This window comes from Streptomyces sp. NPDC001902, from assembly GCF_042891295.1.
GTDB lineage: Bacteria > Actinomycetota > Actinomycetes > Streptomycetales > Streptomycetaceae > Actinacidiphila.
In genome coordinates, this window is the sequence record NZ_JBIATA010000006.1 from 1 (window position 1) to 230,686 (window position 230,686).

Genomic DNA, 230,686 nt, shown 5'->3' on the forward strand with positions numbered 1-230,686 from the left:
TCGCCGTCCGACCCTCCCGAACCGCAGCCGGCGACCACGACCGCCGTCAAGGTCGCGGAGAGCGGCAGCGCCAGTCGCTGGACTCGATTCCTCACAAGACTTCCCTCACTACTTTTTGGTGAACCTATCCCTGCTCACGCTCATACAGAAGGAATTTCCGGATTCGCGCCAGCCGGCTCCTCATCCTGCCAGGCCCACCGGCGGTTCCCGAACCCGGGGTGACCAGCCCGAACGGCGGCAGGCGGTGGCGCGTTCGGATCGCGGGCCGTCAATCCCGGACGACACACGTGCAGCAGCCACTTACTAAGCGTTCGCTTTTTGCTTCCGAATTGCCGCGCAATGGCTCGATCATGGATATCGCCCGCACCGCGTGCCGACGAAGCAAAAGGCGGCCCGTACCCACAGGGGGTACGGGCCGCCTGGTTCACCGACCGGCGTCCGCCACGCTCGGCCTTGGAGGACGCCCGGGCGTCATCGGCGGAGTGCCTTGAGTGCCTGACGGACCAGTGTCGCGCGGTCGGACGCCGAGGTGACGTGCTCGAGCCCGAAGCCGAGCAGCACGGTGTCGTCCGTGGTGACGGCACCCTGCGTCAGCGGGCCGGTGCGCACCCAGTCGCGCTGGGCCGGCGGGCTGCCCGCGGGCGGGCCGGTGACGGTCCAGGGGCCGAGGGAGGTCTCGAAGCCCTCGGTCTCGGTGACCGCGCCGCCGATGACCAGCGAGGTCTCGTCGGCCTGGACGCCCTGGCCGCCGGAGCCCGGGTCGGTGACGTAGCTGAGCGAGACCTCGACCTTCTTGCCCGCGTAGGCGCTCAGGTCGAAGTTCACCGGCTGCCAGCCCTGGGACGCGCCCGTGAAGCTGTTCCAGGCGCCCGAGGTGCCGGTCGCCTTGCAGCCGTCCGCGCCCGGGGTCAGGTAGTGCGTCAGCCACGGGTGCTCGCCGATGTAGAACCCGGCCTCGCACTCGGCGGGCACCGTGGTGCTGGTGGCGCCGCCGGCCTCGGGGAGGGTGGTCCAGTCGTCGGCGCCGACGGTGTGGACCTCCAGGATCGCGTTGTCGTAGCCGGGCTCGGTGCTCCACAGCAGGCGGGAGCGGAGGGTGGGCGAGTCGGCCGCGCTCACGCCGGTGAGGTCGATCGTCCGGGTGAGCCGGTTGTAGGCGTCGTCGGTGTGGACGGCGGCCGCCATGTACGAGCCCGCGTAGGGCGCGTCCGAGCCGACGGACCCGGTGTAGCGGCCGGCTCCCTTGCTCGCGAACTTCGGGAAGGTGGCGGGCGCCAGCCAGTCGGAGGTCACCCGGTAGGTGCCCGCCGTGTCCAGCGGGTTGCCGGTGGCGGCGCCGAGCGGACCGGTGAAGCCGGCCAGTGCGCCCGTGCCGCCGAAGCCGGTGGCCCCGGTGGTCGACGTGCGCGAGTACGCGCCCAGGTAGTACTGGCTGAAGTCGTTCGAGGGGGTGCCGTCGGCCAGGGCCACGTTGCCGCCCGCCCGCTCGCCCGCCTCGATCAGCTTGCCGCCCTCGTTGAGGTAGGCGCGCAGTTCGAGCTGGGTGGGATTGCCCGGCAGGGCCGCGCCCGTGTAGTGCACGACGGTGCGGAAGTGCGCGAGGACCCCGAGCGCGTCGGGCGCGCCCTGGGTGGCGACGTCCCACACGGCCGCACGGTGGCCGTTCGCCTTCAGGGCGTCGACGTACGCCGCGGTCTGCGTGGCGGGTGCGCCTTCCTCGGCGACGACGAGGGTGTCGGCCGAGGGACGGGCGGCCACGGTGTAGGTGAAGTGGTCACTGGAGACCTTCTTGCCGCTCTTGGTCCGGGCGGTGAACCACACCTCGACCTTGTCGCCGACGTCTCCGGCGCGGACCTTCGCGCGGTACTCGTCGAAGTAGAGGTCGTCCTCACCGCCGTAGGTCTCGCCGCCCCGCCAGGAGCGCAGCGCCTCGTCCTTCGTGCGGCCGCCGTTGACGCGGTAGTTGAGCTCCCTGTCGCGCAGCGACTTTCGGGCGACGACCGAGACCTCCTGGTCGTTGCCGCGCGCGTAGGAGGTGGTGAAGGACCCCGGGGTGAAGTCGGCGGCGTCCAGGCCCACGGAGGAGGAGGGGACGTCGGGGTGGGAGGCCGTCTCGGCCACGGAGAGCGCGAACGGGACGTTCTTCTCGAACTCCTGCTCGATCAGCTTCTCGTCGTCGGGGAAGTTGAACCCCGACTGGCAGTCGGAGGCCACCCACTGGTCGTCCGGGTCGATGTCGGACGCGGTCTGGCACGTCGACATCTCGGGCGTGAACATCGCCAGGCCGTTCACGTTGGACGCGTGACCGTCGGCCTCGCCGTTGGTGGTGTACAGCTCGGACGACACCTGCGGGTGGTAGCCGGGGATGGCGGAGTTGTCCGGCGTGCCGGCCAGCGCCTTGTACAGGACGTCGTCGGGGGTGTCCGTGGCCACCTGCCAGCCGACCCCGTAGAGCAGCAGCTCGGCGGCGGAGTGGTAGTTGATGCCGTACGTGAAGTCGATGCGCTTCTGGAACGCGTCCAGCGCCCGCGTCTCCGGCTCGGAGTTCGGGCCGGCACCGCGGTAGGTCTCGCTGGCCGGGTTCGGTGACGAACCCTCGTTGTCGTAGCCCCACTTGTAGGCGAAGTTACGGTTCAGGTCGACGCCGTCGCCCGCGGATATGACGCCGTCGCCGTTGTTGTCCCGCAGGTTCTTGCGCCACAGGCGGGTGTCGTCGCTCTGGAAGGTGTAGTCGTAGCCGTCGGGGTTCGCGGATATCAGGAACCACAGCTCGGTGGAGTCGACGAGCTTCTTGATCCGCTTGTCGGTGCGATAGTTGTCCAGGTAGTGGTGCATCAGCCGGCGGGTCATCTCCGGCGTGATCCACTCGCGTGCGTGCTGGTTGGACATGTACAGCACGGAGGGCTTCGAGCCGTCCTTGGACTTCGCGGCGTCCTTGGTGAGTTTGAGGGCGAGGATGTCCTGCCCGCGCGTGGTCTTGCCGATCGAGACGACCTTCGTCAGCCCGGGGTTCGCGCGGTTGGTGGCGAGGATCTCCTCCTTGATGCCGCCCTTGCCGCTGTAGGGGCGGAACACCTTGTCGGCCGCGTTCTGCACCCGCGCCTCGGCCTTGGCGCCGAGCGTGCGCTCGGTGAGCCGCACGCCCTCGCGCCGCAGTTCCTCCGCCTGATCGCCGGTGAGGTACACCTCTACCGAGGCCGTGCCCTGCGCCGGCGGCCGCTCGCTCAGCTCCTGCGCGTCCTGGCCGGCCTGGAGCAGCAACGGGATCTGGCTCTTCGTCACTTCCGCGCGGTACACCTTGACGGTGTCCGCTCCGGCGGCGGCCGTGCCCGCGTCGCGGGCCTGGGCCATGGGTGCGACGGCCGCACCGGACAGGATGAGGGCACCGACTGCAGCGATCGATAAGGATCTGGTTCTCACGAGCATCCCTTCACGTCGTTCCAGGACAGAGGCGCCAATCCCATAAGAAGTCAGGTCGCCCGTCAAGGTGCCGGGAAAAGCGCGCCTCGGGGGTCGGCGTCCCGCGGGAGCGGACATTTCCCTTTGGGCAACGGGAAATTCGGCCGCCTTTGCCCGAAGGCCGGCGCGAGGCGTCGGGAGAATTTCGGGATGTCGGTGAACGCGGTTTGTGATAGCCCGGGTGCACGTCGCGAGCACCTGCTACTGGCGGGAATAACTCGTTCCGCGCTCGTGACGCGCCGACACCCCCTGCTGCGGGACCCGGGGAACGTCGACGGCGAGGGCGAACAGCTTCGTCAGCTCCTCGACGTCCAGTGAGGCCAGCGGTTCCGCCGGGAAGACGTAGCGCAGCATGACCAGGCCGGTCAGTTGGGCGGACACCGAGGACGTGAACATCGGTGACCGCTCGGTCTCCTCCGGGGCGATCCGGCCCAGGCACGAGGCGAGGGCCGCTTGGACACGGTCGCGGAGCGTCCTGGCGATCGGCCCGTCCGACATGCCGGTCCGGTACACCGCGACCAGTGCCGGGCGGGTCGACTCGTCCTCCCAGACGGGGAGGAACGTCCGGGCCATCCGCTCCTCCGGCTCATGGGAGCGGCTTGCGCCTCCTCGGCCATGGGCCCGTCGAAGAGGGTGGACAGGTCGATGCGGGAGGAAACCGCGTGCCGGAAGAGTGCGTCCTTGCCGTCGAAGAAGTAGCGGATCATCGCGGGGTCCACCTCGGCGCGCCCGGCGATCGCGCGCAGCGTGGTGCCCGAGTACCCCTTGGCGGCGAAGAGTTCGAGCGCGGCCGTGAGGATCCTGGTCCTGGTGTTGCTCCTCCGGGCACGGCGGCCGGCGCCGTCGCTCATGGCTCCGTCACATGGTGGGCGCGCACGGCCGCGATCACGGTGTCGGCGGTGCGGTCGAGGTGACTGCGGCCTTCGGACGACCGTGCGGTGGGGCTGATGTAGCCGAGCGGTCCGACGTGCGTGGCCGGGTCGAGCCGGTGCACGCTGATCTTTCCGGCACGGCGGGCCCGGTTCCAGCCACTGCCGCGGACCAGCGGCCAACGCTGGGGGAAGATCCAGGTGCCGAGCCTTTCGATGCGGTCGCTCGCGCTCGTCAGCCGGTGCAGGTGCTCGGCGTGGGTGAGGTCGTTGGCGCCGTTGTGGAACCCGCCCAGCGTGATCAGCACAAGTGGCGCGTGCAGTTGGGCGTGCAGTTCGTCGACCGCGCCGGTGGCGACCTGGGCCCCGCCGCTGTAGCTGAGGAGCACCACGGGGGTGCCGCTGCCGGGCGGGTAGCCGGCGAGCCGGAGCTGGGTGGCGATCTGGCGGCCGACGGCCCGGTTGTACAGGGGGCGGTAGCGGTGGTCGGCGGCGACGAAGATCTGCACGACGTTGTGCAGGAACAGCAGCAGTGCGACGCGGCGGCGCAGCCACGCCCAGACCGGCCGCTCGGCAAGGGGCTCCGCGAGGGGCGAGTAGGGCTGGACCTGGCCCAGTACCCGCAGTTCCGGCGCCCTGGCGATGAGGGCCGCGACGAGCCGGCCGCCGTCACGGGTGTCGCGGACGCGGCGTTTGCCGATGCCGTCCAGGTAGACGAGGTACGCGTCGGGGTGGCCGTCGGGAGCCGCGCCCCGTGCGTAGGGAACGCCGTCCGGGAGTGCGGTGACGGGGGCACGCCAGTGCGCACCGTAGGCCAGCACCTCGTAACGGGCCAGCAGCGCTTCGGCGATCAGCGCCGTGCCGACCGCGAACGCCCACATCAGGTACCCGTTCACGTCTGCGCCTCCAGCAGTTCGGTCGTGCTGATCCGCACGACCAGGCGTCGGACGGCCTCGACCGTCACTCCCAGCCCGGCCCCCGCGAGGGCCACGCAACCGGCGGCGGCCCACCAGCCCAGGCCGGTGGCCGTGGCGAGCCGGTCGGCCAGCCCGGCCCCGACCCCGAAGAAGAGCAGCAGGTGGAGCATGGGCCCGAGCCAGGGGAACGCGAGGACGCCGGCGAGCAGCAGCGGGGCCGCCAGGCCCGGCGTCCACACCGGTCCGGCGCCCGGCGGTGGAGCGGACAGTGCCAGTTCGGCCAGCGTCGCCGCGCTCAGCGGCCACACCGCGAGCACGGCGGCTTCGATGAGGCCACCGCCGATCAGTGATCCCGCCACGAGGGTGCGCGGCATGCCCGGCCGGCCCACCGCCAGGGGCAGGATGCGCCCGGCGGCTTTGGACACCCCGGCGAAGGCCAGCAGGATCATGGCGGCGAGCGACATGGTTCAGCCTCGCCCCCGCACATGGGCGTGGACCGGTGACCGGTCGGCGGAACCCGCGGCCCGCAGGTACCGCTCGAGTGCGTCGGCCGCACCCAGGTGTCCGCCGGCCGCCCGCTGGGCGGTCCGCAGGGCGGCCGCGGCAGCCCTGAAGCGGGGGTCCTGGACGAGGCGTCCCGCCCGGGCACGTACCGCGTTCTCGGTGACCTCCCGGGTGGGGATCGACAGTCCGGCGCCAAGTTCCTCGACGCGACGGGCCACCATCGGCTGGTCGGCTCCCTGTGGCACCACGAGCATCGGAACCCCGGCGTACAGGGCCTCGTTGACGCTGTTCATTCCGCCGTGGGTGACGAACAGCGCGGAGCGGGCCAGCACCTCGGGTTGCGGGACGAAGGGACGGACGAGCACGTTGGACGGCAACGGGCCCAGCGCGACGGGGTCGGTGCGTCCGGCGGAGACGACGGCGGTGCCCCCCAGTGCCGCCAGCGCGGTGGCGAGGGTGCGCAGCAGGTGCGGGTCGGCGTTGAACACCGTGCCCAGCGACGCGTACACCACGGGGTCCCGCAGCCGGTCGGTGGGGAAGGTGGGGTCGGCCGGGCGGGCGCCGATGCTGGGACCGACGAACCGGTAGGTCCCGTCGAAGCGTTCGGCCTGGGGCTGGAACGCCCGTGAGGTGAAGACGAGGTTGAGCGGCTGGCGGAGGTTGCCCAGGTCGATCGGGGGCAGTCCGTGGGTGTCGTAGTGGTGGCGCAGGTCCTGGCGTGACCGCAGGTAGCCCCGGACGCCGCGTGGGTGGGCCGCCGCGGCGGTCAGCAGGTCCCAGGAGCCGCGGGTGGGGCTCGGCACGTCCCGGTTGAACGCGAAGGTGGTGAACGACGAGGCGGCGGGCACGCCGAGTTCGCGGGCGGCGACCGCGCCCCACAGGCAGGCGTTGTCGTGGACGATCAGGTGCGGCCGGATGCGGCGCAGTTCGGCGAGCACCGCGGGCAGCAGGCCGACGGCACTACGGGCGAGCCCTTCCAGCAACGTGACCGGTGTCGGCGGATCGGGGAGCGGCTGGTCGCCGCCGGGGTAGAGGTACACCTCGGCGCCGGCGGCCTCGATCTCCTCACGGAACGCGGCCGAGGTGTGGTAGGTGACGCGGTGGCCGCGCCGGACGAGCTCGGCGACCACGGGCAGTGTCGGGTTGACCCGGCCGTGCATGGCGACGTTGAGGAACGCGATGGTGCTCACGGAAGGCCCCCTGATACGCGAGGAATCGCCCCGGCCGGTCCGGCCGTCTCCGGCGCAGGGACGTCGGTCCGGTACAGGCCCGGTCCACTGAGGCTGAGCCCGTCGAGAAAGTCCCCCGCGGTGCGGTGCGCGGTGCTGATCAGCCGCTCGGAGTGGCCGAAGTCCCAAGGCGCGGGCCAGGTCTCGACGCCGGTCGGCAATACGACGGTCGGGATGTGCCGGGACACCTCGTGCAGGTCGCGCTCGATCTGATGGCGCATCAGCAGCAGCCCGGCCCTGGCGGCGACCGCACCGGCCGCGCGCCGCCGGGCGGCCGGGACCGGCGGCGAGCTCTCGGGCCCGGTCGACAGCGCCACGACGCTGGCCGCTCCGGCCTGCAGGGCCGCCAGTACGGGGAGGTAGGCGACCACTCCGCCGTCGACGAGCGTCCTGTGCTCGCGATCGACCGGGGGCAGGATGCCGGGCACGGCCGCGCTGGCCAGCAGGGCGGACTCCAGGTCGCCGTGGTCGAGCAGCGCGGGGGCGCCGGTGTCCAGGTCCATGGCGACCGCGGTGAACGGGATGGGAAGTTCCTCGATCCGGGACGGCAGCCCCGACCGCGAGATCAGCCGGCGCAGACCGCGATCGGCGAAGACGCTGGCCCGTGAGGGCGGGTACCCGAGCGGGTACACCTCACGGCGGCGCAGCTGGGTCCACACACTGTCCAGCCATGCCGCCGAGCCGTCGGGGTGGGCGGCCGCGATCGCCCCCAGCAGCGCGCCCACCGAGGTTCCGACGATCATGTCGGGGACGAATCCGCGCTCTTCCAGCGCGTATGCCGCACCGACGTGTGCCGCTCCGAACACACCGCCGGCGCCCACCGCCGCGGCCACGGGACGGGGAAGGGCAGCCAGGGCCGCCGACGTGGACTGCGGTTTCCCGCCACGAGCAGTCCTCATGATCCACCTCTTTTCGCCAAGGCACCGCATCGGAGGGGTTGAGCGGGCCTGTACCCGGCGGCCCCGCGGATGCGGTCAGGACGGCGGGCGCTCCCGCGCCCACCGGGCATCCCTGGGGGCCACCCGGACCATTTTCGTTACACCTACGACGGTATCACTCAATACCGTCTCATGTGCGACTAATGCTGACCATGTCTCGCCGGCCGGCGCCGGCACCATCCGCGGGGGAACGACGAGAGCCGCGTGGCGGGCGCACCACGCGGCTGGACGGTCTTCGCTACGGCAGGCTTACGCCTCGCCACCCTCGGGATAGGCGAACCGGGTCAGCAGGTCCTTCAACCGCTCGGGCTCACCGGGAGCCAGTTCGGCGACCAGCTGCTCGGCCAGGGGCACCGCCGCCACGTGGGCCGCGTCGAACAGCTCGACGCCGGCGGGCGTGATCTCCACCGCCCGCACCCTCCTGTCCCCCGGAACGCCTTTGCGCACGGCGAGCCCCTTGCGCTCCAGGTCGTCCACGACCCGCATGATCCCCGCCTTGTCCGACCCGGTCGCCGCGGCCAGGTCCCGCTGCACCGTGGGTCCGCGGTCGACCAGCACCATCAGCACGGCGAAGTGCCGCACCTCGATGCCGAGCGGCCGGAGCGCCTCCCCCATCACCGCGCCCGCGCGCCAGTGCGCGCGGCGCAGCAGCAGCCCCAGGGCGAACGGGGAGGTGTCCCCGGGTCGGTCGGTCGCACGCGGGGCGCTGGTTCCACGAGGGGCGTCGGCAGTCATGTACGCACATTACCAGCCATCTGCTCGTTCGAGACCGTATCGAGTGATACCGAACCTCGCTCCGGGCGCCCTCCGCGCCGCCGGAGCTGCGCGTACGCTCGGTGCAGTCACCAGCGATCAGGAGGTGGGCGGTGCGGCGGGCGTATCTGCTGTGGACGGTTGCGGCGGCCGGATTCGCCGTGGACCAGGTCACGAAGGCGATCGCCGCGGTGGTCGTCGAGGGCCACGAACCACGGCACGCCCTGGGTGGCACGGTGACCTTCACCGCCTTCCGGAACTCCGGGGCAGCCGGCTCCTTCGCTCCCCGCGCGACCCTGGTCTTCACCCTCGTGGCGGTCGTCGCGCTCGTGGCCATCGCGCGGGTCGCCGGCTCCGTACGCTCCACGGGCTGGGCGGTCGGCCTCGGGCTGATCTTCGCGGGTGCCGGCGGGAACCTCGCCGACCGCGTCTTCCGCACCCCCGGGTTCGGCCGGGGAGCCGTGCTGGACTTCATCCAGATCGGCGATTCCGGGATCTTCAACCTCGCCGATCAGTGCATCACGGCCGGCGCCGTGATCGTCCTCATCCAGGCCTTCCGCGGCGTCCCGCTGCGTGCCGCCGTCACGGGCGGCGTCGGGGGCCAGGCGCTGGAGCGGTAGCGGCGACGGGGCGCGGCGCACGGTGCACGCCACGGCCCGTCACGCCGTCAGCCGGATCTCCTCACCGGAGTCATCACCCGCATCAGGGCCCCGGGTCCGTACAACACCCCCGAGCCGGCGAGCTACTACGGCGGCGATACGGGGGGCTACACCGACTACCCGGCCCTCGTCTGACCCCGCCCGCGTGCCGCCTCACCGGCGGCCCGACGACGCCGCCCGCGTCCAGCGTGCCTTCGACGCCCTCGCCGCCTCGGCCGCCACCGTCACCCCGCCCCAGCCCCTCGACCTGCCCCGCCTTCCGGCGCCGGCCCGCCTGGACGCCGCTCTGCACGGCCTCCACAGCGCCCTGAGCACACCGCAGGCCGAGGAGTGCGGCTGCCGGCCGCTACGGCGCGGGCACCGCTGAGTCAGTACGGGCACGGCGGTGTCCCACCCGCCGCCGGGCGTCCTTCAGCACCCGGCGGGCGGCGAGCAGGCCCGACGTGGCGTTGTTCCCCGCGCCCGGCCAGGTCGCGGCACCGGTCAGGTACAGGCCGGGGACCGCCGTGCGGTATCCGCCGTGCCCGGGCATCGGCCGGAACAGGAAGTTCTGCGCCAGGTGGTGGCTGCCCCCGGTGCTGTCCCCGCCCACCAGGTTGGGATCGGCCGCTTCCAGGTCCTGCGGGGTGTACGCGGTGACGTGGGCGCTACGCGCCCGGCTGCCGGGCGCGTAGCGCTCCAGCTTGGCCAGCACCCGGTCCGTCATCGCCTCGGCGACGTCCGGCCAGTGGGTCTGCCGGATCGTGCCCGCCGCGTCACCACGGATGCGGGTGGGCATCGTCCGGACCTGGATCCACACGACGTGGCGGCCCGCGGGGGCGCGTGTCGGGTCCACGGCCGAGGTCTGCCCGACGATCAGCAGAGGGTCCGCGGGCAGCAGCCCCGCCTGGGACTCGGTGTAGGTGCGCGCCAGGTCGTCGACGTACGGCGCCACATGGACGTACCCGAAACCGGCCAGCTCCTCCCCCGCCGCCCACGGCAGCGGGCCGTCGAGCGCGAGGTGCAGCATCAGCGTGCCCGGGCCGTACAGGAAGCGGTCCGCCGTACGGCGCACCCGCTCCGGCACCTCCTCCGGTACCAGCAGGTGCCGGTACAGCGCGGCCGGAGCGGTGTTGGCGATCACCGCGCGCCGTGCGGTGATCGTGCCGCCCTCCGCCGTACGCACCCCGACGGCCCGTCCGTCACGGCACAGCACGCGCTCGACCTCGACACCGGTGCGGACCTCGCCGCCGTGGTCGACGAGGACCGCCGCGAGCGCCTGCGGCAGCCGCTGCGCGCCGCCCTCGACGACCGACATGCCGTTCTCCATGTCCGCGAAGAGTTCCAGGAGGGGGAACATCGCTCCTCCGGACACGTCGGGGGCGAAGTCCAGGTGCATGCCCCAGCAGGCCGCCATCGCCTGCGCCTCCGGCGTGGCGAACCAGACCTCGCCCAGCTCGCGGGTGCTCATGAGCAGCGTGTGCGCGAGGTCGCCCGCGCCCCGCACGCCGTGGTGGCGCAGCAGGCTCAGCACCTGGCGTGCCGCCGACCGCGACGGCAGCTCGGATCCGTAGAGCGCGAACAGGTACGGCGCGAACCGCTGGTACTCGCGGTACAGGCCGGCGAAACCGTCGGCGTCCCCGGCGTCGTGGGCCGCGAGCTGCTCCATCGTGCGCGCGTAGTCGCCGTACACCCGGACGCTGCGGCCCTCGGGGAAGACGTTGGCGTAGGGGCGGTCCGTGGTGCGGAACCGCAGCCCGTGGCGCGCCAGTTCGGTGCCGAAGTCGGCGTACGCCCGGGAGCCGAGGAAGAGGTTCTGATTGGTGGAGTACAGGTCGTGCACGAACCCGGGCAGCGTCACCTCGCCACCGGCGATCGCACCGCCCACGGCGGCGTTGCGCTCCAGCACGGCCACCGACCACCCCGCCCGCGCCAGGTACAGGGCCGCCACCAGGCCGTTGTGGCCGCCGCCGACGACGATCGCGTCGTAGTCGCGGGAGCCGGTGGCCGTCATCGCCCCGCCCTCCCCGCGCCGCGTGTCCTCTCGCTCCGCCAAGGGGTCATGGGCCTTGTCCTCCGTTCGCCGGTGAGGGGGCGGCGATCAGCAATGCCGTGTCGTCCGTACCGGGGGCGGTCCGCAGGGCGTGTTCGAGGAGACTGTCCGCGACGGCGTCCACGCCCTGGTCGGCCGCCGCCACCAGGTACTGCACCAGGTCGGCCGCGGCCAATTCGGCGTCTGCGCCGGGGGATTCGACGAGTCCGTCGGTGTACATCGCCAGCATCGTGCCCGGAGGCAGGGGGATCTCCGTGGTGGGGTAGTCGCCGTCCGGTGCGATGCCCAGCAGGAGGCCCGGCGTGAGTCCGAGGATCCCCGCGCGGCCGTCGGGATGGCGGATCAGGGGCGGGGGGTGACCGGCGGTGGCCAGCCGGGCGACGTGCCGCCGCAGGTCGATGTGGGCGAACAGGCAGCTGGTGAACAGACCCGGGTCCAGGTCGGACAGCAGGCGGTTGGTCCGGGCCAGCAGGTCGCCGGGTGAGGAGTGGGCGGTGGCGTAGGCGTGCACGGCGATGCGGACCTGCCCCATCAGGGCGGCGGCCTGCAGGTTGTGGCCCTGGACGTCGCCGATGGTGACGGCCGCGCAGTGGGGTCCGCAGTGGATGAGGTCGTAGAAGTCACCGCCGATGTCGCTCCCGTGGCCGGCCGGCAGGTAGCGGGCGGCGACGTCCAGACCGGGTACCCGGGGCAGTTCCTTGGGCAGCAGGCCGGCCTGCAGGGTGCGGGCGAGTTGGTGCTTGGTGTCGTAGAGGTGGGCGCGGTCCATGGCCTGGGCGATGAGCCCGGCCAGCGCGACGAGGACGGTGCGCTCGGACTGCGGGAAGGGCCGGGGCCGGTCGTAGGACAGGACGAGCAGCCCGACGGGGCGGCCCGAGGTGATCAACGGCAGGAAGGCCCAGGCGTCCCTGTGCCGGAAGCGCAGGGCCTCCGGGTGGGCGCGGTGCAGTTCGGCGAAGCTGGAGAAGAACAGCGGGGTGGCGCGGGTGAGCGCCTGGGCGGTGACGATGCCGGAGCTCAGGGGCGTTCCGTCGATGCGGGCCATGAACTCGTCGGTGTAGCCGCGGTGGCCGGCCAGGCGCAGGCGCCCGCCCTCGGCGAGGAGCACGACCAGGCCCTGGGCCTCGAACGCTGGGATGAGCTGGTCGGCGACCTGGTCGACCACGTCCTGCACGCCCACCGCCTCGGTGAGCCTCGCGGCCAGGTACATCAACTGGTACATCGCCGACGCGCCGACCGGGCCGCGGACGCCGGCAGGGACCACGGGCTCCTCCGCCGCGTCCATCCGCTCCCGCGGTGAGCCGGCGATGCTGACGCTGATCCCGGTGGGCCCCGGGTGGAGCCGGAAGGACAGCCACTGGTCGGGTGGACGCAGGGCGGTGAACCAGGTGGTCTGCTTGGTGATGACGGCGGCACGGTACGCGTCCTCGAACGCCGGGCCGTCCAGCCAGAACAGCCGTTCCCAGGGGCGTGAGCCCTTCAGGTCCGCGGCACCGACGCCCAGCAGGTCGGCCGCCGCCGCGTTGAGGAACCTGACCCGGCCCTCCAGGTCCAGCGAACAGCACCCGGTCGGCAGCCGTTCGGCGAAGTCGTACGCCGCCAGCGCCTCGGCCCGTCCGGGCTCCCGACGCCGCGCCGCCCGCAGGATCAGCGCGTCCGCGCCGGCCAGGACGGGGTGGCCCCGGTCCGAGTAGTGCCTCAGCAGCCGCCCCGACCTGCCGCAGAAGATGCCGATCGTGTCCCGTTCCCCGGGGCTCAGGACCGGCGCGTGCCAGATCGGCCACAGCAGGCACACGCCGCCCCACATCACGTCGCCGTCCATGATCGGCGCCGCCGCCAGCATGATCTCGTAGGGCGCCACCAGCGCGACCCGGGGAAAGCGTTCCGCCAGTTCCTTGGAGTTCCCCACCCACACCAGCGACCGCTCCCGCACGGCCTGCGCCACCGGCGCCGCGTCGTCCAGGGCGATCCGTGCCCACGGGGCGGCGATCCGCCGGGACGTGCCGGACAATGCCACCAGCTCCAGCATCCGCTCCCCCGGCGCGAGCACGTAGAGCATGCCCACCGCGGTGTCGGTGTCCCGGACGAGACCCTCGAACAGGCCGGCGAAGCGCCGCATGCCGCCTGTCAACGGTTTCACGTCATGCCGGGTCACCGCGTTCGCCCCCGTCGCCGTCGTGCCGGGACACGCGGGCAGGCCACCGGCGGTACCGGGCCCGCCGAGCCGTCCGTCCGTGCCGCAGAGCCCCGCGGCCCCAGCACCGCTCTGGTCCCATAACCGGACCATACGCCCCAAGGGGCACTACGGCATCCACGGCGCCGGTCACGGTGCGCAGACCCACGGGGCAGGCCGTGTCCCCCGGGAGGGGCGGCAACCATCGCCGTGCGGGCGGGTCGGACGGGCCTGCCGGCTCCGCGCACGCCCGCACCCTGCGTGCGCGGAGCCTTCCACGGGCCGGTGCCGGAGCGCCGCTACCGCAGGCCCTCGGTGACGACGTCCATGTCGGCGCTGAAGATGACGACCTTCTCGATCAGGTCCCCGTCGAGCTGGAGGATCTCCGATCCGAGTGCCGACTTGCCGCCTGGGAAGCCGAAGTCCCAGGCCCAGTGGATGAATTCCCGGTTCTGCGAGTGACCCGTGATGAGGCCGCTCAGCGGTGGCGCCTGGCGCTGCACGGCGGTGATGTACGCGTTGATGGCGTCCCGGCCCACGATGACCTGGTCGGGCTCCATGATCGTGATGTCCTCGGTGTAGATGCCCTCCATCGCCTCGGCACGCCCGGCCGGGTCCGGAGTCATCCAGACCTCCAGGTGCTTGGCGATGAGCACCCGGGCGCGGTCCGACCCGGCGGTCAGCGTCAGGTGGAGCCGGGAGATCCGCCCGTCCGGGTCCAGGGAGACGGAGACCCGTCCGCTGCCGGAGCGACCGTTGCCCCGGACGTCCAGTCCGGCCCGGCTCCACGTGCCCGTGATGGAGCCGTCCGCCGCCACGGAAGCCGTCCACTGGTGCGTGGACTCCTTCCACTCGGCAGCCAGCGTCCGGTGGAGGTCGACGGCCGGCTCGCGGCCCTGGACCATGTCCCCGCTGTGCATCAGCAGCACGTCCTCGGCGAAGACGTCCCTGAGGTCGTCCAGGTGGGAGTGGCCGCCGTCGGCGGAGTCCACGATCTCGAAATAGCGGTCGAGCATCGTCGTCACGCTTGAATTCCATTCTGTCTGCACGTGTCGGTGGCGCCGCGCTGCGGGAGGGGCGCCGGGGGGCGGTGGCGCATCGTCGCGATCACGTTCCCGTCAGGGAGACGACACGGCCCGCACCTACGTGACGGATCAGGCGCCCGGAGTTCGCTCCGGGTGCTGGTTCCAGCGGCGCAGCTTCTCCGGGTTGAGCACGGCCCAGACCTGCGCCACGCGGCGGTCGGTGACGTCGAGGCTGATGACCGCGGCCACGGTGCGGTCGCAGCGCACCACGAGTCCGGTACGGCTGTTCACGGACTGGGCGGTCAGGGTGGTGCGCGGATGGGGGCCCAGCAGCGTCAGCAGGCTGCGGGTGACCTGCTCGCTGCCGTGCACGGATCGGACCAGTGTCCGGACCTTGCCGCCACCGTCGAAGACGGCCATGGCGTCGGGTGACAGCGCGGACGCCAGCAACCCGGCGTCGCCCGCCGTGCAGGCATCCCCGACGGCGCGGACGGCCGCGTCGTGCTCCAGCGGGGCCGACGGACCGGAGCGCTGTGCCTGGAGCCGGCGACGCGCGATGGCGGTGAGTTCGTCGTACCCGGACCTCGCCTCCGGGCCGTCGTGCCCGGAGCCGCGGTGCTCGTCCGGCGTGACCGGTTCGCCCAGGCAGATGCCGCCCGCGGTCGTCGACAGCCAGGCACGGGGCGACGTGATGGCCGCGCGCTCCGCGTCGGACAGCGCGTACCACCGGCGATAGGTCTCGTCGATCACGCTCTCCGCATCGCTGCGGCCGCCCGACATGCGGTGGGCGACATCCAGCAGATGCCGGCGCTCGTCGAGCAGCACCGCGATCGGCACCGCGTCGCTGGCCACGTCCATACGGCATCCTCCCTCTCGTACAAGACCACACAACGCGGCCGCACGCAGCAACCTCGTCGAAGTTCGGGGGCGTGGGGGAGTGGTCCGCGAGGCGGGTGTCTTCCCGGGTCTCGTCAGGGAGACGAGGTGGCCCGTACGGGTGTGACAGCTCGGCCCGAGGAGAGCGGCCAGGCGGACCGCGAGGAGTTCGTGGCCCCTCGCGGGCCGCGGTTGCTGCGCCTGGCCCGGATGCTCACCGCGACCGGGATCACGCCGAGGACCTGCTGCGGACGGCCCTGGCGAGGAGCCGGCCCGAGTGGCGGCGCATGACCCCCTGCCCTGCGCGTCAGGACGGTCGCGGTGCGCGGCGGTCCCGGCGACCGGCCAGTTCCCGGTCGTCGACGAACGTGAGCATGAGCCCGCCCTTCTCGCAGAGCATCACCACGACGAAACGGAGCGGTTGGTCGTCCTGGTTGTTGCCGTCCTGGTAGTGGATGACGTCGCCGCCGGGCTCCCGGAACGGCTGAAGGGCGGTTCCTTTTCCAGCAGCGTGGTGATGCACGATTCCCAGGGGACCTGGTCCGCGGCAGCCCCGGAGCGGCCCTGTTCCGGCCCGCTGGTGTCGTTGTTCGGCCTGGTCACCGACCTCACGATGGACAAGCGCGCCGTGGACGTCGGCAGCTCAAGGCTTCTTCCACGCTACTGCTCAGCCGGACGACGCCCTCAGTACGTCGCGCCCGACGGAGCTGTCACACCGGTGAGGGCCGCTTCGCGGGGCGGGGACGATCGGCGCGCCGGCACCCGGACGGTGCCTCGTACGGCTGCCTTGCCACCTTCAGCGACCCGGACGGCGACGGCTGGGTGCTCCACGAGGTCACCCTGCGGCTCCCCGGCCGCTGATGCTCCGTCATCCGGCGTGTCCGGAGCACGTGTTACGCGGCGGCGACGGACCTGATGAGCAGCAGCGCGATGTCGTCGGTGCGGGGGGCGGTCCGCCGCGCGTGGTCGATCAGGTCCGTGGCGAGCCGGTCCATCGGCTGGGGGGCGGTGCCGGCGAGGCGGGCGGCGAGCCCGGCCATGGCGTCGTCCAGGTCGACCCCGGGGGTCTCGACGAGTCCGTCGGTGTACAGGGCGAGGACGGTGCCGGGCTCCAGGGGGATCTCGGTGGTGGGGTACTCCGCCTCGGGGTCGATGCCGAGCAGCACCCCCGGCGGAACGGTGAGGACCTCCGTGTGCCCGTCCGGGTGGCGCAGCACCGGCGGTGGATGGCCGGCGGTGGCCAGGAGGGCCCGGCGTCGCCTGAGATCGAGCCGGGCGTAGAGGCAGCTGACGAAGCGGCCGGGGTTCAGGTCGAACAACTGGCGGTTGGCCTGGCGGAGGGCCTGCGCCGGTGCGGCCCCGGCGAAGGCCTGGGAGCGGATGGCGGGCCGGATCCGGCCCATGAGGGCCGCCGCCCTGACGTGGTGGCCCTGGACGTCGCCGATGACCGCGGCCGCGGTGGTCTCGTCGACCCGGACCAGGTCGTAGAAGTCGCCGCCGATGTCCATGCCCCGGACGCTGGGCAGGTAGCGGGCGGCGACGTCGAGTCCGGGTATGTCCGGCAGCGAGTCGGGGAGCATGACCGCCTGCAGGGTCTCCGCGAGCTCCTTGACGGTGTCGTAGAGGCGGGCACGCTCCAGCGCCTGGGCGATCAGCCCCGCGAGTGCGGTCAGCACGGTCCGCTGGTTGCCGGAGAAGTGGTGCGGCCGTTCGAAGGCGAGGACGCACAGGCCCACGGGCCGGCCGGAGGCGATCAGCGGCAGGTAGGCCCAGGCGTCCAGGCCCTCACGGCGGGGGGCGTGCGGATAGGCGCCGAGCATCTCCTCGAAGGTGGTGAAGAAGGCCGGCGCGCCCTCGGCGAGGGTCCCGAGCGCGGCCGGGGAGGTGAGCGCCGCTCCGGTGAACACCTCCGCGGGACAGGGGTTGTAGCCCCGGCAGCCGACGAACCGCAGGGTGCCATCCTCGGGCGAGAACAGGGCCAGGGCCAGGGTCCGGGCGTGGAAGGTCGGCAGCATCTCGTCCGCGACGAGGTCGACCACGTTGCCCACGCCGACGGCCTCGGAGAGGGCGGCGGCCAGGTGCAGCACCTGGTAGAGCTCGCCCAGGGCGATCGGCGCGCCACGGGGCGCCGCCGTGCCGGGGCGCGCGGCGGCCCGGACGCGGTCGGAACCGTAGGGCACGAGGCGCACGCTCACCCCGGAGGCGTCGGGGTAGAGCTCGAAGGCGAGCCGCCGGTCCGGCGGGACCGTCGCCGTGAAGGATTCCTGCTGCCGGCTGACCACGGCCGCCCGGAAGCGGTCCTCGAAGGCGGGATCGTTGGACCAGGACAGGGCCTGCCAGGGGCGTCTGCCGAGGAGACCGGGGACGGTCCCGCCCAGCAGACGGGCCGCGGTGGAGTTCAGGTAGGTGAATCTGCCCTCGAGGTCGAGGGTGCAGCTGCCTCCCGGCAGGCGTTCGGCGAAGTGTGCCGCGGCCTGCGCCTCGGACGGCTCCCACTCCTGGGCGGGCGGCTGGGACAGGGTCCGTGGGGACCCCGCGGGAGTGACCGGGTGCCCGGCGTCCGCGGCGTCCCGCAGGAACCGCCCCAGGCGGCGGCAGGCGGCGCCGACCCGCTCGTGGCTGGGTCCGGCGAGCTCGGCGGCGTCGCAGCAGGGCCAGAACAGCAGGAGCGCCCCCCAGGCCTCGGAGCCGTCGAGGACCGGTGCCGCGGCCACCGCGAAGTGGTACGGCAGAGCGATCGCCGTGCGGGGGTAACGACGGGCGAGTTCCTGGGGCTTGCTGAGCCACACCAGGCGTCTGCCGCGCACCGCGTCGGATACGGGGACGTGGGCGGACAGGGCCACCCCGAACCAGGGTGCGAGGTACTCCGCCGGCATCCCCGTGGTCACTTCGAGCCGCAGCGACCCTCCCTCGGGGGTCAGCAGGAACAGCGCGCCCGCGTGGGCGCCGGTGTCCCGCGCGGCGAGCTCCAGCAACCGGTCCAGTTCCGCCCGGCACGTCGGCCCGGCGGCGTCGGCAGCGGTGCTCGCGTACGCCTGAGCAGCACCGTCGTCCGGTGTAGCGCTCATGGCTCCACCGTACGTCCGGACCGGCCGGCCCCGCCCGGGACGCCGGCCGGCGGCTCAGCCGGCGACGCGGTAGCGGCTGGTGATCGCGACGCGGTTGAACGCGTTCATCAGCGTCGCCAGCCAGGCGACCGCCGAGACCTGGTCGGCGGTGAGCACGGCCGCGGCCGCTTCGTAGTCCGCGTCGCTCACGTGCCCCTCCGGCACGCGGGTGATCGCCTCCGTCAGGCGCAGGGCGGCGCGGTCCGTCCCGGAGAAGTAGCCGGCTTCCTCCCATGCGGGCAGCACGGCGATCCGGTCCGGGTTCTCGCCCTTCTTCAGGGCGTCGCGCGTGTGCATCCGCAGGCAGAACGCACAGCCGTTGATCTGGGACGTGCGGATCTTCAGCAGTTCGACCAGGAGCGGGTCGAGGCCCGCCGCGGCGGCGCTCTCCTCCACCGCCGTGGACAGGGCGAGGAGCGCCTGGTAGCTGTCCGGGTGCTGCTTTCCGATGTTCACGCGCTGCTGCTCGGTCATGGATGTCCCCTCTGGGTGTCTTCTCTGGGTGTCTTCTCTGGGTGTCTTCTGCCGGGTAAGCCTCGTCGAAGGTCCGCCGTCACGCACGGCGGCGTTCCGTCCGGTGGGACGGGTCAAACGTGTGCGATCTTCGCCGGGTTGAGGACCCTGCGGTAGGCGCTGATCAGGCCGTCCTCGATCTCCACCGTGTCGACGGAGAAGACGCGGCCTGCGCGGCGGTGCAGGAGCGCGGGTTCGCCGCCGACCTCGACGAGGTCGACGCGGTCCGGACGCCACCGGAGCCACACCCCCACCATCAGCTTGGCGATGCGCGTGCCGCCGTGGACCAGCTTGCGCGCCGTGAAGACCTCGCCGCCGCCGTCCGTGACGTACACGGCCTCCGGGTGGAGGAGCCGCACCAGTCCGGCCATGTCCCCGGCCTCGTACGCGGCGCGGAACGCGGCGAGCAGCCGTTCCCGCTCCGCCCGGGTCGCCTGCGGCGTCGACTGCCTCGCCCTGGCCACCTTGCGCCGCGCCCGCGAGGCGAGCTGGCGGGCGGCCGGTGCGGAGGCGTCCAGCACATCGGCGATCCGGCTGAACTCGAGGCCGAAGACGTCGTGGAGGATGAAGGCCACACGCTCCGGCGGGCTCAGTTCCTCCATGACGAGCAGCATCGCAGACCCGACGGACTCATCGACGAGCACCGCCTCCGACGCGTCAGGACCCGTCAGCAACGGCGCGGGCAGCCATGGCCCCACATAGGTCTCCCGGCGGGCGCGCGCGGACTTCAGGACGTCGTACGACCGTCGGGCGGCGACCGTGACCAGCCAGGCCCGGAGGTCGCCGATGTCGCGCAGATCCGCTCCGGCCGCCCGCAGCCACACGTCCTGGGCGATGTCCTCGGCGTCGGCCACGCTTCCCAGCAGGCGGTACGCCACCCCGAACACGGCGGGCCGGTGCGTCTCCCACTCGGCCTCGAGCACCTCGGGCGACCTGGGTATGCGCATGAGACTCATGCTGGCGTGACCTCCTTCGCCCCCACATCCGGCGAAATCGAGATGTTTTTCATCCTGAATGAAGCTCCGTGGGAGCGAAGGGCCCCCGGTACGGGAAGCGGGCTCAGTCGCGCCCGAGCCCTCCCCGTACGTACGACCCCACCGCGGGAGCGTGCGCTTCGGCCTCCGCCCGCACGTCGGCGAGGCTCTGCTCGGCCAGCACCTTCCGCCAGGCCAGCTCGGCCCGCCCCATGGCGCTGTTCACCGCACAGGGACGGCGGAAACCGCCCGCCGGCACCCGCTCGCCGATCGTGCCGCAGCGGCGGATCTCGGCGCAGCGGAACAGGGGGTCGTCCCCCTCGACGGCGAGGACCACGTCCAGCATCGACACCGCCTCCAGCGGGCGGGCCAGCCGGAAGCCGCCCCGCGCACCCGGCACGGATTCCAGCAGCCCCGCCTTGACGAGCTGCTGGAGCTGCTTGTTCAGGTAGGACGCCGACAGATCGTGACCGGCGGCCAGCTGCGCGGTCGGCACCGGCTCGCCGTCCCCGAGCCACGCGAGGTTGAGCAGTGTGTGCACCGCCCATTCGACGCCCTTACCCGTTCGCATATCTGGATAGTAAACATCCAGATATCACCCGTCAAAGGTCATGCCTGCTCGGGGGGCACCTCAGCGGTGACGGCCGCCCCTGCGGGGGTCGCCGGCCCGGCTGCGCACCACGGGGAGGGTCACGGCGTACGCGCCGAGGGCGGAGGGGGTCACGACGGCAGCGATCCACGTGGTGCGCAGGCGTACGTCGCTCCAGGACAGGGCCGTTCCCCAACCGTGGGGCAGTCCCAGGAGCACGGCGCTGGTGAGGAGCGACAGGGTGGCCGACCAGACGAGGGCGGCGGCCAGGTGGACGAGCCAGCCGGGGGTGCGGTGGCCGCGGGCCCGCCACGCACGGGCGAGGCCGTAGGCGGGGAGGACTCCCGCCGTGCCGGCGAGGCCGGCCAGCAGCAGTGCGCCGATGATGCCGCCGTGGTAGCTCCCGGCCAGGCCGAGGCCGATGACGAGGAGCGCCGCAACGGCCGTGCCTGCCCCCCACGCGGCGGGCAGGCGGAGTTCCCCGCTTCCTCCCGTGTCCGTCATCGGACACCCGCTTCCGCGGCGGGCGGTCTGGCCGGGGCCGGTCGTCCGGGGGCCTGCGGGCGGCGGTCGCGGTACCCGGACACCGCGAAGGCGGCCGCGCAGAGCGTGCCGGCGGTGCCGGCGACGATGCCGAGGACGGCGGTCGGCGGCATGTCGTCACCGGCCGGGTAGCGCCGGCCGCACAGGCGTACCGACCGGGGATGGTCTGCTGCCGCCTCCAGACACAGGCGGGCGCCCACGGCGACGCGGCCCGGCATCTGCGACACGGGCAGGTCACGGTCGACAAGGGGGCGCCCGGCGACCTCGTACCCGACACGCGCACTCGCGCCCCTGCCGAACGTCACCTCTTCGATCACGCCCTCCACCCGCACGGGCGAGGCGTCGATCCGGTCGGCGCCCCGGACCTGGCCGTAGAGGAACCAGGCGACGCCCAGCGTCAGGAGCAGGCAGCAGACGGCAAGGGCGCACGGCACTTTGGGCACGGCTTTGACGAAGTCCCCCCGCATGCACCGGAGTATGGCACCGCGGCGGCACGAAAGCGCCCGGCCGGACGCCGGGGCCCGCGGGGCCGGTGCCGCGGCGTGTGCGCGGCACCGGCCCCCGGGCGTCACTTCAGGCCGAAGGCCCGGATGACGGTCTGCGCGACCGATCCCCCGGCGCGTGCCGTGGCGCTGGTGCGCAGCGACACGAAGGCGGCCGAGGAGGGGGCGTGCAGGGTGGCCTGCCACGATCCCTGACGGACCTTCAGGTCCTGGCGGTGCCAGGACGCTCCGTCGTCGTAGGAGACCTCGAGCCGGACCGAGGACACCGCGTCCTTCGCGGACGTGCCGAGCACCGAGGGGGTGATCGAGACCTCCTGCGTGCGGCGTGCCCTGCCCGCGGCGTCGAGTTCCGTGCCGTAGTCGAGTTGGACCAGCGGCACGGTCCCGGACTGCGCCTTGCCCGAGACGAAGTCCCACTGCGTGCGGGTCTTCGACGAGTACGGGCTCAGCGCCGGATCACCCGCGGTGTCGACGACGAGGCGGTACGGCAGCGACTCGGCCGGCAGGTCGAAGGCGTTGACGTAGGCGCTGTCGGTCGTCAGCAGCGTGGTGCCGCCCTGGAGCAGTGAGGTGCGTGCGGTCATCGTCTCGGTTCCCGCGGAGCCCGTGTGCGGGGCTCCCGAGTCGCTCCAGCCCGGGACGACCAGCGAGAGGGAGGTGTCGTCCCGCACCTGGGAGTCGCCGTCGGACATGCGCGGCCGCAGGACCGGGCCGAGCCACCGCTCCTGCTGGACGCTGCCCGGCCGGTAGGACGTGGGGCTGTTCGTCGCGCCCACCCAGCCGCTGACCGACGCGGTCTGCTGCCATGTGGCGTCCTCGCCCGCGGTCACCCAGTCGGTACGCCGTCCGGGTGCCATGGGCTCGAGTCCGAAGGAGTACCCCGCGGCCCACTCGTACGCCGGGTAGTCCGTCCTGCGCTCCAGGGCCTGCTTGCCCCGCGGCTGGGCGAAGTCGACGTCGACGCGCGCCAGCCGGTCAGGGTCGGCCCGGTAGGCCACGTCCGAGGGCACGGCGCCCGCGTGGTACTTGACCAGGTCGTACAGGTACGAGGGGGACGGGTGGGCCGCCACCCGGAGTCCGACCCGGTGCTCGCGCGCCGAGGCGATCCTCGCGATCAGTGCCTCACCCTCGTCCTTGGTCACCGACACCACGGGCACGTCCGAGTCGGTGGTGTAATCCGGCGACCCGTACCAGGTGGCCAGCCGCCCCACTCCGTCGTTGACCACGAGCAGCGCTCTCGCGCCCGCCGCCTTCGCGGCCGACGCCTGCGCCGAGGGCGCGACCTCGGCGCTGTGGCGGACCACGGCGACCTTGCCGCGGGCTCGCGCCGTGGCGAACTCCTCGGCCGAACCGGCGCCCGCGAACACCGCGTCCGGCGTCGACGTGCCGTCGGGCAGGGCGGCGCTTCCCTCCTGGGCGAGCGCGTCGTCGATCCTGCCGCCGTCGTAGGACAGGTCGAGCGGCGTCTGCTGGGCCCGCAGGCGGGTGGCGAACACGAAGCTGCCGTGCCGTACCTTGGCGCCGGTCGGCTGGGCCCAGACGCTGTCGTAGCCCGGGCCGACGATCACGTTCTCCCTGACCGCGCCGTAGTCACCGGGGCTGGGTTCGGTGGAGGTGAAGGAGCGGAAGAAGTCCAGCCGGGTGTTCACCAGCGTGGTGGGCTTCGGTGTGACGGCCCGCACCTGGTGCGCCTTGGAGGCGTCGAGGATGACCTGCCGGTCCGCGGTCAGGTCCACCTCGGGGGCGCTCAGCAGGGCGATGCCCCGGGAACTCGGGCCGTGGGTGCCCACGACGTCCGCGTACGACACCACCGTGTAGGTGTCGGCGGGCAGACGCAGGGTCAGCTCCCCGCTCGCCGGGATCTCGTAGGCGGTGGTGGACCTGCTGAGGGCGCCCTTGAGGTGGATCCAGCCGCTCATCGGCCCGCCCGAGCGATCCTTCATGGTGATGCCGAGGTCGTACCGCTCCGGCTCGAGGCTGATGCCGGCGACCGTGTGGGCGACCGCCGCACCGGTGGCGTCGCGGGCGACGACCTGAGCGGTGTGGTCGCCCCGTGCGAGGCCGGAGGGGTCGGCGCCGACCTCCACCGCAGTGCTGCCGTGGGCCGGCACGGTGACCTGGTCGGCGGAGAGGGAGAACACGCCGTCGTCCGGGGCACCCGCCTCCACCGCGAGGCGCAACGTCAGCGGCTCGTCACCGGAGTTGGTGTACGTGATCCCCTGCGTGACGGGGCCGGTGCCGCCGTTCGGCCACCGGAGGAAGCGGAAGACCGATCCGGTCGCCGTGACCCGGGCGCCGACCGCGGCCGCGACGTCGACGCGTCCCGCACCGCCCTGGTAGGCGGTCAGGTACGGCGTCGCTCTGCTGGTGCTCATCAGGGCGTCCTTCAACCGGCTGCCCGGCCAGTCGGGATGCCGCTGCGCCAGCAGGACCGCGGCGCCCGCGACGTGCGGGGAGGCCATCGAGGTCCCGCTCATCGTGGTGTAGGGGCCCTCTCCCCCGCTCGCGAACTGCGACCGGGCGGCCAGGACGTCCACGCCCGGGGCCGTCAGATCGGGCTTGACGCCCTCGTCGCCGACGCGCGGTCCGACGCTGGAGAAGAACGCGAGGTCGTCGGAGGGGCCGACCGCGCCCACGGTCAGCGCGGCGTCGGCGGCGGCCGGGGAACCGATGGTGTACGGCGTGGACCCCCGGCCGCTGTTGCCGGCGGCGACGACGAACAGCGTGCCCGTCTCGGCGCTCAGAGCGTTGAGGCTCCGGCTCATGAGGTCGGTCCCGTCGCTCGGCTCGGCGCTGCCCAGGCTCATGTTGACGACCCTGGCGTGCTCCGTGCGCGCGGCCCACTCCATGCCGCCGATGACCCAGGACTCCTGTCCCTCGCCGCGGTTGCCGAGCACCTTGCCGACCACCAGGTCGGCGCCGGGGGCCACGCCCTTCTCCTTGCCGTCCGACGCCGCGCCGGTGCCGGCGACGGTGGAGGCGACGTGGGTCCCGTGGCCGCTGCCGTCCGGCACGTCCTGGTCGGGAACGAAACTGCGGGTGCTGACGATCCGGTCCTTCAGGTCCGGGTGCCCGGTGTCGGCGCCGGTGTCCAGCACCGCGACCTTGACGCCGGAGCCGGTGTCCCCCGACTCCCAGACCTGCGGCGCGCCGATCTGGGCCGTGGTGTCGGCGAGCGTCGCCTTCGTCCTGCCGTCCAGCCAGATCTTGTCGATGCCGCCGGTGAACGACGGGGCCGCGGCGGCACGGCGGGACCCGGTCGCCTCCTGCCCGGAGGGGCCGGTGCCGCCCGCGGTGAGCGCGGCCCAGGCGTCGGCCGCTTCCGACCGGTCGGCCGCGAGGGCAGCGCCGCCGACGGAGGGCAGGTCGCGGCGGGTCTCCGCACCGGGCAGGGCGCTGCCGCCGCGGCGGAGGGCGGCGTGGTTCCCGCCGGTGACGATCAGGGGCAGCCGCGGGGCGTGCGCGTCGTCGTAGCCCTGCGCTATCAGCCCGGTGACGTTGAACAGGCGCTTGTCGAGGCGGTCCGCTGCCACGTACGCGAGCGCGTCGTCCGGGTAGACGTAGGTGTCGCCCGCCTCGGTGACGATGCGCACCGAACCGGCGGCCCCGGGACGGCGCTCGACGCTCAGCGAGTCCCGCCCGCCGCCGGTCCCCGGGGCGACGACGACCTTGTCCCCGGTGATGAGGGTCACGGTCTTCACCTGGCCCCCGGCGGGGGCCAGCGGCCCTTCCGGCGGTGCGGCGGACGCGGCCGCCCCCGCCGACGCGGGGCTCAGGAGAGTGACGAGTACGGCGGTGGCGGTGCCCAGAGCCGCCAAGCCCGTTCTTCGGGCCGTGGTGAACAGCACTGTTCCTCCTTGCGTTTTCCTGGGCGAATACGATCACATCCCTGAGATTTCGAACAGATCTTGACAGCCTCGAACAACGAGGTAGCGCATGTCACTTGAGGCGCTGTGTCGTGGAGCGGCGCTCGGGGCGAAGCGCGGAGTCAGGTGCCGGTGCGGGGCTGGGTACCGGTGCCGCACATGCGCTGCGCGGCCTCCGTCACGTCACCGCGTACGCAGCGGCCGGCGCAGCAGGAAGACGCCGACGGCGGCGGACACCAGGATCACGTACAGCGCGAAGACCACGCCCGCGTCGCGCAGTCCGAGCGCCAGGCTGAGCGCGCCGACCCCGACCACCGGTACGGAGATGCCGACGTAGGCGGCGACGAAGAAGGCCGAGATCGTCGCGCCGCGGTGCTCGTCGGGGGCCACCGCGCTCACGCCGGTCAGGCCCGCGCGGAACGACATGCCCTGCCCGAGGCCGCCGACCAGGGCACCCACCACCAGTACCGGCAGGGACTCCACCACCAGCGAGGCCGCGACCACGGCCATACCGGCCGTGAGCGCCAGGCATCCGGCCGGCAGTGCGCGCCGGACGCCCAGACGTCCCATCAGCATCTGCCCGGCGGTGGACGCGCAGAACACGGAGAAGACGACGAGGCCGTCGACGGCCAGGTTGTGCTCCCCCAGCGTCATGGCGAGGAAACTCGGCGCCACCGCCGTGAACAGGCCGAGCAGGGAGAAACCGGCGAACGCCGCCAGCCCGGCGGGGACGAACGCCGCCCGCGTCGGCGGCGGGACGACCATGCCCTGAGGGCGCAACGGGGGACGCGGGCTGCGCACCGCCACCGTCTCGGGTAGGGCACGCGCGACGGCGCAGGCCGCCAGCAGCAGGGCGATGTGCACCAGGAAGGGCAGCCGGAGGGGCCACGGCGCGTACTGCGCCAGGACCCCCGACAGCAGCGGCCCGCAGCCGAGGCCGCCCATGTTGGCGGCGGTGGCCGCCAGTCCCGCGCGTGCGCGCCGGTCCGGGGGCGCCAGTTCGAGCACCGCGGCCGTCGCGGCCCCGCTGAGCAGACCGGCCGAGAACCCCGACAGCAGCCGCCCCGCGAACAGCAGCGGCAGGCCGCTCTCGAAGAGGAAGCACACCGCGCTCAGCAGCGACAGGCCCAGCGCGGCGAACAGCACCGGGCGCCGGCCGAGGACGTCCGAGAAGTCCCCGGCGACCAGCAACGCGGCGATCACTCCGATCGCGTAGACCGCGAAGACCACCGTGACGACCAGTTCGGAGAAGCCGATCTGTTCCCGATAGAGCCCGTACAGCGGTGTCGGCAGCGTGGTGCCCGCCATGCCGACCGCGAACACGCCCGACGCCGCGACGTACGCGCTGGGCGCGCGGCGTTCCCCGGTGGCTTGCCTGATCACACCTCCACGCTAGCTGACGACCCGTCGGATCGGACGCTCCTGCGCGCCCCACGGCGTCGCCTTGAGAGCGCGGAGGCCGACGTGCCAGGCTGACCCGCCATGACCCGCACACCCAGCCCCCGCCTCGACGCCCGGGGCATCGACCGCGCGGCCGGGGTGCTGCTCGGGGCGGCCGTCGGCGACGCGCTGGGGGTGCCGTACGAGTTCAAGGCGACCCTGCGCGAGGACCAGCAGCCGGGCATGATCGGCGGCGGTCTCGGACCGTACCGGCCCGGGGAGTACTCCGACGACACCCAGATGCAGGTGTGCGTCGCCCAGGTCGCGGCGACCGGGGCGGACCTGCGCAGCCCCGGGGCCCTGGACGCGATCGCCGCGGGCTTCCGGCACTGGGTGGACGGCGGGGCCAGCGACGTCGGAGCCCAGACCCGCTCCGTGCTGGGCGCCGCCGAAGCGCTGCCCGGAAGCCCGGCGGAGGCGCTGCGGGAGGCCGCCCGCCAGTACGCCACCGGGCACCGGCTCACCGCGGGGAACGGCTCGCTGATGCGCACCGGGATCGTCGCCCTCGCACACCTCGGGGACGCCGCCGCGATGGCCGAGGCCGCCACCGCGGTCAGCTCGCTCACCCACCCGGACCCCGACTGCGCCGACGCCTGCGTCCTGTGGTGCTCCGGCATCCGCACCGCCGTGCTGCACGGCACCTTCGACGGTGTGCGGGCCGGGCTCGACCTCCTCCCGGCCGTACGGCGCGACACGTGGGCGAAGCGGCTGGACGAGGCGGAGGCTGCGCCGCCCGGGCACTTCGCCGACAACGGCTGGGTCGTCCGGGCGCTCCAGGCGGCCTGGTCGGCAATCACCCGTACGCCCGTACCCGAACTCGACCCCGGAAAGGGCCGTTTCCCCGCGGCGCACCTGCGGCAGGCGCTGGCGGCCGCGGTGCGGGCCGGCCACGACACCGACACCGTCGCGGCGATCGCCGGCGCTCTGCTCGGCGCGCGCTGGGGCTGCTCCGGCATCCCCCTGGACTGGCAGCGGGCCGTCCACGGCTGGCCCGGCCTGAGCGGGCCCGACCTGGTACGGCTCGCGGTCCTCACCGCCAGGGACGGGGCCGACGACGATGACGGCTGGCCCTCGGCACCGCGCATGCCACTGCCGTCCCACTCCCCCGCCGGCCACGCCGTCACCCACCCGCACGACCCCGGTGTGATGCTGGGCAACCTGGCCCTGGCCCAGGGCGCCGGGCCGGTCACGGCCGACGCGGTGGTGTCGCTGTGCCGTACGGGAACGGCGCGCGTGCTGCCCGGCGCCGACGTGGAGCACATACGGGTGTGGCTGCGGGACGGCACGGGAGACAACGCCAACCTCGCCTTCGTGCTGGACCAGGCCGCCCGGCAGGTGCTGCGGCTGCGGCGCGCGGGCAAGAAGGTCCTGCTCCACTCGTCGGCCGGGCAGAGCCGGACCGCCGCCGTCGCCGCCGTCTACAGCCATCTCGCCGGCGGGGCGCCGGGCGGGGCGCTCCCGGTGCCGGCCCACCCCGAACTGCGCCACGCCGTACGGGCACTGACCGCGGCACCCGCCCCGGCCACCGCGCACGGTACGCAAGCCCCCGCGGCGGCCGTGCCGGCGGTGCGCGACGTCTCCCCGGAGGAGGACGCCGCCGACGGCATCGACAGCACCGACCCCGAGGAGCAGCCGGAGCACGAGAGCGAACGACCGCCACTGCCGGGGTACGCACTGTCCCGCGTGCGCGGGCTGCTGCTCGGCCTGGCCCTGGGCGACACGCTGGGCTCCGCCCAGGGCACACTGCCGGACCGCGGCCCGCTGAGGGCCGGTGCCGGCACCCAGCTGGCCTGCTTCACCGTCGAAGGCATGATCCGCGCACGGACCGGTGCCCGGCACGGCGCCGGTCATCTCCCGTCAGCCGTGCAGCGCGCCCACGGCCGACGGGAAGCCCTCCAGGACGCAGGCGGCCACCAGCCGGGCGGCTGGCTCGCTCGCGTCCCCGCGCTGGCCGAACCGCGCGGCAAGGAGCCGGACTTCCTCGCCACCGGCCTCCGCGCCGACCTCCGCGCCGTCCTCCCCGTCGCCGTCGCCGGTGCCACGCACGGCCCGGCCCAAGCGGCCGCCTGGGCAGGCGAGATCGCCACCCACCCCGCGGCGGCCCACGCGACCGTGCTGCTCCACCACTGCCTGACCGGCACCACGGAAGCCCAGGAGCCCCTGTTCGCCGAGCAGTCGCAACTCCACCTCGCCCTGCGAGCCGGCCTGGACGCCCTCGGCGACACCGGCGAACCCGGCCACCTCCACACGGCGTACCGGCAGGCCACCGACGACCCGGCCGACCCGCGACGGCTCGCCGCCCTCGCCCCGGACGCGACCGCTCCCTCAGCGCTGCGCGGCGCCCTCTACTGCGCCGCTTCCTTCCCCCACCGGCACCAGATCGGCGACGCACTCCACTTCGCCGCCGCCGCGCCTGACGGCGCGTCCGTCGCCTCCCTCACCGGCGCCCTCCTCGGTGCCGCCCACGGCGTACGGGCCCTGCCGGCCGGTCCGCTCAGCCGCCATGAACTCGCCTGGGTCCTGGACACCCTCGCCCACGACCTCCTCCCGCCGTCTACGGCTGGAAGTACTCCGACATCAGGTCGCCGACCCATTCCGGCTGCTTGACGTCCACCGCGCGGAACTCCACCATCGCCGGCTTCAGGTCGATGACCGGGGTGCCGGAGACCGCGTCGAGACCCAGCACCGTCAGTTCACGGCCGTGGACCGATTCGATGGCGCAGCACGTCACCCCGATGCGGTTCGGCCTGCGGGGGCCGCGGCCGGCGAAGACACCGACGGGCGGGAGGTCGGAGCGGCCGCGGTAGGGGCGGGGTTCGCGGTGGTCGTCGCTCTCGGGGAACCGGTCGAAGACGAAGAGGACCTCCACGTGGGAGAAGCCCTCCAGACCCTGCAGGCACGCCTCACCGAAGCGCTCGTCGATGGTGATCGTGCTCCGGACGGCACCCCAGTTGTCCGTGTGCTGGACGTCCGTGCGGTCGTTGCGGACCGTACCTATCGAAGTGACCTCGAAACTAGGCATGGCACGGTTCTATCGCTCGGGGCGGTGCCGTGCCCAGATGAGGACCGGTCCCGGGACCGGGTGCCCGGGTGACGCGGTGGGCCCTCCCCGCGGGTGCGGGGAGGGCCCGGGGAGCGGTCAGGGACGGCGGATCACAACTGCTTGATGCGGATGTCGCGGTAGGAGATCACGTCCGTCGTGCTGTGGACCTGGAGGCCGATGTAGCCGGTGGCGTAGCGCCGGCCGTCGGTGCCCGGGTCCCCGTCGCGCGGCGGGCTGAAGACCTGGCCGCCGACGTTGTCGAACTCGTTGATGACGACGCCGTTGCGCAGGACCGTGAAGTGCTGGCCCTCTGCGCGGATCTCGTAGTCGTTCCAGGTGCCCTTCGGGGTCACGCCGGCGCCGCCGAGGCCCACGCGGTCGAAGCCGTAGACGGAGCCGGTCTTGTACATGTCGCCGTCGGGGCGGTCGAGGATCTGGATCTCGTGCCCGTAGTTGATGGCGACCCACTCGGGACGGGACTCCTCGGGGTGGTCGTGGACGTCCGGGAAGCGGATGAAGACACCGCCGTTGGCGTTGCCGGTGCCCGGGGCGTCGTCGCGGAACTGGAGCTTGAGCGAGAAGTCGCCGTACTTCCGCTCCGGGAACCACAGCATGCCCATGCCGGGGACGGTGGTGCTGCTGGTGATGGCGCCGTCGCCGGAGAGGGTGAAGCGGCCGCCGCCGACCTGCTCCCACTTCGCCAGGGAGGCCTCGGTGCCGTCGAACAGGTCGCGGTAGCCCTGCGTCTGGCCGGGCTTGCCGATCTTCGACTGCTTGGCGGCCTTGGTGATCTTGTTGAACTCGCGCTGGTCGATGACGTTGTCGGCGAGCAGCCGGTCGAGCACGCCGTCGACGTGCTTGAGGAACAGGGCGTGCGAGGACCAGTCCTTCTCGTCCTCGATCAGCTCGTTGATGGTGCAGCGGCTGCGGGTGAGCCGGTTCGGCACGCCCGAGTCCACGGTGCCGACGATGACGGTCAGCCGCTCGTCGTACTCCGGGCAGTTGGGCGCCGGGACGCCGCCGCCCTGCGCGATGGTGAAGGTCACCTCGCGCGCCGTCGCGGTGTTGCCCGCCTTGTCCGTGGCGCGGTAGGCGAGCGTGTGGGAGCCGATCCGGTCGACGATGACGGGGGCGGAGTACACGAGGTACGGGCCGCCGTCGAGGGAGTACTCGATCCGGTCCACCCCGGAGCCCGCATCGGTGGCGGTGACGGTGACCTTGGCGCTGGTGATGTACGCGCCGTTGGAATTCCTGGTGCCGGTCACGGTCGCCGAGGTCTCCGGCGCGGTGGTGTCCTGGGTGGGCGGCGCCACGACGGTGAACGCGACGGACTTCTCGGCCGACGCGTTGCCCGCCTTGTCGGCGGCGCGGTAGCGGACGGTGTGCGAGCCGACCTGGTGCACCATCACCGGCGCGGTGTAGGTCTGCCAGGCGCCGGTGGCGCCGACCGCGTACTCGATGGTGTTGACGCCCGACCCGGTGTCCGAGGCGGTGACGGTGACCGTGGCCATCGTCAGGTAGTTGCCGTCGGCGTCCTTCTCGCCGCTCACGGTGGCCGAGGTCTCCGGCGCGGTGGTGTCGTCGGTCGGCGGCGCGACCACGTCGAAGGCGACGGACTTCTCGGCGGCGACGTTGCCCGCCTGGTCGGTGGCGCGGTAGCGGACGGCGTGGGCGCCGACCTGGTCGACGACCAGCGGTGTGGTGTACGGCTGCCACGGGCCGTCCTCGCCGACCGCGTACTCCACCGTCTTCACACCGGATCCGTCGTCGGTCGCGCTGACGGTGACCGTGGCGGAGCCGACGTAGGCGCCGTCGGCGTTCTTCTGGCCCGTGACCTCGGCCGCGGTGGTGGGCGCGGTGGTGTCCTCGCCGCCGGGCTCGGTCACCGTGAGGATGCCCTGCATCTGGCCGTGGCCGGGGATGCTGCAGAAGAAGCGGTAGCGCCCGGGTGTGAGGGTGACGTCGACGGTGTGCCGGCCGCCGCTGTCGTCGCCCGGGTTGGCCAGGATGTTGACCGGGACGTCGTGGTTGTACTCGGGGTCCGACACGTCGAAGGTGAGCGTGTGCGGCATGCCGATGTCGTTGCCGGTCGCCGCGCTGTTCTCGAAGACGAGCGTCGTCGGCCCGGCGACCGCCGTGGTCGGGAAGCTCGCGTACTGGTCGGTGCGTGAGCTCGCCGTCCAGGTGAGCACCTGGGCGGCGGCCGTGGTCCCGCCGGCCGCCGCACGGTCGTCGGTGCGCCCGTAGGCGACGGTCGAGGTGAGCCCCAGCACCATCAGCAGCGCGCCCAGCAGGGCCGCCAGGGGGCGTAGAGGTCGCTGTCTCACTGTGCCGCCTTCCTGACCAGGTCCTGCGCGGCGGGGGTCGCCGCGCCGCCCGTGTACGTCACGCGCCACAGCGCGGACTGGGAGTCGGAGGTGAAGAAGCCGCGCCCGTAGTCGAGGACGTAGAGCGAGCCGTCCGGGGCGAACTTCCAGTCCATGAGGTTGCGGATGCCGCCCTGGCCGACCGGGATGATCTTCTTCAGGGACTCGGCGGTGACGGGCAGCCCGCCCTTGCCGACGGTCTTGGGGTCGGTCAGCACCGCGTGACGCGGGTTGTCCGCGTCGTAGAAGTCGCCGACGAACCACTTGCCGTCCCAGTACTGCGGCCACGCGCCGGCGCCCGCGGTCGTGGCGTCGTAGCGGTAGACCGGGCCGTCCATGGTGGCCTGGCCGCCGCCCTTGAGCCACGGCAGGAGGTAGGTGGCCTCCTCGTTCTTGTAGCTCGGGACCCCATTGGCGTCCCGGGGGAAGTCGGGGGCGCCGCCCTGCGGGGAGTACCAGATGGTGTTGCCGGTGACGGGCGGGAGGTTCACCAGTCCGTCGTTGTTCGGCGACTCGTTCTTGGGGGCGTCGCAGTCGTACCAGCCCAGCGGCTTGCCCGGGTCCGGCAGGTTGCGGTCCCTGTAGGGCTGCTTGTTGCCCATGCAGAACGGCCAGCCGTGGTTGCCGGCCTTGGTGATCGCGGCGAACGTGTCGTACTTCGCCGGTCCCCAGGTCGTGCTCGGTGCGCCCGCGTCGGGGCCGACCCAGCCCGCGTAGAGGACGTCGGTCTTCTTGTCGACGGAGATCCGCGCCGGGTTGCGCACGCCCATGACGTAGATCTCGCCGCGGGTCTTGCCGCCGCCCTCGTCCTGCTCCTTGCCGGTGAAGAGGTTGCCCTCGGGCAGGGTGTAGGTGCCGTCCGGCTCCGGGTGGATGCGCAGGATCTTGCCGTTGAGGTTGTTGGTGTTGCCCGCGGTGCGGCGGGCGTCGGCGAAGGACAGGCCCTTGAAGTTGGGCTGCGGGTTGTTGCCGGAGTAACCGTCGCTGAACCCGGACGAGTTGTTGTCACCGGTCGCGATGTACAGGTTGCCCTTGGAGTCCCAGGCCATCCCGCCGCCGGCGTGGCAGCAACTGTGGACCTGGACGGGCCACTTGAGCAGGACCTTCTCGGAGGCGAGGTCCAGCTTGTCGGTGGCGAGGTCCAGCGTGAAGCGGGAGACGCGCCGCTCCGCGACGTGCTTGTCGCGGTCGAGACCGGAGTGCGGGGTGTAGTGGAGGTACACCCAGCCGTTGGTCTCGAAGGCGGGGTCGAGCTCGATGCCGAGCAGCCCCTCCTCGACCTTGGTGAGTTCGTCGCCGCCGCCCTTGTTGCCGAAGACGGTCAGGGCGCCCGCGAGGGTCACCTTCTTCGTCGCCGGGTCGTAGACGTGGACCTGGCCGAGACCCTTGCCCATGTCGGGGCTGTTCCAGTCGGTCACGACCGGCGCGCCGTTGGCACCGCCGCCGCGGCCGATGTACAGCACCCGTCCGTCGGGGGCGACGACCATGCCGTGCGGTTCGCCGATCTGGTCCTGCTGGCCGGGCTGGTTGGGCTGGGTGACCTTCACCGCGCTGTAGTTGGCGTCGATCGTCGCCTTGCAGTCGGCGCGTGAGAGCCGGGTGGTCCACTGCAGGGCGCCGCGCAGGTGGTCGCGGAAGTCGGTCTCGGCGAACGAATCCGCCGTACCGCCCATCCCGGTGTAGAAGGACCGGCCGCCGTCGTAGTCACGGCACCAGGAGACGGGGTGGTCGACGCCGTTGGCGCCGGTCCCCGGCTTGTAGCTGCTCTCCCTGACCTTGGCCACGGTGTGCACCTTGCCGGTCGGGTTGCTCGCCCAGTTGAGCCACTTGTCGGGCCGCTTCCACTCCAGCGGCAGGTCCTTCGTGGCCGGATTGGTCCGGTCGGGGATCTCGACGACGGCGCGCTGGACGGCGGCCGGGTTGGTGGCCGCGGGCCGGGCGCCGATCAGGCCGGCGAACCAGTCGGAGTACGGTTCGGTGCGCGCCGCGTCGTGGATGCCGAGGAAGCCGCCACCGGCCTCCATGTAGGCCTCCAGACCGGCCTCCTGCTCGGGGTCGAGCACGTCGCCGCCCCCGGTCAGGAAGACGACCGCGTTGAAGGTGCCCAGGCGCTTGGCGTTGGTGAAGACCGAGGCGTCGTCGGTCGCGACGGTCTTGTAGCGCTGGGCCGCGGGCCCGGTCAGGCCGATCGCCTCGATCGCCTCGATGCCCGCGTCGACGGTCGGGGACTCCTCGGTGGCCGAGGCGTGGAACACCAGGACCTTGACGTTCTTGCCGCCCGGTGGGGACGGCAGGGATAACGTTGTCGGAACCGGCTCCGGATACGGTCTGGCCGAGGCGGTGGTACCGCCCAGCAGGGATGCCGCCAGGGTCCCGGTCACCAGGACCGCGGCCGCGCCTCGCCGGGATCTCGACCGGTGATGTGGTGCGCTCTGCATCGTTCACCCACCTTCGTAGGTCACAGCAACAGCGCCTGAAGCTAGACGGCTTTTGACGGTCCGCCAACAGCTATGGACGGAATCTCACCAACTTTGTCCTGGGTGTGGATAAACGGAGATCCCTGGTCTACCGTGTGGCCGTCCCCGGGGACCCTCGCGCCCCGACCGTCTCCTCACGGCACTGGAGAGACCGGTATGGCTTTGGACAGAAGGAGTTTCAACCGGCGGCTGCTGGCCGGTGGCGTGGTCGCCGCCACCGGGACGGCCTCGCTGGCGGTGGCCTCCGCCCCCTCGGCTTCCTCCGCGGAGCCCTCACCGCCCACCGCACCGGCCGGCGGCCAGGTGCGCCACCTCAAGCTCTACGCCGAGACGTTGCCGAACGGCCGGATGGGGTACGGCCTGGAGAAGGGCAAGGCCACCGTGCCCGGCCCGCTGATCGAGCTGGTCGAGGGCGACACCCTGCACATCGAGTTCGAGAACGCCTCGGACGTGGACGCGAGCCTCCACGTCCACGGCATGGACTACGACATCGCCAGCGACGGCACCCGGATGACCCGCAGCCACGTCGAGCCGGGCGGCACGCGGACCTACACCTGGCGCACCCACGCCCCGGGCCGGCGCAAGGACGGCACGTGGCGGCCAGGCAGCGCGGGCTACTGGCACTACCACGACCACGTCGTGGGCACCGACCACGGAACGGGCGGGATCCGCAAGGGCCTCTACGGGCCGGTCGTCGTGCGCAGGAAGGGCGACATCCTGCCGGACAAGCAGTTCACGATCGTCTTCAACGACATGACGATCAACAACAGGTCCGGCGCCGACACCCCGAACTTCGAGGCGACGGTGGGCGACCGCGTCGAGATCGTCATGATCACGCACGGCGAGTACTACCACACGTTCCACATGCACGGTCACCGCTGGGCCGACAACAGGACGGGCCTGCTGACCGGACCCGACGACCCCAGCCGGGTGATCGACAACAAGATCACCGGACCGGCGGACTCCTTCGGCTTCCAGATCATCGCGGGCGAACACGTCGGCGCCGGCGCGTGGATGTACCACTGCCACGTCCAGAGCCACTCCGACATGGGAATGGCCGGTCTGTTCCTCGTCGCCAAGCCCGACGGCACGATCCCGGGCTACGAACCGCACCACCCGGACCACCCCGCGGGCGCGGCGAACTCCGGGAGCAGCGGCGCGAAGACGTCCTCCGGCGGGGAACACGCGCACCACATGGGGTGACGCGCGTCCCTTCGGTGCCGACGCCGTTCCCGCGAGTTCACTAAAGGCGTGCGAGGAGGGCGCGGCACGTCCGCGCTGCCGAAGGTGGCAAGCGCGTTGAGGGCGGCGGCGGTGCGCCACCGACCGTGGCGCGCCGTGACCGCGACGATCTCGGTGAGCGTCTCCACGGCCGCCGGGCCGCCCGGTCGGGCGGGCGCGGACAGCAGGGCGTTCGTGCTCGCGTCCCGCGTTCCGCGGTGAGGTCGACGCCGCCGTCCCGTGCCGTCAGGAGGCGGGCAGGGCGCGTGGCGCTGTGCCGGAGGGCACTGACACGGGTGCCGTGACGGGAATCCCGTGCGTCGCTTTGTCGATATATGATCCGCGCGGCCCCTCCCCGCCAGGGGCCGTGTTCCGGCCCGCGGGCGACGTGCACCAGAGAAGAGAGCCAGGCCTCACATGAACGCAGTGGTCCCCCCGGCGGTCGCGGAGCGGTCCGAGGCCGAGGCGATGTACCGGTTCGAGACGGAGGCGCCCGGAGCCGTGCGGGCCGCGCTCGGGATGAACGCCGCGCGGATCGGTGGCGGTGTCGTGCTGTCGATGCGCAACGACCCCACCCACTACTGGAGCAAGGCCCTCGGCTTCGGCGTCACCACCCCGGTCACGGCGGAGGTCATCCACGAGGTGTGCGACTTCTACCGCTCGGAGGGGACCGCGCAGGCCGTCCTCCAGATCGCGCCCGCGTTCCTGCCCGAGGACTGGGACGACATCCGCGGCCGCGAGGGCATCACCGCGGGATCGTCCTGGGTGAAGCTCGTCTGCCCGGTCGAGGAGGCCGTGGCGCGCGCCGAAGCGCTGGGACCGCCCGCCGCCGGGATCGGGGTGGCCCCGCTGGAGCCGGAGCAGGCCCAGGAGTGGGGCGCGGTGGTGACCCGTGCGTTCGGCATGCCCGAGGAGCACTACGCACAGATGACCGCCGCCTCGGCGGGCCGGCCCGGGTGGCATCCGTTCGCGGCCCGGCTGGACGGGGAGATCGTCGGCACGGGCACGATGCACGTCGACGGCGACGCGGCCCAGATGTTCGCCGGTGCGGTGCTGCCGCACGCCCGCAAGCGCGGCGGACAGACCGCCCTGCTCGCCGCACGGGCCAGGAGGGCACGGGAACTCGGCTGCGGTGTGCTGGTCGCCGAGACCGGCGCCGAGGCACCGGGCACCCACAACTCCTCGCTGCACAACATGCTCCGGCTCGGCTTCCAGGTGGCGTACGAGCGCCGCAACTGGGTCTGGCGGTCATCGCCCGAGGCGTGAGGTCCCGTGGGCGGTCGCGACGCGCCCGCCGCCCGTGCGGCGCGGCGGTTCCCGGGGCACGACGATGGGAGGACCGGGTCCGCACGACGGGACGGGTCCGGCCCCTCCCCCGGAAGGTGCCCATGACCCGCGACCAGGCAGACCGCGCCCAAGCCGCACTCATCACCGGCGCGTCCTCGGGGATCGGGCGTTGCTACGCCGAGCAGCTGGCCCGGCGCGGCTATGCGCCGGTCCTCGTCGCCCGCCGCGCGGACCGGCTGGCCGCGCTGGCCGAGTCCGTCCGGCGGGAGACCGGTCTCGAGGCGACCGTGCTCGCCGCCGACCTGGCCGACCCGGGCGGCCTCGCCCGGGTGGAGCGGGCCGTCCTCGACCACGACGGCCTCGCCGTGGTCGTCAACGCGGCCGGCCTCGGGGCCCTCGGGCCGCTGCGCGAGGCCGCGCCCGCGGACCTGGACCGTCTCGTCGCGGTGAACGTGCTCGCGCTGACCCGGCTGTCCCGGGCGGCGCTGCTCTCCTTCGACCGGCACGGCTCGGGGACGTTGATCAACGTGTCATCGATCGGCGCGTTCCACGCCCCGCCCGGCGGCACCGCCTACGCCGCGAGCAAGGCCTACGACCTGCACTTCTCCCGGGCCCTGCAACGCGAGGTCGAGGGCAGCGGCATCCGCGTGCAGGTCGTGCTGCCGGGTCCCGTGCGCACCGAGTTCTTCGAGGCCTCCGGCGTGGACTCCGCCCTGTTCCCGCAGGAGTCGTTCGTCGACGCCGACGACTTCGTCCGCGCCGCGCTCGTCGGCCTGGACATGGGTGAACTCGTCTGCATCCCCACCCTCCCCGACATGTCGGCCTGGGAGGACGAGGCCGCGCGGGGGCAGGGCCTGCGGAACGCCGCGGGCCTGCGCGGCGTCATCAGCGACCGTTACGCCCGGCCCTGACCGGGTCCCGACCGGGTCCCGGCGGCCTCAGGAAGGCCCGGAAGCGGTGTCCAGCCGGGCGCGCAGGGCCTGGGCGATCTCACCCGCGGCGGCCATCTGCTCCGCCGTGAGGGAGTCGACGAACATCTCCCGGACGGCGCCGAGGTGCGGCAGCGTGGCCCGCCGGAAGGCCTGGGCCCCGTCGTCGGTGAGGAGCACCTCGGCGCCCCGGTTGTCGGTGGTGCACTCCACGCGCCGGATCAGCCCGCGCCGCTCCATGCGTCCGAGGTGGTGGGAGAGGCGGCTGCGTTCCCAGCCGATCGCCGCCGCGAGATCGGAGGAGCGCAGCCGGTGGCCCTCCGCCTCCCGTAGCGCGAGCAGGACGCCGTAGTCCCCGGGGGACAGCCCCGAGTCGCCCTGCAGGCGCGACGCCAAGTGGGAGCGGAGCCGCTCCGTCGTCTCGATGAAGTCACGCCAGATCCCGAGTTCTTCCGTGGTGGGCAGAGGCCCGTGTCCGCGTCCCATGACCGCCCCTCTATTTGACACGTCAATCATATCGATGCATGCTTGACGCGTCAATCACTTGGCCGCCGGACGTGGAACCGTTCCGGAGGCGGGAGGAGGGGACCATGACGCCCACTGCCTTCGAACTGGGTCTGAACTCGTTCGGAGAGATCGCGACGGACGACGGCCGCGTGCTCGGCGACGCCGAGACCGTCCGGCTGCTCGTCGAGGAGGCCGCGCTCGCCGACGCCGCGGGACTCGACGTCTTCAGCGTCGGCGAGCACTACCGGGCCGGGCACATGGACACCGCCACCCCCGTCCTGCTCTCCGCGATGGCCACCGCCACCGAGCGCATCAAGCTCGGCACCTCGGTGACCGTGCTCAGCACCAACGACCCCGTACGGCTCTACCACGCGTTCTCCACCCTGGACGCGGTGTCGGACGGCCGCGCCCAACTCGTCCTCGGCCGGGCCTCGGTCACCGAGTCCTTCGCCCTGTTCGGCCACGACATGGCCGACTACGACCGGCTCTTCGACGAGAAGCTCGAACTGTTCATGCGCCTGCAGCAGGAGGAGACGGTCACCTGGTCCGGCACCGTCCGGTCCCCGCTGACCGACCAGCACCTGCGCCCCCGCATGCGCAAGGGCGGCATCCCCACCTGGATCGGCGTGGGCGGCAGCCCCAACTCCACGATCCGTGCCGCCCGGTACGGCCTGCCGCTGATGCTGGCGATCATCGGTGGCCGCCCGCAGCGCTTCGCCGGCCACGTCGACCTCTACCAGCGGGCGCTCCAGCAGTACGGGCACCCCGCCCAGCCCATCGGGCAGCACTCCCTGGGCCTGGTCGCCGACACCGACGAAGAGGCGGCCGAGACCTGGTGGCGGTACTGGGAGCCGGTCGTGGCCGCGATCTCGGAGGAGCGCGGCTTCTACAGGCCCAGCTACGAGCGCTACCGGGCGGAACTCGTCGACGGCGCGCTGTTCGTCGGCTCCCCCGAGACCGTCGCCCGCAAGATCGCCCGGGTCGCCCGCGACCTCCACCTGGACCGCTTCGACCTCAAGTACGACATCATGCACCTGCCCCGCCAGGCCCGCGCCCGCACCATCGAGCTCCTGGGCCGGGAAGTGGCCCCGATGGTGCGTGAACTGCTCACGAAGGAACCCTCTGATGTCTGACCTCGAATTCGGCCTCGACACGTTCGGCGACGTGCCGGTGGACGGCACCGGTGCCCCCGTCTCCCACGCCGCGGCGATCCGGCAGGTGCTCGACGAGGCCGTCCTGGCGGACCAGATCGGCGTCGACGTCATCGCGCTCGGCGAGCACCACCGCCCCGAGTACTCCGTGTCGACCCCCGAGACCGTGCTCGCCGGGATCGCCACGCGCACCGAGCGGATCAGGCTCGCCTCCGGCGTGACCGTGCTCAGCTCCGACGACCCCGTCCGGGTCTTCCAGCGCTTCGCGACCGTCGACGCCCTCTCGCGGGGGCGGGCCGAGGTGATCCTGGGCCGCGGCTCCTTCACCGAGTCCTTCCCGCTGTTCGGGTACGACCTCAGCGACTACGACGTGCTCTTCGAGGAGAAGATCGAGCTCTTCGCGAAGCTCCTCGACGAGAAGCCGGTGACCTGGAGCGGCACCACGCGGGCGCCGCTGAAGGACGCCGACGTCTTCCCCAAGACCGAGTCCGGCCGGCTGAAGACCTGGGTGGGCGTGGGCGGCTCGCCCCAGTCCGTCGTCCGCACCGCGCGCTACGGCCTCCCGCTCATGCTCGCCATCATCGGCGGCTCCCCCACGCGCTTCGCGCCCTACATCGACCTGTACCGGCGCGCCGCCGACCAGTTCGGGACGACCGCCCACCCGGTGGGGATGCACTCCCCCGGTTTCGTCGCGGACACCGACGAGGAGGCCCGGGAGGGGTTCTGGCCGGGCTACAAGGTGATGCGCGACCGCATCGGCAGGCTGCGCGGCTGGCCCCCCGTCCGCCGCGAGGAGTACGACGCGGAGATCGAGCACGGCTCCCTCTACATCGGGTCGCCCGAGACGGTCGCCCGCAAGATCGCCCAGGCCGTCGGCGACCTCGGCGTCGGCCGGTTCGACCTGATCTACACCGTGGGCCCCCAGCCGGTCGCCGCCCGCATGCGTGCCGTCGAGCTCTTCGGCACGAAGGTGATCCCCATGGTCCGCGACATCCTCGCGGACTGACGCCGACACCGACACCGACGCCGACGCGGACGCGGACGCCGGAACGGAACCGAAGGAACGGAGACCACACGATGAACACCGAGGGCGTACGCACGATCGGCATCCTGGGCGCGGGCAAGGTCGGGACCGTACTGGCCCGGCTGGCCCTGGCCGCGGGCCACCGCGTGCTGATCGCGGGCTCGGGCGACCCCGCCGCCATCGCGCTCACGGTGGAGGTCCTCACCCCGGGCGCGGTCGCGGTCACCGCCGCGGAGGCCGCGGCCCGGGCCGACCTCGCGGTCCTCGCCCTCCCCCTGGGCAAGTACCGCACCGTCCCGGCCGAGGCGCTGCGCGGCAAGCTCGTGATCGACGCGATGAACTACTGGTGGGAGGTCGACGGCATACGTGACGACCTCACCGATCCGCGTACGTCGTCGAGCGAGACCGTCCAGGCGTTCCTGCCGGATTCGCGGGTGGTGAAGGCGTTCAACCACATGGGCTACCACGACCTGGAGGACGGGGCCCGGCCCGCCGGGACGCCCGGCCGCAAGGCGATCGCCATCGCCGGCGACGACCCCGACGACCTCGCCGAGGTCGCCGGCCTGGTGGACGCGCTCGGCTTTGAGCCCGTCGTGGCCGGCCCGCTCGCCGAGGGCGTCCGCCTGGAACCGGGCACCGAGCCCTTCGGCGCCAACGTCGACAGCGGCGAACTGCGGGCCATGCTCGGCCGCTTCCCGGAGACCGACCGCGGGCGCAGCGTCGCGGCGGCGCGCGCGTAGGCGGCCGGGACCGCAGGGCCCGGGCGGGAGGCGACGGCCTCCCGCCCGGGCCCTGCGTTGTCGGACCCCCGTGACACGATCCGCCGTATGGATCTCGACACCGTGTTCGCCGAACTGGACCGCGTCGCCTGGGCGGAGCTGCACCATGCCTACGGTCCCGCCGGTGATGTCCCCGCCCTGCTGCGGGCGTTGACCTCCCCGGAGCAGGAGACGGCGGAGGAGGCCGAGCAGGAGCTGTGGGGCAGCCTCGTGCACCAGGGCACGGTGTACCGGGCGACGGTCGCAGCCGTGCCTTTCCTGGCACGTCTCGCGGTGGCGGGGGTGCGCCGCGCGGAGCTCCTGGGCATGGTGGGCGCCATCGCCGAGAGCACGGACGAGCACGATCCGCAGCGACCGGGCGCCGCGCGTACGGCGGTCGTCGCGCAACTTCCGCTGCTGCTGCCCCTGTTGTCGGACGCCGACCCCGAGGTACGGCAGTGCGCGGCCTGGGCGGTCGCCCAGTGCGGGCCGGAGGCCGGGCCGGACGCGCGGGTGGAATTGCGACGGCGTTGGGAGACGGAAAGCGATCCGACGGTGCGGGCGGACGTGCTGACCGCGTGTACCGCCGTCGACCGGGGCGCGGCGCGGGAGCTGTGTGCGGCCGCGCTGCGGGCGACGGAGTCTCCGCGGGAGCGGGTGGCGGCTCTGCTGGCGATCGTGGACACCGGTCAGCCGTGGGGTGGCGACGCGACCGCCGTCGTCGCGGCGTTGTCGCCGCTGGAGCCGCACACCGTGGGCGGCCAGTGGGAACGGGAGGCGCTGGAGTCCCTGGTCACCGGACTGCACGGGCGGGGCGACGTCGACGCGGCGATCGACGTCGCCGTCTCGGCGCTCGACCGCGCCGTGGAGGCCGTACGCGCCGGAGCGGACCCCAAGGGGTCCGCCGGGGAGGCGACCTGGGCGGCCGGGTGCCTCGCGCTGCGCTCCCGTACCGCCCCGGCACGGCTGCTGCCCGCGATGCTGCCGCTGCTCGACCACCCGGACACCGCGGGCGCCGTCATCGACGCCGTACGCGACTGGGCCCAGCCCGCGCCGCAGGCGGTGCCGCCGCTGCTCCGCCTCGCCGAAGGGGCGGGCGAGCACGCCGACCGGGCCCTGGCCGCCCTGGTGTGGCTGGGTGCGCCCGAGGCCGCGGAGCTCCTCGCGCGTCGGCTCGAGGACCGGCCGCGGGCCCTTGACGCGGCGTTCCGCCGCACCCTGCGCAGGCCTCCGGCTCCGCTGCCGTGCACCCCGGAACTGCTCGACGCCGTCCGCGCGCGGCTCGCGGCCCGGACAGCCGACGCGGCGACGCCCCACACACGCGTGGCGCCGGCGGCGGGCGGTCCCGCCACCGCCAACGAGCCGGTCCACCTCGCCGGTGTCCTCGCCGGCTGGGGCACCTCGGCCCGTGCCGCGCTGCCCGAACTCATCGACGCCCTCCCCCACCACCCCCTCCCGGTCGGCCGGGCGCTCGCCGCCGTAGCCGACGCCGGGCGCGACGCGGACGTGGTCACCGCGCTGCGGGCCTGCGCCGGGACCGGGTCCCGGTCGGACCGTCAGGCGGCAGCCGCCGCGCTCCACGCGCTGACCGGCGACGTCACCGCCCTGCTCGCCGTCCTGGGGCCCGCCCTCGACGAGCCGGGCGGCCCGCGCGAGGACTGGGCCCGTGCCGTCGCGCCGCTCGGCGAGCAGGGTCGTCCGCTGCTGCCCCGTCTTCTGGCGCTGCTGGCCGAACCGGTGGAGACGCGGTCCACCGTCCCCGTGGTCGAGGCGGGGCTGACGGCGGCCGCCGCGGTCTGGGAACTGACAGGTGATCAGGAAGCCGTGCTGCCCATGATCCTGGAGGGCCTGACCTGGGCCGACAGACCCTGGGGGGACCGGACCGCCGAGCGGGCCGCCGAGGTCGCCGCCCTCGTCGGGCCCGCCGCGCAGCCGGCCGTACCGCGGTTGCTGCCGTTGCTCGACCGCCCGGACACCGCCGCGGCCGCCGCGCGTGCGCTGGTGGCCCTGCACCCCGGCAGCGACCGTCCGGCCGGTGTCCCGCTCACGGAACTCGTGGACCGCGTCCTTCCGTCCGTCGAGCCGGGCGCCCACCTCAACTCCGCGCTCGCCGCGCTGGACGCCCTCACCACCCTCGGCCCCACCGCGTTCACCCCCTCCCAGATCGACCGCGTACGCCGACTCGCCGACGGGGAGCACCGCGTCGTGGGATCCGGCATCCAGATCGACATCATCCGCGGCGACGAGGAGTTCCGCGCCGCCGCCCGTGACGTCCTGGCGGTTCTGACGCGCTGAACGCCGCTTCCGCGGTGCGGACCACGGACCACGGACCGCACCGCGAACCGCACCGCGGGACTCACACGATCATCGACAACGGCAGGAGCAGCAGGAGGGCGACGACCGAGGCCACGGAGACGCCGAGCGTGCAGCTCTTGAGCGTGCCGCGGGTGGTCTGGCCCATCAGGGACTGCAGCAGCCAGAAGGTGTTGCTCGTGACGTGCACCGCGAACAGCGAGCCCGCGCCTATGGCGAGCGCCACCAGCACCGGGTCGAGGCCGAGGCCGGGGGCGATCGGGGCGAGGATGCCGGCCGTGGTGATCGCGGAGATGGTGACGGAGCCGACGGCGAGGTGGAGCGCGGCGGCGACGGCCCACACGAGCAGCAGCGGTGCGACGTGCCCGCCGGTGGTGAAGGAGCCGCGCAGGATCTCGCCGAGACCGGACGCCCCCACGACGGCGGCGAGCGAGCCGCCCACCGCGGTCAGGATGAGGATCTGGCCGCTGTCCTTGAAGCCGCGGACCAGGGCGCGTTCCACCCGTTCGCGGCCCACGGTGAAGCGCGCGACGAGCAGCGTGCCGACGAGTCCGGTGAGCAGTGCCACCACGGGGCTGGAGACGAAGGTCAGCACCGGGTTGCGGGTGTGGGTGGCCTGCGCGACCGCGCCGCCGCCGATCATCAACAGGGCGGTCACCAGCGGGGCGAACCGTACGAGCAGCCGCGGGCCCTTCCCCTCGCCGCCCCGGAGCGCGGCCCCCAAGGGCGTGGTCCGCAGCCCCGGCGCGGGGCGGTGCCTCAGGGGGCGGCCGGTCCCTGGCCCGGCACGTCCCGGGGCGGGGGCGCCGCCGACCACGGCGACGGCCGGGACGGGGTCGACCCGCGCCGCGTCGGCCTTACGAGTCGTCTCCGGCTCCGGCTCCGGTTGCGGTGCCGCGGGGGCGGCCGTTCCGGGGGCGACGGCGGCGTCCTCGTCGGTCGCGCTGTTCCACAGCCCGCGCCGGAACAGGAAGGACATGACCGTCACCGAGACGAGGACCGTGGGGACGATCAGCACCAGGCCCCACAGCAGCATCGTGCCCAGGGGCACGTGGAGCAGCGCGGCCAGGGCCAGCGCTCCGACGCCGGGCACCATGAGGACGATGCCGCTCTCGAGGCCGATCGCGAGGGCGGCGCCCATGCGGGCCGAGCCGAGGGGGCCTATCTTGCGGGAGGCGGTACGGGCGAGCGGTGCGCAGATGACCAGGAGTACGTCCAGGTAGATGGCCTGCAGCAGGGTGCCGATGGTGAGGGCCATGGAGTGCGGGAGCCGCCGGGCGCCGAAGACGCGGAGCAGGCGGTCGACGAGCTGCTCGACGGCGCCCATCTCCTGGAGGACCGCGCCCATGAGGACGCCGAAGGCGATCAGCAGGCCGACCTCGGCCATGATGTCGCCGAAGCCGGTGGTGATGGTCCTGATGGTCCGGGTCGCCCCCAGACCGGTCGCGAGACCCAGGTAGAGCGACCCCACCACGAGGGAGATCACCGGGTTCACGCGGAAGCGGACGATCAGTACGACGATGCCGACGATCGCGACGGCGGTGTTGGCCAGCACCGGGACTTCCGACATCCGCGCTCCCTTGCACACACGGCGCCGGGGAGGCGAGTTCGGGCAGGCGCCCCATCGTGGTGCGGAAGCGGGCTCGTCCATGACCGGCTCTGAGTGAGACGGCGACTCATCATGAGGGTACTCCGCCGGTCCGGCACATGCACACGCATGCTCCGGGCGGCCGATTTCGCGCCAGAAAGAGCACGTCTCACCCATTGAGAGGAACATATGGGACTTATTGACGCGAGTAGTCCTGACCCACATCATGGAAGTGGACATCACGATATGGGTCTGCGAGGTGATGGCAGATGCCCGAACCCTTCGAACAGGACAGCGAAGCGCCGTCCGGCCCTCTCATGGGGCTGCGGGTCCTGGAGCTGGGCAATTTCATCGCCGCCCCGTCCGCCGGCCGTCTCATGGCGGACTTCGGCGCCGACATCGTCAAGGTCGAACGGCCGCGCGTCGGGGACGAGCTGCGCCGCTGGCGGCTGCACGAGGGCGACACCTCCCTGCTCTTCCGCGCGATGAACCGCAACAAGCGCTCCGTCACGCTCGACCTGCGGCGCCCGGAGGGCCGCGAGGTGGCCCTGGCCCTGATCGCCCGCGCCGACGTGGTGCTGGAGAACTTCCGCCCGGGCACGCTCGAACGCTGGGGCCTCGGCCCCGAGCGCATGCGGGAGGTCAACCCGGCGGTGATCCTGGTCCGCATCTCCGGCTACGGCCAGACCGGGCCCTACCGTGACCGCCCCGGCTTCGGCGGCGTGGCGGAGGCCGTCGGCGGACTGCGCCACCTCACCGGCGACCCCGACCGCCCCCCGACCCGGGTGGGCATCAGCCTCGCCGACTCCGTGGCCGGTCTGTACGCCGTCGTCGGCGCCCTGGCCGCGCTCCACCGCCGCGCCGCGACCGGGCGCGGGGAGGTCGTGGACGTCGCCCTGTACGAGGCGGTGTACTCCCTGATGGAGTCCCTGACCCCCGACCACGACGCCTTCGGCGTCGAACGGGAACGCGCCGGCGCCGCCCTGCCCGGCGCCGCGCCGTCCAACACGTACGAGTGCCGGGACGGCGTGTCCGTGGTGATCAGCGGCAACGGCGACGTGGTCTTCAAGCGCCTGGCGGCCGTCATCGGCAGGCCCGGACTGGCCGCCGACCCGCGCCTGACCGACAACGCGGGACGCGTGCGGCACGCCGCCGAACTGGACGCCGCGATATCGGCCTGGACCGGCGGGCTGCCGTACGAGGAGGTCCTGCAGCGCCTGGAGGAGGGCGAGATCCCGTCCGGCCCGATCTACACCGCGGCCGAGATCGCCAAGGACCCGCACTTCGCCGCGCGCGGCATGCTCGAACGGCACCGCGTGGCCATCGCCCCCGGATGGCACCAGGACGTGGTCTTCCCCGGCGTCGTCCCGAAGCTGGCCGAGGCACCCGGCGGCACACGCCGGCTCGGCCCGGACCTGGGCGAGCACACCGATGCCGTCCTCGCCGAGCTGGGCATCGGGGCGGACCGCCGCGCCGAATTGCGCGCGCAGGGGGTGGTGTGAGGTGACCGCCACGCCGGACCAGGTGGTGATCACCGATGTGCTGCTCCGCGACGGGCTGCAGAACGAGCCCGCCGTGCTCCCCCTCGTGGACAAGCTGCGGCTGGCCTACGGGCTGCTGGAGGCCGGGCTGCCCTCGCTGGAGATCGGATCCTTCGTCAACCCGGAGAAGGTTCCGCAGCTGGCCGACACCGACCGGCTGGTGGCCCGGCTACGGCCCGGGGAGTCCGCGCTGCTGCACACGCTGGTGTTCAACGAACGCGGCGCGCGCAGGGCGATCGCGGCCGGGGCGCGCGACGTGCGGCTCACCGTCTCGGCGAGCGACGGCCACAGCCGCGCCAACGCCGGCGTGCCGCGCGAGCAGGCACTGGAACGCCTGCAGCCCGCGGTGGAGGTGCTGAGGGCCTACCGGGTGCGGCTGGAGGCCACCATCGCGACCGCCTTCCTCTGTCCCTTCGACGGGGAGACGGACCCCCGCACCGTGGTGGAACTGGCCCGGCGGCTCGACGGGTTCGGCATCCGCGTGCTGCATCTCGCCGACACCATCGGCGCGGCCAGCCCCTGGCACATCCGGCGCACCGTCACCGCCGTCCGCGACGCGCTGCCCGAACTCCCCCTTGGCCTGCACCTCCACAACACCTACGGGATGGCGTCAGCCGACGTCTGGGAGGCGCTGCGGCTGGGCGTACGGCGCTTCGACGCGTCACTCGGCGGCATCGGCGGCTGCCCGTTCGCCCCCGGCGCCGCGGGGAACCTGGGGACGGACGACCTGGTCAACCTCTGCCACCACGCGGGCATCGCCACCGGGGTCGACGTCCGCCGTCTCACCACGCTGCGCGAGGAGTTGCGGGTGCTGCTCGGGCACCGGCTCGACTCCGCGCTGTCCGCGGTGCCGGCCGCGCCCGCGCCGCTGCGCACCCGGGTCGCGCCGGCTGACGTACGGTGAGGCCCCGTACGGGAAGGGCCTGGCCGGGGCCGGAAGGACGCGGTGATGCGCATGGGCGAGAAGGCGGGGACCGCGCCGCTGCTGGTCCTGCAGAAGATCCGTCAGATCCTGGAGTGCTTCACCATCGAGCGCCCCGAGCTCAACCTCCAGGAGATCACCCGGGCCACCGGCCTGCCGGCGAGCACCTGCCAGCGCCTGGTGCACAACCTGCTGCGGGAGGGCTTCCTCGACCGTGACGGTGACACCTACCGCATCGGCCTGCACTTCGTGCAGTGGGCGGCGCCGGGGACCTTCGGCCTGGACATGGTGCGGCTGACCCGGCCCGCCCTGCAGCGGCTGCGGGACAGGACCGGGGAGACCGCCTGCCTCTACGTCCGCGACGGCGCCCACCGCACCGTGGTGTCGCTGGCCGAGGCCCACCACGTGGTGATGCGGATGTTCGCGGTGGGCATGGTGATGTCCCTGCACGCGGGCTCTGCCGGGAAGGTCTTCATGGCCTTCGACCCCACCGCCCGCCGGGACGCGGTCGGCCACGGCCTCACCCGGCACACCCCGCGCACCGTGGTGGACATCGACCTCCTGGACGACCAGTTGGAGGAGATCCGCCGCAACGGCTTCTCCGCCTCATTCGAGGAACGCGACATCGGCGCCGCGTCCATCAGTGCCCCGGTCTTCGGCAGCACCGGCGAGCTGGCCGCCGCCCTGGGCATCGGCGCTCCGACGCAGCGGCTGACCCCGGCCGACGTGGGCCGGCTCGCCCCCTGCGTCGTCGAGGCCGCCGAGGAGGCCTCCCGCTGTCTCGGCTACCGCCCCGGCATCCGGGGTGACGGCACCGCGCGCTGACGGCACCGCGCGCTGACGGCCCGGCACAAGGGAACCGCCGGGACGGCCAGGGGTGCCGGACGCCGGCCCTCATGTGCTCTTGCCGATGTCGTCGTGGCGGCAGACGAAGCGGGCCCCGCCGTCCTCCACGTGGTAGAGGAACCATCCGCCGTCCTGGCCGGTCTCCAGGAACTGGGACTGGCTCTCGTAGCTGAGGCGGCGGGTGATGCCCTGCCAGGGGGCGCGCAGGAGTTCCCCGCGCAGCGATTCGCGGTCGTCGCCGGTGCGGGCGGCGAGGCCGTGTGCGGCGAAGCGGACGGCATCGTAGGCCTCGGCGGCCCAGGGCCCCGGGTCGCTGCGGTGGCGGGTGCGGTACGCGGTGGCGAACGCGCGGGTCCGGGGGTCCGCGGAGGCGTCGTCGTAGGCCGTGCCGATCCACCAGCCCTCGGCTTCGCGGAGGAAGGACGCGGACAGCACGTTCTCGTCGGCGACGCGGACGCCGCGGTGACCGGCGGTGCGCAGGGCCTTCGCGCAGGCGGCGGCGCGGGCGGGGGTGACGCCGGCGAAGAGGACGGCGTCGCCGGGGCGGGCGGCGATGGTGCGCGCGGCAGCGGTGAAGCCCTTGCCTGCGGCCACTTCCAGGACGTCGACGGTGCCGTCGAGCTTGCCGTGGACGGTGACGATCTGGACGGTGGGCAGGCCCTCCTCCTCGTCGGCGAGGTCGTGGACGACGACCGTGCGCGGGGGCCGGACGACGCGGTTGAGGTAGCGCACCACGGCGCCTGGTCCGGCGGTGCGGGTGGGGCGCAGCACGAGGGCGGTGGTCGTGTGGACGACGTTGAGCTCCTCGGTGTCGGCGCGGGTCACCAGCAGGCAGACGCCGGCCTCGCTGCAGACCGGAACGGCCGCGGGTACGGCCTGGTTGGTGCCCGCCGCGATGACGGCGTGCACGTCGGGGTCGGCGACGAGCCGGGCGGCAGCGGCGGCGGAACCGGCCGCGGTGCCCCGGTCGTCGGCGGTGCGCAGCGCGAGGTCGAAGGACCGGCCGGTACGGGCGTTGTGCTCGGCGACCGCGATGGCCGCTCCGCGTTCCTGGGCCACGACGGCCGCGGCCGAGCGGTCGCCGAGGACGCCGATGACCCGGGTCGGCAGCGTGCGCTTCCCGGTCCCGCCCGTCCCGCGGGACCGGCCCCACTGCCACCAGGCGGTGCCGCCGCCGATCGCGCCGACGCCGAGCGCGGCGGACGCGGTGAGCAGCCGCCGCCGGGAGGTCCCCGCCTCCGTGGACGCCGGGGCCGGCGGATGCGGGCCGGGGCCGGCGGCGGACAGCTCCGTCGGTTCGGGCACCGGCAGGTCGAGGACGCGACCGGCACGGTCGGCGACCACCGCCGGCAGTCCGCCGGGCAGCCACGACCGCGGGTCGAACGCGCCGAACAGGCCGCGCAGTTCCGCCACCGTGGGGCGTCCGCCGGCGTCCTTGGCGAGGCAGGCCCGCAGGGGTGCGTCGAGTTCGCCGGGCAGGCCGGTCAGGTCGGGTTCCTCGTGCACGGTCCTGAAGAGCACCGCGGCGGCGCCCCCGGTGCCGAACGGGGCCCTGCCGGTGGCCGTGTGGGCGAGCACGCAGCCCAGTGAGAACACGTCGCTCGCGGGTCCGACGGGCCTGCCGCGGGCCTGTTCCGGGGACAGGTAGCCGGGTGAGCCGATGACGGTGCCGTCCGTGGTGAGCGCGGTCGCGCCGACGGCCCTGGCGATGCCGAAGTCGATCAGGCGCGGCCCGTCGGCGGCGAGCAGCACGTTGGCCGGTTTCACGTCGCGGTGGACCAGGCCGGCGCCGTGCACGTCGTCCAGGGCCGCGGCCAGCGCGGCCGCCAGGGTACGGACCTGCGCGGGCGGCCACGGCCCGTGCTGGGCGAGGGCCTCGTTGAGGGGCAGGCCGGGTACGTAGGCGGTGGCCAGCCAGGGCGAGCGGGCGTCCGCGTCGGCCGTGAGCACGGGCACCGTCCAGCGGCTCGACAGACGGGTCGCCAGCTCCGTCTCGCGGCGGAACCGGGCAAGGAAGCCGGGGTCCTCCGCGTGTTCGGCGCGGATCACCTTCAGCGCGACCCAGGCGCCGTGCGGTGAGCGCGCCAGGTAGACGACACCCATTCCGCCGGCCCCGAGCCGCGCCACGAGTCGGTGCCCGCCGATCCACGCCGGGTCGGCGGGCAGCAGCTGGTCCATGGCCCTACTGGTTCTCCTGCTTCGGCAAGATCGGCCCGATCTGCTGGAAGCGTCCGTCGCGCACCTGGTGCACGTACGTCTCGCTGCCCATGTTCTGCGTCGTGGTGGCGTACTGGTGGTACTCGTTGAAGGTGTACCTGCGCACGACACCCTGGTAGCTGGCCTTGGCGAGCCGCTGGGCGAGCGCGGGCCGGGCGGGGCGCCCTCCTGCGGTGGGCACGGTGCGGGCGAACTCCTGCAGCAGCATGCGGGCGCTGTCGTACGCCTCGGTGGCGTACGGTTCCGGGGTACTTCCGTAGCGGTCCCGCCAGGCGGCGGTGAAGCGCCCGGCCTCCTCGGTCCGGAGTGCCGCCGGGTCGACGGCGGGCGTCACGGCGTACCAGCCTTCGCCGGCGGCACCCGCAAGGCGCGGGAAGTCCGAGCCGTAGAGCAGGTGGGACATCCACCGCCGGCCGGTGAAGCCCGCCCGGGCCAGTTGCCGGGCCGCGTCGACGGTCGCCTCCAGGGGCCCCAGGTAGACGAAGTCGTCGAGGTCGCGGGAGAGCAGGTCACGGACCGCGGCCGGGCCGTCGCCCGAACCCTCCGCGACGACGCGTGGCACGACCTCCCCGCCGAGGGTGTCGCGCCACTGGGTCACCAGCACACCGCCCTGGTCGTGCATGACGGACCCGCCGGACCGGTCGATGACCACCCCGGCACGGCCCAGCTTGCCGGTCACGAAGGCGCTCAGCGCGATCGCGGTGCCCTCGGCCTGGTGGGGCGCGCCGGTCTGGAAGGTGACGTCCGGGGACGAGACGTAGTAGTCGTTCTGCCCGGTGGTGCTGGAGACGTGCGTGAGCTTCGCGGCCGCGTAGACCCGCGAGGCGGCCCGCAGGGTCATCTCGCCGGTCGGGCCGAGCACGGCCACCACGTCGCGGTCGGCGGCGAAGTCGTGGGCCACCGCAACGGCCCGGTCGACGGTCCCGCCGTCGTCGAGGACGCGCACGCGGACGGAGAACGCGCGCTTGGGGTTGGCGTTGTGCTCGGCCACGGCCAGCCGCGCGGCCCGTTCGCAGGTGGTGGCCAGGCCCGCGTCCGGCCCGCCGCGGGTGACCTGCACCCCGAGCACGTACGAGGGCCTGGCGGCGGCGGCCGGTTTCGGTTCGGGGTCGTCGCGTCCCGCGGCCCACAGCGCCGCCCCCGAGCCGCCGCCCACCAGCAGCAGCGCCCCTCCGGCGGCCAACAGCCGCCGCCGGGAGGTGAGCCGCTGCCGGGGCACCGACGGGGTGTCGCCGGGCTCGTCCACCACGGTGGGTTCGACGGCCGGCAGGGCGAGGATCTCGGCGGAGCGTGCGGCGACCGTGCGGGCCACCGCGTCCGGCAGCCAGGCCGGGGGCGACGCGATGGCGCCCTCGGGGACGGCGCGCTCCGGGGCGGCGTCCCCGGGACCGTCCTCGGAGAGCCGCCGCAGCAGCTCCTGCGGAGTGGGCCGGGCCTGCGGGTCCTTGGCCAGGCATGCGTCGAGGGCCTCGCGCAGTTCGCCGCCGACCCCGTCGAGGTCGGGCTCGTCGTGGACGGTCCGGTAGAGCAGGGCGTCGGGCGCGCCGGTGCCGAACGGCGGGCGGCCGGTGGCGGCGTACGCGAGCACGCAGCCCAGGGCGAACACGTCACCGGCGGGGCCCGCTTGCTCTCCGCGGGCCTGTTCGGGCGAGAGGAACCCGGGGGTGCCGATCACCAGGCCCGAGGCGGTGATCGCGGTGTCGTCCGCGGCGCGTGCGATGCCGAAGTCGATCAGCCGGGGGCCGTTGACTGCCAGCAGCACGTTGCCCGGCTTGACGTCGCGGTGGACCAGACCGGCCTCGTGCACGGCGGCCAGGGCCTCGCCCAGCAGGGCCCCGAGGACCCGTACCGCGGACGGCGGCAGGGGGCCGTGCTCGGCCACCGCCTCGCCGAGCGAGGGGCCGGGCACAAAGGCGGTCGCCAGCCACGGCTCGTGCGCCGCGGCGTCGGCACCGAGCACGGGGACCACCCAGGGGCTCTCCACACGCGCCGCGAGCTGCGCCTCCCGCGCGAACCGGGCGCGGAACTCGTCGTCGGTGGCGCTCTCCGCCCGGATCACCTTCACCGCGGCCAGCGCGCCCGCCTCGGAGCGCCCCAGGTACACCACGCCCATGCCGCCGGCGCCGAGCCGCCGCAGCAGCCGGAAGCCCCCGACGGACGCCGGGTCGGTCGGACGCATCGGCTCACTCATCGCCCGCACCCTCCGCTTCGTCGCCGGACACCCCGGCCTCCTTCGCCTGCACGGCGCCGAGCCGGTCGATGTCGGCGGTGACGTACGTGACCCCTGCCAGCGCGGCCTGTGTGACCTTCGACTTCTCGGCCTCGTCGGCGCCGGCTGCGTGGCGCACGGTCGCCGCCACCGTCACCGGGCCGAGCCGGTGCTTGAACCAGTCGAAGCGGCGCGGTTCCCCGTCGCCGTCCACCACGTACTCGCCGAACTCGATGAGGTCGTCGTCGGACGTGGCGTTCCGCTGCTCGTCGTACGGGTCGCCCCGCGAGGCCATGCCCTGCACCCACTCCGTGGCGTTCAGCTGCTGCTTGGGGCAGCGCAGGGGTTCCTCCAGCGACACCGCCATGTCCCGGCGCGCGCCGACCACCGAGCTGTGCACGGTGACCGTCAGGGACACGTGGACCGCGCCCTTGCCGTCGTTGCCGTCGGCGTCCGGCCGGACGAAGGAGCGGGTCAGGCTGGCCAGGACGGTGCCCGCGAGCGGTTCGCGCCGCCACACGCAGTCCTCGCCCAGCACCGTCCAGGTCGCCGGGCCGGTCTCGTACGGCTCGCGCTTGCGGTATCCCGAGCCGAAGTAGTCCGGCCGCACGGTCAGCCCGCGGACGAAGTCGGCCGCCTGCGCCCGGGTCCTGGGTGCCGCGCTCTCGGCCAGCGTGTACGGGTCGTTCACCGCCGACGCCGAGGCGGCCGGGCTCTGGGTGCTCCGCCCACTCGGGCTCGCCCCCGACGGCGTCGTGGCGCCCTCGCCCTGCTTCCCCTCACTCGTGCACCCCGCCAGCAGCAGCGCCCCTGCCGCCGCCAGCAGCACCGGTCTGCGTAAGCCCACTCCCACCCACCCCTTCGCACTCTTCGCACCGTCTTGACGACCGGCGACCGCCGCTTGCCGCGCGCACATGCCATGGTGCGCCAACCAGGGTGCTCAGGCTATGAGTTGGCCATGCTGAGACGAACCGTGACCCCATGACGACGGCTCGGTGACAGTCCTACGGCCGCGTGATGACGGAGTCCCGCAGCGGCCCGTCCGCCCAGCGGGCCGCCTCGATGTGGCTCCGGATGCGCACCACGGTCAACTCCGGCCGTTCGTACAGCAGTTGGGACACCCGCGCCGCCGTCTTGCCGTGGGTGGTCCACGCCCAGCGGACGATGTGCTCGGGGTCGGTGAGGATCGTCCACAGGGGCGGCTCGACGTTGCCGTTCCACAGCCGCTGCCGGCGAAGGCGACGCACCAGGGTGCGCCGGATCACCTGGCGCATGACGCGGCGCCGGGGAAGGTCCAGCCAGAGCAGCACGTCGGCGCGGGCGGCGAGGTGGGCGCGCACCGAGCCGTACTGCCACTCGGTCACCCAGCCGGGCCCGGCGCTGAAGCGGTGGACGTCGGCCTCGAACGAGGGGCGCCTGGTCCAGCCGGGGCCGTGGAAGAGCGCGTCGATCTCCACGTGCGGCACCTGCAGCGCGGCGGCAACACGAGCGGCGAGCGTCGTCTTGCCCGCGCCGGACGTGCCGGCGACGAGCACCCGCCGCGGTCGGTGGGGCAGTGGATCAGCCGGTCCCAGGAGTGGCACGCCGCCACGGTAGCAACGCCGCCGCCGGCCACCGCGCCGGGGCACCCCGCCCGTCGAACGACGCCGACGGCCCGACACCGCCCGCGCCCGACATGTGCTGGACACCGTCCCTTCCCCGCAGCGACACCCGCCCGGCCGTACGGCTGCTGCACGATCTTGGGACGTGACCACCACCCCTGCACTGCGCACCCTCGACCGCCGCCGTTTCCTCGCCCTCGCGGGGGGCACCTTCGGGGTCCTGGCCGCGGGCCAGTTGACCCAGGCGCTCTCCGCGCGCGCCGCGGAACTGGACCCCGCGCCCTTCTCCCTCGGCGTCGCCTCCGGCGACCCGGACCACCACAGCGTCGTGCTGTGGACCCGCCTGGTGCCCGACCCGCTCGACGCGGAGACCGGCGGCATGCCCGCGACGCCCGTCGAGGTGCGGTGGGAGGTCGCGAAGGACGAGTCCTTCCGGAAGGTCGTCGCGAGCGGCGCGGTGACGGCGCTGCCCGAGTCCGCGCACACCGTGCACGTCGTCGTCGACGACCTCGCCCCCGACCGCTGGTACTGGTACCGCTTCCAGTACGGCGAGGTCCGCAGCCGCACCGGCCGCACGCGGACCATGCCGTCGCCCGGGGCGAAGGCCGAGCGGCTGCGGTTCGCGTTCGTGTCGTGCCAGTCGTGGACGGGCGGTGCCTACCCCGCCTACCGGGACCTGGCGGAGCAGGACCTCGACTTCGTCCTCCACCTCGGCGACTACATCTACGAGACGACCGACGGCGGCCTCACCGAGTTCCGCCGGCTGCACGCCCTGTACAAGACCTCGCCCGAACTGCGGGCGGCCCACGCCCGGTTCCCGTTCTTCGTCACCTGGGACGACCACGAGGTCCAGAACAACTACGCGGCCGACGTGCCGGGTGGCGCCGGTGACGGCCGTCCCTTCCTGGAGCGCCGGGCCAACGGCTACCAGGCGTACTACGAGCACCTGCCACTGCGCCCCGAGCAGCGGCCCACCGGCCCGGACGCGCTGATGTACCGTCAGGTGCGGTTCGGGAAGCTCGCCGAGTTCAGCGTCCTGGACACCCGCCAGTACCGCACCGACCAGGCGTACGGGGACGGCCGCAAGGAACCGGGCCCCGAGGTCTGGAACCCGGAGCGCACGATGACCGGCCCGGAGCAGGAGAAGTGGCTGCTCGGCAACCTGGACCGCTCCAAGGCCCGGTGGAACGTCATCGCCCAGCAGACCATCATGGCCGCCTTCGACTACGACCTCGGCCCGGGGAAGATCGTCAACCTCGACCAGTGGGACGGGTACGCGGGTGCCCGCGCCCGTATCCTCGACTTCCTCGCCGACCGTGACGTCGCCAATCCGGTGGTGCTCAGCGGCGACTGGCACACCCACTGGGTCAACGACCTCAAGAGCGACTTCGACGACCCGCACGCGCCGGTCGTCGCCACCGAGTTCGTCGGCACGTCGATCTCCTCCGGCGCCGGCTGGGACGCCGACGTCCGGGCGGGTCTCGTCGCCAACCCGCACGTGAAGTTCTACAACGGCACCTACCGCGGCTACGTGATGTGCGACGTGACCCGCGACCGGTGGCGCGCCGACCTGCGCATCGTCCTCAAGGGCGACGACGCGGCCTCCCCGGCCTTCACCATCGCCGCCTTCGAAGTGTGCGACGGGCGCCCCGGGGCCCGGCGGATCGACGCCGGCGACGGACTGGTCGGCCGGATCACCGACAAGGTCACCGGCAAGCCGCTCGCCAACGTCCAGGTGACGGTCACGGCGGCGGACGGCACCCGGTTCGCGGCCGTCACCACCGACACCACCGGCGAGTACCTGGCCTTCGCGCCGCCCGGACAGTACGCGGTCGCCGTGGGCGGCGTCGGCTACGAACCGGCGACCGCCACGGCCACCGTGCGCGCGGGCGCGCAGACCCGGGGCGACGTGGCCCTGACGCGTGCCGCCGTACGGGCCGGCACCGGCCGAGCGGTGCCCGGGCCGCAGTCGCAGGCGGCGGCCACGGACGTCACGCTGTCCAACGGCATGCTGTCGCTGGCCGTCTCCGCGGGCTCCCAGGACCCCCAGCTGTCCGGGGTCACCCTGGGCAAGCCGCTGGACCTCGCGGCCGTGGGTCACCTCGACCAGCTGGACTGGATGAACCTGCCGTACGCCTCGGCGGCCCGGCCGCGCGGGAGCAACGCCTGGCAGCAGCTGACCGTGCGGTCCACCGCCTTGGAGGTGCTCGCCGCGGGCGGCCCGGTCGCCTCCGCGCGCGCCACCGGGGCGAGCACCCAGGTCCCCGACGTCGAGGTGGTCACGACGTTCACGATCGGCGACGGCGAGCCCTGGGTGACCGCCGAGAGCGTCTTCACCAACCGGGGAACGCAGTCCCGCACCTTCTGGCTGGGTGACGTGCTGGACCACGACGGCGCCGGCCAGCGCAGCGGCGTCGCGGGGCACGGCACCGTGACCGCCTCCGCCCCGGCCGACTTCGAGCCGACGGCGCCGTGGGTGGGCATGACCGGTTCCGACGGTCAGACGTACGGGCTGCTCTACGACGAGCCGGGCTTCACCGTCTACGCCTGCGGGATATGGGCGATGACCCAGCGTCAGGTGACGATCGAACCGGGCGCCGCGTTCACCCTGCGGCGGCGGATCGCCGCCGTCGACAATGGCGGCGCGGCCGACCCGTTCGCGGTGCTCGCCGGACTCTGATCCGGGCACGGAGCCGCCGCGGGGGGGGGGCCCCGGGGGGGGGGGGCCCCCCCCGGGCGGGGGGGGGGGGGGGGGGGGGGGGGCGCCGGCGGCGGGGCGTGCCCCCGGCCGCGGGGGCGGCCCGCCCCGGCCCCCGCGTCCCCCGGGCGGCGCCGCCGCGCGCCCGCCGCCCCGGGGGGCGGGCCCCCCCCCGCCGCGGCGCTCGGTCGGTCGGTCGGTCGGTCAGCGGTTGGTGGACTCCAGCGCCCGCGCGGTGTAGCGCGCGCCGCTCACCTCCCGGGCCGGGACGGCGGCTCCGAGCGCGGCGCGTTCGTCCCGCGACAGGACGAGGTCGGCCGCCGCGGCGTTCTCCTCGAGGTACTTCCGCCGCTTCGTACCGGGGATGGCGACGGCGCCCAGCGCGTTGACCCAGGCGAGCGCGACCTGGCCCGGTGTCGCACCGCGTGCCTCGGCGATCTCCCGTACGCGCTCGACCAGGACGAGGTTCGCGGCGATGTTCTCCGGCGAGAAGCGGGGCAGTCCGCGCCGCGCGTCGTCCGGCGCCAGGTCGTCGACGCTGCGGATGGCCCCGCTGAGGAAGCCGCGGCCCATGGGCGAGGAGGCGACCAGGCCGATGCCCAGTTCGTCCATCGTCGCCTTGCGGCCGTTGTCCAGCAGGTCCTGGGTGAACAGCGACATCTCCGACTGGACCGCGGTGAGGGGGTGGACGGCATGGGCCCGGCGGATGGTCTCCGAGGAGACCTCGGAGAGCCCGATGTAGCGGACCTTGCCGGCGGTGACCAGTTCGCCCATCGCGCCGATGGTGTCCTCGACGGGCGTCCCGGGATCGACCCGGTGCATGAAGTAGAGGTCGATCACGTCCGTGCCCAGGTGGCGCAGCGAACGCTCCACGGCCCGGCGGACGTGCTCCGGCCGGCCGTCGAGGGGACCGGGCGTACCGTCGTCGGCGAAGTCGAGGCCGAACTTCGTCGACAGGATGACCTCGTCCCGGCGGTGTCCGAGGGCGCGGGCGATCAGCCTCTCGTTCTCGAAGGGGCCGTAGGACTCGGCCGTGTCGATGAACGTGACGCCCAGGTCGACCGCGCGGTTGAGGGTGATCACGGACTCCCGCTCGTCCCCCGCCCCGTAGTCCACGCTCATGCCCATCGCACCCAGGCCCTGCACCGGCACGCGCAGTCCCTGACCGCCGAGGTCCACCGTCCGCATCGCCATTCCCTCCCGCAGTGGTGTCGATCCGCCCCGGTGCGCCGGCGCGCACGGCGGTCGTCAGCTACCTGCATGACCGGACAGCTCCCGTGTCCGTGACACCGGCGGCGACAGGGCCCCGCGGCTACGCGTTCCGGATGGCGTGCACCAGGCCGGCGACGAGGGTCGCCCGTTCGGCCATGGCGTCGACCACCACGTACTCGTGGTCGGCGTGCGCCCCGCCCCCGACCGCTCCGAGACCGTCGAGGGTCGGCACTCCCAGCGCGGCGGTGTGGTTGCCGTCGCTCCCGCCGCCGACGGCCCTGCCCTCGATGCCGGGCAGCAACCGCTGCGCCAGGGCGAAGAGCGCCGCGGACGCCGACTCCGGCATCGGGGGCCGCCGGACGCCGCCGCGGACCGAGATGGCGGCTCCGTGCAGGTGCGGGGTCAGAGCGGCGAAGCCGGCTTCGACGCGTTCCTTCTCCTCGGCCGTCTCGACCCGTACGTCGGCGACGACGGTCGCCTCGGCGGGCACCACGTTGTCGACGGTGCCCGCCGACGCCACGGTCGGGGTGACGGTCGTACCGGCCTCGGGCCGGCTGAGCGCCGCGACGGCCAGCACCTGGTGCGCGGCCTCGACGAGGGCGTTGACCCCGGCCTCGGGCTCCAGTCCCGCGTGCGAGGCGCTGCCGGTGACGGTGACCTCGAACGTGCCGCAGCCCTTGCGGCCCGTCTTCAGCGCCCCGCCCTCGGCCGCGCCCTCGAAGACGAGCACGGCGCCGCAGGCGAGGGCCCGCTCCTCGATGAGGGCCAGGGAGTGGGCGGAGCCGACCTCCTCGTCGCAGGTGACCAGGATCTCGACGCCCGACCGGTCCTCCAGGAGCGCCACACCGTGGACGGCCTGCACGAGACCGCCCAGCATGTCGAAGACGCCGGGGCCGGTGGCGCGGCCGCCGGCGACGGTGAACGGGCGCCGTGCGAGGGTGCCGAGCGGGAACACCGTGTCGTGGTGTCCCAGGATCAGCACCTTGGGGTCGCCCCCGGAAGACCAGCGGACGTGCGGCCCGACGGGGCTCTCGACGCAGACGGCCTGGCCGCCGAGGCGCCTTTCGATGACGCCGACGACGGCCTTGGCCGATGCCGTCAGGGCGTCGACGTCACGTGAGGGGGACTCGACCTCGACGAGCGTCCTGAGGTCCTCGATCATCGCGTCGACACTCACGGGGCCGATCTTGTGCATCGTCATCCCGCCAGCGTAGTGAGCACACCGGCCGGCACGCTCGCATCACTTGCCGGCCTCGCGTGCCACGCGCTCGAGCCGGGCGCGGTACTCCTCCCACCAGGCCCGGTCGTCCGAGGGGATGCTGTCGTTGCCCTGCAGGAAGCCGACGCTGCCGTCGATCAGCTCGCGGAGGATGTCGGCGTGGCCGGCGTGCCGCTGGGTGTCCGCGATCACGCGGACCAGGACGTGGTTGAGGGTCACCGCACGGCGTTCCTCCGGCCACCACGGGACGTGGCCGACCGCGTCGAGCGGCAGCTCCTCGATCGTGGCGTCCGCGTGCTCCCAGGCCCGGCGGTACAGCCCGGTGATCTCCTCGCGCGTCTCGTCCGCCGTGGCCCACATGTCCGCGTTGGCCTCCGCGTCCTCCCGGTACCAGGAGGGCCGCTCCGCATCGAAGAACGGCCGCCCGAAGGTGTCGCCGAGGTAGCCAAGCTCCACACCGGCGGCGTGCTTGACCAGCCCCAGCAGGTTCGTCCCCGTGGGTGTGAGGGGGCGGCGGACGTCGTACTCCGACAGCCCGTCCATCTTCCACAGCAGGGTGTCCCGCGCGTCCTGCAGGTACCGGAGGAGGTCCGCCTTGGGATTCGGTTCGATCATGCCGGGCAGTCTCCCACCCGGCACCGACACCGCCCCCGTGCGCGGGCGGTCGCGGACGCGGAGAAGCCGGGCGGTGCGCAGCGGTCGGCGGTCTGTCCTTCACCCTCCGCTCCCCCGGAGTTCGCGTGGACGATCTTCGGCCGCGTCAGGGTCGAACCCTGCCCTGCCACCGGATCCACCGAGGGGAACCATGCGCGTACGGACCAAGATCGCTTCAGCCGCGGCAGCCTGCCTTGCGGCGGCGGCACTCATGGCGGCCACGGGCCTCGGATCCGCCGAGGCTTCGACCCCGGCGGTCGCCAAGGCGGCCCCCGCGGAGTACACGGCCGAACTCCGGCACACCTTCGCCGCCTTCGACGCGCGGCAGGGTGTGGCCGTCGACCGGAAGTACTTCTACGCCGTCAACAACCAGACCATCACCAAGCACGACAAGGCGACCGGCAGACCTCTCCTGCAGTTCGTCGGCGACGCCGACGGCCCGATCATCCACATGGACAGCGCCACCGTGGTCGGCGACAAGCTGTACGCGGCGACCTCGAACTACAACACCACGCCCGAGAAGAGCTCCGTCGAGGTGTTCGACACCCGGACGATGAAGCACATCGACACCTTCAGCTTCGGCATCGACCGCGGTTCGCTGACCTGGCTGGACCGGCACGACGGGGCGTGGTGGGCGGCCTTCGCCAACTACGACAAGCCCCCGGCGGGCTCCACGGAGCCGTACGGCGGTACCGACAACACGCAGATCGTCGAACTCGACGACCGGTTCCGCGTCGTGGAGGCCTGGACGCTGCCGCAGGAACTCCTGGACAAGATCCGGCCCATGAGCAACTCCGGAGGTTCGTGGGGCCCCGACGGCCGGCTGTGGATCACCGGCCACGACTACGACGAGGCCTACGTGATGGACGTCCCGTCCGAGGGCTCGGACCTGCGCTGGGTGGCGACCGTCAAGCTGCCCGACGTCGAGGGCCAGGCCATCGCCTGGGACCGCTCCGGCAGGACCCCCGAGCTGTGGACCATCAAGCGCTCCACCGAGCAGGTGCTGGTCTTCCAGGCCCCCTACACCTCGATCGAGGACCCGCACACCCGCCAGTGGAAGGTCGTCGGCCCGGGCCACTTCGTGGAGTGACGCCGCTCGCGTCCGCCGGGCGCCGTGGGGCACCCACGGCGCCCGGCGGACGCAGCGCGGGTTCGATCCCCGTCACCCGCTCCAGCGGAAAGCCCCGGGCAAGCAGCCCGGGGCTCCTTTCCCGCCGAGTCCGGATGCGCCGTCCCTCGCCGGGCCCCGTGCCCGATGCCATGTCGTCCGCCTCCGCACGCCCGCTCCCGGACCGGGCGCATGGGACTCAGAGCTCGGGCAACCGTATGGTCATCCCGTACAGTCGGGTGGTCTGCATGGCGCTCTGGTTGTCGTCAGTGACCATGAGGACCTTCAAACGGCCGTCCGGAGCGGTCCCGGTGATCGTCATGCCCTCTATGTTCCCGAGCAGGGGGTTGGCCTGCGACTGCTTGTTCGTGGCTCCGAGCGGCGGGCAGTTGACCATGTCGACCAGCAGGGTCTTGTTCATCAGGGAAACGTCGTCCTGGCCGGACAGCTTCTCGACGTGGGTGATGTCGTCCGCCTCGCGCGGGTCGGCGAGATAGACCCGGATGATATTGCCGACGCTCTTGTCGAAGCCTCGCTCCAGAACGAGGAGCCTGCCGTCACCGGACGCGCAGATGTCCGACAGCAACAGGCCCTTGTCTCGCACGTAGCCCCACTGCACGCCGATCCGGAACTCGTCGCCGGTCGTCTCGCGTTTCCACGCCTGGAAACGCACGTAGGCGCTCTCGTCACCCCTCAGCGCGCCCTCCATCGACGCCACCAGGGTGAGGCCGCCGGGCTGCATGGCGAGGCCCTCGAAGGTCTCGTTGACCACGGCCCGGCCCGCAGGCGCGAGGAGGAGGCTGTCCGGCACCGGCAGCCTGTCGATGAACTTTCCCTCCGGGGTGTAGCGACGAACGGCCGGTTCCTCGGAGGCGATCAGGAGCGTGCCGTCCTCATCGAAGACCAGGGCCTCGAAGTCCGTCTCCTTCCCGTTCTCGTCGTACAGCGCCACGACATCGACGGGCTCGTGGGTGGCGGCGTCCAGGTGGAAGAGCAAGGAGCGGTCCGCGAGGGCGGCCACACGTCCCTCGGGGCTGACCGCCAGGGCCGACATGTTGCCGACGAACTTCTCCTCGAAATAGGTCTTGTCGAGGGCATCGGAGAACCAGTCGACAACGGCCCAGGCGGAGCAGGCGTTCGGCTCCGAACCCGCAGAAAATTCGGTCATCGTAAACCCCTTCGCATTGGGTCGAAAACCCTCCATATCCGACTTCTCGGCCGTGCCCGTCACCTGGGATGTTCTCGCAGTGAGTTCCAGCGATTCCCCACTACCGCGCGCGAAGGCGTTGCCGCCATGGAGCGATCCTGCTGCGCGGGAGTGATCACGGCGTCGGAACCCTACTGGATGACCTCGTTCGCCGGACCGGGTCCGCGGCGGTCCGGCAGACCCGTGAAGATGATGCGCGACCACGGCGAGGACACGGTCAGCACGGGCCACCCCTGACGCCCCCTGGAGGACCGGATACTGACGGTCGCGGCGGACGACGCGCACACCTCACGATGCGACAGTTCGCCCCGCTGTTGGTGTCCGATGCGCTCGCGGAAGCGGAAGTCGGGGCGCCGTCCCGTCCATAGCTCGCGCGGGACCGCAGTCCGAACGACCGGCCCGCAAGGGGAGTCGTGTCAGCGGCCTGGTCCAGGTTCGGCCCATGCACGAGAGCCGTTCCAGCGCCGGGGCGCCCCTCGAGCCCGACGTGCCGCCCTACCAGGTGGTCCTGGCGGCGGCGATCTCGAACCTCCCTTCTGACCCATATGCGCGGGGCCCACCGGCGGAACACCGCGGCAGGTGGGGGGACACCAGCCCAAGGACGCGCGCCCTCCGCGGACCCGCGAAGGGCGTCACGGGGCGGACGCGGCATCAGATGTCGCACCCGCGGGGTGCGATCAAGGATCGCCTACGATCCAGCCATGAGCGCTCTGGCCCGGTATCGGACGATGTGGTCGAACCTGCGGCGACAGGACCCCGTTCTGCTGTCCCCCGCCGTCCTGACCGCGGTCATCGGGGTCCTGGGATCCTCACCCCTCAGGACGTACCCTTCACCCGCCTGCTGCCCGCGGCGCCCGCGCTCGCCGCGTCGCTCTGGTCCGTGCGGGCGACCCTCACCCTCGGGATGATCTGCCTGCTCCCGGTCATCGGCTACGCCCTGGCCTTCTCCGACATGTCCGCCCTCTACACCGCCGGGGCGATCGGCGCCGTCAGTCTGGCCGCCGCCTACGCCAGCCACCTGCGCCTGCAGCGCGAACACACCCTCGCCCAGGTCCGCGCCGTCGCCGACGCGACGCAGGAGGTCCTCCTCAGGCCGGTACCCGAACGCATCAGGAACCTGGAGATCGCGACCCTCTACCTCGCCGCGGCCCCCCAGGCGCGCATCGGGGGCGACTTCTACACCGCGGCCGATACCCCCCACGGCCTGCGCCTGATCCTCGGGGACGTCCGCGGCAAGGGCCTGCGCGCCGTGGGGGTTTCGGCCGCCCTCCTCGGGTCCTTCCACGAGGCCGCCTACGAGGCCCCGACCTGGCGCACCTCGCGCACCGTCTGGAGACCACCATCACCCGGTACTCCGCGGCGGTGCCCGCCGAGGACGACTGCGAACGCTTCGCCACCGCCGTCATCGTGGAGATCCCGCCCGCAGCCGACCATGCCTCCGTGCTCAGCTGCGGGCACCCGCCTGCCCTGCTGGTGCACGACGGCCGCACCCGGGCCATCGAACCGGTGGCCCCCTCACCACCGGTCAACCTGGCGGCACTTGTCGGCGCCGGCTACCACGTCGACCGCGTTCCCCTGGCCGTCGGCGACCTGCTGCTGCTCTACACCGACGGCGTGAGCGAGACCCGCGACCCGGGCGGCGCCTTCTTCCCCCTCACCGCCTGGAGCCGGCAGGCCGCCACCACCGCACCGGCCGGGTTCCTGCGCCTCCTTCACCAGGCCCTCCTCCGCCACAGCGACGGCGGCCTCAACGACGACATCGCCTGCATCGCCATCCGCAGGACCGCCGCGGGCACCCCGTGATGCGGTCGGCGCCGAGTATTTCCTATTGAATTGATGGGAAAGCATTGACGGTGGTCCGACAGGCTGCGCAGGATGAGGAACGTGCCCCAGACGCCCATGGACGTTGAGACCGCGCCGTCCGGCTCCGCACCGCCGCCGGAGCCGGAACCGGAACCGGAACCGACCGGGCCCGGCCGCGCGCACTGGCTGCGGGTGGCCCGTGAGACGGCGGACGACCTGGCCACGGACGCGGTCGCCAGGGACCAGGCCGGCAAGCCCCCGTTCGACGAGGTCTCCCGGCTGCGCGAGGCGGGGCTGCTGCCGCTGCTGGTGCCCGCCGGGTCCGGCGGCGGGGGCGCGGACTGGGCCACGGCGTACGCCGTGGTCCGCGAGATCGCGGCGGCCGACGCCGCGATCGCCCAACTGCTCGGCACGCACTACTTCGTATCGTGGAGCGCCCGGCTCCTCACCGGGCCCTCGGCCGCCACGGGGCTGGAACGGCGTTCCGCGGCCGGGCAGTGGTGCTGGGGCGGTGGGTTCGCCCGCCAGGACCCGCCGCTGACGCTGGCCAGGACCACGGGCGGCTACCGGCTGGAAGGCCGGCAGAGCTACGTCACGGGCGTCCTCGTCGCCGACCGCATCGCCGTGCGCGCCGTGCGGGCCGACACCGGGGAACCGCTCGCCGTCGCCGTCGACCCCGCCCGGCACGGCGTCGCGGTCGGCGCGGAGGACGAAACCTTCGGCCAGCGGCTCGCCGCCGGGGGCGGCGTGGAGTTCGCCTCCGTGGCGGTCACCGCCGACGAGGTGCTCGGTTCGCTCTCCGCAGAGGAGGAGGTCCTGCCGCCCCTGGCCTCGCTGGCCTCGCCGCTGGGACGTCTGATGTCGGTCCAGCTCCGGCTCGGCACGGCCGAGGGCGTGCTCGCCGAGGCCCGCGAGTACAGCAGGGCGGGCCAGCGGCCGTGGCACCCGGAGTGGCCGGCCGGATCGCCCCAGGACCCCCACGTGCTCGCCGCGTTCGGCGAGCTGACCGTCCTCACCCGCTCCGCCTCCGCGCTCGCCGGTCAGGCGCTGGAGGCACTGGAGGGCGGCCTGGCCCGAGGGGAGGCCCTCGGCTACGAGGAGTGCGCGGAGATCTCGGCGCTCGTGGCCGTGGCCGAGGTCGCGACGTCCACCGCCGTGCGGGAGAGCACGACGCGCGCCCTGGACGTCATCGGGCCCCGCTCCGCGTCCGCGCGCCTGGGCCTGGACCGTTTCTGGCGCAACGCGCGCAGCCACACCCTGTACGAGCCCGTGGCCCCCCGCCTCCGCGACGTCGGGGACTACTTCCTCAACGGCACGCACCCCCCGTTCACGCTGCCTGTTTGACCCGGAACCGACACCACCGGCACCCGACGGGATAATGCGCCCATGCGGATCTCAGCCAGGGCGGACTACGCGGTACGTGCCGCGCTGCAGCTCGCCGCGTCACCGGAGGCCGGGCCGATGAAGGCCGAGGCCATCGCCGCCGCCCAGGACATCCCGCACAAGTTCCTCGAGGGCATCCTCAACGAGATGCGCCGCGCCGGTCTCGTCCTCAGCCAGCGGGGCGGCAACGGCGGCTACCGCCTGGCCAGGCCCGCCGGGTCCATCAGCATCGCCGACGTCATCCGCGCCGTCGACGGACCGCTCGTCTCGGTCCGCGGGGTCCGCCCCCCGGACCTGGCGTACACGGGCCCCGCCGAGTCGCTGCTGCCGTTGTGGATCGCGCTGCGGTCCAACGTGCGCGAGATCCTCGAAGGCGTGTCGCTCGCCGACGTCGCCGGGGCCGAACTGCCGCGCGGCGTCCTGGCCCTGACGGAGGCCCCCAGCGCCTGGACGAACCCCTGACCGGGCACCGCCCGGCCCCGCACGCACCGCGAGGGGCGGCTCGCCGTGCGCCGGGAACGGCGGACGGCGGCCCGCGGCGACGTATCGTTGTTGATCTCTTCGACGGGAGCCGCCATGACCACGCCGCAGGACCTGATGATCGTCAGCATGGATGCGCCTTCGAGCCCTCCCGTCGAACCGGGCGACCTGTCGCTCGCGCTCGCGGGGGCCGAGGTGATCGACCTCCTCGGAGCGCGGGCGGTCACCCTGGACGGTGACCGCCTGGTGCCGGCGCACGGGCCGGCCACCGGTGACCACCTGCTGGACCAGGCGGCGTCGGCGCTCGTCGACCAGGAGCCCTACGAGTCGGTCGAGGACTGGCTGTGGCGCAGGGGCCGCAACCTCTCCTCGGTCTACCGCGGCGCGCTGCAGGCGACCGGCCTGACCGCCGTGAGCCGCCCCCGGTGGCGGCCCTGGGCCACCGGGGAGCAGGTGCTGCTGGACTCCCCCGCCCGCCGGGAGGCGCTCGGCCGCCGGTCCTCCGGGGAGCCAGTGCTGGCCGCCCTCGCCTCCGCCGCCGGGGTCCCCGGGGACCGGACCGCCGGCGACCTCGCCGACGTCGGCGACGACGCCGTGGAGACGGTGCTGGCCGCGGTCCACAACGCCGTCGAGGAACTGCAGTCGGTGCGGCAGCGGAAGGACATCGAGAAGGCGGCCTTCGACAACATCTGGCGGGCCTGAGGGCGGGGGCCGGCGGCTCAGGAGGGCCGTCAACGGCGACTCACCCGGTGGGGTTCCCTCGAACTTGTCCTGACCGTACGTGGGTTCGCCCGTCAAGGGCTCCTCCCCCACCGCGGGGCGGGACGCCGCACCTGAACCCCGGCACCGTGAAGAGGCATCTCAACTACGCCTAGAAGAAAGTCGAGTTGGGTCGAGCACGTCCCCCCCCCCGGGCCGCTCACGGGCCTGCCCCGCACGGGACTTGCGGCGGCGGGGCGTTCGGCCGGGACGCCCACGGTGAACACCGCCCCAACTCGCGCAGTACGGGGCGGTTCCGCACGGTGAGGGCGGAGGATGGGTACGATCCGGCAGCAACATCCCATACACCAGGAAGCGGCTGTCGTGTCCCACAACACAACCATTCAGGACCGGTATGCGGCGCGTCTCGCAGAGGACCTGGAGAACAACGCCAAGGAACAGGAAGCGGTCCGGGAGCAGGTGGCCGGGCTCCAGGCCCGCCTGACCCGGCTCGAGGACGAGCGGGCCTGGCTGACCCGGCTGCAGGGCAGCGTGACGACCGGTGGACGCCGCGTCGCCCCGCGCGACGAACCTGCCGATGCCGTGCAGGCCGGAGAAGTCCCGGCCGAGGAGGTTCCCGCCGAGGTGGTTCCGGCCGCCGACGTGGCCGGGGCGCCGGAGGAGGGTGCTCCCCGGGCCGTCCCGCGGCCCCGCACACGGAAGCCGGCCGGCGGGGCCAAGGCCCGGAAGGCCGGCAAGAAGGCGGCGCCGTCCCGCGACAAGGAGAAGCCGACCCTGCGCGGCCTCGTCGCGGACGTCCTCGCCGCCGATGAAGAGCCGCGCATGGTCAGTGAGTTCGTCGACGCACTGGCCAAGCGGCATCCGGATCGCTCCGCCCCGAGCGCCCCCGTCGTGCGCAACGCCCTTGAGGCGTTGGTCGCGAAGGGGCTCGCCGAGCGGTCCCGTCGTCAGGGCAGCGTCTTCTACACCCCTGTCACGCCGTCGGCCGGGACCACCGGTGACGGCGCGGGCGCGGCATCGTCCGAGGCCGGGGAGCCGGTCGCGGCGAAGGCCTGACCGGGCGCCGTGGCAGGGGCACGCCTCTGCCACGGCGGAGTGGCCGGGGAGCCGGGGTGGGCCCCTCGGCCGTGCGGGGCGGTCAGGTGGCGACGTTCCTCAGGGCCGCGCCGAGCGCCTTGAGGTCCAGGCCTTCGAGGTGGTCGAGGAAGTGACGGCGCACGGACATCAGGTTGGTCCGCCACGCCTCCTTGAGGCGGGCGAGGCCGGCGTCGGTGAGGACCGCGTTCCAGCCGCGGGCGTCCTCGGCGCACTTGACGCGCTGCACGAGCCCGTCGTTCTCCAGCCGGTGGACGACGCGCGTCATCCCGCTGACCGACAGTTCGCAGGCCCCGGCGAGGTCGCTCATGCGCATCTGCCGACCGGGCGCCTCGGAGAGGTTCATCAGGGTCAGGTACTCGATGAGCGGGAGCCGCTGCTCGCGGACCAGATCAGCGTCCATGACACGGGGCAGGGCGTAGATGACACGACTCAGCGACCGGACGACCGCTTCCTCGTCGGGACTGAGCGGCACTATCGCCTCGGGGGCCGCTTCCTGCCGCGGCATGACGTCTGACATACCTCTAGTTTACTTGCGCGGCGAAGGAAGTGAACGCTTCCTAACGGCGGGATCCTGGAATCCTCACCCATCCGGAATTATGACCCGTTTCGTCCGTTCCGACGGTCGCGGTAGGTCACCGGCAGCCACTGCCTGCCGTTCTCGTTCCCGTGTGGGAGCAGATGCTCATATCATGGGGAGGATGCTCGGGAGGAGATCATGACCGCTGCGGCGTCGAAAGCCGACTCATGCAACAACCTGGCGCTGCGCAAGGCGGCCCGGTACCTCGGCGCGACCTACGACAAGGCCCTCGCCCCGGTCGGCCTGCGGGCGACGCAGTTCAGCATCCTGCAGCAGCTCAGCGTCCACGAAGAGATGACGATCACCGCCCTCGCCGACATCATCGCGATGGACCGTACGACGATGGCCTCCAACCTCAAGCCGCTCGCGCGGGAGGGCCTGGTCACCGTCGAGACCTCGGCGACCGACCGCCGCGCGCGGATCGTCACGCTCACGCCGGACGGCCTCGCCAGGATGAAGGCGGCGCTCCCCCTCTGGAACGACGTCCAGAACCGGTTCGAGGAACGGTTCGGGTCCGCCGACGCGGCCCTGCTGCGCCGGTTCCTCGACGCCGTGCTGGACACCGGCTTCGAACCGTGGGCGGAGTGAGCGGCTCCCGCCGCGGCGCGTCATGACCGGCCGACGGCGACGTCGTCGGGGGCGGGGGCCTCGACGGCGGCCGGGGCCGGGTCGGGGCGACCGGATGCGGTGCGCCGTCGCCGGCGGTCGTTGCACCAGGCGACCGCGCACGCCGCCCCGTACAGCAGGCTGATGGGCGTGGCGAGCAGCAGCATGCTGATCGGGTCGGTGCTGGGGGTGGCGATCGCCGCGAAGGCGGCGACCCCCATGAGCATGCCGCGCCACCAGCCGGTCATCCGCCGGGCGCTGATCACCCCGCCGAAGTTCAGCAGCACGAGGAGCACGGGGAGTTCGAAGGAGAGGCCGAAGACGATCACCATGCGGGTGGCCAGGTCGAGGAAGTCGTCGACGGGCAGGATGTTGGTGGCGTTGTCGGGCGTGAAGGAGATCAGCACCCGGGCGGTCGTCGGCAGCGTCCGGTACGCCACCGCGGCGCCGGTCAGGAACAGGGGGATGCCCGCCCCGAGGAAGGCCAGGGTGTACTTCCGCTCGCGGCGGTGCAGTCCCGGCGCGACGAAGGCCCACAGCTGGTAGAGCCACACCGGGCTCGCGCCGACCACTCCCGCGGTGAGCGACACCTTGAGCGCGAGGGAGAACGGCGAGAGGAGACCGTTGAGGGAGATCACGCCGCAGTGACCCGCACCGTCCGCCCCGGAGGCCCCGGTCAGGCGGCCGGGGGCACAGCCGGGCAGCGGATCGATGAGGAACCCGATGAGCTGCCGGTGGAACAGGGCTGCCGCGACGGTGACGAGCAGGATCGCCCCGACGGCCTTGAGCAGGCGGTTGCGCAGTTCGCGCAGGTGCTCCCGGAGGGGCATCCGATCGGGGTCACGCGGGGTACGGGTGGTCATGGCCGGTCCGTCCGGGGCGCTTCAGCGCCGGTGGGGTGCGCCCGCCGCGGTGGCCTCGGGCGCCGTGTGCGGGGTCGCGTCCCCGGGCTCACCGGTCGCGGCCCCGGGCCCGAGGGCCGCGGTCCGCACGGCACCCGCGGGTTCGTCGGAGCCGTCCTCCCGCATGGCCTTGGTCTCGCTCCTGAGGATCCGGAGCGACTGCCCGAAGGAACGGGCCATGTCGGGAAGCCGTTTGGCCCCGAAGAGGAGGAGGACGACGACGAGGATGAGCAGGATCTCGGGTGCTCCGAGCCTTCCGAACATGGTTGGTTCCCTTCTGAGGTGCCGAGGTGACGAGGTGCCGCACGCGGATCCGGGCGCCGCCGGACGGCCCCGTCACGGCCGGTGGCCGCCGGCGGGCGGATCGCGCGGGTCGAGGTCCGTGAGGTCCAGGTCCCGCAGTTCGGGCGGGAGTTCGTCCCGGAGGCCCGCCCGGGCGCCCTGCGCGAGCTCACGGAGCCCGCGCAGGGCACGCACGGTGTCGGAGACCAGCCCGGGTAGCCTGTCGGGTCCGACGAGGACGACCGCCACCACGAGCAGCGTCAGGACCTCCAGCGGGCCGATGTCGGAGAACACCGTGCCTCCCGTCTGTGGGTGGGGTTCGCCGGGACGGACCCGGCCGGGGGTTACCGCGAGGCGCCGGCGGCGCGGCGGTACGGGGCGAGGAACGTGCCGAGTTCCGCCAGCATCTCCTCGGGTGCCTGCTCGGCGACCCAGTGACCGGCGCCGCGGAGGACCACGCCCCGTACGTCCTCCGCCAGGGGCTCCATCGCGCCCGCGACGGCACCGCCCCAGCTCTCGGATCCGCCGATCGCCAGGACCGGCATCGTCAGCTTCTTCCGCGCGCGGTCCTCGTTCTGACCGGTGGTGCCGTCCCACGCGCGGTAGAACCCGAAGCTGCCGCGCAGCGTCGCGGGGTCGGAGAAGAGGCGGACGTAGTACTCGCGCGCGTACCGGGGCAGCTTCTCCCCGCCCTGGATGTCGAACTCGTAGCCGAAGAAGTCCGCTTCACGCCCCCTGACCAGCCGTTCGGTCAGCTCGTGGTCGACCCGGTTGAACGGGATGTGCCAGAGCCTGTCGTTGTCCCGCTCGTCCACGAAGAGGATCGGTGAGGCGGACTTCCGCGGAGGTCCGGGGACCTCGGCGAGGGCCACGCGTGCGACGCGCTCCGGGTGGTCGGCCGCCAGCGCGTAGCTGATGATCATTCCGGTGTCGTGGCCGACGACCGCGAACCGCTCGTGGCCCAGGGCGTCCATCAGGGCGACCAGGTCGCCCGCCAGGGAGCGGGTGTCGTACCCGCCCATCGGCTTGTCGGTGAGGCCCATGCCGCGCTGGTCGACGGCGATGACGGTGTGGTGCCGGGCCAGTTCCGGCATCAGCATGCGCCACGCGTACCAGTTCTGCGGCCAGCCGTGCACCAGGAGCAACGGCGGCCCGTCGCCTCCGGTCACCACGTGCTGGCGCAGCCCGCCGGCCCGCACGAAGCGGCTGCTGAAGGTCTTGGTGAACCCGGCCGGCAGCCGGGGCGCCGAGGAGACCGAGCCGAACCCGTGCGGCGTCCGCAGGGGCGGGGTGGCGGAGGCCGACGGCAACCCGCCCGCCAGCGAGATGCCGGCGACGGTGACGGCGGAGGCGGCCGCGCCGCCGACGAAGGCGCGTCGTGACAGTCCGCGCGGGGCACGGTGCGACACCGGCCTCGCGCCGGGGCCGTCCTGCTCGGACGGCTCCACGGGGGGCATGTTCACGGGGTTTCCTTCCACTAGGAACGAGCATATGCACGTATTGGGTGCAGGAGGGGCCGCGTCCGTACGGCTCCGTACGCCCTGCGGTGAGGGGGTGGGTCAGCGGCCGGGGAACCGCTGCTTGATCTCCTGGAGCACCCAGCCGTTGCCGTCCGGGTCGCTGAAGGTGGCGAACGAGCCGTACGAGGCACGGTCGGGCTGCGGGCCCGCGAGCCGCCCCTGGCCCTCCTGCCGGTGGGTGATCTCCCCACCCTCGTGGCCGTGGAACAGCAGCCCGCCGGCGTCGTGGAACACCTCGCTCACCTCGATGCCCCGGGCGACCAGCTCCGCACGGGCCTCCTCGATGTCGAGGACGGCAAGGTACAGCCCCTGGGCCGAGCCCGGCTCGGCGGAGGTGAGCCCCTGACCGAACATCACCGAGCACTCCGAGCCCGGCGGGGTGAAGTGCACCGCGCGCCAGTCCTCACTGACGGCCTTGTCCAGATCCAGGCGGAATCCCAGCGCCTCGTAGAACGCCTTGGCCCGGTCGACATCGGTCACGGGCAGCACGACAAGTTCCAGCTTCGTGTACATGGGGGTCTTCCTTCGTAGACGACGGTGCGCCGCACGCCGGCGGTCACCGTTTTCCGGGGGACGAGGACGGCGGAGCCACACCGGCGCCACACGCCGGATCCCCGGCCGGGTCGCCGAAGGGCTTCGAACCGCAACTACTGGAGCGGCTCAGCCTGTCTTCGTGGTGATGACCGTAGGCCATTAGGTCGCAACCCGCAACGCGCATCCTCACGAAATGGGGCGAGCGTGACACACCTCACCGCTCCCCCATCGCTCCTCACCGGACTCCACCACACGGGAAGAGAATGACGACCGTCTCGGTTTCACCCACAACGGGGAGTGGTCTAGACTGGCCGGGAAAGGGAGGCCCGCACGATGCCGACGCCCACGACCGAGCGCAGTCCGCTGACCCAGCCCGCAGCCGTCCACGCGCTCCTGCGGTTCCTCAACACGCACGCTTCGGGGCCGAGGCAGCTCCCGGAGCGCTTCACGGACGCCCGCAGCATGCACGCATGGCTGCTGGAGCACGACCTGGGCACGGGGTCCACCCACGTCACCGAGGCCGACGCGGCCGCCGCACGCGAACTGCGCGACGCCCTGATCACCGTGCTGCTGGCGCACGCGGGCGACAAGAACACCACACCCGAGGCACTCGCCCGGGCGGAGGAGCATCTTCGCGGCGTCGCCGCCCGCTACCCCCTGGCCACGGTCGTCACCGCCGAGGGAGCCCGTTTGGCGAGCACGCAGAGCGGCATCCCCGGGCTGTTCGGGACCGTACTGGCGAGCGTCACCGAACTCGCGCACGCGGGCGTGTGGGACAGGCTGCGGGCGTGCCGCCACGAGCCGTGCCACTTCTGCTTCTTCGACCGGACGCGCAACAGCTCGGCCGGCTACTGCGGCCCGAGGTGCGGTTCCCGCGCGTCCATGCGGGCCTACCGGCAGCGCAGGAAGGAGCAGGCCGCCGGAACGGCGGGCTGACCTCCGGCTGTGTCGCACCGTTGGTGCACCCCCGGCGCCCCGTGCCCGTGATATGAACCTCGAAGGACCGAACAGGCACAAAACGGGCGGGCCGTCCCGCGGGGGCACGCCCCGCAGCCAGGACGTCCGGACATCTGCTGACCGGCGGAAGGCGGGCGGACATGGCGCACTACGATCTTGTGGTCCTCGGCGCGGGCAGCGGCAACATGCTGATCGGGGACGAGTTCGCGCACCTGCGCTGCGCCATCGTCGAACCGGGCCGCTTCGGCGGTACGTGCCTGAACCGGGGCTGCATCCCCAGCAAGATGTTCGTCGTGGCCGCCGACGCGGCCGAGGGCGCACGGGCGGCCGCGCGCCTCGGGGTCCGCGCCACCGTCGAACCGGTGGACTGGAAGACCGTCCGCGACCGGGTGTTCCACCGGATCGACCCGCTCCACGACAGCGCGGTGGACTACCGACGGGACCACGGCATCGACGTGTACACCGGGGAGGCCCGCTTCGTCGGGCCGAAAGTGCTGCAGGTGGGCGAGGAGCGGATCACCGCCGACACCATCGTCGTCGCGGTCGGCTCACGGCCCGACGTGCCGGACGTCCCCGGACTGGACACCGTGCCGTTCCACACCTCCGACACGATCATGCGGATCGAGGACGCGCCCGCTTCGCTGGCCGTCATCGGCGGCGGGTTCATCGCGGCCGAGTTCGGCCACGTCTTCGGCGCGTTCGGGTCGGACGTCACCATCATCCAGCGGGGGCCGCGCCTGCTGATGGCCGAGGACGAGCAGGTGTCCGAGCGCTTCACCGAGCTCGTCTCCCGTCGGCACCAGGTCATCCTCGGCGCCACCGTCACCGCCGTCGAACGTCGCGCCGACGGTGTCGAGGTGAGTGTGACCTGCGCCGAGGGCGAGCAGGTCGTCCAGGCAGAGATGCTGCTGGTCTGCACCGGCCGCCGGCCCAACACCGACCGGCTGGACGCGGCCGCCGGAGGGCTGGAACTCGACGGGCACGGGCACATCGTGACCGACGACACCTACCGCACGTCCGTACCGGGGGTCTGGGCCCTCGGCGACGCGGTGAACCACTTCCAGCTCAAGCACATGGCCAACGCCGAGTCCCGTGTCGTACGGCACAACCTGCTCCACCCGGACGACCTGCAGACCCTGTCCAACAAGCTCGCTCCGCACGCGGTCTTCACCAGCCCGCAGATCGCGAGCGTCGGACTGACCGAGCAGGAGGCGCGCCGCCGCGGCGTCGCGTACCTGGTGAGCGTCCGCGACTACGCGGACACCGCCTACGGATGGGCCCTGGAGGACACCACCAGTTTCGTGAAGGTCCTGGCGGACCCCCACGACCGGACGATCCTGGGCGCGCACATCATCGGTCCCCAGGCCGCGACGCTCATCCAGCCGCTGATCCAGGCCATGGCACTGGGGCAGACGGCCGACCAGGTCGGCCGGGAGGTGCTGTACATCCACCCCGCGCTGACCGAGGCCGTCGAGCAGGCCCTGCTGGATCTGTAGGCCCGGGGTCCGGGTCCGCCCGGAGCGGTCCCGCCCGAGACGGGACCGCTCCGGGCCCGGACGCCCGGGCGGTGGGGGCTACATCTTCATGTGCTTCATGTCGTGCGCGTCCATTCCCCGGCCCATGTCCATCAGCATCCGGTGGATGTCGTGGACCGGCGACGGCATGACGACGAAGGGCCGCATCATGCCCTCGTCCTCGTGGTCGAGGAGGTGGCAGTGGTACATCACCTTGCCGGTCTGGTCGGCGAGACGTCCCGCCACGGTGACGAGGGTGTTGGCGTTGACGGTGATGGTGTCCTTCCAGCCGGACTCCTCCGGGGCGACCGGGACCGGAGCGCCGACCGTGATGGGCTTCCTGGTCTGCGCCGTGGCGAAGTCCACACCGGAGGAGTCGACGGCCCGCCGGTCGACGACCTGGAAGTTCATCAGGTGGATGTGCATCGGGTGGTAGATGGGCACGCCCTCGGGGGCGGCGCTGATGAAGTGCCACTTCTCCCAGGTGCCGGAGGCGCCGAAGAAGGTGGTGGTGTCCTCGAACATGCTGCCCGTGCGACGCAGCGTCCGGGTGCCGCCCGGCATGTCGACCCTCACGACGCCGGTGCCCGGCGCCGTGTCGGCCGGGACCTGCTCCATCTCCCAGATCTGGGGCATGGCGCCGGTCCTGTCGAAGCTGAGCAGGACGAAGCGCTCGGTGGCGTCCTTGGGCACATCGGCGAGGGTGAGCTTGCGGAACGACTTCGACAACGTTGTCGGAAGCGGGTGCAGCGCGCGGCGCTTCTTCTCGACGCGGAACTGCATGACGTCGGGGAAGGGGATCATGAAGTCCGGCAGGGCCGCTCCGGCGGTCTGGCCCGGGATCGTGTTGACGAGCTTGAGCTTCCTCCCGGGGAAGGCCGCGAAGTCGACGACGACGTCGGCGCGCTCGGCGGGCGAGAGGGAGATCGCCTCGTCGATGGTCTGCGGCTTGCCGAGCAGCCCCATGTCGGTGCCGATGAGCTTCATGGCGCCGCGCACGACCTTGCCGGTCTCCTCGTCGACGACGACCAGGCGGTAGACGCGGGTGGTGGAGACGTTCACCAGACGGAAGCGGTAGGCGCGGGCCTGCACGTCCAGGTACGGCCACACCACGCCGTTGACCATCGTGAACGGGTTCAGGCTCGCCAGGGCGGGCGGGATGGTTCCCGGCATCGGCATCGCGCCGCCGCCCAGGATCCGCTTGGCGAGGACCTGGCCGGTGAGGCGGCCCTGGGCGTCGGTGTCGAAGTTGACGTCCTGGATCGTCAGCGGGATCTCGTGCTCGCCGCGGGGCAGTCCGAGCCGGCCCTCCTCCGCGTCGCGCACCACGTAGTTGCCGACCAGACCGGCCTGGACGTTGAGCGAGGTCACCGACATGGCGTGGTCGTGGTAGAAGAGGTGGGTCGCCGCCTGGTCGTTGGCGTACTCCCCCAACTGCCCGTTACCGGAGGTGACGCCGAACTCCGCGGCGCCGTCGCTCAGGGCGTTCTGGTGGCCGCCGTGCACATGGACGGTGGTCCAGGCGGTGAGCCGCTCGACCTCGGGACGGGCGGCGGCACCCTCGGCACCGGGCCGGTTGTAGGGCAGCAGGCCGGGGCCGGGCCCCTCGGGGTTCACCCACACCGCCTTGACCGGCGTCCTGCCCTTGAGCTTGTTGTTCCAGGCGATCCGGACCCGCTCCCCGCTGCGGACCTCGATGGTCGGGCCGGGGAAGTGGCCGGCGTAGGTCCACAGCCGGGTCGGCGGCATCTGGGAGTGCAGCCGGACCGAGGACCGGACCATGTCGATCTCCGTGATCCCATGGCTCTTGGGGCGCAGCGTCGGCGGGACGCGCAGCGCGTCCCGGAACGGTTTCAACGTCGTGAACGTGGGCTCGTTCACGCCGTGCAGCGCGTCGGCCGCCTCCGCCGTGCCGTCGAAGACGCCGACGGAGCCGAGGACTCCGGTGCCGGCGACGGCGACGGCCGCCGCGGTGACCCCGGCCATGCCGAGGACGGTCCGCCTGCTGGTCGTTGACATGTAAGTGTTCATCCTGTTCTGGGTGGTACGAGCGCGGGAGGCGGAGCTTCGAAGGGACGCACATGCGCTCCCCTGGGTCCGGGGAGCGTCGTTCCGCGCGCCTCAGGACGGCGATGCCGAGCGGTCGACCTGCGGCCTGGGGAAAATCGGGCGCGGACGGATGCCGTCGGGCCTGTCGGCCACCGGCATCCCGCGTCAGGGCAGGCACGTCGGCCTGCCGGCCGCTCCCGACGAGGGTCCTGTCGGTCCGGCGTTCCCGGAGCGCGCATCCTCCCGGTGGGTTCGCCACCTCGGTGCGCCACTCGTACCCGGGCATTCCCCCCAGCCTGCGCTGAGCCCCCCCGCGCACTATTTGCTCGGTCAAGCAAGTAGAACATTGGATTACTTGTACGTGCAAGTAGCTTGATTCGTCATCAAACCGGCGGCGGCAACACGGGCCCGCGGACGCACGGCGGACCCCGCTCCGGCATCCCCGCGGGATGCCGGAGCGGCCCCGCGCGGGCTCAGCCCAGGTAGAAGTCCCGGCGGGCGGCGACGAACTGCTCGACGGTCCGGGCGGGCACGCCCGTCACACGCTCGACGTCGTCGGACGCCCGGTCGTAGCGGTTCTCCCGGTGCAGCCGGCCCATGGTGGCGATGTGGGCCTCGACGTGCGGCGGCAGACCGGCCCGGCTGAGCACCTCGTCCCGCCACCGCTCCGGCGGCACGTCGACGTAGGACACCTCACGTCCCAGCGCCCGGGAGAACTCCTCGGCCATCTCGGCCATGTCGAGCGTGCGCGGCCCGGTCAGTTCCAGGACCCGGCCGACGTGCGGGACCGGGTCGCGCAGGACCGTGGCGACGACGCGGGCGACGTCCTCCACGGCCACCGGGGAGGTACGCCCGGTGCCGAACGGCAGCGCGATCGTCCCGGTCTCCCGGATCGACCGTGCCGCCAGTACGGTGAACAGCGGATTGTCCAGGAAGGACGTCGGGCGGACGTGGACCACCGGCAGGCCCGACCAGTTCAGCACCTGCTCCGCCAGCCAGTGCAGCCGCTGCTGGTGGGACTCCCCCGTGCTGGTCGCGGTCATCTGCGACACCGTCATCTGCGACATGCCCACCAGCGCGTCCAGCCGCCCGTACGCGCGGGCGACGCTCGCCACCACGGTCGCCGCGAGCAGGTGATCGGTCGAGACGGGCATCGCGAAGTACATCCGCCGCGCACCCTCCAGTGCCGCCGCCACGGTCTCGGGCCGGGTCAGATCGCCGGTGACGACCTCCGCGCCGAGCGCGCGCAGCGCGTCCGCCCGCTCGTCGTCGTGGCGGACCATCGCGCGCACCGGTACGTCCTGCTCACGCAGGAGTTCGAGGACGGCACGGCCCACGCCGCCGACCCCGGTGACGAGGACAAGATTGCCGGCAGCCATCGGTCGGTCTCCTTCTGGGTTGGCTGAGTTCCGGGTGACGGGTGTGGCCACGGACTCCCGTGGCGTCCGAGGTGCCGCAGTGCGCGCACCCCCATCCGTACCATTACGAGCATATGCTCCTATCCGGCGAGCGGCAAGCGAGGTCTTCGCCCCTGAGCGACCGGCCACCCGCGCACCTATACTCGCGAGGAGGAGCCGTTCGATGACCAGCAACAGCGCAGTCGGAGAACACCGCCGCGAAGGCGGGCCCGCACGGATCGAGGGCACGGGTCTCGAGGAGGTCCTGCACGGCGCCCTCCGTGAGGCCCTGTTCCGGATGGACGCCGTCGCCGCGGCGGTCTACCTGCTGGACGGGAGCGGCGCCGAACTGCGAGCGGCGATGATCGCCGGCAGCCCGCCCTCCATGTTCACGATCCCCTGCCGGATGACCATGGACATGCCCCGCGCTTCGACCCGCGCCGTCACCACGGGCGCGACGGCGGTGCTGCCCGATCCCGACCCGGCCGACCCGGACCAGCGCTTCGCACTGCCCTATCCGTACGTGGCCCTGGCGTCCCCGGCCACCGCCGGCGGGCACCGCTTCGGCGCGCTGACCGTGCTGCGCCTGGAGAGCCACGGCGACTACGGCCCCGCCGACCACACGGTGCTGCAGGAGATCGCGGACGCGCTGGCCACCGCCCTCGCCGAACTCGTGCGTCACGGCGTTGCCGTCGTGAGCGGCCCCGCACCCGCCCTCGTACCGGTGTTCCACGCGAGCATCCACACCCCGGGCTGGGGGGTGCGCGGCGTCCCGGGCTCGTCCGGAGCCAGCCTGATGTACCCCCTGCGTCATTTCGCCGAGCGCCTCAACCAGGCCACGACGGTGGACCACGTCGTCGCGGCGGCCCGGGACTGCATCATGTCCCCCTTCGGCGCCGGAGCCGTGGTGCTGGCCTCGGTGAGTGCGGGCCGGCTGTGGGTCCTGGGACACAGCGGACCCTCCTCCGCCCTGGTCCGCACCGTCCACGGCGCCAGACTCGGCGCGAGCACTCCCGCGGTGGAGGCGGTACGCGGGCACGCGCTGTTCCTGTCCGAGGGCGCACCACCGGACACGGACCCGGACCGGCACGACGCCGGGCCGCGGGCCGAGGCCTACCTGCCGCTCGTCGTCGGGAGCAGGAGCGTCGCCGAGGTTTCCCTGATGAACCCGCGCATCGTCGGGGTGTGCTGCCTGGAGTTCGAGGGGGCCCGCGCGTTCCCGCCCGAGGAACGGACGGTGCTCGGCATGATGGCCGGCATGCTGGGGGCGACGGTGGAACGCGTCGAACTGGGCACCCGGCAGCGCGAGATCGCGGAACACCTGCAGCGCAGGCTCCTGCCGCCCGTCCTGTCCGAGCTGCCGGGGCTGGCCACCACCGCGCGCTACCGGCCCGCCACGACCACCTGCCAGGCGGGCGGCGACTGGTACGACGTGATCAAGGTGTCGGACGACCGGATGGTGCTCGCCGTCGGTGACGTGGAAGGCCACGACCTGGACAGCGCCGCCGTCATGGGCCAGGTGCGCACCGCGCTGACCTCGTACGCGACCGAAGGCCACTGCCCCGCCGCGGTGATCGACCGGACGGGCCGGCTGCTCGCCGAACTCGGCACGGAGCAGCTCGTGACCTGCTGCGTGGTCGCCCTGGACACCGCTGACGGTATGGCAGAAGTGGCTCTCGCCGGGCATCCGGCGCCGGTCGTACGGCGGCCCGACGGAAGCGTGGACGTCCTCGACGCGCCCGCGAACCTCCCCCTGGGCGTCACCACGCAGCACCCTTACCGCGGTTGTGAGCACACGCTGTCCCCAGGGTCCGTGCTGATGCTCTACTCCAACGGCCTGACCGACTCCCTCACCGGGGACCACGGCGCGTGCGCGCGGACCTTGCTCCGTGCGGGGGTCCGGGAGTCCGGGGCCGGGGCCGACCTGGAACAGGTCGCCGACCGCATGGTCGCCGAGGTCTCCGGCCCCCGGTGGCGCCGGGACGACGCGGTGCTGCTCCTGGCCCGGTACGAAGGCGCCGCGGGCAAGGGGGCGCCACTGACCGCGAGCCTGCACGTGCAGCGGCGCGATCTGCACGGGGTCAAGGCGGCCCGGGAGTTCGTCGACGAGCAACTGCACGCGTGGTCGCTGCCGGTCGTGTCGGACACCCTCCAGCTGATCACCTCGGAGATCGTGACCAACGCCCTCATCCACGCGGGCAGCGACGTCGACGTCCGGCTGCGGGCCTTCGGCGACCACGTCCGGCTGGAGGTGCGGGACTCCGACAGCAACCCGCCCGTCCCCTCGCCGCTGGCCCTGGACGAGGAGGAGAACGCCGAGGCCGAGCACGGCAGGGGTCTGCTCATCGTCGAGGCCCTGGCCGGGCAGTGGAACGCCTCGCCCAACGGCCGCGGCAAGACCGTCTCCCTGGACCTGCCCATCCCGCACGGCTGACGGACCGGGCCGGGAGCGGTGCCTCGCAGTCAGTGCCGATGTGCGTGGTCGTCGTGGTGGTGGTCGCCGTGGTCGTGGCCCGCGGGCCGGCCGGCCAGGGTCCGGGCGCGCGCGGTGACCTCGCCCGCACGGACCACGTCCTGTTCGGTGAGCACGTCCTCCAGCGCGGCCAGCCAGAGCCGGTAGTAGCTCCAGGCACCGTCCGCGTGCGGCGCGCTCTCCCAGGCCCGGATGCGCGCGATCAGCGCGGCCTGGAACCGGGGCCAGGCGAAGGCACCCGCTTCGTGGAGGCCGATGGCCATGCCGAAGGCGCGGCTCTCCCACGGCTCGGCGAAGACCAGCTCGCCGTTGGAACGGGGCGGCGCGGCCGGACCGTCGACGTCCAGGGGCACGGTCACGGCGCCGCCACCTTCGCCACGCCGACCATGGCGTCCCGGGTCACCAGCGGCACGAGTTCCTCCTCCGTCAGGTGCTCGGTACCGCCGGGGCGTTCGGGCAGCACCAGCCAGCGCACCTCGCTGGTGGAGTCCCGGACGGTGATCCGCACGTCGTCGGCGAGGTCGAGTCCCATCTCGGAGAGCACCGTGCGCGGTTCCCTCACCACGCGCGCACGGTAGGCAGGATCCTTGTACCAGCTCGGCGGCAGGCCGAGCACCGGCCACGGGTAGCACGAGCACAGCGTGCAGACCACCACGTTGTGGGTCGTGGGGGTGTTCTCCACGACGACGATGTGCTCACCCTGCCGCCCGGCGAAGCCCAGTTCCGCGATGGCCGCGGTGCCGTCCTGGAGCAGCCGGCGCTTGTACTGCGGGTCGGTCCACGCCTTGGCGACGACCTTGGCGCCGTTGAGCGGGCCCACCTGGGTCTCGTAGGTGGCGATGATCGTGTCCATCGCCGCCGGGTCGATCAGGCCGCGCTCGGTGAGCAGTTGCTCGAGCGCCTCGGTCCGCAGGGCCGGGGGGAGGTGGTCGCCCGGTCCGCTGGTGGAGGTCATCAGGGGGTCTCCAGGTAGCTCTCGTACAGCTCGGCGGTGACGGAGAAGGGCTCGGCGCCGGCACCCCACAGCTCGCGGGAGTCGAACCGGACCGAGTAGACGTGCTGCGGGTTCTCGCCCAGGAAATGCGCATGGGTGTCCGGCAGCAGCGCGGCGGGCTGCACGAGGTCGACGACGCCGGGGTGTCCGCGCAGGTAGCCCGGCAGCCGGGTGTGCCCGGGCGGGGACATGTCCTTCGCGCGGACCCGCTCGCCGACGGCGAAGGCCGGCGGGGTGTCCACGGTACGGAGCGAGCCCGGGGCGGTGGGAGCGTAGTCGGGGCGGGCCGGTTCGGGGACCGGTGGCTCCTCGACGCCGGCGCCGCGCAGGTTGCGGGCGCGGGTCCCGACCGCGGTGGGCGCCAGGACGGCGCTCTCGGTGAGCATCAGCTCCGCGGCGTTCAGCCACCGGCCGAAGTAGCCGTCGTCCAGGTAGGCGGCCCGGTCCAGGCGTTCCGTGGCGTGCCGGAAGGCGTCCACGTTGTACCCGGACACCTGGGTGGAGAGGATCGCCAGCGCGAACGCCCGGCCCTGCCAGGGCTCGGCGAAGACCGGTTCGCCTGGTCTCGGCGGCCGGACGGGCCCCCATCCCCGCGTGCCCCCCATGTCCGCGATGCCCTCCATGGCGCGCCCTTCCGTGTGCCGCGATCACTGGCACATCAGCTTGGACCCTGGGCGGCCGGTGTCCCCGGCGACACGGCCCGCGCGCCTCCCGGTTCCATCCGATGGGCAGTCAGGCCCTCGTCCTACCGGGGGCGGAGGAATTCCCGGGCTCCGCGCAGACGGGTCCGTATGCGCCGCTGGGTGGCGCTGCTGTCGAGGCGGACGTCGAGGGGGCCGGGCACGGGGCCGTCGGCGCGGCGCCCGGCGCGCAGCGCGGTGGCGTCGAGCCCGTCGCGGCGGGCGATGAGCCCGCCCAGTTCGTAGCGGTTGAGGGCGTCCGTCCCGGCGAGGTGGAACACGCCGGATGCGTCGGACACCGCGAGTTCCCACAGGGCGGAGGCGAGGTCCTCGACGTGCACCGGGCAGCGGACGTCGTCGGTGAACAGGACGCCGTCGCGCACGCCTGCGGCCAGGTCGTGGACCAGGCGCTCGTGCGCGGATCCGCCGTCGCCGATGATCAACGAGGTGCGCGCGACCACGGCGGCCGGCGCCAGGAGCCGCACCGCGGTCTCGGCGGCGGCCTTCGCCGCGCCGTACGGGCTGATGGGATCGGGCAGGCAGGTCTCGTCGTAGTGGACCCGGCCCCCGGAGAAGACGGCGTCGCTGGAGACGTGGACCAGGCGGAAGCCGTGTTCGGCGGCGGCCAGGGCCACGCGGACCGAGCCGTCGGCGGTGACCTCCCAGTCGCCGTACCCGCTGCTGGCGTTGACGACGGCGTCGGGGGCGACCTCGGCCAGTACCTCGCCGAGGTGCCCCGGGGCGCGGAGGTCGAGGTGGTGCCACGGGACACCGGGGACGCCGCCGGGGTGGCGGGAGCGGTACGTCGCGGCCGTCTCGAGACCCGCGGCCGGGGCCTGTCGTACGAGTTCCCTGCCGAGGAACCCGCTGCCGCCGACGATGAGGACCTTCACGGGCTTCACCGTAGGGCAGGCGCAGGGCCGGCGGGGCTCCTCCGCCCCGGAAGACGGCGGATGCGGGGGAGGAAGTTCCCGACGGGGCGACGCCCCCTCACCGGCCCGGGGACGAGTCGTGCTCGGGGCGCCGCTGCGGGGGGATCGCGCCGGACGGGGAGTGCGCGCCGGTCGCCGGGGCGCCCGTGGTGTTCCAGGCCTTGATGACGGGGCGGTCGTGCTCGGTGCCGAGCCGGCTGACGGTGCCGGTGTCCAGGGCGAACAGCGATCCGGCCGACGGCGGCAGGCCGAGGCGGCGGGCGGTGAGGACGCGCAGGATGTGGCCGTGCGCGACGAGCAGCACGTCGCCCGCGGCGGGGTCGCTCAGCAGCGGCTCGACGCGCGCGAGCACGCGGTCGGCGCGGCGGCCGACGTCCTCGGGGCCCTCCCCCGGATGGTCAGCGGGGCCGGGAGCCACGCCGTCGGCCCACAGGTTCCAGGTCGGGCGGGTGCGGTGGATCTCGGCGGTGGTGACGCCCTCGTAGCCCCCGTAGTCCCATTCGCTCAGGTCCGGGTCGATCTCGGCACCGGACACCCCGGCCAGTTCGGCGGTGCGTACGGCGCGGCGCAGGGGGCTGCTCAGGGCGAGGGCGATGTCGTGCCCGCGGAGCAGGTGGGCGACGCGGGCCGCCTCTCCCTCGCCGTGCGGTGTCAGGGGCAGGTCGGTGTGGCTGGTGTGCTGTCGGGACAGGGTCCACGCGGTTTCGCCGTGGCGGAGCAGGAGCAGGTCGCCCATGGTCGTTCATCCACTTTCGGCACGGAGGAGGGGTGGTGCGGGTGAGGCGGTACGGAGCCCGCGCCGGCGGGCGCGGGCTCCGGCGGTGGCTAGGCCTTGTCGTCCGCGGTGGTGACGGCGTGGCCGCCGAACTGGTTGCGCAGCGCAGCGATCATCTTCATCTGCGGGGAGTCGTCCTGGCGGGACGCGAAGCGGGCGAAGAGCGACGCGGTGATCGCGGGCAGCGGCACGGCGTTGTCGATGGCCGCCTCGACGGTCCAGCGGCCCTCGCCGGAGTCCTCCGCGTACCCCCTGAGTCCGTCGAGGTGCTCGTCCTCGTCGAGGGCGCCCACGGCCAGGTCCAGCAGCCAGGAACGGATGACGGTGCCCTCCTGCCAGGAGCGGAACACCTCGCGCACGTCGGTGACCGAGTCCACCTTCTCCAGCAGCTCCCAGCCCTCGGCGTAGGCCTGCATCATGGCGTACTCGATGCCGTTGTGGACCATCTTCGCGAAGTGGCCGGCGCCGACCGCGCCCGCGTGGACGAAGCCGAAGTCGCCCGCGGGCTTGAGGGCGTCGAAGACCGGCTGCACCTTCTCCACGTGCTCCGCCTGGCCGCCGACCATGAGGGCGTAGCCGTTCTTCAGGCCCCATACGCCGCCGGAGACACCGGCGTCCACGAAGCCGATGCCCTTGGCGGCCAGCTCCTCGGCGTGCTTCTCGTCGTCCGTCCAACGGGAGTTGCCGCCGTCGACGACGATGTCGCCCGGCTCCAGGAGGCCGCCGAGCTCGTCGACCACGGACTGGGTCGGCGCGCCGGCCGGCACCATCACCCACACCACGCGGGGTGCGTCGAGCTTGTCGACCAGTTCGGTGAGGCTGCCGACGTCGGCCAGGTCGGGGTCCCGGTCGTAGCCGACGACGGTGTGGCCGGCGCGGCGGATCCGCTCGCGCATGTTGCCGCCCATCTTGCCGAGGCCGACGAGTCCGAGTTGCATGTCAGGTGCTCCTTCTGTGTGTCGCGGGTGTGGTCGGCGGGCGGCGCGCACCCGGGGGCCGGGCGGCGCCGCCGTGGGGGTTCCCCCGGGTCAGTTGCCCCGCAGGGAGCGGTACGCGGCCACCAGGGCCGCGGTGGAGGGGTCGAGTCCGGGCACGTCGGCTTCGCCGGTCAGGGCGGGTTCGACGCGCTTGGCGAGGACCTTTCCGAGTTCGACGCCCCACTGGTCGAAGGAGTCGATGTTCCACAGGGCGCCCTGGACGAAGACCTTGTGCTCGTAGAGCGCGATGAGCTGGCCGAGGACCGAGGGGGTCAGTCCGGTCGCCAGGACGGTGGTGGTCGGGTGGTCGCCGCGGAAGGTCCGGTGCGGGACCTGCTCCTCGGGCACGCCCTCGGCGCGGACCTCGTCGGCGGTCTTGCCGAAGGCGAGCGCCTGACCCTGCGCGAACAGGTTGGCCATCAGCAGGTCGTGCTGGGCGGTGAGTTCCGCGCTCAGCTCGCCGGCCGGGCGGGCGAAGCCGATGAGGTCCGCCGGTATCAGCTTCGTGCCCTGGTGGATCAGCTGGTAGTACGCGTGCTGGCCGTTGGTGCCGGGCGTGCCCCACACGACGGGGCCGGTCTGCCGTTCCACGGGGTGCCCGTCGCGGTCCACGGACTTGCCGTTGGACTCCATGTCCAGTTGCTGCAGGTAGGCGGTGAACTTGGACAGGTAGTGGGAGTACGGCAGGACGGCGTGCGACTGGGCGTCGAAGAAGTTGCCGTACCAGACGCCGAGCAGTCCGAGGATCAGCGGCGCGTTGGCCTCGGCGGGTGCGGTGCGGAAGTGCTCGTCGACGGTGTGGAAGCCGTCGAGCATCTCACGGAACCGCCCCGGGCCGATGGCGATCATCAGGGAGAGGCCGATCGCCGAGTCGAAGGAGTAACGGCCGCCCACCCAGTCCCAGAACTCGAACATGTTCTCCGGGTCGATGCCGAACTCCGCGACCTTGCCGGTGTTGGTCGACAGGGCGACGAAGTGCCGGGCGACGGCCTTCTCCTCCCCGTCGAGCCCGGCCAGCAGCCAGCTGCGCGCGGAGGTGGCGTTGGTGATCGTCTCGATGGTGGTGAAGGTCTTGGACGCGACGACGAACAGGGTCTCGGCCGGGTCGAGGCCCTGCAGGGCCTCGTGGAGGTCCGCGCCGTCGACGTTGGAGACGAAACGGAACGTCAGCGAGCGGTCGGTGAACGGCCGCAGCGCCTCGTACGCCATGGCGGGGCCGAGGTCGGAGCCGCCGATGCCGATGTTGACGACGTTCCTGATCCGCTTGCCGGTGTGGCCGGTCCACCCACCGGAGCGCACCCGGTCGGCGAAGGCGGACATCTTGTCGAGCACCGCGTGGACCCGCGGCACGACGTTCTCGCCGTCCACCTCCACGACGGCGTCCCGCGGCGCGCGCAGGGCGGTGTGGAGGACGGCCCTGCCCTCGGTGACGTTGATCTTCTCGCCGCGGAACATCGCGTCGCGCAGCTCGAACACGCCGGTGGCGGCGGCCAGGTCGCGCAGCAGGGCGAGGGTCTCGTCCGTGACCAGGTTCTTGGAGTAGTCGATGCGCAGGTCGCCGACCTCCACCGTGTAGCGCCGCGCCCGTGCGGGGTCCGCCGCGAACAGCTCGCGCAGGTGCGGTCCCGGCCGCGTGGCGGCGCGGTGCTCCTCCAGCGCGGCCCACTGCGGGCGGTGGCTCGGCTCGGGTGTGTCAGGCATCGTCCTTCTCCTGGTTCTCGTGCTGGTGCGCGCGCTGCGGCGGCACCGGGGCGGCCTTTGCGGAACGGGCCCTGGTGGAGGCGGCCTTCGCCGCCCGGACCGGGGCGGCCTTCGCCGGGAGGGCCTTCGTGCGGGGCGCCTTGACCTGGGCCCGCAGCGCGGCGGCGTAGGCCTCGTCCGGGTCGAGACGGCGGAGCTCCTCCGCGATGAGCTCGGCGGTGGTGCGCACCTTCAGCGCCAGGGCCCGGGTGGGCTGTCCGGGGATGGACAGCCGGGCCACGGCACCCTCGGGGCGGTCGATGGTGACGTCGCCGTCCGGGGTGCGCAGCCGGACCGCGGTCACCACGGGCCCGTCGGTGACGACCCGTTCGACGGGCACGCGCAGCCGGTCGGCGAACCAGCGGGCCAGCAGTTCGGCGCTGGGGTTGTCGGCCTCGCTCTCCACGACCGCGGAGGTGACCCGGGCCTGGGCCTGGTCCAGCGCGGCGGCGAGCATGGAGCGCCACGGCGTCGTCCGGGTCCACGCGAGGTCGGTGTCGCCGGGCGCGTACGCACCGGCCCGGGCCGCCAGTGCCTCCAGCGGCCGGTCGACCGCGTAGGCGTCGGTGATGCGGCGCTGGGCGAGGGCGCCGAGCGGGTCCTTGGCCGGTACGTCGGGTGCGTCCGCGGGCCACCAGATGACGACGGGGGCGTCGGGCAGCAGCAGCGGCAGGACCACGGAGTCGGCGTGCCCGGCCACTTCACCGAACAGCCTCAGCAGCACCGCCTCGCCGGATCCGGCGTCGGAGCCGACGCGGACCTCGGCGTCGACGCGGGAGGGGGTGCGCCGGCCGGTGGCGCGCGACGGCCGCTTGATGACGACGAGCGTGCGCGAGGGGTGCTCCTGCGCCGCCTGCTCCGCCGCCTTCAGGGCGTCGTGGGCGTTCTCCTCGTCGGTCACGATGACCATGGTCAGGACCATGCCGACGGCGGGGGTGCCGATGGCGCGGCGGCCCTGCACCAGGGCCTTGTTGATGTGGCTTGCCGTGGTGTCGGTCAGGTCGATCCTCATGGCCTGCGCCAGCTCCGTCCGTCTCGTGCGAGCATCTCGTCGGCCTCCGCGGGGCCCCAACTGCCCGCGGTGTACTGCGCGGGCCGTCCGTGCGTGTCCCAGTACCGCTCGACCGGGTCGAGGATCTTCCAGGACTCCTCGACCTCCAGGTGGCGGGGGAAGAGGTTGGCGTCGCCGAGCAGCACGTCGAGGATGAGCCGCTCGTACGCCTCGGGGCTGGACTCGGTGAAGGACTCGCCGTAGGCGAAGTCCATCGTCACGTCGCGTATCTCCATCGACGTCCCGGGCACCTTCGAGCCGAAGCGCACGGTGATGCCCTCGTCGGGCTGGACGCGGATGACGATCGCGTTCTGCCCGAGTTCCTGCGTCGCCTCCGGGCCGAAGGGGGAGTGCGGGGCGCGCTGGAAGACGACCGCGATCTCGGTGACGCGGCGGCCCAGGCGCTTGCCGGCTCGGAGGTAGAAGGGGACGCCCGCCCAGCGGCGGTTGTCGATCTCCAGCTTGATCGCGGCGTAGGTGTCGGTCCTGGACTCGGCGTCGATGCCGTCCTCCTCCAGGTAACCGTCCACCTCCTCCCCGCCCTGCCAGCCGTGCGCGTACTGCCCGCGCACGGTGTGCGCGCCCAGGTCGCCGGGGAGCCGTACCGCGCGCAGCACGTTCAGCTTCTCGGACAGGAGCGACTCGGCGTCGAAGGAGGCGGGCTCCTCCATGGCGGTCAGCGCGAGGAGTTGGAGCAGGTGGTTCTGGATGACGTCGCGCGCGGCGCCGATCCCGTCGTAGTAGCCCGCGCGGCCGCCGATGCCGATGTCCTCGGCCATCGTGATCTGCACGTGGTCGACGTAGGAACGGTTCCACAGCGGCTCGAACATCGTGTTGGCGAACCGCAGCGCCAGGATGTTCTGGACCGTCTCCTTGCCCAGGTAGTGGTCGATCCGGAAGACCTGCTCCGGGGCGAACACCTCGTGGACGAGCGCGTTGAGTTCCCGCGCGCTGGCCAGGTCGTGGCCGAAGGGCTTCTCGATGACCGCGCGTCGCCAGGAGCCCTCGGGGGCGTCGGTGAGTCCGTGCTTCTTCAGCTGCCGCACGACCTTGGGGAAGAACTTCGGCGGTACGGACAGGTAGAACGCGTAGTTGCCGCTGGTCCCCCGGGTGGCGTCCAGCTCGTCCACGGTGACGGCGAGCTGCTTGAACGCGACGTCGTCGTCGAAGTCGCCGGGGATGAAGCGCATGCCCTCGGCGAGCTGCTGCCAGACCTCCTCCCGGAACGGCGTCCGGGCGTGCTCGCGCACCGAGTCGTGCACGACCTGGGCGAAGTCCTGGTCCGCCCAGTCGCGGCGGGCGAAGCCGACGAGCGAGAAGCCCGGCGGCAGCAGCCCGCGGTTGGCCAGGTCGTACACCGCCGGCATCAGCTTCTTGCGGGACAGGTCGCCCGTCACGCCGAAGATCACCAGACCGGACGGGCCGGCGATGCGCGGCAGCCGCCGGTCGGACGGATCACGCAGGGGGTTGGGCCACGGGGTGGTGGCGGGTGCGGTCGGGTCCTTGCTCATCGCGCGTCGGCTCCCTTGCCGTTCAGTGCTGTTCCGATGGCCTGCAGCAGTTCGGCCCAGGCCGCCTCGAACTTCGCCACGCCCTCGTCCTCCAGCCGCCGGACGACCTCGTCGAGGGGGATCCCCAGTCGTTCCAGGGCCGTCAGGTCGGCGCGGGCCCGGTCGTGGCGGCCGGTGACGGTGTCGCCCTCGACGCGGCCGTGGTCGGCGACGGCGTCGAGCGTCGCCTCCGGCACGGTGGTGACCGTGCCGGACGCGACGAGTTCCTCGACGTAGCGGGTGTCCCGGTACGCCGGGTCCTTCACACCCGTGGAGGCCCACAGGGGCCGCTGCTCGTGGGCACCTGCCGCGGCGAGCGCGGCCCAGCGGTCGCCGGTGAAGAACTCCCGCTGCGCCCGGTACGCCAGCCGGGCGTTGGCGAGCGCCGCCCTGCCCTTCAGGGCCGAGGCCTCGTCCGTGCCGAGCTCCGTCAGCCGCCGGTCGACTTCCGTGTCGACGCGGGAGACGAAGAAGGAGGCGACGGAGTGGACGGTGGACAGGTCGATCCCGGCCGCACGCGCCCTCTCCAGACCGGCCAGGTAGGCCTCCATGACCTCGCGGTGGCGCTCCGGCGAGAAGATCAGCGTGACGTTCACGCTGATGCCGAGGGCGGTGACCTCCGTGATGGCGGGCAGACCCGCCGCGGTCGCCGGGATCTTGACCATCACGTTGGGGCGGTCGACCAGCCAGGCGAGCTGCCGGGCCTCGGCGACGGTCGCCCGCGTGCGGTGGGCCAGGCGCGGGTCGACCTCGATCGACACCCGGCCGTCCCGGCCGCCGGTCGCCTCGTACACGGGTCGCAGGAGGTCGGCCGCGGCACGCACGTCGGCGGCGGTCATCATGCGGACGGCTTCGTCCGGGGTGACGCCGCGCGCGGCCAGGTCGGCGAGCTCTTCCCGGTAGTCCTCCCCCGAGCCGATGGCGGCCCGGAAGATGGACGGATTCGTGGTGACGCCCACCACACGTCCCGATGCGACGAGTCGGGCGAGGTCGCCGGAGACGATGCGTCTGCGCGACAGGTCGTCCAGCCAGACCGAGACTCCCTCGGCGGCCAGTCGCTGCAACGGTTCCGCGGTTGCGGTTGGTTCTTGGTTCACTGTGATCATCTTCTTTCTGCGCTCGCGTCAACCGCGGCGGGCCCCAAAGGATTCCCGGCTGCTGAGGACGTGTTTCCGCAGGTGACGGAGGTTTCCCTCCCCGCGGGCATGACAGCGCGGGCCCCGGGAATGTGACGAGCGACGAAGATCACGCCGCGCATGGGTGCCGCGCGGGCCCGTCGGCCCGTGCCCGCGGCCTCCCCACGCGACGGCGTGTCATGCGGATCCGCTCCGCCCGGCACCGACGAGGTCGCCGCTGGCGTACTCCTGCTCGGACGCCGCCACGCGCGGGCCTTCGGCCGCCCACAGCCGCAGCCGGGCGTCGTGCAGCCAGTACGCCGCAATTGCCGCAGAAACATCCATGATGTCTGCTATCTCCTGATAGGCGAAGCCCTCAACGGCCGCGAGGTACACGGCGAACCGCTGCTCCCTCGGCAGCGTGAGGAGGGCGGCCCGGACGTCCGCCTCGGACAGCAGGACGAACTCGTCCAGCGCGGACGCCCGCACCCCCTGCGGGATCCCGGACTCCGGCGGCAGCACGCACACCTCCGGATGGGGGCCGACGAACGCCGCGGCCAGGAGGTCGTAGAGCCAGGCCCGGTGGTCGACGCCGTCGAGGAGGCGCGGGAACGCGGCGTACGCCCGGGTGAACACGTCCAGGACGAGTCCCTCCGCCTCGGCCGGGTCGCCCGTGACGCCCAACGCGGCCCGGTACACGGGGTCGAGGAGGGTCAGCACGTCACGCTCGAAGCGTGCCTCGCGCCCGGCGGAACCGTCCTCGTCGCCGACGGCCTCCCGCACCGGAGCCTCGGCAGCCTGCCGGGCCTGCGGGGCGCGGACGGTCCTGCGGTGACGGCCGCTCCCGGGCGCCGTACTGCTCCCCCGCGCGTACGGCTCACCGTCGACACTCCGGCCCCGGTGCCGGCCACCGCCCGGGCCGGACACCGCGTAGCGGATTCCTGCGGTGGACTGGGCGTTCGTCAGCGACTGAGGCATGTTGCGTCTCTTTCCGGGATGACCTGCTTGGTCGGTACGGTCGCGCGGGCAGGGGTGGCCACACCGCACGGCTCGGCGTTAATTGCTTCGCGCAGCAAATATATATCCTTCGCGCAGCAAGTAAAGTGGGGGCATGCACGATGCCGCACACCGCCCGGAATCCGCACCGGATCTGCTGGATCCCCTCAATCCGGACGAAGAAGCCCTCATGCGGTCCCTCAGCCGTGTCATCTACGCCCTGCCCCGCGCACTGGACGCCGACATGACCCGCGAGCAGCGGCTCCCCCTCATCGAGTACCGGGCGATGATGAACCTCTCGGAGGCGCCCGGGCGCCGGATGCGGATGAGCGACCTCGCCGCCGCCTGCGAGATGTCGCTCAGCGGCATGACGGGCGTGGTCCGCCGTATGGAAGGCCAGGGGTTCATCCGGCGGGTCAGGTGCGAGCGGGACGCCCGGGGCTCGAACGCTGTCCTCACCGACGCCGGGCTGGCCCGCCTGGAAGAGGCCTGGCCGACCCATCTGGCCTCCATGCGCCGCCACTTCCTGGACCACCTCGCCGGTCTCGACCTCCGGGCGCTCAGCGCGGCGCTGCGTACCGCGGCAACCTGACCCCGCCTCTTTCCCGAGGTCAGAGCCGCACCGACGGGCCCGTACCCCCGCAACCGTGCGGCGACCTGATCTCGCGCCGCCCCGTACGGGACGTGCATACTCAGGCCCTGCGGGCGCGCCGGCACCCGCGACGATCGGGAGGTACGCGATGGTGTCGTCGTCAGGGACGGAATCCCGGAGGGTCACGATCCATGACGTCGCCCGGTCCGCGGGGGTGTCCCGGCAGACCGTGTCGCGGGCGCTCAACGACAAGGACGAGATCGACGGCACCACCAAGCAGCGTGTGCTGGAGGCCGCCCGCGAGCTCGGTTACCGGCCGAGCCGCTTCGCCCGCGGCCTGGTCCGGCAGGACACCACCACGATCGGGCTGGTCATCCCCGACCTGCTCAACCCGTTCTTCACCGAGGTCGCCGCGGCCGCGCTGGAGGCGGCCCGGGCGCGCGGCTGGCACGTCGTCGTCTACGACACCGGGGACAGGGCCGAGGAGGAGTTCGGCACCCTGCAGGTGATCGCCTCGCAAGTGGACGCGGTCGTCGGCTACTTCAGCTGCTCCGAGCACGACCTCGAACGCTTCACCCGCGGAGTGCCCGTGGTGCTCATCGGGCGTGAGCACCACACGGCGCGGTTCAGCTCGATCCGCATCGACGGCGAGGAGGGCGTCAACGCCGCGGTCGCATACCTGGTCGCCGCGGGCCACCGGCACATCGGCATGCTCGACCACGACGGCCGCGCCGAGCCGAGCGTCCGGCGCGAGTGGTTCGCCACGGCCGCGGCGGCCCACGGGATCGACGCGGGCAGGGTGGTCGGGGCCGCCCAGTCGGCCGACGGCGGCGGGACGGCGCTCAGGAAGCTGCTGGCCGCGCATCCCGACGTCACCGCGGTCTTCACCTTCAACGACATCATCGCCATCGGCGCCCTGCGCGAGGCTCGCCGGCTCGGCAGGGCCGTCCCCGAGGACCTCGCCGTGGTCGGCTTCGACGGACTGCAGCTCGGCACGCTCGTGGAGCCCCCGCTGTCCAGCGTCGCGCTCGACACGCGCCGGCTCGGCGCGCTCGCCATCGACCAGGTCGCTCGGCTGCTGACCGGGCTGGAGCCGCTCGGGGCCGACGACCTCGTCGTCCGCGCCGAGCTGCGGCTGAGCGGCTCCGCTTAACCTGCCGGACCCGTGTGCGCCGCAAAGTCTTGACACTTGACGGCACCGGAGCGCACACTTCCGAACAATTCTCCATGGCCCCGTGAGCGTTCACGTGAACGCTCACGTGAACGCTCACGGGACCGGAACACGTGGTTTTGCCCAACCTTGCGACGGCGCTCGGTGCGTGCACCGGAACCCGTCGCTCCCCTGTCCCTTCTCTCCAGCACGGCCCGCCTGAGGTGTCAACGTCGACCCGGCTGGCGCCCACGCCAGTCGTCCTCCGGAACGGAAACCATGAGCAGCACAGTCACGCGCATCCGCGTCGCCGCCGTCGCCGCGGCAGCCAGCATCGCCGTACTCGCCGGATGCTCATCGCCGGCCCCTTCGGGTGACAGCGCATCGGCAGACGCCTGCGCGCCCGCGAAGGGCAAAGTCACCCTCCAGTACTGGAACACCGTTCCCGGCATGGACGAAGTCGTCGCGCTGTGGAACAAGAAGAACCCGAACATCCAGGTGGAGACGAAGAACATCTCCAACGACCAGTACGGCACCATCGGCAACGCCCTCAAGGCGGGCAAGGCGCCGGACCTCGCCCAGGTCGGCTACGACGAACTGCCCAACCTGCGCAGCCAGGACGCCTTCGCGGACGCCTCCGCGTGCAAGGCGGCCACCGACGCCAAGTCGGCGTTCGTGCCCTGGACCTGGTCGCAGGCCAGCTTCGGCGGCACCGGGGTGTTCGCCATCCCGCAGGACACCGGCCCGATGGCCCTGTACGTGCGCAGCGACATCTTCAAGAAACACGGCCTGGAGATCCCCAAGACCTGGGACGAGTACGCGACCGAGGCGCAGAAGCTGCACAAGGCCGACCCGAACCTCAGCATGACGTTCTTCGACCCGAACAACGCCGAGTGGTTCAACGGGCTCCTCTGGCAGAACAGCGCCGAGATGTACTCCTACTCCGGCGACAAGTGGCACGTCGCCGTCGAGTCCGAGCAGAGCAAGCAGGTCGCCGACTACTGGCAGAAGCTGATCGACGCCAAGCTGGTGCGGACCGACCTCGCCCACGGCTCGACGCAGATGTACACGGCGTACCAGAAGGACCAGATCGCCACCTACGTCGGCGCCGCCTGGGGCTACAGCATGTTCCGCGACAACCTGCCCAAGCAGGCGGGCAAGTGGTCGATCGTGCCCATGCCGACCTGGGGTTCGAGCGCCGCGTCCGGTGACTGGGGCGGCTCCACCGTCGCCTTCATGAAGGGCGGCAAGCACCCGTACGAGTCGGTCAAGTTCAACACCTGGCTGAACACCGACCCCGAGGCCCTCGCGCTGGAGAACAAGCTGGGCGGCCTCTACCCGGCGGCCACCGCCGGTCTGGCGCTCCCCGCGCTCTCCCAGGGCGTGGCCTACTACGACAACGAGAAGATCTTCGACGTCTTCGCCGAGTCGTCCAAGAACATCGACACCGACTTCACCTGGGGCCCGACCCAGAAGACGGTCAACCTGGCGCTCCAGGACGCGATGGCCAAGGCGACCGCCGGTGACGGCACCGTCGCCGGCGCCCTCACGGCCGCGCAGGACGCCGCGCTGAAGTCCATGAAGGACCAGGCGATCCCGGCCACGGCGGGCAAGTGACCGTCGCATGACCGACCTCGCAACCCGCGCGACGCGCGGGGTGGCGACCACCGAGGGCCGCCGTCGCCGCCACAACGGCGGCGGCCCCCGGGCGGGCACCATCGCCGCGTTCGTGACCCCGTTCTTCCTGCCGTTCGTCCTCTTCTACCTGGTGCCGATCGGCTACGCGTTCTGGCAGAGCCTGCTCGTCGTGCGCCGCACCGGCGGCCAGTACGGCACGTCGTACACGACCTTCGGCGGTCTGGAGCAGTACACGCAGGTCTTCCAGAACACCGAGTTCTGGGGCAGCATCGGCCGCATCGGGCTGTTCGGCATCGTGCAGGTGCCGGTGATGCTCTTCGTGGCGCTGGTCATGGCGCTGCTGCTCGACACCCCCCTGCTGAAGCTCAAGGCGTTCTTCCGCATCTCGGCGTTCATGCCGTACGCCGTGCCCGGCGTCATCGCCGCGATCATGTGGTCGTACCTCTACTCGCCGCAGATCAGCCCCGTCGTCGACCTGCTCAAGGGCGTCGGCCTCCAGCCCGACTTCCTCGGTCCGGGGGCCGTGCTGTGGTCGACGGCGAACGTGTCCACCTGGCTGTGGACCGGCTACAACATGCTGATCATGTTCTCCGCGCTGCAGTCGATCCCGCAGGAGCTCTACGAGGCCGCCAAGCTCGACGGCGCCAGCAACTGGGCCATCGCGTGGCGGATCAAGGTGCCGATCATCGCCCCGTCGGTCGTCCTGACCACGGTGTTCTCCATCATCGGCACGCTGCAGCTGTACGCCGAGCCGGCGGTGCTGCGCCAGATCTCCTCGAACATATCGAGCACCTTCACCCCGAACATGCTCGCGTACACGGTGGCCTCCGGGAACAACTACCAGCAGGCGGCGGCGATCTCCGTGGTCATCGCCGTGATCACCTTCGTCTTGAGCTTCGGGTTCATGCGACTGACCTCGAAGAGGGCCGGACTGTGAGCGACCAGACCCCGATCCGCGAGAGCCGCGTCAGCCGAACCGCCGCCACGGCCCTGATGTTCCTGCTGGCGGTCTACTTCCTGCTGCCGGTCTACTTCCTGGTCGTGGCGGCGACGAAGCCGCAGGGCGACCTCGCCTCCACCAACGGCCTGGCGTTCTCGCACTTCGACCTCTTCGCCAACCTCGACACCCTCTTCACCCGCAGCGACGGCATCTTCGGGCGCTGGGCGCTGAACAGCGTGCTGTACGCGGTGCTGGGCGCGGCGGTCGGCACCCTGATCTCGGCACTGTGCGGCTACGCGCTCGCCAAGTTCCCCTTCCGGGGCCGCGAGTTCCTCTTCTCCGTCATCCTCGGCGGGATCCTCGTACCGACCACCGCGCTCGCGCTGCCGCTGTTCCTGCTGTTCTCGGCGACCGGGCTCGTCAACACCTACCTCGCGGTGTTCCTGCCCAGCATCGTCAGCCCGTTCGGCGTCTACCTGGCCCGGATCTTCGCCGCGTCGGCCGTCCCCCAGGAGATCCTGGAGTCGGCGCGCCTCGACGGGGCCGGGGAGTTCCGGACGTTCTTCTCGGTGGCGTTCAAGCTGATGACGCCCTCGCTGGTGACCATCTTCCTGTTCCAGTTCGTCGCGATCTGGAACAACTTCTTCCTGCCGATGGTGATGCTGCAGAAGGAGTCGCTCTTCCCGATCACGCTCGGCCTGTACCAGTGGAACGGCCAGACCGCCCGCGCCCCGCTGCTGCAGGAGTCGGTGATCACCGGTTCGCTGGTCTCGATCGTGCCCGTGATCGTCGTGTTCATCCTCCTCCAGCGGTTCTGGCGCACCGGACTGGCCGCCGGCTCGCTCCGCTAGCCCCGCGCCGGCACCCCTGCCCTCCCCCGCCCTTCCCTCCCCCCCGCCGCCCCGCCAGCACAGAAGGTCCCGTTGCCATGCCCCGATCCGCCGTCTTCGTGCCCCACTTCCACTGGGACCGCGAATGGTACGAGCCCTTCCAGGTGTTCCGGCACCGGCTCGTCACCGCCCTGGACACCGTGCTGGAGACGGCCGAGACGAACCCGGACTTCCGCTTCACCGTCGACGGGCAGATGGCCGCGGTCGAGGACTACCTGGAGATGCGGCCGGAGAACCGCGGGCGCGTCACGGCCCTGGTCGCCGAGGGCCGGCTCGCCATCGGGCCGTGGCTGATCCTGCTCGACGAGTTCCTCTGCTCGGGCGAGACCATCGTCCGCAACCTGCAGATGGGGTGGGCGGCCGCGGCGGAGCTGGGCGGCTCCATGCCCATCGGCTACCTCCCGGACATGTTCGGCCACGTCGCCCAGATGCCGCAGATCCTGGCGCGCGCCGGGATCGAGCACGCGGCGCTGTGGCGCGGGGTGCCCGGCTCCGTCGACGGCCACGCCTTCCGCTGGCGCGCCCCCGACGGCTCGGAGGTGCGCACCGAGTTCCTCTTCGACGGTTACGACAACGGCCTCGACGTCCTGCTGGTGCCCGATCAGATCGGGCGCGCGCTGGGCGAGTACGCGGAGATGACGGCCGGACGGTGGGGCGACGACCCGGTGCTCGCGATGGCCGGCACCGACCACAACGCACCGGACCCGCGCCTCGCGGAGTGGCTGCGGCAGGCCTCGGGCGAGGGGCGCACCATCACCATCGCCACGCTCGACGATTACATACGCAAGCACGTGCGCGACGAGGTCCCGGCCGTCGTCACCGGTGAACTGCGCAGCCACGTACGCGGCAACATCCTCCCGGGCGTGCTCTCGGTGCGGCGCGGGCTCAAGCACCGGATGGCCGTCGCCGAACGCACCGTCGACCACGCCGAGCGCCTGAACGCGCTGTGGTCCGGGCGTGACGACACGCCGTTCCTCTCGCTCGCATGGCACAAGATCATCGAGTCGAGCGCCCACGACTCGGTCGTCGGCTCCGGCACGGACGAGACCGCCGACCAGGTCGAGGCACGGCTCGCCGAGGCCGCGCACGCCGCGCGCGCCGTACGGGACGCGGCGCTGGCCGGACCCGCCGCCCGCGTGCCGAGCGACGGCCACCTGGTCGCCAACCCGCTGACGGTCCCGCGCACGACGCTGGTCGAGGTCGACGTCGTGGCCCCGCCCGACGGGACCGTCCTCGTCGCGACCGCGGCCGACGGCTCGGAGCACCCCGTACAACTGGTCGCGCAGGCGCCGACCGTGCTCAGCGACGAGCGCATGGACGCCTCGCAGCTCGAGCGGGTGCTGCGTCGCATCCACCGCCGCGAGCTGTTCGGCCGCCAGATCGACCACTACGAACTCACCGCGGGTTCGCTCGTCTTCCACCTCGCCGAGGTGCCCTCCAGCGGTCCGTTCGACCTGCTGATCCTGCGCCGCGAGGTCGCCGCCGCTGCCGCCGCGCACCCGGGCGAGTGGCGGGTGCTGACGCTGGAGGAGGCGCGGGCCACCGCGCTGGTGCCGGTCGCCGTCCCCGCCTCCGGGCTCGCGAGCTTCACGGTCGCGCCCGCCGGGCAGGCGCCCGCACCGGGGACCGCCTTCGTGCCGGCGACGGCGACGGCCGGGTCGCTGTCGAACGGGCTGGCCGAGGTCGTGATCGCCGCCGACGGCACCCTGGAGGTGACCGGGGCGGACGGAACCGTGCTGCGCGGGGTCGGCCGTCTCGTCGACGGCGGTGACCGCGGCGACAGCTACAACTACGGCCCGCCGGCCCACGACCTGCTCGTCTCGGAGCCGACGGAGGTCGCCGTCGAACTCCTGGAGAACGGCCCGCTGCGGTCGCGGGTGCGCATCACCCGCGTGTACCCGTGGCCCGCCGCGCTCTCCCCCGACCGCGACGTACGCGGCGACCGGACCGTGCCGACGCCGGTGGAGACCCTGGTGGAGCTGCGCGCGGGCGAGCCCTTCGTGCGCGTCACCACGTCGTTCCTGAACCAGGCCGCCGACCACCGGCTGCGCTTCCACGTCCCGCTCCCCCGGCCCGCGGCCGGCTCGGCGTCGGCCGGGCAGTTCGCCGTCACCGAGCGCGGGCTGACCGCCGAGGGCGGCTGGGGCGAGTACCCGATCCCGACCTTCCCCGCGAGCACCTTCGTGTCGGCCGGCGCGGCCACCGTGCTGCTCGACCACGCCACCGAGTACGAACTCACCGCCGGGGGCGCCGAACTCGCCGTGACCCTCCTGCGCGCGATCGGCTCGATCAGCGTCAACATCCATCCGCTCCGCGACGAACCGGCGGCGAGCGAGATCCCCGCGCCGGGGGCGCAGGACCTCGGGGTGCGCATCGAGAACCGTTTCGCCGTCCTGCCGTCGGCGACCGGCTGGCAGGCCGCGGACGCGGTCGCCCTCGCCGAGGAGTTCCGCAACGACGTGCTGGTCACCCGCGGTACGGCGCCCGCCGGTGGGCAGTTGCCCCCCGACACGGCCGGCGTGCGGGTCGACGGCACGGACGTCTTCGTCTCCAGCGTCCGCCGTGTCACCGGCGACGAGCCCGGTGCCGGCACCGAGGTGCGGCTGGTGGCGATGAGCGACACGGGCTCCACCGCCCGCGTCACCGGTGCGTTCGGCCGGGTGACCACGGTCGACCTGCTCGGCCGGCCGCTGGCCACCGCACCCGCGGAGGGCGCACTCGAACTCGCCCTCGGCCCGTGGGAGATCCGGACGATCGTGCTCAGGTAGCCGCGGTCGCGGCCGTGACCCCGACCGCGGCCGTGACCGCACACCGGATCCCCCTTTCGCTACCAAGAAAGAGTTGTGACCTCTTGCCCTCCGAGCTCTCCGCGTATGTTTCGGACACCACACCAGGGCGTGGCGCGCTGCGTCCGGCGCGTTCGTGGCTGCACTCCGACGCCCCCTCCCGCTCGCTCAACGGGCACTGGCGGTTCCGTCTGTCGCCCACGGCGACGGCGGCGGACGACTTCGCGGCCGAAGGCTTCGACGACGGCGGCTGGGACGACATCCCGGTGCCCTCCCACTGGGTGCTCCAGGGGGACGGGGCCTACGGCCGGCCCATCTACACCAACATCCAGTTCCCCTTCCCCATCGACCCGCCCCACGTGCCGGACGAGAACCCGACCGGCGACTACCGCCGCCACTTCGAGCTGCCCGCCGACTGGTCGCGGGCCGAGCGGGTCGTGCTGCGCTTCGACGGCGTGGAGTCGCTCTTCAAGGTGTGGGTGAACGGCGACGAGGTCGGCAGTGCCTCGGGCAGCCGGCTGGCCCACGAGTTCGACGTGACCGCGTCCGTGCGCCCGGGCGACAACGTCGTCGCGGTGCGCGTGCACCAGTGGTCGGCGGCGAGCTACCTCGAGGACCAGGACCAGTGGTGGCTGCCGGGCATCTTCCGCGACGTCACCCTGATCGCGCGGCCCGTCGGGGGGATCGAGGACGTCTGGCTGCGCACCGGGTTCGAGCGGGGGCGCGGCCGGATCGACCCGGAGGTCACCGCGGAGGCGGCGGCGTTCCCGGTCACCCTCCGCATCCCCGAGCTCGGCGTCGAGCGGGTCTGGGGCTCCGCGGCCGAGGTGACCGCGTTCGAGGTCGACGGCGTGGAACCCTGGTCGGCCGAGGTACCGCGGCGGTACGAGGTCACGGTGGCCTCGGCGGCGGAGACCGTCACGGTGCGGACGGGCTTCCGCACGGTCGAGATCCGCGGCGACCGGTTCCTGGTCAACGGCCGCCGCGTCGTCTTCCACGGGATGAACCGCCACGAGACCCACCCCGAGCGCGGCCGTGTCTTCGACGAGGAGCACGCGCGCGAGGACCTGGCCCTGATGAAGCGGTTCAACGTCAACGCGATCCGCACCAGCCACTACCCGCCGCATCCGCGGCTGCTCGACCTCGCCGACGAACTCGGGTTCTGGGTCGTCCTCGAGTGCGACCTGGAGACGCACGGCTTCGACAAGGTCGGCTGGGCCGGCAACCCCAGCGACGACCCGGCGTGGCGGGAGGCGTACCTGGACCGGATCCGGCGCACCGTCGAACGGGACAAGAACCACCCCAGCATCGTGCTCTGGTCGCTCGGCAACGAGGCGGGCACCGGTGCCAACCTCGCCGCGATGTCGGCCTGGGTGCACGCCCGCGACGCGGGACGCCCCGTGCACTACGAGGGCGACCACACCGGCGCGTACACGGACGTCTACTCGCGCATGTACGCCTCGGTGCCGGAGACCGAGCAGATCGGGACCGACGGCTCGCGCACCCCGCTGCAGGACTGCACCCCCTCGCAGGGCGCACGGCAGCGCACCAAGCCGTTCCTGCTGTGCGAGTACGCCCACGCGATGGGCAACGGGCCGGGCGCCCTCGACCAGTACGAGGCGCTGGTGCACCGGCATCCGCGCCTGCACGGCGGCTTCGTGTGGGAATGGCGCGACCACGGCATCCTGACGACGGCCCCGGACGGCACGCCCTACTACGCCTACGGCGGCGACTTCGGGGAGGTCGTGCACGACGGCAACTTCGTGATGGACGGGATGGTGCTCAGCGACGACGTCCCGACCCCCGGCCTCCACGAGTTCAAGGCGGTGGTGCAGCCGGTCCGCTTCACCTTCGACGCGGGCGACGACGACGGCGGCGGCGTGGTGACGATCACCAATCTGCGGCACTCGGCCGACACCGCCGACCTGCGCTTCCGCTGGCGCGTCGAGCACGACGGGACGCCCGTGGACGCCGGTGACCTGGACGTGCCCGTCGTCGTGGCGGGCGGGTCGGCGCGCGTGCCGCTGCCGCGGGTCGCGGTGTCGCGGGACGCGGAGACCTGGCTCACCCTGGACGCGGTCCTGGCGGCCGGCACCGCGTGGGCGAGCGAGGGCCATGTGGTCGCGACCGCCCAGCTGGACCGTTCGGCGCGACGTGCCGTGCCCGCCGTCCGGCTTCCGGCCGACTGGCGGCGGAGCGAGGGGACGCTGACGCTCGGCATCGCCGAGTTCGCCGGCGGGGACCTGGTACGGCTCGCCGGCCGCGCCGTGGCGGGCCCGCGGCTGGAACTGTTCCGTGCCCCGACCGACAACGACGAGGGCACCTCGGGGGTGGCCGAGGAGAGCGACGCCCACGTCCCCGGGGTCTCCAACGCCGAGTTGTGGCGTGGCGACGGCCTGGACCGGCTGACCACGCGGGTGCTGTCGGTGGAGACCGCCCCGGACGCGCTGCGGACCGTCGCCAAGGTGTCCGCGGCAAACACCGCGTCGTCGGTGACGGTGGAGACCGTCTGGTCCCTGCAGGGGGACGAGCTCGAACTGCGGGTGGAGATCGAGCCGTCGGGCGGCTGGGCGACGGTGTGGCCGCGCATCGGCGTCCGTTTCGACCTGCCCGACGGCGGCGCCCCCGTCGACGGCGCCGAGTGGTTCGGCATGGGCCCGCAGGAGTCCTACCCGGACAGCCTCCGCGCGGCGCGCACCGGCCGCTTCTCCGCCGGCGTCGACGAACTCTCCGTCGCCTACGCGCGCCCCCAGGAGACCGGGCACCGCTCCCGCCTGCGACGGCTGGAACTGACCTGTGGCGGCGCCGGAGTGCTCCGCTTCGTGACCGTCCCGGACGCACAGGGGCGCCTCCCGGGTTTCACGCTCAGCCGCCACACACCGCAGCAGATCGCCCGGGCGGCGCACCCGTTCGAGCTCCCTGAGTCGGCGACCAGCCACCTGTTCGTCGACGCGGCCCAGCACGGCCTCGGCTCCCGGGCGTGCGGGCCCGACGTGTGGCCCGAGTTCGCGCTGCGCCCGCAGTCCCGGACGATCAGGCTCCGCATCACGGCGGGCTGAGGTTCCCCTGGCAGAAGGCCGCGACGAGCGGCCTTCTGCCAGGGTGGTGGCATGAAGTACCTGGTGCTGATGTACGCCGACCCCGCGGCGACCGAGGCGATGACCGCCGAGGAACGCGCCAAGGTGTTCCGCCGGCACGACGAGCTGCACAAGGATCTCGCGGGCACCGGCGAGCTGCTGAACGGGGCCGGACTCGCCTACCCCAGGGACACCACGACGATCCGGCTGCGCGACGACGGCCCGACGACGGTGGACGGACCGCTCACGGAGGCGAGGGAGCAGGTCACCGCCTACTACGTGGTCGACTGCACCAGCCCGGAGCGCGCGCGGGAGATCGCCCGACGCGTCGTCGACTTCCACGTCGTGGCGGTCGAGGTGCGGCCCGTCCACGACTCGTTCGGCATGGACGCGAGCCGACCGGACGGCACCCCGGCGCAGCAGGCGTGAGGGCCCCTCCGTCCCGGGTTCAGCCCGGTTCGCAGCGGTCGAGTGCGGCACGAACCTGGTGGAGCCCCTCCACCCTCCAGTGGTCCCGGTCGGGCATTTGGTCGTCTCGGCGCCAGCGCCAGGCCGAGAACATCGCCCAGTTCAGGGCGCGGCACCGGTGAATCAGGTCGTGGTCGGCCCCCGCATAGTGCTTTCCCACTTCATCGGGCGCATGGGCGAGATCGAACTCGACCGGCCCACGGCAGCACGTGGCGAGGTCCACGAAGAGCGGCCCCCTCTTCGTGTTGAGGAGGTTGCCCGGATGCGGCTCGCCGTGCAGCAGCTGCTCGCCGGCCCTGCCGATGCCGACCGCCGCGCTCAGCCCGGCCAGTGTGCCGCGGAGGAATTCCCGGTCGGCATCCGACAGCTCGGGGGATCGCTCCCGGTCGCCGACTTCTCCCAGTGCCGCAGCGATTCGATCGGTGACATGCGGTGCGTCCAGGTCGATCCGGCGCAGTGCGGCATGGTGCCGCAGGAACGCGTCCGCGTAGTCGGCCGGAGCGATCCGCGGTCCCACGGGTTCGTAGTACGTCCAGAGCGAGATGGCGAAGGCATCACGCACATGGACCCGGGGGTCGACCCGAGGGTCGAGCCCGGCCACGGGAGCGTCGACGTCGGCGAGGCGGCGGGCAACCTCCACTTCGAACTCGGAATCAGCCAGATGGCCAGAAGGGGCGACCCGGGCCAGAACATCGCAAGGGGCCAGGCGCAGCGCGACGCGGTCCGAGTTGTGGATGACGACCACGTCGTCGGCCTGAAGGCCCAGCTCCGATGCGGTGGCACGTCCTGCCTCGACTGCGCCACGGAGTTCCCGTGGCTCCATATCGTCCTCCCTCATCGCTGATTGCACGTACACGCCTCGGGGCGACAGCTGTAGATCCTTCTCCAGCTCGGCGCGCCGCGGCAACATCATTCGGGCCGCTGCGGCACCACGCGACGGAGGGTGACGGGTGAGAGCCGGTCCGTCACCCTCGCGCGTGGGCCGAATGGGCAATATGACCTATTTGGGTGAATAATGGACTAATGGATGTGATTTTTGAACCGTCGGTGTACCCGCCGCTCGCCCTCGGCTTCTTCGGCCTGGCGACCGGCTATCTGATCTGGGGGTCCCAGGAACTGTTCGGCTGGCCCAAGCGGGACGAGCGGGTCGACCGGGCGATGGGCGTCTGGGGCATCTGGCTCCCGGGCCTCTGCCAGCTCCTGGCGGGCGTCATCCTCTTCGTGGGGCTCACCTGGTTCGAGGTGTTCAAGGAGCCGCCGCTCTACATGGCCGCCCTGGCCTTCACCGCGTACGGCATCCACTGGTTCGCGCTCGGCTGGGACCGCTACCGCGGCAACGACGCACGCGTCAACGCCGGGGTCGGCGTGGCCTACATGGTCCTGTCGGCCCTCGGCGCGACGGTGTTCTTCGCGGTCGACGACTGGCCCGTCGGGCTGGTCTTCATCGGGCTCTTCGCCGTCTACCTCAGCAAGTTCGTCATGTCGGTCGGCGTGCCCGTCGCCGAACGCGTGATGGGGCTGTTCCGGCTGCTGACCGCCGCCTGGCTGCTGTACCTGACCTTCGCCGTGGTGGTCGACTTCACCCTCGGGTACGACTGGCCGACCTGACCCGTACGGGGTGTCAGGCGTCGACCAGTCCCAGCCGGAACAGGCTCCCGGCGGTGTCGAGGACGGTCGTCTCCACGGACCGGGGTTCCCAGCCCAGCACCGCGCGCGCCTTGTCGGTGCGGAGCACCGGCACCCTGCCCAGCTGACCCGCCGCCTCCCGCAGCGCCGGGTCGGTGCGCGCGCCCTCCCGCACCTCCTCGGGGGTGAGTTCCCTGGCCGGCGCCTTCGCGGCGCGCTCGCCAAGCCCCTCCGCCAGGATCCGGGCCATCCCGTACAAGCTCGTCGCCGTGCCGGTGCCGATGAGGAAGCGCTCGCCCGCGGCGGCCGGTTCCGTCATCGCCCGCAGGTGGGCCTGCGCCACGTCACGCACGTCGGCCACGTCGAAGTACTGCGGCGGGACCACCGGCAGGGCCCCCTCCAGCATCGCCTTGACGAGCCCCACCGAGGCGGACAGGTGCCGGTCCAGCACCGGGCCGAAGATCCCGGGCGGATTGATCACGGCCAGTTCGAGCCCGCCTCCCTCGGCGGCCGTGAAGTCCCATGCGGCGCGCTCGGCGACCGCCTTGGACTTGACGTAGGGGGTCAGGTCGTCCCCGGGGTCGGTCCAGTCGCTCTCGTCGTAGGCGCCGCCACCCGTACGGCTGTAGCCGACGGCGGCGAAGGACGAGGTCATCACCACGCGCCGGACGCCGTGGTCACGCGCCGCCCGCAGCACGCGCAGTGCTCCGTCCCGGGCCGGGACGATCACCTCGTCCTCGTGGCGGGGCTGCCGGGCCGGGAAGGGCGACGCCACGTGCAGGACGTGCTCGCAGCCCTTCACCGCCTCCGCCCAGCCCTCGTCCGCACCCAGGTCGGCCACGACGATCTCCAGCCGTCCGGGGTCGGCGCCCGCCCGGGCCGCCGTCGCGCGGACGCCTTCCGCGCGGTCCGGGGACCGGACGGTGGTGCGCACCCGGTGGCCGGCGCGCAGCAGCGCGTCGAGGACGTGCGAGCCGAGGTAGCCGCTGCCGCCCGTCACGAGGACGGGTCCGGAGCCGGGGTTCAGGTCGTACATGGTGTTCTCTTCCCTATCTCAGATCGGGCACCGTGCGCGTGAGTTCGTCCACGGCACGCTGCTCCGCGTCGTCGTCGCCCCGCTCCCGCGCGTCCCACAGGTCGGTCTTGAGCTGCAGGTACCGCAGGCGGACCCGCATCCGCTCGACCTCCTCGGCCACCCGGTCGGCGTTGCGCCGGAACAGGTCGCGCAGTTGCACGGCCCGGTCGGCGTCCGCCTCCCCGTCGAGGTGACGGAGGTAGGCGTGCATGTCGCGCACGCTCATCCCGGTCGCCTTGAGGCAGCTCAGGGCCTCGATCCTCTCCACCGCGGAAGCGCCGTAGCGGCGGTGGCCGCTGCTCTCGTCGCGGGGGACCGGGCCGATGAGGCCGATCTTCTCGTAGTAGCGCAGTGTCGGCTCGGAGAGGCCGCTGCGTCGCGACACCTCCTGGATCGACACCGGCGGGGCGTCTGTCATTGCCACGTCCTCAGTCTTCGGAACCTCAAGCGCTTGAGGTCAAGCGTGGGGTGCGCACGTGGCCGAGGTCACTTCGCCAGGCCCCGGCGCGTCGCCTGCCGCGGGGTCCGGGACGTCTCCCGGGGACCTCACCCCCGAGGGGAACTTAGTGTAGCCTTACCTAAGCTTCAGACAGGGCGCGCTGGTCGCCGTCGGCTGGGTACCGGAGGGGTCGCGGGGTGGGAACGAGGGTGCCGTCGGGGCGGGATGTCCTGCTGAGGACGGTCAAGGGCCGGCGGAAGGACGTCACCGTGGGTGCCGTGCTCGGCGCCGGCCATCAGTTCGGGGAGGCGCTCGTCCCCGTCCTCATCGGCATCGTCATCGACCAGGCCGTGTCCGACGGCGACGGACGTGCGCTCTTCGGCTGGCTCGCGGTGCTGGCCGTCGTGTACGTCGGACTCTCCTTCAGCTTCCGCTTCGGCGCCCGCGCCGGCGAACGCGCCGCCGAACAGGCCGCGCACGCACTGCGGATCACCCTCGTACGGCGGGTCCTCGACCCCCGCGGCGGTGCCGAGCGCGGCCATCTGCCCGGTGAGCTGGCCAACATCGCCACCGAGGACGCCAAGCGGGTCGGCGCCGTCAACATGGCGGTCATGACCGGGATCTCGGCCCTCACCGGACTTCTGGTCAGCGCCGTGGCCCTGCTGCGGATCTCCGTCCTGCTGGGCCTGGTCGTCCTCCTCGGCACACCGCTGCTGCTCTGGCTCGGGCACCTGCTGAGCAAGCCCCTGGAGCGGCGCAGCGAGGCCGAGCAGGAGCGCGCCGCGTACGCCTCCGGGATCGCCGCCGACCTGGTGGCGGGACTGCGGGTGCTCAAGGGGATCGGGGCGCAGAGCGCCGCCGTCGAACGGTACCGGCGCACCAGCCGCGCCTCGCTGGGCGCCACGGTGCGGGCGGCGCGCGCGGAGGCCTGGCAGAGCGGGGTGGTGCTCACCCTGACCGGGGTCTTCATCGCGGTGGTCGCACTGATCGGCGGACGGCTCGCCACGGCGGGCGACATCACGCTGGGTCAGCTCGTCTCGGCGGTCGGCCTGGCGCTGTTCCTCCTGGGGCCGCTGGAGGTCTTCGCCTGGGTCAACGCCGAGTTCGCCCAGGGGCGGGCCTCCGCGGGACGCATCGCGGCCGTGCTCGCCGCGGAGCCCGACGTGCATCCCGGCGACCGCGCCCTGCCGGACCCGGTACGCGGCGGGCTGCGGCTGCGCGGCGTCACCCTCGGCGCCCTGCGCGAGGCCGACCTCGACGTGCGGCCCGGAGAACTGCTCGGCGTCGCCAGCACCGACCCGGCCGCCGCGCAGGCACTGCTCGCCTGCCTCGGCCGCACCACGGACCCGGAGGCCGGCGTCGTCGAACTGGACGGCGTACCCCTGCCGGAGCTCGACCCCGCGCGGCTGCGCACCGTGGTCCTCGTCGCGGCGCACGACGCCGACCTGTTCGAGGGCACGCTCGCCGACAACCTGGGCGGCACCGGGGACGACGACCTCGCGCTGGCCGCCGCCTGCGCGGACGAGGTGGCCCGGGCCCTGCCGCAGGGCACCGGCACCGAGGTCAGCGAGGGCGGCCGCTCGCTCTCCGGCGGCCAGCGCCAGCGCGTCGCGCTCGCCCGCGCCCTCGTCGCCGACCGCCCGGTACTCGTCGTGCACGACCCCACCACGGCGGTCGACGCGGTCACCGAGGCCCGCATCGCCGGCGGACTGCGCGAGCACCGCCGCGGCCGCACCACAGTGCTGGTCACCAACAGCCCGGCCCTGCTGTCCGTCGCCGACCGCGTCGTCCTCCTCGACGGCGGCCGGGTGGCGGCCGACGGCGCGCACGGCGACCTCGTGCACGGCGACGCGACCTACCGGACGGCGGTACTGGCATGACGACGGCATCGGGATCCGCGGCGCGGGAGCTGCTGCCCACGGCGACGCCCGCGCGGACGCGTGCCGCGGTACGGGAACTGCTGCGTCCGCACCGGGCGCTGGCGGTGGGCGGGGCCCTGGTGATGGTGGCGGCCACGACGGTGGGGCTGCTGACGCAGCCCCTGCTGGGGCACATCGTCGACCTGGTGACCGACCGGCGCCCGGCGGGGGCGCTGACACTGCCCGTGGTGCTGCTGGTGCTGGTCGCCGTGGCGCAGGGCGTGGCCACCGCCTCCGGCATGTCGCTGGTGTCACGGCTCGGCGAGACCGTGCTGGCCGAGCTGCGCGAGCGCTTCGTCGAGCGCGCGCTGTCGCTGCCGCTGGAGCGCCTGGAGCGGGCCGGTTCCGGCGACCTCAACTCCCGGGTGACGCGGGACGTGTCACGGGTGGCGGACGCGGTGCGCACCGCGCTGCCGGAACTGGTGCGCTCGGGGCTGTCGATCGTGCTGACGCTGGCCGCCCTCGCGGTGCTGGACTGGCGGTTCCTGCTGGCGGCACTGCTCGCGGTGCCCGTGCAGGCGCACACCGCGCGCTGGTACGTCCGCAACGCCACCCCGCTGTACGCCAAGGAGCGCATCGCCACCGGCGCCCAGCAGCAGCAGCTGCTCGACACCATCGGCGGCGCGGCGACCGTACGGGCCTACCGGGCCGAGGCCGGGCACACCGAGCGGGTCACCGAACGCTCCCGCTCGGCCGTCGACCTGACGCTGCGCGGGGTGCAGCTGGTGCTGCGCTTCTACAGCCGGCTGCACGTGGCCGAGTACACCGGGCTGGCCGCCGTGCTGGTCACCGGTTTCCTGCTGGTGCGCGGCGGCTCCGCGTCGATCGGCACGGCGACGGCGGCGGCCCTGTACTTCCACAGCCTGTTCGGCCCGGTGAACACCGCGCTGGTGCTGCTGGACGACGCACAGTCCGCGACCGCCGCCCTGGCCCGGCTGGTCGGCGTCGTCGACGAGCCGGCGCCCGTCGCCTCCGGAGCCGCGCCGGCCCAGGACGCTCCCGGCGTTCCCGGTGTTCCCGCCGTGACCGTGGAGGGCGTCGGCCACGCCTACGTGCCGGGACGGCCGGTGCTCACTGACGTGGACCTGGTGCTGCGGCCCAAGGAGAGGGTCGCCCTCGTCGGTGCCAGCGGCGCCGGCAAGACCACGCTCGCCAAGATCGTCGTCGGCATCCACCGGCCGTCGTCCGGCCGGGTCGACGTCGGCGGCGGCGAACCCGCGGAGACCGGGCGCACGGTCGCTCTGGTCACGCAGGAGGTGCACGTCTTCTCCGGGCCGCTCTGCGACGACCTGCGCCTGGCCCGACCGGACGCCACCGACGAGGAGCTGCGCGAGGCCCTGGAGCGGGTGGGTGCGCTCGGCTGGGCACAGGCGCTGCCCGAGGGCCTCGACACCGTCGTCGGCGAGGGCGGCCACCGCCTGACCGCCGACCGCTCGCAGCAACTCGCCCTCGCCCGGCTGGTGCTGGCCGATCCGCCGGTCGCCGTCCTCGACGAGGCCACCGCGGAGGCCGGCAGCGCCGGCGCCGGGCGGCTGGAGGAGGCCGCCGAGCGCGCGCTGGATGGCCGTACGGCCCTGGTCGTCGCGCACCGGCTCAGCCAGGCCGCCGCCGCCGACCGGGTGGTGGTGATGGAGGAGGGCCGCATCGCCGAGAGCGGCACCCATGACGAACTGCGCGCCGCCGGGGGGCCGTACGCCGCCCTGTGGCAGGCCTGGTCGGAGCACCGCAGCACCCCCCGGCCGTAGCGGCCGCCGCCGCCCCTGAACCAACCCGTCCAGAACCGAAACGAACAGAAGGATCACCCGATGCCCCGCGCCAACAGAGCCACCCGGTTCGCCGGACTGCTCGCCTCCGTACTGATGCTCGTCGGTGCGGTAGCCGCCTGCAGCTCCTCCGACTCGCCCTCCGACGCGTCGAAGCCGGGCTCCGGCTCCACCAAGGCGTCGGCGGGCAACGCCTTCCCCGTCACGATCGCCCACAAGTACGGCAGCACCACGATCAAGTCCGAGCCCAAACGCGTGGTCACCGTGGGCCTCACCGACCAGGACGCCGTCCTCGCGCTCGGCACCGTCCCGGTCGGCACCACCGAGTGGATCGGCGGCTACAAGGGCGCCTTCGGCCCCTGGGCGCAGGACAAGCTGGGCTCCGCCGCGGCGCCCACGGTCCTGAAGGACACCGGCACCGGGCCGCAGGTCGAGAAGATCGCCGCCCTCAGGCCCGATCTGATCCTCGCCCTGTACTCGGGCCTGACCAAGGCGCAGTACGACACGCTGTCGAAGTTCGCTCCGGTCGTGGCCCAGCCCAAGGAGTTCAACGACTACGGCATCCCGTGGCAGCAGCAGACCGAGACCATCGGCAAGGCGCTCGGCAAGCCCGGGGAGGCCACGAAGCTCGTCGAAGCCGTCGAGGCGAAGTTCGCCGAGGCCAAGAAGGCGCACCCCGAGTTCGCCGGCGCCACCACGGTGATGGCCACCCCGTACGAGGGCACCTTCGTCTACGGCAGCCAGGACGCCCGCTCGCGGCTGCTGGCCGACCTCGGGCTGAAGCTCCCGGCCGACCTGGACAAGGTGATCGGCGACCAATTCGGCGCCAACATCAGCAAGGAGCGGACCGACCTGCTCGACCAGAGCGTCGCGGTGTGGATCGTGCCAGACACCACCACGGCCGTCGCGAAGCTGCACGAGGACAAGCTGTACGCCGACCTGAAGGTCGTGAAGGAAGGCCGCGAGGTCTTCGTCGAGGAGTCCGGCGACTACGGCAACGCGGTGTCCCTGTCGACCGTGCTGAGCATCCCCTACGTGCTCGACCGCCTCGTCCCGCAGCTCGCCGCCGCGGTGGACGGCGACCCGGCCACGAAGGTGGAGCAGCCCGCGTCCTGATCACCCCGCCCCGCGGTGCTCCGTACGCCGCCGGGCCGAGGCCGGGCAACCCGGGGCCGGGGCCCGCTCTGCACGCAGAGCGGGCCCCGGCCCGTGTGCCACGCGCTACCGGGCGTCGGTGTCCGGCACGTCCCCGGCGATACGTTCGAGCAGGTCCCGAGCCTCGGCGGTCCGGCGGTGGTCCGGGCCGAACGTCGCCAGGCACGCATCATGCGCGGTCACGGCCCTGCTGAGGGCTTCGCGTTCACGGCCGAGCCCTTGGAGGGCGGTGGCCAGGGCCAGTTCGACCGCACCGGTCTCCGCTCGGTGCTGCTGCGCGGACATGCCGCGGCGCAGGTCGTCGGCGCGTTCCGCCTCGGCGAGTGCCTCTTCGTGACGGGCCTGGGCGTTGAGGCTGCGGGCCAGGCCGAGTCGCAGGACCAGAGCGAACCGGTCATGCTCCGGATGGGCCGCGAGGGCGTCGCGGACGAGGGCCTCCGCTTCCGCGTGACGGCCCTGCGCGGTGAGCGCGAAGACCAGTCCGTTGCGTGCGGCCGCCGCCGTGTTCAGCATGTCCGGGCCGGTGCCGCGGGCCGCTACCCCTACGACGGCCCGGCATTCCGCCTCGCATTCGGCGTGCCGGCCGAGCGCGCTGAGTGCCTGCGCGCGATCCGAACGCAGCTTCAGGGTCAGCATGTGCTCGGCGCCGAAGGTCCTTCCGAACACGGGCAGCAGTTCGTCGTACGCGGTGACGGCCTCGGCGTGACGGCCCTGGGCCCCCACCGCCAGGGCGGCGAAGCTCAGGGCCAGCGGTGCGTACGGGGTGCCGCGCTGCCCGGTCCAGGCAGCCGCCACGGCACGGGCCTCGGTCTCCGCCTCGGCGTAACGCCCCGCCGTGTAGAGCGCGATGACCTCGTCCACGGGGGAACTCGTGGGCCGATCCGCCTCGTGTCGGCCGCGCGGCCGGAAGAGTCTCATGCCCGAAGCGTACGGATCAAGCGCCCGCACCTCCCCATGTGGTGCAGGGACGTACGGGAGGGGGCCGCCCCGCGGGGCGGCCCCCTCCCGGCCTCTTTCCGTGCGTTCCCGGTCAGCGGCCTTCGACGAGGCTCTTCGGGCGCAGGTCCGTCCAGTTGGTCTCGATGTACTCCAGGCATTCCTGGCGGGCGGCCGGGCCGTGGGCGACGGTCCAGCCGGCCGGGACGGCGACGAAGTCCGGCCACAGGCTGTGCTGGCCCTCGGCGTTGACCAGGACGGAGTAGACGCCGTCGGGGTTCTCGAAGGGGTTGCTGCTCATCGGGTGGTTTCCTTCCGTGTGACCAGGGCCTCAAGGGCCCGGAACCAGGTCTGCGCCAGATCCCGGACGGCCTCCTCGGTGAGGAGTTCGCCGGCGTAGGCCCAGTGGGCGCTCAGCTCGGGGCCGCCGGGGCGGTCCTCGGTGAGGGCGTTGAGGGTGAGGGCGTGGGACATCGGCATCCCGGGGTCGGCGTCGAGGTCGGCGGCGTCGCCCTCCGGCGCGTACGACCAGTCGGCGGCCTCGGGGACGTCGAAGCGGCCCATGTAGTTGAACTCGATCTGCGGCTCGGCGAGCCGGGCCAGCTCCGGACCGGTGACCGGGTTGAGGTACCGCAGCAGGCCGTGTCCGACGCCGCCGGTGGACAGGCCCGTCAGGTGCTCGCGGACGCGGGCGACTGCCTCGTCGGGGTCGGGGCCCGCCGGGCCCGGGTCGAGGCGGACCGGTACGACGCTGGTGAACCAGCCGATGGTGCGGGACAGGTCGGCGTTGCCGGCGAGTTCCTCCTCGCGGCCGTGGCCTTCGAGGTCGACGAGGACGGCGGTGCCGGGCTCCGCGCCGAGCAGCCGGGTCCGCCAGTCGGCGACGGCCTGCGCGAAGGCGGTCAGCAGCACGTCGTTGACGCTCGCGCCGTACGCTGCGGGCACCCGCCCGAGCAGCGGCCCGGTGACCTCGGCGGGCAGGGTCAGCGACAGGTAGCGGGTGCTCTCCACGGTGTCGCGTGCCGTGTCCAGCGGCCGCGCCAGCGGCAGGCCCGCGCCGTCCGCGAGGACCGAGGTCCACCGGGGCAGTTCGTCCTCGCGGGAGGGATCGAGGGCGCGGGCGGTGAGCAGTTCGGACCAGCGGCGGAAGGAGACGTCCACGGGGGGCAGCTCCGGTGCGCGGCCGGCCGCGACGGCCGCCCAGGCGGTCTGGAGGTCGGGGAGCAGGATGCGCCAGGTCACGCCGTCGACGACGAGGTGGTGCAGGAGCAGCAGCAGCCGTCCCGGACGTCCGGGCCCGGCGTCGAACCACACCGCGCGCACCATGTCGCCGGTGTCGGGGTCGAGTCCGGCGCGCGCGGTGACCGCGTGGGCGGAGATCGCCTCCCGCAGCGCGGTGTCGTCCGCGCCGGAGACGTCTGCGCGGGCGAGCCAGGACGCCACGTCGACGGTGCCCGGGGCGGGCACGCGCAGCGCCCACTGCTCGCCGCTGTCGCCCCTGTGGCACGGCTGGGTGCGGGTGCGTTCCAGGCGGGCGCGGAGCATGTCGTGCCGGTCGGCCACTGCGCGGAGGATCGCCAGCAGGCCGTCCTCGTCCAGGTCCGCCGGGGTCTGCAGGAAGGCGGCCTGGTGGTAGCCCCAGATCGGGCCGCCGCGCTCGCGCAGGGCGTGCATGATCGGGGTGAGCGGGACGAGGCCGGTGCCGTCGTCGTGGGTGCGGACCAGGTCGTCGCCCGCGAGCGGGACGGCGACCTCGGCGAGCGAGGCCACGTCGCGGTGCTGGAACACCTGGCGGGGGGTAATCCGCAACCCGGCCGCGCGGGCCCGGCTGACGAACTGCATCGCCACGATGCTGTCGCCGCCGAGGGCGAAGAAGTCGTCGTCGGTGCCGACGGCCTGGGCGGGCAGGCCCAGCACCTCGGCGACGATGCCGCACAGGGTGCGTTCGGTGTCGTTGCCGGGCCTGCGGCCGCCCGTGCCCGCGGTGAAGTCGGGGGCGGGCAGCGCCTTGCGGTCCAGCTTGCCGTTGGACAGCAGCGGCAGCCGCTCCAGGACGACCACGGCGGCCGGGACCATGTACTCCGGCAGGGTCGCCGCCACGTGGGCGCGCAGCGCGGCGGGCTCGGCGGTGCGGCCCTCGGCGGGGACGACGTAGCCGACCAACTGCCGGACGCGGGGCCGGTCCTCGCGGGCGGTAACGACGACCCGGGCCACGGTGGCGTGCGCGGCGAGGGCGGCCTCGACCTCGGCGAGCTCGACCCGGTAGCCGCGGATCTTGACCTGGTCGTCGGAGCGGCCGGAGTACTCCAGCTGCCCCTCCTCGGTCCACCGCGCGAGGTCGCCGGTGCGGTACATCCGGGCACCGGGCGGCCCGTACGGGTCGGCGACGAACCGCTCCGCCGTCAGGTCGGGGCGACCGAGGTAGCCGCGGGCGAGTCCGGCGCCGGACAGGTACAGCTCGCCGGTGACGCCGGGCGGGACCAGACGCAGCGAGGCGTCCAGGACGTACGCCCGGGTGCCCCGCACCGCGCGGCCGACGACGGGACGGTCGCTGTCGGCGACCCGTCCGACGAGGGCGTCGACGGTGGCCTCGGTGGGCCCGTACAGGTTGAAGGCCTCGGTGGACTCCAGCGCCGCCAGGCGCGACCAGAGGGCGTCCGGCACGGCCTCGCCGCCGACGCCGACCACCGCCAGCGGGCAGTTCCCGTCGCGGATCAGTCCGGCGTCCGCCATCTGGGCGAGCAGCGACGGGGTGACCTCGATGAAGTCCAGCCCCTCGGCGCGGATCAGGGCGGCGAGCTGCTCCGCGTCGCGGCGCGTCTCGTCGTCCACGATGTGCAGCGCGTGCCCGTCCAGCAGCCACAGCTGCGGCTGCCAGGACGCGTCGAAGGAGAACGACCAGGCGTGGCCGACCCGCAGGTGGCGACGCCCGGTCAGCTCCTTGGCGCGGTCGTGGAGGTCGTGTTGGTGACTGTGGAAGAGGTTGGCGAGACTGCGCTGGGTGACGACGACGCCCTTGGGGCGGCCCGTCGAGCCCGAGGTGTGGATGACGTACGCCGGGTGGTCGGGGGCCGGTGCCTGCGGGGCCGCCTCGGGCAGCCCGTCGAGGGCGTCCAGGTGCAGCACCGGGACGCCGGTGTCCGGCAGGGACGCGGCGAGTTCCCGCGTGGTGAGGATCAGCCGCGGCGCCGCGTCGGCGAGCATGTCGAGCACGCGGTCGGCGGGCAGGTCGGGGTCGACGGGCAGGTAGGCGGCGCCCGCCGTCATGACGGCCAGGATCGCCGTGATGTGGTCGGCGGTACGGGGCAGCGCCAGCGCCACGATGCCCTCGGGGCCCGCGCCCGCGCCGGCCAGCACGCGGGCCAGCCGGTCGGTGCGTGCGGCCAGTTCGGCGAACGTCCACGTCACGGACGGGTCGGTGACGGCGACCGCGTCCGGGGACGCGGCGGCCTGCGCCGCGAAGAGGGCGGGGACGGTGGCGTGGCCGGCCCGCGGGAGCAGGGCCGCGTCGTTCCAGGTCTCCAGCAGCAGGCGCCGGTCGGCGTCGCTGAGGATGTCGATGCGGCCGACGGCGGCGTCCGGGTCGGCGGCCATCGCCGACAGGACGGAGAGCATCGCCGAGGCGATGCGCCCGGCGGCGGCCGGGGTGAACAGGTCCGGGCGGAACTCGGCCGTCAGGCGCAGGCGTTCGTCGGGTTCGACGGCCCAGGCGAACGGGTAGTGCGTGGAGTCCTCGTGCTCGCGCACCGACAGGCGCAGGGCTGCCTCGTCGACGCCCCCCGTCTCCTCCGCCACCGGGTAGGACTCGAAGACCATCAGCGTGTCGAAGAGGTCGCCGAGCCCGGCGCCGCGCTGGATGTCGGCGAGGCCCAGGTGCTGGTGCGGCAGCAGGCGTGACTGCTCGTCCTGGAGGCGGTCCAGCAGGGCGCCGACCGGCTCCTGCGGGCGCAGCCGGACGCGTACGGGCACGGTGTTGATGAACAGGCCGATCATCGACTCGACGCCGTCCAGCTCCGGCGGACGGCCCGCGACCGTCGCGCCGAACACCACGTCGTCGCGGCCGGTCAGCCGGGACAGCACGACCGACCAGGCGGCCTGGACGAGGGTGTTGACGGTGAGCCCGCGGCGCCGGGCGAGCGCTCCCAGCGCCTCCGTCAGCTCCTCGTCGGCCTCGACGGTGTGGGTGAGCGGCACGACCGGCGCCCGGCCTGCGTCGGCGGGCACCAGGTGGGTGGGCTCCTCCAGCGCGTCCAGGGCCGCGGCCCAGGCGGCCGCGGAAGCCGCCGTGTCCTGCGCGGCGAGCCAGCGCAGGTAGTCGCGGTAGGGGGCGCCGGCGGGCGGCGTGGCCCCGTCGTACAGGGCGGTCAGCTCCGTCATCAGGCGGGGCACCGACCAGCCGTCGAGCAGCAGGTGCTGGTGGGACAGGACGAGGCGGTGGGCGCCCTCGCCCGTCCTGGCCAGCAGCAGCCGCAGCAGCGGCGGTTCGGCGGGGTCGAAGCGGCGGCGTTCCTGCAGCAGCAGACGCTCCCACTCCTGCCCGGCGTCCGGGACGGCGGTGAGGTCGACGTGGCGCCACGGCAGCTGCACCGAGCGCGGCACGACGGCCACCGGGCGGCCGGAGGACAGGTAGCGGAAGCCCGCGCGAAGGCTCTCGTGCCGGTCGAGCAGGGCCTGCCCGGCGGCGCGCAGCCGCTCGGGGTCGGGCTCGCCCTCGATGTCGTACGACACCTGGACGGTGTAGACGTCGGGGCCCTGGTCGCCGGAGTCGAAGGAGGCGTGGAAGAGCAGGCCGGCCTGGAGCGGGGTGAGCGGCAGCAGCTCGGCCGATCCGGCGCCGGGGAGTTCGGCGCGCTCGGCGTCGGTGAGGCCGGGCAGCAGCTCGGTGTCGCCGGCGGTGTCCTCGCGGACGGTGTCGACGGCGACGGCCGCCAGGCCCGCGGGGGTCTTGTGGCGGAAGACGTCGCGCGGCGTGATCGTCAGCCCGGCGGCGCGGGCCCGGACGACGAGCTGCATGGCGACGATGCTGTCGCCGCCGAGGGTGAAGAAGTCGTCGTCGGCGCCGACCCGTTCGAGGCCGAGGACGGCGGCGACGAGCTCGCACATGCGCTCCTCGCGCGGGGTGCGGGGCGCGGTTGCGGTGACCTGGGCGGCGAAGTCCGGCGCGGGCAGGGCGGCGCGGTCGAGCTTGCCGTTCGGCGTGAGCGGGAGCTCGTCCAGGACCATGAAGGCGGCGGGCACCATGTGCTCCGGCAGCGCGGCGGCCGCGTGGGCGCGCAGCGCCGCCGTGCCGGCGTCCCGTCCCGGGGCGGGGACGACGTACGCCACCAGGCGCTCGTCGCGCAGCAGGACGGTGGCCGAGGCGACCGCGGGATGCCCGGTCAGCGCTCCCTCGATCTCGCCCGGTTCGACGCGGAAGCCGCGCAGCTTGACCTGGTCGTCGACGCGGCCCAGGTAGTCCAGCTCTCCCTCGCGCGTCCAGCGCGCCAGGTCGCCGGTGCGGTACATCCGGCTCCCGGGCTCCCCGTACGGGTCGGCGACGAACCGTTCGGCGGTCAGCCCTGCCCGGCCGAGGTAGCCGCGCGCCAGCTGCACGCCCGCGAGGTACAGCTCACCCGGCACGCCCGGGGGAACCGGGCGCAGCGAGGCGTCCAGCACATAGGTGCGGGTGTTCCACACCGGGCGGCCGATCGGGACGGCGGTGGCCCCCGGCGTGACGTGCCGGGCGGTGACGTCGACGGACGCCTCCGTGGGCCCGTACAGGTTGTGCAGCCCGGCCGTGCCCAGCACCTCGTGGAAACGGGCGGCGAGCGGGGCGGGCAGCGCCTCGCCGCTGCAGATCACACGGCGCAGTCCCGTGCAGCCGGCCGCGGCCGGCTCGTCGAGGAAGGCGCGCAGCATCGACGGCACGAAGTGCGCCGTGGTGACGCCGCTGTCCTGGATCAGCCTGGCGAGGTAGGCCGGGTCCTTGTGGCCCTCGGGGCGGGCCACGACGAGCGTCGCGCCGGTGATCAGCGGCCAGAAGAACTCCCAGACCGACACGTCGAAGCTCGACGGCGTCTTCTGCAGCACGCGGTCGTCGGCGGTCAGGCCGTAGGTGTCCTGCATCCACAGCAGGCGGTTGACGATGCCCTCCTGCGGTACGACGACGCCCTTGGGGCGGCCGGTCGAGCCGGAGGTGTAGATGACGTAGGCGGGCCGGCGCGGGTCGTACGCCTGCGGGAGCGGGCCGGTGGCGGCGTCCGCCGCCGCGGCGCCGTCGGCGTCGACCAGGAGGCGCGGCGCGTCGGTGTCCGGCAGGTCGACGCCGTCGGTGGTCACCACACACACCGGACGGGCGTCGGCGAGCATGAACGCCAGCCGCTCCGCCGGGTAGTCGGTGTCGAGCGGCAGGTAGGCGCCGCCCGCGCGGTGGACGGCGAGCAGGGTGACGACCAGGGCCGCCGAGCGCGGCAGCGCGACGGCCACCGTGGACTCCGGGCCGACGCCCGCGCCCGCGAGGACGTGGGCGAGGCGTTCGACACGGGCCTCCAGCTCCGCGTATCCGACCGGGGTGTCCTCCACCAGCAGCGCGGGCGCGGACGGGGTCGCGGCGGCCTGGGTGCGGAACAGCTCGGGGAGGGTGAGGCCGGGCACGGCGTGGCCGGTGGCGTTCCACTCCCCCAGGACGCGGGTGCGTTCGTCGTCCTCCAGTACGTCCAGGTGCCCGACGGGCCGCTCGGGTGCGGCGGCGGCCTGCTCCAGCAGGCGTTCCATGCGGCGGGCGAGGAGTTCGGCGGTCGGCCGGTCGAAGAGGTCGGCGCTGTACTCGATCCAGCCCTGGATGCCGTTGCCCTCGCCCTGCTCGACGAAGTCGAAGCTGAGGTCGAACTTGGCGGTGTCCTGGCCGACCGGCTCCGGGCGTGCCGTGAGGCCCGGCAGCACGGGGGTGCCGGCGCGCTCGGCGAGATGGACGACCATCACCTGGAAGAGCGGGTGCCGGGCCAGCGAACGGCCCGGGTTGAGGGCTTCGACCAGCCGCTCGAAGGGCAGCTCCTGGTGCTCGTACGCGGCGAGGTCGGCCGTCCGGACGCGGCGCAGCAGCTCCGCGAAGCCGGGCTCGCCGGACAGGTCGGTGCGCAGCACGAGGGAGTTGACGAAGAAACCGACGAGGTCCTCCAGGCGCTCGTCCGCGCGTCCGGAGACGGGCGCGCCGAGCGGGATGTCCTCGCCCGCGCCGAGCCGGTGCAGCAGGGCGGCGACGGCGGCCTGGGAGACCATGAACATGCTGGCGCACTCGCGACGGGCGAGCGCGCGCAGGGCGCGTTCCAGTTCGGGCCGGATCGTGAAGCCCACGGTGCCGCCGGTGTGCGAGGACTCCTGGGGGCGCGGCCGGTCGGTGGGCAGCGCCAGTTCCTCGGGGAGGCCGCGCAGGGTCTCCGTCCAGTAGGCGAGCAGATCGTCGCCGGAGTGCTCCAGCAGCTCGCGCTGCCAGAGCGTGTAGTCGGCGTAACTCACCGGCAGTGGCGCCCAGTCGGGGGCGCTGCCCGCGGCGCGCGCGGCGTAGGCGGTGCCGAGGTCGGCGAGCAGGGCCCGGTCGGACCACTCGTCGGTGGCGATGTGGTGCAGCACGAGCAGCAGCAGGTGCTCGTCAGGACCGGTCGCGGACAGGTGGGCGCGCAGCGGCAGTTCGCGTTCCAGATCGAACGGCCGTGCGGCGATCCGGGGCAGCTCGTCCGGGGCCGCGGTGCCGAGCGTCACACGCGCCCGCTCCGGGGCCAGGACGTGCTGGTGGGGCACGCCGTCCACGGCCGGGAAGAGCGTGCGCAGGGTGGTGTGGCGGGCGACGAGGTCGTTCAGCGCCGCTTCGAGCGCGGCACGGTCCAGGGCGCCGGTCAGGCGCCAAGCGGCCGGGAGGTTGTACGAGGGGTCGGCGGCGTCGACCTGGTGCAGCAGCCACAGCCGGCGCTGGGCCGAGGAGAGCGGCAGCCGCTCGGGCAGGGCGCGGCCCGCGGTCAGGGCCGGGCGCTCCTGCGCGCCCTGACCGTCCAGCAGGGCGGCGAGCCGGGCGACGGTGGGCGCGTCGAATACGGCGCGCAGCGTCACCTCGATACCCAGCGCGGTACGGATGCGGCTGATCAGGCGCATCGCGAGCAGCGAGTGGCCGCCGAGGACGAAGAAGTCGTCGTCGATGCCGACCCGTTCCAGGCCCAGCACGGCGGCGAACTGCTCGGCGAGCAGCTCTTCGCGCGGGGTGCGGGGCAGGCGTCCGCCGACCGCCGACGACAGGTCGGGGGCGGGCAGCGCGGCCCGGTCCAGCTTGCCGTTGACGGTGCGCGGCAACGCCGCCAGGTGCACGAACGCGGCGGGCACCATGTGCTCGGGCAGCGCGGCGGCGACACGGGCGCGCAGCGCGGCGGGGTCGGGCTCGTGGCCGGGGGCGGGGACGACGTACGCGACGAGGCGCGGCACGCCGGGGGTGTCCTCGCGGACGACGACGGCGGCCGTGGACACACCGGGATCGGCGGTGAGGACGGACTCGATCTCGCCGGGCTCCACGCGGAAGCCGCGGATCTTGACCTGGTCGTCGGTACGGCCCAGGTACTCAAGGGTGCTGTCGGCCCGGCGTCGCGCCAGGTCGCCCGTGCGGTACATGCGGTCACCGGGGGTGCCGTACGGGTCGGCCACGAACCGCTCGGCCGTCAGGTCCGGCCGGCCGAGGTAGCCGCGGGCCAGGCCCGCTCCGGCGAGGTAGAGCTCGCCGGGCACGCCGAGCGGTGCCGGGCGCAGCCGCTCGTCGAGGACATACGCGCGGGTGTTGTCCAGCGGCGCCGCCCACTCCGGGGCCCCGCTGTGGCGTCCGTAGGCGTCGACGGAGGCCTCGGTGGGCCCGTACAGGTCGTGCACGTGGGTGCCGGGGAGCTCGGACAGCCGCTGCCACAGGGCGGGCGGGGTGGCCTCGCCGCCGACGGTGAGGACGGCGGGCGCGTAGCCGCCCGCGGCGAGGAAGCCGTGGTGGGTCAGCTCGCCCAGGTAGGTCGGGGTGAGGTCGACGTAGTCGGTGCCGGTCTCCGCCAGGTGCGCGAGGAGCGCGGCCGGTTCCGTCATCGTCGTCTCGTCCACGACGTGCAGTTCGTGGCCCGCCAGCAGCCACAGCAGCGGGTCCCAGGAGGCGTCGAAGCTGAACGAGGCGGTGTGCGCGGCCTTCAGGACGTCGCGGCCGGTGGCACGGACCGCCGGTTCGACCATGTCGCGCAGGTGGGCGCCGAAGAGGTTGGACAGGCCCCGGTGGGTGCCGACGACGCCCTTGGGGGTACCGGTGGAGCCGGAGGTGTAGATGGTGTACGCGGCCCCCAGCGCCGGGTACCCGGCCGGGCGTGCGAACTCGGCTTCGGGCAGCGGCCCGTCGAGCAGCAGCCGCGCGACGCCCGGCATGGCCGGCAGGCGTTCGGCGAGGTCGGCGGTGGTGAGCAGGCAGACCGGGCCCGCGTCACGGAGCATGAACTCCAGCCGGTCGGCGGGCAGGGCGGGATCGAGCGGCAGGTATGTGGCGCCCGAGGCGAGCACGCCGAGGATCGCCGGGACCATGGCGTGCCGCGGCAGCGCGAGGCCCACCACCGTGCCCTCGGCCGCGCCGTGCGCACGGACCAGGGCGGCCAGGGCGCCGACCCGGTCGCCCAGTTCGGCGAAGGTCAGCGTGCCGGAGGCGGTCACCACGGCCGTCCGCTCCGGGTGGGCCCGGACGGTGTCGGCGAGGATCTCGGGCACCGCCCGGGTCTCCGCGCCGTGCCGCGCGGTGTCGTTCCAGGCGACGGCGGCGGCCTCGTGCTCGGCGGGCGTGAGCAGGTCGAACTCCGCCAGCGGGAGGTCCGGGTGGGCCGCGGCCTGCCGCAGCAGCAGGACCAGCCGGGCGACGAGCAGCGCGGCGGTGGCCTCGTCGGCCAGGTCGGTCGCGTACTCCAGCAGCAGGGCCAGCGGGTGTGCCTCGCCGTGGTCGACGAAGGTGAAGTCGAGGTCGAACTTGGCCGTGCCGGTGTCCATGTCGAACCACTCGGTGGGCAGCCCGAAGACGTCGGGGTCGCCGTCCGGGCGGTGGTGGTAGCCCAGCATCACCTGGAACAGCGGGTTGCGCCCCGCCGCGCGCGGCGGGTTCACCGCCTCCACGACCCGGTCGAAGGGCATGTCCTGGTGCTCGAAGGCTTCCAGCGCCGACTCGCGCACCCGGCCCAGCACTTGACGGAACGTCAGCGCGTCGCCGGACAGGTCGGTGCGCAGCACGAGGGTGTTGACGAAGAAGCCGACGAGGTCGTCGAGGCCGCTGTCGGTACGGCCGGCGATGGGCGCGCCGAGCGGGACGTCCTCGCCCGCGCCGAGCCGGTGCAGCAGCGCGGCGGTCGCGGCCTGGAACAGCATGAACATGCTGGTGCCGGTCGCGGTGGACAGCTCCCGCAGTTCCCGGCCCAGTTCCACGGGCACCTCACCGTGCACGATCGCGCCGGCGCCGGTGGGCGCGGCGGGACGCGGCCGGTCGAGCGGCAGCGCCAGCTCCTCGGGCAGGTCGCGCAACCGCTCGGTCCAGTAGGCGAGCTGTGTGTCACCGACGGTGCCGAGCAGGCGCTCCTGCCAGAGGGTGTAGTCCGCGTACTGGACGGGCAGCGGCTGCCAGGCCGGGGCGGAGCCCGCGGCGCGGGCGGTGTAGGCGGCGGTCAGGTCCGTCATGAAGGGGCGGTCGGACCACTCGTCGGTGGTGATGTGGTGCAGTACGACGGCCACCACGTGGTCGTCGGCGCCGACCCGGAACACCTCGCAGCGCAGCGGCAGTTCCGTCGCCAGGTCGAAGGGGCGGCGCTGGGCGGCCTCGATCAGCCCCGGGAGCTCGGACCCGGCGCAGTCGGCGACGCTGAACCCGGGCAGCGCCTCGGCGGCGGGGACGATCCGCTGGTACGGCGCGCCGTCCTGCTCGCCGATCAGGGTGCGCAGCGCCTCGTGGCGCCCCGCGACGTCGCCCAGGGCCCGGCACAGGGCGTCGGTGTCCAGGGCGCCGCGCAGCCGGAAGACGAGCGGGAAGTTGTACGCGGCGCCGCCGCCGGTGAGGCGTTCCACCAGCCACAGGCGGCGCTGCGCGGCGGAGAGCGGCACGAATGCGGGCCGTTCGGCGGCCTCGGTGAGCGCGGGGCGGGCGGGCCGTCCGGCGTCGGCGCGCTCCGCGAGCCGGGCGGGCGTCGGGGCCTCGAAGAGGTCGCGGATGGCGAGTTCGGCGCCGAGTTCGGTGCGGGCCCGGCTGACCAGGCGGGTGGCGAGCAGCGAGTGGCCGCCCAGGTCGAAGAAGTCGTCCTCGGCGCCCACCGACGGCAGGGCCAGCACCTCGGCGAACAGGCGGCACAGCACCTCTTCCTGCGGGGTGCGCGGTCCGCGTCCGCCGCCGAGGGCCACGGCCGGCTCGGCGTCGGGCAGCGCCCGCACGTCGAGCTTGCCGTTGGCGTTCATCGGCAGCCGGTCGAGGGTGACGAAGGCGGCCGGGACCATGTACTCGGGCAGTTCGCGCTTCAGGTCCTCGCGCAGCACGCGCACGAGGGCGCTCGCGTCGCGGGCCGCCGCCGGTTCGTTGGCGTACGGTGCGCTGCCGCCGCCCGCCCGGTACAGCCCGGCGGTCGTGCCGGTGGCGCCGGCGGGGACGAACACGGCCTCGTAGGTGCCCGTCTCGGCACCCCACGTGGTGAGCACGCGGTAGCCGAGACCGGCGCCCAGTTCGTGCAGGGCCTCCGGGTCGACGCCGTCCGGACGGACGCGGCCGTCCGGCACGCCGGTGACGCGCAGCCGCTCGGGGCGCTCCTCGCGCAACCGCTCGGGAAGCCCGGGCGACCACGCCGCCACGGACTCATCGCCCAGCCACACGGAGGCCTCGCCTCGGTAGAGCACGGCGTCGTAGCGGTGCCGGGTCAGCTCGTTGTGGTGACGTCCGCGCTTGGTGCGCAGGTCGAGGCCGTAGCCGAGGTGCGCGAAGAAGTCCGGGTCGACCAGGAGTTCCTTCTCCAGGCGCAGGCCGCGTTCCACGGCCCGCCCGAACTCCGCTCCGCCGGTACCCCGGGCGCGCTGGATCTCGGTGTGGAAGGTGCGGGCCAGCCGTAGGTTGCGGACGTCGCCGACGAAGAGCGCGCCGCCGGGGACGAGCAGCTCCATGGCTCCGCGCACGACCGACTCCAGGTAGGCCGCGCTGGGGAAGTACTGGATGACGGAGTTGATGACGATCGTGTCGAAGTACCCGGTGGGCAGCCCCTGCAGGTCGTCGGCGGGACGGCAGCGCAGCTCCACCTTGGCGGCGAGCTCCGGGTCCCGCCGGAGCTCCTCGCCGATCTTGCGGATGACGGGGGCGGCGAAGTCGGTGGCCCAGTACGCCTCGGCTTCCGGGGCCAGCCGGGACAGCAGCAGGCCGGAGCCGACGCCGATCTCCAGGACGCGGCGCGGGCGCAGTTCGCGGATGCGGGCGAGGGTGGCCTCGCGCCACTCGTGCATGTCCTCGAAGGGGATGGGCCGCCCGTCGTAGGAGCTGTCCCAGCCCGCGTACTCCTCGGTGAAGACGGCGGTGGAGATCTCCTCGTACTCGTCGGAGTAGATCTCCTGCCACTCGCCGACCTGGGCGCGCTCGGTGGACTCGCGCTCGGCGGCCTCGGCGGGGGCGGGGACGACGTAGCCGATCAGCCGGTCGTCGCGGACGACGACGGCGGCCTGCGAGACGCGCGGGTGGCGGCTGAGGGCGGTCTCGATCTCGCCGGGCTCGACGCGGTAGCCGCGGATCTTGACCTGGTCGTCGGTACGGCCGAGGAAGTCCAGGTTGCCGTCGGCATTGCGCCGCACCAGGTCGCCGGTGCGGTACATCCGCTCGCCGGGCTCGCCGAAGGGGTCGGCGACGAACCGCTCGGCGGTCAGGCCGGGCCGGTCGAGGTAGCCGCGGGCCAGGCCGATGCCCGCGATGTACAGCTCGCCGGGGACGCCGTCGGGCACCGGGCGCAGCCAGGCGTCGAGGATGTGGGCGCGGGTGCCGCGGATGGGGCGGCCGACGGTGGGCGTGGCGCTGTCGTGGGTGCCGCCGCCGAGGGTGTTGATGGTGTACTCGGTCGGGCCGTACAGGTTGTAGCCGTAACTCCCCGGGGTGTCGCGCAGTCGCGTCCAGACCGTCTCGGGGACGGCTTCGCCGCCGAGCAGCACCAGCGGCGGGACGTGCCCTTCGAGCAGGCCCTCCTCGATGAGCAGCCGGGCGTAGGTCGGGGTGACGTTGACGACGTCGATGCGGTGCCGTTCGCAGTAGGCGGTCAGCGCGTGGGCGTCACGCCGCAGCTCCTCGTCGCAGACGTGCACTTCGTGACCCTCGACGAGCCACAGCAGCTCCTCCCACGACATGTCGAAGGCGAAGGAGACGGTGTGCGCGACGCGCAGCCGCCGGCCCCCCGCCGCGGCGATCGCCGGCTCGAAGATCTCCTTCTGGTGGTTGAGCTGCATGTTCGTCAGGCCCCGGTAGGGGGTGACGACGCCCTTGGGGCGGCCGGTGGAGCCCGAGGTGTAGATGACGTACGCGGGGTGCTCCAGGCTGAAGTCCGCGACGACCGGGGCGTCGGACAGCTCCGCCAGCTCGGCGGCGACGGCCGGGTCGTCGAGCAGGACCCGCGGGGTGCCGGCGTCCAGGGTGGCCGAGACGGCCGCGTTGGTCAGGAGCAGCAGGGGCCGGGCGTCCTCCAGCATCAGGGAGAGCCGGTCGGCCGGGTGGTCCAGCTCCAGCGGCAGGTAGGCGGCGCCGGTCCGCAGCACCGCGAAGAGGGCCACGACCATCTCCGCGGAGCGGGACAGGCCGAGCGCGACGACCTTCTCCGGGCCCGCGCCGCGGGCGAGCAGCAGCCGGGCGGTGCGGTTCACGGCGGCGTCGAGTCCGGCGTAGGTGAGGGTGCGCTCGCCGAAGACGAGGGCGGTGGCGTCCGGGGTGCGGGCGGCCTGCGCGGCGAGGAGGTCGGCGATGGTCTCGGTGGGCTCCGGGACCCGGCTGCCGGCCCACTCCCGCTCCAGGGCCGCGTGTTCGGCGGGCAGCAGCGGGTCGAGACGGCCGACGGAGGCCGTCAGGTCCTGCGCCATGCCCTCCAGCAGGAGGGTGAAGCGATCCAGCAGCGCGCGAGCGGCCTCGTGCGGGACGACGTCGGGCCGGTGCGCGAGGGTGACCAGGACGCGCTGCCCCGGCGTCACGATCAGGTTGACGGGGTAGTGCGTGGCGTCGGCGTTGGCGACGGCGGTGGCGCCGTGCTCGGCGCGCAGCCGCTCCAGACGGTCCTCGGTGTCGTTGTTGCGCAGCACGAAGAGGGTGTCGAACAGCCGCCGGTGGCCGGTCTCGGCCTGCAGCACACCCAGGCCCAGGTACTCGTACGGCATCAGTTCCAGGCGCTCGCCCTGGATGCGCCGCAGCAGGTCGAGGACGGGTTCCGCCGGGTCGAGGGCGACGCGGGCGGGCACCGTGTTGAGGAACATGCCGATGACGTTCTCCACGTCCGGCACCTCGGCCGGCCGGCCCGCGACGGTCGTGCCGAACACGACGTCGGTACGGCCGGTCGCCGAGGCCAGGGTCAGGCCCCAGGCGGCGTTGAGCACCGTGTTGAGGGTGAGGCCGTGGGCGCGGGCCCGCTCGCGCAGCGAGTCGCCGAGCTCCGCGGGGAGCAGCGCGTCCAGCTGCTCGGGGATGACGGGTTCCAGGCCCGCGTCGGCGACGGCCGGCACGAGCAGGGTGGGCTCCTCCAGGCCGGCCAGCGCGGCGCGCCAGGCGGCGGTCGCGGCGGCGTCGTCCTGGGTGCCGAGCCAGGCCAGGTAGTCCCCGTACGAGCCGGGGCGCGGCAGGCCGGTGTCGTCCCCGCCGGACGCGTAGAGGGCGAAGAGCTGGTCGAGGAAGAGCCAGGCGGACCAGCCGTCCCACAGGATCAGGTGGCGGCCGATGACGAGGCGGTCGCCGAGCTCCGCTCCGCGGCGGACGAGCAGCATGCGGAACAGGGGCGGCGCGGACAGGTCGAAGCGGCGGGTGCGCTCCTCGTCCATCAGGGCGCGCAGCCGCGCCTCCTGCTCGGCGGCGGGCAGCGCCGACAGGTCGACCGTCTCCAGCGGCACTTCGGGCTCGGCGACGATGAACTGCACGGGCTGGCGCAGCCCGTCGCTGGTGAACCCGGCGCGGAGCCCCGGGTTGCGGTCGAGCAGGGTGCGGGCGGCGGCGCGCAGCCGGCCCTCGTCCAGGCGCTCGGCGAAGTCGAAGGTCTCGTGGACGGTGTAGACGTCCAGGACGCCGTCGTCGTAGGCGGAGTGGAAGAACAGGCCTTCCTGGAGCGGGGCGAGCGGCCAGATCCCGGCGACCGCTCCCCCGGCGGTGCGGTGGACGCGCTCGGTCTCCCCGGGCGTCAGCTCGGGGCGGACCGGCCCGGTGCGCTCCGCGGCGGCGGCGCCGGTGCGGGCGGCCAGGGCGAGGGCGGCGGGGGTGCGGTGCTCGAAGACGTCGCGCGGGGTCAGTTCGAGACCGGCGGCGCGGGCGCGGCTGGCGACGCCTATGGAGCTGATGCTGTCGCCGCCGAGGAGGAAGAAGTCGTCGTCGGGGCCGGCGTCCGGCAGCCCGAGGACGGCCGCGAAGACCTCCGTCAGCGTGCGCTCGCGGTCGGTGCGCGGAGCGCGGGCGGGGGCGCGCTCGGCCTCGGGCGCGGGCAGCTCGGCGCGGTCCAGCTTGCCGCTGGGGGTCAGCGGCAGCGCGTCCAGCACGACGAAGGCGTCCGGGACGAGCGGCGCGGGCAGCTGCTCGGCCACGGCGGCGCGCAGGGCGGCGGTGTCCGGACGGGAGGCGCGCGTCGGGACGACGTACGCCACGAGGCGCTGCTCGCGGACGGTCACCGCGGCCTGGGCGACCTCCGGGAGCCGGACGAGGGCGGCCTCGGTCTCGCCGGGCTCGATGCGGTTGCCGCGCAGCTTGACCTGGCGGTCGGTGCGGCCCAGGTACTCCACGACCCCTCCCCCGGCCTCCGGCCGCGGGGACCCCCAACGCCGGCGCACGAGGTCGCCGGTGCGGTACATCCGCTCGCCGGGCGCGCCGTACGGGTCGGCGACGAAACGCTCGGCGGTGAGCGCGGAGCGGCCGTGGTAGCCGCGGGCGAGCTGCACACCGGTCAGGTAGAGCTCGCCGGGCACGCCGTCCGGCACCGGGCGCAGGCAGCCGTCCAGCACGCGCAGGCCCGTGTTCCACACCGGGCGGCCGATGGGCACGGTGGTGTCCGGGGCGCCGTCGAAGGCGTGGTGGGTGACGTCGACGGCGGCCTCGGTGGGCCCGTAGAGGTTGTGCAGCGGCACCCCGGTGAGCGCCTGCCAGCGCGCGGCGGCGGCGCCGGGCAGGGCCTCGCCGCTGCTGAGCACGCGGCGCAGGCTCGCCGCCCACGAGGCGTCGGCGGTCACCTCCGGCGTGCTGAGGAACGCCTCCAGCATGGAGGGCACGAAGTGCAGGGTGGTGACGCCCTGTTCGCGGACGAGCCCGGCGAGGTAGACCGGGTCGCGGTGCCCGTCGGGCCGGGCGAGGACGACGGCGGCGCCCTCGCACAGCGGCCAGAAGAACTCCCACACGCTGACGTCGAAGCTGGACGGGGTCTTCTGCAGGACGCGGTCGTCGGCCGCCAGGCCGTACTCGCCCTGCGTCCACGCGAGGCGGTTGACCACGGCGCGGTGGGTGACGACGACGCCCTTGGGGCGGCCGGTGGAGCCGGAGGTGTAGATCAGGTACGCCGGGTCGTCGGGCCGGGCCGCCGCACCGGCACCGTTCCCCTGGGCGTCTTCGGCGGGGGCGTCGACCAGCAGCGGCGTCAGGCCCTCCACGGCGGGCAGACGCGGGGCGTCGGCCGCCGTGGTGACGACGGTGGTGGCGCCGGAGTCGGCGAGCATGTAGGCGACGTGCTCGGCGGGGTAGTCCAGGTCGACGGGCAGGTAGGCCGCGCCGGACTTGAGGACGCCGAGCAGCGCCACCACGAGGTCCGCCGAGCGGGGGACGGCGACGGCGACGAAGCCCTCCGGTCCGGCGCCGCGGGCGCGCAGCCGCGCGGCCAGCGCCTCGGCGCGCGCGTCGAGTTCGGCGTACGTCAGGGTGGTGTCGCCGTACACGACGGCGGTGGCGCCGGGGGTACGGGCGGTCTGCGCGGCGATGGCGGCGGGCAGTGTCGTGGCCGGGACGTCGCGGACGGCGCCGTCGAGGTGGGCGGTGGCGTGCTCGTGCGGGGTGAGCAGGTCGACGGAGCCGACCGGGCGGCCGGGATCGTCGGCGATGGCTTCCAGCAGCAGCGTGAGCCGGTCGCCGAGGGCGCGGACGGCCTCGGCGTCGATCCGGCGCGCGTGGTGCTTGAGCCGCAGGTCCATGCGGCGGCCGGGCTTCACGATGAGCGCGAGCGGATAGTGCACGGTGTCGTGGAAGGCGTGGCCGCTGACGCGTACGGTGCCCGAGGGGTCGGCGAGGCCGGTCTCGGCGGGGTAGTTCTCGAAGACGACGAGGGTGTCGAAGAGTTCGCCGCCGCCCGCGTGCCCGGCGGCCCGCTGGATCTCGGCGAGGCCGAGGTGCTGGTGGTCGAGCAGGGTGCTCTGCTCGTCCTGGAGGCGGCGCAGCAGCGTGCCGAGGCCGGCGGCCGGGTCCCAGGCGATCCGGGTCGGCAGGGTGTTGATGAACAGGCCGACCATGGAGTCGATGCCGTCGACGGCGGCGTCGCGGCCGGAGACGGTGGTGCCGAAGACGACGTCCTGCTGTCCGGTCAGCCGGCCCAGCAGCAGGCCCCAGGCGCCCTGCACGACGGTGCCGAGGGTGACGCCGAGCTCGCGGGCACGGGCCGCGAGGCGGGCCGTGACGCGCTCGGAGAGCTCCACGCGGACCTGTGCGGGCTCGACCGGGCCGCCGTCGGCGGGCGCGTCCACCAGACGCGTGGGGCCTTCGAGACCGGCGAGCGCGGTACGCCACGCGGCGCGGGCGGCGTCCCGGTCGGCGGCGGCGATGCGCCGCAGGTAGCCGGCGTACGCGGGCACCGCGGGCAGCGGCGCCGGGTCGTCCGCGTACAGGGCCATCAGCTCGCGGTGGAGGACGGGCAGCGACCAGCCGTCCGCGACGATGTGGTGGAACGTCAGCAGCAGGCGGCTGCGGTCCGCGCCCAGGCGGACGAGCGCGCAGCGCAGCAGCGGCGGCCGCGCAAGGTCGAACGGCCGGGACCGCTCGTCGGCGGCGACGGCGTCCGCGAGGCCGCGGCGCACGCCGTCCTCCTGCGCGGACAGGTCGACCTCGCGCCAGGGCAGCACGGCGCCACTGGTGACGACCTGGACGGGCGGGCCGTCGGGGAGCTGGCGGAAGCAGGCGCGCAGCGGGGCGTGCCGCTCCAGGAGACGTTCCATGGCGCGCCGCAGGGCGGCGCCGTCGACCGGTCCTGACAGCTCCACGGCCTGCTGCACGACGTAGGCGTCGTGGTCGGCGCCGTCGACGAGGGCGTGGAAGAAGAAGCCCTCCTGCAGCGGGCCGAGCGGCAGCACCTCGTCGACGGTGACCGCGAGGTCGCCGCGCAGCGCGGCCAGTTCGGCGTCCGTCAGGGACAGCAGGGGCGCGCCCTGCTCCTCCGCGGTGGCGTCGTCCGGGCCGCCCTCCTGGGCGACTTCGGCGAGCGCGGCGACGGTGCGGTGCCGGAAGACGTCGCGCGGGGTGAGGCGCAGGCCGGCGCGGCGGGCGAGGACGAGCAGCTGGATCGCCACGATGCTGTCGCCGCCGAGCGCGAAGAAGTCGTCGTCGATCGTGACGGTCCGCACACCGAGGGCCTGCGCGTACAGGGCGCACAGCAGCTCCTCGCGGGCGTCGCGCGGGGCGCGGCCCGAGCTGAGGGCGGCGTAGTCGGGGACGGGCAGGGCGGCGCCGTCGAGCTTGCCGCTGGGCGTCACCGGCAGCCGGTCCAGGGGCACGAGCGCCGCGGGGACCATGTACTCCGGCAGGAATGCGGCGGCGTGCGCGCGCAGCGTGCGCATCAGCGCGGTGACGTCGCGGAAGGGGGCGGGCCGGTTGGCGAGCGGGCGGCCGCCGCCGGGCCGGTACAGCGGGCCCGGGTCGGCGCCCTCGGCGGTGAAGACGGCGTCGACGCTGCCGTCGTCGGCGTCCCCGGTCCAGGTCAGGGCGGCGGACAGGCCGTGTCGCGCGGCGAGTTCGTGCAGCGATTCAGGATCGATGCTGCCGGCGCCGTCGGCGCCGGGGCGGCTGCTGTCGTCGAGGACGGCGAGGGCGTCGAGGTCCTCGGTGAGGCGGGCGTTGGGCACGGCGGTGACGCGCAGCCGCTCCGGGCGCGTGGCGAGCCGGGCGTCCAGGGCGTCGAGGCCGCCGAGGGCCGCCCATGCGATCTCGTCACCCGTGTCCGGTTCCACCGAGGTCGGTGCCGGGCGCAGTTCGACGTCGTAGCGGTAGCGGGTCAGCTCGTTGTGGTGGACGCCGCGCTTGACGCGCACCTGGGCGGCGAAACCGTCGAGGCCCGTGAACCAGTCCGGGTCGACGAGGAGTTCGCCCTCCCACGCCACCGAGCGGTCGACGGCGGCGCGCAACGCCTCCTTGTCGGCGGCGTCACCGGCGGCGCCCTCGTCGCCGGCACCGCGGCGGCTCTCCACGGCGGCGCGCAGGGTGCGCAGCAGCCGCAGGTTGCGCACGTCGCCGACGAAGATCGCACCGCCGGGGGCGAGCAGCGCGGCGGCCTTGCGCAGCACGTCCTGGAGGTAGTCGGCGCCCGGGAAGTACTGGGCGACGGAGTTGATGACGACGACGTCGAAGTGGCCCGCGGGCAGTCCGGTGGTGTCGTGCGCGGGGCGGGCCGACAGCTCGACGCGCCCGGCGAGTTCCGGTACGTCGCGGATCTGGGCGCGCAGCGCGGCGACGGCCTCCTCGGAGACGTCGGTGCCCCAGTACGCCTCGCAGCCGGGGGCCAGGCGGGACAGCAGCAGGCCGCTGCCGACGCCGATCTCCAGGACGCGGCGCGGCGCGAGCGCGGCGATGCGCTCGACGGTGGCCGTCCGCCACTCGCGCATGTCGGCGAGCGGGATGGGCAGCCCGTCGTACATGCTGTTCCAGCCGGCGAAGTTCTCCCGGAAGCCCTCGGAACCCGCGGCGGAGTACAGGAGTTCGTGCAGGTCCTTCCACTCGGCGACCTCGGCGTCGCCGTCGAGCGACGGCACGACGTAGGCGGCCAGCCGCCGGTCGCCGGGCCGGTCCTCGCGGACGACGACGGCGGCCTGGGCGACGCCGGGGTGGGCGCGCAGCACGGACTCGATCTCGCCGGGCTCGATGCGGAAGCCGCGGATCTTGACCTGGCTGTCGACGCGGCCGAGGAACTCCATCCGCCCGTCGGACTTCCAGCGCACGAGGTCGCCGGTGCGGTACAGCCGCTCCCCCGGCTCGCCGAAGGGGTCGGCGACGAAGCGCTCGGCCGTCAGGTCGGGCCGCCCGAGGTAGCCGCGGGCCAGCCCGGCGCCGCCGAGGTAGAGCTCTCCCGCGACACCGGCGGGGACCGGCCGCAGCCGGGCGTCGAGGACGTAGGCGCGGGTGCCGGGGTCGGGCACGCCGATGGGCACGATGGTGCCGGCCGGGGTGTCGGGATCGCACAGGCCGAGCGTGGAGTTGGTGGTCGCCTCGGTCGGGCCGTAGGCGTTGAACATCATGCGGCCGCGCGCGTAGCGGCCGACGAGTTCGGGTGAGACGCGCTCGGTGCCGGCGAGCAGCGTGGCCTCCGCGGGCAGGTGCACGTCGTCGGGCATGGCGGCGAGCAGCGCGGGCGGCAGGATCATGAAGGTGACGCCGTGGGCGTTCGCGTAGTCGGCCAGCGGCGGGCCGGGGACGCGTCGTTCGGAGGGTACGACGACGAGCCGTCCGCCGGAGAGCAGGCCGAGGCACAGGTCCCAGAAGGCGACGTCGAAGCTCGGGGAGGCGAACTGCAGCACCCGGCTGTGGGGGCCGATGCCGAAGCGCTCGCTCTGGGTGGCCACAAGCTTGGCGACGCCGGCGTGGGAGAGGACGACACCCTTGGGCCGGCCGGTGGAGCCGGAGGTGTAGATGACGTAGGCGGCGTTCGCGACCGTCAGCCGGCCGCCGGAATCGGGGTCGTGGGCCGGCAGCCCGGCGAGCTCGGCGACGGTGTCCGGGGCGTCCAAGAGCAGCGTGGGCACCTCGCCGGGCAGGTCGGCGGCGACCTCGGCAGTGGTGACGAGGCACACCGGCGTGGCGTCGGCGAGCATGTAGGCGACGCGGTCGGCGGGGTAGTCCGTGTCGACCGGCAGGTAGGCGGCGCCGGACTTGAGCACCGCGACCTCGGCGACGATCAGCTCGGCCGAGCGCGGCACGGCAAGTGCCACCACCGTCTCGGGGCCGGCGCCCCGGGCGACGAGGGCGTGGGCCAGCCGGTTGGCGCGGGCGTCGAGTTCGGCGTAGGTGAGGCGGACGTCCTCGAAGACCACGGCGGTCTCGTCGGGCCGGGTGCGGACCTGCTCGGCGAACAGGGCGGGCCAGGTGGCGAGCGGCACGTCGTGGCCGGTGTCGTTCCACTCGTGGAGGACGCGGTGCCGCTCCGGCACGTCGAGGGTTGCGAGGTCGCCGACGGCGCGGTCGGGGTGCGCGGTGGCGTCGGCGAGGAGGGTGGCGTAGTGGCCGAGGATCCGGTCGACGGTGGCGGCCTCGAAGAGGCCGGGGTGGTAGGCGGCGTGGATCTCGCCGGACACCACCCGCAGTTCGAGGTCGAGGGGGCCGCCCGACCAGTCGCCGACGGCGAAGCCGGTGTTGCAGAGCAGACCGCCACCGCGGGTCGCCGCGGCGCCCAGCTCGGCGGCGAGCACGGTGGCCGGGGCGCGGTGGGCACGGGCCCGCTCCGCGGCGTCGGCCACCTGCGCGGTGAGCCCGGCGAAGGTGGTGTCGGCGGTGAGCGCGACGCGCAGCGGCACGCCGTCGTGGGCGAGGACGAGGTCGGTGGCCCCGCCGCCGTAGTGGTGGAGCAGGGCGACGTACGCCGCGAGGTGCCGTTCCTGACCCGCGGCCGTGCCGGGCAGGGCACGGGAGCGGACCGCGGCCGGTCCCGCGGGACGCTGCGGATAGGGGAAGTCGACGGGGAGAACGGTCTCCTGTGCGAGCGGAATCAGCCGCTCGCGCCAGAAGTCCCTTGCCGCCATCGCCAGTTCTTCGTTACCCGACACCGGTGCCCGTGCCTTCCCTTATGTGCGGAATCGACTCGACCGAGCCGCGACCGCTCGCCATATTAAGGTAAGCATTACCTAACTTGATAGACCTCCCGGGCGGGGCATGACCGCACAGCTCACGGCGGTAGGGTTAAGGTGTGCCTAACCTAAGGATGCTGGCCGTGGAGCCAGGCCGGTGACCGCGCGCGGACACCTGCGCCCAGCCCTGCTCGTCGTGTTGCCGGTCGTCGCCCTGGCCGGACTGTGCGTGCTGTCGATCGGGCTGGGTGCCGTGGACATCCCCCCGGACCAGGTCGTCCGGGCGCTTTTCGGCCACCCGTCCAGCCATCTCGTGGACAACATCGTCTGGACCGTCCGCGTACCGCGCACCGTCCTCGGCCTCACCGCGGGCGCCGCCTTGGGGCTGTCCGGCGCGCTCATGCAGGCCCTGACCCGCAACCCGCTCGCCGACCCCGGCATCCTGGGGGTCAGCGCGGGCGCGTCCTTCGGGATCGTCGTCGCCATCGCCCTGTTCGGGCTCGGCTCGCTGTACGGCACGATCTGGTTCGCCTTCGCCGGCGCGCTCGGCACCAGCGTGCTGGTCTTCCTGCTGGGCCGGACGGGCCGTTCGGGCGCGACGCCGGTGAAGCTGGCGCTGGCCGGAGTCGCCGTCACCTTCCTGCTGTTCTCGCTGACCAACGCGATCGTCCTCACCGATCCCGACGCCCTGGACCGCTACCGCTTCTGGTCCGCGGGCACCCTCGCCGACCAGGACGGCACCGTCGTCCGGAGCATCCTGCCGTTCCTGGCGGTCGGGGCGGTGCTCGCGCTCGCCGCCGCCCCCGCGCTCAACAGCCTGGCCCTGGGCGACGACGTGGCCGCCTCCCTCGGACGCCGGCTCGGCCTCGTACGCCTGCAGGGGGTCGTCGCGGTGATGCTTCTCACGGGCGCGTCGGTCGCCGTGATCGGCCCGGTGGTCTTCCTCGGCCTGGTCGTACCGCACGTCGCCCGGGTGCTGGCCCAGCACGCGGGCATCGGCCCCGACCACCGCTGGCTGCTGCCGCTTTCGGCGGTGCTCGCCCCGTGCCTGCTGCTCACCGCGGACATCCTCGGCCGGATCGTCGCACGGCCCACCGAGGTCCAGGCCGGAGTGCTCGTCGCCTTCATCGGCGGCCCGTTCTTCGTCGCCCTGGTCCGCCGGCGCAAACTCGCGGAGGTCTGAGCATGACCGCCCTCGCCCCCCTCCGCGGCCGCCGGCCCTTCCGCCTGGCGGCCCCACCGGTCTCCGGAGTGCTCCGGCCGCGGCTGGTCGCCGTGTGCGCCGCCCTGGCCGTCGCGGTGTTCCTGCTCTTCTGCTGGGGCGTGTCCCTCGGGGACTACCCCATCGGGTTCGCCGACGTGGTCAAGGCCCTCACCGGCGCCGGCGACCCCGGAACGGTACTGGTCGTACGGGAGTTGCGGCTGCCGCGCGCGCTCGCGGGACTGCTCGTCGGCATCGCGTTCGGCATCTCCGGCGCGCTGTACCAGACCATGACCCGCAACCCGCTGGCCAGCCCCGACATGATCGGGCTGACCGAGGGCGCGGGGACCGCCGTGGTCGCGGGCATCGTGCTCGGCTGGGACGGCGGCCTGGGCACCCAGGGCCTCGGCCTGCTCGGAGCGCTGGTCACGGCGCTGCTGGTGTACGCGCTGGCGTGGAAGGGCGGTGCCACCGGCTACCGCATCATCCTGGTCGGCATCGGCGTGTCCTGGATGTGCACCAGCGCCACGGACTACCTGGTCGCGCGCGGCGAGCGGTTCGAGGCGCAGGCCGCCCTCGGCTGGCTGGTGGGCAACCTCAACGGCCGCACCTGGGACCAGGTCACGCAGCTCGCGGTCGCCATGGCCGTCCTCGTGCCGCTCGCGCTCGGCATGGGGCGCTGGATGCGGACCCTGCAACTGGGCGACGACGTGGCGGCCGGCCTCGGCACGCCGGTGCAGCCGGTGCGGCTGGCCCTGCTGCTCATCGGCGTCGGGCTGATCGCCTTCGGCACGGCCGCGGCCGGACCGGTCGCCTTCGTGGCGCTGGCCGCCCCGCAGATCGCCCAGCGGATGGCCGGCACGGCGTGGCCACCGCCGGCCGCCTCGGGACTGACCGGCGCGCTGGTCGTCCTGGGGTCCGACCTCATCGCGCGCGAAGCGATCCCCGGCACGGAACTCCCGGTCGGGATCGTCACCGGCGTCATCGGCGCGCCGGTCCTGCTCTGGCTGCTCATCCGCGCCAACCGCGCGGGCTCAGGAGGCTGAACCCATGGCGACCACCGACCCCGCCCCCACCGCCGCCGCGGGCCCCGACCTGCGGGCACGCGGGCTGCACTTGGCGTACGACGACCGGCTGGTGGTCGAAGACCTCGACCTCGTCGTACCCTCCGGCCGCATCACCGCCATCGTCGGCGCCAACGCCTGCGGCAAGTCCACCCTCCTGCGCGCCCTGGCACGGCTGCTGGCGCCCCGTCAGGGCGTCGTCGAACTCGACGGCCGCGCCCTGCGGTCGGTGCCGACCAGGGAACTCGCCCAGCGCCTGGGCATCCTGCCGCAGACCCCGGTGGCCCCGGAGGGGCTGACCGTCATCGACCTGGTCAGCCGGGGCCGTTCGCCGCACCAGACGTGGTGGCGGCAGTGGTCCAAGGCCGACGAGCTGGCGGTCCACGAGGCGCTGGCGGCGACGGGCATGACCGAGCTCGCGAACCGGGCCGTGGACGAGCTGTCCGGCGGCCAGCGCCAGCGGGCCTGGATCGCCATGGCCGTCGCCCAGGGCACCCCCGTCCTCCTGCTGGACGAGCCGACCACCTACCTGGACCTGGCCCACCAGATCGACGTCCTGGACCTCGTCACCGACCTCAACCGCCGCGAGAACCGCACGGTGGTGATGGTCCTGCACGACCTCAACCAGGCCTGCCGCTACGCCGACCACGTCATCGCGATGAAGTCGGGGCGGATCGCCGCCGAGGGCACACCGGCCGAGGTGATCACCGCCGGGACCGTCGAGGACATCTTCGACCTGCGCTGCCAGGTCACCACCGACCCGGTGAGCGGCACCCCGCTGGTGATCCCCATGGGCCGCCACCACGAGGCGGTCCCCGTCGCCGCCGAGTGACCCGGCGGGCGGGCGGAGATCGGGGAGCCGGACACCGTCGACCTGGGGCCCGTACGGCGGCGGCCTACGGTGTTGGTACGGGGTTCGCACGGCTGATCGGAGCCGGCCGGCCCGTCTACCACGTGGTCACCACGCAGAACACGGTCTCGGCGCAGCAGAAGGCCGGGTTGGCGGCGGAGATCACGCGTCTCCACGCGTCGATCACCGGGGCGCCCACCTCCTTCGTGCACGTGACCTTCGCCGAACTGCCCGAAGGCAGCGTGTTCACGGAACGGTTCCCTCACGTCCCCTGCTGATCGACGCGACCACACGGGTGGGCCACGCGGACACGGAGAAGACACAGCCGGCCAAGGACATCTCGGCCGCCGGCAGCAGGGTGACCGGCGTCCCGGAGTCGCACGTCCTCGTGATCGTCAAGGACAGCCCCGCCCGGTTCGCCGCCGAGGGGGGGCCGCATCCTGCCCGAACCGGGAGACGAGGGCGACTGGCTCGCAGGAGCCGAGTGACCTGCTGCCGGCTTCGGCCGCCGGGGCGGACGGGCCCGGGCAACCGGCCCGGCCACCCCGGCACACCTCGCTTAGGGCCTGTCGTCACATTGACGTCGGCCGCCCGGAGGGCGGGCTCGGTGTCTGGTGCGGTGCATCGCAAGGCGGAGAGTCGTCCTCGTAGTGGGCTACTCGGACGATTCGACAACTCCCCCGGGCCGAAGGCTGGGGGAGTGCCGTGCCTGGGGGCACCTCCCAGCGCCAGCTGGGGGAGCGGCGCGGGGCAGGCGGGCATTTGACGACAGGCCCTAGCCGGGCAGGACGGTCGTGCCGGCGCCGCCCGGCCCGACGGACAGCGCGCGCAGCAGGGCGTGCGGGGCGCGGCCGTCCAGCACACGGGCCGCGCGGACGCCCGCCCGGACGGCCCGCAGGCAGCTCTCCATCTTCGGCACCATGCCGCCCCCCAGCGCCGGGAGCATCGCCTCCAGTTCGGCGGCGGTGAGCCGGTCCAGGACCCGTCCGCGGCGCGGCCAGTCGGCGTACAGCCCGGGCACGTCGGTGAGGACGACCAGGGCCTCGGCGTCGAGCGCGGCGGCCAGGGCCCCGGCCGCCGCGTCCGCGTTGACGTTGTAGATCTGGCCGTCCGTGCCCCGGCCGAGCGAGGAGACGACGGGGATGTGGCCGTGCTCCAGCAGCACGTCAACGGCGGCGGTGTTGACCTCCGTCACCTCGCCGACGAGGCCGATGTCGACGATCTCGCCGTCGACTTCGGCGTAGCGGCGCACCGCGGTCAGCGTGTGCGCGTCCTCGCCGGTGAGCCCCACGGCGTACGGGCCGTGCTCGTTGAGGAGCCCCACCAGGTCCCGCTGGACCTTGCCGGCCAGCACCATCCGCGCGACGTCCAGGACCTCGGGGGTGGTGACCCGCAGCCCGCCCACGAAGCGGGCCTCGATGCCGATCAGGTCGAGCTGGGCGCTGATCTGCGGGCCGCCGCCGTGCACCACCACGACCCGCACCCCGGCCTCCCGGATGCGGACGACGTCCTGCGCGAAGGTGCGCAGCAGGGAGCCGTCGCCCATGGCGTTGCCGCCCACCTTCACGACGACGGTGCGGCCCCCGAGCGCGCGCAGGGCGGGCAGCGGCCCGGGGCCGGCCAGGGCCGTCGTCACGGACGCGCGGTCAGGTAGCCGCCCATGGTGCGGAACCAGTCGCCGGCCGCGTACTCGGTGCCGTCGTCCGTGCGGACCGTGCGCACCAGCAGTCCCTTGCGGTGGCCGCCGCGGGCGTCCGCGCCGGCGACGATGACGACCCCGTCGCCCTCGCGTATGAAGATGCGGCCGGGCGTGCCGCCGTACCGGGCCTGCGAGACGGCGGCGGAGACGATCCTGATGCGTTCGCCGCGGTGGTAGGTGAAGGCGTTGGGGTAGGGGTCGGACTGCGCCCGCACCAGGCGTTCCAGGTCCTCGGCCGGCCAGTTCCAGTCGATGCGGCTGTCCTCGACGGAGCGCTTGTGGAAGAAGCTGGCGCGGGAGCGGTCCTGGGGCGTCCACTCGGCACGGCCGGAGGCGATCAGGTCCAGGGACTCGCGCACGAGGGGTGCGATCAGGTCGCAGGTGCGGTGGAAGAGGTCGGTCGCGGTGTCGTCCGGGCCGACGGGCTCCGAGCGCTGCAGGAGGATGGCGCCGGCGTCCAGTTCGCCGTTCATGCGGTGGGCGGTGACGCCGACGTGCTCCTCGCCGTTGATCAGCGCCCAGATGATCGGGGAGAAACCCGCGTAGGCGGGGAGCAGGGAGTCGTGCACGTTGAGGGTGCCGTGCGGCGGGAGGTCGAAGATCTCCGGCGGCAGCCAGGTGCGCCAGTTGTTGGCGACGATGATGTCGGGTGCCGCGGCGCGGACGGCCTCCAGCAGTTCGGCGTCGTCGGGGCGGTTGCGCAGCAGCACCGGCACGCCGTGCTTCTCGGCGAGTTCCGCCACCGAATCGTCCCAGATCTTCTCGTACGCGTGCTCGCTCCTGGGGTGGGTCACGACGAGGACGACCTCGTGATCCGACTCCAGCAGGGCCTGCAGCGTCCGGTGTCCCCAGGTCTGGTAACCGAACATGACGACCCGCATGGGCTGCCTCTCCTTCAGTGATTATTGCAAGGTTAGGCTTACCTTATCTAGTATGTGGCGCGCATAGGGAGGCGATGCAACGGTGACAGCACCGCTCAACGAGCCGGACACGATCCACGACATCCTGGGAATCGGTTTCGGTCCGTCAAATCTGGCTCTGGCGATAGCCATCGAGGAGCACAACGCACAAGTCCCCGCCTCCCGGCGGATCAACGCCCGCTTCCTGGAGCGGCAGCCCCGTTTCGGGTGGCACCGCGGCATGCTGATCGACGACGCGACGATGCAGGTCTCGTTCCTGAAGGACCTGGTCACCATGCGCAACCCGACCAGCGACTTCAGCTTCCTGTGCTACCTGCGCGAACAGGGCCGGCTGGTCGACTTCCTCAACCAGAAGACGCTCTTCCCGCTCCGCGTGGAATTCCACGACTACTTCGAGTGGGCCGCTGCCCGCGTCGCCGACGTCGTCGACTACTCCTGCGAAGTGCTGTCGGTCACACCGGTCTGCGACGCCGACGGCGAGGTCGACCACCTCGACGTGACGTGCCGGGACCCCGAGGACCCCGCGCGGACGGTCACCCACCGGGCCCGCAACATCAGCGTGGCCGTCGGGCTCGAGCCGCACCTGCCGCCGGGCACCGAGCTGTCGGACCGCGTGTGGCACAACAGCCAGCTGCTGCCCAGGGTCGCCGAGCTCACCGCGACGGGCACCCCGGTGCGCCGGGCCGTCGTCCTCGGCGCCGGCCAGAGCGCGGCCGAGGCGGTCGACTTCCTGCACCGCACCTTCCCCGACGCGGAGATCTGCGCGGTGTTCGCCAAGTACGGCTACACGCCCGCCGACGACAGCCCCTTCGCCAACCGGATCTTCGATCCGGAGGCGGTGGACCTCTACTTCGGCTCCCCGTCCGAGGTGAAGCAGTCCCTCGTCGACTACCACCGCAGCACCAACTACTCGGTGGTCGACATGGACCTCATCGAGGCCCTGTACGCGACCTCCTACCGCGAGAAGGTGCAGGGCCGCGAACGGCTGCGCTTCCTCAACGTCTCCCGCATCCGCGACGTGAGCGCCGCGGACGACGGCCTCGACGTGACGGTGGAGTTCCTGCCGACCGGCGAGCGGCACGTCCTGGAGGCGGACGTCCTCGTGCACGCCACCGGGTACCGCTCGCAGGACGTCGGCACGCTCCTCGGGGAGTCCGCCAAGATCTGCCTGCGCGACGACGGCGACGCCCTCCGCGTCGGCCGCGACCACCGCGTCGAGGTCGCCCCCGAGGTGCGGGCGGGCATCTACGTGCAGGGCGGCACCGAGCACACGCACGGGCTCACCTCCACCCTGCTGTCCACCACCGCGATCCGGGCCGGCGAGATCGTCGCCTCGCTCGTCGCCCGTCAGGACGAGCCGGCCGCGGCGGTCACGGCCCGCGCCTGAGACGCCTTCGGGGGCCGCCGGTCGTCCGGCGGCCCCCGAAGGCGTCCGCTCGGCTTCGGGCCCAGGTGCTACGCCTCCGGCGGTCACCGCCGACCTCCAGGGAGTCCACCGGAACACGGCCGTACGGGGCCAGGACCAGCTCACCGGCCGTGCCCCCCAGGGAGGCGTCGGCTGCGTCCGGATGCTCCCCGGCGGCGGGCTCGTGCGGCCAGGCGCGCGTCGTCGCGCAGCGGGTGGACAGGAACTCGTCGACATCGTCGTGTGCCACCTCGTCCGGCAGCGGCTGCGGGGCGCCCGCGGCGATCAGTGCGCCGTAGGTGCGCACCGCGATCGCGTGAAGCCGGTGCCGGGCGGCGGCTCCGGAGGTCTGCGGCCACTGCGACGTACCCCACCCGCACCCCACCAGCTCCAGCAGGCGCGCCCCGGGCCGGACTCCCACAGCGCGTCCAGTAGTTGCCGCGCCGACGGCACCCACCATTCCAGCAGGGCCTGACGCCCCCCAGGCACGGCCTGGGAGGCCCACTTGGACGTGTCCGGGGGAGCGTCGGCAGGCCCTGCGGCAACCATGGGGGCCCACTTGCGCCTAGCGCCGGGTACGCAGCAGCAGGTGCAGGAAGTACGGCGTGCCGATGACGGCGGTCATCAGGCCCGCGCCGATCTGGGCCGGGGCGATGACGGTACGTCCGAGGAGGTCCGCCGTGCAGACCAGCGAGGCTCCCAGGAGCACCGCGACCGGTACGACACGGACGTGCCGGCGGCCCACCAGGGCCCGGGCGGCGTGCGGGGCGACCAGCCCGACGAAGCCGATGGTGCCCGCGGCGGCCACGGCGGTGGCGGTGAGCAGCACGCTCGTCACGAGGAACCCGAGCCGGGCCGGGCCGCGGCGCAGCCCCAGCAGGGCCGGGGTGTCGTCGTCGACCGACAGCAGGTCGAGTTCGGTGCGCCGTGCCACCGCCACCGCCAGGCCCAGGACGAGGGCCGCCGCCACGGGCAGCGTGTCGGGCACGGTCCGCCCGTAGGTGGAGCCGGACAGCCAGGTGAGCGCCTTCGTCGCGTTGAAGGGGTCGGTGAGCACGATCAGCAGGCTGATCAGGGCCGACGCGGCCGCGGACACGCCGACGCCGACGAGGACCAGCCGGGTCTGCTGGAAGCCGCCCCGCGCCGCGAGCCCGAACACGAGGACCGCGCTCACCGCGGCGCCGGCGAACGCGGCTCCCGCCACGCTCCACGCCCCGGCGACCGGGACCGTCGTGACGAACAGCACCGCGCCGAGCGCGGCCCCGCCCGAGACGCCGAGGATGCCGGGCTCCGCCAGCGGGTTGCGGGTGACGGCCTGCACCAGCGTGCCGGACAGGGCGAGCGCCGCCCCCGCAAGGAGTGCGGCGAGCACCCTCGGCACGCGGGTGTCGAGGACGAAGGAGACGGCCTGACCGGCCCTGCCCTGCGTCCAGTTGGCGACGTCGCCCAGGAGCAGCTTGGTGTCGCCCAGCAGAACTCCGGCGACGGTCAGCCCGACCAGTACGGCGACGAGGAGAACCATGGTCACCAGGAACGCCGCGCGGCCGGGGATGCGCATCCGGTCCGGGGCTCCCACCCCCGCGGAGTCCTGGGCCCGCAGCGCCATCACGACCAGGAACACCGCGCCGACCAGGCTCGTGACGACGCCGGTGGGCACCGCCACGGCGGTCTGCGCCGGCACCACCGCGCGCAGCAGGACGTCCGCGCCGAGCACCAGGCCCGCGCCGGCCAGGCCCATGACGGGCAGGCCGAGGCGCGTGCGCACCAGCGGCCGGTGACGCCGCGCCAGCGGCCGTACGAGGGCCGGCGCGCACAGGCCGACGAAGCCGATGGGCCCGGCGAGGGTCACCGCCGCGGCGGACAGCAGCGACGCGCACACCACGACGGTGATCCGCGTGCCGCGCACGGGGACGCCGAGGCCGCGGGCGGCGTCGTCGCCGAGCGCCAGGGCGTCGACGCGCCGGGCCACCAGCAGCAGTCCGGCGACACCGGCCACGGCGACGGGGGCCATCTGCACCACACCGTCGAAGCCGTTCTGGCTGATGCTGCCCTGGCTCCACTGGTAGAGGCCGTTGGTCTGCTGCGGGAAGAGCAGGATCAGCCCCTCGGTGACGGAGGTCAGGCCGAGGGTGAGCGCGCTGCCGGCCAGGACGAGGCGCACGGTCCCGGCGCCCAGCCCCGACAGCGACAGGACGACGGCGGCTGCCGCGAGCCCGCCGGCGAAGGCCACACCGGAGGAGGCCAGCAGCGGCAGGGACGTCCCAGTGACCATGAGGACGCCGAGGGCCAGGTACGAACCGGCGTTCACGGCGAGGGTGTCGGGCGCGGCGAGCACGTTGCGGCTGACGGACTGAAGGGCCGCGCCGGCGGTCCCGAGGGCGGCGCCGACCAGCAGGCCGGCGGTCATGCGGGGCAGCCGCGAGGCGATCACGACGGACGCGTCGCCGGGACCGGCCCCGCCCGTCAGGGCCTTCCAGACCTCGGCAGGGCCGACGGCCGCGGTGCCCTGGGTGATGTCGACGACCGCGAGGACGGCGACCAGGAGCACGAGCGCGGCCGTCACCGCGGCTGCTCCCGTCCGGGAGCCGACCGCGTGCGGACGGGTGGCGGGGGTCGTTGCGGTGACGGCCACGGCGCGCTACTTCGTCAGGGCGCCGACGACGGCGTCGACGTACGACTCCATCGACTGCGGGCCGCCGAACATCCAGATGCCGTCGGGCAGCCGGTGCACCTCGCCCTTCTTCACGAACGGCAGGGACTTCCACACGGAGTTCCCGGCGAGGTCGTCGGCGAAGGGGTCGCTGCCCTCGCTGTCGCTGCCGATGTAGGCGAACTGCACGTCACCGAGGCCCGTGAGGCCCTCGACGTCGGTGGCGGCCAGGCCGTAGTCCTTGTCGCCCTCGATCTTCCAGGCGTTCTTCAGGCCGAGCGCCTCGTTGACGCCACCTATGAGGGAGCCGCCGGTGTAGGGGCGGATGGAGACCTGGTTGGAGGCGACGTAGCCGTCGGCGAAGGCGATCTCCGAGCCGGCGAGGCCCGCGTCGGCGAGGGCCTTCCTCCCCTCGGCGACCTTGGCGTCGTAGGCCTTCTTCGCCTCGTCGGCCTTGGCGGTGGTGCCGGTCGCCTCGGCGATGAGGTCGAGGTTCTCCTTCATCCGCCCGACCGGGTCGGCGGCGTCGGCGGAACGCACCTCGAGGACCGGGGCGATCTTCTTCAGCTGCTTGACGGCGGCGTCCGGGAGGTCGGTGGTGGCGACGATCAGGTCCGGGGAGAGCGAGGCGATGGTGTCCATGCTGGGCTCGCCGCGGGTGCCGATGTCCGTGGGCCGGTTCTTCAGCGGGACGACCGTGTCCCAGGTGCCGTAGCCCTTGACGTCGGCGACGCCGACCGGGTCCACCCCGAGCGTCACGAGGGACTCGACGACGTTCCACTCCGTGCCGACGACCTTCTTGGCGGGCCCGTCGAGGCTGACCTCGGCTCCGCTCGCGTCGGTGAGCGTGATGCCCTTGGTGTCGTCCTTGGCGGCGCCGTCCGCGGCCGGCTCGGTCGTGCCGCAGCCGGCGAGGGCGAGTGCGGCGGCAGCGGCGGCGATGACGATGGAGCGTCTCATGGGGTGGTGACGGGCCTTTCGTTGCGTGCGTGGTGGCGGCCGACGGCGCGGGTGCGCAGCAGGCCGGTGAGCGGATCGGTGTCGACCTCGACCCGTATCCCGTAGGCGTCGGTGAGGCGTTGCGGTGTCAGCACGTCCTCGGGGCTGCCGTCGGCGGCGATCCGGCCCGCCCGCAGCAGGGCGATCCGGTCGGCGACGGCGGCCGCCTGGTCCAGGTCGTGCAGGACGACACCGACGGCGATGCCGTGGTCGTCGGCCAGGTCCCGGATCAGGTCCAGCAGTTCGACCTGGTAGCGCAGGTCGAGGTAGGTCGTGGGCTCGTCGAGGAGGAGCACACCGGTCTCCTGGGCGAGGCAGCTCGCGAGCCAGACGCGCTGGAGCTGGCCGCCGGAGAGGTGCTCGGCGCCCCGGGCGGCGAGGTCCGCGACACCGGTCAGCGCCAGCGCGCGGTCCACCGCGGCCGGGCCGTCCGGGTCGGGCCGGCCCCAGCGGCCCCGGTAGGGGTAGCGGCCGAACTCCACGACGTCCCGTACCGTCAGCCCGCTCGGCGTGGGGCGCCCCTGCGTCAGCAGGGCCACCCGGCGGGAGAACTCACGTGCCGTCAGGGCGAGCCCGTCGGCGCCGGTCCCGTCGTGCGCGTCGATCGTCAACGTGGCGCGGCGGGCCCGCTGCAGGCGTGCCACGGTGCGCAGGAGCGTCGACTTGCCGCTGCCGTTGGGGCCCACCAGGGCGGTCACCTCACCGGGCCGGAGGGTGATCGCCGCGTCATGGACGACGTCGACCCCGTCGTACGACACGGTCACGTCGTACGCCGTCAGCCGGTGACCACGCAGGCCTGAGGCCGCGGCAGTCTCTTCCGTAGAACTCACAAACGAAGGTTAGCCTAACCTAATCTCCACCCCGGACCACCCCCCTCTCCTTCGGTAAACTTAGGCTAACCTTCCTGCATGGCGAAGACCCCGCGGCTCATGCCGCAGAACCCCAGGATGTTCCGCGCCGAGGTCGTCAGGACCGAGCGGGTCTCCCCCTCCCTGCACCGCGTGACCGTCAGGGGCGCGGACCTCGCCGACTTCCCGTGGCTGGGCTACGACCACTGGTTCCGCCTCTTCATGCAGCTCCCCCACCAGGACGTCCTGCGGCTGCCCGAGTTCTCCGGGGCGCGCTGGTGGCAGCCCTACCTCGCCATCCCCACGGCCGAGCGTCCGCACTACTCGAACTACACCGTCGCCGCGTTCCGTCCCGAAGCGGCCGAAATGGACGTCGAGTTCGTCGTGCACCGCGCCCCGGACGGCGAACTCGAGGGCCGTGCCGCGATATGGGCCTGCGGCGCCCGGCCCGGGGACGCGCTGGCGCTCCTCGACCAGGGCGTCATGTTCGACTGCCCCGAGGACGCCTCCGAGGTCCTCGTCGTGGCCGACGAGAGCGGCATGCCCGCCGCCACGGGCATCCTGCGCTCCCTCCCCCGCCGCACCGTGGGCCGGCTGATCCAGGAGATCCCCACCCCGGACGACCGGCGCGACCTCGACGCGCCCCCCGGGATCGCCGTCACCTGGGCCGTGCGCGACGACCCGCACGCGGTCCCCGGCTCCGTCGCACTCGCCGAATTGCGCAAGCACACCCCGGTGGACGCCACCGGGTACGCCTTCGTCGTCGGCGAGCAGAGCCTCGCCACCAAGGGACGCCGGCACCTGCACCGCGCCGGCCTCCCCAAGGACCGCATCACCTTCTCCGGCTTCTGGCGGCACGAGGCACGCCACGAGGACGTCTGACCCCCGCCGTGGGACGGAAGCGCCGCCTCGGCCCCGCGCACGCAGGGCACTTCGCGCACGGAGGGCGCACAAAGGGAACAATTGAGCCCTGTACGCGCTCCCTCAGGTACGGGGAGAATGCGTAGCGCAAGCGATCATGCGACCGGCACGCGCGCCGTCCGGTCGCCGACTCCCGGAAGGCGGGTCGACAGCCGTGCTGCTGCATCTGCCCACGTCCGTGCCCGAAGCACAGGAGTTCATGGCCCAGGGGGCGGTGCCCGTCGGCGGGGCGACGCTCGTGTGGGCCACCTGGCAGCGCGACGGCTTCCCCGAGCAGGCCATGTCGCTGCGCGATCTGCCCGAGGCCAACACGGTCGGACGCGAGGCGCTGGGCGCGGCGGTGGTGCTGAACCGGATCGACGACCGGGTTCCGGAGGTGCTGCGACGGGCGGCCGCCGGTGTGGGCACCGGCGCCGTGCGGCGGACGGCCACCGTCGGCGGCAACCTCGTCGGCAGCACCCTGCGCTGCCTGCTGCCCGCCGCCCTCGTCCTCGACGCCCGCGCGATCACGCTGGAGCCGGACCGGACCCACGAGACCGATCTCGTCGAGGCCGTGGCCAAGCAGCACCTCCTGCTCGGCATCCGCTGGCGGGAGCCGCTGGTGAGCACGTACGAGAAGCAGTCCGGCGAGGCGGGCGGGCCTCCGCCCCTCGTCGTCGCCGCCGCGGTGCACGCCGCCGACGACGGGCACCGCCTGCGCGTCGCCGTCCGCGACGGCTACGAAGTGCTCGGCGGGAGCGCCCCGTTCGACGGCGGCACCGCAGCGGCCCTGCACGCGCTGGAGGAGACGGACCTCGCCGCGCTCCACCCCGCGGCGTGGGACGTGGTGCGCCGGCAGGTCACCGGACTCGCCGGACGGCTCCCCGGCTCCTGACCCCCGCACGGGCCCCGCGATCTCGCCCGACGCATCGGGTATGACCCGGCGCTCCCGGTTGTTGATGAGTGCGAGGGCCCGCGCCACACCCTGGCGCGGGGCCTCGCCCATCCCCCACCGGATCGGAAGAGGCGAGAGCAGAGATGGCTGACACGCCGGAAGACCCAGAGCACGGGGCGTCGTTCGGCATGGTCCGGAGCGGGCCGGCCCCGGCGCGGATGTGCCTCATCACGCCCGGCGGCGTTTCCACGGTCGAGTTCGTCCTGGAGCCGTCGGTCGGCCTCCGGTGCGCCCGGATGGAGGGCGCCGCGGCACTGGCCCTGAACCGGTGGCTCCACGACGCGGACCCCTCCCGGTACTTCGAGCTGCGGATCGCGTTCCTGCAGTTCGAGTACAACCCCGGTCACGAGTCCTTCGCCGCCGACGAGGTCCGGGCGCTGCGCGCCCTCCTGGCGGAACAGCGGGGCACCGAGCGGTGGAACGACGCCCTGGCGAGCCTGCTCGCCAGGCTGGAGGCCTGCGAGGCGCAGCTGTGACCGCCGGCGGGTGAGGTCAGCCGGCGGCGGGCGGAAGGAGTCGCCCGGTCATCGCGCCGACGGCCGCCACTACCGCCTCGCGGTGCCGGTCGCGCCGGGCCGTCTCGTCGTCGTCCCCCGGATTGCGGATGCTCGCGGGCGTGGCGACCCACGCCTGCGCGGCGGACAGCGCCATCATCAGCGCGTCCATGCCCGCTTCGAGGCCGACGCCGTGGGCGTCGGCCACCGCCTGCGCCTTGCCCAGGTGGTTGTCCCGCTCCATGGCCGAGGCTTCGGGACGCTCGAGGGCCTTCCACTGGGTCAGCTTGACGAGGTCCGGGTCGTCGCTGAAGACGTCGAAGAGCGCGCCCGCGTACCCGGCCAGGTCGTCCGGGGTGAACGGCACGACGTCGGCCAGCACGCGGAGCCGGGCTTCGAGCACGGCGTCGAAGAGTTCGTCCTTGGAACCGAAGTAGGCGTAGATGGCCTGCTTGTTGGCCGGCGCGGCCTTGGCGATCCGGTCGACCCGGGCCCCGGCGAGGCCGTGCGCGACGAATTCGCCGTACGCGGCCTCGATGAGGCGCGCCCGCGTGGCGGCAGAGTCATAAGCCATGGCGACAGCCTAAGAGATGCAGGTCGGACGGGGCTGCGGGGTTCGCGGCACGGGCGACGGGCACCGTAGCGGCCGCCCATGAAACCAACCGGCTGGTTGCATTCGCGGATCTCGCGGCCTAAATTTAAACCATCCGGTTGGTTGCTTACTCGAGAGCAGGAAGAACCCATGTCACTCGTCACCGGCATCCCCTTCGGGGCGCACTCCACGGCCGCGGACGTCGTACGCGACGTCGACCTCTCCGGCAAGCGCGCCGTCGTCACCGGCGGCGCGTCGGGCATCGGGCTGGAGACGGCCCTGGCCCTGGCGGGAGCGGGCGCGGAAGTGACCCTCGCCGTACGCGACCCGCAGGCGGCCGGCCCCGCCGCCGACCGCATCCGCCGGGAGACGGGGCGCGACGACGTCCACGTCGCCCGGGTCGACCTGGCCGACCTCGACAGCGTGCGCGCCTTCACGGAGGGCTGGACCGGGCCGTTGCACATCCTCGTCAACAACGCGGGCGTGATGGCCGTGCCGGAGCTCACCCTCACCCCGCAGGGGCGGGAGACGCAGTACGCCGTCAACTTCACCGGCCACGCCGCCCTCACGCTCGGCCTCCACGGGGCGCTGCGCGCGGCTGGTGGCGCCCGGGTCGTCATGGTCGGCTCGTCCGCGCACCTGATGGCCCCGGTCGACTTCGACGACATCCACTTCGCCCACCGCCCCTACGAGGCCTGGACGGCGTACGGCCAGTCGAAGTCGGCCGCGATCCTCTTCACCGTCGCGCTCGCCGGGCACTGGGCGGCCGACGGCATCACGGCCAACGCGCTCCACCCGGGCGGCATCATGACCAACCTGCAGCGCCACCTCAGCGACGAGCAACTGCGCTTCGTGGGCGCCACGGACGAGGCGGGCCGGAAGCTGGACGTCCCGCCGGGCTGGAAGACCCCGCAGCAGGGCGCGGCCACGCAGGTGCTCCTGGCCGCCTCACCCCTGGTCGACGGCGTGACGGGCCGCTACTTCGAGGACTGCCGTCCGGCCGGGCTCCAGCCCGAACCCGTCGCGGGCGGGACCGGCGTCGCCGCGTGGGCGTTCGACGAGGCGTCGGCCGAACGGCTCTGGGAGGACACGAGGAAGGAGCTCGGGTACTGACACTGCTCCCCTGAGGTGCGGGACCCGGTCGTACACCCGGGTCCCGCACCCCTTCCTTCCGGCGAGCGGGGTCAGGGCCAGATCAGGTCGATGCGTTCCTGGGCGATCGGGTAACCGGCCCTGGCGAAGTGGGCGGCCATCGGTACGTTGGTCTGGTCCGTCCCCGCCACGATGCGGTCCACGCCCTCGTCGGCGAGCTTGTGCGTCGCCTCGACGAGCAGGTCGTAGGCGTATCCGTGGCCGCGGTGCTCGGGCACCACGCCGATGTAGCCGATGAGGGGATCCCCGTAGTGGCGGCCGGGGACGCTCAGTCCGACGAGTTCCCCCGCGCGGTCGTAGGCCAGGCGCCACCACTCGCGCGGGCTCGGCAACCAGCGCAAATAGTCCAGTTCTTCCTGGGCGGCCGCCTCGAGCCCGGAGGTGGCGACGGTGCGGCGCACATGGGCGTCGAGGCTGCCCCGGTGGATGCGGCGGAAGACATCGAGGAATGCCGCGTCGTCGGGCTCGGGACGGAATTCGAGGCGGCCCGGGCGCGCAGGCACGCCGCACTCCGGCGTCCAGCAGTAGCGGAAGCGCTCGACCAACGGGGACAGCCCGGCGGCGACAGCCGCGTCGATCCGGGCCTCGGCCTGCTCCCGGACCGGAGGGACGTCGCGCCAGCCGGGTCGCAGTTTGAGGGAGTACTGGGCACGCAGCGGCGAGGTGCGGAGCAGTTCCACGGCCGCACCGGCGTCGGTGAAGTCGAACCAGTCCAGGGCGAGTGGGCTGGCGTCCTTCGGCCCGGCCCACCATGCCGCGCGCGCGACCACGACGCCGTCGCGCAGGGCCACCCAGGTCCACTCGGGGCGGTACTCACCGGCGGCGGCCATCCCACCGTAGGTTTCACCGAAGGCGGCGAAGCCGACCAGACCGGGATCGGGCATGGATTCGAAAAGCGCTTCCTCGCCTGGAGCGAGGGGGCGGATGACCAGATCGGTCACGAGAGGTCCTTCCGGGAGGCGGCGTGCTCCCGTTCAGATCCTCGGCGCCCTCGGAACGGGGTGGGAGCACATGAGAGTCGGCTGGCTCACGGTTCCCACCTCCTTTGACCATCGAGGACGCGACCGCAGCGTAACAGCGTGATCGAATCGCGTACAACAGCCCGCACGACGGTTCGGCCGAAGGCGTCATGGCAGCGCGCCCGGACGTCAGGGTCGTCGGGCGAGAGGTCCGGCCGTCGAAACGGGAGAGCACGAGTGCTGTGCGTCCACGGTCATCCGTGCTCCGCGGGTGCGTCACTCCGGATGGAGGGCGAGGGTCCAGGTGTGGACGGTGTGCGTGGTGGGGTGGCCCGGGCAGGGTTCGGCGATGACCACGGTGAGGCGGTCGCCGTCGCGGCGCAGCGAGCTGATGTGGCCGGACGCCTTGTCGGGGGCGATCGCCAGCAGTTCGGCGAGGACGGTGCCGTCGAGGCGGCGGTCGACGGCACGGAGCACTCCTGCGTCGAGCAGCAGGACCGTCCCGTCCTCCAGCACCACCGGCCGCGGCGTCACCGGGCCGGAGAGCCGGGGACCGCGCTCGATCACACCACCGGGCAGCAGCCGGACCACGCGGCTCGTGGTGGGGTGGCCCCGGTCGGCCTCGACGACCCGGATGCCGGTGCCGACGACGTAATGGCCGTAACTGCGCCAGGAGTCCACGGTGGCGCCGTCACGGTCGTGCTCCCAGGTGTCGAAGAAGTCGTAGCCCGCCAGGCCGAGCACGAACCGTCCCCCGCGCAGCGCGGCACCGCGCTCCCCGCGCAGTTCGGCGACCAGGGTGCCGTCCGCCAGGTCGAGCAGCAGGGCAGGACCGAGGAACCCCCAGGGCGTGTACTCCAGGGAGTCCGTGGTGACCAGCACCCTGCCCCCGGCAATGTGCGCGGCGTTGGGACGGCCGGCGCACGCATGGGTCCAGCGCGTCCGTCCCGAGTCGTCGACACAGCTGATCTCCCCGGTCGTCCCCTGGATCCGCAGGTCGTCCCGCCGCGCCAGCGGTCGCCCCTCGGGCGGCCGCGACGGGTACGGCGGCCTGCCCACCGCGCTGTGACGGTCCACCACGGTGACGCGCCACCGACCGGGGTCCGCCCCCTCGGCGCGCCTGCTTTCCTCGGGTATCGGCATGGCCGCGATGCTAACCGCCGCGCAGGGCACGGCGACACGGTTACCATGCGACCGTGATCAAGGTGCGGGCCATGCGCATGGACGACGTCGACGCCGTCTCCACGATCCGGGTGAGGGGCTGGCAGGCGGCGTACGCCGGGATCGTGCCGCGGAGCCACCTGGACGCGATGAGCGTCGAGGAGGACGCGGTCCTGCGCAGGAAGTGGTTGACGACCGCCGGGAACCGCGTGGAGAACCTCGTCGCCACCGAGGACGGCGTCGTGACCGGCTGGGCGGCCCTCGGGCCGCGTGCCGGGGAGCCCCGGGAGCCCGGCGCAGGCGTCGCCTGCGAGCTCTACGCCCTCTACGTGCGGCCGGACCGCATCGGCACCGGCACCGGGCGCCGGCTGATGTCGGCGGTGCGCTCCCGGGCGGCCGAACTCGGGCACCCGCGGCTGGAGTTCTGGGTGCTCGCCGACAACGCCCGTGCACGGCGCTTCTACGCACGCGCCGGGTTCTCGCCCGACGGCGCCGAGCAGGTCGAGGAGTACGACGGCGTTCCGCTCCGGGACCTACGGTACGCGGGCGACACGAGCGCGCCCGCCTGAGCCCGGCGACGCAGCCGTGGCGCCGCACCCGGTCCTGCCGGGCACGGCGCCACACCCCGCCTCGTGCTTCCGCCTACTCGTCGATCGCCGCGCCGAACTGCGCGTTGGCCGAGGGAGCGCCCAGGGTCGCGCCGTCGTACGTCCAGGTGCCCTGGGCGACCAGCCCGGAGGACGACGCGGGGACGACCCAGACGAAGCCGTCGTTCGTGTTCTCGCCCGGGGCCGCCGCGAGGAGGCCGAAGCGGCCGTCCCTGTCGGCGTCGACCAGCCGGATCTGGCCGCCCCAGCGGTCGGAGGCCTCCGCGGCGCCCGGGATGCCCGCGGTGTTCTGGTCGAAGCTGCGCGCTCCCGTGGCGGTGAGCCCGCCCGGTGCGCCGCGCAGGGTCCAGACCGCGCCGGCGTCGGCGACGGAGCCGATGTCCTCACCGGGGGCACCGATGGCCAGGTCGGGAAGGCCGTCGCCGTTGGTGTCGCCGGAGGACAGTTCGGCGCCCCAGCGGTCTCCCGCCTCGGAGACGCCGGGGACGCCGGCCGAGTCCTGGGTCCATGTCTGCGCCGGGGTGGGGTCGAGTCCCGACAGGTCGCCCCTGCCCAGGTGGACGGTGACGGATCCGCCGAGCGCCGAGCCGGTGCCCGTGTCGCCGATGGCCAGGTCGTCCTGGCCGTCGTGGTTGAAGTCGCCGGAGGCGACCGCGGGTCCGCCCTCGAAGGTGCCGCCGTCGCCGAGGTCCTCGACGCCGGGTGCGCCGTGCAGGACCTGGGTGACGCCGACCCCGGGCTGGTCGCCCGTGGTCACCCCGGAGATCGCCAGGTCGGCCCAGGAGTCCTCGTTGTAGTTGCCGTGGCTCAGGCTCCGCAGGGCGACGCCGGTGTCCTGGGCCGTGCGCTCCAGGGCGCGGACTCCCCGGTCGGCCTGCCGCAGGCGCGGCGCGGCGGTCCCCGGCTGGGCGGTGAAGAACAGCAGGGAGTCGTTCTCCAGGACGGCGATGCTGTCGCGCAGGTTGGCGTCGGGGGCCGAGGGATCCGGGGCGAAGTACCGGGCGGCTTCCACCGCCCGCCCGAAGTTCGCGCCGGCCCGCGGCTGGTCGGGGTCCTCCAGCCAGAAGCTGTCGCCGCCGTGCAGACCGGTCGGGGAGCCCCAGAAGACGACGGCACCGCCGGCGTCGGAGAGCGTGCCCAGGTCCTCGCCGGGGATGCCGACGATCGCGTCGTCGTAGCCGTCGTTGTCCAGGTCGCCGGTGGCCACGGCCTGTCCGAAGCCGTCGCCGGCCTCGGCGGCGCCCGCGACGCCCGAGGTGCTCTGGCTGAGGACGGATCTCTTGGTGGTGCTGAGGCCGCCCGACCCGCTGTACTGCACGGTGACGTACCCGGCGCCCTTGGCCCCGGACACGGTGGCTCCGGGGGCGCCGATCAGCACGTCGTCGTACCCATTGCCGTCGAAGTCGCAGTTGCGCTGCTGCCACCCGATCGACGGGAAGGGCACCGCCGCCTGTGCGGCGGGGGCCGTGAGGAGCACACCCCCGCCGAGGGTGAGGAGTGCCGCGGCCGCGAGGGCCGCGCTCTTGTTGTGACGCACAGAAGAACCTCCATGGTCTCCTGGGTTGCCCTCGGCGTCCCCCGCGCCCGCGTCGACTCGCCCGCGGTCGGGTGGCGTCCGGCCGGCAACGCCCGCTGTTCCGTCACCCGGAAGACACATGACGTTCGCCCAGGGTTGTAGCGACCGGGGTGGCCGCCTCCCGGCGCGGGCGGTCGCGACAGGCCGCCGACGGTCGTCGTGGGCCGCCGCTGCCTGCGTCTTTGACCGCGATTTGCCGCCAGGGGCACTGGTGCGGGGCCGCCCCGGGGATTCAGGATGATCCTCATGCCCGAATCCACTGCATTCCACGACCTGGCGGCGTTCCTCGCGCTGCCCCGCGTCTCCTCGCTCGCGCTGTCACCGGACGGGACCCGTCTGGTGACGTCGGTGCAGGAACTGTCCGCCGACCGTACCCGGTTCATCGGTGCCCTGTGGGAGGTGGACCCGGCCGGGGAGCGTCCGGCGCGGCGGCTCACCCGCTCGGGGCGCGGCGAGTCCGCCCCGGGGTTCCTGCCCGACGGCACCCTGCTCTTCCTGTCCTCGCGTCCGGTCGCCGACCCCGGCGACGGCGAGGACGACCGGCAGGAGGCGGCGCTGTGGAGCCTGCCGGCCGGCGGCGGCGAGGCGGCGCAACTGCTGGCCAGGCCCGGCGGGATCGGCGAGTACGCGACGGCCACCGGCGCCTCCCGGGTCGCCCTGGGGGCCTCCCTGCTGCCCGGCGCGGCCGACGCGGAGCACGACGAGCGGCTACGCGAGGCCCGCCGGAAGGCCAAGGTCTCGGCGATCCTGCACGAGTCGGTGCCGGTGCGGTACTGGGACCACGACCTGGGCCCCGGCATCCCGCACATGTTCACCGCCGCGGACGCCACCGCGGAGCAGCCCGCCCTCGTGGACTGCGGCGCGCGCCGGGCCGCCTTCGCCGAGGGTGTGGCGCTCTCCCCCGACGGCTCGCTGGTCGCCTACGCGACGGCCGTGGGCACCCTCCCCGACGAGGTCCGCTCCGTGGTCGTCGTCGCGGACGCCGAGACGGGCAAGCCGCTGCGGATGCTGGAGTCCCCCGACGCGGAGTTCGGCGCCCCGGCGTTCACCCCGGACGGCCGGGACCTGGTGTGCGCCCGACGGCGGCGCGTCACCTGGGAGGCCCCCGGTGACGTCACGCTGTGGCTGACGAGCGCCACGGACGACCAGGACCCCGGACGCGACCTGCTGCCTGATTTCGGCCAGTGGCCGGGTTCCCCGGTCGTCTCGCCGGTTCCCGGTCAGGACGGCGCCCCGGTGGTGTACTTCGCCGCCGACGAGGGCGGTCACGGCCCGGTCTTCCGGCTCTCCACCGGCAGCGGCGAACTGGTCGCGCTCACCGCGTCCGGTACGTATTCGGACGTGGTGGTGAGCCCGGACGGCGGCACCGTGTACGCGCTGCGCTCCGCCGTGGACAGCCCTCCGCTCCCGGTGCGGCTCGACGCCGCGACGCCCGGGCAGCAGCCCGTTGTGCTCCCCTGCCCCGGGCAGGACACCGTGCTGCCGGGCAGCCTCACCGAGGTGCACACCACCGCCGAGGACGGGACGGCCCTGCGGGCCTGGCTGGTGCTGCCGGACGGCGCGAGCGCCGACACCCCGGCGCCCCTGCTGCTGTGGGTGCACGGCGGCCCGCAGACCAGCTGGAACGCCTGGCACTGGCGCTGGAGCCCGTGGGTCGCGGCCGCGGCGGGCTACGCGGTCCTGCTGCCGGACCCGGCGCTGTCCACCGGCTACGGCCAGCAGATGCACGAACGCGGCTGGGCGCACTGGGGCGGCGCCCCGTACGACGACGTGATGGCGCTGACCGACGCCGCGCTGCTGCGGGACGACCTGGACGGCGGGCGCACCGCGATGATGGGCGGCTCGTACGGCGGCTACATGGCCAACTGGATCGCCACCCGCACCGACCGCTTCAAGGCGATCGTCACCCACGCGAGCCTGTGGAACATGTACAGCTTCGCGCAGGTCACAGACTTCCCGGCGTACTGGATGCGGCGCCAGGGCGACCCGCTGGTCAGCACCGAGCGGTACGAGCGCGAGTCCCCGCACCTGCGGGCCGCGCAGATCACCACGCCGATGCTGGTGATCCACGGCGACAAGGACTACCGGGTGCCGATCGGCGAGGGCCTGGCGCTCTGGAACGACCTGGTGCGGTTCGAGGTCTCGGCGAAGTTCCTGTACTTCCCCGACGAGGGCCACTGGATCCTCAAGCCCAACAACGTCCGCCTGTGGTACGCGACGGTGCTCGGATTCCTGGCCCATCACGTGCTGGGCGAGGAGTGGCAGCGCCCCGACCTGGTCTGACGGCCCGCCGTCGCCGGGGCCCGGTCCGCACCGGGCCTCGGCGGCCTCCCCTTTCCCGGAGCCGGCCGGGAGGCCGGCTCGGCCGCGTACACCCACGCGTCCGGTCGCCGACGTGACGGCGTCTCCGCCCCGGGTCTGACGCCGCTTCACACCTGCCGCGCCCGGCCCCGGCGGGTGTCCGCGACCCCCGCCGGTCCGAAAGTCACACCAACACCCTTGACACCACCGGTGCCTTGACCCCCTACTAGCCCTTGCACAGCGAACTTGACAACGTTGTCTAGGCGCAGAAGGGGTGCTCGCGCATATGCAGCAGAGAGCTGCCCGGCACAGATGGACTTCCTCGGCGGTCGTGTTGGTGACCGCCCTCGCCCTGGCCGCGGCCACGCAGCAAGCGGCGGTCGCCGTGCCCGAACCGGGGCCGCACGTCGACACCTTCGCGTCGTCGTTCGAGTCGGGCGATCCGGCGCCCGACTGGCGCAACACGGTGGACACCGCGGCGGACGGGTCCAAGCGGGCCTCGGGCGTGGACGGTGGCTACAGCACCGGCATCCCCGGCAACCTCAACGACCACGTCACCGACATCCGCGCCAACGGCGAGTACGCGGACTCGGGCGAGGTGAAGGAGAACCTCGTCGACGCAGAGCCGGGGACCAAGTGGCTGGTCTTCCAGCCCACCGGCTGGGTGGAGTTCGACCTCGACGGCCCCGCGAAGGTCGTCACCTACGCCCTGACCTCCGCCAACGACGCGGCGGAACGCGACCCGCGCGACTGGACCCTGCAGGGCTCCACCGACGGCAAGGACTGGAAGACCCTGGACACCCGCTCCGGCGAGTCCTTCCCCGAGCGGTTCCAGACGAAGTCGTACGACCTCGCTGAGCCCGCCGAGTACCAGCACTTCCGGATCGACATATCGAGGAACAACGGCGCGTCGGGCATCACGCAGCTCGCCGACCTGCAACTGTCCACGGGCTCCACCGGGGACCCGGTGCCGCAGGACATGCTCTCGCTCGTCGACCGCGGCCCGAGCGGCTCGCCGACGGCGAAGTCGGGCGCCGGCTTCACCGGTACGCGGGCGCTGCGCTACGCGGGCCGGCACACCGGCGACGGCAGGGCGTACTCGTACAACAAGGTCTTCGACGTCGACGTCCCCGTCCGCCGGGACACCGCGCTGTCGTACCGGATCTACCCGTCGATGGCGGACGGCGACCGCGACTACGACGCCACCAACGTCTCGGTGGACCTGGTCTTCACCGACGGCACCTCCCTCAGCCGTCTGGGCGCCACCGACGAGCACGGCTTCGCGCTCACCCCGCAGGGGCAGGGCGCGGCCAAGGTGCTCTACGTCAACCAGTGGAACGACGTCGTCTCCCGGATCGGGTCGGTCGCCGCGGGCAAGACCGTCGACCGCATCCTGGTGGCGTACGACTCCCCCAAGGGCCCGGCGAAGTTCCGCGGCTGGCTGGACGACGTGACGCTGGAGCCGCTCGCGCAGGAGAAGCCGAAGGCGCACCTGTCGGACTACGCGCTGACGACCCGCGGGACCAACTCCAGCGGCAGCTTCTCGCGCGGCAACAACTTCCCGGCCACGGCCGTGCCGCACGGCTTCAACTTCTGGACGCCGGTGACCAACGCGGGCACCCTCAACTGGCTTTACGACTACGCCAAGGCGAACAACTCCGACAACCTGCCCACGATCCAGGCATTCAGCGCCAGCCACGAGCCCAGCCCCTGGATGGGCGACCGGCAGACCTTCCAGGTGATGCCGTCGGCCGCCTCCGGCACCCCGGACACGGCACGCGGCGCACGGGCCCTGGCCTTCCGGCACGAGAACGAGACGGCGCGCCCCTACTACTACGGCGTGAGGTTCGAGAACGGCCTGAAGACGGAGATGGCCCCGACCGACCACGCGGCCGTGCTCCGCTTCACCTACCCCGGTGACGACGCGAGCGTGCTCTTCGACAACGTCACCGAGCAGGCGGGCCTGACGCTCGACAAGGAGACCGGCACCTTCACCGGCTACTCCGACGTGAAGTCCGGGCTGTCCACCGGCGCCACCCGGCTTTTCCTGTACGGCGAATTCGACGCGCCCGTCACGGAGGGCACGTCGAGCGGCGTCAAGGGCTACCTGCGCTTCGACGCCGGCGAGGACCGCACCGTGTCGCTGCGGCTGGCCACCTCCCTGATCAGCATCGACCAGGCGAAGGACAACCTGCGCCAGGAGATCCCGGGCGGCACCTCCTTCGAGACGGTGAAGAAGCGCGCGCAGAAGCAGTGGGACGGGCTGCTGGGCCGCGTCGAGGTCGAGGGTGCCACCACGGACCAGCTGACGACCCTCTACTCCAGCCTGTACCGGCTGTACCTGTACCCCAACTCCGGCTTCGAGAAGGTGGGGTCGACGTACCAGTACGCGTCCCCGTTCTCCGCGATGCCCGGTCCCGACACCCCGACCCACACCGGCGCGAAGATCGTGGACGGCAAGGTATACGTCAACAACGGCTTCTGGGACACCTACCGGACGACGTGGCCGGCGTACTCCTTCCTGACGCCCGGCCAGGCCGGTGAGATGGTCGACGGGTTCGTGCAGCAGTACAAGGACGGCGGCTGGACCTCGCGCTGGTCGTCCCCCGGCTACGCGGACCTGATGACGGGCACCTCCTCGGACGTGGCCTTCGCCGACGCCTACGTCAAGGGCGTGAACTTCGACGCCGAGGCGGCGTACGACGCGGCCGTGAAGAACGCGACGGTCGTCCCGCCGCAGTCGGGCGTGGGCCGCAAGGGGATGACGACCTCCCCCTTCCTCGGCTACACGAGCACCGACACCCACGAGGGCCTGTCGTGGGCGCTGGAGGGCTACCTCAACGACTACGGCATCGCCGAGATGGGCAAGGCCCTCTACGAGAAGACCGGCAAGAAGCGCTACAAGGAGGAGTCGGCGTACTTCCTCAACCGCGCCCAGGACTACGTCAACCTCTTCGACCCGCAGGCGGGCTTCTTCCAGGGGCGTGACGCCAAGGGCGACTGGCGGGTGGACTCCGCGAAGTACGACCCGCGGGTGTGGGGTTACGACTACACCGAGACCAACGGCTGGGGCTACGCCTTCACCGCCCCGCAGGACAGCCGGGGTCTGGCCAACCTGTACGGCGGCCGCAACGGTCTCGCGGAGAAGCTCGACGCGTACTTCTCCACCCCGGAGACCGCCTCGCCCGAGTTCGTCGGCTCCTACGGCGGCGTCATCCACGAGATGACGGAGGCCCGCGACGTCCGGATGGGCATGTACGGGCACTCCAACCAGGTGGCCCACCACGTCACGTACATGTACGACGCGGCCGGCCGCCCCTGGGAGACGCAGAAGAACGTCCGCGAGGTGCTCTCCCGCCTCTACACCGGCAGCGCCATCGGGCAGGGATACCACGGCGACGAGGACAACGGCGAGCAGTCGGCCTGGTTCCTCTTCTCCGCGCTCGGCTTCTACCCCCTGGTGATGGGCAGCGGCGAGTACGCCGTCGGCTCCCCGCTGTTCACCAAGGCGACCGTCCACCTGGAGAACGGCAAGGACCTGGTCGTCAAGGCGCCCAAGAACAGCACGCGCAACGTGTACGTGCAGGGCCTCAAGGTCAACGGCCGCTCCTGGACGTCGACCTCGCTGCCGCACTCGCTGCTCGCCAAGGGCGGTGTGCTGGAGTTCGCCATGGGCCCGAAGCCCTCGTCGTGGGGCACCGGCAAGAACGCCGCGCCGGTGTCGATCACCCAGGACGACGAGGTGCCCGCGCCCCGCGCGGACGCCCTCAAGGGCGACGGCGCCCTGTTCGACAACACCTCGGCGACGGACGCGGCGGCCACGACCGTCGACCTTCCGGTGGACGGACGCACCAAGGCCGTCCAGTACACGCTGACCTCGTCGTCGGACCGCACCAAGGCCCCCACCGGCTGGACCCTCCAGGGCTCCTCGGACGGCACGCACTGGAAGACCCTCGACAAGCGCTCCGGTGAGTCCTTCACCTGGGACCGCCAGACCCGGGCCTTCTCGGTCGCCTCCCCGGGCGGTTACACCCAGTACCGCTTGGTCCTGGACACCGAGTCGACCCTGGCGGAGGTGGAACTGCTCGCCTGATCCGCTGAAGGCGACGGGGCGGGCGCGGAGGGACTCCGCGCCCGCCCCGTCGCCGTTCACCGCGGGCCGGCCGCCGGTCCCGGGCAGGGGCCAAGGGCCCCGACAGCCGGGTCCACCGGCCGAGGGCCGAAGGCCGAACTGGGTGACGCCGCTGCCGCTCTGAAGCCTCCCCTGAATTCACATCAGACATCGCACATCTTTGCGCCATCCGGCACAACAATTGGGAATCCGGAATTACTCAACACATAGTTCATCGCCTCCAGGTTTCGTGAGTGTTAAAACTGCCGTCACAGAGGAGTGATCGGTGGCGTCCACTTTGCCGCCCTTCCATCCGGGAGCGGCGGCGTCTCATGTGACCGTTCACCGGGGCGGAGTTCGCCACTCACCCTGCATGGCCTGTGCTCGGCGGGGGCGCGCGAGGCTTCTTTGAATGCCGCCGAATCCGGACGGAAACCCCCACGCCCGAGAACCCCGCGAAAAGTGGCCGGCAGCGGACAGCCGCGCTGAACCTACCGGCAGTTGAGTGCGAATTCAAGCACTTTACATCCGCACTTCACTGATGATCAGATTCGGTCAATCAGTAACCCAGGAGGGCACGTGCGGTTTCCCATATCCCGAAGATCTGCGGTGTGGATCGCAGCGGTTGTTGTTGCCGGTGTGACGGTCGCTCCCGCGTCCGGCGCTGCGCCTTCGCAGCCCCTGCGTGGCGCTGCGGCCGGACCGGGCGGCGCGCAGCGCGTACCGGTCTCGGTCACGCTGATCACCGGTGACAAGGTGAAGGCGTTTCAGGAGCCCGGTGGGACGGTGTCCGTGGACGACGTCCGGCGCGCGTCGGGAACCAAGGGTTCGGTGCGTGTCGCCGTCGAGAACGGCGACACCTACGTGTATCCCGATGAGGCGATGCCCTACATCGCGACCGGCAGGCTCGACAAGCAACTCTTCAACATCACGCAGCTGGTGGCCCAGGGCTACGACGACGCCCACACCGTCGCGCTGCCCCTGATCATCACTCAGTCCAGCGGCGCGACCGCCCGCAAGGGCGGTGCCACCGAGGACGCACTGCCGTCCGGTACGGCTCTGCCAGGAGCGACGGCCACCCTGGGGCTTCCGTCCATCAACGGAGCAGCCGTCAAGGCCCAGCGGTCGAAGGCCGCCACCTTCTGGTCGGCACTCACCGGCACCACCGGACAGGACGCCCCGCGGTCGGCGGCGCGGACCGCGGGGAGCCCGGACGATGCGAGCGCCCCCTCGTTCGCCGCCGATGTCGACAAGGTGTGGCTCGACGCCAAGGCGGAGGGGACCCTGGCGGAGACCACGGCGCAGATCGGGGCCCCCGAGGCGTGGAAGGCCGGTGGCACGGGCGCGGGCGTCCGGGTCGCCGTACTGGACTCAGGGGTGGACTTCACCCATCCCGACCTGGCCAATCGCGTCGTGGCGTCCCGTAGCTTCGTCGAGGGCCAGGAGGTCGTCGACCGCAACGGCCATGGCACCCACACCGCCTCCACGGTCGGCGGGACCGGCGCCGCCTCCGGCGGGAAGGAGCGGGGAGTCGCCCCCGGTGCGGACCTGATCGTGGGCAAGGTCCTCGGGGACGACAACTCGGGTGCCAACTCGGGGATCATCGCCGGCATGGAATGGGCGGCGCGGACCGAGCACGCCAAGGTGATCAACATGAGCCTGGGCATGTCGACGTGGCACACCCAGGACGATCCCATGAGCCAGGCGGTCAACAAGCTGAGCGCCGAGACGGGCGCGCTGTTCGTCATCGCCGCCGGCAACGAGGGAACCAGCCCCTACAGCGTGAGCGCGCCGGGCACCGCTGACGCCGCGCTCACCGTTGGCGCGGTGGACTCCTCCGACGTCCTCTACTCGCGGTCCGGCGCCGGACCGCGGTTGGGGGACGACGGCCTCAAGCCCGACTTGACCGCGCCGGGTGTCGACGTGCTGGCGGCGAACTCGCAGCAGGTGCCGGGGGCGGAGGGCTACTACCGCACCGACAGCGGCACCTCCATGGCGGCGCCCCACGTCACCGGGGCGGCGGCCCTGCTGGCCCAGAAGCACCCGATGTGGACGGGGCAGCAGATCAAGGACGCGCTGATGAGCACCAGCGCGCTGACCGCCGCCTACACCCCCTACCAGGCCGGCGCCGGCCGCCTGGACGTCGCGACCGCCTACCTGCAGGACCAGGTCATCGCGACCGGGTCCGTGGACGCGGGACTCGTACACTGGACCAAGGACCAGAAGCGGAATCCGGTCAAGCGGAAGATCACCTACACCAACACCACCGACAGCGCCGTCACGTTGCGGCTCACGGTGGACCGCGGCGACTCGCCCGCGGGGGCGTTCACCGTGGCCGCCGACCGTGTCACGGTTCCGGCGCGCGGCACCTCGACGGTCGACGTCGTCGCGGACCCCAGGGCGCTCGCGGCGGGCCGGTACGCCGCCCAGGTCACCGCACGCTTCGCGGCCGGTGCCGTGCACACGGCCATGGGGATGTCCGTCGAGTCCGAGAAGTACGACCTGACGGTCCGTCTGAAGGACCGGTCCGGGCAACCCGTCAGTGGCGAGGTCGAGATCACCGGTGCCGACGGGACCACCTCCGTCATGTGGGTCCCGGACGGCAGGCTCACCAGCCGCTGGGCCCCCGGCTCCTACACCGTCGTCTCCACCCTCGACGTCGAAGGCCGAAACGGCCCGCACTCCCTCGGGTACGCCGTACTGACCGCGCCCGAGGTGGACCTCAGGTCCGACCGGGAAGTGGAACTGGACGCGTCGCGCATCCGCCCGGTCAAGGTGGACACGCCCGAGCCCACGACCGTCACCAACAGCAGGATCGACCTGTACCGCTCCTTCACCTCCAGCGAGCCCACGTACAAGGACACACAGGCCCTGCACGAGATCATCATGACCTCGCCCGAGTACGACAGCCTGTGGGCGCTTCCGACCAAGGGCAAGGTGAAGAAGGGCAGTTTCGTCTTCACCACGCGGATCCGCGCCAAGCAGACCCCGCTGAAGATCACCTACGGCGGGCGCAGCCTCGACGAGACCCTGCTGGTGCAGCCCGGTTCCGCGCCGTTCCAGGACGGCACCTCGCACGTCGAGGCCGTCTTCGCAGGCACCGGCAGGCCCGCCGACTACGTCGGGCTGTCCGCCCGCGGCAAGGCCGTGGTCGTCCGTGCTGACGCATGGGTGGCCCCGGCGGACCAGGCGGCGGCCGCACGTGCCGCGGGCGCGGCGATGCTCCTGGTGGTCAACGACATCGACGGCCGCCTGACCGACTGGTACGGGGACCCGGACGGCTACACGACCGGGCCCCTCCCGGTCGCCTCTCTCACCGTCGACGAGGGCGCCGACCTGATCAAGGAGATCACGTCCCCGGGGAGGACCAAGCTGGCGGTCGAGGCCCATCCCTCGCCGCGGTACCTGTACGACCTGGCCGACTACCACCACGGCGGCGTGCCCGACGACCCCTCCGCGTCGACGGACCCCGGCAGCCTCGCCCGCGTCGACAACGTCTTCGCCACGCCCGCCGGCAAGCAGATCAGGGAGAGCCGGGAGGACAGCCCGCCGTACGAGCAGTACCCCGCCGGCCATCCCTACAGCTTCGGGCCGCGCAACCCGACATTTCCGAGGGAGCCGGTCGCACCGGGTCCCCGAACCGACTGGGTGTCCGCCGGCGACGGCGTGAAATGGCAGCAGTACGCCGGCGTCGCCGACGGCCTCACAAGCTTCACCGACGTCGTCGGCTACCGTCCGCGCAGCGTGCAGAGCCAAAACTGGTTCGGCCCCCTCATCCGGCCGCGCATGCTCAGCTTCGAGGTCCCGCAGCGATTCGGCGACGTCATGACGGGCATCATCACGGGCTTCGGTGACGGAGGAGCCGCCCACAGCGGCAGCACCGGCCTGATGTCCCGGGACTTCGCGCTCTACCAGGGGGACAAGAAGGTGTACCAGAGCGGACCGTACGCCGACTTCGTCGCGGTCGACCTGGCCCCGCAGACGCTCCCCTACCGGCTCGTGGTCGACACGCAGGGGAACACCGACGTCACCCCGTACTCCTCCACCACGCACACCGAATGGAGGTTCCAGTCCGGAACCGCCGACGCTCAGGTCATCCCGCTGGTCCAGCTCGACTACGGAACGGAGGTGGACCGCGCCGGGCAGGCGAAGCGTACGTCGGCCTTCTCCGTCACTCCCGTCGTCCTCGGTGGTGACGCGACCAAGGACGCGGTCTCCTCGGTCAAGCTCGAGGTGTCCTACGACGACGGGGCCTCCTGGCAGCCGCAGGACCTGAAGGCGAGCAAGGACACCTGGCAGGCGCAGCTCCACGCGCCGGCCCGGGCGGGTTACGTGTCCATCCGCGTCACCGCCAAGCAGCACAACGGCGGCGGCATCACCCAGACCGTCACCCGGGCCTTCGGCCTGAAGTAGCACGCCGGCGTGGGACGGGGCGGCACCTGCTGTGGTGCCGCCCTCGTCGGGTCAGGGGGCCAGCAGGTTCAGCCAGGTCCCGGTCCGGACGGTGCCGTCCGCGGGCAGGCCGCGGGAGGACTGGAAGGACCGCACCGCGGTGTCCGTCGCCGGGCCGAAGGCTCCGTCGACGGTCAGTCCCGCACCGCGGGTGTTCAGCAGGTACTGCACGGCGGAGACAGCGGGTCCGGTGTCGCCCTGCTTGAGCGTCGCGACGACGAGCGGCTGCCAGGTCGCGGGGCCGACGACGCCGTTCGAGGGCAGACCGCGCGAGGTCTGGAAGGAACGGACACCGGCGGCGGTCGTGATGCCGAAGACGCCGTCCACGGCGAGCCCCACCCCGCGGGCATTCAGCAGGTACTGCAGGGCCCTGACCCGGGTGCCGCTCTGGCCCTGCTGCAGCAGGGGCCAGTCGGGCGCGGGCGTGCCGGCTCCGGTGGGCAGCGCGAAGGGCAGCGGGAGCAGCAGCTGGGTGTTGCGGGCCGTCGGTGCGCCGCGCCGCAGGTCGATGCCGCGGGCGACGGACTGGATGTCGTTGGCGGCCAGTTCGCGCGCCAGCGAGGCGAGCGCGGCGGGGGTGCCGGTGTCCCCGCCGTACGACAGCGGGGCGTCCGCGTCGACCATGGTGGTGAAGATCGACAGGTGGCCGCCGCCCTCGGCGATCTCGACGATCCGGGACTGCACGGGCCAGTCGATGTGCGAGGCGGTGTTCACCTCCCAGAATCCGGCGCTGAGCGCGGAGGTCCAGGCGGGCTTGTGCGCGGTGATGTTGTTGGTGTGCGTGTGGCCGTCCACCATCAGGACGACGTTCGGGAAGCGCAGCAGCTTGTCGCGCAGGTCGGCGCCGCTGTAGGGCGCGTCGTCGTCCGTGTTGTCCATCGAGTCGAGCGTGTGGTGGCAGCAGACGACGATCAGCTTGTCCCTGACCCCGGGCTGGGTGACGACGGTGCCGGGACCCGTGCCGTTGGGCCGGTCCGTCTCGTAGCGGGAGCTGTTCGCCTTCAGCTGCGCGTCCAGCCACTCCCACTGCGCCTGGTCGAGGGCGCCGTCCGCGCCGCCGCCCGGGTTGGTGGTGTCGAGCACGAGGACCTGGACGAGGTCGGAGGGGCCGGAGGGTATGGCGTAGTACGCCCGGTCGCTGCCGGAGGTGAAGCCGTGTCCGGCGGGGGTGCCGGTGGTGCGGAAGTGCTCGGCGACGAACTCGCGCCGCTCCAGCAGGCGTCGTGCCGGGTCGGCGGTGACCTTCTCGGTGTCGAGGGTGAAGTCGCCGGTGATGATGTCCGTCAGCAGCTCGATGTAGTAGGCGGGCCCGTTGTCGAAGACGTCGGGGACGCCCTCGATCTGGGTGATCTTCGTCGAGCCGGTCGCGATGCTCTTGAGCGGGTCGAACGGCAGGACGTCCGGCGCCACGTTGCCCTGCACGAGGCCGTCGTGGTTGCCGTAGGCGGCGTACCAGGGCATGCGCAGGCCGCCCGCGGTGAAGGGCCTGCGGGCGGCGGCGAGCAGACCGGTCACCAGGGGGAAGCCGGCCAGCTCGTTGTTGTCGGCGGGGCTCTGCCGGGCCTGCGGGTGCCAGTAGTGGACGTCGGTGCCGAACCGCCCGCCGCTCACGCTCTCGTCGAGGGCGAGGTTGCCGGAGTCGGGGGTGACGGTGTTGCCGTCCAGCAAGTCGATGTACCAACGGGTCTCGTTGTACTGGCAGTTGTCGACCGCGTCGCCGGTGACGACGGTGAAGGCCAGCGGTGCGCCGGTCCGCGGTCCGCGTCCGACCTGCCGGACGGCGCGGCACATCGCGTCGGTCGTCTGGGTCGACAGGAACTCGTGCGCGCGGTACGCGGACTCGGTGGGATACGAGTTGTAGTGCGGCGGGCCGTAGTCGGCGAGCCGGTCGAGGCACTCGACGCGCAGCGGTGACTGGTCGTCGACGATGTGCAGGTCGGACATCTGGGCGAAGGCGATCAGCGACCGGGTCACCGTGGGTGCGGTGACGTTGGCCAGGTCCTTGCGGACGAGGTGGGGTTCGCCGGGCCCCGCGACGATCCCGCGGTAGCCGGACCCGAGGTCCGGGCCGCGCAGCAGCGTACGGTCCAGGGTCGACAGGCCCGGTACGGAACCGTCGTCGGCGGTGGTCCGGGGGGCGGCGGCCGCGAGGCCGGCGAGGCCGCCTTGGGCGACGGTGGCGGTCACCACGCTCACGGCGGTCGCCATCAGCATTCTTCGGCGCGTCAGAGACATTCCGCATCCTGTTCGGTCGTCAGCCGCCGTACGCGGGCAGCACGGCATGGCGATGGGGGGACGAGGGAGGCGCGCGGACCACCCGGTCGTGGAGCAGGACCGGGCCCGCCAAGAGTGGCAAAGGGAGGGCCCGACCGCAAGGAGTGATACAGCCACTCATCCACTTTCTGACCGACTCACTTGTCGGTGACGGCATGACGCGACCCCGCACGGCCCTTCGGGCGCGGCCGTACGGGGTCTGCGGGGAGGTGGGTGGTCAGCTGTTGGCGTTCAGCACGGGGTAGTAGCCGCTCGAGTGGCCCTTGGCGGTCGGGTGGTAGGACTCCCAGCTCGGCGAGACCACCAGGGAGTGCAACCAGTCGTCGCCGGAGCACAGTTCATGGCCGTTGAAGGTCCCCCGGACGTCGCCGAAGACGAAGCCGTGGGCGGCGGCCCTGGCGGCGATGACGCCGTCGAGGACGTCCGCGGCCTCGTCGATCTTGCGGTGCTTGGTGTCGGACAGGCCGACGCACAGCACGTTCAGGGTGTACACGCGGGGATAGCCGAGGACGACGACCTTGGCGTTGGGGGCCTTGGCGCGGATCGCGTTGTAGGTGGCGTCCAGGCGGGCGGGCAGGGTGTTGCGGGCGTAGTTCTCCGCCTGGGTGACCCGGTTGACGCAGTCGGTGTCGGAGCCGATCACACAGGTCGTCATAACGTCCGAGAAGCCCGCGTCGTTGCCGCCGATGGTGAGGGAGACCAGACCTGTGGAGGCGTTCAGCGGGCCGAGCTGGGTGTTGGTCACGTCCGTGGTCACCGCACCCGAGCAGGAGGTGTCGGCGAAGGAGGAGGGGGCGTGGGCGTTCTTCCAGAGGTACGGGTACGCGCTGAAACTCCGGTGGCAACTGCCGCTGGCGCTGTCGTAGTTGCCCGCTCCGTTGCCGGCGGAGTACGAGTCCCCCAGCGCGACGTAGGCGGGCCCGGCGGCGTGTGCCGGGGTGGACCACAGCAGGCCGAAGGCCAGGGTGACGATCAGGGTGGTCAGGGCCGACAACGACGTGGTGCGTCTCACGGAACCTCCCTGGGCGGAGAGTTGACTACCACTTGGTAGCCCCGGACCCGGCCCGTTGGGAAGTGTCCATGACAATGGAATGTTAAAATTTCTTCGCGCGTAGATCCCGTGTTCGGCTCATCGCCGCCTCCGGGCCGGGGAGGCGCCGGGCGGCCGGTGGCAGGATGCTTGCGGTGGTGGCCGGCCACGCCACCGGGCGGGAGAGCCGGAGGAGGCCCGTTGAGCCGCAGGAAGAACCATCACGTCGTCGTGCTCGTGCTGGAGGGTGCCAAGCCGCTGGACGTCGGGATCCCGGCGCAGGTGTTCTCCAACCGGCCGAGCATGCCCTACGACGTGCGGGTGTGCGGCGCCGCACCCGGGCTGGTGACCGGCGGCGACGGGCTCTCGTACCACGTGGCGGAAGGACTGGAGGCGTTCGAGGACGCCGACACCGTCTTCATCCCCGGTTACCGGGAGCCGGCCGGCGCCGAACCGCCCGCGGCGGTCGTCGGCGCGCTGACGGCGGCCCACGAGCGCGGGACCCGGCTCGCGGCCATCTCGACCGGGGCGTTCGCGCTGGCGGCGACGGGCCTGCTGGACGGCAAGCGGGCCACGACCCACTGGCACTACACCAAGGCCCTCGCCGAGCGGCACCCCCTGGTGCGGGTGGACGAGAACGTGCTGTTCGTGGACGAGGGCGACGTGCTCACCTCGGCCGGAGCGGCGTCCGGCATCGACCTGTGCCTGCACCTGGTGCGGCGGGACCACGGCGTCACCCTCTCCAACCACGTGGCGCGGCGGCTGGTGGCGGCGCCGTACCGCAGCGGAGGCCAGGCCCAGTACGTCCCCCGGAGCGTGCCCGAGCCGCTCGGCGACCTCTTCGCCGGCACCCGCGAGTGGGCACTGGCGCACCTGGCCGAACCGCTGACGCTGGAGACGCTCGCCCGCAACGCGCGGGTCTCGGCGCGCACCTTCTCACGGCGGTTCGTGGAGGACACCGGCTACACGCCGATGCAGTGGGTGCTGCGGGCCCGGGTCGACCTGGCCCGCGAACTGCTGGAACGCACCGACCTGGGCGTGGAGCAGATCGCCGACCGCGTCGGCCTCGGCACCGGCGCGAACCTGCGGCTGCACTTCCACCGCATCCTCGGGACCTCCCCCACGGAGTACCGGAACACCTTCTCGGCCTGACCGGGAGGAAGTGGCGAGGGAGTGGCGGGATCCTCGCGATCGATGGCGCAAGGTATGGCGGGATACTTGCGCATGCTGTCGTTCAGGCCACTGCCGCAAGGGCCCGCGCATGCGGAGCATGGAGGCGGCAACGAAAGGAACCCGCCATGACCCGCATCGCCGTCAACGGATTCGGCCGCATCGGACGCAACACCCTCCGCGCCCTCGTCGAGCGCGGCAGCGACCTCGAGGTGGTCGCCGTCAACGACCTCACGGCACCCGAGTCCCTCGCGCACCTGCTCAAGTTCGACAGCGCGCTCGGCCGGCTCGGCCGCACCGTCGAGGTGGACGGCTCCGAGCTGGTGGTCGACGGCCGCCGGATCAAGGTGCTCGCCGAGCGCGAACCGGCCAAGCTGCCGTGGGCCGAGCTGGGCGTCGACGTCGTACTGGAGTCCACCGGCCGCTTCACCTCGGCGGAGGCCGCCCGCGCACACCTGGCCGCCGGTGCCAAGCGGGTCCTGGTCAGCGCCCCCTCCGACGGCGCCGACGTCACCCTCGCGTACGGCGTCAACACCGAGGAGTACGACCCGGCCCGGCACACCATCGTGTCGAACGCCTCGTGCACCACGAACGCCCTGGCCCCGCTCGCGTCCGTGCTGGACGACCTGGCCGGCATCGAGCACGGCTTCATGACCACGGTGCACGCCTACACCCAGGAGCAGAACCTCCAGGACGGCCCACACCGCGACATGCGGCGCGCCCGCGCCGCCGGCGTGAACATCGTGCCCACCACCACCGGGGCCGCCAAGGCCATCGGCAAGGTGCTGCCGAAGCTCGACGGCAAGCTCTCGGGCGACTCCATCCGCGTGCCCGTGCCGGTGGGCTCGATCGTGGAGCTCAACACCACGGTCTCCCGCGAGGTCACCCGCGAGCAGGTGCTGGACGCCTACCGGGCCGCCGCCGACGGCAAGCTGAAGGGCATCCTCGACTACGCCACCGAGCCGCTGGTCTCCAGCGACATCACCGGCCACCCGGCCTCGTCCATCTTCGACGCCGCCCTCACCCGCGTCGACGGCCGCCACATCAAGGTGGTGGCCTGGTACGACAACGAGTGGGGCTTCTCCAACCGGGTCGTCGACACCCTCGAACTCCTCGCCCGCGCCTGACCGCCGGTGGGGGGCCGGCAGCACACGCCGGCCCCCCGACCGCGCCCCGTCAGGAGAACGGCCGGTACCAGGGCCGCTTCACCGGGGGCAGCCGCCGGGCGAAGAAGGCGGCGACGACGGCCTGCTGGGTCTCGTCGAAGGCCCGCTTGGGGAAGAACCCGTAGGCCCCGCTGACCTGGCGCAGGTACCAGAACCCCGCACGCTCCCGGGCCTCGCGGTAGGCGTCCCAGCCGACCTCCGCCTGCGAGACGGTCGTGCGCAGCGTGTAGGCCTGCTCCGTCAGCCGGACGGTCCACGGTTCGGCGAACTGGCGCGCGATCCTGCGGACGGCGAGACGGACCGCGACGACCTCGAGGAAGAACGGCATGCCGATCCCGTAGAAGAGCAGCCACTTCTTCGGCTCGTCCGAGAACAGGGACAGCGCGCCCAGCAGGGCCAGGAGAAGGCCGAGGACGGTGACCCCACGGATGGCGGGCGAACTGCGGATCGCTCTGCGGTACTCCCGTCCCGTCATCTGGAACGTCGCGGTGAGGTCCACGGCCGGGTACCGCCTTCGTCGAGGGTGACGGGCTTCACGTGCCCGGACGCCGAGAGGGTACCGGGCGCCCCGAACGCGCCCGTCCTCGGGGGGATAGGATCGCGCGCCGTGGCGACCCCGAGCTTCATCGACTGCTGCGCCGGGCCCGAACTCGCCTGGGTGCGGACGCTGTACGAGTCCCACCACGACCAGGAGTCCCTGCTGTGCTGCGCGGCCTGCCGGACCTACTGGTTCCACCGCTTCCACGAGCACCCCGGCTGGTCCGGCGGCGACGACCTGACGACCTGGTACACCCGCCTCACCCCCGCGGAGGGCGAACGCCTCCGGGACACGGCCGACCCGTCCGCCGAGGACCTCTCCTTCCTCCGGACGCGCCCGGGATGGATGGACGACGCCCGCGGCTCCCGCCGGGTCGACGGCGCGCCGGACCACCCGCACGGCTGACCGGCCTCGCCGGCTACTGCCCGCGGGCCGGCTGACCGGAGATGAGCAGGGTGGTACCGGCCGGGCGGAAGCCCAGGCGGGCGTAGATGCGGGCGACGGTCCGGTGCGCGTAGGCCAGGAAGACGGTGCGCACGCCGTGGTCGCGGGCGTGGGCGGCGAGGGCGGCCGTCACGGCGGCGCCGAGGCCCTGGCGGCGGGCGGTGGGGAGGGTGCCGACGCCGCCGATCTCCGTGGTGCCGTCGGCAGGATGGTGGTGGCCCGCGGCGAGCGGGGTGCCGTCGGGGGCGAAGGCGGCGAAGAGCGTCTTGTGGCCGGTGCGGAGCGAGGGGGCGGTCGTCGCCACGGTGGCGTCCGCCCGCAGCGCCTCGGCGGCCGCCGCCAGTTCGGCGCGGCCCGCCGGGCCGGTCGCGGTGCCCTCGTCGGCGAACGCCAGCCCGGGGAGGGCCAGTACGGCGGGGAGCGCGGGATCGTCGGCGTGCACCTCCCGGATCGTGACCCCGTCGGGAAGGGGCTGCCGCAGCAGCGGACGGCGGGGGTCGAGGACCATCAAGGGGCGTTCCGCCACCGGGAGACCGGCTGCCTCGATGCTCCCGCGCAGTGACGGCGTGACCTCCGCGAGCCATTCGAAGGCCTGCGGCACGCCGAGTTCGCGCTGCCGGGCGCGGACCCGGGCGATGTCGTCCGCGGAGGGCGCCCCGCGGCCGCCCACCGCATCGGGGCGGGCGTGGCCCGGCCCGCCGTAGTAGGGGGTGCCGGGCTCCTTGCGGACGAACAGGCACAGGGAGCCGAACCTCTCGGCTTCGGCGAACAGCAGCGGCACCGTGGCGTAGTAGCGCTCGATGCGGTCACGCGGGGACGGCTCGGTCATGGGGTGCAGGAGACCACGGGCCGCAGGGCGCCGCATCCGGATTGACGGATGCGGGCGCCCCTGCGGCCCGCGCGGCCGTCAGCGCCCGAGCAGGAAGTCGTGGACCGCCTGGCGGCCCTCGTCGCTCGCCGCCCGGCTCTGCACGGAGTGGGCGGCGCCGTGGACCACCACGACCTGGGCCCGCGGGGTCAGCTTCTTCTGGTCGTACAGCCATTCCAGGGGCGTCGACAGGTCCCGGTCGCCGCCGAGGAGCAGCACCGGGACGCCGGGGAGGCGCCGGTGCGCGGCAGGTAGCGGCGGGGCCGGGGTGCGGGGCCAGTCGAGGCAGCTGAGCATGGAGCCGAGGCCCGTCGCCGTGACCGCGTCGAAGGGGCCGTGGTCGGCCGGGGTCAGTTCGGCACCCGCCTTCTCCAGCGCGTCCCGCCGGCCGGCAACCGGGGCGTCCGACCTGCCCCAGGGGTAGCGTCCGTCGAGGCACAGCGTCGAGGCGTGGAGCCCCTGGCTGAGTTCCTCCGCGGTCGCCGCGCTGCCCTGCCGTACGCCCTGGATGAGGCCGTTGAGCAGTCCCGGGTCGCCCTCGGCGGCCTGGTGGAGGGCGTCGATCATGTCCGCGTAGTCGGGGTCGACGAACTCCCAGGTGGTGAGCGCGTCCAGCACGTCGACGCCGTTGCCGTAGGTGTCCACGACCTCGGCCAGATCCGCCGCCGGGTCCGTGGCGCAGCCGATGCTCGCGCACGCCGCCGTCAGCACGCGCGGCGCGGCCCGCATCGCGGCCAGGTCCATCGGGTCGTAACCGGTCTGGGGCACCACCGAGTCCAGCACCATCCGGGCCACGTGCCCGGGGTGGGCGAGGGCGTACCGCTCGGCGGTGTAGGTGCCGTAGGAGACACCGTCGAGGGTCATCTTCCGCACGCCCAGCGCGCGGCGGAGCAGTTCGAGGTCGGCGACCGTGTCGCCGGTGCCGTAGAAGCGGCGGTCGGGACCGATGGCCGCGGCGCAGTCCCGCACCGCGCGTGCGGTGGGCGGCGTCAGGTCCGACGATCCCATCTGCTCCTGCAGCGCGGGGCATTGCAGTGCGTCGCCGCCGGTGCCGCGCTGGTCGATCATGACGAGGCGGTAGTCCTTGAGCACCGGCTCCAGTACCTTGCGCATCCGTTCCACGAAGGGGACGCCCGGCTGTCCGGGGCCACCCGTCAGGAACAGCAGGACGCCCTTGGGGGCGTCCGCGTTGTCGCCCATGGCGACCTTCAGGCCCAGCCGGCCCCGTACCGCGCCGCTGTGGTCGAGCGGAACCGTCAGCGTGGCACAGCTGAAGCCGTCCAGGCCGGGGCAGGCCGCGGTGCCGGAGAGCCCCCCGCTCCCCCCGGCCGGCCCCGCGGCCCCCCGGTCCTGTGCCGACGACGTGCAGGTGCCCGCCACCATCAGCAGGCCGGCGGCGGCCAGCGCCACCGCCGCTCGTGCTCCGGACCTCCGCGTCCCCCGTGCCGTTCCGGCCCCGCGCATCACCCGCATCGCACGCACCCCCGCCCTCCGGCGCTCTCTGTGCCCCTGCCGTCCGTCGGCCATCAGACTGCGCCAAGGGGGCTCGCCACGGCGAGACTCCGTGCCACGATTCGAGCACGTTCGAAGGAACCCGGGATGCGGGGCGGCAGGGAGAAGGATGATCGAACTCACCGTGGACGCCGCCGGGTTGGCCCGGTCCCACTTCGCTGTCTCGCCGCTGCACGAGGTCGCGGCGACGCTGCTGCCGTGGGGCCTGCGCCCGGACCCGGAGGCCGATCCGTGGGTGACGCGGGCCCGTCGGGTGCTGCGCCGCGCACGGCTGCCGTTGCTGTCGGAGCTGGCGCTCGACGGGGGCGGCTACCTACCGGACTTCCTCAGCCCGCATCCGTCCGGTCCCTCGCCCACCGTCGAGGAGGAGCTGGAGCGGGTGCGTGCCACGCCGCCCGGGCGCGTGCTGGGCGAGTTGGCGGCGTTGCGGGACGGCCGCCCCTGCAACGGGCTGGCCGGGTCGGAGCTGCCGCCCGGGGTGCGGCGCGCGATGGCGCGGGGCGGCGGACACGTCGCCCGGCAGGTCGCGGAGGAACTGCGGCGCTACTGGGAGCTCGCCTTCGCCCCGCACTGGCCCGGCGCGAGGGCCGCGCTCGACGCGGAGGTCGACCGGTGCGCGGGCGTACTGGCCCGGCAGGGCGCCGCGGGGCTGTTCAACTCGCTGCACCCCGCGATCCGGTGGACCGGCGGCACGCTGCGCGTCGAGAGCCGCTTCTCGGTGGGGATCGCCGCTCCCCTGGTGATCGTGGTGCCGTCGCTGGTGGCGGCGGGGCCGAGCGTGGTCGTCGACCCGGTGCGCGGCGGGCGGCGGCCGCCGATGGTGGCCTATCCCGTACGGGACAGGCCGGCCGCGCCGGCGGCCCCTTCCGCCGAGCTGGCCAGGCTGCTCGGGCCCACCCGCGCGGGGTTGCTGGGGGCGCTGGCGCGGCCGGCGTCCACCACGCAGCTCGCGGCGCGTCACTTCCTGAGCGCCGCCACGGTCTCCTACCACCTGGGGGTGCTGCACCAGGCCGGTCTCGTGACCCGTTCCCGGTCGGGGCGGACGGTGCTGTACCGGCGTACGCCCGCCGGGTCGCGCCTGACGGGGCGGGGCTGACCCCCTGAGGCCCGCCCCACCCAGGCCACCGGTCAGGCCGTGACGGTCTCGCCGGGCAGCGCCAGGTCGAGGTCGACCAGGCGCTCGTCTCCCGCGTGCGTGGCCGCCGAGGCGAGGGGGCCGTGCCCCGCCGCGCGCGCGGCGAGCACGTACGGGCCACCGGCCGGGACCGCGAGCGCGTAGCTGCCGTCCTCCGCGGAGAGCGTCGCGCCGGCCTGCCGCCCGCGACGGTCGATCAGGGTGACCTTGGCACGGGCGACCGGAGCGCCCCCGGCGCCCACGACCCGGCCCCGGAAGCCACGCAGGACCTCCTCCGCACGCGCCAGGCCGGCCTCCTCCTCGCTGCCGGCGCGCAGCTGCAGGCCGGTCCGCCGTCCGGGCAGTCCGAGGGCGAGCAGCAGGCCGAGGAGGACGGCGCCCGTGGCGATGAGGAACGAGACGCGGAAGCCGTGCATGGTCGGGATGGCGACGCCGTTGACGTGCTGGGCGGTGTTGGCCAGCACCATGCCGATCACGGCGCTGGACACCGAGGTGCCGACGGACCGCATCAGGGTGTTCAGGCCGTTGGCCGCGCCGGTCTCGGAGGCCGGCACCGCGCCGACGATGAGGGCGGGCAGCGAGGAGTAGGCCAGGCCGATGCCCGCGCCCAGGATCACCGAGGTGAGGACGGTCTGCCAGACGGCGTCCATCAGGCCGAGGCCGCCGCCGTAGCCGGCGCCGATCACCAGCAGGCCCATGATCAGCGTGGTCTTCGGGCCGAAGCGGGCGGACAGGCGGGCGTAGACGGGGGCGGTGAACATCATCGTCAGGCCGAGCGGGGCCACGGCCAGACCCGCCACGACCATGGACTGGCCCAGGCCGTAACCGGTGGCGGCGGGGAGCTGGAGGAGCTGGGGCAGGACGAGCGAGACGACGTAGAAGCTGACCCCGACCATGATCGAGGCGAGGTTGGTGAGCAGCACCTCGCGGCGGGCGGTGGTGCGCAGGTCGACCAGCGGGGCCTTCACCCGCAGTTCCATCACGCCCCACAGCAGCAGGACGACGGCTGCGGCGGCGAACAGCCCGAGGGTGGTGCCGGACGACCAGCCCCAGTCGCTGCCCTTGGTGATCGGCAGCAGGAACAGGACCAGGCCGGTGGACAGGCCAAGCGCGCCGGGCAGGTCGAAGGTGCCCTTCGCGCGCGTCGGGGACTCCGGCACGACGGCCAGGGCGAGGACGATGGCGAGGACGCCGAGACCGGCCGCGGCGTAGAAGAGCGCGTGCCAGTTCGTGTGCTGGGCGATCAGCGCCGCGCCGGGCAGCGCCAGGCCGCCGCCGACGCCGATGGAGGAGCTCATGAGTGCCATCGCCGAGCCGAGCCGCTCCCGCGGGAGCATGTCGCGCATGAGCCCGATGCCGAGCGGGATGGCGCCCATGGCGAAGCCCTGGAGCGTACGGCCCACGATCATGGTGAGCAGCTGGCTGGTGACGGCGCTGATCACCGCGCCGACCACCATGACCGCGAGGCTGGTGATCAGCATGCGGCGCTTGCCGTAGAGGTCACCGAGGCGGCCCATGATCGGGGTGGCCACCGCGCCGGAGAGCAGGGTGGAGGTCAGCACCCAGGTCGCGTTGCTCGGCGCCGTGTGCAGCAGCTGCGGCAGGTCCTTGATGACCGGCACGAGCAGCGTCTGCATGACCGCGACAACGATGCCCGCGAAGGCGAGTACCGGGACGACCGCCCCGCTGGCTCTCCGGGCGGGCAGGTCGGTCGTCGTGAGCGTCATGGGGTGAGGCCTCCGGGCAGAGGTAGGACCGTGGTGGTCATGCGTGTCGTGTACGTGAGCTGCAACCCCGTATGCCGAGGCAACTATTCCGTCACCCGGAAACCGTAAAACACGCATTTGACCGGCTTATTTGGCTTTGGTGCCGACACACACGGATCCCTTGCGGCACGACGGCCCCAACTGTGACCGCTCTGTGATCTTCCCGTGCACAACGGTGCGGATGCCCGGGAGGTCTGAAGGACGTGCGCCCAGAGCGGCGCACCGCTTCAGACCCCGACATCCGACAAGGAAACGTTGATGAGACGTCCCGTCCGCAGATCCGTCTCCCGGGCAGCGATCGGTCTCGTGGCGGCCGCCGCTCTGGCCGCCGGGTTCGGCTCAGCCGCACCCGCCCTCGCCGACGACGGCGCCCCACTGCCGGTCGCGATCACCGGCGCGAGCCACGTGGATCTGTCGCTCCAGGGCGACGACGACGACCCGAGCCAGCCCCAGGTCTCGCTGCGGCTCTCCGCGCCCGGCAGCGACGAGCCGGACGACGACGGGGTGGTCCCCGTCGTCCACCATGGCCCGTACACGATCAAGATCGACGCCAGCGGCCTCGAGGGCGTCGCCGCCGTGAAGCTGCCCTGCGACGCGACCGGCCTGACCGCCGTCTGCGAGCGCGACGACATCAACGCCGGGGAGGCGTACAACCGCATCGGCGGCATCCGCCTCGACATCGACGCCGACAGCGCGGCCGGGGACTTCGGCACCATCAAGGTGACCGGCGAGGGCGAGGGCGTCGAGTTCGCGCCGCTCACCATCGACGTGCTGGTCGGCGGTCCGGAACTGCTGGGCCGCAAGCTCTCCGAGCCGAAGGGCCTCGCCGCCGGCGACACCTACGAGGCGCCGGTCGGGTTCCGCAACGTCGGCGGCATGGCGGCCGACGGCGCCGTGCTCCACTTCCACGGCTCGCGCGGGCTGAGCTTCCCCGACAGCTACGGCAACTGCGCCTACAAGCAGACCACCGAGGGGTCGCTGCTCTACCAGGGCACCGACGCGATCTGCACCTTCCCCGGCACCTACAAGACGGGCACGGCCTACACCCTGTCCGGACCGCTGAAGGTCAAGACGGCCGCGTTCGCCCTCAGGGACGGCTTCAGCTACGGGTTCTCCGCGGTCGGCGCGAAGAAGGCCGAGGCGCTGCTGGAGAACGACGGCTACACGCCGGGTACCGGCGCGCCGCTGACCCTCGAGGAAGTCCCCGGCGCCCCCGCGGGTGACTACACGCGCTACACCGATCTCGACCTGCCCAGCCACAACACCTACGACCTGGTGCTCACCGGTGCCTCCGCCCGGGGCGACGCCGGCGACACGGTGAAGGCGGAGATCGGCTTCCGCAACGACGGTCCGGCCTGGATCAGCGCTCTGCGCAGCGGCGGGGAGCCGATCATCTTCTCCGTCGCCGTGCCCGAGGGCGCGAAGGTGACCAAGAGCCCCAAGGGCTGCAGCTTCACCACCATCGACGAGGGCGTCAAGGGCCACCTGTGCTGGGTCGACACCCCGCTGCTGGAGGACGCGAAGCTGAGCTTCCCGTTCGAGCTGCGCATCGACAAGGTCGTGAAGAACGCCAAGGGCAAGGTCGCCCTGCCTGCGTGGAACAACCCGGTCGAGCCCGAGCAGTCCAACAACACCGCCTGGATCGTCCTGAACGCCACCGGCGACGGCGACGGCTCGCAGGGCTCCTCCGGTGGCCCGTCGGCGACCCCGGAGCCCACCGCCTCCGGCGACGACGAGTCGGGCTCCGCCGGCACGTCCGGCAACGGCGGCTCCTCGTCCTCCGGCGGTGACTCCGGCGGCGGCCTCGCCTTCACCGGCGCCGGCGGCGCGCTGCTCCTCGGCGGCTCCGCGATCCTGGCCCTCGGGCTGGGCGCCGTGATCATCGTCGTCGTACGGCGCAGGAGCGCCGCCTGACGCCGCACCGCCACCACGCGACGGCCGCCACGCCCCTCGGGGCGCGGCGGCCGTCGTCGTACGGGGTGACGGGGGGCCAGGCGGAGGTCTACCGCCCGCCGAGCTCCACGGGCCCGCCGGTGAAGGCGTCGAGCAGGATCCGCCCGCCGAGCGGCCGGTCCAGGCGGACCGTCACCGGGTCGACGAGCAGTTGCGCGGTGCACGGGCCGTCGTCCACGCCGCGGACCGTGCCGCGGAGCACCACGCTGTCGCGGGTCTCCAGCACGTCGACGGCCGGACCGTCGTCACAGGCGCCGTGCTCCGCCTGGACAGTGACGCTCCGGCCGTCCTCGGCGACCTTCCGCAGCCCGTGCAGCGGCATCCCGGGATCGGTGGCCTGGGAGAGGGCGGCGATCGGGGCGCCCGGCAGCCGCGCGGGGCTGATCGCGGCACGCACCAGCGGGGTGTCGTAGCCGTCGAGCGTGAAGTGCCAGGCGGGGACGCGGGCCTCGCCGCGGCTGGTGAGCAGGGTCATCTCGCCGAAGGTGGCCTTGGTGACGGTCAGCGGGTCCGCGCGGCCCTGCGGCCCCTGGTCCAGCCCGTCGTAGGCCTCCCGTGCCGTCATCGGCGTGACGGGCATCGACGTCCCGTCCGCCCAGCGGATGCGGCCCTCGTGCTCGGTGCGGGGCAGCGCCCCACGGTGCTCGAAGTTCCGCGTGAGGTAGGCCTGCTTGTCGGCTCCCGTACGGAAGGCGTTGTCCGGGAGCCGGACCACGTCCTCCAGCGGGTAGAAGCCCTCCCGCCACGATCGTGCGGCCTCCGAGCCCTCCCAGGCCTCGGCGACCTCCCGCATGCGCGCGGTGGCCGCACCGTCGTCGTCCGCCGCGGACACCGTCCGCGCTCCGCATCCGGCGGATCCCACGAGCAGACAGACGGCAGCCACCAGCACGAGCGGTCTCATGACGCCTCCCCAAGGCAGTGGGCCCCCTCGGAGCCCGCCGATGTGACGTGCCGCCCCGGCAGCGGGTTCCGCCCGCGTCACCCGCCGGGCGGCGCGGGCGGCGCGGACGGGTTCCTCCGGTTGCCCACCCGGGTGAACAGCCCCGCGCCCGGGGGCAGTCCCAGGAGGATGCCGGCCTGAAGGGCGAGGTCGGCGGCGGGCAGGGACACCAAGGAGGGCGACGGTGAAGCCGAGCACTCCCGTCGCCGCCACGACCAGTGCACCGACCGCGGCGGCCACGCCCCGGCGGCGAGGACGCTCCCGCGCGGCGTCGGCGACGGCACCACCACCGATCAGGGCGGTCACGACCGGCGCCGTGCTCGCATCGGGCAGCAGGCCGAACGGCCGGAGCAGCAGGGTGATGGCGCCGAGCGGCACCAGCGCCATCACCATCAGCCACGCGGTGGGTGCGGCCACAGCACGGGGCCGGCGCCGGCCGGTGCCGGACGCGTCGGGGCGCTCGGTCGCCCGGGCCGCGAGCCTATCGGGGCTCCCGGCCCATGGGGCAGGCCCGAGACACCCGGAACGACGCCGCGAAATGCCGGGCCGGCTTCGCGGGGGGCGCCGGGCCGGCCGGGTAGCGTCGCCCTCACCAGCGGCCCCGAGGGGCCGTCCCTCCTGCGACCTGGAGCACCGGTATGCCCGCGTACGGATTCTTCGTGGAGTTCGAGGCCCGGCCGGGCCGGGAGGACGAGGTCGTCCGCTTCCTCGTCGACGCCAAGGCGCTGGTCGACGCCGAACCGGGCACGTTGGCGTGGTTCGCCTTCCGCCCGGGGCCGTCCTCCTTCCGCATCTTCGACGCCTTCGAGACCGAGGAGGACCGCGAGACGCACCTGCGGGGCAAGGTGCGGCAGCGCATCGAGGCGCTCGGTGACGAACTGTTCGCGGTGCCGCCCGTCATCACCCCGGTCGACGTCCTCGCGGCGAAGCTGCCCGGCTGACGGGGCGCAGGGTACGGCAGCCACCGGGCTCAAGGGGCACCCCCCCGCCGCGGACGGCCCCCGCAGGTCGGCGCAGACTGTGAACGGAATGTTCACGCCGTACGACACCGCTGGTCAGGGGAACTCCACCACCGCAGGCCTCTACTGAGTCCGCGAACCCCTGCTCAGCCCTGGAAGAAGAGAAAAGATGTCCATGTACCAGCGCATCATGGTTGCCGTCGACTCCAGCCCCTCCCGCCAGTCCGCCCTGCGCACGGCCGGGGACATGGCCCGGCTGAGCGGCGCCGCGGTGCACGTCGTGCACGTGCTCGCCTCGACGGTCGCGTTCGACACCGTCATGACCCTGGAAGAGGACTCCGACGCCGGCGCCGTCGTCGACGAGGCCGTCGCCACGCTCCACGACATGGGTGTGGCGGAGGCCGACGGTGAGCTCGTCCGCGACGTGACCACGCAGGAGATCGCCGGCGCGATCTCCGCCGCGGCGGAGCAGTTCAAGGCTGACCTCCTGGTCGTCAGCCCCCACCACCGCGGCTCGGTCGCGGCGTTCTTCAACCCCCGTGTCAGCGACGCCATCGCCCACACCAGCCGCATCGCGGTGCTGCTCGTCCCCGAGGAGCGGGCCGAGGGCGACGACTCCGCCGCCTGACCGCGCCGTTCTGGTCGGCCCGTCCGGCTCCGGCGAGCCGGGCGGGCCGCGCCCGTACGACCCCTCACGGCGTGGGCACGTGCTCCAGGAGCATCCCCGGCGTGCTTGACTGCGTGCCAGAACTCCTCCGGCACCGGGTGGTCGAAGAACGCCACGCTCGCGACCGCCGGGTGCCCCAGCGGGAAGCGCACGGCAGCCAGGGGACCACGCTCCCGTCCGGCGCACCATGCCCGCTGCGGCGCGGGCCCGGGGTCAGCGGCGCCCGGGTCGTCGTGCGCCGCGGATGAGCTGCTGCGCGGCGAGGTGGCCCGAGCCCCCGCCGAGGCCGGGGCCGGGGTGGGTGGAGGCGCCGATCTGCCACAGCCCGGGGACGGGTGTGGCGTGCCGGGGCGCGCCGGGCAGCGGTCGCCACAGCAGGCTCTGGTCGAGTTCGGCCGAGCCCCCGTACGGGTCGCCGGCCACCGCGTTGGGGTTGTGCCCGGACAGGTCGGCCGGGGTGACGGCGTCCCAGGCGAGCACCTTGCCGGGCAGGTCGGGGGCGTGGCGGGCCACCCGGGCCAGGACCCGGCCGACGTAGCCCTCGGTCAGTGCCTCCGTCCAGCCGCCGCCGACGTCGAGTTCGCCGGCCGCGTCGCCGACGGGCGCGAAGGGCAGTTCCTGCAGCTGGATCCACAGGGACGCGGCACCTTCCGGCACGCGGGACGGGTCGAGGACGTACTGCTGGCCGACGACCACCGTGGGCCGGCGCGGCAGCAGGCCCGCCTCGGCCTCCGCGCAGGCAATCCCGGTGCTCGCCGATCCGTCGCTCAGGTGGAACAGCGGGATGCCGGCGAGCCGGTCGTCGATCCAGCCGGGCGGGGCGGAGAGGGCGACGTGGAGCTGCATCGCGGCGCGGCCGTAGCGGTAGCGCCGGGCCTGGTCGCGGACCGCGGCGGGGACCGGGGCGTCCTGCGGCAGCAGTTCCCCGTACAGCGCGGTCGGGGTCACCGAGGCGAGGACGGCACGGCGGGCGTGGATGTGCTCACCGCCGCCGGCCACCCCGGTGACCCTGCCGTCGGTGAGGAGCAGCCGCTCCACCGGGTACCCGGTGCGGACGTCCACGTGGAGTTCCCCGAGGAGCGTCTCGAAGGCCCGGACGAAGTTGCCGGCGCCGCCCGCCACGACGGGCACCCCGTAGCCGTGGAGCGAGGCCGCGAGCACGGGCAGCAGCAGGCCGCCCCCGGCGTGGTCCGGGGACAGCCCCGCGTGCAGCAGCCAGGGCACCCACAGCAGGTCCGCCTCGTCGCCCCGGAACGCGCCGCGGCAGTAGGAGCGTCCGCTGGTGACGGCCGACCGGAGCCAGGCCTCGGTGCCGGTGAACCGTTCGCGGCGCACCAGCTTCGCGATGTGCCGCAGCGTCCGTGGCGAGCGGGGCTCGCCGCTCAGCATGCCGCCGATGGCGTCGGCGTTGTCGAGGAAGCGCCCCAGCATCGCCAGGTAGGCAGCCCTGTCCTCGGCCCGGCCGAACGCCTCCGCCGTGGTGGCCGCGTCGCGGTGCACCAGGAGCACACGGCCGTCGTCGGTGACGGTGCCGGTGACGAAGCCGTCGCCGTTGCGGTACTCCAGGCCATGGCGGTGCAGGTCCTCGCCGAGGACGGCGTAGGCCCCTCCGGACACGAACAGCGGGTGCCAGGAGGAGTAGGTGTCGTGCAGGTATCCGGGCAGGGTGCGTTCCTCGGTGGCGATGAAGCCGCCCAGCCGGTCGCCCTGTTCCAGCAGGGCCACCGACCAGCCGTCCTTGGCCAGTTCGGTGGCGGCGACCAGGCCGTTCACACCGGAACCGACGACGACGACGTCGACCGTGCGTGCCATCACTGCTCCTCGGATGCGTCACTCCGGGAGGCCGCTCCACGGGAACCGGCCGGGGCGACGTCCCCGTGCGGCCATGGTCCAGCGTGCGCGCGGGGCGGGACACCCGCACCTCGGGCGGGCCACGCCCGGCCGCCACCGGTCCGGTCCCGGCGCGGGTGGCGGCCCCGGGGGCGCCGCTTCGTGGGGCGCGACCACGTGCTTCGGTCGACGTGTCGCACCGACGCACCCAGGCCGTCCACGCCCTTGCTGTCGACGGCCGGCGTGCCCGATGCTCATATCCCCAGAGCCACATCGGTCGCCCCCCGTCAGCCGTGGCCCGGTCCCGCGAACCGCCCCCTCCGGTAGCGGGCATCGGCGCGACCCGCCACCGCGTGCGGGGGGGCCGGTCATCAAGGGGGGGTTCGATGCGGACTGAGCGGGTGATCCCGGTGTTCCAGCCGTTGGCACCCGGTGATCCGGCCACCGTCGCGGGGTACCGGATCGCCGCCCGCCTCGGTGAGGGGGGCATGGGGACGGTGTACCTGTCGTACACACCCGGCGGGCGCCCGGTCGCCATCAAGGTGATCCGGCCGGACCTGGCCGGGGACCACGAGTTCCGCCGCAGGTTCCGACTGGAGGTTCACGCCGCCCAGCAGGTGCAGGGCCTCTACACCGCGCCGGTCATCGACAGCGACACCGATGGGGACCGCCCCTGGCTCGCCACGGCGTACGTGGCCGGACCCTCCCTGCAGGCGGCCGTCGGCCGGCACGGGCCGTTCCCGGTGCCTGCCGTGGCGCTGACCGTCGCCGGGATCGCCGAGGCCCTGCAGGCCATCCACAGCGTCGGCATCGTGCACCGCGACCTCAAACCGTCCAACGTGCTGCTGGCCGCCGACGGACCGCGGGTCATCGACTTCGGGATCGCCCGGGCCGCCGACGCGACCTCGCTCACCCGCAGCGGCGTCATCGTCGGCACCCCCGCCTTCATGACCCCCGAGCAGGCCTCCGGCGCCCCCTGCCTGCCCCCCACCGACGTCTTCGCCCTCGGCCAGGTCGCCGTCTACGCCGCCACCGGCCGGCCCGCCTTCGGCGAGGGCACCCCGCACGCCGCGCTCTACCGCATCGTCCACGCGGAGCCCGAGCTGTCCGGTGTACCCGATGAGCTCGCAGAACTGGCCCGGCTGTGCCTGAAGAAGGATCCGGCCGCCCGCCCCACCCCCGCCGAGGTCATCGACATCTGCCGTCGGATCTCACCGCGGACGGAATTGCGCCGCCCCGAGGGCTGGCTCCCGCCGGCCGTCGCCGCCGACATCGGCCGCCACACCACCATGCCCGCCCCGCCCGCCCCACCGCGCTCCCCCGGCTCGGCGCGGCGCCGCGGACCGGGCTTCGTCGTGGCCGTCATCGCCGGTCTGGCGGCGGCGTGCGTCGGCGCGCTCCTCCTGTACGGCAGAACCGTGGACGGGGCGGGCGAACCGGGCGGGGCCGGAGCGCCGGACCGCGACTCCGCGTCGCGGACCGCTCCGGGCGGCGGCGAAAGCGCCGCACTGGACGAGGACCCGCCGTCCACGTCGTACAAGGGCATCGACGTGCCCTACCAGTACACCATCTCCCTCTCCGAGCTGCCGCCCAAGCCGTACCACCCCAGGGTCGGCCCGTACTACGAAGGGGACTTCGGCTACGCCTGGGGCCCGCGCGGCTGGGGCTTCGCCACCCCCGAAGGCAACACCTTGGTGCTGCTCACCAGCCGTCAGACCGGGTCGCTGGCCACGTGCCGCTCCGCGACCCGGTACTCCCAGGAGATCTCACGGAAGAACGCGGTCAGGGGCAGCCGGGTCTGCGTGGTCACCGCCGCCGGTCACATCGCGCTCGTCACGGTACGGGGCTACTCCCCTGAGGATGCGGACAACGACTACGCCACGGTCGACCTGACGGTCTGGCAGAACGCGCAGACGCCCGCCGAGGATTGACCCGCCGCACGCGGCCGCCGGTTCTCAGGCCGGCGCGGGCAGCGGTCCCCCGGCACGGTGCCTGCGGGCCCGGCCGGGGACCGTCCACTCGTACACCGGCCCCACGACCAGCCAGGCGACCGTCCAGGGCGCGCGCACGCAGGCCAGCAGCCCGCGCGGCCACGGGGGCCGGGGAGGGTGGGCGCTCCGGTCCTTGCGGTGTGCGCCGTGGAGCCGTGCCGGATCGTCCGTGCTCATGGGGATCACCTCGTCGTGGCGGGGCCGTCGACCTGTCTGCTCTCTCGCCACCAGCAGACAGGTGACGGAAGGCGCTGTCATGCCCCGAGATCGCGGGGCTTGAACGGCCGCCGGGGATGTGCAGGGCGCCGGCCCGGCCGGTGGCACGCCGGGCACCGGCGTTTGCGTCTCCCGAAGGCACGATGATCTACTTGCTTGGCGCAGCAAGTAGCTTGCGGGCGCGGCGTGATGCCGCCGCAGGAGCCGCTGCGAAGCCGGGGGCCGCCTCGTCCGGCGGCCCGGACGGCCAGGAACCACGACGAACGGACACAGATGAAGAGAACACTGACCCGGCCCGGCACCCGTCGCGGGGTCGCACTCGGTGCTGCCGCCCTGACGGGCATGGTGACGCTGCTGGGCTTCGGAGCAGGGACCGCCGGCGCGTCGCCGGCCGGCCACGGGGGTGGTGGACGGGACTACGTCGCGCTCGGCGACTCCTACGCGTCCGGCCCGCTCATCCCCGACCAGGTGGACCCGACGTGCCTGCGGTCGAGCAGCAACTACCCCTCGCTCGTCGCGGCGCGCGAGAACGCCCGTCTCACCGACGTCAGCTGCTCGGGTGCGACCACCGCGGAGATGACCGCGCCCCAGGGCGCCGCACCAGCGCAGCTCGCCGCCCTCAAGCGCGGCACGGACCTGGTCACGCTCAGCATCGGCGGCAACGACATCGGCTTCAGCAGCGTCATCGCCACCTGCGCCGGCCTGACGTCCGCCGACCCCACCGGAGCCCCCTGCCGGGCCCACTTCACCGCGGGCGGCCACGACCAGCTCGCGGAGCGCGTCGCGCAGACCGCGCCCAAGGTCGCCACCGTCATCCGCGACATCCACCGGCGCGCACCGCACGCCCGCGTCGTGGTGGCCGGGTACCCGGACCTGTTCCCTGACGACGGATCGGCCTGCACCAGCGCCACGGTGCCCTTCGCGGCCGGTGACTTCTCCTACCTGCGCGACACGGAGAAGGCGCTCAACGCCATGCTGGCCAGCCAGGCCCGCAAGGCGGGCGCGCGCTACGCCGACACCTACACCCCGACCATCGGGCACGACATGTGCGCGCCGGCGGGCACGCGCTGGATCGAGTCCCTCGCCCCCGCGACCCCGGCGGCACCGGCGCACCCCAACGCCCAGGGCGAGGCGGCCATGGCCGGCGCCGTGCACCGGGTCGTCACCCGTCATCACCGCTGACTCCGGTCGGCGCCGAACCCGTACGGTGACCGAGGACCCGCCTCCCCTCGGGAAGGCGGGTCCTCGCCGTATGACGTGCCGTCAGGTCGATCGCATGTCCCGGTAGGTCTCCAGGACGCGCAGCCAGACCTCGCTGATCGTCGGGAAGGCGGGGACGGCGTGCCACAGCCGGTCCACCGGGATCTCACCGGCGACGGCGACGGTCGCCGAGTAGAGCAGCTCCTGCACTCCCGGGCCGACGAAGGTGACGCCGACGACCGTGCCGCGGTCCGGGTCGATCAGGACGCGGGCCTTGCCCCGGTAGTCCTCGGCGTACTGCACGGCCCCGGCGAGACGCCCGATGTCGTAGTCCACGACGTCCACCCGGCGACCCGCGGCCTCCGCCTCCCGGGTCGTCAGGCCGACGGAGGCGACCTCCGGGTCGGTGAACACCACCTGCGGCACGGCGTCGTTGTCGGCGGTCGCGACGTGCGCGCCCCACCTGCGGTCGTCCACGGGCTCGCCCTTGGCCCGTGCTCCGATCACCGCTCCCGCGATGCGGGCCTGGTACTTCCCCTGGTGCGTCATCAGGGCGCGGTGGTTGACGTCGCCCGCCGCGTACAGCCAGCCGTCGGCGACGGCCGTCACCCGGAACGTGTCGTCCACGGCCAGCCAGTCGCCGGGGGCCAGGCCGACCGTCTCCAGGCCGATGTCCGCGGTGCGGGGGGCGCGTCCGGTCGCGAAGAGGATCTCGTCGGCCACCAGCGTCCCGCCGTCCGCCAGCGTGACGCGTACGGGACCGTCCGGGCCGTCCTCACGCGCCACGGCGGTCACGGAGGCGCCGAACCGTACGTCCACACCGGCGTCGCGCAGGGCGTCGGCGACCATCTCCCCGGCGAACGGCTCCATGCGGGCGAGCAGTCCGCCGCTCCCCCGGACCAGCACGGTCACCTCGGAACCGAGCGCCCGCCACGCGGTGGCCATCTCGACGGCGACGACGCCGCCCCCGACCACCACCAGACGGCCCGGTACCTCGTGGGCGCTCGTCGCCTCGCGGTTGGTCCACGGACGCACCTCGGCGAGCCCCGGCAGATCCGGGAGCAGCGTCGTGGTCCCGGTGGCGACGACGACGGCGTGCCGTGCGGTCAGGCGGACCGTCCCGCCGTCCGGCGTGTCCACCACGACCTGCCGCGGCCCGTCCAGGCGGCCGTGGCCGCGCACCAGGTCGACGGAGACGGAGTCCAGCCACTCGACCTGGCCGTCGTCCTTCCAGTGGGCGGAGAGCCGGTCGCGGTGGGCGAGGACCGCGGCCACGTCCAGCGGCCCCTCGACCGCGCCCCTCAGGCCGGGTATGCGGCGGGCGTCGGCCCGTGCCACCACGGGCCGCAGCAGCGCCTTGCTCGGTTCGCACGCCCAGTACGAGCACTCGCCGCCGAGCAGTTCGCCCTCCACCAGCACCGTGGCCAGTCCGGCGGCGCTCGTCCGGTCGGCGACGTTCTCGCCGACCGGTCCGCCGCCGATGACGACGACGTCGTACTCCCGGGAGGAACCGCTCATCGCTTGACCCGTCGTTTCGTCGGTCTTCATAACCTGCTTCCAAAGGGGGCCGGAGGGGACCCGGTCACGGGCCCGCGGTGCCGCGGAGGGGGGATCCGCGGCACCGCGGGAGTCCGGGGGCCGGGTGGTCGGGGAAGGTCGGGAGGTCGTCGAGGGGGGTGGTCGGGGTCAGCGCCCCGGCAGACGCTCCGTGACCTCCTGGAGCGCCCAGCCGTTGCCGTCCGGGTCCGCGAAGGTCGCGAAGGAGCCGTAGCTGGCGCGCGCCGGGTGCGGGCCCGCGACCCGGGCGGTCTCGCCGGCGTGGTGGAAGACGCCGCCCGCGTCGTGGAACACCTCGCTGATGTCGACGCCACGTGCCGCCAGTTCGGCGCGGGCCGCCACGATGTCCTCGACGATCAGGTGGAGGCCCTGCACGGAGCCCGGGGCGGCCGTGGTGACGCCGTCACCGAAGAGGATCGAGGCCCCGGATCCCTCCGGGGTGAAGTGGACGACGCGGAAGCCGTCGTCGCCGACGTAATCGACGTCCAGCCGGAAGCCCAGCGCCGCGTAGAAGTCCTTGGCCCGGTCCACATCGGACACGGGCAGCACCACAACCTCGAGCTTCAGGTCCATCGGGTTCTCCCAGTTCTCTAATCGTCACCGCTTTGACTGGTGACGAGCATGGCCCAGCACTTCGTAACCTGTCAAGGCGGTGATGGATGCACGTCCGCCACGGACGCCGGCCCGACACCTTCAGGATATACTTGACCCGTCAAGCACTTGGCAGCCTGCCCGTGGCGCGTCCGCGCCCTCGTCGACATCCGTGAGGAAGACCGAGATGACCACACCGGCTGTGACAACCCCGCGGCAGGAACCCCCGGCGGAACGCGACGCCCGGCGGTGGTGGGCCCTGGGCGTGATCGCGCTGGCGCAGCTCATGGTGGTCCTCGACGCCACGATCGTGAGCATCGCCCTGCCGTCGGCCCAGCGCGACCTCGGGCTCACCGACGGCAGCCGGCAGTGGGTCGTGACCGCCTACACGCTCGCCTTCGGCGGACTGCTGCTCCTCGGCGGACGCATCGCGGACCTCGTGGGCCGCAAGCACGCCTTCACCGCCGGCCTCGTCGGCTTCGCCACCGCCTCCGCGCTCGGCGGCGCCGCCACGGGCCCCGCCATGCTGTTCGCGGCCCGCGCCCTGCAGGGGTGCTTCGCCGCGCTGCTCGCCCCCTCGGCGCTGTCCCTGCTGGCCACGACCTTCACCGACGGCAGGGAACGCGCCAAGGCGTTCGGCATCTTCGGCGCCCTCGCCGGCGCCGGGGGCGGGATGGGCCTGCTCCTGGGCGGCGTCCTGACCCAGTACCTGGACTGGCGCTGGTGCCTGTACGTCAACGTGGCGATCGCCGCCGTCGCCGCGGCCGGCGCGGTCGCCTTCCTCCAGGACCGCGCCGGGCACCGCGCGGTGCGGCTCGACGTCCCCGGGGCCGTCCTCGGCTGCGGCGGTCTGGTCACCGTGGTGTACGCGCTCAGCAGGGCCGAGCCCGACGGCTGGGGGTCGGGCACGGTGGCCGGCCTGCTCGTCGCGGGCACGGCGCTCCTCGCCGGGTTCACCTGGTGGCAGTCCCGCGCCGCCCATCCCCTGCTGCCGCTGCGCATCATCGCGACGCGGGCCCACGGCGGTCCGGTCCTGACCCTGGGACTGGCGATGACGGGGCTGTTCGCGGTGTTCCTCCTGCTCACGTACTACCTGCAGGACATCCTCGGCTACTCGGCCCTCAAGAGCGGCTTCGCCTTCCTCCCGATGTCCGCCGCGATCGTCCTCACCTCCACCCAGGTCTCCGCCCGCCTGCTGCCCCGCGTGGCGCCGCGGACGATGATCGTGCCGGGACTGACCGTCGCCGCGGCCGGCATGTTCACCTTCACCACCCTCGGCACGCACCCGGCCTACGCCACCCACGTCCTGCCGGGCGCCGTGCTGCTCGGGTGCGGCATGGGCCTGGTCTTCATGCCCGTCATGGCCACGGCGACCGCCGGGGTCGCCCCGGGCGACGCGGGCACGGCCTCCGCGGCGGTGAACACCGCGCAGCAGGTGGGCGGTTCCCTGGGCACCGCCCTGCTCAACACCGTCGCCACCACCTCGACGGGCCACTACGTCGCGGCGCGGCTCGCCGCGCACGGCGGGGACCGGGTGACCGCCGCACAGCGGCACGCCATCACCGACGCCGGCGTCGTCCACGGCTTCACCACCGCCTTCGGGTGGGCCGGCGGCCTCACGCTCGCCGGCGCCCTCGTCGCCGCCCTGCTCGTGAACGTCCCCTCGCCGCGCCGCCGCGGGGGCGTCCTCGCGTCCAAGGCCCGGGCGGCGGCGTAGCCGTACGGGCGGGCCGGGTATCCTCCGCGGCGTGACCGAGATGATCAGCCATGCCGCGGTGGACGCCCTGCACGGGGCCATGGAGCGGCTGACGGACCTCCTGCCCGGCGCCTTCACGCGGCGCGGCCCGAAGGGCGGGCGGCTGGTGTGCACCGGCCTGCCGGTCGCCATCCTGAACACGGTGTCCGCGGGTCACGAACGGGACCTGCGGGAGACCGAGGCCCTCGCCGAGGAGCTGTCGGCGACGGGTCTGCCCTGGAGCATCCAGGTCCGCGGCGAGGCCGGCCCGGAACTGACCGCGCTGGCGGCCCGGTTCGGCCGTACGGCCGGCACCACGCTCCCGCTGCTGGCGTGGGACGCCGCGTCGCTCGCCGATCTGCCCGCCGTACCGCCCGGGGGCGGCACGGTGCACAAGCTCACCGGTGCCGAGGCCGGGCGGTACTCCGCCGCGCTCGCGGCGGGGTTCGGCATGCCCGGGGAGGTCGCGGACGCCTTCGCCCTCCCGGCGCTGCTCGACGCCCCCGACATGACCGCGTTCACCCTCGACGTGGACGGCGAGGCCGTCGCGACCGGGTTCAACGTCCTGGCCGGCGACCACGTGGGGCTGTTCAACGGTTCGGTGCCGCCGCGGCACCGGGGCAACGGCCACTACCGCGCGCTGGTGACGGCCCGGCTCCACGACGCCGTCGCGTCGGGGGCGCGCCACGCGTTCACGCAGAACTCCCCCATGTCCCGCCCCCTGTACGAATCCCTGGGCTTCCGGCTAGTGGAGACCTGGACGTACCTCACCCCCGCGGGCTGATCCCTCGGCCGGCACCCAAGGGCGTCGCCGCAGCTCACAGGGCCGGCGGTGACGGATGTTCACCTTGCGCATCCCGGATGACCACCCGTTTATCGGCACTGCGACACCGACGGCACATCAACTGAACGGCGACCACCGCCCCAACAGGGAAAGAAGTCAGCAAGTGCCGTTCCCCCTCCAGCCCGCCGTCCCGAGCCCGCGTTCCGCGGCACGACGTGGTGCCGCCGTGCTCGCCCTGGCCACCGCGCTCAGCATCGGCGCCGGCATGATGACGACCGCCCAGGCGTTCGCGCCCGAACAGCTCGTGTCGGCGCCCGCGGGCGCGACGGAGCCGGGCAGCTCCGGCCACGGACTCATCCCGAGCACCCCCGGCGAGTCGATCGTCACCCGTGAGACCCGTACGCCGATCGCGCCCGGGCTGAACCTGACCCGCTTCGACCGTTTCGAGACCGACGGCTGGGTCCGGGGGCAGGTGCTCGTCGCGGACCTCGCCGAGGACCGGCTCAGCGTGGACCACATATCCTCCGGCACGGTCACCGGGAAGTCCCGGGTGACCGAGCAGGCCCGGCGCACCGGCGCCGTCGCCGCAGTCAACGGCGACTACTTCGACATGAACGACACCGAGGCCCCGGTCGGCGCGGCGGTGTCGCGCAAGGACGGCCTGGTCAACTCGCCCACCGAGGGCCGCAACCAGACCGTCGCCATCGGCGCGGACGGTCTCGGCCGGCTCGCCCAGGTGTTCCTGGAGGGCGACGTCACGGTCGGCGGGACGGAGCACCTGAAGCTGTCCGGGGTCAACTCCCCCGTCCTGGCGGCCGGCGGGATCGGGCTCTTCACCGACCAGTGGGGGGTCTCCCCGCGCACCAAGCCGGTCAGCGGTGCGGACCGGGTCACCGAGGTCCGGCTGCGCGACGGCAAGGTCACCGAGGTGCGCGCCTCCGTCGGCAGCGGCCCGATCCCCGCGGGCACCAGCGTGCTGCTCGGCCGGGAGGCGGGCGCCGACGCGCTCGCCGGGCTCGCGCCGGGCGACGCCGTCACCGTCGCCTACAAGCCGCGCGCCGACTTCGGCGACGTCGCGGTCGCGGTGGGCGGCGGCCAGGTCCTCGTCGCGGACGGCACGGTCAAGCACCACACGGACGGCGACACCGTCACCGCCACCTCCCGCACCAGCGTCGGCTTCTCCGCCGACGGCCGCACCATGTACCTGGTCGCCATCGACGGCAAGCAGACCGACAGCCGCGGCATGGACCTCAACGAGCTCGGCGCCTTCATGAAGGCCCTCGGCGCCCGGAACGCCCTGAACATGGACGGCGGCGGTTCCACCACCATGGCCGCCCGGCTGCCGGGCGAGAGCACGACGGGCCTGGTCAACAGCCCGTCGGACGGTTCGGAGCGGCAGGTCGCCAACGGCCTGGGCCTGTTCGCCGCGCCCGGCTCGGGCGCCGTCCGCGGCTTCCGCGTGCGGCCCGCGCTCACCGCGGACGGTTCGGAGAAGGTCTTCCCCGGGCTGCACCGCACCGTGCGGGCGCTCGCCCACGACGAGACGTACGCGCCGGTGCCGGCCGGACGGGTGCGGTGGCAGGGCGACGGCAGGGTGACCGTCCGCTCCGGGCACGACGGATCCGCCGTCGTCACCGGCAGGCGCTCGGGCACCGCCCGGGTGGAGGCCTCCTCCGGTCACCGCGCCACGGGTTCGGCGGAGCTGACCGTGCTCGCTCCCGCGGTGCGGATCGCCCCGGGCAGCAGCCTGGTGGCCCTCGACGGCCTGGACGACACCGCCCGGCTGACCGTCACCGGTTACGACGCGCTCGGCGACTCCGCCCCGATCGACGCGTCCGACGTCAAGGTCACCGGCGGCGACGGGGTCGTCTCGGTGCTGCCCGCGCACGACGCGACCTTCACCGTGCGCGGCCTGACCGACGGCGCGTCCACCACCCTGCACCTGACGGTCGGGAAGCTGACCACCGACGTCGCCGTCACCGTGGGCCTGGCCGAGAAGCCGTTCGCGGACCTGTCGGACGCCGCCTCCTGGACCTCCGCGAACGACCGGGCTCCCGGCGGCTCCGTCACCCCTGCCGAGGGCCACGACGGCGCCCCCGGCCTGAAGCTGACGTACGACTTCACCCGGTCGACGGCCACCCGCGGCCAGTACGCCGTGCCGCCGCAGCAGATCCAGCTGCCCGGCCAGCCGCAGGCCGTCACCCTGTGGATCAACGGCGACGGCAACGGCGAGTGGCCGCGCCTGCAGTACCGCACGGCCGCCGGTGTGACCGCCAACCTGGACGGCCCCACCATCACCTGGACCGGCTGGCGCAAGGTCGAGTTCCCCGTGCCCGTAGGCACCCCCTACCCGCTGACGTTCCAGCGCGTCCGGCTGCTGGAGACCAGCGCCGCCCGCTCCTACACCGGCGAGGTCACCGTCAGCGACCTGCGGGTCAAGGTCGCCCCCGACGTGGAGCTGCCGGTGCGGCCGAAGGTCGAGGACCCGGTGGTCGTGACCAACGGCACCGTCGACGGCCGTCCGCTGCGCGTGGCCGTCATGTCCGACGCCCAGTTCGTCGCCCGTGACCCCGGCAGCCCGCTGGTCGCCGCGGCCCGCCGGACCCTGGAGGAGATCGCCGCGGCCGAGCCCGATCTGCTGGTGATCAACGGCGACCTCGTCGACGAGGGCTCCCCGGCCGACTTCGCGCTCGCCCGCACGCTGCTCGACGAGTTCGACGCCCGTACCGAGGGCACCGTCCCGTGGCACTACGTGCCGGGCAACCACGAGGTGATGGGCCCCGGGAACACCTCCAACTTCAAGGCCGCCTTCGGTGACACGACGTCGGTCTTCGACGTCGAGGGCACCCGCTTCATCACCCTGGACTCCTCCAGCGGCACCCTGCGCGGCGGCGGCTTCGCCCAGCTCCAGATGCTGCACGACCAGCTCCGCGACGCGGCCGCCGACCGTTCCGTGAGCGGTGTCGTGGTGTTCGAGCACCACCCGACCGAGGACCCGCTGCCGGACAAGGCCAGCCAGCTCGGGGACCGCAAGGAGGCCGCCCTGGTCGAGCAGTGGCTCGCGGACTTCCGGGCCGAGGGCCACAAGTCCGCCGCGTTCGTCGCCGGCCACGTCGGCGCCTTCTCCGCGACGCGGATCGACGGCGTCCCGTACCTGGTGAACGGCAACTCCGGCAAGAATCCGGCGAGCACGCCCGACAACGGTGGCTTCACCGGCTGGACGATGCTGGGCATCGACCCGCGCCACGGCCGGGTCGCCGACCCCTTCGACGTCCCCTCCGGTGACTCCGGGACCTGGCTGCGCGCCGAGGTGCACGCCCGCACCGACGCGGTGGACATGGTCGCCCCGGCCACGCTCACCGTCGGCGGCGTGGGCCACGCCTCGGCGACGGTCACCCAGGACGGCACCCGTACCGTCCCGGTGGCCTGGCCGGTCGGCGCCGCATGGGCCGGCAGCCGCGTCGACGTGGCGGGCGCCGACGGCGACGGCCACGGGCACGGGCACGGGCACCACGACGGGGCGCCCGTCATCGCCTACGACCCGGCCACCTCGACGGTCAAGGGACTGCGCACCGGCACCGCGGTGCTCCGCGTGACCGTCAACGGCGTGACCACCGAGCGCACGATCACGGTACGCCGCGGCTGAGCGCCGGCACCCGGCCCTTCCGGGCGCGTCCCGTACCGGGGAGCGCCGCCCGGAAGGGCCGTGCCGTGTCCGGCGGCGGTACGGGCTGAGCCGATCGGCGGAGCTGTCGCGTGGGCGGGCCTGCGGCCGGGACGGGACGGGCAGGCATGGAGCCGGAGGTGCGTGGTCCATGCCCAGCGGTGACGTGCTGCTCCTCGTCGACGAGGACGGCCGGGTGGTCGAGTGGGGACGTCCGGCCGAGGAGCTGTTCGGGTGCGCCGCCGAGGAGGCCGTCGGCAGGTCCCTGGGCGCGCTCCTGCACGGGATCGCCGCGGACGCCGGACGTCCGCGCGCCGGGTTTCCCGGCGGCGTCCCGGTACGGGTCGAGCCGGTGCTGCGCGGCACCTCGGTGCTGTGGCGGGTGCGCGCGCCGGTGGACACGGCACTGTCGGAACAGGACGTGGCGATCCTGAAGGCCGTCTTCACCGACTCCCCCATGGAACTCCTCGTCCTCGACCGGCGGTTGCGCGTGATCCGGATGAGCGCCGGCGTCACCGCGGCGGGTGGCGCGCGGGCGGGGAACCCGCTGGGCCGGCACTTCACCGAGGTGTACGGCCTCGCCGGCCCCGAGGTGGAGGCGGACGTGGCGCGGCAGGTCCTGGAGAGCGGGGAACCGGTCTTGAACCGGCTCGCCCACGGCCCCGGGTCACCGGACCGGCGCGGGTGCCGCATGCGCTCCGTCTGCTACTTCCGCCTGGAGGACTCCCGGGGCGACGTGCTCGGGCTGGTGGCGTCCGCGGTCGACGTCACCGACCGGGAGAAGGCACGGGGCCGCCTGGACCTTCTGGAACAGGTGCGCGCACAGGTGGGGCACGTGCCCAACGTGGGCCTCGTCTCGCGGGAACTGGTGGACGCGGTCGTGCCCGTCTTCGCCGACACGGCCGTCGTCGAGATGGTCGACGAGGTCGTCCGCGGGGAGGAACCGCCCAAGGTGCCGGTGCACCAGGACGTTCCCCTGCGTCGGGCCGCGTTCCGGGGCCGCCTGTCGGCGTACCCGGTCGGAGAGGTGCGTCCCCTCCCGCCCGGCACCCCGTTCACGGACGCCCTGTCCGACGCCAGGGCCCGCTTGGTGCCGATCGACGAGCACACCCCGTGGCTGCCCACCGACCCGGCCCGGACGGACGCCATCCTGGGAGCCGGCGCCCACTCCCTGATCGTGGCCCCGCTGACGCTGCGCGACCAGGCCCTGGGCGTGGTCAGCTTCTACCGCGAACAGGACCGGGAGCCCTTCGACGAGGACGACCTGGCGGTGGCCTCCGCCGTGTGCGCGCACGCCGCCCTCTCCATCGAGAACGCCCGGCAGTACATGCGCGAGTGGATCATCGCCTCGACCCTCCAGCGCCGGTTGCTCCCTGGACAGCCCGCGGGACGGCCCACCGTGGAGGTCGCCCGGCTGCACCAGCCCGGTGTGGAGGGCGGCGGCGCGTGGTCCGACGCGATCCCGCTGCCCGGCGCACGGACCGCGCTGGTCGTCGGGGACGTGGCCGGGCGGGGGATCGTCGCGGCCATCACGATGGGGCTGGTCCGGACGGCCCTCCACACCCTCGCCGCCCTGGACCTGCCCCCGGACGAGCTGCTGGCCCGGCTGAGCGAGACCGCCTCCCGCCTCGCCGCGGCGTCCGCCGCACTGCCGCAACTGGACTTCGAGCCGATCGACATCGGCTGCGCCATCGCGGTGTACGACCCGGTGGAACTCACCTGCACCGTCGCCCTGGCAGGCCTGCCGGAGCCGGTCGTCGTCCTCCCCGACGGCACCTCGGCCACCCTGGCCGTCCCCGCGGGTCCCCTGCTCAGCGGACAGGACAACGCCCCATTCCCCGCGACCACCGTCGGCCTCCCTCCGGGAAGCACCCTGGCCATGGCGACGACCTCGTTCGCGGAGCGGGTCCTGGCGCCGTCCGCGCCGCTGCGGCCGCTGCTGGACGGCGCGGGCGCCCGGCCCCTGCCGGAGGTGCGCGACGCCATCGGGTCGGCGTCCACCGGCTCGGACGCGGGCGAAGAGTCGGTGCTGCTGCTCGCCCGTACGCGGGCGCTGCCCGCGGACCGGGTGCTGACCTGCGCGCTGCCGCCCGGCGCCGAGGCCGCACCGATCGCCCGCGCGGCGGCCCGCCGGCAGCTGGCGGCCTGGGGCGTGGCGGAGGAGACGGCGTTCACCACCGAACTCATCGTCAGCGAGTTCGTCGGCAACGCGGTGCGGTACGGCACTCCACCCCTGCGCCTGCGCCTGGTCCTCGAGCAGATGCTGACCTGCGAGGTCAGCGACACCGGCCCCGGCGCCCCGCACGTGAAGCACGCGCGCACCGTCGACGAGAACGGCCGGGGGCTGTTCATCATCGCGGGCCTCGCCGACCAGTGGGGCGTCCGCTACCGGGCCCAGGGCAAGACGGTGTGGGCCCAGCAGCCGGTCGGAACACCCACGGACGGCCGCTGAGTCCGCCGGACCCCCGTCACCCCTGCCCGGGCCGCGGCTCGTGGTGGTCGAGGGCGGCACCCACATGGACTTCTACGACGTGCCGAAGTACGTCGACCGCGCGCTCGACGAGGCCGTTTTCCCTTCTTCCGGGAGCACCTGTCCGGTCCCGGAACGGCGCGGGACTGAGGCCCCTCCGGACGGCGGCGGGGCATTCCCCGGAGGGGGGGACTTTGTCCCCTTTTCACCGGGCTTCCGCCGTGTCACCGTGAAGTCTCGTCGCCCAGCGGCGGCGCATGCCGACGAACCTCAGCAGCCGAGGAGCAGGGAAACCCGCCATGTCCAGCACCGGAGACCGTCACGGGGGGACCGCCGACGTCGGTGGGGACGGCGGCTGCGCGGGCCAGGACCGGTGGTTCGTGGGCTTCCGCTTCCGTACGCCCCGGGGCTCCGTCGGCAGGCAGTTCTTCGTGGTCGGCGAGGCGGACGACGCCGAGGACGCGGTGGCGATCGCGCTGGGGCGGGCCTCGCTCCCCCGGTCCCGCGCTGCGCGTGAGGACGACGCCGAGATCGACGGTGTCGAGGTGCGCCGCCTGCGGTGGGATCCGCTGGGCTGGGTGTACCTCAGCAATCCCTGCTCCTGAAGCGGCGGGGGGTATCCGGGGTACGGGTACGGGTCGGCGGCGCCTCCGGCACGACAGGAGGAGGCGCCGCCGAGTGGATGGACGGCGCACCCGTGAACGTCCGTCTCAGCGGGTGCGCCGTCGGCTCGGGGTCAGCCCGCGAGGCCGCGGTTCAGCGCGGCGGTGAGCTTGATGACGCGCTCGGTCTGGATGCGGGCGGCGGTGCGGGTGGTGTCGTTGACGGGGTTGTTGCCCTGGGCGTCCACGTGGGAGGTGCCGTAGGGGTTGCCGTCGATGAACTTGGCGGGGTCGGTGTAACCGGGGGTCACGACGATGCCGCCGAAGTGGTGGATGGAGTTGTACAGGGCGAGGAGGGTCGACTCCTGGCCGCCGTGGGAGGTGGCGGTGGAGACGAAGCCGCTGTAGACCTTGTCGGCCAGCTTGCCCTGCGCCCACAGGCCACCGAGGGTGTCGATGAACTGCTTGAGCTGCGAGGACATGTTGCCGAAGCGGGTGGGGGTGCCGAAGATCACGGCGTCGGCCCACTCGACGTCGGCGGGGGTGGCCACGGGGACGTCGGCGGTGGCGGCGTGGTTGGCGGCCCAGGCGGGGTTGGAGTCGATCGCCGCCTGCGGGGCGAGCTCCGCGGCCTTGAGCAGGCGGACCTCGGCGCCGGCCTTCTCCGCGGTCTCGGCCATCTCCTTCGCGATCTCGGTGATGGTGCCGGTGGAGGAGTAGTAGACGATCGCGAGCTTGATCGACAAGGTGGTTCCTTTCAGGGAGGACCTTCCCCGCGATTCGGGGTTGCGTGGTCCAGGGACACCGCGGCCCGTGGGGGCGGGCCGCGCTTCACTGGTTGAAGAATAAACAACATTGGGGCACCCCTGTCCACCGGCCCTCGTGCGACGAATGTCACGCCGCCCGGTCCCCCGCCCCGCGGCCGCCCGCCATGCTCCGCGCGGTACGGGCGAAGGCGGCGACCTCCGGGCGCCCGGCCTGCCGGGGCCAGGCCGGCGCCAGCGTCATCGCGGGCAGGTCTGCGACCGCGACCACGTCCCGGGTCAGACGGTCCGCGGCGGCCGAGCCGACGACGGTGACCAGCCGGCCCAGCGCCACCCGGTCGACGATCTCGTCGAGACCCACCGGCAGGCACTCCTCCCGGAAGGCGGGATCCTCGCGCACCTCGGCGGTGGTCACCTCACCGCGGGCGGCGAGCCGGTGCCCGCGCGGCAGCAGCGCCACGGGCCGTTCCTCCGGTCGCGCAGGGCGCCGACCCGGTCGTAGGTGAAGACGAGCTCCGGGGCGGCGCCGACGCGGTGCTCGACACCGCCGGTGGCGGCACCCCCGCCGCGACGGCGGACGCCGCCCGTACGGAGGCCCGGGTGGCCTCCGTCGCGGAGACCGGGCTGCCGGGGGGTCGTACCGGTCTTCTGCCGCCTCGACCGGGCGGACCTCGCCGCGCTGGTGGTGCTCGCCGAGGCCGGGAGGCTGTCCGTGCGGGTCGCCGCCTCCTACCCGCTGGAACGCGCGGCCGACGCCCAGCGCCTGCTGGCCGCGGGCGGCTCCCGGGGCAAGGTGGTCGTCGCCGTCACCCGACCCACGGCTTTGAAGTTGCCGCCCGTTCTTGGTTCGATCTCGTCGGCGACGTGGACGGCAGGAATGGATGCTCTCGTGGAGAATGACGCACCGCTCGCGTGGGTCGGGGTGGACACGGTGGCGGAGCGGGCCTACCGCCTCCTGCTGTCCCGCGACAGCACGACCGTCGACGACGTGGTCGCCGCCCTCGGCGTGACGGCGGACGAGGGGCTGGCGGTCCTCGAGCAGCTCCACCACGCGGGGCTGATGAGCCGCCGCTCCTCGGGCGAGTTCTTCACGGTGGACCCCCGGCACGCGCTGCACGCGCTCGTCGAGTCGCGCGAGCGCCAACTGGCCGCGGTGCGCGAGGCGGCCGGCCCGCTCGGGGTACTCTTCGACGCGGCCAGGAGGGCCAGGGACGGCGGTCCCGGCACCGCCGTGATCAGCGGCCTGGAGGCCGTCGGGGACCGCTACTACCGGCTCAAGCAGACCGCGCGGACCGAGCTGTGCGCCCTGGACCGCCCACCGTTCCTGCTCGCCCCGAACGAGCCGCTCGACGAGGCGGCGGTACGGCGGGGCGTGCGGGTGCGGGCGGTCTACGCCGCCGCCAGCTTCGAGGCCGACGGCGGGTGGCAGGAGCTGGGCAGCCTCGTGTCGCGCGGGGAGGAGGCCAGGGTCGTGCCGGCGCTGCCGATCAAGCTGGCGATGGCCGACCGGTCGGCCGCGATGGTGTCGCTGAGCCTGTCGGTCGGGAGCGCCGAGTACCTCTACACCGAATCCCCGCCCCTGCTGGAGGCTTTGGGTGAATTCTTCGAGAAGTACTGGGCCTCCGCCTCCCCGTTGACCGGTGAGCCGGGATCCGGCACCCTGCCGACGGCGGGCCCGGGGGATCCGGCGGACGCAGCGGACGGGTCCCGCAGGCCGACCGACGAGGAACGGAACCTGCTCGCGCTCTTCGCGGCCGGCGTCAAGGACGAGGCGATCGCCCGCCAGCTGGGCATGTCGCCCCGGACGCTGCGCCGCAGGATCCAGGACCTGTTCACCGAACTCGGCGCCACCAACCGGTTCGGCGCGGGCGTCGCCGCGGCCCGCCGCAACTGGATCTGACCGGAAGGCGGTGGCCCCTTCTGGCCACTGGCCGGTTTCGGCAGCGCAGGACGTTGGTCACCAAAGGATCACCCGGCTAGAACTTGTGTGCGCCCGCACGGCGTTCCATCCGGCCGGGCTGTCCGGCCACCCCCTGATGAAGGAGCTTTGGTGGCACCACCTGCCCATCCGCCTGCGCGCCGGTCGGCGATACCGCGGTCACTCGCGGCCCTCGTCGCCGGCGTCAGCCTGACGGTCCTCACCGCGGCCGCCCCGGCACCGGCCGTCGCGGCCCCGGTCCCCACGCCACCCGCCGTCCCGGCGCCGTTCGCCGCGCACGACCCGGGGAACGGCGAACCGCCGTCCGCCGGGCGGTACATCGTCACCCTGCGCGAACCGGCCGCGGCGACGTACACCGGCGGCGTGGCCGGCAAGGCCCGCACGGCCCCCCGCGAGGGCGAAGGCCTGAAGGCCGGCTCCGCCCCCGTCCGCGCCTACCGCACCTACCTGCGCGAGCGTCAGGACGACGCGGCCAAGACGGTCGGCGCCCGCGTGATCTCCTCGTACTCCGCCGCGCTCAACGGCTTCACGGCCGAGCTCCAGCCGCGGCAGGTCGAGGAGTTGCGCGCCGACCCCACGGTGGTGTCGGTCGTCAAGGACGACCTGCGCAAGCCGCTGGCCGCCGTCAACTCGACGGACTACCTGGGCCTCAGCGGCAAGAGCGGGGTGTGGGCCGCCAACGGTGGCGTCGCAGGTGCCGGCAAGGGCGTGGTCGTCGGTGTCGTCGACACCGGCATCGCCCCGGAGAACCCCTCGTTCGCCGGTGCGCCGCTCGGTACCGCGCCCGGTCAGGAGCCGTACCTGGACGGCTCCGTGGTCACCTTCCGCAAGGCGGACGGCGGGACCTTCACCGGCACCTGCACCGCGGGCGTCCAGTTCACCGCCGCGGACTGCTCCACCAAGCTGGTGTCCGCGCGCTACTTCGTCGACAACTTCGGCGCCACCCACATCGGCGGCCCCTCGGTCGGCGAGTACCTGTCGCCGCGGGACGGCGAGGCGCACGGTTCGCACACCGCCAGCACGGCGGCGGGTGCCAACGGCGTCGCCGCCGACCTCGGCGGCGTGCCGATGGGCCCGATCTCCGGTGTCGCGCCGGCCGCCAAGGTCGCGGCCTACAAGGCCTGCTGGAGCGGTCCCGACGCGAAGGACACCACGGACGACGGCTGCGCCACCGGTGACCTGCTGGCCGCGATCGACGCGGCCGTCGCCGACAACGTCGACGTGATCAACTACTCCATCGGCTCGGCCGGCGGCGCCCTCACCACCGACTCGGTCGTGGACGAGGCGTTCCGCAACGCCGCCGCGAGCGGCATCTTCGTCGCCACCGCCGGCGGCAACTCCGGCCCCGGCGACAGCACCGTCGACAACGCCTCGCCGTGGATCACCACCGCGGCGGCGAGCACCATGCCGACCCGCGAGGCCACGGTGGAGCTCGGCGACGGCCAGAACGTGCTCGGCGCGTCCGTCTCGCTCCCGGCGGACGGCCGCAAGGTGACCGGCCCGCTGGTCGCCGCCTCGGGCGCCGGGACCGCGATCTCCGTCCGGCCGCAGCTGTGCGGTCCCGACAGCCTGGACGGTGCCAAGGTCAAGGGCGCGATCGTGCTCTGCGAGCGCGGTACGTACGACCGGGCGGCCAAGTCGGCCGAGGTGAAGCGCGCGGGCGGCATCGGGATGGTCCTGGTGAACCCCTCGCCGGACTCGACGGACCTCGACACCCACGCCGTCCCGACGGTCGCCGTCGACGCGGACGGCTACGACGCGCTGGTCTCGTACGCCGCCACCGACGCGCCCACGGCGACCCTGGTGGACGGCAACCCGCACCGGCTGGCGTCGGCGGCGGTCCCGCAGATCGCCGGGTTCTCCTCGCGCGGCCCGGTCCAGGCCGACGGCGGCGACCTGATCAAGCCCGACCTGGCGGCACCGGGTGTGGCCGTCCTCGCCGACGCCGCCAATGCCGCCGGTGGGCGGCCGAGCTTCACCTTCATGTCGGGCACCTCGATGGCGTCCCCGCACGTGGCCGGTCTCGGCGCGCTCTACCTCGGCCTGCACCCGCAGGCGACCCCGGCCGAGATCAAGTCCGCGCTGATGACCACCACCCGGCCCACCGTGACGGGCGCGGGGGATGCGTCGGAGGACGTCTTCGCCCAGGGCAACGGCCAGGTGGACGCGACCCGTTACCTGCACCCCGGGCTGCTGTACCTGAACGGTCCCGACGACTGGGCGCGGTACGTCGCCGCCGTCAAGGGCGACCGCACGGCGCCCGCGCCGTCCGACCTCAACCTGGCGTCGATCGGCGTCGGTTCGCTGGCCGGCCGGCAGACCGTGACCCGCACCGTGACGTCGACGGGGGCCGGCACCTTCACCGCCGACCCCGTGCGGATCCCGGGCGTGGACACCGTCGTCGAGCCGCGGTCCCTGACCTTCACCGGGGCGGGGCAGTCCAGGACGTTCAAGGTGACGTTCACGCGGACCACCGCGCCGTTGGGCGAGTACGCCACGGGGTACCTGACCTGGCGCGCCGGTGAGCAGAGCGTGCGCAGCGCGCTCGCCGTACGACCGGTGACCCTGGTGGCGCCCACGGCGGTCGCCGCTTCGGGCGGCACCGGCCGGACCACCGTGACCCTCAAGGGCGGCGAGGACCGCGACGTGCCGCTGGACCTCACCGGGCTCTCCCGCGGCCTGCGGGTCCAGGACTCGGGAACGGTCGGCGGACCCGCGCGGACCCACGTCGTGGAGGTGCCGGCCGGGACGGAGCACGCCCGCTTCGCCCTCGACGCCGCCGACGACTCGGCCGACCTGGACCTGTCGGTGTACCGGCTCAACGAGTACGGCGACACGGCGCTGGTCGACCGGGCGGCCACCGAGTCCGCCGACGAGCAGCTCGACCTGGAGGACCCCGAGCCCGGTCTGTACGAGGTCGAGGTGGACTTCTTCGCCGGGTCCGGACCGCTCGACTTCACGGTGACCAGTTTCGCCCTGGGCGACGAGGGCGCCGAGGGCTCGTTCACCGCGCAGCCCGCCACGGCGGCCCTGCACGCGGGCGGCACCACCCCGGTCACCCTGTCCTGGAAGGGCCTGCGGGCCGGAGCGGTGTACCTCGGCCGCGTCACGTACGGCGACACCGGACGGACCACCTACGTGACCGTCACCGGTGACCCGCGCACCGGCCCGCCCGGCGGTTCCCCCGGCGCCCGGCCCACGGTCGCCGTCAAGCCCGCCTACGCCGTGCCGGGCCAGTCCGCCGTCGTCGTGGCGAAGGACCTGACCCCGGCCGTCGACTTCCAGATCCGGGTGAAGGGCACCAACCGGGTGCTGGCGACCGGACGCACCACCGACGACGGCGGCGTGGGCCGTCTCATCACCCTCCCGGGCGACATCGCCACCGGGAAGCAGACCCTGGAGGTCAGGTACGGCGGCCGGAGCGCGGGCGGTTCCTTCACCGTCGCCAAGCTGGTCCTGGGCGACGCCGAGCACTCCGACGCCCACGCCTTCGACGGCAACCCGCTGGCCGCGATGACCACGGCCGTCAAGGGCAAGGGCACGGTGCGCATCACCGTCCGCGGCGCCTCCGGCACCTACCTGGACCGGACGCTCGCCGTCGACGCGGGCGAACTGCCCTGGTACGCCTGGAAGTCCGACCCGGTCGAGACCAGGCCGGGGAAGCTCACCGCCACCCTCGCCGTGGTTGAAGGCCACGGCCGCACCGGGCAGACCAAGTCGGTGACCTGGACGCCCACCGCCGTCAAGGCGAGCACCGCGTCCATCACCGAGGACCGCGCCACGGCGCACACCGCGCAGGTGAGCTACACCAACAATTCGGAGGTGCCGGTCTTCCCGACGCTGCGCTACAAGCTGACCAACGGCGACCTGGTCCTCGCCACCCTGCAGACCGATCCCGAGGACACGTTCACCCGCTCCTACGACACGACCGGGGTGGACCGCCTCGACCTCGTGCTCGACGGGACGACCGTGGCCACGTACCGGAACAAGGACCGTGCCGGGCGCACCGGCCGGCCCGCGATGGTGGAGCCGTTCCACGCGACCTTCCGGCGCGGCACCCCGGCGAAGCAGCACGGCGGCCCCGCGCCGCTGAGGATGACCGTGACCAACCGTCCCGCGGCGTACAGCGGGGGATTCGCCCTGACCGTCGGCGAGGGCCCGGAGATCTACGCGGGCAGCTCGCTCCTCCTCGACGAGCGCATCCCCACCACGCGCAGCCCGCAGGAGGGGGCGCCGATCTCCCGGACCGTCACGGTGCCCGCCGGGCGGCCGCTGTGGGCCACCGCGTACTACGAGATCCAGGGCCCGATCTTCCAGGCCCTGGCGGTGCGGCGGATCCTCGTGTCGCCGGTGGACGCGGACGACCTCGAACCGGTGCGCGGCTCCGGGTCCCGGTCGCCGTTCGTGGTCGACACCATGCCCAGGGAGGCGGCCGCCGGTTCCGCGGCGTCGGTCACCGCGGCGGGCCTGTCGCCGCGTGAACGGTTCACCGTGCGGCTCGACGGCCGGGTCGTCGGCTCCGGCCGCGCGACGGCCGCGGGCTTCGCCCACGCGTTCGTCACGGTCCCGCACGGCCGCGGACGGACGCTGACGGTACGGGTGACCTGAACCGGCGCGGGCCGTTCGGGCGAGACCGTGCTCGGCGTCTCCGGCTGACCGGTGGGCCCGGCCGGCGTGCCCTCCGCAGGGGGTACGCCGGCCGGGCCGCGGTCATCACCGGATGCGTTCCCGCCGACCGGATCACCGGTACGGCCATGCCCGGGGACACCGGAACACGGGGCGCGCGGTCCCGGCGAGCGGGAGCCGGCACCCCGACAGCGCCGCACCGCCCAGGCGCGGGTGGGCGCCGTCCGGAACGAGGGCGACCACGTCATCATGTGGGCCGGCACGTCCGGTGCCGTCACCCTGCCCGCGCCCCTGGACGCCCGCTCCACCGCCACCCACGCGCCGCGCGTCGGCCTCGGCACCTTCCTCTCCGGCAGCGTGCTGGCGCCGATGGGGCGTTCGGCCCGGGACTCGCCCCTCGGTGACGGCATGACGGCCGGAACCCGCGCCACGGTGCCCGCGCCCTCGGTCCGCCCGTCGGGGTCACGGAACTGCCCGGTGCGACCCCGGCGAGACATGATCTCCCCGTCCGCGCGAGCCCGGGCCCGCCGGTGCCCCGGCGCGCGATCGCCTCCCGTTCACGAGCACCGGGAGGACGTGCCCTCAGGGCCGCGGCTCGGCCGGTTCCCCTTCCGGCGGTCGCAGAGCGCCCCGGTTGGCGAGCCGGAAGAGGAGCGCGATGGAGGGGAAGATGAGGAGTCCGGCCACGACGGCGACGCCGATCGTCACCGCCAGCGTGGCCTGCGGGGCCGCGGCCTCGCCGATCTCCAGATGGGTGCCGAGGAGGTACGGGTACTGGGCGACGCCCCACCCGAGCACGACCAGGGCGACCGCGGCCGCGGCGAGCCCGCGCAGCAACCTCGTCCGCTCACGCCACACCATGACCATGGTCGCGACCCCGCAGAGCGCCGCCAGCAGCACCAGCGGCAGGGCGCCGTGGCTGAGGCGGCGGAACAGGTGCGGCGAGTCCTGCCGCAGGACGAAGACGCCGGCGATGCTGACGGCCCCGGTCAGCACGGCGGCGCACAGGGCCCTGCTGCGGAAGTGCCGCTGCAGGGTGTGGTCGCGGTGCTGACGGGCCGCCACGTACAGGTAGGCGGCGGCGAGGTAGGCGCAGACGAGGACGGCCAGCACGCCGCCGAGCACCGAGGTGGGGTTCAGCCAGCTCGTGACGGCGTTCCCGTTGCCCGCCGAGGGCACGCGCCCGGAGGCGATGCCCCCGGCGATCGACCCGAAGCAGTACGGGGTCAGGACGGACGACGCGGCGAAGGCGACCCCGTACACCCGCTGCTCGGGGGTGCGCAGCGAGGCCTTGCGGAAGGCGAAGCCGGCGCCGCGCAGCACGATGCCCAGGACGGCGATGCCCAGCGGGACATAGAGGGTCGTGGTGATGGCGGTGAACGCGGCCGGGAACCCCGACCAGAGGAAGACCAGGCAGTAGACGAGCCAGGTGTGGTTGGCCTCCCACACCGGGCCGACGGAGGTGTCGATCAGGTGCCTGGGGCGCCGGCCCCGCTCGGCCCCGCCCGCCGTCAGGTCCCAGAAACCGGCGCCGAAGTCCGCGCCGCCGAAGAGGCAGTACGCGATGACGCCGAGGAAGAGGAAGGCCGCGACGGCTTCCGGCATCACTCCTCCGTCCCGGCTCGCGCGCCGACGGGTTCCGGACCGCTGCGCGGACCGTAGGGGACGTCCACGCTGTCGTCGTCCCCGGCCTGCCAGCGCCGTTTCATCGACAGCAGCACCGTCACCGCGCCGGCGCCCACGGCCGCGTAGATGACGACGACCGACCCGAAGAACGGCCACAGGTTGCCCTGGGTGGTCACCGCGTCGCGGGTGAGGAGGTGGCCGACGACGGTCCACGGCTGGCGGCCCAACTCCGTGACCATCCATCCGGTCTCCAGGCAGGCCACGGCGGCGAGCCCGCTGACCGCGCAGCAGCGCAGGAACCACCGCTGCCGTTCAAGGGAGCGCCGCCGCCACCACAGCCAGAGGAACCACACGACGAGCGCCAGCAGGGCGAAGGACAGCCCGACCATGACGTCGAAGGCGAGGTGGACGGTGCTGACGATCCGGTCCGAGGGGCGTACGTCCGCGGGGATCGCTTCGAGCCCCTGGATCTCGGTGGACGGGTGGAATCCGGCCAGCAGGGAGGCCATGTCCGGTACGGGGAGCCCGTACCGGACCTCGCCGTCGACCAGTACCCCGCCGAGCGTCTCCGGGACGTGCGTGCCGGTCCGCGGCAGCAGCTCGACCGCGGCGAACTTGGCGGGCTCGGCCTGGTACACGTACCGGGCGATGGTGTCGCCCACCACGACCTGCAGGGGCAGCGCGACGGCGGCGGTGACGAAGCCGATGAGGAACCCGGTGCGGTGGTAGCGGGACGTACGGCCCCGCAGCATGCCCACCGCGTAGACGCTCGCCACCGCGAATCCGGCGACGATGTACGCGGCGAGCAGCATGTGGAGGAACTCCCACCGGAACGCCCCGTTGAAGAAGACCTCCGCCGGCCGGACGGCCACGGTCTTCCCGTCGCGCATCGTGAAGCCGCCGGGCTGGTTCATCCAGCTGTTGGCCGCGATGACGGCGGCCGCGCCCCCGATGCTGGAGAGCGCCACCGGTACGCCCGTCCAGAAGTGCGCCCACGGCGACAGCCGGTCCCAGCCGTAGATGTAGAGGGACACGAAGATCGCCTCGAGGAAGAAGAACAGCCCCTCGATGGCGAACGGGAAGCCGAAGGCCGGGCCGTACCCGCGCATCAGGCCCGGCCAGAGGATGCCGAGCTCGAAGGAGAGGACGGTGCCCGTGATCGCCCCCACGGCGAAGAGCACCGCGGCCACCTTCGACCAGCGCCGCGCCAGCAGCATGGCGTCGGCGTCCCCGCGGCGCAGACCGCGGTGGTTCGCGATGAGCATCAGCGTGGTGAGGGCGACACCGAACGGCACCAGGATGATGTGGAAGCCCAGGGTGAAGGCCATCTGCTGACGGGCCGGCAGCAACTGCGCCGGATCACCCGCCGACCCGAGGCCCTGCGCCAGCTCCTGCCAGGCCCCCGTCATCGCCCGCACCGCCGGTCAGCAGGGGGCTTCCGGCCTGGGCCCCCCGTGCACGCCACCGCCATCACATCGACCACGACCCTTTCGTGACAGGACGCTCACCATAGGTCACGACCACCGGTATGGGCGGGAATGCGCACTGCGGGCGGGGGCCGATGACCCGTTCGGTGGGCGCGTTCCGGCCGGTCCCCCGGCGCGGCGCCCGGCGGTCAGCGGGTACGGGCGGGCGGGGGCAGCTCCCCCGAGCCACGGGGGACGAGCCGGGTCTCGACCAGGAGGGTACGGGCCCGGGTGCGGTCGCCCCCGAGGCGTTCGAGGGCGGTGGAGCCCGCCAACTCGCCCATGGTGACCGGATTCTGGGCCACGACGGTGAGGGCGGGTTCGAGGATGGCGGCCATGGGGACGTCGTCGAAGGCGACCACCGCGACGTCCTTGCGCCCGCCGCGGGAGAGCTCGGCCATGACCCCGATCGTCATGACGTTGTTGCCCGACAGCAGCGCGGTCGGCGGGTCAGGCAGGGCGAGCAGCCGGGCCGTCGCCTCGGCGGCGCCGGCCGGGTCGTGCGCGTCGGCGACGAGGGCACGGTCGTGGGGCAGCCCCGCCTCGGCGAGCGCGGCGCGGTAGCCGGAGAGCCGCTCGCGGCGGGTGTACAGCCGGGCCGGGAGGTCGCCGATGAACCCGATCCTGCGGTGCCCGCCGGCGATCAGGTGGGCGACGCCCTCCTGCGTCCCGGCCCGGTTGGAGCTGACCACGGTGTCGGCGGTCAGGCCGTTGCCGGGCCGGTCGAGGAAGACCACCGGCAGTCCGGCGGCCCGGTGGGACTTGAGGTGGGCGTGGTCGGCGCCCACCGCGGGCGCGACCATGAGCACGCTGACCCGGCGGGCCAGGAAGGTGCCGATCAGCACGTGCTCCCGCTCCGGGTCGTCGTCCGACGAGCCCATCAGCAGCGTCAGTCCGTGCCCGTGCACGGCGTCCTCGATGCCGCCGGCGACGGCGCCGAAGAACGGGTTGCCCAGGTCCGGCACCACCAGGCCCACGGTGGTGTCGGGGCCGCCCACCCGCATGCTCCTGGCCATGAGGTTGGGCTGGAAGCCGAGCTTCGCCACGGCTTCCAGCACCCGCCTCCTGGTCTCCGCGGAGCTGGGACCGTCCTCGTTCAGCACCCGGGAGACCGTCTTGGCACTGACACCCACCTCGCGGGCCACGTCGGCGAGGGTCGGTCTGCGGGTCGCTGTCATGGACCACCTTTTCTCCGGATGTCGGCCCCGCGGATGCCGGGGTCCGTCGGTCAGCTCCCCCCGACCCCTGCGGCCGAGGCTGCGTCACTGTCCGCCACGACCGTACCGCCGTCCGGTCGCACGCCGAGCGCGCCGGTCATGATGGCCACCACCTCGGCCATCGAGTAGTCCGACGGCTTGATGACGGCCTCCCGCCTGCCCAGCCGGTGGACGTGGACGCGGTCGGCGATCTCGAAGACGTGGGGCATGTTGTGGCTGATGAGGATCACCGGGATGCCCTTGTCCCGTACCCGGCGGATGAGGTCGAGGACCTGTCCGGACTCCTTGACGCCGAGGGCGGCGGTCGGCTCGTCCATCACCACGACGCTGCGCGCCCAGGCGGCCGCGCGCGCCACGGCGACGGCCTGGCGCTGGCCGCCGGAGAGCGTCTCCACCGGCTGCGTGATCGAGCCGACGCCGACCTTGAGCGCGGCCATGTGGTCGGCGGCCTGACGGCGCATCGCCTTCTTGTCCAGCAGGCGGAGCACCGAGCCGAGCACGCCGGGGCGGCGGATCTCGCGGCCCAGGAACATGTTGGACGCGATGTCCATGGACGCCGCGACGGCGAGGTCCTGGTACACCGTCTCGAGGCCGTGCGCCCGCGCGTCCTGCGGCCCGGCGAACCTGATGGGCCTGCCGTGCAGCCGGATCTCGCCGGCGTCCGGGACGAGCGCGCCGGTGAGCGCCTTGATCAGGCTGGTCTTGCCGGCGCCGTTGTCGCCGATGACGGCCAGCACCTCGCCGGGCATGAGGTCGAAGTCCGCGTGGTCGATGGCGGTGACGTGCCCGTAGCGCTTGACCAGCCCGCGCGCGCTGAGCACGGGTTCGGGCCCGGTGGCGGGCGCCGGGGCCTCCGGTGCGGGGGACGCCGGGTCCTGGGGGGCCGGGTCCTGGGGGGCGGAGCCGGTCATCGGGTCCCCTTTCGCGAGAGCTGGTCGACGGTCACCGCGAGGATCACCAGCACGCCGGTGACCAGCGTCTGGTACACGGAGGAGACGCCCATCAGCTGCAGGCCGTTGCGGAAGACGCCGACGATGAGCACACCGACGAACGTGCCGAGGACGGTGCCGCGGCCGCCGAACAGGCTCGTGCCGCCGAGGACGACGGCGGTGATGCTGTCGAGGTTGTCGGTCTGCCCCGCCTGGGGGTCGCCGACCCCGGTCCGCGACACCAGCAGCAGGGCGGCGATGCCGTAGACCAGTCCGGCCACCGTGTAGACGCCGACGGTGAGCCGGGAGACCCGGATGCCGCTGAGCCGTGCGCTCTCCGCGCTGTTGCCGAGGGCGTAGACGTGGCGGCCCCAGGCGGTGCTGCTCAGCGCGTAGGCGAAGCCCAGGAAGAGGGCAATCGTGACCAGCGACCCGTAGGTGACGTCGGTCCTGCCGAGCGGGAAGGTGCGGCCCAGCGCGGTGAGCGGTTCCGGGAGGCCGGTGACGGTCTGTTCGTCGGAGTAGATGTGGGTGAGGGCGAAGGCGACGTTGAGCATGCCCAGGGTCACGATGAACGGGGGCAGCGGAACCGTCCGCACCAGCAGCCCGTTGACCAGCCCGAACGCTCCGCAGACCAGGATGCCGAGGGCGATGGCGAGCAGCGGCGGCAGCGGCCCCTGGACGGCGAGTTTGGCGATGAGGATGCCGCCGAACGCCATGACCGCCCCGCACGACAGGTCGATGCCGGCGGTGAGGATGATCAGCGTCTGGCCGATGGCGAGCGTGCCGACCACCATGACCTGCTGGAGGATCAGCGAGAAGTTGCCGCCGGAGAGGAACTGGTCGGTGGCCAGGGAGAAGAAGACCGAGGCGAGGACGAGGGCCGCGAACGGTCCCGCGGCGGGCGCCGTGAGGAACCGGCGCAGCGCGGCCGGTTCCCTGCCCACGGCGGGGAGCGAGGTGGATGCGGTCACCGGGCTCAGCCCCAGCAGTTCTGCAGGCCGAAGCCGGTGTCCTTGGACTCCGCGCCCGTCTGCGCCTTGTCGGTGATCAGGGTGACGCCGGTGTCGGTGTAGCCGCTGGTCTTCTTGCCGTCCTTGGCGAACGCCGCCACCGCCTTGACCCCGTCGGCGGCCATCTTCAGGGGGTACTGCTGGGAGGTCGCGGCGATCTTGCCGTCCTTGACCGCCTGCACGCCGGTGCAGCCGCCGTCGATGGCGACGATCGTGACGTCCTTCTCGCGGCCCTTGGCCTTGATGGCGGTGTACGCGCCGAGCGCCGCCGGCTCGTTGATCGCGTAGACCAGGTTGATGTCGGGTGCCTTCTGCAGGCAGGTCTCCATGGCGGTCTGGCCCTTGGCCTGGTCGCCGCCGGTGTCCTGGGAGCAGACGATCGACGGGTCTGAGGCGCCGACCCCGAACCCCTTGATGAAGCCCTCGTGGCGCTGCACGCCGACCGACACGCCGGGGGCGAGGTCCAGCGTGGCGATCTTCGGCGTCTTGCCGGCCATCGCGGCCTTGGCGTACGCGCCGATCAGCTCGCCGGCCTTCACGTTGTCGGTGGCGAACAGCGCGTCGGCGGCGTCCTGCGGCTCCGGAGGGGTGTCCAGGGCGATGACGAGCACGCCCTTGGCACGCGCCTTCGCGATGGCGGGGACGATGGCCTTGGAGTCGTTGGGGGTGATGAGCACGCCCTTGACGCCGGCGGCGACCATGTTCTCCAGCGCCGTGACCTGACTGGCGTTGTCGCCGTCGAACTTGCCCGCCGCGGTGGTCAGTTCGACGTTCTCGCTCTTGGCGGCCTGCTCTGCGCCCTGCTTCATCTTGACGAAGTAGGGATTGGTGTCGGTCTTGGTGATCAGGCCGACCTTCACCTTGCCCCCGGACGGGGAGCCGCCACCGGAACCGGAACCGCACGCGGCCAGTGACAGGGCGAGGCCGGCGGCACCGATGACGAGGACCGGACGGGCTCTACGGGACATCTGCGACTCCTACGGGAAGCAGTGAGCGGGGAAAGCCGTATGGCGCTGCGTTCGGCGAAGGATCTCGCCAGGAGAATGCCAACGTTGACACATGTCATCGTTGACACCGCATGCGGAGGATGATGGACTCCCGCTCCGGCAACGTCAATGCCTTTGCCGAGGAAGCCCGTTGGCAGCACGTGGCGCCCGCCCCCGACACCCCGCCCGGGCCGCCGCCGGCGCCGGCCCACGTCCCCGCTCCCACCTGGAGGAACCACCCCATGCAGCCGCGTCAGGTCACCGTGCTCGGAGAGTGCGTCGCCGATGTCTTCCCCGAACCCGGGCACGGGGCGGCCCCGTCCGGTGCGCACGGCCGCTCCCCGGACGGGTCGCAGGAGCTGCGGCTGCGCGTCCTGCCGGGCGGCGGTCCGGCCAACACCGCTGTGGGCCTGGCCCGTCTCGGCACCCCGACCCGGCTGCTGGCACGGCTGTCCGGGGACGTCTTCGGCCGCCTGTTCCGCACCCACCTGCTGGCATCGGGTGTCGACCTTTCGGCGGCCGTGGACGCTCCCGAACCCAGCACGCTGGCGGTCGCCGACGTCGACGGCGACGGGCAGGCCGCGTACTCCTTCCACGCCGAGGGCACCGCGGACTGGCAGTGGACGCGCGAGGAGCTGGGCCGGGCCGCACCCGGCGATGCGGCCTGCGTCCACTCCGGTTCGCTCGCCCTGGTCAGACGACCGGGCGCCGTCCTCGTGGAGGAGGTGCTGGCCGGGGCACGGCAGCACGCGACGGTCAGCATCGACCCCAACGTCCGGCCCGCCCTGGTCGATCCGCGGGTCTACCGGGACCGGATCCGGACGTGGTGCGCGACGGCCGACATCCTCCGGCTGAGCGAGGACGACCTCGCCGTGCTGGCCCCGGGCACCACGCCGGAGGCGGCCTGTGACGACTTCCACGCGTCGGGGGCCCGCCTGGTCGTGGTCACCCTCGGGGCGCGGGGCGTCCTCGCCTCGCTCGACGGCCGGCGGGTCTCCGTGCCCGGTGTGCCGGCGCGGGTGGTCGACACCGTCGGTGCCGGGGACTCCTTCACGGCGGGGCTCCTCCACCACCTCGGCGGCCGCGGGCTGCTGGGTGGCCGGCTCGACCGGCTGCGGACCGACGACGTCGTGGCGGCCTGCGCGTACGGGACCCGCGTGGCCGCGCTGACCTGCGCCGTCGCCGGGCCGAACCCGCCGTGGGCCCACCAACTGGAGTCGGATGCTGCCGATCTGACAGGTCGTCCGGCCTCATGAGGGGCCGCAGCCGATCCTGCACGGGGCGTTGACGGGCTCCCGGCAGGGGCCCATCATCGGTCATCGATCGGATGTCAGCGATGACATGTGTCAACGATGACATCACCGGCGTGCAGAGAGTGGGTTCACATGCGTCGAAGAGTCGGGGCGCTGCTCGTCGCCCTGATCGCGAGCCTGGCCGCGTTGCTGCCCGGCACCCCCGCGGTCGCCGGGACCGTGGGGGAATACCCGGAGTTCCCGTATCCGGCGACCACCTACAGCGAGCCGTTCCGCGGCCAGTTCCACTTCAGTTCGCAGTCGGGCTGGATGAACGACCCCAACGGCCTGGTGTACGCAAACGGGCTCTACCACTTCTTCTACCAGCACAATCCGCACGGCCTGGCCTGGGACACCATGCACTGGGGCCACGCCACCAGCCCGGATCTGGTGCACTGGACCCAGAAGCCGATCGCGCTCGAACCCGGCGTCCACCCCGGCACGCTCTTCTCGGGCGGCGGCGTCGTGGACAAGGACAACACCTCGGGGCTGAAGACGGGCTCCCTCGACCCGATCGTGGTGTTCTCCAACACCGACGGCGTCAGCGTCTTCTACAGCAACGACGACGGCCGGACCTTCCAGGCCTACGACAAGGGCCGCAAGCAGATCGAGATCCCCGCCGAGAGCCGTGACCCCAAGGTCTTCTGGGACGCGGCACGCCACCGCTGGGCCATGGTCGTCTGGTCCAACGAGGGCGGCAACGGTGTGTCCGTCTACACCTCCCCGAACCTCCTCGACTGGACCTTCGCCAGCCGCTTCAAGGCACCGTGGCTCTTCGAGTGCCCCGACATGTACCCCCTGGCCCTGGACGGCAAGGCCGGGCAGCAGCGGTGGGTCCTGACCTCCGCGTCCGGTCAGTACGTCGTCGGCTCCTTCGACGGCACGACCTTCCGCACCGACTGGACCGGCCCGCAGCAGATGGACCTGGGCACCACCTTCGCCGGGGGCACCTTCTACGCCGCCCAGACGTTCACCAACGCGCCCGACGGCCGCACCGTGCAGATGGCCTGGCAGGGCGGCAACCGCGGCAGCACCTGGACGGGCAACTCGACCTTCCCCGCCTCCCTCGGCCTGGTCAGCACCCCCGACGGACCGCGGATCACCCGGACACCGGTCGCCGAGCTGGCCTCACTGGGCTCGGAGACCCGCAGCTGGAAGAACCAGACGGTCACCGCGGTCAAGGACGACAACCTCTTCGGGGGCATCAAGGCCGACACGTACGAGATCACCGCCCAGTTCGACGTGAAGGGCGCGACCGCCACGCAGTTCGGCTTCGACCTGCACGCCCGCTCCGACGGGACGGCCGACCGCAGCGTCGTCTACGACACCAAGGCGCAGACCCTGCGGGGCAAGCCGCTCAAGCCGCGGAACGGCAAGGTCACGATGCGGCTGCTGGTGGACCGGGGGCAGTTGGAGACGTTCGCCGACGGCGGGCTCTACTCCCTGTCCGACAACGTCGACTTCGACTCCGCCGCGGACAGCCAGGGCATCCGGCTCTTCGCCGTCGGCGGCAGGGTGAAGCTGGACAGCGCGACCTTCACCCGCCTCAACACCAGCTGGGGCACGGCCCAGTCCACCCTGGAGAGCAACCTCAAGGGCCCGTGGCACGCCGCGGGCGGGGCGTGGACCGACGTCAGCGGCGGCAAGCGCGCCTCGACCGGCGGCGACGGCTTCTACCTGAGCGCCGGCAGCGGCGGTGACGCCGTCTACCAGGGCGACCTCACGCTGGACACCGCGCAGGCCGCGGGCCTGACGTTCCGCGCGAACGCCTCGGGCGCGGGCTACACGGCGAACATCGACACCAGCGGCGTCCTCAAGCTGTGGCGCCCGGGCCGGGACATCGCGACCTACGCCACCCCGGTCACGAAGGGCCGCACCTACCACCTGAAGGTGCAGACGAACGGCTCCCGCATCCGGGTCTGGCTGGACAACGGCACCGACCCCGTCATCGACGCCACCGACGCCACCTACACCACCGGCGTGTTCGGGGTGAACGTCTTCAACGGCACGGCGACGGTGCAGAACCTCAACACCGGAACGGCCGGTTTCTCTGCCTTCCCCGCCGGCCGGTGGACCCCGCGGGGCGGGACCTGGACGGTCACACCGTCCGGGCTGAGGGGGAGTTCGTCCCAGGACGGCTTCTACCTCAGCGACCGCACGGGAGGTGACTTCACGTACGAGGGCGACCTGTCCGTCACCAACGGCACGGCGGCCGGGCTCACCTTCCGCGCCCGCGACGACGGCGCCGGCTACACGGCGAACATCGACTCCAGCGGCGTGGTCAAGCTGTGGCGGCCGGGCCGGGACATCGCGACCTACGCCACCCAGATCGTCGAGGGCCGCACCTACCACCTGAAGGTGCGCACGGACGGCTCCCGCATCCGGGTCTGGCTCGGCGGTGGCGCCGACCCCGTCATCGACGCCACCGACGACACCTATGCGGGCGGGTTGTTCGGGGTGAACGGCTTCGCGGCCAACACCCTGGTGCAGAACCTGACCATCGGCTGACCCATCGGCTGACCCATCGAGGACCGCTCCGGGGCAGGCTTCCGTGCCCGGCCCCGGGCGGTCCTTCCGCCGCGCCGGTTTCCAACGTTGAACAAAATCCGGTTCGCCATGAAGGCATCCCGCATCACGCCAACACGCCCCAGTTGGAGGTCACTTCACGAAGGCCCATCCGGCCCCTTGATCCCGTTCCGCTCTGCGCCGGAGCGGGCACGGTGGCGTGCGCGGCACGTTCTGCCATGCCCTGACGGCCCGTTGACGAGCTTCTACGCGAGGTCTGGACACGACGGCGGGGCCCTGCTTTCATGCTCTCCGCGCCGAAAATTTCCAACGTTGTACAACCGCGTTTCCGGCGCGTAGCGCTCTTGGTTCCAGGCACCGCACACTCCTGACCCGCAACTTTCCCGTCAAGGCGTCGACGACTCCCACGGAAGGTGCACCATGAGTCCTGGCCGACGACGTACCCACCGCTTTGCTCGGTTCACCGCCCTGCTGGCACTCCTCCTCGGTGCGGCCCTGCTGACGCCCTTCCCGGCGTCCGCCCGGCCCTCCGCCACGACCGACGTCCCCACCGACGTCACCGCCGCCTCCGCCGACGCGGGCCTGCGCGGCGACTACTACCGGAGGTCCAGCGGCACGGCCCTGGACTTCGCCCGGTACACCGGCACCCGGATCGACAGCTCCCTCCACGTGGACGACCTCCTGCCCACGCTGCGGGCCTACGCCGGCACGACGGACAACGTCGCCGTGCGCTGGACGGGCCGCCTGGAGGTGCCCGCCGACGGCACGTACACCTTCTACATCAAGGGCGACAACGGCTTCCGCATGTCCCTGGACGGCGCGAGCGTGATCGACCACTGGACCACCGACTGGGACGTCCAGACCACCTCGCAGCCGATCACCCTGACCGCGGGCCTGCACGAGCTCGCCTACGACTACAACCAGGGCAACGGCGGTGCCTACCTGCACACCGAGTGGTCGGGGCCGGGCTTCGACCGCCGCCCCGTACCGGACTCGGCGCTGCACCTGCCGGCCGGGTTCGCCCCGGCGGACGCCGAGGCGTCGGTGGCCACCAGCGGCCGCAGCGCCACCGTCGAACTGGGCTCCCGCGTGACCGGCCTCCCCGTGGACGCGGCCCCGCACCTCGCCCTGCTGTCCGGCGGCACCCGCTGGTCCGCCACCGTCTCCCGCGACCCCAAGCACCCCACCCGGCTGGTCCTGAAGCCCGCCGAGGCCGACTCCCCGGTCTCGCTCAACGCCGACGTGCGGATCAGTTACGACGGCATGGGCGGCATCACCACCGCCGACGGCGACCTCGGTCCCTTCTCCGTCGTCGCGCGCAACGAATCGACCTGGTACTTCCAGACCAGGTGGGCCAAGGACGTCTCCCCGTCCCGCCCGCTGCCCGACTACCCCCGGCCACAGCTGACCCGCAAGCAGTGGAAGAACCTCAACGGGACCTGGCAGTTCCAGCCGACCGCGCAGGACGCCGCACTCCCCCAGGGCAAGCTGAGCGGCAGCATCGTCGTCCCGTACCCGATGGAGTCGGGACTGTCGGGCGTGGCGCGGCACCACGACTGGTCGCTGTACCAACGCACCTTCACCGTCCCCGACGACTGGCGGGTCCGCTCCGGCAACCGGCTGAAGCTCAACTTCGGCGCCGTCGACTACGAGGCCTGGGTGTACGTCAACGGCCGCGAGGTGGCCCACCACACCGGCGGTTACCAGGCGTTCACCGCCGACGTCACCGACGCCCTGGCCGGGCGCGGTCCGCAGACCCTGCTGGTGAAGGTCAAGGACACCACCGACGACCGCTACGCGCTCGGCAAGCAGTCCCGCAACCCCAGCGGCATCTGGTACACGCCGAGTTCGGGCATCTGGCAGACCGTGTGGATGGAGCCGGTCCCCGAGGCGTCGGTCGACTCGCTGGTGCTGACCCCGGACGTCGCGGACTCCTCGCTCGCCGTCACCGTACGGCCGGGCGCGGGCACCTCGCCGGGCGCGAAGGTCACGGCCACCGCGTACACCCGTGACGGTCGCAAGGCCGGCTCGGTCACCGGTGCCGCCGGGACCGCCCTGCGGCTGCCCGTCCCCCGCGCCCACCTGTGGAGCCCGGACGACCCGTACCTGTACGACCTCGAGGTCACCCTCACCGACGGCCGCGGCAAGGACCGCGTCGGCTCCTACTTCGGCATGCGGTCTATCGAGGTGTCCCCGGCCGGCGGCACCAACCGGATCAAGCTCAACGGCAAGCCGGTGTTCGTGCTCGCCACCCTCGACCAGGGCTTCTGGCCCGACGGCCTCTACACCGCGCCGACCGACGAGGCCCTGAAGTACGACCTCGTCCAGCACAAGAAGCTCGGCTTCAACGCGGTCCGCAAGCACATCAAGGTCGAGCCCGCCCGCTGGTACTACTGGGCGGACAAGCTGGGCCTGATGGTGTGGCAGGACATGCCGAGCCGCGGCACGGCGGCCGCCGGCACCCCGGAGACCCGGACCTTCGTCGACCAGGTCCACCAGATCGTCGACCAGCACATCAGCACCCCGTCCGTCCTGGTGTGGACGCTGATGAACGAGGGCTGGGGCGAGTGGAGCAAGCAGGCCACCGGCGAACTCGCCGACGCCGTCAGGGAGCAGGACCCCTCGCGCCTGGTCGACGCCCACTCCGGCGTCAACTGCTGTGCCTCCAAGGGCGATTCCGGCCGCGGTGACCTGATCGACTTCCACGACTACCACGGCCCCGCCAGTCCGGCCCCGGACGACACCCGCGCCGCCGTCGACGGCGAGCACGGCGGCTACTCCTACCTCGTCCCCGGCCACATCCTGGGCACCGCGGGCGGCCAGGACTACGGCGACGCCGCCCACAGCAAGGAGGAACTGACCGCGGCCTACGTGGAGAACACGCGCAAGCTGCTCCGGCCGGCGGCCTGCGGCCTGTCCGGCTCGGTCTACACGCAGATCACCGACGTCGAGGGCGAGCTCAACGGCCTGCTCACCTACGACCGCGACGTGGTCAAGGTGATCCCGGAACAGGTACGGGACGTCAACCGGCAGGTCATCGAGGCCGGCGCCACCGCCGGCGGGGCCGACGTGCCGCCCGGCACACCCGGACCCAACGGCGTCGGCTGGTGGCCGCTGCACGAGGGCTCCGGCACCGTGGCGAAGGACGTCGCCGGGGACCACGACGGCACCCTGACCGGCGGCACGAGCTGGACGACCGGCCCGAACGGCGCCGCCCTGCAGTTCGACGGCCGCACCGGATCCGTCGACACCGGCGCCACCGTCCTGGACACCGACACCCACGACTACTCGGTGGCCGCCTGGGTCCGGCTGGACGACAAGGGGCACTTCAGCACGGCCGTGTCCGTCGACGGCGACACCAACAGCGCCTTCTACCTGCAGTACTCGCAGGCCGACAAGCGGTTCGCGTTCAGCTTCGCCGGGAGCCGGGCCCTCGCGGGCACCATCGGCGAGCCGGAGGCCGGCCGCTGGTACCACCTGGTGGGCAGCTACAGCCACCGCGATGGCCGGCTGCGCATCTACGTGGACGGCGGCGAGGCCGGTTCCGTCCGCGGCTGCAACGCCGAGGGGCCCTCGGGCCACCTGGTGATCGGCCGCGGCAAGTACGGCGGGAACCTCGTCGACTACTGGGGCGGCGCGATCTCCGACGTGCACGCCTACGACCGCGCGCTGACCGCCGCCGAGGTGGCGTCCCTGGCCTCCGGCGAACCCGCCGTGCCGTCGAAGCGCTGACCGAGTACCGACCACCTGAGCGGCCCGCCCCGGCACGGGGCGGGGCGGGCCGCCTCCCGGGCCGTCCCCCGGGGCGACGGCGGCACCACCGCACCCCCTGATCAGGTCGCACACCGCTCTCCGAGGAGTTGAACGTCCATGAGCACCTCCCGTTCCACCCGCTTCCTTGCCGTCGTGTGCCTCACCGCCGCGGCCGCCCTGACCGCCACCTCCTGCGCCAAGGAGGAGGGCTCCGGCAGCGCCTCCTCCGCCTCCTCCGAGGGCGCCCAGGTCGTGCAGTCCCCGACCGCGGCCACCGACGCCGCCGGCAGCGGCTGCACCCTGCAGACCTACGGGGCGGGCAAGCTCGACCTCAAGGACGCAGTCGTCGGCTTCTCGCAGTCGGAGAAGGAGGCGAACCCGTTCCGCATCGCCGAGACCCAGTCCATCAAGGACGAGGCGGCGAAGCTCGGCGTCAAGAAGCTGCTCACGACCAACGCGCAGTCACAACTGCCCAAGCAGATCAGCGACATCCAGGACATGCTCGCCCAGGGTGCCCAGCTGCTGATCGTCGCCCCGCTCAACTCCGACGGCCTGGAGCCCGCACTGCGCGCGGCGGCGGCCAAGCACGTGCCGGTCATCACCATCGACCGCAAGATCAACGCCACCGCGTGCAAGGACTACGTGGCCTTCCTCGGCTCGGACTTCGTCGAGCAGGGCAAGCGCGCCGCCGACCAGATGATCAAGGTCACCGGCGGCAAGGGCAAGGTCGCGATCCTGCTCGGGGCCTCCGGCAACAACGTCACCACCGACCGGACCAAGGGCTTCGTCGACCAGATCAAGGCGCAGGCCCCCGGCCTGGAGATCGTCGCCCAGCAGACCGGCGAGTTCGCCCGCGACAAGGGCCAGCAGGTGATGGAGCAGCTGATCCAGGCGAACCCCGGGATCACCGCCGTCTACGCGGAGAACGACGAGATGGGCCTCGGCGCGGTCACCGCGCTCAAGGCGGCCGGGAAGAAGCCCGGCAAGGACGTCAAGATCGTGTCCATCGACGGCACGCGCAACGCCGTGCAGGCCCTGGCGGACGGCCAGTACAACGGCGTCATCGAGTCCAACCCGCGCTTCGGGCCGCTCGCCTTCGCCACCGCGCAGAAGTTCTTCGCCGGCGAGGCCATCCCCGAGGACGTGATCATCTCCGACCGCGAGTACGACGCCTCCAACGCCAAGGGCTCGCTGGCCGGGGCGTACTGAGCCCCCGCGCCTGCCGCCCGGTCCTCCTCCCCGGCCGGGCGGCAGGCCCGTCCCTCCTCGGCTCCCGACACCGCGAACCCATGGAAGGCCCGCTATGGCACCCCCCGACGCGGCACCCGCCGCACCGCCGCCCGGCCCGGACGGCCCCACCGCCCCCGCGGTGCTGGAGGCCGTCGGCATCGGCAAGCGCTTCCCCGGTGTGGTGGCGCTCGACGACGTCTCCTTCACCCTGCGCCGGGGCGAGATCCACGCGCTCGTCGGCGAGAACGGCGCCGGCAAGTCCACCCTCATCAAGGTCCTCACCGCAGTGCACCGCCCGGACGCCGGCGAGGTACGGCTCGACGGCCGCGCGGTCGCCTTCGCGCGGCCCTCCGACGCCCAGCACGCCGGGGTCACCACGATCTACCAGGAGGTCAACCTCGTCCCGCTGATGAGCGTGGCGCGGAACATCTTCCTGGGCCGCGAGCCCAAGAACCGCCTCGGTCTGATCGACTTCCCGCGGATGCACCGGGAGGCGGCCGCGCTGCTCGCGGGCTTCGGCGTCACCGCCGACGTCCGCCGCCCGCTCGGCAGCCTCGGGGTGGGCACCCAGCAGATGGTGGCGCTGGCCCGCGCGGTGTCGGTGCGGGCCAAGGTCGTCGTGATGGACGAGCCGACCTCGGCGCTGGAGCCGCGCGAGGTCGAAACGCTCTTCCGGGTCATCGGCGACCTCCACGACCGGGGCATCTCCGTCCTGTACGTCAGCCACCGGCTCGAGGAGCTGTACCGGATCTGCGACCGGGTCACGGTGCTCCGCGACGGGCGCCTGGTGCACACCGGCGACCTCGCGGACCTGGACCGGATGCAGCTGGTGGCGATGATGCTGGGCCGCGAGGTCTCCGAGGTGCGCCGGCACGGGCGGACCGGCTTCGGCGAGGACCACCACCCCGACCGCAAGGCGGTGCTCACCGCCTCCGGGCTGAGCCGGCGTCACGTCCTGGACGACATCTCGCTGGAGCTGCACCCCGGCGAGGTGCTGGGCCTGGCGGGGCTGCTGGGCTCGGGGCGCAGCGAGGCCGCCAAGGCGCTGGCCGGGGCGCTGCCGCTGGACTCGGGATCGGTGACGGTCGCCGGGAAGCGGCTGGGCCGCCCCTCCCCCGCCGCCGCGATCCGCGCGGGCATCAGCCTGCTGCCCGAGGACCGCAAGGCGGAGGGCATCGTCCCGGGGCTGTCGGTGCGCGAGAACATCGTGCTGGCCGCCATGCCCCGGCTGTCCCGGGCCGGCGTCGTCTCACGGGCCCGCCAGGACCGCGTGGTCGAGATCTTCATGAAGCGCCTGCGGATCAAGGCCTCGGGACCCGAGCAGAAGGTCGGCGAGCTCTCCGGCGGCAACCAGCAGAAGGTGCTGCTGGCCCGCTGGCTCTGCCTGGAGCCGAAGGTGCTCCTCCTCGACGAGCCGACGCGCGGCATCGACGTGGGCGCCAAGGCCGAGGTGCAGGCGCTGGTGGACGAACTGGCCCAGGAGGGACTGGCGGTGCTGCTCATCTCCTCCGACATCGAGGAACTCGTGGAGGGCGCCGACCGCCTCGTGGTGCTGCGCGGCGGCGCCGTGGCCGGCGAACTGACCGGCGAGCAGGTCGGCGAGGCGGACCTGCTGGAGGTCCTCGCGGCCCACGCGCCCGCCGTCCGGGACGCCGCCGCGGACGGGGAGGTGCGGCACGATGGCTGAGCTCTCCCCGGCCGTGCGGCGGGGCCCGGTCGGGCTCCCCTCCCCCGCCTGGTTCCAGGCGTACGGGGTGTACGCGGCGGTGGCCGTGCTGGTCCTGTTCAACGCCGTCTTCACCGACCACTTCCTGACCGCGGCCAACCTGCGCACCCAGCTCGTCCAGGTGGCCCCGGTGGTCATCGTGGCGCTGGGCATGGCGCTGGTGATCGGCACGGAGGGGGTGGACCTGTCGGTGGGGTCCGTCATGGCCCTCGCCGCGGCCCTGCTGCCGCTGTACCTGGGGTACGGACTGCTGGCCGCGCTGCTCATGGCGCTCGCCGCCGGGGCGGTGGTGGGCGCGGTCAACGGCACCTTGGTCGCGGTGGTGGGTCTGCAGCCCATCGTGGCCACCCTCGCGCTGTTCGTGGGCGGCCGGGGCCTGGCCCTGGTCCTCGCCGACGGGCAGCTCAAGCAGATCGCCAACCCGGCTCTGCTGGGCCTGGGCACCGACGACGTCCTGGGCGTCCCCGTGGTCGTGCTGATCGCCGGGGTGCTCGCCCTGCTGGTCGCCGGGGTCGTGCACCGCACCACCTTCGGCCGCCAGTTGGTCGCGATCGGCGGCAACCGCGCGGCCGCCGGGCTGGCCGGGCTGCCGGTGAAGCGGGTGCTGATCGGCGTGTACGTGGTGTGCGGGGTGCTCGCGGCCCTGTCCGGGGTGCTGGCCACCGCCCGTCTGACGGCCAGTGACCCGTCCACGCTGGGCACCTTGATGGAACTGTCCGCGATCACCGCGGTGGTGGTCGGCGGGACCCCGCTCACCGGCGGCTCCGTGCGCGTCCTGGGCACGGTCTGCGGAGCGCTGCTGATGCAGCTGCTGCGGGCCACCCTGGTCAAGCACGACCTCCCCGACTCCACCGCGCAGATGGCCCAGGCCGTCATCATCCTCGTCGCCGTCTACGTCGCCCGGGAGCGTCGATCCCGATGAAGTCACTCATCACGCCCCGCTCCGCCGGGGCGACGCCGGAGCCGCCCGCCGTGGCGGCGGCCCGTGCCGGGGACCGGCGGCGGCTGGCCGTGCTGGTGCAGCGGCAGGGCGTGCTCGCCGTCCTCCTGCTGCTGGTGCTGGTCTCCTCCTTCGTCTTCCCGTCCTTCGGAACCCTCGACAACGCGCAGAACGTCACCGTCCAGGCCTCGTTCCTGGCGATCGTGGCGCTGGGCATGACCCTCGTCGTCATCACCGGCGGCATCGACCTGTCGGTCGGCTCGGTCTTCGCGCTCGGCGGAGTCCTCGCGGCGTGGGCCTCGCAGTACGGGATGCTGCCGGCGCTGCTGCTGCCGCTCGCGGTGTGCGGTCTGCTCGGCACCGTGCACGGTCTGCTCATCGCGCGGGCCGGGATGGCCCCCTTCATCGTCACCCTGGCGGGCCTGCTGGCCGCCCGGGGACTGCTGTTGGCCCTGACCGACGAGGGCGCCGACACCTACCTGGTACCGCACGGTTCGGCCTTCGCCGAACTCGGGCAGGGCACCGTCGCCGGGTTCGGCCACCCGGTCCTGGTCGCGCTGGTGCTCTTCGCCGTCGGTGGGCTGGTGCTCCAGCGGACCTCCTTCGGGCAGTCGCTGTTCGCGGTGGGCGGCAGCCCGGACGCGGCCACGCTGATGGGCCTGCCGGTGGCCAGGACCCGGGTGCTGGTGTACACGATCAGCGCACTGCTCGCGGGGTTCGCGGGCGCCCTGAACGCCGCCCGGCTCTCCTCGGGCGTGACGATCATCGGCGTCGGCATGGAGCTGGACGCCATCGCCGCGGTCGTCATCGGCGGCACCCTGCTGATCGGCGGTGCTGGATCGGTCAGCGGCACCCTGTGGGGCGTCCTGGTCCTGGCGGTGATCCAGAACCTCATCAACCAGATCGGCTCCCTCAATTCCTCGTACCAATCGGTGGTCAGCGGCGGCTTCCTTATCGTGGTGGTCGTGGCCCAGCGGTATCTCGCGCGAGGACCGCGCACCACATGACCGTGCCGGTGCCGGTGGACCGCGCGCGGCCCTCCGGCACCGGCCCAACCCGGAGGGAGCGCCGTGGGCGTCAGCCTCAAGGACGTCGCGCAGCGCGCGGGAGTGTCCATCAAGACCGTCTCGAACGTCGTGAACGGCTACCCGCACGTCACACCCGCGATGCGCGCGCGGGTCCAGCAGGCGATCGACGAACTGGGCTACCGGCCCAACCTCACCGCCCGGCACCTGCGCAAGGGCCGCACCGGCATCATCGCGCTGGCCCTGCCCGAGCTCGGCAACCCGTACTTCGCCGAGCTGGCCGGCGCCGTCATCGACGCCGCCGCACGCCACGACTACACCGTGCTGCTCGACCACACGGCGGGCGAACGGCGCAAGGAGATCCTGGTGACCCAGGGCTTCCGCACCCATGTGATCGACGGGCTGATCCTCTCGCCGATCGAACTGGAGGCGTCGGACCTGCTCGCCCGCGACGACAGTTCACCGCTGGTGCTCCTCGGGGAGCGCGAGTACGACGCCCCGTACGACCACATCGTGATCGACAACGTGGCCGCGGCGCGCAGCGCGGTGCGGCACCTGGCGGGGACGGGACGCCGGCGGATCGCCTTCATCGGCGCCCGCAGCGAGGTCGCCCGGCAGCCCGCGCACCTGAGACTGCGCGGCTGGCGCGAGGAGCTGGCCGCCTGCGGGCTCCCGCACGGCGACGACCTCGTCGCGACCGCCTCCGGGTACGGCCGGGCCGACGGCGCCCAGGCGATGACCGACCTGCTGGACCGCGGCGCGCTGCCGGACGCGGTCTTCGCCTACAACGACCTCCAGGCCATAGGGGCCCTGCGGGTGCTCGTCACCCGGGGGCTGCGCGTGCCGGAGGACGTCGCTCTCGTGGGCTTCGACGACATCGAGGAGGGGCGCTACGGCACGATCACCCTGACCACGATCTCGCCGGACAAGAAGGCCATCGCCCGCCAGGCCGTCGACTGCCTCGTGCAGCGCCTGACCGGCGCGCCGGACGCCCCGCCGCGCCGCGTGCGCCCCGGGTTCGACCTGGTCGTCCGTGAGTCCACCCTGGGCCGCGGTCACTGAACGGCCGTGCGCGCCGCGCGGGCCAGCTCGGCGTCGTACTGTCCGGCGTCGAAGTGCAGTTCCGGCGGGGGCCGCGTGAACGGCCCCCGCCAGGCGGTCCACTCCACGACGGCGCCGCTGCGGCGTACGTGGACCGACAGGTGACCGCAGCAGCCGCCGGTGCACTCGGGTTCCCCCAGCTCGACGCGACCGCCTACGACGGTGGCGGCCAGCGGGCCCGGCGGCAGCGCCCACGCCGCGAACGGACCGCGCCCGCCCGGTCCGAGCAGTTCCGCGACCAGGTCCTCCCCGTCGACCAGCAGCCGCAACCGGGCGACGGCGTACCGGCCGTCCGGCGGCAGCACCTCCAGCCCGAGCCGGTTGAACATCGGGCCATACTACGGCGCCACCCACCGCGGGCACGTCACCGTGCCGGAGGCGCCCCCTGGGGCATACGCCGGCGATACGCCGTGCTGCCTAGGCTCCGGGTATGCACGTACCGACCATGACCAGCCCCTCGTGAAGAGACGCCCAGGGCTCAGCGCCCGGCTGAAGCTCACCCTCAGCTACGCCGGGTTCCTCGCCGTCGCCGGCGCGCTCCTGCTGGCCGTGGTGTGGGGGTTCCTGCTGCGCTACGTGCCCGACAACTCCAAGGGCCTCCTCGGGGTCTCGCCCAACCGCTACCTCCTCGTCCACACCTTCGCCCCCGCCGCGGCCGTCGCGATGGCCTTCCTCCTCGTGTTCGGCCTGCTGGGGGGATGGCTCCTCGCCGGCCGGATGCTCGCACCCCTCACCCAGATCACGGATGCGGCACGGAGGGCCGGGAGCGGGTCGCTGTCCCACCGGATCCGCATGGCGGGACGCCAGGACGAATTCCGCGAACTCTCCGACGCGTTCGACTCGATGCTGGAACAGCTCGAGTCCCACGTCGCCGAGCAGCGGAGGTTCGCCGCGAACGCCTCCCACGAACTGCGCACCCCACTGGCGATCTCGCGGACGCTCCTCGACGTCGCCCGCAAGGACCCCACACGGGACCGGGGCGAGCTCATCGAACGCCTCCACGCCGTCAACACGCGGGCGGTCGACCTCACCGAGGCCCTCCTGCTCCTCAGCCGCAGCGAACGCGGGAGCCTCAGCCGCGAGAGCGTCGACCTCTCCCTCATCGCCGAAGAGGCCGCCGAAACGCTGCTGCCCCTCGCCGAACAGCGCCGGATCACCCTCGACGTCTCCGGTGGGGCCGCCCGGACCAGCGGCTCCGCGGAGCTCCTGCTGCGGTTGGTGACGAACCTTGTCCAGAACGCCATCGTCCACAACCTCCCCGCCGGCGGCACCGTGACGGTCCACACCGAGGCGCACGGCGACTCGAGCGTGCTGCGGGTGAAGAACACCGGCCGTCCGCTCCCCCCGGACCTGGTACCGACCCTCACCGAACCCTTCCAGCGCGGAACGGAACGTGTACGCACCGACGAGCACGCCGGCGTCGGCCTCGGCCTGGCCATCGTGCAGAGCATCGTCCGCGCCCACGACGGGACCCTCGAACTGACCCCCCTCCCCGCCGGCGGTCTCCTCGTCACCATTCGGCTTCCCGGCACGCCGTAGGGCCCGGCGGTCACACCGTCCCGGCGTCCGAGCCCGTGATCGTCCGGCTCGGCGAGGAGACCGCCGGGTGGCTCCGTCCGGAGCTCCCCCTCCTCCTGGCCCTGGCGGTGCGCTGATGCGCCCGGCGGCCGGCGGAGTCGGCGTCGAGGTCCCACGTGATCAGATCCGTCGCCTCCGCCCGCTCCTGGAGCTGGGTGAAGATCCGCTGCCACGTCCCGTCCCGCTGCCAGCGGTGGAACAGGTCGTACACCCGGGCCCACGATCCGTACTGCCCGGGCACGTCCCGCCAGGGGACCCCGGTGCGGACCCGGAACCGTATGCCGTCGATCAGTTGCCGCCGGGTCCATATCGGCGGCCGACCGACCTTCTTGCCCTTCGGCAGCAACGGCTCCAGCACAGCCCACTGCTCGTCCGTCAGATCTCCACGCGCCACGAACCAAGATCATCTCACATCTTTTCTTTACCAACCGTTCGTTCCAGATTGTGTTAGCCTCCGATGACAGGCGGGACCGAGCCCGCGCAAACCCCCTCGACACACGCATGGAGCGCACATGTCCCACCGTCTGGAATCCAAGGTCGTCATCGTCACCGGAGGAACATCGGGGATGGGCGCCGCCTTCGCCCGGCGCGCCGCGTCCGAGGGCGCGACCGTCGTGATCGGCGCGCGCGACAAGGCCCGCGGCGAGGCGACCGTGGCCGGGATCGAGGCCGCGGGCGGCCGCGCGTCCTTCCTGCCGACGGACGTCACCGCCGAGGACGACGTCGCCCGCCTCGTCGACTACGCGGTGACCGAGTTCGGCGGCCTGCACGGGGCGTTCAACAACGCCGGCGGCGGCGACAACCAGCGCACCTTCGGCACCACCGACGCCGCCTTCTGGCACCACATGATCGCCACCAACCTGACCAGCGTCTTCTACAGCCTCAAGCACGAACTCCCGGCGATCGCCGCTTCGGGAGGCGGGTCGATCGTGAACAACGCCTCGACGGCGGCCGTGGTCGGCGACGCGGGCATGCCGGCCTACGTGGCCGCCAAGCACGGCGTGGTGGGCCTGACCCGCTCCGCGGCGCTGGACTCGGCCAAGGCGGGCGTCCGCGTCAACGCGCTGGTCACCGGGCTGATCGACACCCCGCTGTGGCGTGCCGCCGTCCAGGCCTACCCCGGGATCGAGGACCGGTTCCTGGAGCGGATCCCCGCCGGACGGGCGGGCGCGGAGGCGGACGTGGCCGCCTTCGCCGCCTTCCTGCTCAGCGACGAGAGCAGCTTCGTCAACGGCGCCGCGCTCGCGATCGACGGCGGCTTCACCGCGCAGTGAGCGGCCCGCCGGGCTCGGGTCAGCCGAGGGCGTCCAGGGCGGCGTCGACGACGGCCGTCAGCGCCTCCCGGTCGGGGTTGACGGCCCCCATGACCCGCAGGCCGTGCATCGTGACGACGAGGTACCGGGCGAGGTCCCGCGCGTCGCGCTTGCCGGACACCTGGCCGTCCGCCTGCGCCTCGGCGACGACCTGGGCCAGCGCGTCCTCCAACAGCGCGGTCGTCGACTCCACGTGCGTGGCGACCCGCGGATCGTGCGCGACGCGCTCCATGGCCGCGCCGACGATCAGACAGGCCCGCCGGCTGCCGTCGCGCGCGATCTCGTCGACCGCCGCGACCAGGACCTCGCGCAGCAGCTCCCGGCCGGGCGCCCCGGCCCGCAGGGCCTCGACCAGGGGCAGGGCGTACTGCTCCCGGTAGCGGTCCATGGCCGCCAGGTACAGCCCCTCCTTGCTGCCGAAGGCCGCGTACAGCGAACCGCGCCCCACGCCGGTGGCGTCGACCAGGTCCTGCACCGACGTGCCCTCGTAGCCCTTGCTGCGGAAGGCGTTCATCGCGGCCTCCACGGCCCTGTCGGTGTCGAACTCCCTCACGCGTGCCATGAGCCGGAGTGTACGCCTATCAGGAACGAACGGTCCAGTTTCTGCACGGACCGCGCCGACCGCCGGAACGCACGGGCCACCCGAGGTACCCCTGCCGCCCGGGGCGGTGCTCGCCCTGTACACCGACGGTCTCGTCGGGACACCGGGCGCCGACATCGGGGACGGCGTCGCCGCGCTCGCCGGGCGCCTCGCACGCGCCGGGGCCGGGGCCGGGGCCGAACTCGCCGACGCCCTCGTCCAGCACGCCGAGCAGTCCGCCGCCCGC

Annotated in this window: 168 protein-coding genes and 1 pseudogene (1 of these 169 cut by a window edge); 76 read left to right on the forward strand and 93 right to left on the reverse strand. The window is 73.2% G+C overall.

Translation table 11 applies throughout. The annotated features are described in order from the left end of the window. Positions 1-471 precede the first annotated feature (471 nt). From ACFYYN_RS12675 to ACFYYN_RS12710, 8 genes and pseudogenes are all read right to left on the reverse strand, one after another. The gene (locus ACFYYN_RS12675; RefSeq protein WP_500545733.1) at positions 472-3,420 is read right to left on the reverse strand and encodes a M14 family metallopeptidase; all 2,949 of its coding nucleotides are present in this window, start codon (positions 3,418-3,420) and stop codon (positions 472-474) included. A 240-nt stretch (positions 3,421-3,660) separates the two neighbouring features. Beyond that, positions 3,661-4,032, reverse strand: coding sequence for a TetR/AcrR family transcriptional regulator (locus tag ACFYYN_RS12680; protein WP_500545734.1), 372 nt, complete (start codon positions 4,030-4,032; stop codon positions 3,661-3,663). A 101-nt stretch (positions 4,033-4,133) separates the two neighbouring features. Then, positions 4,134-4,310 (reverse strand): annotated as a pseudogene (locus ACFYYN_RS12685) (TetR/AcrR family transcriptional regulator); the annotation flags it as partial. Further along, complete coding sequence (locus tag ACFYYN_RS12690; protein WP_500439178.1) at positions 4,307-5,224, reverse strand: hypothetical protein; 918 nt, start codon at positions 5,222-5,224, stop codon at positions 4,307-4,309. The gene ACFYYN_RS12690 and the pseudogene ACFYYN_RS12685, both read right to left, overlap by 4 nt. Then, positions 5,221-5,709 carry a hypothetical protein gene (locus ACFYYN_RS12695; RefSeq protein ID WP_500545735.1) on the reverse strand — a complete coding sequence of 163 codons (489 nt, stop codon included), beginning with the start codon at positions 5,707-5,709 and terminating at the stop codon, positions 5,221-5,223. The genes ACFYYN_RS12690 and ACFYYN_RS12695 overlap by 4 nt, the downstream gene beginning before the upstream one ends. Positions 5,710-5,712: 3 nt before the next feature. Then, positions 5,713-6,939, reverse strand: a complete 1,227-nt coding sequence (locus tag ACFYYN_RS12700) for a macrolide family glycosyltransferase (RefSeq protein WP_500545736.1) — start codon at positions 6,937-6,939, stop codon at positions 5,713-5,715. Further along, on the reverse strand, positions 6,936-7,877 hold the full coding sequence (locus tag ACFYYN_RS12705) for a patatin-like phospholipase family protein (RefSeq protein ID WP_500545737.1): 942 nt from the start codon (positions 7,875-7,877) through the stop codon (positions 6,936-6,938). The genes ACFYYN_RS12700 and ACFYYN_RS12705 overlap by 4 nt, the downstream gene beginning before the upstream one ends. A 288-nt stretch (positions 7,878-8,165) precedes the next feature. Next, positions 8,166-8,651 carry a MarR family winged helix-turn-helix transcriptional regulator gene (locus ACFYYN_RS12710; RefSeq protein ID WP_500545738.1) on the reverse strand — a complete coding sequence of 162 codons (486 nt, stop codon included), beginning with the start codon at positions 8,649-8,651 and terminating at the stop codon, positions 8,166-8,168. A 131-nt stretch (positions 8,652-8,782) separates the two neighbouring features. On the opposite strand from ACFYYN_RS12710, the gene ACFYYN_RS12715 reads away from it, so the two are divergent. Both ACFYYN_RS12715 and ACFYYN_RS12720 read left to right on the forward strand, forming a co-directional pair. After that, positions 8,783-9,289 (forward strand): signal peptidase II, encoded by a 507-nt coding sequence (locus ACFYYN_RS12715; RefSeq protein ID WP_500323699.1) that lies wholly within the window; start codon positions 8,783-8,785, stop codon positions 9,287-9,289. 184 nt (positions 9,290-9,473) lie between these two features. Next, complete coding sequence (locus ACFYYN_RS12720; RefSeq protein ID WP_500545739.1) at positions 9,474-9,695, forward strand: hypothetical protein; 222 nt, start codon at positions 9,474-9,476, stop codon at positions 9,693-9,695. Here ACFYYN_RS12720 and ACFYYN_RS12725 read toward each other — a convergent pair. From ACFYYN_RS12725 to ACFYYN_RS12785, 13 genes are all read right to left on the reverse strand, one after another. Continuing rightward, positions 9,675-11,321 (reverse strand): phytoene desaturase family protein, encoded by a 1,647-nt coding sequence (locus tag ACFYYN_RS12725; RefSeq protein WP_500545740.1) that lies wholly within the window; start codon positions 11,319-11,321, stop codon positions 9,675-9,677. The genes ACFYYN_RS12720 and ACFYYN_RS12725 overlap by 21 nt on opposite strands. 46 nt (positions 11,322-11,367) lie before the next feature. Beyond that, the gene (locus ACFYYN_RS12730) at positions 11,368-13,500 is read right to left on the reverse strand and encodes a SpoIIE family protein phosphatase (protein ID WP_500545741.1); all 2,133 of its coding nucleotides are present in this window, start codon (positions 13,498-13,500) and stop codon (positions 11,368-11,370) included. A 332-nt stretch (positions 13,501-13,832) separates the two neighbouring features. Beyond that, a complete protein-coding gene (locus ACFYYN_RS12735; protein ID WP_500545742.1) occupies positions 13,833-14,558 on the reverse strand; it encodes a hypothetical protein in 726 nt (241 codons plus the stop codon). Between the two features lie 129 nt (positions 14,559-14,687). Next, positions 14,688-15,416 carry a sigma-70 family RNA polymerase sigma factor family protein gene (locus ACFYYN_RS12740; RefSeq protein WP_500545743.1) on the reverse strand — a complete coding sequence of 243 codons (729 nt, stop codon included), beginning with the start codon at positions 15,414-15,416 and terminating at the stop codon, positions 14,688-14,690. Positions 15,417-15,741: 325 nt separating this feature from the next. Beyond that, positions 15,742-15,957, reverse strand: coding sequence for a hypothetical protein (locus tag ACFYYN_RS12745; RefSeq protein WP_500545744.1), 216 nt, complete (start codon positions 15,955-15,957; stop codon positions 15,742-15,744). Positions 15,958-16,327: 370 nt separating this feature from the next. Further along, the gene (locus ACFYYN_RS12750) at positions 16,328-18,502 is read right to left on the reverse strand and encodes a SpoIIE family protein phosphatase (RefSeq protein ID WP_500545745.1); all 2,175 of its coding nucleotides are present in this window, start codon (positions 18,500-18,502) and stop codon (positions 16,328-16,330) included. A gap of 54 nt (positions 18,503-18,556) precedes the next feature. Further along, positions 18,557-19,015 carry a carboxymuconolactone decarboxylase family protein gene (locus tag ACFYYN_RS12755; protein ID WP_500323692.1) on the reverse strand — a complete coding sequence of 153 codons (459 nt, stop codon included), beginning with the start codon at positions 19,013-19,015 and terminating at the stop codon, positions 18,557-18,559. Between the two features lie 113 nt (positions 19,016-19,128). After that, on the reverse strand, positions 19,129-20,010 hold the full coding sequence (gene sigJ, locus ACFYYN_RS12760; RefSeq protein ID WP_500545746.1) for an RNA polymerase sigma factor SigJ: 882 nt from the start codon (positions 20,008-20,010) through the stop codon (positions 19,129-19,131). 103 nt (positions 20,011-20,113) lie between these two features. Beyond that, positions 20,114-20,599, reverse strand: a complete 486-nt coding sequence (locus ACFYYN_RS12765) for an RrF2 family transcriptional regulator (protein ID WP_500356598.1) — start codon at positions 20,597-20,599, stop codon at positions 20,114-20,116. A gap of 60 nt (positions 20,600-20,659) precedes the next feature. After that, positions 20,660-21,121 (reverse strand): hypothetical protein, encoded by a 462-nt coding sequence (locus tag ACFYYN_RS12770; protein ID WP_500545747.1) that lies wholly within the window; start codon positions 21,119-21,121, stop codon positions 20,660-20,662. Then, a complete protein-coding gene (locus ACFYYN_RS12775) occupies positions 21,118-21,627 on the reverse strand; it encodes a hypothetical protein (protein ID WP_500545748.1) in 510 nt (169 codons plus the stop codon). The genes ACFYYN_RS12770 and ACFYYN_RS12775 overlap by 4 nt, the downstream gene beginning before the upstream one ends. Positions 21,628-21,728: 101 nt before the next feature. After that, a complete protein-coding gene (locus ACFYYN_RS12780; protein ID WP_500545749.1) occupies positions 21,729-25,511 on the reverse strand; it encodes a S8 family serine peptidase in 3,783 nt (1,260 codons plus the stop codon). 201 nt (positions 25,512-25,712) lie between these two features. Further along, positions 25,713-26,837: an MFS transporter gene (locus ACFYYN_RS12785; protein WP_500545946.1), complete on the reverse strand. Its 1,125-nt coding sequence runs from the start codon at positions 26,835-26,837 to the stop codon at positions 25,713-25,715. Between the two features lie 174 nt (positions 26,838-27,011). On the opposite strand from ACFYYN_RS12785, the gene ACFYYN_RS12790 reads away from it, so the two are divergent. Continuing rightward, a complete protein-coding gene (locus tag ACFYYN_RS12790) occupies positions 27,012-29,576 on the forward strand; it encodes an ADP-ribosylglycohydrolase family protein (protein WP_500545750.1) in 2,565 nt (854 codons plus the stop codon). On the opposite strand, the gene ACFYYN_RS12795 is transcribed toward ACFYYN_RS12790, so the two are convergent. The 3 genes from ACFYYN_RS12795 to ACFYYN_RS12805 form a co-directional block, all read right to left on the reverse strand. Next, on the reverse strand, positions 29,524-29,991 hold the full coding sequence (locus ACFYYN_RS12795) for an SAM-dependent methyltransferase (RefSeq protein WP_500545751.1): 468 nt from the start codon (positions 29,989-29,991) through the stop codon (positions 29,524-29,526). The two genes, ACFYYN_RS12790 and ACFYYN_RS12795, sit on opposite strands and share 53 nt — an antisense overlap. Positions 29,992-30,122: 131 nt before the next feature. Beyond that, positions 30,123-32,288: an OmpL47-type beta-barrel domain-containing protein gene (locus ACFYYN_RS12800; protein WP_500545947.1), complete on the reverse strand. Its 2,166-nt coding sequence runs from the start codon at positions 32,286-32,288 to the stop codon at positions 30,123-30,125. A gap of 47 nt (positions 32,289-32,335) precedes the next feature. After that, positions 32,336-34,816 carry a ThuA domain-containing protein gene (locus ACFYYN_RS12805; RefSeq protein ID WP_500545752.1) on the reverse strand — a complete coding sequence of 827 codons (2,481 nt, stop codon included), beginning with the start codon at positions 34,814-34,816 and terminating at the stop codon, positions 32,336-32,338. 201 nt (positions 34,817-35,017) lie between these two features. Here ACFYYN_RS12805 and ACFYYN_RS12810 point away from each other — a divergent pair, with 201 nt between their 5' ends. From ACFYYN_RS12810 to ACFYYN_RS12820, 3 genes are all read left to right on the forward strand, one after another. Then, positions 35,018-36,058, forward strand: coding sequence for a multicopper oxidase domain-containing protein (locus ACFYYN_RS12810; RefSeq protein ID WP_500545948.1), 1,041 nt, complete (start codon positions 35,018-35,020; stop codon positions 36,056-36,058). Positions 36,059-36,493: 435 nt separating this feature from the next. Further along, positions 36,494-37,342 carry a GNAT family N-acetyltransferase gene (locus ACFYYN_RS12815; protein ID WP_500545753.1) on the forward strand — a complete coding sequence of 283 codons (849 nt, stop codon included), beginning with the start codon at positions 36,494-36,496 and terminating at the stop codon, positions 37,340-37,342. 122 nt (positions 37,343-37,464) lie between these two features. Continuing rightward, positions 37,465-38,274, forward strand: coding sequence for an SDR family NAD(P)-dependent oxidoreductase (locus tag ACFYYN_RS12820; RefSeq protein ID WP_500356586.1), 810 nt, complete (start codon positions 37,465-37,467; stop codon positions 38,272-38,274). Positions 38,275-38,301: 27 nt separating this feature from the next. On the opposite strand, the gene ACFYYN_RS12825 is transcribed toward ACFYYN_RS12820, so the two are convergent. After that, positions 38,302-38,778 carry a MarR family winged helix-turn-helix transcriptional regulator gene (locus ACFYYN_RS12825; RefSeq protein ID WP_500545754.1) on the reverse strand — a complete coding sequence of 159 codons (477 nt, stop codon included), beginning with the start codon at positions 38,776-38,778 and terminating at the stop codon, positions 38,302-38,304. Between the two features lie 104 nt (positions 38,779-38,882). Here ACFYYN_RS12825 and ACFYYN_RS12830 point away from each other — a divergent pair, with 104 nt between their 5' ends. From ACFYYN_RS12830 to ACFYYN_RS12845, 4 genes are all read left to right on the forward strand, one after another. Further along, the gene (locus ACFYYN_RS12830) at positions 38,883-39,932 is read left to right on the forward strand and encodes an LLM class flavin-dependent oxidoreductase (RefSeq protein ID WP_500545755.1); all 1,050 of its coding nucleotides are present in this window, start codon (positions 38,883-38,885) and stop codon (positions 39,930-39,932) included. Beyond that, the gene (locus ACFYYN_RS12835) at positions 39,925-40,956 is read left to right on the forward strand and encodes an LLM class flavin-dependent oxidoreductase (protein ID WP_500545756.1); all 1,032 of its coding nucleotides are present in this window, start codon (positions 39,925-39,927) and stop codon (positions 40,954-40,956) included. The genes ACFYYN_RS12830 and ACFYYN_RS12835 overlap by 8 nt, the downstream gene beginning before the upstream one ends. A 71-nt stretch (positions 40,957-41,027) precedes the next feature. After that, the gene (locus ACFYYN_RS12840; protein WP_500323678.1) at positions 41,028-41,714 is read left to right on the forward strand and encodes an NADPH-dependent F420 reductase; all 687 of its coding nucleotides are present in this window, start codon (positions 41,028-41,030) and stop codon (positions 41,712-41,714) included. Positions 41,715-41,801: 87 nt separating this feature from the next. Further along, on the forward strand, positions 41,802-44,027 hold the full coding sequence (locus tag ACFYYN_RS12845) for a HEAT repeat domain-containing protein (RefSeq protein ID WP_500545757.1): 2,226 nt from the start codon (positions 41,802-41,804) through the stop codon (positions 44,025-44,027). A 61-nt stretch (positions 44,028-44,088) separates the two neighbouring features. On the opposite strand, the gene ACFYYN_RS12850 is transcribed toward ACFYYN_RS12845, so the two are convergent. Then, positions 44,089-45,615, reverse strand: coding sequence for a GntP family permease (locus tag ACFYYN_RS12850; protein ID WP_500545758.1), 1,527 nt, complete (start codon positions 45,613-45,615; stop codon positions 44,089-44,091). Positions 45,616-45,902: 287 nt separating this feature from the next. On the opposite strand from ACFYYN_RS12850, the gene ACFYYN_RS12855 reads away from it, so the two are divergent. The 3 genes from ACFYYN_RS12855 to ACFYYN_RS12865 are packed head-to-tail and all read left to right on the forward strand — an operon-like array spanning position 45,903 to position 48,921. After that, positions 45,903-47,135 (forward strand): CaiB/BaiF CoA transferase family protein, encoded by a 1,233-nt coding sequence (locus ACFYYN_RS12855; protein WP_500545760.1) that lies wholly within the window; start codon positions 45,903-45,905, stop codon positions 47,133-47,135. Between the two features lies 1 nt (position 47,136). Further along, positions 47,137-48,078: a hydroxymethylglutaryl-CoA lyase gene (locus ACFYYN_RS12860; protein WP_500545761.1), complete on the forward strand. Its 942-nt coding sequence runs from the start codon at positions 47,137-47,139 to the stop codon at positions 48,076-48,078. Positions 48,079-48,123: 45 nt separating this feature from the next. After that, positions 48,124-48,921, forward strand: coding sequence for an IclR family transcriptional regulator (locus ACFYYN_RS12865; protein ID WP_500545762.1), 798 nt, complete (start codon positions 48,124-48,126; stop codon positions 48,919-48,921). A gap of 69 nt (positions 48,922-48,990) precedes the next feature. On the opposite strand, the gene ACFYYN_RS12870 is transcribed toward ACFYYN_RS12865, so the two are convergent. The 4 genes from ACFYYN_RS12870 to ACFYYN_RS12885 all read right to left on the reverse strand — a co-directional run bounded on the left by ACFYYN_RS12870 (position 48,991) and on the right by ACFYYN_RS12885 (position 54,951). Next, on the reverse strand, positions 48,991-51,120 hold the full coding sequence (locus tag ACFYYN_RS12870) for a bifunctional serine/threonine-protein kinase/ABC transporter substrate-binding protein (protein ID WP_500545763.1): 2,130 nt from the start codon (positions 51,118-51,120) through the stop codon (positions 48,991-48,993). A 4-nt stretch (positions 51,121-51,124) separates the two neighbouring features. Then, positions 51,125-53,350, reverse strand: coding sequence for a bifunctional serine/threonine-protein kinase/ABC transporter substrate-binding protein (locus tag ACFYYN_RS12875; RefSeq protein WP_500545764.1), 2,226 nt, complete (start codon positions 53,348-53,350; stop codon positions 51,125-51,127). Further along, positions 53,343-54,215: a hypothetical protein gene (locus tag ACFYYN_RS12880; RefSeq protein ID WP_500545765.1), complete on the reverse strand. Its 873-nt coding sequence runs from the start codon at positions 54,213-54,215 to the stop codon at positions 53,343-53,345. Before ACFYYN_RS12880 ends, ACFYYN_RS12875 begins: the two co-directional genes overlap by 8 nt. A gap of 157 nt (positions 54,216-54,372) precedes the next feature. Continuing rightward, entirely contained in the window at positions 54,373-54,951 is a 579-nt protein-coding gene (locus ACFYYN_RS12885) for a P-loop NTPase family protein (protein WP_500545766.1), read from the reverse strand. A 163-nt stretch (positions 54,952-55,114) separates the two neighbouring features. Here ACFYYN_RS12885 and ACFYYN_RS12890 point away from each other — a divergent pair, with 163 nt between their 5' ends. Then, positions 55,115-57,649: an alkaline phosphatase D family protein gene (locus ACFYYN_RS12890; RefSeq protein WP_500545767.1), complete on the forward strand. Its 2,535-nt coding sequence runs from the start codon at positions 55,115-55,117 to the stop codon at positions 57,647-57,649. Positions 57,650-57,871: 222 nt separating this feature from the next. On the opposite strand, the gene ACFYYN_RS12895 is transcribed toward ACFYYN_RS12890, so the two are convergent. The 3 genes from ACFYYN_RS12895 to ACFYYN_RS12905 form a co-directional block, all read right to left on the reverse strand. Then, on the reverse strand, positions 57,872-58,855 hold the full coding sequence (locus tag ACFYYN_RS12895; RefSeq protein ID WP_500545768.1) for an aldo/keto reductase: 984 nt from the start codon (positions 58,853-58,855) through the stop codon (positions 57,872-57,874). Positions 58,856-58,979: 124 nt separating this feature from the next. Beyond that, a complete protein-coding gene (locus tag ACFYYN_RS12900) occupies positions 58,980-60,080 on the reverse strand; it encodes a M20 family metallopeptidase (RefSeq protein ID WP_500545769.1) in 1,101 nt (366 codons plus the stop codon). A 39-nt stretch (positions 60,081-60,119) separates the two neighbouring features. After that, positions 60,120-60,713, reverse strand: coding sequence for a DinB family protein (locus ACFYYN_RS12905; protein WP_500545770.1), 594 nt, complete (start codon positions 60,711-60,713; stop codon positions 60,120-60,122). A 190-nt stretch (positions 60,714-60,903) separates the two neighbouring features. On the opposite strand from ACFYYN_RS12905, the gene ACFYYN_RS12910 reads away from it, so the two are divergent. Then, positions 60,904-61,842 (forward strand): hypothetical protein, encoded by a 939-nt coding sequence (locus tag ACFYYN_RS12910; RefSeq protein ID WP_500545771.1) that lies wholly within the window; start codon positions 60,904-60,906, stop codon positions 61,840-61,842. 217 nt (positions 61,843-62,059) lie between these two features. Here ACFYYN_RS12910 and ACFYYN_RS12915 read toward each other — a convergent pair whose 3' ends face one another. Continuing rightward, positions 62,060-63,028 carry an esterase-like activity of phytase family protein gene (locus ACFYYN_RS12915; protein WP_500545772.1) on the reverse strand — a complete coding sequence of 323 codons (969 nt, stop codon included), beginning with the start codon at positions 63,026-63,028 and terminating at the stop codon, positions 62,060-62,062. A 1,380-nt stretch (positions 63,029-64,408) separates the two neighbouring features. Here ACFYYN_RS12915 and ACFYYN_RS12920 point away from each other — a divergent pair. The 5 genes from ACFYYN_RS12920 (at position 64,409) to ACFYYN_RS12940 (ending at position 68,509) form a co-directional block, all read left to right on the forward strand. Further along, on the forward strand, positions 64,409-64,870 hold the full coding sequence (locus ACFYYN_RS12920; protein ID WP_500545949.1) for a PP2C family protein-serine/threonine phosphatase: 462 nt from the start codon (positions 64,409-64,411) through the stop codon (positions 64,868-64,870). 96 nt (positions 64,871-64,966) lie between these two features. Continuing rightward, positions 64,967-66,214, forward strand: coding sequence for an acyl-CoA dehydrogenase family protein (locus ACFYYN_RS12925; RefSeq protein WP_500545950.1), 1,248 nt, complete (start codon positions 64,967-64,969; stop codon positions 66,212-66,214). 42 nt (positions 66,215-66,256) lie between these two features. Continuing rightward, entirely contained in the window at positions 66,257-66,715 is a 459-nt protein-coding gene (locus ACFYYN_RS12930; RefSeq protein WP_500323664.1) for an RrF2 family transcriptional regulator, read from the forward strand. A gap of 114 nt (positions 66,716-66,829) precedes the next feature. Continuing rightward, positions 66,830-67,435, forward strand: a complete 606-nt coding sequence (locus ACFYYN_RS12935) for a GOLPH3/VPS74 family protein (protein WP_500545773.1) — start codon at positions 66,830-66,832, stop codon at positions 67,433-67,435. A gap of 381 nt (positions 67,436-67,816) precedes the next feature. Next, positions 67,817-68,509: a hypothetical protein gene (locus tag ACFYYN_RS12940; protein ID WP_500545775.1), complete on the forward strand. Its 693-nt coding sequence runs from the start codon at positions 67,817-67,819 to the stop codon at positions 68,507-68,509. An 82-nt stretch (positions 68,510-68,591) separates the two neighbouring features. On the opposite strand, the gene ACFYYN_RS12945 is transcribed toward ACFYYN_RS12940, so the two are convergent. Beyond that, on the reverse strand, positions 68,592-69,068 hold the full coding sequence (locus ACFYYN_RS12945) for a MarR family winged helix-turn-helix transcriptional regulator (protein ID WP_500545776.1): 477 nt from the start codon (positions 69,066-69,068) through the stop codon (positions 68,592-68,594). A 198-nt stretch (positions 69,069-69,266) separates the two neighbouring features. Here ACFYYN_RS12945 and ACFYYN_RS12950 point away from each other — a divergent pair, with 198 nt between their 5' ends. Continuing rightward, complete coding sequence (locus tag ACFYYN_RS12950) at positions 69,267-69,716, forward strand: MarR family winged helix-turn-helix transcriptional regulator (protein ID WP_500323659.1); 450 nt, start codon at positions 69,267-69,269, stop codon at positions 69,714-69,716. Between the two features lie 20 nt (positions 69,717-69,736). Here the strand turns inward: ACFYYN_RS12950 and tatC are convergent, their stop codons facing one another. The 5 genes from tatC to ACFYYN_RS12975 form a co-directional block, all read right to left on the reverse strand. Then, positions 69,737-70,597, reverse strand: coding sequence for a twin-arginine translocase subunit TatC (gene tatC, locus ACFYYN_RS12955; RefSeq protein ID WP_500545777.1), 861 nt, complete (start codon positions 70,595-70,597; stop codon positions 69,737-69,739). Between the two features lie 21 nt (positions 70,598-70,618). Next, positions 70,619-70,900, reverse strand: coding sequence for a Sec-independent protein translocase subunit TatA (gene tatA, locus ACFYYN_RS12960; RefSeq protein WP_500545778.1), 282 nt, complete (start codon positions 70,898-70,900; stop codon positions 70,619-70,621). A gap of 72 nt (positions 70,901-70,972) precedes the next feature. After that, positions 70,973-71,212 (reverse strand): twin-arginine translocase TatA/TatE family subunit, encoded by a 240-nt coding sequence (locus tag ACFYYN_RS12965; RefSeq protein WP_499516191.1) that lies wholly within the window; start codon positions 71,210-71,212, stop codon positions 70,973-70,975. Between the two features lie 50 nt (positions 71,213-71,262). Next, positions 71,263-72,375, reverse strand: coding sequence for an alpha/beta fold hydrolase (locus ACFYYN_RS12970; protein WP_500323715.1), 1,113 nt, complete (start codon positions 72,373-72,375; stop codon positions 71,263-71,265). A 102-nt stretch (positions 72,376-72,477) separates the two neighbouring features. Then, positions 72,478-72,951 (reverse strand): VOC family protein, encoded by a 474-nt coding sequence (locus ACFYYN_RS12975; RefSeq protein ID WP_500545779.1) that lies wholly within the window; start codon positions 72,949-72,951, stop codon positions 72,478-72,480. A gap of 354 nt (positions 72,952-73,305) precedes the next feature. Here ACFYYN_RS12975 and ACFYYN_RS12980 point away from each other — a divergent pair, with 354 nt between their 5' ends. Together ACFYYN_RS12980 and ACFYYN_RS12985 are read left to right on the forward strand one after the other, a co-directional pair. Beyond that, positions 73,306-73,908 carry a CGNR zinc finger domain-containing protein gene (locus ACFYYN_RS12980; protein WP_500545780.1) on the forward strand — a complete coding sequence of 201 codons (603 nt, stop codon included), beginning with the start codon at positions 73,306-73,308 and terminating at the stop codon, positions 73,906-73,908. A gap of 161 nt (positions 73,909-74,069) precedes the next feature. Then, positions 74,070-75,425 carry a mycothione reductase gene (locus ACFYYN_RS12985; RefSeq protein ID WP_500545781.1) on the forward strand — a complete coding sequence of 452 codons (1,356 nt, stop codon included), beginning with the start codon at positions 74,070-74,072 and terminating at the stop codon, positions 75,423-75,425. Positions 75,426-75,503: 78 nt separating this feature from the next. Here ACFYYN_RS12985 and ACFYYN_RS12990 read toward each other — a convergent pair whose 3' ends face one another. Next, positions 75,504-77,462, reverse strand: a complete 1,959-nt coding sequence (locus ACFYYN_RS12990) for a multicopper oxidase family protein (protein WP_500545782.1) — start codon at positions 77,460-77,462, stop codon at positions 75,504-75,506. Between the two features lie 503 nt (positions 77,463-77,965). Next, complete coding sequence (locus tag ACFYYN_RS12995; RefSeq protein WP_500545783.1) at positions 77,966-78,871, reverse strand: NmrA family NAD(P)-binding protein; 906 nt, start codon at positions 78,869-78,871, stop codon at positions 77,966-77,968. A 202-nt stretch (positions 78,872-79,073) separates the two neighbouring features. On the opposite strand from ACFYYN_RS12995, the gene ACFYYN_RS13000 reads away from it, so the two are divergent. Continuing rightward, positions 79,074-81,323, forward strand: a complete 2,250-nt coding sequence (locus ACFYYN_RS13000; protein WP_500545784.1) for a SpoIIE family protein phosphatase — start codon at positions 79,074-79,076, stop codon at positions 81,321-81,323. 29 nt (positions 81,324-81,352) lie between these two features. Here ACFYYN_RS13000 and ACFYYN_RS13005 read toward each other — a convergent pair whose 3' ends face one another. From ACFYYN_RS13005 to ACFYYN_RS13055, 11 genes are all read right to left on the reverse strand, one after another. Next, positions 81,353-81,721 (reverse strand): nitrile hydratase accessory protein, encoded by a 369-nt coding sequence (locus ACFYYN_RS13005; protein ID WP_500545785.1) that lies wholly within the window; start codon positions 81,719-81,721, stop codon positions 81,353-81,355. After that, positions 81,718-82,317 (reverse strand): nitrile hydratase subunit alpha, encoded by a 600-nt coding sequence (gene nthA / locus ACFYYN_RS13010; RefSeq protein WP_500545786.1) that lies wholly within the window; start codon positions 82,315-82,317, stop codon positions 81,718-81,720. Before nthA ends, ACFYYN_RS13005 begins: the two co-directional genes overlap by 4 nt. After that, on the reverse strand, positions 82,317-82,979 hold the full coding sequence (nthB, locus tag ACFYYN_RS13015; protein ID WP_500545787.1) for a nitrile hydratase subunit beta: 663 nt from the start codon (positions 82,977-82,979) through the stop codon (positions 82,317-82,319). Before nthB ends, nthA begins: the two co-directional genes overlap by 1 nt. Before the next feature lie 122 nt (positions 82,980-83,101). Further along, positions 83,102-83,929 (reverse strand): SDR family oxidoreductase, encoded by an 828-nt coding sequence (locus ACFYYN_RS13020; RefSeq protein WP_500545788.1) that lies wholly within the window; start codon positions 83,927-83,929, stop codon positions 83,102-83,104. A 97-nt stretch (positions 83,930-84,026) separates the two neighbouring features. Beyond that, the gene (locus ACFYYN_RS13025) at positions 84,027-84,704 is read right to left on the reverse strand and encodes a histidine phosphatase family protein (RefSeq protein WP_500545789.1); all 678 of its coding nucleotides are present in this window, start codon (positions 84,702-84,704) and stop codon (positions 84,027-84,029) included. An 89-nt stretch (positions 84,705-84,793) separates the two neighbouring features. Next, a complete protein-coding gene (gene gnd / locus ACFYYN_RS13030) occupies positions 84,794-85,681 on the reverse strand; it encodes a phosphogluconate dehydrogenase (NAD(+)-dependent, decarboxylating) (protein ID WP_500545790.1) in 888 nt (295 codons plus the stop codon). A 90-nt stretch (positions 85,682-85,771) separates the two neighbouring features. Then, complete coding sequence (gene pgi, locus ACFYYN_RS13035) at positions 85,772-87,421, reverse strand: glucose-6-phosphate isomerase (protein ID WP_500545791.1); 1,650 nt, start codon at positions 87,419-87,421, stop codon at positions 85,772-85,774. Beyond that, positions 87,414-88,472, reverse strand: a complete 1,059-nt coding sequence (opcA, locus tag ACFYYN_RS13040) for a glucose-6-phosphate dehydrogenase assembly protein OpcA (protein ID WP_500545792.1) — start codon at positions 88,470-88,472, stop codon at positions 87,414-87,416. Before opcA ends, pgi begins: the two co-directional genes overlap by 8 nt. Continuing rightward, a complete protein-coding gene (gene zwf, locus ACFYYN_RS13045; RefSeq protein WP_500323637.1) occupies positions 88,469-90,022 on the reverse strand; it encodes a glucose-6-phosphate dehydrogenase in 1,554 nt (517 codons plus the stop codon). The genes opcA and zwf overlap by 4 nt, the downstream gene beginning before the upstream one ends. Then, positions 90,019-91,167 (reverse strand): transaldolase, encoded by a 1,149-nt coding sequence (gene tal, locus ACFYYN_RS13050; protein WP_500545793.1) that lies wholly within the window; start codon positions 91,165-91,167, stop codon positions 90,019-90,021. Before tal ends, zwf begins: the two co-directional genes overlap by 4 nt. A gap of 207 nt (positions 91,168-91,374) precedes the next feature. Then, on the reverse strand, positions 91,375-92,154 hold the full coding sequence (locus tag ACFYYN_RS13055) for a sigma factor-like helix-turn-helix DNA-binding protein (protein WP_500545794.1): 780 nt from the start codon (positions 92,152-92,154) through the stop codon (positions 91,375-91,377). A 133-nt stretch (positions 92,155-92,287) separates the two neighbouring features. Between ACFYYN_RS13055 and ACFYYN_RS13060 the strand changes: the two genes are divergently transcribed. After that, positions 92,288-92,764, forward strand: coding sequence for a MarR family winged helix-turn-helix transcriptional regulator (locus ACFYYN_RS13060; RefSeq protein WP_500545795.1), 477 nt, complete (start codon positions 92,288-92,290; stop codon positions 92,762-92,764). A 148-nt stretch (positions 92,765-92,912) separates the two neighbouring features. Beyond that, positions 92,913-93,917, forward strand: a complete 1,005-nt coding sequence (locus ACFYYN_RS13065) for a LacI family DNA-binding transcriptional regulator (RefSeq protein WP_500545796.1) — start codon at positions 92,913-92,915, stop codon at positions 93,915-93,917. 224 nt (positions 93,918-94,141) lie between these two features. On the opposite strand, the gene ACFYYN_RS13070 is transcribed toward ACFYYN_RS13065, so the two are convergent. Beyond that, positions 94,142-94,366, reverse strand: coding sequence for a hypothetical protein (locus ACFYYN_RS13070; protein WP_500545797.1), 225 nt, complete (start codon positions 94,364-94,366; stop codon positions 94,142-94,144). On the opposite strand from ACFYYN_RS13070, the gene ACFYYN_RS13075 reads away from it, so the two are divergent. From ACFYYN_RS13075 to ACFYYN_RS13100, 6 genes are all read left to right on the forward strand, one after another. Then, on the forward strand, positions 94,365-95,531 hold the full coding sequence (locus ACFYYN_RS13075; RefSeq protein ID WP_500545798.1) for a type 2 periplasmic-binding domain-containing protein: 1,167 nt from the start codon (positions 94,365-94,367) through the stop codon (positions 95,529-95,531). The genes ACFYYN_RS13070 and ACFYYN_RS13075 overlap by 2 nt on opposite strands. 7 nt (positions 95,532-95,538) lie before the next feature. After that, the gene (locus ACFYYN_RS13080; protein WP_499516170.1) at positions 95,539-96,489 is read left to right on the forward strand and encodes a carbohydrate ABC transporter permease; all 951 of its coding nucleotides are present in this window, start codon (positions 95,539-95,541) and stop codon (positions 96,487-96,489) included. A gap of 56 nt (positions 96,490-96,545) precedes the next feature. Continuing rightward, positions 96,546-97,343, forward strand: coding sequence for a carbohydrate ABC transporter permease (locus ACFYYN_RS13085; protein ID WP_499517036.1), 798 nt, complete (start codon positions 96,546-96,548; stop codon positions 97,341-97,343). A 77-nt stretch (positions 97,344-97,420) separates the two neighbouring features. Next, positions 97,421-100,150 carry a glycoside hydrolase family 38 N-terminal domain-containing protein gene (locus ACFYYN_RS13090; protein ID WP_500545799.1) on the forward strand — a complete coding sequence of 910 codons (2,730 nt, stop codon included), beginning with the start codon at positions 97,421-97,423 and terminating at the stop codon, positions 100,148-100,150. Between the two features lie 83 nt (positions 100,151-100,233). Continuing rightward, positions 100,234-103,227: a glycoside hydrolase family 2 TIM barrel-domain containing protein gene (locus ACFYYN_RS13095; RefSeq protein WP_500545800.1), complete on the forward strand. Its 2,994-nt coding sequence runs from the start codon at positions 100,234-100,236 to the stop codon at positions 103,225-103,227. Between the two features lie 51 nt (positions 103,228-103,278). Continuing rightward, positions 103,279-103,674, forward strand: a complete 396-nt coding sequence (locus ACFYYN_RS13100; protein WP_500545801.1) for a YciI family protein — start codon at positions 103,279-103,281, stop codon at positions 103,672-103,674. A 19-nt stretch (positions 103,675-103,693) separates the two neighbouring features. On the opposite strand, the gene ACFYYN_RS13105 is transcribed toward ACFYYN_RS13100, so the two are convergent. Next, entirely contained in the window at positions 103,694-104,536 is an 843-nt protein-coding gene (locus ACFYYN_RS13105; protein WP_500323626.1) for an aminoglycoside phosphotransferase family protein, read from the reverse strand. Between the two features lie 200 nt (positions 104,537-104,736). On the opposite strand from ACFYYN_RS13105, the gene ACFYYN_RS13110 reads away from it, so the two are divergent. Then, a complete protein-coding gene (locus tag ACFYYN_RS13110) occupies positions 104,737-105,321 on the forward strand; it encodes a hypothetical protein (RefSeq protein ID WP_500545802.1) in 585 nt (194 codons plus the stop codon). A gap of 13 nt (positions 105,322-105,334) precedes the next feature. Here the strand turns inward: ACFYYN_RS13110 and ACFYYN_RS13115 are convergent, their stop codons facing one another. Continuing rightward, positions 105,335-106,375 carry an SDR family oxidoreductase gene (locus tag ACFYYN_RS13115; RefSeq protein WP_500545803.1) on the reverse strand — a complete coding sequence of 347 codons (1,041 nt, stop codon included), beginning with the start codon at positions 106,373-106,375 and terminating at the stop codon, positions 105,335-105,337. 13 nt (positions 106,376-106,388) lie between these two features. Further along, complete coding sequence (locus ACFYYN_RS13120; RefSeq protein WP_500545951.1) at positions 106,389-106,832, reverse strand: MerR family transcriptional regulator; 444 nt, start codon at positions 106,830-106,832, stop codon at positions 106,389-106,391. 218 nt (positions 106,833-107,050) lie between these two features. On the opposite strand from ACFYYN_RS13120, the gene ACFYYN_RS13125 reads away from it, so the two are divergent. From ACFYYN_RS13125 to ACFYYN_RS13135, 3 genes are read left to right on the forward strand one after another with little or no spacing between them, the layout of a single operon-like run. Next, the gene (locus ACFYYN_RS13125; RefSeq protein ID WP_500545804.1) at positions 107,051-108,733 is read left to right on the forward strand and encodes an ABC transporter ATP-binding protein; all 1,683 of its coding nucleotides are present in this window, start codon (positions 107,051-107,053) and stop codon (positions 108,731-108,733) included. Next, positions 108,730-110,517 carry an ABC transporter ATP-binding protein gene (locus ACFYYN_RS13130; protein ID WP_500545805.1) on the forward strand — a complete coding sequence of 596 codons (1,788 nt, stop codon included), beginning with the start codon at positions 108,730-108,732 and terminating at the stop codon, positions 110,515-110,517. Before ACFYYN_RS13125 ends, ACFYYN_RS13130 begins: the two co-directional genes overlap by 4 nt. A gap of 60 nt (positions 110,518-110,577) precedes the next feature. Beyond that, a complete protein-coding gene (locus tag ACFYYN_RS13135; RefSeq protein WP_500545806.1) occupies positions 110,578-111,651 on the forward strand; it encodes an iron-siderophore ABC transporter substrate-binding protein in 1,074 nt (357 codons plus the stop codon). 105 nt (positions 111,652-111,756) lie between these two features. On the opposite strand, the gene ACFYYN_RS13140 is transcribed toward ACFYYN_RS13135, so the two are convergent. The 3 genes from ACFYYN_RS13140 to ACFYYN_RS13150 all read right to left on the reverse strand — a co-directional run bounded on the left by ACFYYN_RS13140 (position 111,757) and on the right by ACFYYN_RS13150 (position 134,805). Beyond that, positions 111,757-112,608, reverse strand: a complete 852-nt coding sequence (locus tag ACFYYN_RS13140; protein ID WP_500356996.1) for a tetratricopeptide repeat protein — start codon at positions 112,606-112,608, stop codon at positions 111,757-111,759. Positions 112,609-112,720: 112 nt separating this feature from the next. Beyond that, positions 112,721-112,927: an MbtH family protein gene (locus ACFYYN_RS13145; protein ID WP_500323618.1), complete on the reverse strand. Its 207-nt coding sequence runs from the start codon at positions 112,925-112,927 to the stop codon at positions 112,721-112,723. Beyond that, complete coding sequence (locus tag ACFYYN_RS13150; protein WP_500545952.1) at positions 112,924-134,805, reverse strand: non-ribosomal peptide synthase/polyketide synthase; 21,882 nt, start codon at positions 134,803-134,805, stop codon at positions 112,924-112,926. Before ACFYYN_RS13150 ends, ACFYYN_RS13145 begins: the two co-directional genes overlap by 4 nt. A gap of 202 nt (positions 134,806-135,007) precedes the next feature. On the opposite strand from ACFYYN_RS13150, the gene ACFYYN_RS13155 reads away from it, so the two are divergent. The 4 genes from ACFYYN_RS13155 (at position 135,008) to ACFYYN_RS13170 (ending at position 138,243) form a co-directional block, all read left to right on the forward strand. After that, the gene (locus tag ACFYYN_RS13155; RefSeq protein WP_500545807.1) at positions 135,008-136,033 is read left to right on the forward strand and encodes a FecCD family ABC transporter permease; all 1,026 of its coding nucleotides are present in this window, start codon (positions 135,008-135,010) and stop codon (positions 136,031-136,033) included. A 2-nt stretch (positions 136,034-136,035) separates the two neighbouring features. Then, on the forward strand, positions 136,036-137,097 hold the full coding sequence (locus ACFYYN_RS13160; RefSeq protein ID WP_500545808.1) for a FecCD family ABC transporter permease: 1,062 nt from the start codon (positions 136,036-136,038) through the stop codon (positions 137,095-137,097). Positions 137,098-137,101: 4 nt separating this feature from the next. Next, positions 137,102-137,947: an ABC transporter ATP-binding protein gene (locus ACFYYN_RS13165; RefSeq protein ID WP_500545809.1), complete on the forward strand. Its 846-nt coding sequence runs from the start codon at positions 137,102-137,104 to the stop codon at positions 137,945-137,947. A gap of 122 nt (positions 137,948-138,069) precedes the next feature. Further along, positions 138,070-138,243 carry a tautomerase family protein gene (locus ACFYYN_RS13170; RefSeq protein WP_500545810.1) on the forward strand — a complete coding sequence of 58 codons (174 nt, stop codon included), beginning with the start codon at positions 138,070-138,072 and terminating at the stop codon, positions 138,241-138,243. A 497-nt stretch (positions 138,244-138,740) separates the two neighbouring features. Here the strand turns inward: ACFYYN_RS13170 and argB are convergent, their stop codons facing one another. Both argB and ACFYYN_RS13180 read right to left on the reverse strand, forming a co-directional pair. After that, complete coding sequence (gene argB / locus ACFYYN_RS13175; protein ID WP_500545811.1) at positions 138,741-139,601, reverse strand: acetylglutamate kinase; 861 nt, start codon at positions 139,599-139,601, stop codon at positions 138,741-138,743. Further along, positions 139,598-140,545 (reverse strand): methionyl-tRNA formyltransferase, encoded by a 948-nt coding sequence (locus tag ACFYYN_RS13180; RefSeq protein ID WP_500545812.1) that lies wholly within the window; start codon positions 140,543-140,545, stop codon positions 139,598-139,600. The genes argB and ACFYYN_RS13180 overlap by 4 nt, the downstream gene beginning before the upstream one ends. A gap of 82 nt (positions 140,546-140,627) precedes the next feature. Between ACFYYN_RS13180 and ACFYYN_RS13185 the strand changes: the two genes are divergently transcribed. After that, the gene (locus ACFYYN_RS13185; protein ID WP_500545813.1) at positions 140,628-141,971 is read left to right on the forward strand and encodes a lysine N(6)-hydroxylase/L-ornithine N(5)-oxygenase family protein; all 1,344 of its coding nucleotides are present in this window, start codon (positions 140,628-140,630) and stop codon (positions 141,969-141,971) included. On the opposite strand, the gene ACFYYN_RS13190 is transcribed toward ACFYYN_RS13185, so the two are convergent. The 4 genes from ACFYYN_RS13190 to ACFYYN_RS13205 form a co-directional block, all read right to left on the reverse strand. Then, the gene (locus tag ACFYYN_RS13190; protein WP_500545814.1) at positions 141,955-142,410 is read right to left on the reverse strand and encodes a hypothetical protein; all 456 of its coding nucleotides are present in this window, start codon (positions 142,408-142,410) and stop codon (positions 141,955-141,957) included. The two genes, ACFYYN_RS13185 and ACFYYN_RS13190, sit on opposite strands and share 17 nt — an antisense overlap. A 144-nt stretch (positions 142,411-142,554) precedes the next feature. Continuing rightward, positions 142,555-144,621, reverse strand: a complete 2,067-nt coding sequence (locus ACFYYN_RS13195; protein ID WP_500545815.1) for an iron ABC transporter permease — start codon at positions 144,619-144,621, stop codon at positions 142,555-142,557. A 6-nt stretch (positions 144,622-144,627) separates the two neighbouring features. Then, positions 144,628-145,599 (reverse strand): ABC transporter substrate-binding protein, encoded by a 972-nt coding sequence (locus ACFYYN_RS13200; RefSeq protein ID WP_500545816.1) that lies wholly within the window; start codon positions 145,597-145,599, stop codon positions 144,628-144,630. Next, the gene (locus tag ACFYYN_RS13205; protein ID WP_500545817.1) at positions 145,596-146,468 is read right to left on the reverse strand and encodes an ABC transporter ATP-binding protein; all 873 of its coding nucleotides are present in this window, start codon (positions 146,466-146,468) and stop codon (positions 145,596-145,598) included. Before ACFYYN_RS13205 ends, ACFYYN_RS13200 begins: the two co-directional genes overlap by 4 nt. 78 nt (positions 146,469-146,546) lie before the next feature. Between ACFYYN_RS13205 and ACFYYN_RS13210 the strand changes: the two genes are divergently transcribed. From ACFYYN_RS13210 to ACFYYN_RS13220, 3 genes are all read left to right on the forward strand, one after another. Then, positions 146,547-147,368, forward strand: coding sequence for a siderophore-interacting protein (locus ACFYYN_RS13210; protein WP_500545818.1), 822 nt, complete (start codon positions 146,547-146,549; stop codon positions 147,366-147,368). A 193-nt stretch (positions 147,369-147,561) separates the two neighbouring features. Continuing rightward, the gene (locus ACFYYN_RS13215) at positions 147,562-148,281 is read left to right on the forward strand and encodes an FAD binding domain-containing protein (protein ID WP_500545819.1); all 720 of its coding nucleotides are present in this window, start codon (positions 147,562-147,564) and stop codon (positions 148,279-148,281) included. 143 nt (positions 148,282-148,424) lie between these two features. Beyond that, positions 148,425-148,817 (forward strand): hypothetical protein, encoded by a 393-nt coding sequence (locus ACFYYN_RS13220; protein ID WP_500545820.1) that lies wholly within the window; start codon positions 148,425-148,427, stop codon positions 148,815-148,817. 16 nt (positions 148,818-148,833) lie between these two features. On the opposite strand, the gene ACFYYN_RS13225 is transcribed toward ACFYYN_RS13220, so the two are convergent. Then, entirely contained in the window at positions 148,834-149,409 is a 576-nt protein-coding gene (locus ACFYYN_RS13225) for a TetR/AcrR family transcriptional regulator (protein ID WP_500545821.1), read from the reverse strand. A 168-nt stretch (positions 149,410-149,577) separates the two neighbouring features. Here ACFYYN_RS13225 and ACFYYN_RS13230 point away from each other — a divergent pair, with 168 nt between their 5' ends. Then, a complete protein-coding gene (locus ACFYYN_RS13230) occupies positions 149,578-150,540 on the forward strand; it encodes an SDR family NAD(P)-dependent oxidoreductase (RefSeq protein WP_500545822.1) in 963 nt (320 codons plus the stop codon). Between the two features lie 71 nt (positions 150,541-150,611). Here the strand turns inward: ACFYYN_RS13230 and ACFYYN_RS13235 are convergent, their stop codons facing one another. Then, a complete protein-coding gene (locus ACFYYN_RS13235; RefSeq protein ID WP_500545823.1) occupies positions 150,612-151,520 on the reverse strand; it encodes a GNAT family N-acetyltransferase in 909 nt (302 codons plus the stop codon). A 294-nt stretch (positions 151,521-151,814) separates the two neighbouring features. Further along, the gene (locus tag ACFYYN_RS13240; RefSeq protein ID WP_500545824.1) at positions 151,815-152,681 is read right to left on the reverse strand and encodes a hypothetical protein; all 867 of its coding nucleotides are present in this window, start codon (positions 152,679-152,681) and stop codon (positions 151,815-151,817) included. 53 nt (positions 152,682-152,734) lie between these two features. Here ACFYYN_RS13240 and ACFYYN_RS13245 point away from each other — a divergent pair, with 53 nt between their 5' ends. Then, positions 152,735-153,268: a GNAT family N-acetyltransferase gene (locus tag ACFYYN_RS13245; RefSeq protein WP_500545825.1), complete on the forward strand. Its 534-nt coding sequence runs from the start codon at positions 152,735-152,737 to the stop codon at positions 153,266-153,268. 73 nt (positions 153,269-153,341) lie between these two features. Here the strand turns inward: ACFYYN_RS13245 and ACFYYN_RS13250 are convergent, their stop codons facing one another. After that, complete coding sequence (locus ACFYYN_RS13250) at positions 153,342-154,844, reverse strand: FG-GAP repeat protein (RefSeq protein WP_500545826.1); 1,503 nt, start codon at positions 154,842-154,844, stop codon at positions 153,342-153,344. 285 nt (positions 154,845-155,129) lie between these two features. On the opposite strand from ACFYYN_RS13250, the gene ACFYYN_RS13255 reads away from it, so the two are divergent. From ACFYYN_RS13255 to ACFYYN_RS13265, 3 genes are all read left to right on the forward strand, one after another. Continuing rightward, a complete protein-coding gene (locus ACFYYN_RS13255) occupies positions 155,130-157,166 on the forward strand; it encodes a S9 family peptidase (RefSeq protein WP_500545827.1) in 2,037 nt (678 codons plus the stop codon). Positions 157,167-157,470: 304 nt separating this feature from the next. Then, complete coding sequence (locus ACFYYN_RS13260; protein ID WP_500545828.1) at positions 157,471-161,277, forward strand: GH92 family glycosyl hydrolase; 3,807 nt, start codon at positions 157,471-157,473, stop codon at positions 161,275-161,277. Positions 161,278-162,081: 804 nt separating this feature from the next. Next, positions 162,082-165,708 (forward strand): S8 family peptidase, encoded by a 3,627-nt coding sequence (locus ACFYYN_RS13265; protein ID WP_500545829.1) that lies wholly within the window; start codon positions 162,082-162,084, stop codon positions 165,706-165,708. Positions 165,709-165,759: 51 nt separating this feature from the next. Here the strand turns inward: ACFYYN_RS13265 and ACFYYN_RS13270 are convergent, their stop codons facing one another. Together ACFYYN_RS13270 and ACFYYN_RS13275 are read right to left on the reverse strand one after the other, a co-directional pair. Next, entirely contained in the window at positions 165,760-167,955 is a 2,196-nt protein-coding gene (locus tag ACFYYN_RS13270; protein WP_500545831.1) for a TIGR03767 family metallophosphoesterase, read from the reverse strand. Between the two features lie 283 nt (positions 167,956-168,238). Further along, positions 168,239-169,033 carry an SGNH/GDSL hydrolase family protein gene (locus ACFYYN_RS13275; protein WP_500545832.1) on the reverse strand — a complete coding sequence of 265 codons (795 nt, stop codon included), beginning with the start codon at positions 169,031-169,033 and terminating at the stop codon, positions 168,239-168,241. A 219-nt stretch (positions 169,034-169,252) separates the two neighbouring features. Here ACFYYN_RS13275 and ACFYYN_RS13280 point away from each other — a divergent pair, with 219 nt between their 5' ends. Further along, positions 169,253-170,203, forward strand: a complete 951-nt coding sequence (locus tag ACFYYN_RS13280) for a GlxA family transcriptional regulator (protein ID WP_500545833.1) — start codon at positions 169,253-169,255, stop codon at positions 170,201-170,203. 146 nt (positions 170,204-170,349) lie between these two features. Further along, positions 170,350-171,348, forward strand: a complete 999-nt coding sequence (gene gap / locus ACFYYN_RS13285) for a type I glyceraldehyde-3-phosphate dehydrogenase (protein WP_500323571.1) — start codon at positions 170,350-170,352, stop codon at positions 171,346-171,348. A gap of 49 nt (positions 171,349-171,397) precedes the next feature. On the opposite strand, the gene ACFYYN_RS13290 is transcribed toward gap, so the two are convergent. Beyond that, on the reverse strand, positions 171,398-171,886 hold the full coding sequence (locus ACFYYN_RS13290) for a YcxB family protein (protein ID WP_500356978.1): 489 nt from the start codon (positions 171,884-171,886) through the stop codon (positions 171,398-171,400). A 108-nt stretch (positions 171,887-171,994) separates the two neighbouring features. Between ACFYYN_RS13290 and ACFYYN_RS13295 the strand changes: the two genes are divergently transcribed. After that, on the forward strand, positions 171,995-172,330 hold the full coding sequence (locus ACFYYN_RS13295; protein ID WP_500545834.1) for a hypothetical protein: 336 nt from the start codon (positions 171,995-171,997) through the stop codon (positions 172,328-172,330). Between the two features lie 13 nt (positions 172,331-172,343). Here the strand turns inward: ACFYYN_RS13295 and ACFYYN_RS13300 are convergent, their stop codons facing one another. Together ACFYYN_RS13300 and ACFYYN_RS13305 are read right to left on the reverse strand one after the other, a co-directional pair. Continuing rightward, on the reverse strand, positions 172,344-173,198 hold the full coding sequence (locus tag ACFYYN_RS13300; RefSeq protein WP_500545835.1) for a GNAT family N-acetyltransferase: 855 nt from the start codon (positions 173,196-173,198) through the stop codon (positions 172,344-172,346). Between the two features lie 78 nt (positions 173,199-173,276). After that, complete coding sequence (locus ACFYYN_RS13305) at positions 173,277-174,647, reverse strand: alpha/beta fold hydrolase (RefSeq protein WP_500545836.1); 1,371 nt, start codon at positions 174,645-174,647, stop codon at positions 173,277-173,279. 211 nt (positions 174,648-174,858) lie between these two features. On the opposite strand from ACFYYN_RS13305, the gene ACFYYN_RS13310 reads away from it, so the two are divergent. After that, positions 174,859-175,845, forward strand: coding sequence for an ArsR/SmtB family transcription factor (locus ACFYYN_RS13310; RefSeq protein ID WP_500323564.1), 987 nt, complete (start codon positions 174,859-174,861; stop codon positions 175,843-175,845). Between the two features lie 32 nt (positions 175,846-175,877). Here ACFYYN_RS13310 and ACFYYN_RS13315 read toward each other — a convergent pair whose 3' ends face one another. After that, positions 175,878-177,611 carry an MFS transporter gene (locus ACFYYN_RS13315; RefSeq protein WP_500545837.1) on the reverse strand — a complete coding sequence of 578 codons (1,734 nt, stop codon included), beginning with the start codon at positions 177,609-177,611 and terminating at the stop codon, positions 175,878-175,880. A 297-nt stretch (positions 177,612-177,908) separates the two neighbouring features. On the opposite strand from ACFYYN_RS13315, the gene ACFYYN_RS13320 reads away from it, so the two are divergent. Beyond that, on the forward strand, positions 177,909-179,564 hold the full coding sequence (locus tag ACFYYN_RS13320) for a hypothetical protein (RefSeq protein ID WP_500545838.1): 1,656 nt from the start codon (positions 177,909-177,911) through the stop codon (positions 179,562-179,564). 88 nt (positions 179,565-179,652) lie between these two features. On the opposite strand, the gene ACFYYN_RS13325 is transcribed toward ACFYYN_RS13320, so the two are convergent. Both ACFYYN_RS13325 and ACFYYN_RS13330 read right to left on the reverse strand, forming a co-directional pair. After that, positions 179,653-180,504, reverse strand: a complete 852-nt coding sequence (locus ACFYYN_RS13325) for a hypothetical protein (RefSeq protein ID WP_500545839.1) — start codon at positions 180,502-180,504, stop codon at positions 179,653-179,655. Positions 180,505-180,581: 77 nt separating this feature from the next. Beyond that, entirely contained in the window at positions 180,582-180,716 is a 135-nt protein-coding gene (locus ACFYYN_RS13330) for a hypothetical protein (protein WP_500545840.1), read from the reverse strand. Positions 180,717-181,181: 465 nt separating this feature from the next. Here ACFYYN_RS13330 and ACFYYN_RS13335 point away from each other — a divergent pair, with 465 nt between their 5' ends. Both ACFYYN_RS13335 and ACFYYN_RS13340 read left to right on the forward strand, forming a co-directional pair. Next, a complete protein-coding gene (locus ACFYYN_RS13335; RefSeq protein WP_500545841.1) occupies positions 181,182-181,484 on the forward strand; it encodes a putative quinol monooxygenase in 303 nt (100 codons plus the stop codon). A gap of 187 nt (positions 181,485-181,671) precedes the next feature. Continuing rightward, positions 181,672-182,130: a universal stress protein gene (locus tag ACFYYN_RS13340; protein WP_500545842.1), complete on the forward strand. Its 459-nt coding sequence runs from the start codon at positions 181,672-181,674 to the stop codon at positions 182,128-182,130. A 252-nt stretch (positions 182,131-182,382) separates the two neighbouring features. Here ACFYYN_RS13340 and ACFYYN_RS13345 read toward each other — a convergent pair whose 3' ends face one another. Continuing rightward, on the reverse strand, positions 182,383-183,981 hold the full coding sequence (locus tag ACFYYN_RS13345; RefSeq protein ID WP_500545843.1) for a phytoene desaturase family protein: 1,599 nt from the start codon (positions 183,979-183,981) through the stop codon (positions 182,383-182,385). Positions 183,982-184,385: 404 nt separating this feature from the next. Between ACFYYN_RS13345 and ACFYYN_RS13350 the strand changes: the two genes are divergently transcribed. After that, a complete protein-coding gene (locus tag ACFYYN_RS13350) occupies positions 184,386-185,930 on the forward strand; it encodes a serine/threonine-protein kinase (protein ID WP_500545844.1) in 1,545 nt (514 codons plus the stop codon). 24 nt (positions 185,931-185,954) lie between these two features. Here the strand turns inward: ACFYYN_RS13350 and ACFYYN_RS13355 are convergent, their stop codons facing one another. After that, positions 185,955-186,167, reverse strand: a complete 213-nt coding sequence (locus ACFYYN_RS13355; RefSeq protein ID WP_500545845.1) for a hypothetical protein — start codon at positions 186,165-186,167, stop codon at positions 185,955-185,957. Positions 186,168-186,479: 312 nt separating this feature from the next. Between ACFYYN_RS13355 and ACFYYN_RS13360 the strand changes: the two genes are divergently transcribed. Then, the gene (locus ACFYYN_RS13360) at positions 186,480-187,388 is read left to right on the forward strand and encodes an SGNH/GDSL hydrolase family protein (protein WP_500545846.1); all 909 of its coding nucleotides are present in this window, start codon (positions 186,480-186,482) and stop codon (positions 187,386-187,388) included. Between the two features lie 81 nt (positions 187,389-187,469). Here the strand turns inward: ACFYYN_RS13360 and ACFYYN_RS13365 are convergent, their stop codons facing one another. Both ACFYYN_RS13365 and ACFYYN_RS13370 read right to left on the reverse strand, forming a co-directional pair. Then, positions 187,470-188,924, reverse strand: a complete 1,455-nt coding sequence (locus tag ACFYYN_RS13365) for a dihydrolipoyl dehydrogenase family protein (protein ID WP_500545847.1) — start codon at positions 188,922-188,924, stop codon at positions 187,470-187,472. Positions 188,925-189,092: 168 nt separating this feature from the next. After that, the gene (locus ACFYYN_RS13370) at positions 189,093-189,536 is read right to left on the reverse strand and encodes a VOC family protein (RefSeq protein WP_499516117.1); all 444 of its coding nucleotides are present in this window, start codon (positions 189,534-189,536) and stop codon (positions 189,093-189,095) included. Positions 189,537-189,741: 205 nt separating this feature from the next. Between ACFYYN_RS13370 and ACFYYN_RS13375 the strand changes: the two genes are divergently transcribed. From ACFYYN_RS13375 to ACFYYN_RS13395, 5 genes are all read left to right on the forward strand, one after another. Continuing rightward, a complete protein-coding gene (locus ACFYYN_RS13375) occupies positions 189,742-191,271 on the forward strand; it encodes an MFS transporter (protein ID WP_500545848.1) in 1,530 nt (509 codons plus the stop codon). A 40-nt stretch (positions 191,272-191,311) separates the two neighbouring features. Continuing rightward, the gene (locus tag ACFYYN_RS13380; protein WP_500545953.1) at positions 191,312-192,073 is read left to right on the forward strand and encodes a GNAT family N-acetyltransferase; all 762 of its coding nucleotides are present in this window, start codon (positions 191,312-191,314) and stop codon (positions 192,071-192,073) included. A gap of 163 nt (positions 192,074-192,236) precedes the next feature. Continuing rightward, positions 192,237-195,719, forward strand: a complete 3,483-nt coding sequence (locus tag ACFYYN_RS13385; RefSeq protein ID WP_500545849.1) for a phosphodiester glycosidase family protein — start codon at positions 192,237-192,239, stop codon at positions 195,717-195,719. A 169-nt stretch (positions 195,720-195,888) separates the two neighbouring features. Then, the gene (locus ACFYYN_RS13390; protein ID WP_500545850.1) at positions 195,889-198,189 is read left to right on the forward strand and encodes a SpoIIE family protein phosphatase; all 2,301 of its coding nucleotides are present in this window, start codon (positions 195,889-195,891) and stop codon (positions 198,187-198,189) included. 317 nt (positions 198,190-198,506) lie between these two features. Continuing rightward, positions 198,507-198,812 (forward strand): hypothetical protein, encoded by a 306-nt coding sequence (locus tag ACFYYN_RS13395; protein ID WP_500545851.1) that lies wholly within the window; start codon positions 198,507-198,509, stop codon positions 198,810-198,812. Positions 198,813-198,943: 131 nt separating this feature from the next. Here the strand turns inward: ACFYYN_RS13395 and wrbA are convergent, their stop codons facing one another. Beyond that, the gene (wrbA, locus tag ACFYYN_RS13400) at positions 198,944-199,555 is read right to left on the reverse strand and encodes an NAD(P)H:quinone oxidoreductase (RefSeq protein WP_500545852.1); all 612 of its coding nucleotides are present in this window, start codon (positions 199,553-199,555) and stop codon (positions 198,944-198,946) included. A 148-nt stretch (positions 199,556-199,703) separates the two neighbouring features. Continuing rightward, positions 199,704-200,033: a hypothetical protein gene (locus tag ACFYYN_RS13405; RefSeq protein ID WP_500545853.1), complete on the reverse strand. Its 330-nt coding sequence runs from the start codon at positions 200,031-200,033 to the stop codon at positions 199,704-199,706. 90 nt (positions 200,034-200,123) lie between these two features. On the opposite strand from ACFYYN_RS13405, the gene ACFYYN_RS13410 reads away from it, so the two are divergent. Together ACFYYN_RS13410 and ACFYYN_RS13415 are read left to right on the forward strand one after the other, a co-directional pair. Then, a complete protein-coding gene (locus tag ACFYYN_RS13410) occupies positions 200,124-201,473 on the forward strand; it encodes a zinc-binding dehydrogenase (protein ID WP_500545855.1) in 1,350 nt (449 codons plus the stop codon). Positions 201,474-201,623: 150 nt separating this feature from the next. Next, positions 201,624-206,120, forward strand: coding sequence for a S8 family serine peptidase (locus ACFYYN_RS13415; RefSeq protein WP_500545856.1), 4,497 nt, complete (start codon positions 201,624-201,626; stop codon positions 206,118-206,120). A 600-nt stretch (positions 206,121-206,720) separates the two neighbouring features. Here the strand turns inward: ACFYYN_RS13415 and ACFYYN_RS13420 are convergent. From ACFYYN_RS13420 to ACFYYN_RS13445, 6 genes are all read right to left on the reverse strand, one after another. Further along, positions 206,721-207,743, reverse strand: coding sequence for a cytochrome d ubiquinol oxidase subunit II (locus ACFYYN_RS13420; protein WP_500545857.1), 1,023 nt, complete (start codon positions 207,741-207,743; stop codon positions 206,721-206,723). Further along, positions 207,743-209,173 (reverse strand): cytochrome ubiquinol oxidase subunit I, encoded by a 1,431-nt coding sequence (locus ACFYYN_RS13425; RefSeq protein ID WP_500545858.1) that lies wholly within the window; start codon positions 209,171-209,173, stop codon positions 207,743-207,745. Before ACFYYN_RS13425 ends, ACFYYN_RS13420 begins: the two co-directional genes overlap by 1 nt. A 206-nt stretch (positions 209,174-209,379) precedes the next feature. Further along, complete coding sequence (locus ACFYYN_RS13430) at positions 209,380-210,408, reverse strand: LacI family DNA-binding transcriptional regulator (RefSeq protein ID WP_500545859.1); 1,029 nt, start codon at positions 210,406-210,408, stop codon at positions 209,380-209,382. Positions 210,409-210,458: 50 nt separating this feature from the next. Further along, positions 210,459-211,358 carry an ATP-binding cassette domain-containing protein gene (locus tag ACFYYN_RS13435; RefSeq protein WP_500545860.1) on the reverse strand — a complete coding sequence of 300 codons (900 nt, stop codon included), beginning with the start codon at positions 211,356-211,358 and terminating at the stop codon, positions 210,459-210,461. Further along, positions 211,355-212,350 (reverse strand): ABC transporter permease, encoded by a 996-nt coding sequence (locus ACFYYN_RS13440; protein WP_500323532.1) that lies wholly within the window; start codon positions 212,348-212,350, stop codon positions 211,355-211,357. The genes ACFYYN_RS13435 and ACFYYN_RS13440 overlap by 4 nt, the downstream gene beginning before the upstream one ends. A 5-nt stretch (positions 212,351-212,355) precedes the next feature. Then, on the reverse strand, positions 212,356-213,357 hold the full coding sequence (locus ACFYYN_RS13445) for a sugar ABC transporter substrate-binding protein (protein WP_500323531.1): 1,002 nt from the start codon (positions 213,355-213,357) through the stop codon (positions 212,356-212,358). Positions 213,358-213,617: 260 nt separating this feature from the next. Here ACFYYN_RS13445 and ACFYYN_RS13450 point away from each other — a divergent pair, with 260 nt between their 5' ends. From ACFYYN_RS13450 to ACFYYN_RS13485, 8 genes are all read left to right on the forward strand, one after another. Continuing rightward, positions 213,618-214,631, forward strand: a complete 1,014-nt coding sequence (locus ACFYYN_RS13450; protein ID WP_500545861.1) for a carbohydrate kinase family protein — start codon at positions 213,618-213,620, stop codon at positions 214,629-214,631. 129 nt (positions 214,632-214,760) lie between these two features. Beyond that, a complete protein-coding gene (locus ACFYYN_RS13455) occupies positions 214,761-217,175 on the forward strand; it encodes a glycoside hydrolase family 32 protein (RefSeq protein ID WP_500545862.1) in 2,415 nt (804 codons plus the stop codon). A gap of 438 nt (positions 217,176-217,613) precedes the next feature. After that, complete coding sequence (locus tag ACFYYN_RS13460) at positions 217,614-220,925, forward strand: LamG-like jellyroll fold domain-containing protein (RefSeq protein WP_500545863.1); 3,312 nt, start codon at positions 217,614-217,616, stop codon at positions 220,923-220,925. A 138-nt stretch (positions 220,926-221,063) separates the two neighbouring features. Further along, a complete protein-coding gene (locus tag ACFYYN_RS13465) occupies positions 221,064-222,155 on the forward strand; it encodes an ABC transporter substrate-binding protein (RefSeq protein WP_433427574.1) in 1,092 nt (363 codons plus the stop codon). A 94-nt stretch (positions 222,156-222,249) separates the two neighbouring features. Further along, positions 222,250-223,863, forward strand: a complete 1,614-nt coding sequence (locus ACFYYN_RS13470; RefSeq protein ID WP_500545864.1) for a sugar ABC transporter ATP-binding protein — start codon at positions 222,250-222,252, stop codon at positions 223,861-223,863. After that, complete coding sequence (locus ACFYYN_RS13475; RefSeq protein ID WP_500545865.1) at positions 223,856-224,824, forward strand: ABC transporter permease; 969 nt, start codon at positions 223,856-223,858, stop codon at positions 224,822-224,824. Before ACFYYN_RS13470 ends, ACFYYN_RS13475 begins: the two co-directional genes overlap by 8 nt. Further along, positions 224,821-225,849: an ABC transporter permease gene (locus ACFYYN_RS13480; protein ID WP_500545866.1), complete on the forward strand. Its 1,029-nt coding sequence runs from the start codon at positions 224,821-224,823 to the stop codon at positions 225,847-225,849. The genes ACFYYN_RS13475 and ACFYYN_RS13480 overlap by 4 nt, the downstream gene beginning before the upstream one ends. A 63-nt stretch (positions 225,850-225,912) precedes the next feature. Beyond that, complete coding sequence (locus ACFYYN_RS13485) at positions 225,913-226,929, forward strand: LacI family DNA-binding transcriptional regulator (RefSeq protein ID WP_500323520.1); 1,017 nt, start codon at positions 225,913-225,915, stop codon at positions 226,927-226,929. Here the strand turns inward: ACFYYN_RS13485 and ACFYYN_RS13490 are convergent. Further along, positions 226,923-227,297: a hypothetical protein gene (locus ACFYYN_RS13490; protein WP_500545867.1), complete on the reverse strand. Its 375-nt coding sequence runs from the start codon at positions 227,295-227,297 to the stop codon at positions 226,923-226,925. The genes ACFYYN_RS13485 and ACFYYN_RS13490 overlap by 7 nt on opposite strands. A gap of 130 nt (positions 227,298-227,427) precedes the next feature. Here ACFYYN_RS13490 and ACFYYN_RS13495 point away from each other — a divergent pair, with 130 nt between their 5' ends. Further along, a complete protein-coding gene (locus ACFYYN_RS13495) occupies positions 227,428-228,507 on the forward strand; it encodes a sensor histidine kinase (RefSeq protein WP_500545868.1) in 1,080 nt (359 codons plus the stop codon). 10 nt (positions 228,508-228,517) lie between these two features. On the opposite strand, the gene ACFYYN_RS13500 is transcribed toward ACFYYN_RS13495, so the two are convergent. Next, positions 228,518-228,940 (reverse strand): transposase, encoded by a 423-nt coding sequence (locus ACFYYN_RS13500; protein ID WP_500545869.1) that lies wholly within the window; start codon positions 228,938-228,940, stop codon positions 228,518-228,520. Positions 228,941-229,058: 118 nt separating this feature from the next. Here ACFYYN_RS13500 and ACFYYN_RS13505 point away from each other — a divergent pair, with 118 nt between their 5' ends. Next, positions 229,059-229,820 (forward strand): SDR family NAD(P)-dependent oxidoreductase, encoded by a 762-nt coding sequence (locus ACFYYN_RS13505; RefSeq protein WP_500323517.1) that lies wholly within the window; start codon positions 229,059-229,061, stop codon positions 229,818-229,820. A 19-nt stretch (positions 229,821-229,839) separates the two neighbouring features. Here the strand turns inward: ACFYYN_RS13505 and ACFYYN_RS13510 are convergent, their stop codons facing one another. Beyond that, complete coding sequence (locus tag ACFYYN_RS13510; RefSeq protein ID WP_500545870.1) at positions 229,840-230,421, reverse strand: TetR/AcrR family transcriptional regulator; 582 nt, start codon at positions 230,419-230,421, stop codon at positions 229,840-229,842. A gap of 106 nt (positions 230,422-230,527) precedes the next feature. Here ACFYYN_RS13510 and ACFYYN_RS13515 point away from each other — a divergent pair, with 106 nt between their 5' ends. Further along, positions 230,528-230,686, forward strand: the 5' portion of a protein-coding gene (locus ACFYYN_RS13515) for a SpoIIE family protein phosphatase (protein ID WP_500545871.1). It continues 51 nt past the right edge of the window; 159 of the gene's 210 nt are visible here — the first part of the coding sequence; the start codon lies at positions 230,528-230,530; its stop codon lies off the right edge, out of view.

Excerpts from the sequence above, each read along its gene's own strand:
- ACFYYN_RS12680 (WP_500545734.1), bottom strand. The coding sequence starts at position 4,032 with ATGGCCCGGACGTTCCTCCCCGTCTGGGAGGACGAGTCGACCCGCCCG.
- ACFYYN_RS12695 (WP_500545735.1), bottom strand. The coding sequence starts at position 5,709 with ATGTCGCTCGCCGCCATGATCCTGCTGGCCTTCGCCGGGGTGTCCAAA.
- ACFYYN_RS12705 (WP_500545737.1), bottom strand. The coding sequence starts at position 7,877 with ATGAGGACTGCTCGTGGCGGGAAACCGCAGTCCACGTCGGCGGCCCTG.
- ACFYYN_RS12710 (WP_500545738.1), bottom strand. The coding sequence starts at position 8,651 with ATGACTGCCGACGCCCCTCGTGGAACCAGCGCCCCGCGTGCGACCGAC.
- ACFYYN_RS12725 (WP_500545740.1), bottom strand. The coding sequence starts at position 11,321 with ATGACGGCCACCGGCTCCCGCGACTACGACGCGATCGTCGTCGGCGGC.
- ACFYYN_RS12740 (WP_500545743.1), bottom strand. The coding sequence starts at position 15,416 with ATGGACGTGGCCAGCGACGCGGTGCCGATCGCGGTGCTGCTCGACGAG.
- ACFYYN_RS12750 (WP_500545745.1), bottom strand. The coding sequence starts at position 18,502 with ATGAGCGCTACACCGGACGACGGTGCTGCTCAGGCGTACGCGAGCACC.
- ACFYYN_RS12755 (WP_500323692.1), bottom strand. The coding sequence starts at position 19,015 with ATGACCGAGCAGCAGCGCGTGAACATCGGAAAGCAGCACCCGGACAGC.
- sigJ (WP_500545746.1), bottom strand. The coding sequence starts at position 20,010 with ATGAGTCTCATGCGCATACCCAGGTCGCCCGAGGTGCTCGAGGCCGAG.
- ACFYYN_RS12765 (WP_500356598.1), bottom strand. The coding sequence starts at position 20,599 with ATGCGAACGGGTAAGGGCGTCGAATGGGCGGTGCACACACTGCTCAAC.
- ACFYYN_RS12770 (WP_500545747.1), bottom strand. The coding sequence starts at position 21,121 with ATGACGGACACGGGAGGAAGCGGGGAACTCCGCCTGCCCGCCGCGTGG.
- ACFYYN_RS12775 (WP_500545748.1), bottom strand. The coding sequence starts at position 21,627 with ATGCGGGGGGACTTCGTCAAAGCCGTGCCCAAAGTGCCGTGCGCCCTT.
- ACFYYN_RS12785 (WP_500545946.1), bottom strand. The coding sequence starts at position 26,837 with ATGGCGGGCACCACGCTGCCGACACCGCTGTACGGGCTCTATCGGGAA.
- ACFYYN_RS12790 (WP_500545750.1), top strand. The coding sequence starts at position 27,012 with ATGACCCGCACACCCAGCCCCCGCCTCGACGCCCGGGGCATCGACCGC.
- ACFYYN_RS12795 (WP_500545751.1), bottom strand. The coding sequence starts at position 29,991 with ATGCCTAGTTTCGAGGTCACTTCGATAGGTACGGTCCGCAACGACCGC.
- ACFYYN_RS12800 (WP_500545947.1), bottom strand. The coding sequence starts at position 32,288 with ATGGTGCTGGGGCTCACCTCGACCGTCGCCTACGGGCGCACCGACGAC.
- ACFYYN_RS12805 (WP_500545752.1), bottom strand. The coding sequence starts at position 34,816 with ATGCAGAGCGCACCACATCACCGGTCGAGATCCCGGCGAGGCGCGGCC.
- ACFYYN_RS12815 (WP_500545753.1), top strand. The coding sequence starts at position 36,494 with ATGAACGCAGTGGTCCCCCCGGCGGTCGCGGAGCGGTCCGAGGCCGAG.
- ACFYYN_RS12820 (WP_500356586.1), top strand. The coding sequence starts at position 37,465 with ATGACCCGCGACCAGGCAGACCGCGCCCAAGCCGCACTCATCACCGGC.
- ACFYYN_RS12825 (WP_500545754.1), bottom strand. The coding sequence starts at position 38,778 with ATGGGACGCGGACACGGGCCTCTGCCCACCACGGAAGAACTCGGGATC.
- ACFYYN_RS12830 (WP_500545755.1), top strand. The coding sequence starts at position 38,883 with ATGACGCCCACTGCCTTCGAACTGGGTCTGAACTCGTTCGGAGAGATC.
- ACFYYN_RS12835 (WP_500545756.1), top strand. The coding sequence starts at position 39,925 with ATGTCTGACCTCGAATTCGGCCTCGACACGTTCGGCGACGTGCCGGTG.
- ACFYYN_RS12840 (WP_500323678.1), top strand. The coding sequence starts at position 41,028 with ATGAACACCGAGGGCGTACGCACGATCGGCATCCTGGGCGCGGGCAAG.
- ACFYYN_RS12845 (WP_500545757.1), top strand. The coding sequence starts at position 41,802 with ATGGATCTCGACACCGTGTTCGCCGAACTGGACCGCGTCGCCTGGGCG.
- ACFYYN_RS12850 (WP_500545758.1), bottom strand. The coding sequence starts at position 45,615 with ATGTCGGAAGTCCCGGTGCTGGCCAACACCGCCGTCGCGATCGTCGGC.
- ACFYYN_RS12855 (WP_500545760.1), top strand. The coding sequence starts at position 45,903 with ATGCCCGAACCCTTCGAACAGGACAGCGAAGCGCCGTCCGGCCCTCTC.
- ACFYYN_RS12865 (WP_500545762.1), top strand. The coding sequence starts at position 48,124 with ATGCGCATGGGCGAGAAGGCGGGGACCGCGCCGCTGCTGGTCCTGCAG.
- ACFYYN_RS12870 (WP_500545763.1), bottom strand. The coding sequence starts at position 51,120 with ATGGACCAGCTGCTGCCCGCCGACCCGGCGTGGATCGGCGGGCACCGA.
- ACFYYN_RS12875 (WP_500545764.1), bottom strand. The coding sequence starts at position 53,350 with ATGAGTGAGCCGATGCGTCCGACCGACCCGGCGTCCGTCGGGGGCTTC.
- ACFYYN_RS12895 (WP_500545768.1), bottom strand. The coding sequence starts at position 58,855 with ATGCGGACGGTGGACCTCGGCGGTCAGGGACTGCGCGTGCCGGTGCAG.
- ACFYYN_RS12900 (WP_500545769.1), bottom strand. The coding sequence starts at position 60,080 with ATGACGATGCACAAGATCGGCCCCGTGAGTGTCGACGCGATGATCGAG.
- ACFYYN_RS12905 (WP_500545770.1), bottom strand. The coding sequence starts at position 60,713 with ATGATCGAACCGAATCCCAAGGCGGACCTCCTCCGGTACCTGCAGGAC.
- ACFYYN_RS12910 (WP_500545771.1), top strand. The coding sequence starts at position 60,904 with ATGCGCGTACGGACCAAGATCGCTTCAGCCGCGGCAGCCTGCCTTGCG.
- ACFYYN_RS12915 (WP_500545772.1), bottom strand. The coding sequence starts at position 63,028 with ATGACCGAATTTTCTGCGGGTTCGGAGCCGAACGCCTGCTCCGCCTGG.
- ACFYYN_RS12925 (WP_500545950.1), top strand. The coding sequence starts at position 64,967 with ATGGACGTTGAGACCGCGCCGTCCGGCTCCGCACCGCCGCCGGAGCCG.
- ACFYYN_RS12930 (WP_500323664.1), top strand. The coding sequence starts at position 66,257 with ATGCGGATCTCAGCCAGGGCGGACTACGCGGTACGTGCCGCGCTGCAG.
- ACFYYN_RS12935 (WP_500545773.1), top strand. The coding sequence starts at position 66,830 with ATGACCACGCCGCAGGACCTGATGATCGTCAGCATGGATGCGCCTTCG.
- ACFYYN_RS12945 (WP_500545776.1), bottom strand. The coding sequence starts at position 69,068 with ATGTCAGACGTCATGCCGCGGCAGGAAGCGGCCCCCGAGGCGATAGTG.
- ACFYYN_RS12950 (WP_500323659.1), top strand. The coding sequence starts at position 69,267 with ATGACCGCTGCGGCGTCGAAAGCCGACTCATGCAACAACCTGGCGCTG.
- tatC (WP_500545777.1), bottom strand. The coding sequence starts at position 70,597 with ATGACCACCCGTACCCCGCGTGACCCCGATCGGATGCCCCTCCGGGAG.
- tatA (WP_500545778.1), bottom strand. The coding sequence starts at position 70,900 with ATGTTCGGAAGGCTCGGAGCACCCGAGATCCTGCTCATCCTCGTCGTC.
- ACFYYN_RS12970 (WP_500323715.1), bottom strand. The coding sequence starts at position 72,375 with ATGCCCCCCGTGGAGCCGTCCGAGCAGGACGGCCCCGGCGCGAGGCCG.
- ACFYYN_RS12975 (WP_500545779.1), bottom strand. The coding sequence starts at position 72,951 with ATGTACACGAAGCTGGAACTTGTCGTGCTGCCCGTGACCGATGTCGAC.
- ACFYYN_RS12980 (WP_500545780.1), top strand. The coding sequence starts at position 73,306 with ATGCCGACGCCCACGACCGAGCGCAGTCCGCTGACCCAGCCCGCAGCC.
- ACFYYN_RS12985 (WP_500545781.1), top strand. The coding sequence starts at position 74,070 with ATGGCGCACTACGATCTTGTGGTCCTCGGCGCGGGCAGCGGCAACATG.
- ACFYYN_RS12990 (WP_500545782.1), bottom strand. The coding sequence starts at position 77,462 with ATGTCAACGACCAGCAGGCGGACCGTCCTCGGCATGGCCGGGGTCACC.
- ACFYYN_RS12995 (WP_500545783.1), bottom strand. The coding sequence starts at position 78,871 with ATGGCTGCCGGCAATCTTGTCCTCGTCACCGGGGTCGGCGGCGTGGGC.
- ACFYYN_RS13000 (WP_500545784.1), top strand. The coding sequence starts at position 79,074 with ATGACCAGCAACAGCGCAGTCGGAGAACACCGCCGCGAAGGCGGGCCC.
- nthA (WP_500545786.1), bottom strand. The coding sequence starts at position 82,317 with ATGACCTCCACCAGCGGACCGGGCGACCACCTCCCCCCGGCCCTGCGG.
- nthB (WP_500545787.1), bottom strand. The coding sequence starts at position 82,979 with ATGGAGGGCATCGCGGACATGGGGGGCACGCGGGGATGGGGGCCCGTC.
- ACFYYN_RS13025 (WP_500545789.1), bottom strand. The coding sequence starts at position 84,704 with ATGGGCGACCTGCTCCTGCTCCGCCACGGCGAAACCGCGTGGACCCTG.
- gnd (WP_500545790.1), bottom strand. The coding sequence starts at position 85,681 with ATGCAACTCGGACTCGTCGGCCTCGGCAAGATGGGCGGCAACATGCGC.
- pgi (WP_500545791.1), bottom strand. The coding sequence starts at position 87,421 with ATGCCTGACACACCCGAGCCGAGCCACCGCCCGCAGTGGGCCGCGCTG.
- opcA (WP_500545792.1), bottom strand. The coding sequence starts at position 88,472 with ATGAGGATCGACCTGACCGACACCACGGCAAGCCACATCAACAAGGCC.
- zwf (WP_500323637.1), bottom strand. The coding sequence starts at position 90,022 with ATGAGCAAGGACCCGACCGCACCCGCCACCACCCCGTGGCCCAACCCC.
- tal (WP_500545793.1), bottom strand. The coding sequence starts at position 91,167 with ATGATCACAGTGAACCAAGAACCAACCGCAACCGCGGAACCGTTGCAG.
- ACFYYN_RS13055 (WP_500545794.1), bottom strand. The coding sequence starts at position 92,154 with ATGCCTCAGTCGCTGACGAACGCCCAGTCCACCGCAGGAATCCGCTAC.
- ACFYYN_RS13060 (WP_500545795.1), top strand. The coding sequence starts at position 92,288 with ATGCACGATGCCGCACACCGCCCGGAATCCGCACCGGATCTGCTGGAT.
- ACFYYN_RS13065 (WP_500545796.1), top strand. The coding sequence starts at position 92,913 with ATGGTGTCGTCGTCAGGGACGGAATCCCGGAGGGTCACGATCCATGAC.
- ACFYYN_RS13075 (WP_500545798.1), top strand. The coding sequence starts at position 94,365 with ATGGACGAAGTCGTCGCGCTGTGGAACAAGAAGAACCCGAACATCCAG.
- ACFYYN_RS13070 (WP_500545797.1), bottom strand. The coding sequence starts at position 94,366 with ATGCCGGGAACGGTGTTCCAGTACTGGAGGGTGACTTTGCCCTTCGCG.
- ACFYYN_RS13080 (WP_499516170.1), top strand. The coding sequence starts at position 95,539 with ATGACCGACCTCGCAACCCGCGCGACGCGCGGGGTGGCGACCACCGAG.
- ACFYYN_RS13085 (WP_499517036.1), top strand. The coding sequence starts at position 96,546 with ATGTTCCTGCTGGCGGTCTACTTCCTGCTGCCGGTCTACTTCCTGGTC.
- ACFYYN_RS13090 (WP_500545799.1), top strand. The coding sequence starts at position 97,421 with ATGCCCCGATCCGCCGTCTTCGTGCCCCACTTCCACTGGGACCGCGAA.
- ACFYYN_RS13100 (WP_500545801.1), top strand. The coding sequence starts at position 103,279 with ATGAAGTACCTGGTGCTGATGTACGCCGACCCCGCGGCGACCGAGGCG.
- ACFYYN_RS13105 (WP_500323626.1), bottom strand. The coding sequence starts at position 104,536 with ATGGAGCCACGGGAACTCCGTGGCGCAGTCGAGGCAGGACGTGCCACC.
- ACFYYN_RS13110 (WP_500545802.1), top strand. The coding sequence starts at position 104,737 with ATGGATGTGATTTTTGAACCGTCGGTGTACCCGCCGCTCGCCCTCGGC.
- ACFYYN_RS13115 (WP_500545803.1), bottom strand. The coding sequence starts at position 106,375 with ATGTACGACCTGAACCCCGGCTCCGGACCCGTCCTCGTGACGGGCGGC.
- ACFYYN_RS13120 (WP_500545951.1), bottom strand. The coding sequence starts at position 106,832 with ATGACAGACGCCCCGCCGGTGTCGATCCAGGAGGTGTCGCGACGCAGC.
- ACFYYN_RS13130 (WP_500545805.1), top strand. The coding sequence starts at position 108,730 with ATGACGACGGCATCGGGATCCGCGGCGCGGGAGCTGCTGCCCACGGCG.
- ACFYYN_RS13135 (WP_500545806.1), top strand. The coding sequence starts at position 110,578 with ATGCCCCGCGCCAACAGAGCCACCCGGTTCGCCGGACTGCTCGCCTCC.
- ACFYYN_RS13140 (WP_500356996.1), bottom strand. The coding sequence starts at position 112,608 with ATGAGACTCTTCCGGCCGCGCGGCCGACACGAGGCGGATCGGCCCACG.
- ACFYYN_RS13145 (WP_500323618.1), bottom strand. The coding sequence starts at position 112,927 with ATGAGCAGCAACCCCTTCGAGAACCCCGACGGCGTCTACTCCGTCCTG.
- ACFYYN_RS13150 (WP_500545952.1), bottom strand. The coding sequence starts at position 134,805 with ATGGCGGCAAGGGACTTCTGGCGCGAGCGGCTGATTCCGCTCGCACAG.
- ACFYYN_RS13160 (WP_500545808.1), top strand. The coding sequence starts at position 136,036 with ATGACCGCCCTCGCCCCCCTCCGCGGCCGCCGGCCCTTCCGCCTGGCG.
- ACFYYN_RS13165 (WP_500545809.1), top strand. The coding sequence starts at position 137,102 with ATGGCGACCACCGACCCCGCCCCCACCGCCGCCGCGGGCCCCGACCTG.
- ACFYYN_RS13180 (WP_500545812.1), bottom strand. The coding sequence starts at position 140,545 with ATGCGGGTCGTCATGTTCGGTTACCAGACCTGGGGACACCGGACGCTG.
- ACFYYN_RS13200 (WP_500545816.1), bottom strand. The coding sequence starts at position 145,599 with ATGAGACGCTCCATCGTCATCGCCGCCGCTGCCGCCGCACTCGCCCTC.
- ACFYYN_RS13210 (WP_500545818.1), top strand. The coding sequence starts at position 146,547 with ATGGCGAAGACCCCGCGGCTCATGCCGCAGAACCCCAGGATGTTCCGC.
- ACFYYN_RS13220 (WP_500545820.1), top strand. The coding sequence starts at position 148,425 with ATGGCTGACACGCCGGAAGACCCAGAGCACGGGGCGTCGTTCGGCATG.
- ACFYYN_RS13225 (WP_500545821.1), bottom strand. The coding sequence starts at position 149,409 with ATGGCTTATGACTCTGCCGCCACGCGGGCGCGCCTCATCGAGGCCGCG.
- ACFYYN_RS13230 (WP_500545822.1), top strand. The coding sequence starts at position 149,578 with ATGTCACTCGTCACCGGCATCCCCTTCGGGGCGCACTCCACGGCCGCG.
- ACFYYN_RS13240 (WP_500545824.1), bottom strand. The coding sequence starts at position 152,681 with ATGCCGATACCCGAGGAAAGCAGGCGCGCCGAGGGGGCGGACCCCGGT.
- ACFYYN_RS13255 (WP_500545827.1), top strand. The coding sequence starts at position 155,130 with ATGCCCGAATCCACTGCATTCCACGACCTGGCGGCGTTCCTCGCGCTG.
- ACFYYN_RS13260 (WP_500545828.1), top strand. The coding sequence starts at position 157,471 with ATGCAGCAGAGAGCTGCCCGGCACAGATGGACTTCCTCGGCGGTCGTG.
- ACFYYN_RS13270 (WP_500545831.1), bottom strand. The coding sequence starts at position 167,955 with ATGGCGACCGCCGTGAGCGTGGTGACCGCCACCGTCGCCCAAGGCGGC.
- gap (WP_500323571.1), top strand. The coding sequence starts at position 170,350 with ATGACCCGCATCGCCGTCAACGGATTCGGCCGCATCGGACGCAACACC.
- ACFYYN_RS13300 (WP_500545835.1), bottom strand. The coding sequence starts at position 173,198 with ATGACCGAGCCGTCCCCGCGTGACCGCATCGAGCGCTACTACGCCACG.
- ACFYYN_RS13310 (WP_500323564.1), top strand. The coding sequence starts at position 174,859 with ATGATCGAACTCACCGTGGACGCCGCCGGGTTGGCCCGGTCCCACTTC.
- ACFYYN_RS13315 (WP_500545837.1), bottom strand. The coding sequence starts at position 177,611 with ATGACGCTCACGACGACCGACCTGCCCGCCCGGAGAGCCAGCGGGGCG.
- ACFYYN_RS13320 (WP_500545838.1), top strand. The coding sequence starts at position 177,909 with ATGAGACGTCCCGTCCGCAGATCCGTCTCCCGGGCAGCGATCGGTCTC.
- ACFYYN_RS13325 (WP_500545839.1), bottom strand. The coding sequence starts at position 180,504 with ATGAGACCGCTCGTGCTGGTGGCTGCCGTCTGTCTGCTCGTGGGATCC.
- ACFYYN_RS13335 (WP_500545841.1), top strand. The coding sequence starts at position 181,182 with ATGCCCGCGTACGGATTCTTCGTGGAGTTCGAGGCCCGGCCGGGCCGG.
- ACFYYN_RS13340 (WP_500545842.1), top strand. The coding sequence starts at position 181,672 with ATGTCCATGTACCAGCGCATCATGGTTGCCGTCGACTCCAGCCCCTCC.
- ACFYYN_RS13345 (WP_500545843.1), bottom strand. The coding sequence starts at position 183,981 with ATGGCACGCACGGTCGACGTCGTCGTCGTCGGTTCCGGTGTGAACGGC.
- ACFYYN_RS13350 (WP_500545844.1), top strand. The coding sequence starts at position 184,386 with ATGCGGACTGAGCGGGTGATCCCGGTGTTCCAGCCGTTGGCACCCGGT.
- ACFYYN_RS13355 (WP_500545845.1), bottom strand. The coding sequence starts at position 186,167 with ATGAGCACGGACGATCCGGCACGGCTCCACGGCGCACACCGCAAGGAC.
- ACFYYN_RS13360 (WP_500545846.1), top strand. The coding sequence starts at position 186,480 with ATGAAGAGAACACTGACCCGGCCCGGCACCCGTCGCGGGGTCGCACTC.
- ACFYYN_RS13365 (WP_500545847.1), bottom strand. The coding sequence starts at position 188,924 with ATGAGCGGTTCCTCCCGGGAGTACGACGTCGTCGTCATCGGCGGCGGA.
- ACFYYN_RS13370 (WP_499516117.1), bottom strand. The coding sequence starts at position 189,536 with ATGGACCTGAAGCTCGAGGTTGTGGTGCTGCCCGTGTCCGATGTGGAC.
- ACFYYN_RS13375 (WP_500545848.1), top strand. The coding sequence starts at position 189,742 with ATGACCACACCGGCTGTGACAACCCCGCGGCAGGAACCCCCGGCGGAA.
- ACFYYN_RS13380 (WP_500545953.1), top strand. The coding sequence starts at position 191,312 with ATGATCAGCCATGCCGCGGTGGACGCCCTGCACGGGGCCATGGAGCGG.
- ACFYYN_RS13390 (WP_500545850.1), top strand. The coding sequence starts at position 195,889 with ATGCCCAGCGGTGACGTGCTGCTCCTCGTCGACGAGGACGGCCGGGTG.
- ACFYYN_RS13395 (WP_500545851.1), top strand. The coding sequence starts at position 198,507 with ATGTCCAGCACCGGAGACCGTCACGGGGGGACCGCCGACGTCGGTGGG.
- ACFYYN_RS13420 (WP_500545857.1), bottom strand. The coding sequence starts at position 207,743 with ATGCCGGAAGCCGTCGCGGCCTTCCTCTTCCTCGGCGTCATCGCGTAC.
- ACFYYN_RS13425 (WP_500545858.1), bottom strand. The coding sequence starts at position 209,173 with ATGACGGGGGCCTGGCAGGAGCTGGCGCAGGGCCTCGGGTCGGCGGGT.
- ACFYYN_RS13430 (WP_500545859.1), bottom strand. The coding sequence starts at position 210,408 with ATGACAGCGACCCGCAGACCGACCCTCGCCGACGTGGCCCGCGAGGTG.
- ACFYYN_RS13435 (WP_500545860.1), bottom strand. The coding sequence starts at position 211,358 with ATGACCGGCTCCGCCCCCCAGGACCCGGCCCCCCAGGACCCGGCGTCC.
- ACFYYN_RS13445 (WP_500323531.1), bottom strand. The coding sequence starts at position 213,357 with ATGTCCCGTAGAGCCCGTCCGGTCCTCGTCATCGGTGCCGCCGGCCTC.
- ACFYYN_RS13450 (WP_500545861.1), top strand. The coding sequence starts at position 213,618 with ATGCAGCCGCGTCAGGTCACCGTGCTCGGAGAGTGCGTCGCCGATGTC.
- ACFYYN_RS13455 (WP_500545862.1), top strand. The coding sequence starts at position 214,761 with ATGCGTCGAAGAGTCGGGGCGCTGCTCGTCGCCCTGATCGCGAGCCTG.
- ACFYYN_RS13460 (WP_500545863.1), top strand. The coding sequence starts at position 217,614 with ATGAGTCCTGGCCGACGACGTACCCACCGCTTTGCTCGGTTCACCGCC.
- ACFYYN_RS13465 (WP_433427574.1), top strand. The coding sequence starts at position 221,064 with ATGAGCACCTCCCGTTCCACCCGCTTCCTTGCCGTCGTGTGCCTCACC.
- ACFYYN_RS13470 (WP_500545864.1), top strand. The coding sequence starts at position 222,250 with ATGGCACCCCCCGACGCGGCACCCGCCGCACCGCCGCCCGGCCCGGAC.
- ACFYYN_RS13475 (WP_500545865.1), top strand. The coding sequence starts at position 223,856 with ATGGCTGAGCTCTCCCCGGCCGTGCGGCGGGGCCCGGTCGGGCTCCCC.
- ACFYYN_RS13480 (WP_500545866.1), top strand. The coding sequence starts at position 224,821 with ATGAAGTCACTCATCACGCCCCGCTCCGCCGGGGCGACGCCGGAGCCG.
- ACFYYN_RS13490 (WP_500545867.1), bottom strand. The coding sequence starts at position 227,297 with ATGTTCAACCGGCTCGGGCTGGAGGTGCTGCCGCCGGACGGCCGGTAC.
- ACFYYN_RS13505 (WP_500323517.1), top strand. The coding sequence starts at position 229,059 with ATGTCCCACCGTCTGGAATCCAAGGTCGTCATCGTCACCGGAGGAACA.
- ACFYYN_RS13510 (WP_500545870.1), bottom strand. The coding sequence starts at position 230,421 with ATGGCACGCGTGAGGGAGTTCGACACCGACAGGGCCGTGGAGGCCGCG.